The sequence below is a fragment of the Alcaligenes sp. MMA genome, assembly GCF_020907215.1.
Lineage (GTDB): Bacteria > Pseudomonadota > Gammaproteobacteria > Burkholderiales > Burkholderiaceae_B > Alcaligenes > Alcaligenes aquatilis.
Map to the genome: position 1 here is coordinate 230,686 of NZ_JAJJPP010000003.1, position 230,686 is coordinate 461,371.

At 55.9% G+C, this 230,686-nt stretch carries 208 protein-coding genes and 2 riboswitches (2 of these 210 running past the window's edge); of the genes, 103 read left to right on the top strand and 105 right to left on the bottom strand.

Annotation, left to right across the window (positions count from 1 at the left end):
- The 5 genes from argC to pmbA all read right to left on the bottom strand — a co-directional run.
- Positions 1-746, bottom strand: partial view of an N-acetyl-gamma-glutamyl-phosphate reductase gene (argC, locus tag LNA76_RS13620; RefSeq protein WP_094197713.1) — the 5' portion only. 313 nt of this gene lie to the left of the window's left edge; only the first 746 of its 1,059 coding nucleotides appear in the window; the start codon lies at positions 744-746; its stop codon lies off the left edge, out of view.
- 159 nt (positions 747-905) lie between these two features.
- The gene (gene rpsI, locus LNA76_RS13625) at positions 906-1,298 is read right to left on the bottom strand and encodes a 30S ribosomal protein S9 (protein WP_094197714.1); all 393 of its coding nucleotides are present in this window, start codon (positions 1,296-1,298) and stop codon (positions 906-908) included.
- A 9-nt stretch (positions 1,299-1,307) separates the two neighbouring features.
- Positions 1,308-1,736, bottom strand: a complete 429-nt coding sequence (rplM, locus tag LNA76_RS13630; protein ID WP_094197715.1) for a 50S ribosomal protein L13 — start codon at positions 1,734-1,736, stop codon at positions 1,308-1,310.
- Between the two features lie 480 nt (positions 1,737-2,216).
- Positions 2,217-3,320 carry a TRAP transporter substrate-binding protein gene (locus LNA76_RS13635; protein WP_230019274.1) on the bottom strand — a complete coding sequence of 368 codons (1,104 nt, stop codon included), beginning with the start codon at positions 3,318-3,320 and terminating at the stop codon, positions 2,217-2,219.
- 283 nt (positions 3,321-3,603) lie between these two features.
- A complete protein-coding gene (gene pmbA, locus LNA76_RS13640; RefSeq protein ID WP_121739586.1) occupies positions 3,604-4,971 on the bottom strand; it encodes a metalloprotease PmbA in 1,368 nt (455 codons plus the stop codon).
- A gap of 66 nt (positions 4,972-5,037) precedes the next feature.
- On the opposite strand from pmbA, the gene yjgA reads away from it, so the two are divergent.
- A complete protein-coding gene (gene yjgA / locus LNA76_RS13645) occupies positions 5,038-5,592 on the top strand; it encodes a ribosome biogenesis factor YjgA (RefSeq protein WP_094197718.1) in 555 nt (184 codons plus the stop codon).
- Positions 5,589-6,257, top strand: a complete 669-nt coding sequence (locus LNA76_RS13650) for an alpha/beta hydrolase (RefSeq protein ID WP_094197719.1) — start codon at positions 5,589-5,591, stop codon at positions 6,255-6,257. The genes yjgA and LNA76_RS13650 overlap by 4 nt, the downstream gene beginning before the upstream one ends.
- 61 nt (positions 6,258-6,318) lie before the next feature.
- Here LNA76_RS13650 and LNA76_RS13655 read toward each other — a convergent pair whose 3' ends face one another.
- Positions 6,319-8,397, bottom strand: a complete 2,079-nt coding sequence (locus tag LNA76_RS13655) for a CocE/NonD family hydrolase (protein ID WP_230019275.1) — start codon at positions 8,395-8,397, stop codon at positions 6,319-6,321.
- Positions 8,398-8,583: 186 nt separating this feature from the next.
- The gene (locus LNA76_RS13660; protein ID WP_094197720.1) at positions 8,584-11,055 is read right to left on the bottom strand and encodes a bifunctional acetate--CoA ligase family protein/GNAT family N-acetyltransferase; all 2,472 of its coding nucleotides are present in this window, start codon (positions 11,053-11,055) and stop codon (positions 8,584-8,586) included.
- A 653-nt stretch (positions 11,056-11,708) separates the two neighbouring features.
- On the opposite strand from LNA76_RS13660, the gene mgtA reads away from it, so the two are divergent.
- The 4 genes from mgtA to gltX all read left to right on the top strand — a co-directional run bounded on the left by mgtA (position 11,709) and on the right by gltX (position 17,771).
- Positions 11,709-14,411, top strand: a complete 2,703-nt coding sequence (gene mgtA / locus LNA76_RS13665; RefSeq protein ID WP_230019276.1) for a magnesium-translocating P-type ATPase — start codon at positions 11,709-11,711, stop codon at positions 14,409-14,411.
- Between the two features lie 129 nt (positions 14,412-14,540).
- A complete protein-coding gene (locus LNA76_RS13670) occupies positions 14,541-15,620 on the top strand; it encodes a sensor histidine kinase (protein ID WP_166727080.1) in 1,080 nt (359 codons plus the stop codon).
- Complete coding sequence (locus tag LNA76_RS13675; RefSeq protein ID WP_094197722.1) at positions 15,617-16,258, top strand: response regulator transcription factor; 642 nt, start codon at positions 15,617-15,619, stop codon at positions 16,256-16,258. Before LNA76_RS13670 ends, LNA76_RS13675 begins: the two co-directional genes overlap by 4 nt.
- Before the next feature lie 103 nt (positions 16,259-16,361).
- Entirely contained in the window at positions 16,362-17,771 is a 1,410-nt protein-coding gene (gene gltX, locus LNA76_RS13680) for a glutamate--tRNA ligase (RefSeq protein ID WP_094197723.1), read from the top strand.
- 207 nt (positions 17,772-17,978) lie between these two features.
- On the opposite strand, the gene LNA76_RS13685 is transcribed toward gltX, so the two are convergent.
- The 3 genes from LNA76_RS13685 to LNA76_RS13695 form a co-directional block, all read right to left on the bottom strand.
- Positions 17,979-18,527, bottom strand: coding sequence for a YaeQ family protein (locus LNA76_RS13685; protein WP_094197724.1), 549 nt, complete (start codon positions 18,525-18,527; stop codon positions 17,979-17,981).
- Between the two features lie 75 nt (positions 18,528-18,602).
- Entirely contained in the window at positions 18,603-19,097 is a 495-nt protein-coding gene (locus LNA76_RS13690; RefSeq protein WP_230019277.1) for a hypothetical protein, read from the bottom strand.
- A 117-nt stretch (positions 19,098-19,214) separates the two neighbouring features.
- A complete protein-coding gene (locus LNA76_RS13695) occupies positions 19,215-19,673 on the bottom strand; it encodes an Lrp/AsnC family transcriptional regulator (RefSeq protein ID WP_009460635.1) in 459 nt (152 codons plus the stop codon).
- A 112-nt stretch (positions 19,674-19,785) separates the two neighbouring features.
- On the opposite strand from LNA76_RS13695, the gene LNA76_RS13700 reads away from it, so the two are divergent.
- Positions 19,786-23,244 carry an indolepyruvate ferredoxin oxidoreductase family protein gene (locus LNA76_RS13700; protein WP_230019278.1) on the top strand — a complete coding sequence of 1,153 codons (3,459 nt, stop codon included), beginning with the start codon at positions 19,786-19,788 and terminating at the stop codon, positions 23,242-23,244.
- Positions 23,245-23,471: 227 nt separating this feature from the next.
- Here LNA76_RS13700 and LNA76_RS18005 read toward each other — a convergent pair whose 3' ends face one another.
- Positions 23,472-24,311: a hypothetical protein gene (locus LNA76_RS18005; protein WP_326833654.1), complete on the bottom strand. Its 840-nt coding sequence runs from the start codon at positions 24,309-24,311 to the stop codon at positions 23,472-23,474.
- Positions 24,312-24,510: 199 nt separating this feature from the next.
- Here LNA76_RS18005 and LNA76_RS13710 point away from each other — a divergent pair, with 199 nt between their 5' ends.
- Positions 24,511-25,074 carry a YggT family protein gene (locus LNA76_RS13710; RefSeq protein WP_094197728.1) on the top strand — a complete coding sequence of 188 codons (564 nt, stop codon included), beginning with the start codon at positions 24,511-24,513 and terminating at the stop codon, positions 25,072-25,074.
- A 291-nt stretch (positions 25,075-25,365) separates the two neighbouring features.
- Complete coding sequence (locus tag LNA76_RS13715) at positions 25,366-26,589, top strand: methylated-DNA--[protein]-cysteine S-methyltransferase (protein WP_125277692.1); 1,224 nt, start codon at positions 25,366-25,368, stop codon at positions 26,587-26,589.
- A 76-nt stretch (positions 26,590-26,665) separates the two neighbouring features.
- On the opposite strand, the gene LNA76_RS13720 is transcribed toward LNA76_RS13715, so the two are convergent.
- The 8 genes from LNA76_RS13720 to LNA76_RS13755 form a co-directional block, all read right to left on the bottom strand.
- Positions 26,666-27,157 (bottom strand): glycine zipper 2TM domain-containing protein, encoded by a 492-nt coding sequence (locus LNA76_RS13720; protein ID WP_003801873.1) that lies wholly within the window; start codon positions 27,155-27,157, stop codon positions 26,666-26,668.
- Between the two features lie 57 nt (positions 27,158-27,214).
- Positions 27,215-28,156, bottom strand: a complete 942-nt coding sequence (locus LNA76_RS13725) for a carbohydrate kinase family protein (RefSeq protein ID WP_108728548.1) — start codon at positions 28,154-28,156, stop codon at positions 27,215-27,217.
- A gap of 8 nt (positions 28,157-28,164) precedes the next feature.
- Positions 28,165-29,433 carry a zinc-ribbon and DUF3426 domain-containing protein gene (locus tag LNA76_RS13730; RefSeq protein ID WP_108728547.1) on the bottom strand — a complete coding sequence of 423 codons (1,269 nt, stop codon included), beginning with the start codon at positions 29,431-29,433 and terminating at the stop codon, positions 28,165-28,167.
- 24 nt (positions 29,434-29,457) lie between these two features.
- On the bottom strand, positions 29,458-30,378 hold the full coding sequence (gene prmA, locus LNA76_RS13735; protein WP_094197732.1) for a 50S ribosomal protein L11 methyltransferase: 921 nt from the start codon (positions 30,376-30,378) through the stop codon (positions 29,458-29,460).
- A gap of 96 nt (positions 30,379-30,474) precedes the next feature.
- Positions 30,475-31,824, bottom strand: a complete 1,350-nt coding sequence (accC, locus tag LNA76_RS13740; RefSeq protein ID WP_094197733.1) for an acetyl-CoA carboxylase biotin carboxylase subunit — start codon at positions 31,822-31,824, stop codon at positions 30,475-30,477.
- Positions 31,825-31,828: 4 nt separating this feature from the next.
- Positions 31,829-32,281, bottom strand: coding sequence for an acetyl-CoA carboxylase biotin carboxyl carrier protein (gene accB, locus LNA76_RS13745; RefSeq protein WP_094197734.1), 453 nt, complete (start codon positions 32,279-32,281; stop codon positions 31,829-31,831).
- 85 nt (positions 32,282-32,366) lie between these two features.
- On the bottom strand, positions 32,367-32,801 hold the full coding sequence (gene aroQ / locus LNA76_RS13750) for a type II 3-dehydroquinate dehydratase (protein WP_094197735.1): 435 nt from the start codon (positions 32,799-32,801) through the stop codon (positions 32,367-32,369).
- Between the two features lie 161 nt (positions 32,802-32,962).
- Positions 32,963-33,442 (bottom strand): TlpA family protein disulfide reductase, encoded by a 480-nt coding sequence (locus LNA76_RS13755; RefSeq protein WP_230019280.1) that lies wholly within the window; start codon positions 33,440-33,442, stop codon positions 32,963-32,965.
- A gap of 125 nt (positions 33,443-33,567) precedes the next feature.
- Here LNA76_RS13755 and mpl point away from each other — a divergent pair, with 125 nt between their 5' ends.
- The 8 genes from mpl to LNA76_RS13795 all read left to right on the top strand — a co-directional run bounded on the left by mpl (position 33,568) and on the right by LNA76_RS13795 (position 42,087).
- Complete coding sequence (mpl, locus tag LNA76_RS13760) at positions 33,568-34,932, top strand: UDP-N-acetylmuramate:L-alanyl-gamma-D-glutamyl-meso-diaminopimelate ligase (protein ID WP_230019281.1); 1,365 nt, start codon at positions 33,568-33,570, stop codon at positions 34,930-34,932.
- Positions 34,933-34,960: 28 nt separating this feature from the next.
- Positions 34,961-35,548 (top strand): YqiA/YcfP family alpha/beta fold hydrolase, encoded by a 588-nt coding sequence (locus LNA76_RS13765; RefSeq protein ID WP_094197738.1) that lies wholly within the window; start codon positions 34,961-34,963, stop codon positions 35,546-35,548.
- Between the two features lie 41 nt (positions 35,549-35,589).
- The gene (locus tag LNA76_RS13770) at positions 35,590-37,479 is read left to right on the top strand and encodes a ribonuclease catalytic domain-containing protein (RefSeq protein WP_108728546.1); all 1,890 of its coding nucleotides are present in this window, start codon (positions 35,590-35,592) and stop codon (positions 37,477-37,479) included.
- A gap of 5 nt (positions 37,480-37,484) precedes the next feature.
- Positions 37,485-38,354, top strand: coding sequence for an energy transducer TonB (locus LNA76_RS13775; RefSeq protein WP_230019282.1), 870 nt, complete (start codon positions 37,485-37,487; stop codon positions 38,352-38,354).
- A gap of 106 nt (positions 38,355-38,460) precedes the next feature.
- Positions 38,461-39,312, top strand: a complete 852-nt coding sequence (gene aroE, locus LNA76_RS13780) for a shikimate dehydrogenase (protein ID WP_094197741.1) — start codon at positions 38,461-38,463, stop codon at positions 39,310-39,312.
- A complete protein-coding gene (mtgA, locus tag LNA76_RS13785; RefSeq protein ID WP_321268741.1) occupies positions 39,263-40,033 on the top strand; it encodes a monofunctional biosynthetic peptidoglycan transglycosylase in 771 nt (256 codons plus the stop codon). Before aroE ends, mtgA begins: the two co-directional genes overlap by 50 nt.
- 53 nt (positions 40,034-40,086) lie before the next feature.
- Positions 40,087-41,247: an LPS export ABC transporter permease LptG gene (lptG, locus tag LNA76_RS13790; RefSeq protein ID WP_094197743.1), complete on the top strand. Its 1,161-nt coding sequence runs from the start codon at positions 40,087-40,089 to the stop codon at positions 41,245-41,247.
- A 3-nt stretch (positions 41,248-41,250) separates the two neighbouring features.
- Positions 41,251-42,087, top strand: coding sequence for a symmetrical bis(5'-nucleosyl)-tetraphosphatase (locus tag LNA76_RS13795; RefSeq protein WP_230019283.1), 837 nt, complete (start codon positions 41,251-41,253; stop codon positions 42,085-42,087).
- A 5-nt stretch (positions 42,088-42,092) separates the two neighbouring features.
- Here the strand turns inward: LNA76_RS13795 and LNA76_RS13800 are convergent, their stop codons facing one another.
- The 4 genes from LNA76_RS13800 to LNA76_RS13815 form a co-directional block, all read right to left on the bottom strand.
- Positions 42,093-42,857 (bottom strand): lysophospholipid acyltransferase family protein, encoded by a 765-nt coding sequence (locus LNA76_RS13800; RefSeq protein WP_094197745.1) that lies wholly within the window; start codon positions 42,855-42,857, stop codon positions 42,093-42,095.
- Positions 42,858-42,880: 23 nt separating this feature from the next.
- On the bottom strand, positions 42,881-43,288 hold the full coding sequence (gene ruvX / locus LNA76_RS13805; RefSeq protein ID WP_094197746.1) for a Holliday junction resolvase RuvX: 408 nt from the start codon (positions 43,286-43,288) through the stop codon (positions 42,881-42,883).
- 16 nt (positions 43,289-43,304) lie between these two features.
- Positions 43,305-43,826 (bottom strand): YqgE/AlgH family protein, encoded by a 522-nt coding sequence (locus tag LNA76_RS13810; RefSeq protein WP_376914154.1) that lies wholly within the window; start codon positions 43,824-43,826, stop codon positions 43,305-43,307.
- Between the two features lie 112 nt (positions 43,827-43,938).
- The gene (locus tag LNA76_RS13815) at positions 43,939-44,103 is read right to left on the bottom strand and encodes a rubredoxin (protein WP_009460582.1); all 165 of its coding nucleotides are present in this window, start codon (positions 44,101-44,103) and stop codon (positions 43,939-43,941) included.
- A gap of 140 nt (positions 44,104-44,243) precedes the next feature.
- Between LNA76_RS13815 and thiD (LNA76_RS13820) the strand changes: the two genes are divergently transcribed.
- The 3 genes from thiD (LNA76_RS13820) (at position 44,244) to hemL (ending at position 47,062) form a co-directional block, all read left to right on the top strand.
- Positions 44,244-45,053 carry a bifunctional hydroxymethylpyrimidine kinase/phosphomethylpyrimidine kinase gene (gene thiD / locus LNA76_RS13820; protein WP_108728542.1) on the top strand — a complete coding sequence of 270 codons (810 nt, stop codon included), beginning with the start codon at positions 44,244-44,246 and terminating at the stop codon, positions 45,051-45,053.
- Positions 45,046-45,714 (top strand): thiamine phosphate synthase, encoded by a 669-nt coding sequence (gene thiE, locus LNA76_RS13825; protein ID WP_094197749.1) that lies wholly within the window; start codon positions 45,046-45,048, stop codon positions 45,712-45,714. Before thiD (LNA76_RS13820) ends, thiE begins: the two co-directional genes overlap by 8 nt.
- 64 nt (positions 45,715-45,778) lie before the next feature.
- Positions 45,779-47,062: a glutamate-1-semialdehyde 2,1-aminomutase gene (gene hemL / locus LNA76_RS13830; protein WP_094197750.1), complete on the top strand. Its 1,284-nt coding sequence runs from the start codon at positions 45,779-45,781 to the stop codon at positions 47,060-47,062.
- A gap of 54 nt (positions 47,063-47,116) precedes the next feature.
- On the opposite strand, the gene LNA76_RS13835 is transcribed toward hemL, so the two are convergent.
- Positions 47,117-48,766 carry an AMP-binding protein gene (locus tag LNA76_RS13835; RefSeq protein ID WP_094197751.1) on the bottom strand — a complete coding sequence of 550 codons (1,650 nt, stop codon included), beginning with the start codon at positions 48,764-48,766 and terminating at the stop codon, positions 47,117-47,119.
- 733 nt (positions 48,767-49,499) lie between these two features.
- Between LNA76_RS13835 and LNA76_RS13840 the strand changes: the two genes are divergently transcribed.
- Both LNA76_RS13840 and argJ read left to right on the top strand, forming a co-directional pair.
- Positions 49,500-50,030 (top strand): MarR family winged helix-turn-helix transcriptional regulator, encoded by a 531-nt coding sequence (locus LNA76_RS13840; RefSeq protein WP_009460574.1) that lies wholly within the window; start codon positions 49,500-49,502, stop codon positions 50,028-50,030.
- Positions 50,031-50,123: 93 nt separating this feature from the next.
- Positions 50,124-51,350 carry a bifunctional glutamate N-acetyltransferase/amino-acid acetyltransferase ArgJ gene (gene argJ, locus LNA76_RS13845; protein WP_108728539.1) on the top strand — a complete coding sequence of 409 codons (1,227 nt, stop codon included), beginning with the start codon at positions 50,124-50,126 and terminating at the stop codon, positions 51,348-51,350.
- A 75-nt stretch (positions 51,351-51,425) separates the two neighbouring features.
- Here argJ and LNA76_RS13850 read toward each other — a convergent pair whose 3' ends face one another.
- Both LNA76_RS13850 and LNA76_RS13855 read right to left on the bottom strand, forming a co-directional pair.
- Positions 51,426-51,587: a DUF1328 domain-containing protein gene (locus tag LNA76_RS13850; protein ID WP_009460570.1), complete on the bottom strand. Its 162-nt coding sequence runs from the start codon at positions 51,585-51,587 to the stop codon at positions 51,426-51,428.
- A gap of 106 nt (positions 51,588-51,693) precedes the next feature.
- Positions 51,694-51,897, bottom strand: coding sequence for a CsbD family protein (locus LNA76_RS13855; protein WP_094197753.1), 204 nt, complete (start codon positions 51,895-51,897; stop codon positions 51,694-51,696).
- A gap of 400 nt (positions 51,898-52,297) precedes the next feature.
- On the opposite strand from LNA76_RS13855, the gene rplU reads away from it, so the two are divergent.
- From rplU to LNA76_RS13880, 5 genes are all read left to right on the top strand, one after another.
- Positions 52,298-52,609 carry a 50S ribosomal protein L21 gene (gene rplU, locus LNA76_RS13860; RefSeq protein WP_003801901.1) on the top strand — a complete coding sequence of 104 codons (312 nt, stop codon included), beginning with the start codon at positions 52,298-52,300 and terminating at the stop codon, positions 52,607-52,609.
- Between the two features lie 50 nt (positions 52,610-52,659).
- On the top strand, positions 52,660-52,920 hold the full coding sequence (rpmA, locus tag LNA76_RS13865) for a 50S ribosomal protein L27 (RefSeq protein WP_094197754.1): 261 nt from the start codon (positions 52,660-52,662) through the stop codon (positions 52,918-52,920).
- A 286-nt stretch (positions 52,921-53,206) separates the two neighbouring features.
- Positions 53,207-54,295, top strand: a complete 1,089-nt coding sequence (gene obgE, locus LNA76_RS13870; protein WP_230019284.1) for a GTPase ObgE — start codon at positions 53,207-53,209, stop codon at positions 54,293-54,295.
- Between the two features lie 133 nt (positions 54,296-54,428).
- The gene (gene proB / locus LNA76_RS13875; protein WP_094197756.1) at positions 54,429-55,586 is read left to right on the top strand and encodes a glutamate 5-kinase; all 1,158 of its coding nucleotides are present in this window, start codon (positions 54,429-54,431) and stop codon (positions 55,584-55,586) included.
- A gap of 129 nt (positions 55,587-55,715) precedes the next feature.
- Positions 55,716-56,969: a D-amino acid dehydrogenase gene (locus LNA76_RS13880; protein ID WP_094197757.1), complete on the top strand. Its 1,254-nt coding sequence runs from the start codon at positions 55,716-55,718 to the stop codon at positions 56,967-56,969.
- A 71-nt stretch (positions 56,970-57,040) separates the two neighbouring features.
- On the opposite strand, the gene LNA76_RS13885 is transcribed toward LNA76_RS13880, so the two are convergent.
- Positions 57,041-57,817, bottom strand: coding sequence for a DNA-binding response regulator (locus LNA76_RS13885; protein ID WP_230019285.1), 777 nt, complete (start codon positions 57,815-57,817; stop codon positions 57,041-57,043).
- A gap of 112 nt (positions 57,818-57,929) precedes the next feature.
- Here LNA76_RS13885 and LNA76_RS13890 point away from each other — a divergent pair, with 112 nt between their 5' ends.
- From LNA76_RS13890 to thiC, 3 genes are all read left to right on the top strand, one after another.
- A complete protein-coding gene (locus LNA76_RS13890) occupies positions 57,930-58,304 on the top strand; it encodes a helix-turn-helix domain-containing protein (protein WP_094197759.1) in 375 nt (124 codons plus the stop codon).
- A gap of 210 nt (positions 58,305-58,514) precedes the next feature.
- The gene (locus tag LNA76_RS13895; protein ID WP_094197760.1) at positions 58,515-58,892 is read left to right on the top strand and encodes a helix-turn-helix domain-containing protein; all 378 of its coding nucleotides are present in this window, start codon (positions 58,515-58,517) and stop codon (positions 58,890-58,892) included.
- A 190-nt stretch (positions 58,893-59,082) separates the two neighbouring features.
- On the top strand, positions 59,083-60,999 hold the full coding sequence (gene thiC / locus LNA76_RS13900) for a phosphomethylpyrimidine synthase ThiC (RefSeq protein WP_108728535.1): 1,917 nt from the start codon (positions 59,083-59,085) through the stop codon (positions 60,997-60,999).
- Between the two features lie 1,113 nt (positions 61,000-62,112).
- Here thiC and LNA76_RS13905 read toward each other — a convergent pair.
- The 6 genes from LNA76_RS13905 to LNA76_RS13930 all read right to left on the bottom strand — a co-directional run bounded on the left by LNA76_RS13905 (position 62,113) and on the right by LNA76_RS13930 (position 68,212).
- Positions 62,113-62,691, bottom strand: a complete 579-nt coding sequence (locus tag LNA76_RS13905) for an OmpA family protein (protein ID WP_094198434.1) — start codon at positions 62,689-62,691, stop codon at positions 62,113-62,115.
- A gap of 266 nt (positions 62,692-62,957) precedes the next feature.
- The gene (locus tag LNA76_RS13910; RefSeq protein ID WP_094197762.1) at positions 62,958-63,947 is read right to left on the bottom strand and encodes a Bug family tripartite tricarboxylate transporter substrate binding protein; all 990 of its coding nucleotides are present in this window, start codon (positions 63,945-63,947) and stop codon (positions 62,958-62,960) included.
- 70 nt (positions 63,948-64,017) lie between these two features.
- Positions 64,018-64,755, bottom strand: a complete 738-nt coding sequence (locus LNA76_RS13915; RefSeq protein ID WP_094197763.1) for an amino acid ABC transporter ATP-binding protein — start codon at positions 64,753-64,755, stop codon at positions 64,018-64,020.
- A 59-nt stretch (positions 64,756-64,814) separates the two neighbouring features.
- Positions 64,815-65,909 carry an amino acid ABC transporter permease gene (locus LNA76_RS13920; protein WP_108728534.1) on the bottom strand — a complete coding sequence of 365 codons (1,095 nt, stop codon included), beginning with the start codon at positions 65,907-65,909 and terminating at the stop codon, positions 64,815-64,817.
- Entirely contained in the window at positions 65,910-67,097 is a 1,188-nt protein-coding gene (locus LNA76_RS13925; RefSeq protein WP_125277810.1) for an amino acid ABC transporter permease, read from the bottom strand.
- 98 nt (positions 67,098-67,195) lie between these two features.
- Positions 67,196-68,212 (bottom strand): amino acid ABC transporter substrate-binding protein, encoded by a 1,017-nt coding sequence (locus LNA76_RS13930; RefSeq protein WP_230019286.1) that lies wholly within the window; start codon positions 68,210-68,212, stop codon positions 67,196-67,198.
- Positions 68,213-68,432: 220 nt separating this feature from the next.
- Here LNA76_RS13930 and LNA76_RS13935 point away from each other — a divergent pair, with 220 nt between their 5' ends.
- From LNA76_RS13935 to mutY, 3 genes are read left to right on the top strand one after another with little or no spacing between them, the layout of a single operon-like run.
- Complete coding sequence (locus LNA76_RS13935) at positions 68,433-69,104, top strand: cell division ATP-binding protein FtsE (protein ID WP_094197767.1); 672 nt, start codon at positions 68,433-68,435, stop codon at positions 69,102-69,104.
- The gene (locus LNA76_RS13940) at positions 69,101-70,009 is read left to right on the top strand and encodes a cell division protein FtsX (RefSeq protein ID WP_108728532.1); all 909 of its coding nucleotides are present in this window, start codon (positions 69,101-69,103) and stop codon (positions 70,007-70,009) included. Before LNA76_RS13935 ends, LNA76_RS13940 begins: the two co-directional genes overlap by 4 nt.
- On the top strand, positions 70,009-71,100 hold the full coding sequence (gene mutY, locus LNA76_RS13945) for an A/G-specific adenine glycosylase (protein ID WP_230019287.1): 1,092 nt from the start codon (positions 70,009-70,011) through the stop codon (positions 71,098-71,100). Before LNA76_RS13940 ends, mutY begins: the two co-directional genes overlap by 1 nt.
- Positions 71,101-71,186: 86 nt before the next feature.
- Here the strand turns inward: mutY and rodA are convergent, their stop codons facing one another.
- From rodA to LNA76_RS13970, 5 genes are all read right to left on the bottom strand, one after another.
- The gene (gene rodA / locus LNA76_RS13950; RefSeq protein WP_094197770.1) at positions 71,187-72,329 is read right to left on the bottom strand and encodes a rod shape-determining protein RodA; all 1,143 of its coding nucleotides are present in this window, start codon (positions 72,327-72,329) and stop codon (positions 71,187-71,189) included.
- Positions 72,326-74,185 carry a penicillin-binding protein 2 gene (gene mrdA, locus LNA76_RS13955; RefSeq protein ID WP_094197771.1) on the bottom strand — a complete coding sequence of 620 codons (1,860 nt, stop codon included), beginning with the start codon at positions 74,183-74,185 and terminating at the stop codon, positions 72,326-72,328. The genes rodA and mrdA overlap by 4 nt, the downstream gene beginning before the upstream one ends.
- A 14-nt stretch (positions 74,186-74,199) precedes the next feature.
- Entirely contained in the window at positions 74,200-74,781 is a 582-nt protein-coding gene (gene mreD / locus LNA76_RS13960; protein ID WP_108728531.1) for a rod shape-determining protein MreD, read from the bottom strand.
- Positions 74,765-75,646, bottom strand: coding sequence for a rod shape-determining protein MreC (mreC, locus tag LNA76_RS13965; RefSeq protein ID WP_108728530.1), 882 nt, complete (start codon positions 75,644-75,646; stop codon positions 74,765-74,767). Before mreC ends, mreD begins: the two co-directional genes overlap by 17 nt.
- Before the next feature lie 61 nt (positions 75,647-75,707).
- Positions 75,708-76,751, bottom strand: a complete 1,044-nt coding sequence (locus LNA76_RS13970; RefSeq protein ID WP_003801946.1) for a rod shape-determining protein — start codon at positions 76,749-76,751, stop codon at positions 75,708-75,710.
- Between the two features lie 271 nt (positions 76,752-77,022).
- Between LNA76_RS13970 and gatC the strand changes: the two genes are divergently transcribed.
- From gatC to gatB, 3 genes are read left to right on the top strand one after another with little or no spacing between them, the layout of a single operon-like run.
- A complete protein-coding gene (gene gatC, locus LNA76_RS13975; protein ID WP_108728529.1) occupies positions 77,023-77,331 on the top strand; it encodes an Asp-tRNA(Asn)/Glu-tRNA(Gln) amidotransferase subunit GatC in 309 nt (102 codons plus the stop codon).
- A gap of 9 nt (positions 77,332-77,340) precedes the next feature.
- On the top strand, positions 77,341-78,861 hold the full coding sequence (gene gatA, locus LNA76_RS13980) for an Asp-tRNA(Asn)/Glu-tRNA(Gln) amidotransferase subunit GatA (protein ID WP_108728528.1): 1,521 nt from the start codon (positions 77,341-77,343) through the stop codon (positions 78,859-78,861).
- Positions 78,861-80,318: an Asp-tRNA(Asn)/Glu-tRNA(Gln) amidotransferase subunit GatB gene (gene gatB, locus LNA76_RS13985; protein WP_108728527.1), complete on the top strand. Its 1,458-nt coding sequence runs from the start codon at positions 78,861-78,863 to the stop codon at positions 80,316-80,318. Before gatA ends, gatB begins: the two co-directional genes overlap by 1 nt.
- 91 nt (positions 80,319-80,409) lie before the next feature.
- Here gatB and pyrE read toward each other — a convergent pair whose 3' ends face one another.
- Both pyrE and LNA76_RS13995 read right to left on the bottom strand, forming a co-directional pair.
- Positions 80,410-81,084: an orotate phosphoribosyltransferase gene (gene pyrE / locus LNA76_RS13990; RefSeq protein ID WP_094197776.1), complete on the bottom strand. Its 675-nt coding sequence runs from the start codon at positions 81,082-81,084 to the stop codon at positions 80,410-80,412.
- A 53-nt stretch (positions 81,085-81,137) separates the two neighbouring features.
- Positions 81,138-82,028, bottom strand: a complete 891-nt coding sequence (locus tag LNA76_RS13995; RefSeq protein WP_094197777.1) for a LysR family transcriptional regulator — start codon at positions 82,026-82,028, stop codon at positions 81,138-81,140.
- Between the two features lie 202 nt (positions 82,029-82,230).
- On the opposite strand from LNA76_RS13995, the gene LNA76_RS14000 reads away from it, so the two are divergent.
- From LNA76_RS14000 to LNA76_RS14010, 3 genes are all read left to right on the top strand, one after another.
- Positions 82,231-82,632, top strand: coding sequence for a DoxX family protein (locus tag LNA76_RS14000; protein WP_094197778.1), 402 nt, complete (start codon positions 82,231-82,233; stop codon positions 82,630-82,632).
- 57 nt (positions 82,633-82,689) lie between these two features.
- Complete coding sequence (locus LNA76_RS14005) at positions 82,690-83,499, top strand: DODA-type extradiol aromatic ring-opening family dioxygenase (RefSeq protein ID WP_230019288.1); 810 nt, start codon at positions 82,690-82,692, stop codon at positions 83,497-83,499.
- A 72-nt stretch (positions 83,500-83,571) separates the two neighbouring features.
- Positions 83,572-84,366 (top strand): exodeoxyribonuclease III, encoded by a 795-nt coding sequence (locus tag LNA76_RS14010; RefSeq protein ID WP_094197780.1) that lies wholly within the window; start codon positions 83,572-83,574, stop codon positions 84,364-84,366.
- 24 nt (positions 84,367-84,390) lie between these two features.
- Here the strand turns inward: LNA76_RS14010 and LNA76_RS14015 are convergent, their stop codons facing one another.
- The 8 genes from LNA76_RS14015 to LNA76_RS14050 form a co-directional block, all read right to left on the bottom strand.
- Entirely contained in the window at positions 84,391-84,720 is a 330-nt protein-coding gene (locus tag LNA76_RS14015) for a c-type cytochrome (protein ID WP_094197781.1), read from the bottom strand.
- Between the two features lie 192 nt (positions 84,721-84,912).
- Positions 84,913-86,058, bottom strand: coding sequence for a copper-containing nitrite reductase (nirK, locus tag LNA76_RS14020; protein WP_094197782.1), 1,146 nt, complete (start codon positions 86,056-86,058; stop codon positions 84,913-84,915).
- Positions 86,059-86,287: 229 nt separating this feature from the next.
- Positions 86,288-86,752, bottom strand: a complete 465-nt coding sequence (locus LNA76_RS14025) for a MarR family winged helix-turn-helix transcriptional regulator (RefSeq protein WP_094197783.1) — start codon at positions 86,750-86,752, stop codon at positions 86,288-86,290.
- Between the two features lie 129 nt (positions 86,753-86,881).
- A complete protein-coding gene (locus tag LNA76_RS14030; protein ID WP_230019289.1) occupies positions 86,882-88,657 on the bottom strand; it encodes an acyl-CoA dehydrogenase in 1,776 nt (591 codons plus the stop codon).
- A gap of 2 nt (positions 88,658-88,659) precedes the next feature.
- Positions 88,660-90,030 (bottom strand): spinster family MFS transporter, encoded by a 1,371-nt coding sequence (locus tag LNA76_RS14035; RefSeq protein ID WP_230019290.1) that lies wholly within the window; start codon positions 90,028-90,030, stop codon positions 88,660-88,662.
- Positions 90,031-90,099: 69 nt separating this feature from the next.
- Complete coding sequence (locus tag LNA76_RS14040; protein WP_230019291.1) at positions 90,100-92,223, bottom strand: acetate--CoA ligase family protein; 2,124 nt, start codon at positions 92,221-92,223, stop codon at positions 90,100-90,102.
- Positions 92,224-92,312: 89 nt separating this feature from the next.
- A complete protein-coding gene (locus LNA76_RS14045) occupies positions 92,313-93,152 on the bottom strand; it encodes a p-hydroxycinnamoyl CoA hydratase/lyase (protein ID WP_094197787.1) in 840 nt (279 codons plus the stop codon).
- Between the two features lie 264 nt (positions 93,153-93,416).
- Positions 93,417-95,696: a nitric-oxide reductase large subunit gene (locus LNA76_RS14050; protein WP_230019292.1), complete on the bottom strand. Its 2,280-nt coding sequence runs from the start codon at positions 95,694-95,696 to the stop codon at positions 93,417-93,419.
- 306 nt (positions 95,697-96,002) lie between these two features.
- Between LNA76_RS14050 and norR the strand changes: the two genes are divergently transcribed.
- Both norR and LNA76_RS14060 read left to right on the top strand, forming a co-directional pair.
- Positions 96,003-97,544 carry a nitric oxide reductase transcriptional regulator NorR gene (norR, locus tag LNA76_RS14055; protein ID WP_094197790.1) on the top strand — a complete coding sequence of 514 codons (1,542 nt, stop codon included), beginning with the start codon at positions 96,003-96,005 and terminating at the stop codon, positions 97,542-97,544.
- Positions 97,537-98,235: a Crp/Fnr family transcriptional regulator gene (locus LNA76_RS14060; protein ID WP_094197791.1), complete on the top strand. Its 699-nt coding sequence runs from the start codon at positions 97,537-97,539 to the stop codon at positions 98,233-98,235. Before norR ends, LNA76_RS14060 begins: the two co-directional genes overlap by 8 nt.
- Positions 98,236-98,243: 8 nt before the next feature.
- Here the strand turns inward: LNA76_RS14060 and LNA76_RS14065 are convergent, their stop codons facing one another.
- Positions 98,244-99,047 carry a formylglycine-generating enzyme family protein gene (locus LNA76_RS14065; protein WP_159063954.1) on the bottom strand — a complete coding sequence of 268 codons (804 nt, stop codon included), beginning with the start codon at positions 99,045-99,047 and terminating at the stop codon, positions 98,244-98,246.
- 173 nt (positions 99,048-99,220) lie between these two features.
- Between LNA76_RS14065 and LNA76_RS14070 the strand changes: the two genes are divergently transcribed.
- Positions 99,221-99,685: a nuclear transport factor 2 family protein gene (locus tag LNA76_RS14070; RefSeq protein WP_094197793.1), complete on the top strand. Its 465-nt coding sequence runs from the start codon at positions 99,221-99,223 to the stop codon at positions 99,683-99,685.
- Between the two features lie 53 nt (positions 99,686-99,738).
- On the opposite strand, the gene LNA76_RS14075 is transcribed toward LNA76_RS14070, so the two are convergent.
- Complete coding sequence (locus LNA76_RS14075) at positions 99,739-100,395, bottom strand: TetR/AcrR family transcriptional regulator (RefSeq protein ID WP_094197794.1); 657 nt, start codon at positions 100,393-100,395, stop codon at positions 99,739-99,741.
- 143 nt (positions 100,396-100,538) lie between these two features.
- On the opposite strand from LNA76_RS14075, the gene LNA76_RS14080 reads away from it, so the two are divergent.
- From LNA76_RS14080 to LNA76_RS14115, 8 genes are read left to right on the top strand one after another with little or no spacing between them, the layout of a single operon-like run.
- Positions 100,539-101,888, top strand: coding sequence for an NAD(P)/FAD-dependent oxidoreductase (locus LNA76_RS14080; protein WP_125277803.1), 1,350 nt, complete (start codon positions 100,539-100,541; stop codon positions 101,886-101,888).
- The gene (locus LNA76_RS14085) at positions 101,885-102,637 is read left to right on the top strand and encodes a DUF1365 domain-containing protein (RefSeq protein WP_094197796.1); all 753 of its coding nucleotides are present in this window, start codon (positions 101,885-101,887) and stop codon (positions 102,635-102,637) included. Before LNA76_RS14080 ends, LNA76_RS14085 begins: the two co-directional genes overlap by 4 nt.
- The gene (locus tag LNA76_RS14090) at positions 102,634-103,905 is read left to right on the top strand and encodes an SAM-dependent methyltransferase (RefSeq protein ID WP_230019293.1); all 1,272 of its coding nucleotides are present in this window, start codon (positions 102,634-102,636) and stop codon (positions 103,903-103,905) included. The genes LNA76_RS14085 and LNA76_RS14090 overlap by 4 nt, the downstream gene beginning before the upstream one ends.
- Positions 103,898-104,467: a hypothetical protein gene (locus LNA76_RS14095; RefSeq protein ID WP_094197798.1), complete on the top strand. Its 570-nt coding sequence runs from the start codon at positions 103,898-103,900 to the stop codon at positions 104,465-104,467. Before LNA76_RS14090 ends, LNA76_RS14095 begins: the two co-directional genes overlap by 8 nt.
- Before the next feature lie 15 nt (positions 104,468-104,482).
- Positions 104,483-105,778: an MFS transporter gene (locus LNA76_RS14100; protein ID WP_230019294.1), complete on the top strand. Its 1,296-nt coding sequence runs from the start codon at positions 104,483-104,485 to the stop codon at positions 105,776-105,778.
- Positions 105,775-106,335: a DUF3833 domain-containing protein gene (locus LNA76_RS14105; protein WP_094197800.1), complete on the top strand. Its 561-nt coding sequence runs from the start codon at positions 105,775-105,777 to the stop codon at positions 106,333-106,335. Before LNA76_RS14100 ends, LNA76_RS14105 begins: the two co-directional genes overlap by 4 nt.
- A gap of 5 nt (positions 106,336-106,340) precedes the next feature.
- Positions 106,341-107,132 carry an SDR family NAD(P)-dependent oxidoreductase gene (locus LNA76_RS14110; RefSeq protein WP_094197801.1) on the top strand — a complete coding sequence of 264 codons (792 nt, stop codon included), beginning with the start codon at positions 106,341-106,343 and terminating at the stop codon, positions 107,130-107,132.
- A gap of 37 nt (positions 107,133-107,169) precedes the next feature.
- Positions 107,170-108,072 carry a TIGR01777 family oxidoreductase gene (locus LNA76_RS14115; protein WP_094197802.1) on the top strand — a complete coding sequence of 301 codons (903 nt, stop codon included), beginning with the start codon at positions 107,170-107,172 and terminating at the stop codon, positions 108,070-108,072.
- A gap of 183 nt (positions 108,073-108,255) precedes the next feature.
- On the opposite strand, the gene gltS is transcribed toward LNA76_RS14115, so the two are convergent.
- Complete coding sequence (gene gltS / locus LNA76_RS14120; protein WP_108728517.1) at positions 108,256-109,485, bottom strand: sodium/glutamate symporter; 1,230 nt, start codon at positions 109,483-109,485, stop codon at positions 108,256-108,258.
- Between the two features lie 253 nt (positions 109,486-109,738).
- The gene (gene ispB / locus LNA76_RS14125) at positions 109,739-110,704 is read right to left on the bottom strand and encodes an octaprenyl diphosphate synthase (protein WP_094197804.1); all 966 of its coding nucleotides are present in this window, start codon (positions 110,702-110,704) and stop codon (positions 109,739-109,741) included.
- A gap of 173 nt (positions 110,705-110,877) precedes the next feature.
- Here ispB and LNA76_RS14130 point away from each other — a divergent pair, with 173 nt between their 5' ends.
- From LNA76_RS14130 to LNA76_RS14140, 3 genes are read left to right on the top strand one after another with little or no spacing between them, the layout of a single operon-like run.
- Positions 110,878-111,744, top strand: a complete 867-nt coding sequence (locus tag LNA76_RS14130) for an ATP-binding protein (RefSeq protein ID WP_094197805.1) — start codon at positions 110,878-110,880, stop codon at positions 111,742-111,744.
- The gene (locus LNA76_RS14135) at positions 111,737-112,738 is read left to right on the top strand and encodes a Nudix family hydrolase (RefSeq protein WP_230019295.1); all 1,002 of its coding nucleotides are present in this window, start codon (positions 111,737-111,739) and stop codon (positions 112,736-112,738) included. Before LNA76_RS14130 ends, LNA76_RS14135 begins: the two co-directional genes overlap by 8 nt.
- Positions 112,735-113,460, top strand: a complete 726-nt coding sequence (locus LNA76_RS14140; RefSeq protein ID WP_166727095.1) for a spermidine synthase — start codon at positions 112,735-112,737, stop codon at positions 113,458-113,460. The genes LNA76_RS14135 and LNA76_RS14140 overlap by 4 nt, the downstream gene beginning before the upstream one ends.
- Positions 113,461-113,765: 305 nt before the next feature.
- Here LNA76_RS14140 and LNA76_RS14145 read toward each other — a convergent pair whose 3' ends face one another.
- The 6 genes from LNA76_RS14145 to coaE all read right to left on the bottom strand — a co-directional run bounded on the left by LNA76_RS14145 (position 113,766) and on the right by coaE (position 124,339).
- Positions 113,766-115,241: an efflux transporter outer membrane subunit gene (locus LNA76_RS14145; protein WP_108728515.1), complete on the bottom strand. Its 1,476-nt coding sequence runs from the start codon at positions 115,239-115,241 to the stop codon at positions 113,766-113,768.
- Positions 115,242-115,247: 6 nt separating this feature from the next.
- A complete protein-coding gene (locus LNA76_RS14150) occupies positions 115,248-118,352 on the bottom strand; it encodes an efflux RND transporter permease subunit (RefSeq protein ID WP_094197808.1) in 3,105 nt (1,034 codons plus the stop codon).
- Positions 118,349-121,435 carry a multidrug efflux RND transporter permease subunit gene (locus tag LNA76_RS14155; protein ID WP_108728514.1) on the bottom strand — a complete coding sequence of 1,029 codons (3,087 nt, stop codon included), beginning with the start codon at positions 121,433-121,435 and terminating at the stop codon, positions 118,349-118,351. Before LNA76_RS14155 ends, LNA76_RS14150 begins: the two co-directional genes overlap by 4 nt.
- Positions 121,436-121,438: 3 nt before the next feature.
- On the bottom strand, positions 121,439-122,710 hold the full coding sequence (locus tag LNA76_RS14160; RefSeq protein ID WP_230019296.1) for an efflux RND transporter periplasmic adaptor subunit: 1,272 nt from the start codon (positions 122,708-122,710) through the stop codon (positions 121,439-121,441).
- A gap of 221 nt (positions 122,711-122,931) precedes the next feature.
- On the bottom strand, positions 122,932-123,687 hold the full coding sequence (gene zapD / locus LNA76_RS14165) for a cell division protein ZapD (RefSeq protein WP_094197811.1): 756 nt from the start codon (positions 123,685-123,687) through the stop codon (positions 122,932-122,934).
- Between the two features lie 4 nt (positions 123,688-123,691).
- Complete coding sequence (coaE, locus tag LNA76_RS14170; RefSeq protein ID WP_094197812.1) at positions 123,692-124,339, bottom strand: dephospho-CoA kinase; 648 nt, start codon at positions 124,337-124,339, stop codon at positions 123,692-123,694.
- Between the two features lie 134 nt (positions 124,340-124,473).
- Between coaE and LNA76_RS14175 the strand changes: the two genes are divergently transcribed.
- On the top strand, positions 124,474-125,112 hold the full coding sequence (locus LNA76_RS14175; protein WP_230019297.1) for a hypothetical protein: 639 nt from the start codon (positions 124,474-124,476) through the stop codon (positions 125,110-125,112).
- A 1-nt stretch (position 125,113) separates the two neighbouring features.
- Here LNA76_RS14175 and LNA76_RS14180 read toward each other — a convergent pair whose 3' ends face one another.
- From LNA76_RS14180 to LNA76_RS14195, 4 genes are all read right to left on the bottom strand, one after another.
- Positions 125,114-125,389: a response regulator transcription factor gene (locus LNA76_RS14180; protein WP_094197814.1), complete on the bottom strand. Its 276-nt coding sequence runs from the start codon at positions 125,387-125,389 to the stop codon at positions 125,114-125,116.
- Positions 125,390-126,111: 722 nt separating this feature from the next.
- Positions 126,112-126,960, bottom strand: coding sequence for a pantoate--beta-alanine ligase (panC, locus tag LNA76_RS14185; RefSeq protein WP_121739663.1), 849 nt, complete (start codon positions 126,958-126,960; stop codon positions 126,112-126,114).
- Between the two features lie 11 nt (positions 126,961-126,971).
- Positions 126,972-127,814: a segregation and condensation protein A gene (locus LNA76_RS14190; RefSeq protein ID WP_094197816.1), complete on the bottom strand. Its 843-nt coding sequence runs from the start codon at positions 127,812-127,814 to the stop codon at positions 126,972-126,974.
- A gap of 45 nt (positions 127,815-127,859) precedes the next feature.
- Positions 127,860-128,051: a DUF3460 family protein gene (locus LNA76_RS14195; RefSeq protein ID WP_009458738.1), complete on the bottom strand. Its 192-nt coding sequence runs from the start codon at positions 128,049-128,051 to the stop codon at positions 127,860-127,862.
- Positions 128,052-128,128: 77 nt separating this feature from the next.
- Between LNA76_RS14195 and LNA76_RS14200 the strand changes: the two genes are divergently transcribed.
- Positions 128,129-129,562, top strand: coding sequence for a DHA2 family efflux MFS transporter permease subunit (locus tag LNA76_RS14200; protein ID WP_108728511.1), 1,434 nt, complete (start codon positions 128,129-128,131; stop codon positions 129,560-129,562).
- A gap of 85 nt (positions 129,563-129,647) precedes the next feature.
- On the opposite strand, the gene LNA76_RS14205 is transcribed toward LNA76_RS14200, so the two are convergent.
- Both LNA76_RS14205 and LNA76_RS14210 read right to left on the bottom strand, forming a co-directional pair.
- Positions 129,648-130,346 (bottom strand): B3/B4 domain-containing protein, encoded by a 699-nt coding sequence (locus LNA76_RS14205; protein WP_230019298.1) that lies wholly within the window; start codon positions 130,344-130,346, stop codon positions 129,648-129,650.
- A 56-nt stretch (positions 130,347-130,402) separates the two neighbouring features.
- Positions 130,403-131,293, bottom strand: coding sequence for a DMT family transporter (locus LNA76_RS14210; RefSeq protein WP_230019299.1), 891 nt, complete (start codon positions 131,291-131,293; stop codon positions 130,403-130,405).
- A 218-nt stretch (positions 131,294-131,511) separates the two neighbouring features.
- On the opposite strand from LNA76_RS14210, the gene LNA76_RS14215 reads away from it, so the two are divergent.
- Entirely contained in the window at positions 131,512-132,363 is an 852-nt protein-coding gene (locus tag LNA76_RS14215; protein ID WP_230019300.1) for an AraC family transcriptional regulator, read from the top strand.
- Between the two features lie 133 nt (positions 132,364-132,496).
- On the opposite strand, the gene LNA76_RS14220 is transcribed toward LNA76_RS14215, so the two are convergent.
- Positions 132,497-133,327: a helix-turn-helix transcriptional regulator gene (locus LNA76_RS14220; protein ID WP_108728510.1), complete on the bottom strand. Its 831-nt coding sequence runs from the start codon at positions 133,325-133,327 to the stop codon at positions 132,497-132,499.
- 1 nt (position 133,328) lies between these two features.
- The gene (gene metH, locus LNA76_RS14225) at positions 133,329-137,102 is read right to left on the bottom strand and encodes a methionine synthase (protein WP_230019301.1); all 3,774 of its coding nucleotides are present in this window, start codon (positions 137,100-137,102) and stop codon (positions 133,329-133,331) included.
- A gap of 143 nt (positions 137,103-137,245) precedes the next feature.
- Positions 137,246-137,411: riboswitch (cobalamin riboswitch) on the top strand.
- Positions 137,412-137,480: 69 nt separating this feature from the next.
- Here metH and LNA76_RS14230 point away from each other — a divergent pair.
- Positions 137,481-139,346: a TonB-dependent receptor domain-containing protein gene (locus LNA76_RS14230; RefSeq protein WP_230019302.1), complete on the top strand. Its 1,866-nt coding sequence runs from the start codon at positions 137,481-137,483 to the stop codon at positions 139,344-139,346.
- A 167-nt stretch (positions 139,347-139,513) separates the two neighbouring features.
- A complete protein-coding gene (locus LNA76_RS14235) occupies positions 139,514-140,500 on the top strand; it encodes an ABC transporter substrate-binding protein (RefSeq protein ID WP_230019303.1) in 987 nt (328 codons plus the stop codon).
- 18 nt (positions 140,501-140,518) lie between these two features.
- On the opposite strand, the gene LNA76_RS14240 is transcribed toward LNA76_RS14235, so the two are convergent.
- The 4 genes from LNA76_RS14240 to LNA76_RS14255 all read right to left on the bottom strand — a co-directional run bounded on the left by LNA76_RS14240 (position 140,519) and on the right by LNA76_RS14255 (position 145,115).
- Positions 140,519-142,942 (bottom strand): TonB-dependent siderophore receptor, encoded by a 2,424-nt coding sequence (locus tag LNA76_RS14240; protein WP_230019304.1) that lies wholly within the window; start codon positions 142,940-142,942, stop codon positions 140,519-140,521.
- A 63-nt stretch (positions 142,943-143,005) separates the two neighbouring features.
- Complete coding sequence (locus LNA76_RS14245) at positions 143,006-143,983, bottom strand: FecR family protein (RefSeq protein ID WP_094197824.1); 978 nt, start codon at positions 143,981-143,983, stop codon at positions 143,006-143,008.
- A 5-nt stretch (positions 143,984-143,988) separates the two neighbouring features.
- Positions 143,989-144,474: a sigma-70 family RNA polymerase sigma factor gene (locus LNA76_RS14250; protein ID WP_230019305.1), complete on the bottom strand. Its 486-nt coding sequence runs from the start codon at positions 144,472-144,474 to the stop codon at positions 143,989-143,991.
- A 323-nt stretch (positions 144,475-144,797) separates the two neighbouring features.
- Positions 144,798-145,115 (bottom strand): hypothetical protein, encoded by a 318-nt coding sequence (locus LNA76_RS14255; protein ID WP_094197826.1) that lies wholly within the window; start codon positions 145,113-145,115, stop codon positions 144,798-144,800.
- Between the two features lie 489 nt (positions 145,116-145,604).
- Here LNA76_RS14255 and LNA76_RS14260 point away from each other — a divergent pair, with 489 nt between their 5' ends.
- The 6 genes from LNA76_RS14260 (at position 145,605) to LNA76_RS14285 (ending at position 152,973) form a co-directional block, all read left to right on the top strand.
- The gene (locus LNA76_RS14260; protein ID WP_042486634.1) at positions 145,605-146,411 is read left to right on the top strand and encodes a thiazole synthase; all 807 of its coding nucleotides are present in this window, start codon (positions 145,605-145,607) and stop codon (positions 146,409-146,411) included.
- A 7-nt stretch (positions 146,412-146,418) separates the two neighbouring features.
- Positions 146,419-147,237: a bifunctional hydroxymethylpyrimidine kinase/phosphomethylpyrimidine kinase gene (gene thiD / locus LNA76_RS14265; protein ID WP_108728503.1), complete on the top strand. Its 819-nt coding sequence runs from the start codon at positions 146,419-146,421 to the stop codon at positions 147,235-147,237.
- 40 nt (positions 147,238-147,277) lie between these two features.
- A complete protein-coding gene (locus LNA76_RS14270; RefSeq protein WP_230019306.1) occupies positions 147,278-147,973 on the top strand; it encodes a 5'-methylthioadenosine/adenosylhomocysteine nucleosidase in 696 nt (231 codons plus the stop codon).
- 1,113 nt (positions 147,974-149,086) lie between these two features.
- Positions 149,087-150,778 (top strand): group II intron reverse transcriptase/maturase, encoded by a 1,692-nt coding sequence (ltrA, locus tag LNA76_RS14275; RefSeq protein WP_230019307.1) that lies wholly within the window; start codon positions 149,087-149,089, stop codon positions 150,776-150,778.
- 176 nt (positions 150,779-150,954) lie between these two features.
- Positions 150,955-151,635, top strand: a complete 681-nt coding sequence (locus LNA76_RS14280) for a protein-L-isoaspartate O-methyltransferase family protein (RefSeq protein WP_094197829.1) — start codon at positions 150,955-150,957, stop codon at positions 151,633-151,635.
- Between the two features lie 15 nt (positions 151,636-151,650).
- Positions 151,651-152,973 (top strand): TolC family outer membrane protein, encoded by a 1,323-nt coding sequence (locus LNA76_RS14285; RefSeq protein WP_094197830.1) that lies wholly within the window; start codon positions 151,651-151,653, stop codon positions 152,971-152,973.
- A gap of 269 nt (positions 152,974-153,242) precedes the next feature.
- Here LNA76_RS14285 and rfaE2 read toward each other — a convergent pair whose 3' ends face one another.
- From rfaE2 to ubiE, 6 genes are all read right to left on the bottom strand, one after another.
- A complete protein-coding gene (gene rfaE2, locus LNA76_RS14290; protein ID WP_094197831.1) occupies positions 153,243-153,725 on the bottom strand; it encodes a D-glycero-beta-D-manno-heptose 1-phosphate adenylyltransferase in 483 nt (160 codons plus the stop codon).
- Position 153,726: 1 nt separating this feature from the next.
- The gene (locus LNA76_RS14295; RefSeq protein WP_094197832.1) at positions 153,727-154,596 is read right to left on the bottom strand and encodes a ferritin; all 870 of its coding nucleotides are present in this window, start codon (positions 154,594-154,596) and stop codon (positions 153,727-153,729) included.
- Positions 154,597-154,770: 174 nt separating this feature from the next.
- Complete coding sequence (ubiB, locus tag LNA76_RS14300) at positions 154,771-156,327, bottom strand: ubiquinone biosynthesis regulatory protein kinase UbiB (RefSeq protein ID WP_094197833.1); 1,557 nt, start codon at positions 156,325-156,327, stop codon at positions 154,771-154,773.
- Positions 156,328-156,329: 2 nt separating this feature from the next.
- On the bottom strand, positions 156,330-156,959 hold the full coding sequence (locus tag LNA76_RS14305; RefSeq protein WP_094197834.1) for a ubiquinone biosynthesis accessory factor UbiJ: 630 nt from the start codon (positions 156,957-156,959) through the stop codon (positions 156,330-156,332).
- Positions 156,960-157,139: 180 nt separating this feature from the next.
- Positions 157,140-158,132, bottom strand: a complete 993-nt coding sequence (locus LNA76_RS14310; RefSeq protein ID WP_094197835.1) for a Tim44 domain-containing protein — start codon at positions 158,130-158,132, stop codon at positions 157,140-157,142.
- Between the two features lie 222 nt (positions 158,133-158,354).
- On the bottom strand, positions 158,355-159,125 hold the full coding sequence (gene ubiE, locus LNA76_RS14315) for a bifunctional demethylmenaquinone methyltransferase/2-methoxy-6-polyprenyl-1,4-benzoquinol methylase UbiE (protein ID WP_108728794.1): 771 nt from the start codon (positions 159,123-159,125) through the stop codon (positions 158,355-158,357).
- Positions 159,126-159,371: 246 nt separating this feature from the next.
- Here ubiE and phoB point away from each other — a divergent pair, with 246 nt between their 5' ends.
- The 5 genes from phoB (at position 159,372) to LNA76_RS14340 (ending at position 163,614) form a co-directional block, all read left to right on the top strand.
- Positions 159,372-160,082, top strand: a complete 711-nt coding sequence (phoB, locus tag LNA76_RS14320; protein ID WP_094197836.1) for a phosphate regulon transcriptional regulator PhoB — start codon at positions 159,372-159,374, stop codon at positions 160,080-160,082.
- Between the two features lie 4 nt (positions 160,083-160,086).
- A complete protein-coding gene (gene phoR, locus LNA76_RS14325) occupies positions 160,087-161,385 on the top strand; it encodes a phosphate regulon sensor histidine kinase PhoR (RefSeq protein WP_125277788.1) in 1,299 nt (432 codons plus the stop codon).
- An 80-nt stretch (positions 161,386-161,465) separates the two neighbouring features.
- A complete protein-coding gene (locus tag LNA76_RS14330; RefSeq protein ID WP_094197838.1) occupies positions 161,466-161,897 on the top strand; it encodes a VOC family protein in 432 nt (143 codons plus the stop codon).
- Positions 161,898-161,899: 2 nt separating this feature from the next.
- Positions 161,900-162,598, top strand: coding sequence for a 5-oxoprolinase subunit PxpB (pxpB, locus tag LNA76_RS14335; RefSeq protein WP_108728499.1), 699 nt, complete (start codon positions 161,900-161,902; stop codon positions 162,596-162,598).
- The gene (locus LNA76_RS14340) at positions 162,595-163,614 is read left to right on the top strand and encodes a biotin-dependent carboxyltransferase family protein (protein ID WP_230019308.1); all 1,020 of its coding nucleotides are present in this window, start codon (positions 162,595-162,597) and stop codon (positions 163,612-163,614) included. The genes pxpB and LNA76_RS14340 overlap by 4 nt, the downstream gene beginning before the upstream one ends.
- Before the next feature lie 191 nt (positions 163,615-163,805).
- Here LNA76_RS14340 and ilvA read toward each other — a convergent pair whose 3' ends face one another.
- A complete protein-coding gene (gene ilvA, locus LNA76_RS14345) occupies positions 163,806-165,314 on the bottom strand; it encodes a threonine ammonia-lyase, biosynthetic (RefSeq protein WP_230019309.1) in 1,509 nt (502 codons plus the stop codon).
- Between the two features lie 151 nt (positions 165,315-165,465).
- On the opposite strand from ilvA, the gene LNA76_RS14350 reads away from it, so the two are divergent.
- The 4 genes from LNA76_RS14350 to LNA76_RS14365 all read left to right on the top strand — a co-directional run bounded on the left by LNA76_RS14350 (position 165,466) and on the right by LNA76_RS14365 (position 174,117).
- Positions 165,466-166,008, top strand: coding sequence for a YqaA family protein (locus tag LNA76_RS14350; protein WP_094197842.1), 543 nt, complete (start codon positions 165,466-165,468; stop codon positions 166,006-166,008).
- Between the two features lie 146 nt (positions 166,009-166,154).
- The gene (locus tag LNA76_RS14355; RefSeq protein WP_094197843.1) at positions 166,155-170,096 is read left to right on the top strand and encodes a DUF3683 domain-containing protein; all 3,942 of its coding nucleotides are present in this window, start codon (positions 166,155-166,157) and stop codon (positions 170,094-170,096) included.
- 306 nt (positions 170,097-170,402) lie between these two features.
- A complete protein-coding gene (locus tag LNA76_RS14360; RefSeq protein WP_230019310.1) occupies positions 170,403-170,894 on the top strand; it encodes a HugZ family pyridoxamine 5'-phosphate oxidase in 492 nt (163 codons plus the stop codon).
- A gap of 421 nt (positions 170,895-171,315) precedes the next feature.
- Positions 171,316-174,117, top strand: coding sequence for an autotransporter domain-containing protein (locus LNA76_RS14365; protein ID WP_230019311.1), 2,802 nt, complete (start codon positions 171,316-171,318; stop codon positions 174,115-174,117).
- 144 nt (positions 174,118-174,261) lie between these two features.
- On the opposite strand, the gene LNA76_RS14370 is transcribed toward LNA76_RS14365, so the two are convergent.
- From LNA76_RS14370 to LNA76_RS14400, 7 genes are all read right to left on the bottom strand, one after another.
- Positions 174,262-174,813 (bottom strand): adenine phosphoribosyltransferase, encoded by a 552-nt coding sequence (locus LNA76_RS14370; protein ID WP_094197849.1) that lies wholly within the window; start codon positions 174,811-174,813, stop codon positions 174,262-174,264.
- A 170-nt stretch (positions 174,814-174,983) separates the two neighbouring features.
- Entirely contained in the window at positions 174,984-176,678 is a 1,695-nt protein-coding gene (cydC, locus tag LNA76_RS14375) for a thiol reductant ABC exporter subunit CydC (RefSeq protein ID WP_230019312.1), read from the bottom strand.
- On the bottom strand, positions 176,675-178,375 hold the full coding sequence (cydD, locus tag LNA76_RS14380; RefSeq protein ID WP_230019313.1) for a thiol reductant ABC exporter subunit CydD: 1,701 nt from the start codon (positions 178,373-178,375) through the stop codon (positions 176,675-176,677). The genes cydC and cydD overlap by 4 nt, the downstream gene beginning before the upstream one ends.
- Complete coding sequence (cydX, locus tag LNA76_RS14385; protein ID WP_108728493.1) at positions 178,376-178,516, bottom strand: cytochrome bd-I oxidase subunit CydX; 141 nt, start codon at positions 178,514-178,516, stop codon at positions 178,376-178,378. It lies immediately after the preceding gene.
- 14 nt (positions 178,517-178,530) lie between these two features.
- A complete protein-coding gene (cydB, locus tag LNA76_RS14390; RefSeq protein WP_108728492.1) occupies positions 178,531-179,682 on the bottom strand; it encodes a cytochrome d ubiquinol oxidase subunit II in 1,152 nt (383 codons plus the stop codon).
- A gap of 15 nt (positions 179,683-179,697) precedes the next feature.
- Positions 179,698-181,281 carry a cytochrome ubiquinol oxidase subunit I gene (locus tag LNA76_RS14395; protein WP_108728491.1) on the bottom strand — a complete coding sequence of 528 codons (1,584 nt, stop codon included), beginning with the start codon at positions 181,279-181,281 and terminating at the stop codon, positions 179,698-179,700.
- Positions 181,274-181,840 (bottom strand): GbsR/MarR family transcriptional regulator, encoded by a 567-nt coding sequence (locus tag LNA76_RS14400; RefSeq protein ID WP_108728490.1) that lies wholly within the window; start codon positions 181,838-181,840, stop codon positions 181,274-181,276. The genes LNA76_RS14395 and LNA76_RS14400 overlap by 8 nt, the downstream gene beginning before the upstream one ends.
- Before the next feature lie 157 nt (positions 181,841-181,997).
- Between LNA76_RS14400 and LNA76_RS14405 the strand changes: the two genes are divergently transcribed.
- The 10 genes from LNA76_RS14405 to LNA76_RS14450 all read left to right on the top strand — a co-directional run bounded on the left by LNA76_RS14405 (position 181,998) and on the right by LNA76_RS14450 (position 189,797).
- Positions 181,998-182,987 (top strand): KpsF/GutQ family sugar-phosphate isomerase, encoded by a 990-nt coding sequence (locus tag LNA76_RS14405; RefSeq protein ID WP_230019314.1) that lies wholly within the window; start codon positions 181,998-182,000, stop codon positions 182,985-182,987.
- Between the two features lie 2 nt (positions 182,988-182,989).
- Complete coding sequence (locus tag LNA76_RS14410; protein ID WP_094197856.1) at positions 182,990-183,595, top strand: KdsC family phosphatase; 606 nt, start codon at positions 182,990-182,992, stop codon at positions 183,593-183,595.
- A 2-nt stretch (positions 183,596-183,597) separates the two neighbouring features.
- Entirely contained in the window at positions 183,598-184,218 is a 621-nt protein-coding gene (lptC, locus tag LNA76_RS14415) for an LPS export ABC transporter periplasmic protein LptC (protein WP_094197857.1), read from the top strand.
- Complete coding sequence (lptA, locus tag LNA76_RS14420; RefSeq protein ID WP_094197858.1) at positions 184,215-184,865, top strand: lipopolysaccharide transport periplasmic protein LptA; 651 nt, start codon at positions 184,215-184,217, stop codon at positions 184,863-184,865. Before lptC ends, lptA begins: the two co-directional genes overlap by 4 nt.
- Positions 184,866-184,883: 18 nt before the next feature.
- Positions 184,884-185,675, top strand: a complete 792-nt coding sequence (gene lptB / locus LNA76_RS14425; protein WP_094197859.1) for an LPS export ABC transporter ATP-binding protein — start codon at positions 184,884-184,886, stop codon at positions 185,673-185,675.
- A gap of 189 nt (positions 185,676-185,864) precedes the next feature.
- Positions 185,865-186,191, top strand: coding sequence for a ribosome hibernation-promoting factor, HPF/YfiA family (gene hpf / locus LNA76_RS14430; protein ID WP_009458652.1), 327 nt, complete (start codon positions 185,865-185,867; stop codon positions 186,189-186,191).
- 151 nt (positions 186,192-186,342) lie between these two features.
- Positions 186,343-186,843 carry a PTS sugar transporter subunit IIA gene (locus tag LNA76_RS14435; RefSeq protein WP_162496918.1) on the top strand — a complete coding sequence of 167 codons (501 nt, stop codon included), beginning with the start codon at positions 186,343-186,345 and terminating at the stop codon, positions 186,841-186,843.
- Positions 186,815-187,741: an HPr(Ser) kinase/phosphatase gene (gene hprK / locus LNA76_RS14440; protein ID WP_094197861.1), complete on the top strand. Its 927-nt coding sequence runs from the start codon at positions 186,815-186,817 to the stop codon at positions 187,739-187,741. Before LNA76_RS14435 ends, hprK begins: the two co-directional genes overlap by 29 nt.
- Before the next feature lie 98 nt (positions 187,742-187,839).
- On the top strand, positions 187,840-188,715 hold the full coding sequence (rapZ, locus tag LNA76_RS14445) for an RNase adapter RapZ (protein WP_230019315.1): 876 nt from the start codon (positions 187,840-187,842) through the stop codon (positions 188,713-188,715).
- A complete protein-coding gene (locus tag LNA76_RS14450; RefSeq protein WP_094197863.1) occupies positions 188,712-189,797 on the top strand; it encodes a septal ring lytic transglycosylase RlpA family protein in 1,086 nt (361 codons plus the stop codon). The genes rapZ and LNA76_RS14450 overlap by 4 nt, the downstream gene beginning before the upstream one ends.
- A gap of 168 nt (positions 189,798-189,965) precedes the next feature.
- Here the strand turns inward: LNA76_RS14450 and rsmI are convergent, their stop codons facing one another.
- Entirely contained in the window at positions 189,966-190,904 is a 939-nt protein-coding gene (rsmI, locus tag LNA76_RS14455) for a 16S rRNA (cytidine(1402)-2'-O)-methyltransferase (RefSeq protein WP_230019316.1), read from the bottom strand.
- Positions 190,905-190,938: 34 nt separating this feature from the next.
- Between rsmI and LNA76_RS14460 the strand changes: the two genes are divergently transcribed.
- The 6 genes from LNA76_RS14460 (at position 190,939) to LNA76_RS14485 (ending at position 195,067) form a co-directional block, all read left to right on the top strand.
- Entirely contained in the window at positions 190,939-191,397 is a 459-nt protein-coding gene (locus tag LNA76_RS14460) for a YraN family protein (RefSeq protein WP_094197865.1), read from the top strand.
- A 188-nt stretch (positions 191,398-191,585) separates the two neighbouring features.
- Positions 191,586-192,179: a phosphoheptose isomerase gene (locus LNA76_RS14465; protein ID WP_162496917.1), complete on the top strand. Its 594-nt coding sequence runs from the start codon at positions 191,586-191,588 to the stop codon at positions 192,177-192,179.
- On the top strand, positions 192,176-192,865 hold the full coding sequence (locus tag LNA76_RS14470; RefSeq protein WP_094197867.1) for a BON domain-containing protein: 690 nt from the start codon (positions 192,176-192,178) through the stop codon (positions 192,863-192,865). Before LNA76_RS14465 ends, LNA76_RS14470 begins: the two co-directional genes overlap by 4 nt.
- Positions 192,862-193,365 carry a peroxiredoxin family protein gene (locus tag LNA76_RS14475; RefSeq protein WP_125277969.1) on the top strand — a complete coding sequence of 168 codons (504 nt, stop codon included), beginning with the start codon at positions 192,862-192,864 and terminating at the stop codon, positions 193,363-193,365. Before LNA76_RS14470 ends, LNA76_RS14475 begins: the two co-directional genes overlap by 4 nt.
- 76 nt (positions 193,366-193,441) lie before the next feature.
- Positions 193,442-194,338, top strand: a complete 897-nt coding sequence (argB, locus tag LNA76_RS14480; protein ID WP_009458643.1) for an acetylglutamate kinase — start codon at positions 193,442-193,444, stop codon at positions 194,336-194,338.
- Positions 194,339-194,341: 3 nt separating this feature from the next.
- Positions 194,342-195,067: a pyrimidine 5'-nucleotidase gene (locus LNA76_RS14485; protein ID WP_094197869.1), complete on the top strand. Its 726-nt coding sequence runs from the start codon at positions 194,342-194,344 to the stop codon at positions 195,065-195,067.
- A gap of 126 nt (positions 195,068-195,193) precedes the next feature.
- Here LNA76_RS14485 and LNA76_RS14490 read toward each other — a convergent pair whose 3' ends face one another.
- From LNA76_RS14490 to gpmA, 4 genes are all read right to left on the bottom strand, one after another.
- The gene (locus LNA76_RS14490; RefSeq protein WP_094197870.1) at positions 195,194-195,967 is read right to left on the bottom strand and encodes a HesA/MoeB/ThiF family protein; all 774 of its coding nucleotides are present in this window, start codon (positions 195,965-195,967) and stop codon (positions 195,194-195,196) included.
- Between the two features lie 15 nt (positions 195,968-195,982).
- Entirely contained in the window at positions 195,983-197,494 is a 1,512-nt protein-coding gene (locus tag LNA76_RS14495; RefSeq protein WP_230019317.1) for a S41 family peptidase, read from the bottom strand.
- A gap of 164 nt (positions 197,495-197,658) precedes the next feature.
- A complete protein-coding gene (locus LNA76_RS14500; RefSeq protein WP_108728482.1) occupies positions 197,659-199,227 on the bottom strand; it encodes a murein hydrolase activator EnvC family protein in 1,569 nt (522 codons plus the stop codon).
- 3 nt (positions 199,228-199,230) lie between these two features.
- Positions 199,231-199,977 (bottom strand): 2,3-diphosphoglycerate-dependent phosphoglycerate mutase, encoded by a 747-nt coding sequence (gene gpmA, locus LNA76_RS14505; protein ID WP_094198442.1) that lies wholly within the window; start codon positions 199,975-199,977, stop codon positions 199,231-199,233.
- A gap of 161 nt (positions 199,978-200,138) precedes the next feature.
- Here gpmA and LNA76_RS14510 point away from each other — a divergent pair, with 161 nt between their 5' ends.
- From LNA76_RS14510 to LNA76_RS14530, 5 genes are all read left to right on the top strand, one after another.
- Positions 200,139-200,486, top strand: coding sequence for a rhodanese-like domain-containing protein (locus tag LNA76_RS14510; RefSeq protein WP_257504856.1), 348 nt, complete (start codon positions 200,139-200,141; stop codon positions 200,484-200,486).
- A gap of 23 nt (positions 200,487-200,509) precedes the next feature.
- Positions 200,510-200,767 carry a glutaredoxin 3 gene (grxC, locus tag LNA76_RS14515; RefSeq protein ID WP_009458616.1) on the top strand — a complete coding sequence of 86 codons (258 nt, stop codon included), beginning with the start codon at positions 200,510-200,512 and terminating at the stop codon, positions 200,765-200,767.
- 39 nt (positions 200,768-200,806) lie between these two features.
- Positions 200,807-201,301 (top strand): protein-export chaperone SecB, encoded by a 495-nt coding sequence (gene secB / locus LNA76_RS14520; RefSeq protein ID WP_026483747.1) that lies wholly within the window; start codon positions 200,807-200,809, stop codon positions 201,299-201,301.
- Positions 201,301-202,353, top strand: a complete 1,053-nt coding sequence (locus LNA76_RS14525) for an NAD(P)H-dependent glycerol-3-phosphate dehydrogenase (protein WP_230019319.1) — start codon at positions 201,301-201,303, stop codon at positions 202,351-202,353. The genes secB and LNA76_RS14525 overlap by 1 nt, the downstream gene beginning before the upstream one ends.
- A 79-nt stretch (positions 202,354-202,432) precedes the next feature.
- Positions 202,433-203,431 carry a Bug family tripartite tricarboxylate transporter substrate binding protein gene (locus tag LNA76_RS14530; protein WP_094197873.1) on the top strand — a complete coding sequence of 333 codons (999 nt, stop codon included), beginning with the start codon at positions 202,433-202,435 and terminating at the stop codon, positions 203,429-203,431.
- Positions 203,432-203,559: 128 nt separating this feature from the next.
- Here LNA76_RS14530 and LNA76_RS14535 read toward each other — a convergent pair whose 3' ends face one another.
- Together LNA76_RS14535 and LNA76_RS14540 are read right to left on the bottom strand one after the other, a co-directional pair.
- Positions 203,560-204,030: a tRNA (cytidine(34)-2'-O)-methyltransferase gene (locus tag LNA76_RS14535; RefSeq protein ID WP_108728478.1), complete on the bottom strand. Its 471-nt coding sequence runs from the start codon at positions 204,028-204,030 to the stop codon at positions 203,560-203,562.
- 66 nt (positions 204,031-204,096) lie between these two features.
- On the bottom strand, positions 204,097-204,846 hold the full coding sequence (locus LNA76_RS14540; protein ID WP_094197875.1) for a ComF family protein: 750 nt from the start codon (positions 204,844-204,846) through the stop codon (positions 204,097-204,099).
- Between the two features lie 81 nt (positions 204,847-204,927).
- Between LNA76_RS14540 and LNA76_RS14545 the strand changes: the two genes are divergently transcribed.
- Both LNA76_RS14545 and LNA76_RS14550 read left to right on the top strand, forming a co-directional pair.
- Positions 204,928-205,842, top strand: coding sequence for a methyltransferase domain-containing protein (locus LNA76_RS14545; RefSeq protein WP_230019320.1), 915 nt, complete (start codon positions 204,928-204,930; stop codon positions 205,840-205,842).
- A 104-nt stretch (positions 205,843-205,946) separates the two neighbouring features.
- A riboswitch (FMN riboswitch) is annotated at positions 205,947-206,089 on the top strand.
- A 98-nt stretch (positions 206,090-206,187) separates the two neighbouring features.
- Entirely contained in the window at positions 206,188-206,679 is a 492-nt protein-coding gene (locus LNA76_RS14550; protein ID WP_094197877.1) for a 6,7-dimethyl-8-ribityllumazine synthase, read from the top strand.
- Between the two features lie 112 nt (positions 206,680-206,791).
- Here the strand turns inward: LNA76_RS14550 and LNA76_RS14555 are convergent, their stop codons facing one another.
- Genes LNA76_RS14555 through rsmB form a run of 4 tightly spaced genes read right to left on the bottom strand, consistent with a single transcriptional unit; the run spans position 206,792 to position 211,782 of the window.
- Positions 206,792-207,487 (bottom strand): response regulator, encoded by a 696-nt coding sequence (locus LNA76_RS14555; protein ID WP_094197878.1) that lies wholly within the window; start codon positions 207,485-207,487, stop codon positions 206,792-206,794.
- A gap of 21 nt (positions 207,488-207,508) precedes the next feature.
- Entirely contained in the window at positions 207,509-209,845 is a 2,337-nt protein-coding gene (locus LNA76_RS14560) for a sensor histidine kinase (protein ID WP_199827936.1), read from the bottom strand.
- Complete coding sequence (locus LNA76_RS14565) at positions 209,845-210,429, bottom strand: DUF4390 domain-containing protein (RefSeq protein WP_108728474.1); 585 nt, start codon at positions 210,427-210,429, stop codon at positions 209,845-209,847. Before LNA76_RS14565 ends, LNA76_RS14560 begins: the two co-directional genes overlap by 1 nt.
- Before the next feature lie 48 nt (positions 210,430-210,477).
- Complete coding sequence (gene rsmB / locus LNA76_RS14570) at positions 210,478-211,782, bottom strand: 16S rRNA (cytosine(967)-C(5))-methyltransferase RsmB (protein WP_230019463.1); 1,305 nt, start codon at positions 211,780-211,782, stop codon at positions 210,478-210,480.
- A gap of 204 nt (positions 211,783-211,986) precedes the next feature.
- Here rsmB and rimO point away from each other — a divergent pair, with 204 nt between their 5' ends.
- The 5 genes from rimO to LNA76_RS14595 all read left to right on the top strand — a co-directional run bounded on the left by rimO (position 211,987) and on the right by LNA76_RS14595 (position 217,776).
- On the top strand, positions 211,987-213,306 hold the full coding sequence (gene rimO / locus LNA76_RS14575) for a 30S ribosomal protein S12 methylthiotransferase RimO (RefSeq protein WP_230019321.1): 1,320 nt from the start codon (positions 211,987-211,989) through the stop codon (positions 213,304-213,306).
- 65 nt (positions 213,307-213,371) lie between these two features.
- Complete coding sequence (locus LNA76_RS14580) at positions 213,372-215,045, top strand: sulfatase-like hydrolase/transferase (protein ID WP_230019322.1); 1,674 nt, start codon at positions 213,372-213,374, stop codon at positions 215,043-215,045.
- Between the two features lie 15 nt (positions 215,046-215,060).
- Positions 215,061-215,585, top strand: coding sequence for a gamma carbonic anhydrase family protein (locus LNA76_RS14585; protein WP_230019323.1), 525 nt, complete (start codon positions 215,061-215,063; stop codon positions 215,583-215,585).
- 242 nt (positions 215,586-215,827) lie between these two features.
- The gene (locus LNA76_RS14590; RefSeq protein ID WP_042486802.1) at positions 215,828-216,589 is read left to right on the top strand and encodes a maleate cis-trans isomerase family protein; all 762 of its coding nucleotides are present in this window, start codon (positions 215,828-215,830) and stop codon (positions 216,587-216,589) included.
- A gap of 299 nt (positions 216,590-216,888) precedes the next feature.
- Positions 216,889-217,776: a LysR family transcriptional regulator gene (locus LNA76_RS14595; RefSeq protein WP_230019324.1), complete on the top strand. Its 888-nt coding sequence runs from the start codon at positions 216,889-216,891 to the stop codon at positions 217,774-217,776.
- A gap of 106 nt (positions 217,777-217,882) precedes the next feature.
- Here LNA76_RS14595 and hpaI read toward each other — a convergent pair whose 3' ends face one another.
- The 9 genes from hpaI to wecB form a co-directional block, all read right to left on the bottom strand.
- Positions 217,883-218,689, bottom strand: a complete 807-nt coding sequence (gene hpaI / locus LNA76_RS14600) for a 4-hydroxy-2-oxoheptanedioate aldolase (RefSeq protein ID WP_108728470.1) — start codon at positions 218,687-218,689, stop codon at positions 217,883-217,885.
- Between the two features lie 181 nt (positions 218,690-218,870).
- On the bottom strand, positions 218,871-219,614 hold the full coding sequence (locus LNA76_RS14605) for an ABC transporter ATP-binding protein (RefSeq protein WP_230019325.1): 744 nt from the start codon (positions 219,612-219,614) through the stop codon (positions 218,871-218,873).
- A complete protein-coding gene (locus tag LNA76_RS14610; protein WP_199827842.1) occupies positions 219,590-220,417 on the bottom strand; it encodes an ABC transporter permease in 828 nt (275 codons plus the stop codon). Before LNA76_RS14610 ends, LNA76_RS14605 begins: the two co-directional genes overlap by 25 nt.
- On the bottom strand, positions 220,417-221,430 hold the full coding sequence (locus LNA76_RS14615) for an ABC transporter substrate-binding protein (protein WP_230019326.1): 1,014 nt from the start codon (positions 221,428-221,430) through the stop codon (positions 220,417-220,419). Before LNA76_RS14615 ends, LNA76_RS14610 begins: the two co-directional genes overlap by 1 nt.
- 156 nt (positions 221,431-221,586) lie before the next feature.
- Positions 221,587-223,797: a methyltransferase domain-containing protein gene (locus LNA76_RS14620; RefSeq protein WP_230019327.1), complete on the bottom strand. Its 2,211-nt coding sequence runs from the start codon at positions 223,795-223,797 to the stop codon at positions 221,587-221,589.
- Complete coding sequence (locus LNA76_RS14625; RefSeq protein WP_230019328.1) at positions 223,797-225,041, bottom strand: ABC transporter ATP-binding protein; 1,245 nt, start codon at positions 225,039-225,041, stop codon at positions 223,797-223,799. Before LNA76_RS14625 ends, LNA76_RS14620 begins: the two co-directional genes overlap by 1 nt.
- 1 nt (position 225,042) lies before the next feature.
- Entirely contained in the window at positions 225,043-225,834 is a 792-nt protein-coding gene (locus LNA76_RS14630) for an ABC transporter permease (RefSeq protein WP_230019329.1), read from the bottom strand.
- A 203-nt stretch (positions 225,835-226,037) separates the two neighbouring features.
- Entirely contained in the window at positions 226,038-226,823 is a 786-nt protein-coding gene (locus LNA76_RS14635; RefSeq protein ID WP_230019330.1) for a glycosyltransferase, read from the bottom strand.
- 492 nt (positions 226,824-227,315) lie between these two features.
- A complete protein-coding gene (gene wecB / locus LNA76_RS14640; RefSeq protein ID WP_230019331.1) occupies positions 227,316-228,437 on the bottom strand; it encodes a non-hydrolyzing UDP-N-acetylglucosamine 2-epimerase in 1,122 nt (373 codons plus the stop codon).
- A gap of 450 nt (positions 228,438-228,887) precedes the next feature.
- Between wecB and LNA76_RS14645 the strand changes: the two genes are divergently transcribed.
- Together LNA76_RS14645 and LNA76_RS14650 are read left to right on the top strand one after the other, a co-directional pair.
- Positions 228,888-229,643, top strand: coding sequence for a glycosyltransferase family 2 protein (locus LNA76_RS14645; protein WP_230019332.1), 756 nt, complete (start codon positions 228,888-228,890; stop codon positions 229,641-229,643).
- 6 nt (positions 229,644-229,649) lie between these two features.
- Positions 229,650-230,531 (top strand): glycosyltransferase family 2 protein, encoded by an 882-nt coding sequence (locus LNA76_RS14650; RefSeq protein WP_230019333.1) that lies wholly within the window; start codon positions 229,650-229,652, stop codon positions 230,529-230,531.
- Here the strand turns inward: LNA76_RS14650 and LNA76_RS14655 are convergent.
- Positions 230,509-230,686, bottom strand: partial view of an exopolysaccharide biosynthesis polyprenyl glycosylphosphotransferase gene (locus LNA76_RS14655; RefSeq protein ID WP_159086144.1) — the 3' portion only. 1,010 nt of this gene lie beyond the right edge of the window; 178 of the gene's 1,188 nt are visible here — the last part of the coding sequence; its start codon lies off the right edge, out of view; it ends in the stop codon at positions 230,509-230,511. The genes LNA76_RS14650 and LNA76_RS14655 overlap by 23 nt on opposite strands.

The window sequence follows — 230,686 nt, forward strand, 5'->3', positions numbered from 1 at the left end:
AACATGCCACGAATCATAGGCACCAAGTGGGGCACAAAGGTCAGACCGACCGGACCACCAGCAAGGCGCTGCAACTGTTCCACAATTTCCGGATGGTGACGGTGACCCGACACGCCATATGCCTTGAAGTTATCACTGGCTTCGGCAAACAGATTGGGAACCGAAGCCCCTTTACCAGCACCGGACACACCGGATTTGCAGTCTGCAATCAGATGTTGGGTATCAACCAGCGCGCCTTCCAACAAGGGAGCCAAGCCCAGCAGCACAGTAGTGGGGTAGCAACCAGGGTTACCAATAACCTTGGCTTGAGCAATCTTGTCGCGCAGCAGCTCTGGCAAACCATAAGCCGATTGACTCAGGATGTCCGGGCAACTGTGCTCCATCTTGTACCACTTCTGGAACACGTCCGTATCTTGCAGGCGGAAGTCCGCAGCCAGGTCAATAACACGTACACCCGCTTCCAGCAGACGTTCGACCTGACTCATGGCCACACCATGCGGAGTAGCAAAAAACACCACGTCGCACTGTTCCAGATTGGCGTTTTCAGGGGTAGAGAACTTCAGATCCACATGGCCACGCAAGTTCGGATACATATCCGAGACCGGCACACCATCCTCTTTACGCGAAGTAATGGCGACCAGTTCCACCTGGGGGTGCTGACTTAACAGACGCAGCAGCTCGACCCCGGTGTAACCTGTACCGCCAACAATCCCTACCTTGATCCGGGTATCGCTATGTGTAGCCATGAACTTTCCTGAAAGAGAGACGAGCAAAAATTCTATCTTAACGTAGTCCTGCCTGTTCTGAAGCACCTGACCGGGCGAAGCAGGACAAATGTAGCCAGCAAACAAAAACCCCGGACAGGTCCGGGGTTTTTGAGCACCATAAACAGGTCGCGAGGCGAATTAACGCTTGCTGAACTGTTTGCGGCGACGTGCTTTGTGCAGACCGACTTTCTTACGCTCAACTTCACGAGCGTCACGAGTCACCAAGCCAGCTTGTTTCAGTTCTGTCTTCAGTGTTGCGTCGTAATCGATCAGAGCGCGGGTGATGCCGTGACGGGCAGCACCGGCTTGGCCGCTTTCACCGCCGCCATGCACGTTGATCTTGATGTCGAACGATTCAACATGGTTGGTCAGCACCAATGGCTGACGCACAATCATGCGACCCGTTTCGCGAGCAAAGTATTCGTCAACAGGCTTGCCGTTGACTACGATTTGGCCCGAACCCTTCTTGATGAAGACACGAGCGACGGAGGTCTTGCGACGGCCCGTACCGTAATTCCAGTTACCGATCATGACCTATCCTTAGATGTCCAGAGTTTTAGGCTGTTGAGCACTATGAGGATGCTCGGCACCAGCGTAAACCTTCAGTTTCTTGGCCATGGCGTAGCCCAGAGGGCCCTTAGGCAACATACCCTTGACGGCCTTTTCAACGGCACGGCCAGGGAAGCGCTCTTGCATGGTTTGGAAGTTGGTTTCGTAAATACCGCCTGGGTAATTCGAGTGACGATAGTACTTCTTATCCTGTGCCTTGTTACCGGTCACGGCAATGTCAGCAGCGTTGATGATAATGATGTAATCGCCAGTATCAACGTGAGGGGTGTATTCGGGTTTGTGCTTACCACGCAAACGGCGTGCGACTTCGCTGGCCACACGACCAAGGACTTTGCCTTTAGCGTCAATCACAAACCAGTCACGTTTGACTTCAAGCGGCTTGGCCACGAAGGTCTTCATGATGGTTCCTAAATATTAAAATTCTGGGTCAAAGCAACATGCCTGGCCCATACAATCCACCCGCTTTCTCAAGCCAGGCAGCTCCATTTGACCCTGCCAAGACGTTATATTCCGCCCGTGCATTTATGCCAAATAGCTCGCCATAATAACATAAATAGTGGATAACACTAGGGTTTTGTACAAAAACACAGGTTTTTTGCCACATCCGAGGGCGCTCTCATAGAGGGAAAACGCATTTTGGGATCTGCACACTCCTTCAGCAGCATTGGGAGTCTTTGCCGGATTTACACCAGAAACCTCCCCAACCCCCAAAAAGTTTCGCCTGCCGCCTACCTCTTTGGCTCTTAATGATCCGGCCAAACCTTTGCTCCAGAACACCAACCATCAAAAAACCCCTGCTTCCAACTGGAGAAACAGGGGTTAACAAGGCTAGCCTGTCGAGTCCGCACAGATTGCTCTGCCCGGACCCAGGTACTGGGATCAGCCTTTTTTCCGGTTCGCCAAAGCGATGCCCAGGTAGTTGTCGTAGGAACCTTCAGCGACACGGAACCAAGGCACGATCGCGTCACGAAAGCCCATGTAGTCGTCGTGAATCTTCTTGAACATGGGATCCTTGTCGCAGAATTCCTTGTACAAAATATTGGAGGTCTTGAAAGCCTCGTCCATCACATCACGTGGGAACGCTTTCAGGACAGCACCGCTGGCAATCAGACGACGCAATGCAGCCGGGCTTTGCGCGTCATACTGACAAATCATGCGTTCACCAGCTGCACGCGAAGCCGTTTCAATCAGGGCCTGGTATTGCTTGGGCAGTGCCTGGAAAGCGGCATCGTTCACGTACAGCGACACCTGAGCCGAACCTTCCCACCAACCGGGGTAGTAGTAGTACTTGGCCACTTTCTGGAAGCCCAGCTTTTCATCGTCCACGGGACCGACGAATTCCACGGCGTCCAGTGTGCCTTTTTCCAGCGATGGGTAAATATCGCCTGGCGGCACTTGCTGAGGCACCACACCCATGCGGGCCAGCACTTCACCGGCAAAACCGGCGGTACGCATCTTCAGACCTTTCAGGTCTTCCAGGGAATTGATTTCCTTGCGGTACCAACCGCCCATCTGGGTGCCGGTATTACCGAAAGCAAAGTTGATGATGTTACGGGTGGCGAACAGTTCACGCAGCAGCTTGGTGCCGTTGCCTTCCTGCATCCAGGCATTCATCTGACGAGCGTTCAGGCCAAATGGCACCGCTGTGTCAAAGCTGAAAGAAGGATCTTTACCGTAGTAGTAATACGAGGCCGTCTGACCACATTCGACCGTGCCATTGCTAACAGCGTCCATCACACCAAAACCGGGGACGATTTCACCCGCAGGGTACAGACGGATATTGAAGTTGCCATCGGAGGCTTCCTCAACCATCTTGCAAAACGCCTGGGCAGTCGAAAACAGAGCCGGGGTAGCGGGACCGTAAGTCGAGGTCAGCTTCCAGTTAACCTTGGGATTGCTTTGGGCAATAGCAGGGGCAGCAACAGCGGCGGTACTGGCTACGACGCCAAGACCTGCCTTTTTCAGAAACGAGCGACGCTGCATGAATAACCTCCTTGTGGGTATTCGACGAAAATGGGGAAATATTTTTATGCTATGGATAGTACACTGGCGCGCCCCGAATGGGGTGCGGTGAAAGCCCGGATTATCCCGCAAATTCGGCCTTATCTTGCCGGGCCTTTGACCTGGAGCCTATGCCAGACACTACCTGCAACACGGCCTGAACCACAAATAACTCCGAATTCAGGCCATCATCCTCTTGTCGCTGACGGGCCGCTTGCCTGAGCCAAGACATCACAATCTGGCCAGGTACTCCAGACAGCAGCTATCAGGAACCGGCCACCGACATCTGTTCAATCAAGATGGAACCCGTGCGCTTGGAACCGGCGGCAAAGGTATCGGCACCCACAGCCACAATCTGCGCGAACATCTCGGCCAGATTGCCCGCAATCGTGACTTCCTCGACCGCATGCTGAATACGGCCATTCTCCACCCAGTAGCCAAAGGCACCCCGCGAGTAATCGCCTGTCAGGTAATTAATGCCCTGGCCGATCAGCTCGGTAACCAATAAACCACGGCCCATTTTCTTCAACATGGCCTCCAAATCGTCCTCGGGACGGGTCAGACGCGAGCTAAGCAGCAAGTTGTGCGAACCACCGGCGTTCCCCGTAGAGGGCATACCCAATTTACGACCTGCGTAGGAGGACAAGAAATACCCTTTCAGCTCTCCGCCACGCACAACATCGCGGTCGCACGTACGTACGCCTTCCGAGTCAAACGGCGCACTGCCCATAGCGGCCGCCAAATGCGGGCGCTCCAGCACATCAATGTGTTTGGCCATGACAGACTTGCCCAGCGAGTCCAACAAGAAACTGGTCTTGCGATACAGGGCCGACCCGCTGGTGGCCTGCACCAGGGAACCAATCAAGCCTACCGCCAGCGGAGCTTCAAACAAAACCGGATAGCGGCCAGTAGGAATACGGCGGGCCGACAGACGCGACAAGGTACGCTCGGCCGCGTAACGGCCAACCGACTCGGGACTGGCCAGACGGGAAGGATCACGCGAGCTGCTGTACCAGTAATCGCGGTGCATATGATCACCCTTGCCGGCAATGGGGCTGACACTGAGCGAATGACGGCTGTAGGGATAGCCACCCAAAAAGCCGCGGCTGTTGCCCATCACAAAGTGCCCTTCCAGCGTATCGACCGACGCACCTTCGGAATTGCTGATCAGTGGGCTTAGCTCCAGCGCGGCTTGCTCGGCACGGATCGCCAGCTTGGTCGCCTGATCGGCATCCAGCATCCAGGGGTGATGCAAGTGCAGATCGGGATAGCTCTGGGCCAACATGTCTTTTTCAGGCAGACCGGCGAACGGATCTTCAGCGGTATAGCGGGCAATATGCCAGGCCGCCTCCACCGTTTCACGCAGCGCCTTGACTGAAAAGTCCGAGGTCGAGGCCGAACCACTGCGCTGGCCTGCGAACACCGTCACACCCAAGGAGCGGTCTTGCGTCTGCTCTACCGTTTCCAGTTCCATCTGGCGCACCGAGACGGCCAGACCTTTGTTTTCTGAAATATCGACGGCAGCATCACTGGCGCCCAGTTTTTTGGCATGCCGCAGCGCCTCGTCTACCAATTCGCAAAACTGGAACTGATTGGCACTGATCGACAATTGGGAAATAGTTGGATGACTCATTGCTACTCTTTGAGGGTTAGGCGGTTATCATAGCCAATTGGCGACAATCTTTGCTATTTCACTTCTATGGCCCGTCCACGCACTGAAATCGATGAAAACGGTTACGACCGCCCCAGCAAATCGCAGGTAAAACGCGAAATGCACGCTCTGCTTGACCTAGGCAAACGCCTGATCGAGCTCTCGGACGACCGACTCAAACAACTTGATCTAGGCGAGTCCTTAATGGCCGCCATCAAGGATGCCAAGCGCATCAGCCCGACGGCCCGTGAAGGACGCCGCCGTCAAATCCACTATGTGGGCAAGCTGATGCGCAATGTGGATCCCGAACCGATCCTAAAGCAACTGGACGTCTGGGAAAACGGCTCCAAGGAAGACACCCGTGCCATGCACAGGCTGGAAGCGCTGCGCGACCTGTTGTTGCGTGATGACGACGCTCTGACTGAATTCATGAATGAATTTTCCGGCGCCGATATCCAGCAATTGCGCACCCTGATTCGTGCTGCACGCAAAGAGGCGGAGAAAAATGCCACACTGGTACAAGGCCAGGATCCACAGCGCAAACACTACCGCGCCCTGTACCAGTACATCAAGACCTTGGTAGATCTTTCGGAGTCCGCATGAACCCGCTGCTTGAGTCGATTGAAATTGAAACCGGTGCCAATCCCCAGCATGCCGTTATCTGGCTACATGGTTTAGGTGCCGACGGCCACGATTTTGCCCCTATCGTGCCAGAGCTGGGCCTGCAAAACGCCCCCGCTATCCGTTTCATTTTCCCGCACGCCCCCATCCAGCCCGTCACCATCAACGGCGGCATGGCCATGCGTTCCTGGTACGACATTTATGTAGCTGACCTGGTACGTCACGAGGATGAAAGCGGACTGCGTAAATCTCAGATCGAGGTGCAAAACCTGATTGCACGCGAAAATGCCCGTGGCATTCCTACCGAAAACATTGTGCTGGCCGGTTTCTCGCAAGGCTGTGCCATGACCTTGCAAACCGGACTACGCTTGCCCGAACGTCTGGCCGGCATGCTCTGTCTGTCCGGTTACCTGCCTTTGGCCGCAGCAGTAGAAAACGAGCGCCATCAGGCCAATCAAAACACACCTATTTTCATGGCGCATGGCAACATGGACCCAGTTGTGCCGCTGACCCGTGCCGAAGCCAGCCGTCAGCAGCTGGAGGCCATGGGCTATCAGGTGCAATGGAATGTCTACCCCATGCCCCACGCGGTTTGCCCGGAAGAAATCAGTGCGATTGGTCACTTTCTGAAGCAGGTACTGCGCTAATCAGCTCACAAGAAAAAAACGCCGCTGCAATCACAGCGGCGTTTTTTCTTGATTCAGCTTTTTATTGATACACCCGAGCGATACGCTCCTGCCATCTCTTTTCCCGAACCAGCACCCCATCCTCCTTTAGCACCCGCGTAAATGTCAGGTAGAAATAAGACTCATCGGACTCGATCCGGGCTTGGGCGGACATATCGATCTCCCGCCCCTGGATGCTAAACACATTGCGCCGATCGCCCTGATAGCGCGCCTTGGCGGGTGCAGCATCGTTGACCTCCCAACGATACATTTCCTCGGAACGGTATAAATTGTCATTCAACACCCAGCTAAGCTCGTTGCTGGTCGTAAAGATCGCATCACCCGTCTCTTCGTTACGGACGCTGCTGAATACAGGACCGTCGCCGTCGATAGTGCGACCAAAGGGAGCCGCTTCGCTAGCCTGGGGTGGCGACATGATGCAAGCCTGCGTGCCCTGCTCCCGCACAGGCACCACCGGTAAATCCACCCAGGTATCAACCCCCGGAAACAGACTGGTGACACCCGCCGTCGGGCTGGGCCAGACCATGGGAAACTGCGCATTGCTTACCGCCAAACGAATGCGATGGCCCGGCTTGAAACGCCATGTGGTGAAGTGAATGGAGGTCTCCAGGTTGGTCGCCTCACCCGGCACCAAGGCCTGAGGCTCCAGACGCGAAACACGCTGAGAGGGATTGATGATTGCCCCGCTGACCAAAGAAACCTGCCCATCGGGGGCCACATCTTCCAGCCGTACCGTCCATTGATAAAAAGGCGCATCAGCCGCTACCTTCAGGCTTACCTTGGGCATGCCCATGATTTCCATGGCCTGGCTCAAAGGTGCGGAATCATAAACCAGGCTATGGGCATCGTCGGCTGACATGTCCCCCGTCTGCTCGCCCCACCAGCCGCCCCCCGCCAAACCCGTTCCGGCCTTGTAAGGTAAGGTCTGGGCCAAGCCTGAGGCAGGAGCAATAGCCGCCAGTTGGTGCCCGGCTTGAGGATGCAGGCGTTCAGTCCTCGCGCCCTCCACGGGCCATTGCGAATCGCAGCGCCAATAACCAGGCACGGTTTGCCGATCTGTAGCCGGAGCATGGCCGGTACGCATAAAGGCCATCCGGCGGGGTTCATCCAGAATCCCGGTATCTATATCTTTAAGCCAGTAGTCCCACCAGCGCACCGCCTTCTCGCGCCACTCATAATTCGGGCCAGGTACACCATACTCCGGCCAGGCATGGTTCCAGGGTCCCATCTCCACAATCACAGGGGCTTTCGAGGTTCGACTGACATCCAGCGCAAAATCGCGATAACCATCCAGCAAGCCACCAATCAAATAGGCCGGCACTTCCAAAGGCTGCTTCTTGAAGGCCAGAGACTCGGCGCGCCAGAAATCTCCGTCCTGCTGTTGACGCAGCCAGGTAAAAATCCAGGGCTCGCGGTCAAAACGGTTCTTGAAGTACTCCTGATCAATCCGATACTCCGGACTTTGCGGCATGGCGTTATCGGTATCAATCTGGTGCGCATAGGAGTCGATATGCAAGGCACCATCAATATAGTGAACGTCGTTGTAGAACAGATCGGTAGAACCGTGTGCCGCAATAATGGCCTTGAGTGCAGGCGGTTTTCTGTGTGCTGTCATCAAGGAATTGAACGCACTCCAGGACAAGCCATACATACCCACCTTGCCGTTGGACCAGCTCTGGCGGGACAGTTGATCAATCAGCTCCTGGGCATCTGCAATCTCGGCAGCGGAATATTCGCTGACAGGGACCGGGCCAGTACTACCTCCCGTGCCACGCACGTCGACCCGCGCCACCACATATCCCCGCTTGGCAAAATAAGAGCCATACTCGTAGTCACCCAGCGCAAAAAAATCGTCCTTGCGATAGGGCAGCATTTCCAGAATGACTGGGAAGGTTTCTCCCGGTGCTTTGGCCAACGGTCGGTAATACGTCACCGCCAGGCGCACGCCATCCCGCATTTCCAAGCTGTCGTTCTCCAGGGAGAACTCGTAATGGTTTTTTTCTGACGACATCGTTGTCTGCCCGGAACAAGCCAGCAGACCGCCAATCAAGAACAAACCAAGCAGCCATCGCTGCACAGCAGCCAGATTCAATCGCATCATTGTGTCCCCGGTATAAAGTGCCGTCGGTGTTGAGCACCATCCATTGATGTGGCGGCAGCCGCGTTCAAACGCTGTGCTGCCTGCCATCACGAGCGCATCATAGTCCCGACACCGTTGAGTGAGTCGGGACATTAGGGGCACAATTAAACGGGTATTTCCCTGACAAACGGATTGAGCTGTCTGTGCTTAATCCGATCGACGCGTCTCACCCAGGTCCAACCAGACACGCCGCATACTGGGGTCCTCCGGATCCGCATCGTTCTGAAAACCCAAGCGCTTCATCAAGGCTTGCATAGGCGAGTTGGAAGCCAGCACATAGCCATCGATATAGGTCAGCCCTTGCTCGGCAGCGGCCTGGATCAGCGCCTCCATCAAGATCACGCCCAGACCGCGCCGCTGCCAGGCATCCCCTATCACCAGGGCATATTCCGCCCCCCGGCCATCGCCATTACGAAGATAGTGGGCAAAGCCAATAATCTCGTCACGGGGATGGTTACGGTTATCAGGATTGGGCGAACGCACGGTAGCAATCAGCGCCAGTTCCCGGTCGTAGTCGATGCGGGTGTAGCGGGACAGCATGCGTGGTGTCAGTTCACGCAGCATGGACACAAAGCGCATGTAGCGGCTTTCATCCGACAGGCCGCGCATAAAGGTCTGCAGGGCCTCGGCATCCTCGGGGCGGATGGGGCGCAAGGTCCAGCGCTGTCCGTCCTTGAACTGACGCCGTTCAATCATGTTGCGCGGATAAGGATGAATCGCCATGTGACGATAGCCGGCTGTCTCAGGCAGCACCAGCATGGACTGCTTGCTCAAGGAGATCGAGATACTCTTGATGTACAGGCTGTTCTCACCCGCCATAATGGGATCGAGCACCACACGACGCACGCCGGGCAGCTCACTCATCAAGTCCGACAAACGCTCCAGCACCTGCAACAACTGCGTCAATACCAAGGGCGTCAATTGCGAGGACAAGCTCTTGCGCCACAAGGGACTACGCTCGACCAATTGGCGCGCCAGATAACGGTTCAAGGGTGGCAGTTCCACCGCCGGATAGGACGAAGAAAGCCAATCCGCGTGATCGGCCCCACCAAAGACCGCATAAGGGCCCAACTTGTCATCGGTTTCAAAGCGCAGGCCCATGGGCGGAACATCGGGATCAGGTTCACCCTGATCGTGTGTCACACGCAAGTCGACAACCGGCACGTGAAAGTAGCGCAGCAAATCGCGACACTCCTGCTCGCTGGCCTCGCGGCGCTCGCTTTGAATCTGGCGCACCAATTCACGGGCAGGTTCTACTTCCGGCAAGGTGCCCAGCGGCAAAGGCGGCAAGGTCTGCTGCGACAAGTGCTGGTTGTAGTGATAGCGGGCCAGCAAGTCGAACGCATTGGCTGCGGTATCCGGAGTCCGGAAAGCCGGCGTCCCCACCCCATCGAGCAAATGACGCAAGGGCCGCATATCCGCATCCCCAATCAAACACGTGATGATGGGCTTGCGAGCACTGGCCGACAACATGGCCAACTCACGCGATACCGCCGGCATATCGGCCAAAGGGTCCGGGGTCAACAAGACCAGCACCCCGTCAATATCCTTATCGTCCAGCAAGGTGGAAATGACCGAGTCGATACGCATGGGCGTCAGTGGTACATAGGTCACCACTGGATTCTGAACCTGATCGCCAGGGGCCAGCAGGTTGTCCAGCGCCCGCTGGGTCGAGGGCGAGAGCTCTGGGCAAGTCACTGCCGCATCCGAACCCAGAACATCCAGGGCCATCTGCGCCGCACCGTTCCCATTGGAAAACAAAGCAATACGCCGCCCTTTGGGGCGACGTGTATAAACCAGCACTTTCAGAGCCGAGAACAACTGCACGAAGTAACGAATGCGCACTGCCCCTACACGTCGCATCAAGGCATTGAATACCGCCTCGTGGGCCTCGCCTTGCTGACGCTGGCCGCCTACCTTCAAGACCACCACCGGTTTGACCGCCGCCACCGCGTGCAAGGCACTGGTGAAACGGCGAGACGCGGGCGTATGTTCCAAATACAGCGCAATACTGTCCGTGCGCGGGTCCATGGCCAGATATTCCAGCACCTCGGGCACATCGATAACGGCCTCGTCCCCCACCGACACAATCGCAGAGAAACCCAGGCTGACATCTTCGGCCCAGTCCATCAAGGCCGAGGTAATGGAACGCGACTGAGATACCAGAGCCACACGGCCCGCCAGTGCCATTTGTGGCTCGTGGCTTAAATTGATGCCCAGATGCGGCCGCTGTATTCCAAAGGCACGTGGCCCCAATATCAGACAATTATTAATGCGGGCCCAGGAGCGCGCATACACCATGTCTTCCATGGGATCGCGGGAGGCCAGGTTCGAGGGCAGGAGCAGGACCACACGGGGTTTGTGTACCCGGATCGCATCCAGAGCCTGCGGCAAACGCACCGGCTCAATACAAACCAGCGCCAGATCCAGGCGCTGTGTCTCCGTCAATCCTTCCAGACGATCCGGCACTTGCACTTGCGTGGCGGTTATACGAGCCTGCGTGATCCGTCCAGCCAATCGGGCTGGCACCTCTTTGAACAGAGGCATAGGCAAGGTGGAGACGACCAACACCGAACGGGGCTCAAACAATGCTGTCAGACGATGCCTTAGGGCTGCCATGATTGTTCCGCCATAAGAAAACCACACACCAAAATAATGAATCCCCTCATCTTAAGCACAGCTGTCTACAAATAAAAGAGACTAGGCCAGCTATCTCTGTCTTGCATCATGCCGTCAGTTTTTACCCTGGAGCAGGCCGTTCATATACTTTCGTATAGAAACCATACGCCAATGCCTGGGGAAAAACGGCTCAAAGCCAGTCGCAAAGCGGCTTGCAAACCGTAAAATAACATTCGTTCGGAAAGCAGGAACGTTCATTTCCTCTGACAGGAAAAACACACTATGTCCAACGACGACAGTCGAAGAAACAGGCTGCACAGGCCCCTCAGACACACCTGATCCGCTCGGTTGTCTGCTGATAGGGCTTGCGCAGCACGATCAGGAGTCAACCATGCACCGCATTATTCATACAGAACCGATCCGGGCCTTTGCGCCTTGCCGATCGCCACTTGCTACACCGTGCCATACCGAGTGCGCTGTCCCCAGCCATCGCCCCGCTCTTGCCTGGCGTAACAACACAGCCTGACGCTGACTAAATAAATCCGCTTGTTCTTACCTGTAGTCTGCCGACCCTCAAACCGGTCGGCAGGATCTGCTGCGTCCATCTCTTGGGATGGACGGCACAGTCACGCCTGTACCCCAGGAGCATTACCATGAGCATTCAACAACACCGTTCGCCACTGCGTTCAGTGGACAACGACGCCAAGCTGCGTACGGCCACCGAAACCGGGCTTAGCCTGGAGACAACCCTGGCCGCTGTGCAAGCCAATCTGAACGGCCTGACCGACGCCCAGGCCTTGAGCCGCCTGACCGAATACGGCCCTAATGAGGTCGCCCGGGACAAGCCTGCCCACGCCCTGGTTCAATTGGCCCTGGCCTTCAAGAACCCCTTTATTGCAGTGTTGATGGTGCTGGCTGCGGTCAGCGCCGTCACCGACATCATCTTGCCCATGCGCTCGGGCGAAGAGGTGGACTACACCGGCGTGCTGATTATTGTGGTCATGGTCACCTTGAGCGGCCTGCTGCGTTTCTGGCAAGAGTATCGTTCCGGCAAAGCCGCCCAGACCCTGAAAGCGATGGTGCGCACCACCGCCAGCGTACAACGACGCGCTACCGTGTCCAGTGCCACGGTCATACGCGAAATCCCCATGAGCCAGATCGTGCCCGGCGATATTGTGCGCCTGTCGGCTGGCGACATGATCCCGGCAGACCTGCGCCTGATCGAGTCCCGCGACTTGTTCGTCAGCCAGGCTGCCCTGACAGGAGAAGCCCTGCCTGTTGAAAAGTACGATGTCTTTAGCGCCGTCAGCAGCAAGAGCGCCTCTGCTTCCAGCTCCCAGGCCAGTGTGCTGGAACAGAATAATATGTGCTTTATGGGCACCAACGTGGTCAGCGGTACGGCCACGGCTGTGGTTGTAGCCACCGGCGCCAAGACCTATTTTGGTTCGCTGGCCAAGGCCATTGTGGGTTCACGCACCGAGACCTCGTTTGACCGGGGCGTAAACAGTGTTAGCTGGCTGCTGATTCGCTTCATGCTGGTCATGGTACCCATCGTGCTGCTGATCAACGGTTTCTCCAAAGGCGACTGGACCGAAGCATTCCTGTTCGCGCTGGCCGTTGCCGTCGGCTTGACCCCTGAAATGCTGCCCATGATTGTGTCCTCCAACCTGGCCAAAGGTGCAGTCGCCATGGCCAAGAACAAAGTGGTGGTCAAACGTCTGAACGCAATCCAGAACTTTGGTGCCATGGACGTGCTGTGTACCGACAAGACCGGCACCCTGACACAAGACCGCATCATTCTGGAACACCATCTAGGCCTGGATGATCGCAACAGCCCACGCATTCTGGAACTGGCCCTGCTCAACAGCCTGCACCAAAGCGGCGTGAAAAACCTGATGGATCAGGCGGTGCTGCGCTTTGCAAAGCAAACCCCCTCTGCCTTGCAAGCTATTGGTTCCTACCGCAAGATCGACGAACTGCCTTTTGACTTTGTACGTCGCCGCCTGTCGGTTGTCGTACAGAATCCGCAGGGCGAACAGTTCATGGTCTGCAAAGGGGCGGTGGAAGAAATGCTTAGCATTGCCACCCACGTGCAAGAGGGCGATCAGCGTTTGCCACTGGATACCGAGCAGCGCGCCCGTCTGCTGAAAATGGCCTACCGCTACAACTCGGACGGCTTCCGTGTCTTGCTGATTGCCACTCGCCGTATTCCCCTCGAACAGGCCAAAAACCGTTACGAAGCCCAGGACGAACGCGAGATGACCGTGCAAGGCTTGCTGACCTTCCTGGACCCCCCAAAGGAAAGTGCTGCCCAAGCGATTGCCGCCCTGACCGAGCACGGTGTGGCCGTGAAAGTCCTGACCGGCGACAACGAAATCATTACCGCGAAAATCTGCCGTGAAGTGGGCCTGGCACCCGGCAAGCCTTTGCTGGGGCCTGAAATCGAGCTGATGCAAGACCCCGATCTGCGTTGCGCTGTCGAGCGTCACTCGGTTTTTGCCAAGCTCACGCCCCTGCAAAAATCGCGTGTGCTCAAAGCGCTGCAGGCCAATGGGCATACCGTCGGTTTTCTGGGTGACGGCATCAACGACGCCCCCGCCCTGCGCGATGCCGACGTGGGGATCTCGGTTGATAGCGGCACGGATATTGCCAAGGAATCGGCAGACATCATCTTGCTGGAAAAGAACCTGCTGGTTCTGGAAGAAGGCGTGATCAAAGGCCGCGAGACCTTTGGCAATATCATCAAGTACCTGAACATGACGGCCAGCTCCAACTTTGGCAATGTGTTCTCGGTGCTGGTGGCCAGTGCTTTCATTCCCTTCCTGCCCATGTTGGCCATCCACTTGCTGATTCAGAACCTGCTCTACGATATCTCCCAACTGGCTTTGCCCTGGGACCGCATGGACAAGGACTTTCTGCGCAAACCCCGCAAGTGGGATGCCAAAAATATTGGCCGCTTCATGATCTGGATTGGCCCGACCTCGTCCATTTTTGACATCACTACCTTTGTCTTGATGTGGTACGTGTTTGGGGCGAATACGCCTGAACTGCAATCGCTGTTCCAGTCCGGCTGGTTTATCGAAGGCTTGCTCTCGCAGACGCTGGTTGTTCACATGCTGCGTACACAAAAAATCCCCTTCATCCAAAGCACGGCGGCCCTGCCTGTGATGCTGATGACCTTCCTGATTGCCGCTGTCGGCATTTACCTGCCCTTTTCCGGTGTGGGGGCCATGGTTGGCCTGCAGCCTTTGCCTTGGGAGTACTTCCCTTGGCTGGTCGGCACCTTGCTGGCGTACTGCCTGGTCGCACAGGGTATGAAAATGCTGTACATCCGCCGCTTTGGCCAGTGGTTCTAAACCTGACAGGCCTGGGCTCCCACCCGTCCTGTCGGGAGCCCAGACCTGGATAGGCAATCAGATACAAGCCCAGGTATATGATGACGACACGAAAGATACGATCCTGCTGCCTGCCCCCACACGAAAGACATGAAACCACCTTTTAGCGTCTTGTCGAGCAAAACCTACCGCGCCTTGGCCCTGACCGGCATTTGCATTTTGATGGCGTTGGTCTTTATTGCCGATACCATCACCAACTACGCTATCGCCGCTGCGGTCTTTCATACTCCGCTGCTGCTGATAGCAATTCGTTTTCTGTCGGCCCGACAAGTCATTACCCTGGCAAGTTTCAGTATGGTGCTGACCGTGGTCAGCGTCCTGTTAACCCGTGCGGGCGACTACGAGGTGGGTCTGATCAATACCGGAATCAGTCTGGTTGCCATCGCCATCACCACGTATCTGGGACTCAAGCTCAAATCCGTGCAGGCAGCCGCACATGAAACGCGCGAACATTTGCTGCGCTTATCCCGTTTGACCACGCTGGGCCAGCTCAGTACCTCCATTGCCCATGAGGTCAGCCAGCCCCTGGCAGCCATCAACAGCAGCACCGGTGCCTGCCAGCGCTGGCTGCAAGCCTCGCCGCCAAATATAGAGAAGGCACAGGCTGCCGCACAGCGGATTGCGGACGACGCCCAACGTGCCAAAGATGTACTGGACCGGGTGCGCAGCATTACCCGCAACGAAGCCCCAACCAGCAGCGCTTTTGATTTGAATCTGGCCTTGACGGAACTACTCAAGCTGTCAGATGGCGAGATGCGGCGTCAGCATATTGATCTACGCCTGGCCTTGCAATCCGATCTGCCCCAGGTCTTTGCCGATCGGGTTCAGATTCAGCAAGTGATGGCCAATTTGCTGCTCAATGCCATCGAGGCCCTGTCACCCGCCTCGGACTTTCATGCGGCTCGTATCACGATAGAAACCCGCCTCTTGCCCGGCGATAAACCGCAAACCAGCAAGGTGCTGTTTTCCATTAAAGACAATGGTCCCGGCTTGTCGGACACGCAGTTACCCCAATTGTTTGATACGTTCTGGACCACCAAGGCTACCGGTCTGGGCCTGGGCCTGACCATCAGCCGCAGCATTATTGATGCCAATAACGGCCATATCTGGGCCACTGACCAAGCTGATGGCGGTGCTGCCTTTCATTTCACCTTACCTTTGGCGCCATGACAGATCATCTGGACTCTTCTCTGAACACGCCCACGGTCTACATCATTGATGATGACCCCTCCATTCGCGCCGCCCTGGACGACTTGCTGGCCAGCGTGGGGGTGAACGCACTGAGCTTTGCCTCTACGCGGGATTTTCTGGCGCATCCCTTATCTGACGCCCCCGCCTGTCTGGTGCTGGATGTGCGCATGCCCGAGCAAAGCGGCACGGACTTTCATTTACAGATGGAGTCGCGCGGGCTGCACATGCCGGTCATCTTTATTACGGGCCACGGCGATATTCATATGGCGGTCAAAGCCATCAAACACGGGGCCTGGGATTTTCTGACCAAACCTTTCGGGGATCAGGCCCTGATTGACGCCGTGCAATCGGCTTTGGCCGCGGATGCGCAACGCAAGGAACAGGCCAAAGCCCAGATGAGCTTGCAGCAACGCTGGGACAGCCTGAACGCGGGCGAACGTGATGTGTTTGTACGCGTGGTGCAAGGCCTGCTGAACAAGCAGATCGCTGCCGAGCTGGATGTGAAGGAGGTCACAGTCAAAGTGCGACGTGCCCGCGTCATGCAAAAAATGCAGGCCGCTTCGCTGGCGGAGCTGGTGCGCCAGTTCGATCAGCTCAATACGGAAACAGGCCAGTAGGACACTTCTGCGCGGTGATTCTTTCTTAGTTGACGCGCTGGGTTAAAATACGCAGATTCGGTCCCGTATGCGGGCTTCCCAAGGTCAAGGCCACACACAAGTTATGAGCACGTCTACTTCCAACGTCATCCGTACCCGTTTTGCCCCCTCGCCCACTGGTTATCTGCACCTGGGCGGCGCGCGCACCGCACTGTTTTCCTGGGCTTTTGCCCGTCATCATCAAGGCTCTTTTGTGCTGCGCATTGAGGATACGGATCTGGAGCGCTCTACCCCCGAGGCGGTGCAAGGCATTCTGGATGGTATGCAATGGTTGGGCCTGGATGCGGACGAAGGTCCGTTCTACCAGATGCAGCGCATGGATCGTTACCGCGAGGTCATCGCCCAGTTGCTGAAAGACGGCCATGCTTATTACTGCTACAGCAGCCCCGAGGAAGTGGAAGCCATGCGCGAGAAAGCGCGTGTTCAGGGTTTGAAGCCTCGTTATGACGGCACCTGGCGTCCTGAGGCCGGCAAGCAATTGCCTGCCATCCCGGCGGACCGCAAGCCTGTGGTTCGTTTCAAGAGCCCGCAGTCCGGCGCAACCAGTTGGGACGATATGGTCAAGGGTCGCATCAGCTTTGATAACAGCGAGCTGGACGATCTGGTCATTGCCCGTCCTGACGGTACCCCTACGTACAACTTCTGCGTGGTGGTGGACGATTGGGACATGGCAATCACTCATGTGATTCGTGGTGATGACCACGTGAACAACACGCCACGTCAAATTGTGATTTTACAGGCCTTGGGCGCGACTTTGCCCGAGTACGGTCATGTGCCCATGATTCTGGGCCCCGATGGCGAGAAACTGTCCAAGCGCCATGGTGCGGTCAGCATCATGGATTACGACAAGGACGGCTATTTGCCTGAAGCCATGGTCAACTATCTGGCTCGTTTGGGCTGGAGCCACGGCGATGACGAGCTGTTCACCCGCGAGCAGTTGGTGGAATGGTTTGATACGCGCAGCCTGAGCAAGTCGGCTTCGCAGTGGGATCCCAAGAAGTTGAACTGGGTAAATGCCCACTACATCAAGGCCAGCGACAATGCGGATCTGGCCGAGCGCGTGGCTCCCCGTATTGAAGCCTTGGGAGGCAAGACCGACGGGCAGGATTTGCCTGGCATCATGGGTTTGTTAAAAGACCGCGCCGAGACCTTGAATCAACTAGCTGAAGGTGCCCTGTTATTCTGCCGTCCTTTCGAGCCTGCCAGTGATGAGCTGCTGGCCGAGGTGTTGACGCCGGAAGCGCGTGTCTTGCTGCGTGATTTTGCCAGCAAGGCAATCAGCTTGCCACAGTGGAATACGGAGAATCTGGCTGCTTTGATCAAGCAGGTTCTGGCCGATCACGAGGTAAAAATGCCCAAGCTGGCAATTCCTTTGCGTGTCGCTGTGACAGGACAGAAACAAACGCCTGCGGTAGATGCGGTGCTGGCTCTGGTTGGACGCGATAAGGTATTGGGGCGTTTGGCTGGGCTGTAAACATTATCGCCAAGTGCTTGAAGGGCATCTCATTCGAGGTGCCCTTTTTGTTTTTATCGCTTTTTATCGTTCGGTCCGTGTCGCCAGAAAATGCAAGCCAGCTACCGGATTCACACTCCCCCTTGTTGGGGGCCAGCCGCCCACACAGTAAAACCATTGAAATGATGCCCCATACACTTGCCCTCGCCCCAAGGCTATGGGAAGCACTCAAACAGGCGCATTCAGGTGGCTGACTTCAACCGTGGCTTCACCTTTGTCACTGCTGGCCCAGACCGTGCCGTCCTGAACATTCAGATTGATGGTCATGCCACGCTCGGCCAGAGCGGCTAAAGCATCGGTCCCGGCGGCATCCAGCGCATAAACCTGTATATTGCGAGCGCGGCTGATCTTGTCCTTGATACCACTCCACCAGACGGACACATTGCGGCCATAGGCCAATACCGTCACTTTTTCAGCACGGCCACTGGCTTTGATCAGACGTCTATCGTCCGGCAGGCCCACTTCCAGCCAATGCAACAGATTGCCGCCCAGATCATGCTCCCACAGGGCGGGTTCATCCGAGTCGCTTAGCCCGCGTGAGAAGCTCAAGGCGTCATCCGCTTGCGCATACAAACCGTAAGCCAGCAAACGCACCATCAGCCGCTCTTCGGTCTCGGAGGGGTGACGGGCCAGCGTCAGGGTATGACTGCCGTAGTAGGCCCGATCGTTATCGGCCACATTAAGTTCAGCTTTATAAATCGTTGCGCGCAGAGCCATGGAGCATCCAGCAAAAGAAACAGACAAAAAACTGGCCGCCCCCAGGACGGCCAGGAATCATTCAAACCGCCGCAATCAGAATGGCAGGCGGTAGCCAGGCGACATTCTGGTCAGGCGATAAGTCGTACCACTTTGATCACGCAGCACCAGATTGCGGGCTGTCAGGGTGACGATGTTGTAGTGGTTTTCGTAAATCGGGTCGCCCGGCTCGGTGATGACCCCATTGGATTCTTGCGTGTGGATCTGCAAGTCATTGCCCTTGCGTACCCAGCAACCGCTTTCGTTCAAACCTTGCGACGGCTTGTTGGGGCGTTTGACCTGTTCGGTGTACGCCATGGACCCATCGGCCTGCAGGGTGAACAAGGTACGCAGCTCGCCAACCACGCCTTTTTGGCGGTGCTTGCTTAACCAGTTACCAGCCAGTTGATCTCCAGCCGCAGCGGGCTGACATGCTGGATGAACAGGTTTGGCAGGAACAGTTTGTGCAGCAGGCTCGGGAGCTGGCGCCTTGACCGCGCAGGCGCTCAAAAAAACGGTCGCCAGCACAGCAACCCAGCAAGTGCGTCGCAAGATATTCGCCTTCGTCATAAAACCCCGTCTTTCATGCTTTTATACCGACCCACCGCAGGTCGGCGAATCCTGTTTATTCTACCCGAAGGCGCTTGTATTACCCCATAACAAGATGCTTCAAAGTGGCAAAGGCAGGCGGGTCACATTCTTGATCTCGCGCATGGCCACAATCGTGCGGGTTTGGCGCACACCCGGCATATTGAACAAGAAGCGGTGCAGGAAATCGTCGTAGGACTCGGCGCTGGGCACCATGATCTTCAGCAAAAAATCCGCATCACCGGTCACGGCGTGGCATTCCAGAATCTCGGGCGCATCGCGTACGGCACGGATGAAGTTATCGACAATTTCACCCGAATGACGGTCCAGACTGATCTGGGTAAACATGCAGCTTTGCAGGCCCACCTGACGCCGATCCACGCGCGCATAATAGCCCTGGATGACCTTGTTTTTTTCCAGGTTCTTGATGCGCCGCCATACGGGCGCAGTGGACAAACCCACCTGCTCGGAGACCTGCTGAGCCGAGGCTCGACCATCCAGCTGCAAGGCATCCAGGATTTTTAAGTCAGTTTTATCCATATTTAAACATTTACGAAATGAACATTTCAAAGAATAGGGAATACACGCAACTATAACGCAAAAAAAAGCGAGGACAGACTCTCTATCATGATCTCTATCTGGAGGTTTCATCATGACGCAGTCCGTCGACACTCAATACAAGCTAAGCGACAACCTGACCGCCCAATCAGGACGCATCTTTTTAACTGGCACACAGGCCCTGGTGCGCATGTTGCTGACCCAGGCTCGCCTGGATAAAGAGCACGGTTTGAACACCGCCGGTTTTGTTTCCGGCTACCGTGGTTCGCCACTGGGTGGCGTGGACATGATCATGTGGAAGGCCCAGAAGCATCTGGACCAGGCCAAGGTCCGTTTCCAACCTGCTATTAATGAGGACCTGGCTGCTTCCATGATTATGGGCACCCAGCAAGCGGGCGAGCGTGACGACCGCACTGTCGATGGCGTGTTCTCCATGTGGTATGGCAAGGGCCCCGGTGTAGACCGCGCGGGCGATGCCTTGCACCACGGCCATGCAGCCGGTGCGTCCCAGCACGGCGGCGTCCTGATGATTGTGGGTGATGACCACGTGGCCTCGTCCTCGTCCATCCCTCACGCCAGCGAACAATCCCTGATCGCCTGGGGCATCCCGGTGGTCAACCCCAGCTCTGTTGAAGAATACGAGCGCTTTGGCATTTGGGCTTGGGCCTTGTCGCGTTACTCCGGTTCCTGGGTAGCCTTCAAAGCCATTACCGAAACCGTAGAAAGCGGCCGCTCTTTCGAGATCACCCCTTTGGATGATCTGGCCCCGGCCTTGGCCGACAAGCAAGGCGGCAAACACCCCTACGACCCCAGCAAATTCCTGACGCCATCCATGGAAGGCACTCTGGATGCCCGCCTGGATAGCGTGCGCGAGTTTGCCCACAAGTACAGCCTGGACCGCATCCTTGAAGCGGCACCTGATGCGCGTATCGGTATTGTGTCCACCGGCAAAGCCACACTGGACACGCTGGACGCACTGCAACAGCTCAGCAGCCTGAAGGATCTGCCCGCCATTCGCCATCTGAAAATCGGTTTGAGCTGGCCAGTTAACCCGCAATCGCTGAACGATTTTATTGAAGGTCTGGACCACGTTCTGGTCATTGAAGAAAAAGGCCCGATCATTGAAGACCAGTTAAAGAACCTGCTCTTTAACCGTGCCCAGCGCCCCACTGTGTCGGGCAAGCGCGATATTGAAAATGAAGTACTGATTCCTGCTGATGGTCAGCTCAGCCCTGCCCGTGTGGCCGTGGGTCTGCGTCGCTGGCTGGGCCATCACGCCAATGTGCAATTGCCTGCCTGTACGGTGCAAAACCTGGCACCGATTGACACCAATGGTCTGACCCGCCGCCCCTACTTCTGTTCAGGCTGCCCGCACAATACCTCCACCAAAGTGCCCGAAGGCAGCCAGGCCATGGCCGGTGTGGGTTGTCATTACATGGCGACCTGGATGGACCGCAAAACCCGTGGTCTGACTCAAATGGGTGGTGAAGGCACGGACTGGGTGGGCCTGTCCCCCTTTATCCAAACGGGCCACATGTTCCAGAACATGGGTGAAGGTACCTACTTCCACTCTGGCTATCTGGCGATTCGGCAGGCCATTGCCGCCAATGCCAACATTACCTACAAGATTCTGTTCAACGATGCCGTCGCCATGACGGGCGGTCAGCCCGTTGACGGCCCGATCTCTGTGCCCCGCATTTGCCAGCAAACCATTGGGGAAGGTGCGCGTCGTGTGGTCATCACCACCGATGAGCCCGAGCGCTATCGCGGTGTCAGCCTGCCTGCCGGTGTGGACGTTCATCATCGTCACGAGCTGGACCGCTTACAGCGCGAACTGCGCGAAATCCCAGGCGTCACCATTTTGATTCACGACCAGACCTGTGCGGCTGAAAAGCGCCGTCGTCGTAAAAAGAACGAGTACCCCGACCCTGCCCGCCGCCTCTTTATTAATAAGGCGGTCTGCGAAGGCTGTGGGGATTGCGGTGTGCAATCGAACTGCCTGTCTCTGGTGCCTGCTGAAACGCCCGAGGGTCGCAAGCGTCAGATCGACCAGTCCAGCTGTAACAAGGACTACTCCTGCGTGGACGGTTTCTGCCCCAGCTTTGTGTCGGTGATGGGCGGAGCCCTGCGCCGTGGTGATCAAAACGGTCAGGCCGATATGAAGGCCCAGTTGCTGGCCAAGCTGGACACGCTGCCGCAAGCTGCCATTCAAGCTCGCGACTGCAATGTGATTGTGGCCGGCGTGGGGGGGACGGGTGTGATTACCATTGGTGCGGTGCTCTCCATGGCCGTGCACCTGGAAGGTCGCTCCAGCTCCGTGCTGGACATGACAGGTCTGGCGCAAAAAGGCGGCACAGTCATCAGCCACATTCGTCTGTCAGCCAACAAAGAGAACACAGGTGCCGTGCGTGTAGATCCCGGCCAGGCCGACCTGGCCATTTTGTGCGACGTGGTGGCAGCCGCCCACCCCAATGCCCTGTCTTGCCTGCGTCCTGGGCATACTCACGCCATCATCAACGAATACCTGGCCCCTACCGCCGAGTTCACCCGCAACCCCGATGCCCCGCTGGATGCACAGCACTTGCTGAGTCAATTGAAGGCCACCGCTGGCGAGAACCAGGTACGTTCTTTCAATGCTCACCAGGCCGCCACCCTGCTGTTTGGCGATAGCCTGCTGTCCAACATGCTCCTGATGGGCATGGCGTGGCAGCAAGGCTCCCTGCCCGTCAGCAGCGCGGCGATTGAACAGGCCATCCGCCTCAATGGTGTGGCTATTCAAGCCAACCTGGATGCCTTCCATTTGGGGCGCGTACTGGCTCACGACGAAAAAGCATTGGTCAGCCTTTTGGCTCCAGCCGCTCAAGTCGTAACCTTGCAGCGTCGTGAAACGTTGGAACAAATCATGCAGCGCTGCACCAGTAGCTTGGAGCAATACCAGAACACCGCCTATGCCCAGCGCTTTTCCAGCACCATCCATGCACTGCGTGAAGCCGAACAAAAACTGCGTCCTGGCCAGCGTCCCGTCTTGACTGAAAAAGCCGCGCGCAGCTTGTACAAGCTAATGGCCTACAAGGATGAGTACGAAGTGGCTCGCCTATTTAGCTCGCCCGCGTTCCGCCAGGATCTGGAACAGCAATTTGAAGGCGACTTCTCCTTGCGCTTTCATTTCGCACCGCCTTTACTGGCACGCCGTGATCCGGCCACAGGTCGCCCACGCAAGATCACCTTGGGCCCCCGCACGGCCACCTTGCTGCGCTGGATGGCCAAAGGCAAAGGTCTGCGCAACACACCGCTAGATCCCTTTGGCTACACCCATGAGCGCCGTATGGAGCGTCGCTTCTGGCGCGAATACCAGAGCCTGCTCAACAGCTTGAGCAAGAATCTGGATCAGACCAACTACGCCACGGCATTGGAACTGGCCGAACTGCCCCAACAATTGCGCGGCTTCGGTCCCGTGAAAATGGAGTCAGCCAAGCAATACGAAGCCCGGTTCGCGGAGTTGACGCAGCAATTGAAAAACACAGGTCTGACAATTCAGGCGGTTCCCGCCTAAGCCTTGCCCGCTACGACTGTCGCAACCATTAACCTGCCCTTTCAGCCCTGCCTATGCGGGGCTCTTTTTTGGGGGAATTGATTGCACAGGTACAGAACGCAACTTATTGGAGACAGCAAGCGGGGATTAACAAAGCCATATGCTTGTGCTACATGATTATTACTTGACTGTGTAAGGGCTTGCGTTAGACTGCTAAACGTATAAGGTATTAACCTTAGACGCCTGCGTCATTTGAAAAAGGCCATTGCAGTTTTCCAGGCCAGGTCAAATGGGTGTGGACAAACTAAAGACTTGTTCTCAAGGAGCATGATCATGGCAACAGCCAAGAAAGGCGCAGCAAAAGCAGCAAGCACCAAAACAGCTAGCCCCAAAAAAGCAACGCCAGCCAAGCCCGCTACAGCACCAGTAAAAGCTTCCGCTACCAAGACCAGTCCCAGCAGCAAAACCGCTGCCCAAAAGTCCCCCACTAAAACCACTGCGACCAAGACCAGCAAGGCTGCTGTAAAAGCGCCTGCCAAGTCTGCAACCAGCGCACCGGCCAAGAAAACGGTTGCGAAAAAAGCAGCGGTGAAGAAAACCACTGCGGCAAAGAACACGACGGTCAAAGCTACCGCGACCAAAACAGCCGCCGTAAAAACCGTAGCCAAAAAAACAGTAGCGAAAAAAACGGTCGCTAAAAAAGCCGTGGCCAAAAAGGCCGTCGCTAAAAAAACAGTAGCTAAGAAAGCGACTGCGCCCAAAGCATCCAGCGCTAAATCTGCTCCTAAAAAACCTGCTGCCCCCGCTGCCGCAAAAAAAACGGCCAGCACCAAGGCAAGCAAACCCGTGGCCAAAAAAGCCACTCCCAGCAAGGCGGCAGCAAAACCTGCCACTAAAGCCGGCACCAAAGCAGCAGTAAAGACCGCGGCAAAAAAAGCCAGTCCTGCTGCCAGTGCCAAGAAACCCGTAGCTCCAAAGAAGAAAGAAGTTAAATCCGTGACCGCAGAAACCAAGACCCCAAAGACCAGCACAACGCCTAAAACCACCGCTAAGGTAGGTAATAAAACCGCAGCCCGCAAAGCGAGCAAAACGGCAGCATCACCAGCCGAACCGCTGCGCGACGACGTCAACCCCGCTGGCTCCTGGCCCTTCCCAACTGGCAAGCGTCCTTAATCACACGCCGCTTTTATATTTTTCCCCAAAGAGCCACCCTGGTCAGGGTGGCTCTTTGGTTTGTAGCACTTGCATGCGACAATTCCCTCTCCCATCAATTCATACCAAGCAACTATGTTCAGTGAAGTCGCCCTCTTCCTAATCCATATTGTTCTGTCGCTGCTGGGCACGATTTTGCTACTGCGTGCCTGGGTTTATGCGCTCAGAATCCATCCCTTCAACCCTTATTCGCAAGCCATGTTCAAAGTCACGGACTGGCTGGTCATGCCTTTGCGGCGCGTGATCAAAAGCGGCAACCGTTGGGACTGGACCTCCTTGGTCGCAGCCTGGCTAAGCGCACTGGTCTACCTGGTCCTCAGTGCGATGGTGCTGACCGGATCCATGTCCATGCTCTCGAACTTCCCCATGTTCTTGCTGGCAGCCGTCTTTACCTTGCTGCGCTGGGCCTTGAGCCTGATCTTCTGGGTTGTGCTGCTGCAAGCCCTGCTATCCTGGATTCAGCCACAATCACCCAGCATGCCTTTGCTGCGCTCGATTACTGCCCCCTTGCTGGACCCGATACGCCGTGTCCTGCCCGACTTGGGTGGCCTGGATCTGTCGCCGCTGGTCATCTTGCTGCTGACCCAAGTGCTTAATATGGTTATCACGCGCACGGCTTTCAGCCTGGTGCCAATCTAAGCACGACACGCTGCACGCTTAAAAAAACCTGGGCCACGCCCAGGTTTTTTACTTTGATGCGTCGCCATGCTTGATATTTGCCAACTTTCTGAACCGCATCAGAGTCATCCTCTAGAACACGCAACCCGCAGCCATATTCAAGCAAACAAACTCATTCTGAATTAGGCTGATCTCCTCCAAAGTCTGGAAAAAACCTTCCTTTCCTGCCCCGAATTCAAGAGCAAGAACCAGGGTGTCTTGTCCCAAGGCGGACTTTATACTGGTCTCATCGCCAATCAGCACACCACTTCCATGACTCGTCTTCCATCAAAACAGGACCGGGCCCACCGCTACCGCGAGGCCGAACAATTCCTGGCCGCACTGGACCCGGACTGGCAAGCCTTGGTCACCCATGTGGGCCCTTGCATCCATCAACCGCGCCCCGAGCGCGACCCCTACGAGGCCCTGATCCGCTCGGTGGTGTATCAGCAATTGCACACCCGTGCGGCTGAACGCATCCTGCAACGCCTGATTGATATTTATCCGCACGGCCACTGCCCAACACCTGAACAGGTGCTGGCCACTCCCTATGAAACCTTGCGTGCTTGTGGCTTGTCCGGCGCCAAGGCCAACAGTATTTTGGGGCTGGCTCAGGCGCGTTTGGATGGCATCATTCCCGATCAGGCCACCGCTTTGCAAATGCCTGATGAAGAACTGATCAAGCAATTGACCACGCTACGCGGCATAGGCCGCTGGACGGTGGAAATGATGATGATGTACACACTGGAACACGAGGACATTTTGCCTGCAGACGACTTTGGGGTGCGGGAGGGCTATCGCCATTTAAAGCGCCTGGACAAAGCCCCCTCAGCCCGAGCTTTACGTGACATTGGCCAAGCCTGGGCCCCCTATCGCAGCGTCGCATCATGGTATTTGTGGCGTATGCCCAAACACACACCCGTAGCGGCTCCTGCCCCAAACAAGGTACATCGAAGTCAACGCCTGCAGGCCAAAACGCCTCGCCCACAAGGCCCAGGCAAGCCAATTCGTTTTGCAATTACCCAATCCAGCTTGGGAGCACTGATGGTCGCAGAAAGCGAGCGCGGGATTTGTGCCATTGCTTTAGGCGATGATCCCAACATCTTGCTGGCACAGTTGCAGGATCGCTTCAAGACTGCCGAACTGATTGGTGCAGATTCCCTATTCAATCAGCGGGTCGCTCAAGTACTGGCTATGGTAGAAGAACCGACCCAAGGCTTGGATCTGCCCCTGGACATTCAAGGCACCGCCTTTCAACAGCGTGTCTGGGAGTTTCTGCGTCAGATCCCGGCAGGCCAGACCTTAAGCTATACCGAGCTTGCCAAACGCTTGAATATGCCCAATGGAGCCCGTGCAGTCGCACGAGCCTGTGCCAGCAATATTCTGGCCATTGCCATCCCCTGCCATCGAGTCTTGCGACAAAGCGGTGATCTGGCAGGCTATCGCTGGGGACTGGAGCGCAAGAAAACCTTGCTGGAGCGTGAACGCGCACAATAGAGGCACGACTTTTTAGCAGACATGAAAAACCCGGCCAATGGCCGGGTTTTGTGTGCGCAAAGCCCTGAGGCCTTGATTACATCGGCACCACACGAGTTGGGCCGTTACCGCTAAGCATACGGACACGCTGACCTACGGACAGAGGAACATCGGCTTCCTGAGCCACCACACGGGTTTCGCCATTATCCAGTTGCACCGTGATCTCCAGCCCCTGGGTCTTGCCCATGCGGTTTTCAACCGCATTACCAACCAGACCACCCAAAATAGCACCACCAATACTTGCCAGGATGCTGCCACGGCCACCACCAATGCTGCTGGCGGCCACTCCACCCAAGGCCGCGCCACCGACGGTGCCCACGCCGGAGTTCTGATCTTCCTGAATAGTGACAGCGCGTACCGAAACAACGGTACCCAAACGCACGATTTGCTCTCGCTGAGCCTGACCGTAGCTGTACACCGAGCTGGATGCTGATTTATTGGCACAACCGGCCAACAAAAACACCGGGGCCGCCAAGCTTGCCACTACCAGCAGACGCACTTTGGGTCGATCAAAAAAAGAGACGTACATACGGTTTACTCCAAAAAACGTAGCTGGCCGAACCATAAAAAATGGTAGAACGCAATCTTACAGACTGCGCTCAATCCCATAGTGCTGTTTTAGCATGGCCGAGATATCTGACCGTTTAAATTCATGATTTTGCGGGCCATCGACCTGGATTTTAATACTGCCCATCAAGTTGCCCAAGCAGCAGGCCTCCTGCCAGCTCCAACCTTTTGTAAGTCCATATAACAAACCTGCGCGATGGGCATCGCCACAGCCGGTAGGATCAACCACATGGTCCACTGGCACAGGGGCAATGTCATAAGCCTGCCCGTTGTGGTAAAGCGTGCTTCCATACTCCCCACGCGTCACAATAGCGGCCTGCAAACCCTGTGCGATCTCGGCCATGCTCTTGGCGGTACGTTGCTCAATGACTTCGGCTTCATATTCGTTCGCCGTAAGAACTTGACACAGTTCCAACATTTCCAGCAGATCTTCGCCCGTAAACAAAGGCATGGCTTGGCCCAAGTCGAAAATGAACGGCGTGCCTTGTGCGTTCAGGCGACGAGCATGCGCAAACATGCCATCTTTGGAGTCCGGAGCCACAATGCCCCACGCCGCTTCTTGACCGGACAGATCAATTTGGGCCGAACTGATCATGGCACCCGGGTGGAAAGAGGTAATCTGGCTGGCAGCCAAGTCTGTAGTGATAAAGCACTGAGGGGTGAACATATCAGGCATCACGCGCACCATGCTGGTATCAATACCCAGATTCTGCAAACGCTGCACATAATCCACACCATCACTACCTACCGCCCCCACGGGCACAGGACGGCCACCCAGCATATTCAATGTGTAGGCCATGTTGCCAGCACAGCCACCCCACTCTTTACGCAAACTGGGCACAAAAAAGGACACACTCAGGGTTTTGATGCTATCGGGCAAGATGTGATCTTTGAAGTACCCCTCGAAAACCGCGATCGTATCAAACGCGATCGAACCACATACCAGCACTCGCTCGGTCATAAATTACCTTATGGAAAAAAAGGGCTAATCTGGTAGCCATTAACCTGGAGCGGCCCGGTATTCAAAGGCAGACGCACCATAATTTCACTGCGCGCTGCAAACGCGGGCTCGCGTCGCTCGGGAGCCAGATACTGATCGGGCGCGATATTGCGCCGGGCGATCAAGGCTCCGGAAAAATCTTTCAAGTCCAGAACCAGTGTCGGCCACTCCTGGGGCCGCTCAAACTCGTTGCGCAGCGTAAAGCCCAACGTAGATTGCCCTGGCTGATTCGGCGCTTTATGCAAAGCCGAAGCCTGTACACGGATCTGGTCCAGACGGCGCTCGTAGGGCACCTTGCACGACAAGGTCTGGCAAGTACGCTCAAACACGGGCCGCAGCATCGGTATCTGGCTGACAATCTGCACGCGATACACGTACATCAGCTGCAATACGAACACGACAATGCCAAGGACACACAAGCTGGTCCAGATCAGCGAACCCACACGCTGGCCAAAACTGGCCTCGCCCTCGTAACGCGTCTCGCGTTGCAAGGCGGGGTTGGGATCAATCACCCAACCTTGCTGGACGTGGTCTCCATCATCATCGTGGGTGCCGTCAGCCTGCCGTGAGGGGAAAGACGCACGCAAAGCACTGGCACGATCCCCCACACTGAATTGGGGTTCGGCAGCCGACCAGGGGGCCTGACCAATATGGTGTCCACCCTCTGGTTCAGCGGCTGTGCCGGCCGATACAAAAAAAGCAGCGTCTTGATCCCCCCTGGTTACAGGCTCGGCTCGAGAGCGGGCGCGGATGACAGAAGGTTCTGACGGCCGCAAAGAGGGCTCTATAGACTCAACAGACGGTTCTGCCAGCCGCACAAAAGGCTCCGCAGCATTAACAGAAGACGCTGCCGGCGTAAGCGGCGCCTGTGCCAGAATGGAGTCGGGAAATTTGCGTACCTGCAAGGAGTCGTGCGCAGTGCCTTCATCACGCGGTGGTGCATGACGGGAATGCTCTACAAAGCGCGGCCCTGGAATAGGGCTTTGCAAGTCCACTGTCTGCACCTGCTCTTGCCGGTGTGAGGCCAATGGTTCAGGCCCCAGACGCGGCTCGGTCTGAACCGGAACAAGCGGGGAACGATAAGAAGGCTCAGGAGCTTGATCATCAATGACCTCTTCAAAGCCATCGAAGATATGCGCACATTGAATACAGCGTATATAGCCTCGGCGGCGCTGCAGCGTTTCTACACTGGCTGCAAACGATGTCCCGCAACGGGGGCAGCGAGTCTTTAGCTCCATGAACTCACCTTAGGTTCTACCGTCTTACAAGGGGCGTTGACCAGCCAAACACACCCAGCCATCACGCTCTTGCCAGACCGACAAGGGTAGGTAGGCGGAATAGACCTCGATCATTTCCTCGGCCTGCCAATCGTAAATGCCGGACAGAATCAAGTGCCCCCCCGGTTTGACACGGTTGGCCAGCATAGGGGCCAGCATACGCAGGGGATTGGCCAGAATATTGGCGACCACCAGATCGGTTTGCCCGGCGGGCATGGCATCGGGCAGCAAGCCTTCAACCTCAACCTGATTGACTTGCGCATTGTAGCGCGTGGCAATCACGGCTTGCTCGTCAATGTCCACACCCACGGTATGGCCGGCGCCCAGCTTGCGAGCCGCAATCGCCAAAATGCCGGAGCCGCAACCGTAGTCCAGCACTGTCTGGCCAGACCGCACATGATGGGCCAACCAATCCAGACACAGGTGCGTCGTGGGGTGGCTACCGGTACCAAACGCCAGGCCAGGATCCAGTTCAATACGAACCAAGCCATCATCACCTTCCTGAGCGACGGGCAGATCCTCGTCATCCTTGTGCCAGCTAGGCACGATCAGGATACGATCACCCACCGGGATGGGGCCAAACTGCGACTGCGTCAAACGTACCCAATCCTCATCGGGCACTTCGCGCACGCTCCATTGGGCCTTTTCAGGCTCCAGTACACCGGCGTCAAAAAGCGGTTGTAGCAACTCTTCAGGCTCCAGCTCCTCGGGCAGCAAAGCGACGACCCGATTGCGGTCCCAGGCCAGCACATCCGGCTCGATACCGGGTTCGCCAAACAGGGGCTTTTCCTGGTCGGTATCACCGTCGGCATCTTCCACCGACACCGACAAGGCGCCTGCTTCAAGCAAGGCATCGGACAAGCGCTCGGCCTCGTGTTCCTGACAGCTCAGTAAGAGTTCACGCATACATAGTTTCCATAAAGCAAAACAGGGGGCTCGCCCCTGTTTTACGTAATCATTATTCTTATCAGGTCAGGCCTGTGGCCTGACCTGTTGCTGCCCTTACTTGTTACGTTGGGCCAGCTTTTGTTCCAGGTAGTGAATACTGGTGCCGCCGGCCTTGAAGCTGGCATCCTGCATCAACTCCCGGTGCAGCTCCACATTCGTCTTGATCCCTTCCACCACCATTTCAGACAAGGCAATGTCCATACGGGCGATGGCTTGCTCACGCGTTTTACCATAGGTAATCAGCTTGGCAATCATCGAATCGTAGTACGGGGGCACGGTATAACCGGTAAAGACATGCGAGTCGATACGCACGCCAGGGCCGCCAGGGGTGTGCCACTTGCTGACCAAACCTGGGCTGGGTACGAAATTGAACGGATCTTCTGCGTTGATACGGCACTCGATCGAGTGACCTTCAAACTCAATGTCACGCTGGCGCAGCACGAACTTCTCGCCCGCAGCCACTTTGATCTGCTCTTGAACCAGATCAATGCCGGTGATCATTTCAGTGATGGTGTGCTCAACCTGAATACGGGTGTTCATCTCAATAAAGAAGAACTCGCCGTTTTCGTACAGAAACTCGAAGGTACCTGCGCCGCGGTAACGCATCTTGCGGCAGGCATCAGCACAGCGCTCGCCAATACGCTCGATCAGGCGACGGGCAATACCAGGGGCCGGTGCTTCTTCAATCACTTTCTGGTGACGACGCTGCATGGAGCAATCGCGCTCGCCCAGCCAAATAGCATTGCGTTCACCGTCAGCCAATACCTGAATTTCGATATGGCGTGGATTCTCGAGGTACTTTTCCATGTAGACCTCGGGATTGTTGAACGCCGAAGCCGCTTCAGTCTTGGTCGTGGCAACCGCAGTCAGCAAAGCCGCTTCGGTGTAGACCACGCGCATGCCACGGCCACCACCACCGCCAGAGGCTTTAATGATGACTGGGTAGCCTACTTCACGCCCGATGCGAATGATTTCAGCCGGGTCGTCCGGCAAGGCGCCATCCGAACCGGGAACCACAGGCACACCGGCCTCGATCATGGCCTTTTTGGCCATGACCTTATCGCCCATCGTACGGATGCTCTCGGGACGTGGGCCAATAAAGACAAAACCGCTCTTTTCAACACGATCAGCGAAGTCCGCGTTTTCAGCCATGAAGCCGTAGCCAGGGTGAATGGCCTCCGCATCGGTCACTTCTGCTGCCGAGATAATGGCAGGCATGCTCAGGTAGCTGTCACGAGCCTGGGCGGGGCCAATACACACGGCCTCGTCAGCCAGCCGCACGTACTTGGCATCACGATCTGCTTCAGAATAAACGACGACTGTCTTGATACCCATCTCGCGGCAAGCGCGCTGGATACGCAAGGCAATTTCGCCCCGATTGGCGATTAGGATTTTTTCAAACATATCATCAACCGATGACGAACAAAGTCTGGCCGTATTCCACCGGCCCGCCATTTTCAACCAGAATTTCTTTGATCACGCCGGACTTGTCGGCTTCGATCTCGTTGAGCAGCTTCATGGCTTCGATAATGCACAAAGGCTCGCCTTCCTTGACCGTTTGACCCACTTCCACAAAAGGAGAAGCACCTGGGCTAGGAGCACGGTAGAAGGTGCCAACCATAGGAGCCTTGACGGCGTGGCCTTCAGGAGCGGCGGGTGCAGCGGGAGCGGCGGCAGGAGCGCCAGCGGCAGGGGCTACCACCTGGGCTACCGGAGCCTCGGGTGCATAGACCACGGGAGCAGCCGAGCTTTGCGAAAATTTAACAATGCGAACCTTGTCATCGCCTTCAGTGATTTCCAGCTCGGCAATGCCAGACTCGGCGACCAGATCGATCAGGGTTTTGAGTTTTCTAAGATCCATGCGTACTTCCCGCAACGCCGCACTAGCCACTGACTGGGTCAGGACGGCATTAAAAAATATTGGTCAAAAAAACGAAATGAACCGCTTAACTATTCAAAGCGAACCGCAGGGCGGCTTCATAACCATACGCCCCCAAACCAACAATGACACCGCTAGCGATGTCAGAGAGATAGGAGTGGTGACGGAACGGCTCACGACGGTGAACATTGGACAGATGAACTTCAATAAACGCAATACCGACACCGGCAAGTGCATCCCGTATCGCTACGCTGGTATGGGTATAGGCCCCAGCATTGATCAGGATGAAATCGACGCCCTCGGTACGGGCTTGATGAATTCGATCAACGAGCCCGCCTTCGTGATTGCTTTGAAAAAAATGACACTGCGCACCATGCTGGTCGGCCAGCACCTGTAAACCGCTATTGATATCGTCGAGAGTCTGATGTCCATAGACATCGGGTTCCCGGGTACCCAGCAGGTTGAGGTTAGGCCCGTTAAGGACCAGGACATGTTTCGCCATAGCGGATTTTTCGTCAAGACAGACCGCCTTTTTACGCTAAATAACGTCATTTGTCCATAAACCTGCTTGGCTTACAAATAGTTAGCATTGGTTCAATGCCGTTTTAAACAGAGAAGCACCAGGTCTGCAATTTGACGAAATTAAGCGAAAAAGTCGGCCAGTTAGCGTTGAGCTTTAATAACTTCGTCCAACTTTTCGGGATCTATCTGGCCCAAAATGCGTTCACTGATCCGGCCATTGCTGCCGAACACCACGGTAAAGGGCAATCCACCCTTTTTATTACCCACGCTGCGCATTTGTTTCAAACCACCCGAGCCAGCCAGCAAAATGTCGTAGCTGACCGGCACGCGCTGCAGAAACTCCGTTACGTTATCCAGCGAGTCCACCGCAATGCCCACAAAGTTCACATCCGGATAGCGTTTGTGCAGCTCCTGCAGATCCGGCATCTCCTTGACGCACGGTGCGCACCAGGTAGCCCAGAAGTTGACCACCAGTGGCTTGCCTATATAAGTAGAGAGCGCGTGATCTTCGCCCTGAAGGTCCTTGAAACTTTGCGCCAGGAAAGGGTCTGAAGGCAGCAAACTGGCCCAAGGAGCGGGATGCAAGGCTAAAAGACTTGCACACACTAGCGATTTCTGCAAAAAAAGACGCCTACGCATACCGGCTCACACCTGAAAAATGTCATCCGGGGATGATAGCACCGGCCCTCACCAAAGCTCACGCATCAGATCAAACAGTCGTCTAGAATACAGGCCGGAGGATTGTCATGCACATACATATACTAGGCATTTGCGGCACATTCATGGGTGGTCTGGCCCTGATTGCCCGTTCGGCTGGCCATACAGTCACAGGTTGCGACGCCGGGGTCTACCCCCCCATGAGCACGCAGCTGGAAGAACAAGGCATCGAGCTCATCGAAGGCTTTGGCGCAGAACAGACCGAGCTGGCCCCTGATCTCTATATAGTGGGCAATGTGGTCACGCGCGGCAATCCTCTGATGGAAGCCATTCTGGATCAGGGTCTGCCCTACACCTCCGGCCCGCAGTGGCTGGGCGAGAACATCCTGCACAAGCAACACGTTCTGGCCGTGGCCGGCACGCACGGCAAAACCTCCACCAGCTCCATGCTGGGCTGGATTCTGGAACAGGCCGAGCTGTCCCCCAACTTTCTGATCGGTGGCGTGGCTCCAGGCCTGGGCGTGTCGGCCCGTTTCAATCCTGAGCAATCCCTGTTTGTGATCGAGGCCGACGAATACGACACCGCTTTCTTCGACAAACGCTCCAAATTTGTTCACTACCGCCCCCGCACAGCCATTCTGAACAATCTGGAATACGATCACGCTGATATCTTCCCTGATCTGCACGCTATCCAGACACAATTTCACCATCTGGTACGCACCATCCCCTCCACCGGGCTGATTCTGCGCCCCACCCACACCCCAAGTCTGGACGAAACCCTGGCCCGAGGTTGCTGGACACCGGTCGAGCAGTTTGGTCCCGAAGGCGACTGGGACAGTCGAGCAATCAGCCCCACCTCGTTTGAAGTGATTTTCAAAGGCCAGACTCAGGGCACCGTCCAGTGGACACTGACGGGCGAACACAATCGTCTGAACGCCCTGGCCGCTATCGCCGCTGCCTACCATGTTGGCGTCAAGCCCGCACAAGCTTGCGCTGCGCTAAGCCAGTTCGCCGGTATCAAGCGCCGCATGGAAGTACGTGGCGTGGTCAAGGACATTACCGTCTACGATGATTTTGCCCACCACCCCACTGCCATTGCCACCACCCTGGCGGGTCTGCGCGGCCAAACCGGCAAGGCCTCCCGGATTCTGGCCGTACTGGAGCCACGCTCCAACACCATGAAGCTGGGTGCCATGGCGGCTCGCCTGCCCGGTTCACTGGAAGATGCCGACCTGGTGTTTTGCTATGGCCAGACCCAGGGCAAACACGCACTGGGCTGGGATGCGGCCCAGGTACTGGCGCCATTAGGCGATCGCGCCACAGCGTGGACTGATTTGGATAAAATGGTTCAGGCCATTGTTCAGGCCAGCCAGCCCGGCGATGCCATTGTCGTCATGAGTAACGGCAGCTTTGGTGGCATTCATCAGCGTCTGCTGGATCAACTGTCACGCTGACCCTCTTATCTATATAGCAGGTGCCTCCATGATCCTCTATCTACACGGCTTTCGTTCCTCGCCTTCGTCCTATAAAGCGCAGCGCCTGAAACAAGCCCTGCAAGACAGGGGCTTGCTGCACCTGTGGCGCTGCCCGCAGTTGCCCGCCAGCCCGGCCCAGGCCATTGCCATGTGCAAGCGTATTGTGGACACACAAATGCAGGCGGGCATGGACGCCGATCAATTATGTGTAATCGGCTCCTCGCTGGGCGGTTACTATGCCAGCCACCTGGCACAGCACTATCACAGCCGCGCCGTGCTGCTTAACCCGGTGGTCTACGCAGGACGGGATCTGGCAACCCAAGTGGGCGAACACGTCTGCTATCACTCGCCCGATCCCTTCCATTTCCTGCCCGACCATGTAGATGAGCTTAACGACATTCACGTACCGCGCCCCAGCGATCCCCAGCGCTTTTACTTGCTGGCCGCCAAAGGAGATGAAGTCCTGAGCTGGCGCGAAATGGCGGACTGGTACAAAGGCAGCCAAGGACACATTCTGGAGGGCGGAGATCACGGCCTGACCGACTTTGATCCTTGGATCGACGAAATTTTGCGCTTTGCCCTGCCACAACCTTAACTATCTTTACCGGATGGCCAGTCCCATCCAGATGGAAAATCATGTACGTCCTTTTTGAAGACAGCGGTAATTTCAAAGCAGAAAAAATCTTTTCTGACAGCGATACCACCATGCAGGTGGAATCCGCGTCTGGCAAACGCAGCAAAATCAAGAAAAACAGCGTTCTATTTACCTTCGAGCAGCCCGGCCCGGCAGAACTGCTGGAAAAAGCCCAGGCACTGGCCGAATCCCTGGATATCAACTTTTTGTGGGAATGCGCCCCTCAGGACGAATTTGAGGCCTCCACGCTGGCACAGGAGTATTTTGGCCACGCACCCAACGCTATCGAAAAGACCGGCACCCTCTTTGCCTTGCATAGTGCGCCCGCCTACTTCCACCGTCGTGGCAAGGGACTGTATCGCCCCGCCCCTCCGGAAATTTTGCAAGCAGCCCTGGCTGCCATTGAGAAAAAGCGCCTGCAGCAAGAGCAAATCCAGACCTGGGCCGAACAGATGATCAAGGGCGAACTGCCGCCTGAAATCGCTCAGAAGGCAAGCACCTTCCTGACTCAGCCAGACAAGAACACACTGGAATGGAAAGCCTTTGACCAGGCCCAGAAAGAATTGGGTGTCAGCACGGAAAAGCTGCTGCTATCGCTGGGTGCCTGGTCCAATCCGCTGACCTTGCATCAACATCGCTTTCTGGCCGCGCATTTCCCCAAAGGCACGGGCTTTCCCCATATTTCCCTACAAGACTGGGGACAGGATCTGCCCGAGGCCAATGTCACCGCTTATTCGGTGGACGACGCCAATACGATTGAAATTGACGATGCCCTGTCTGTCCAGCATCCAGAACCGGGGCGCCTGCGTGTCGGGGTTCACATCGCCGTGCCTTCACTGGCCATGACACGCGGCAACGAGATCGACCAAATTGCCCGCAATCGCATGGCTACGGTGTACACGCCAGGCCATAAGATTCCCATGCTGCCGCCCGAGCTGATCGCGCGTTTCTCGCTGGATCAAGGCCAAACTCGCCCTACCCTTTCGCTGTATGTAGATGCGGATATCAGCACCGGCGAAATCCTGTCACATCAAACCCGTCTGGAACGCATTACTGTGGCGGGCAACTTGCGTCAGCATGAACTGGACCCACTGATCAGCGAAGCAGCCCTGGCCGACGAAAACGCCGAGCTGCCTTACGAACAATGGCTGCGCCCCCTGTGGAACTTCTCACGCCAATTATCGGCTCAGCGTGAAGCGGTAAGGGGTAAGCCAGAAAACAATAACCGGGTCGAGTACAGCTTCGAGCTGGATGGCCCGCACGACGATCCCAACTCCATCATTCGCCTGGTGCCTCGTGTGCGCAATGCGCCGCTAAGCCTGTTGATTGCTGAATACATGATTCTGGCCAATCAGTTGTGGGGCGGCTTGCTGGCCGAGCACAATGTACCTGGCATCTATCGCTCCCAGCAGTTCATGCGTACCCGCATGTCCACCACGCCCGGCCCGCACGAATCCATTGGTGTGCCGCAATACATCTGGTCCACCTCGCCCCTGCGCCGTTATGTGGACCTGATCAACCAGGGCCAGATTCTGGCGGCTGCCGAGCACGGGATCTCTGCACGTCTGGCGGCCCCCTTTCAGCCCAAAGATGCGGATTTGTACGCCATCATTGGGGCCTTTGAATCGCAATACACCCAGTGGTCGGACTACCAGTCCTCTCTGGAGCGCTTCTGGTGCCTGCGCTGGCTGCAACAAAACGACATCAAACAGGTCCAGGCCAGCTTCATCAAGGAAGATCTAGTGCGCCTGACCAATGCACCACTCGTGCTTCACGTACCTGGCCTGCCCACGCTGGAACGTGGCCAGGAAGTCACGCTGGATCTGTTGTCTTTCGACGAACTGGCTTTGACGGTAGAAGCCCGCTTGCGCTCGGTCGCCACGGCGGACTGACGACCATGGTCAAACCCGACCGCCGCCACGCGCCCAAAGATTATCTGTGGCTGGCGGTCGCCCTTTCAGCACTGATTCACCTTTTGCTGATCTTCTGGCCCAGCCGCCCTCCCTCACCAGCGCCGGCCAATCATCTGGATGTAGCACTGGTCAATTTCAGTACCGATTCGGTGCCCTTAAGCCCGCAACTCTTGGCGCAACTGAATCTGGATGGAGGTGGAGAGCATCAGCAAGGACAGGCCAGCAACCCTTTGCCACTGACGGATCCTAATCTACCCAATCAGTTGGTGCTGGAAGCCTTGCGTGCCCGCCAGCAAAGCCTGGAAGCTGAACAGCAGCGCCTGCTCGGTGAGCTGGAAAGCCGGGACAAAGCCCCGCCTTCCACACCCAACCCTGAATATATTGGAGCTTCCATTGAGCCCGGCCCGGACGACCATGATCTGGACCCGCACCTTCAAAATAGCCAGCTAGCTATTTTGCGCGAGCAAATCCGTGAACAGCAACGCCAACCACGCTATCACTATGTAGGCCCCAGCGCCAAAGCCAGCGAGCAGGCCCAGTATCTAGACCAGTGGCGTCAAAAAATTGAGCAAACCGGCACGCGTCACTACCCGAAACAGGATGGCAAACAGCTATACGGTCAGTTGCAAATGACGGTTTACATCCGACGCGATGGCAGCTTGCTGCGCGCCCAGATTACTGAACCCTCGGACCAGGCCGCCCTGAATCTGGCTGCACGACGTATTGTTGAGCTGGCCGCCCCCTTCGCCCCCCTACCTGAGCACGTGGCCCCCGGCGCGGATGTACTCGTCATTACCCGCAGTTGGAGCTTTACGCATGACAAACTCAGTATGCAAGGCGGGGGTACGCAGTAAGAGCGTATTGTCCACAGCAAGCCCAAGCAAGAGCAGCCCCTAGGGTAAAATACCTGCTTTCAGCCTGAGTGCTGAGTCCTCACAACAAGACACGCATCGCCTAACCATGCCCGACACGACCCCCGCCAAGCGCTACGGCGTTATTGGCCACCCTATCGAGCACAGCCGCTCCCCACACATTCATACGCAGTTTGCCAGCCAATTCAACCTGGCCCTGAGCTACGAGCGTATCCTGGCGCCGCTGGATGGCTTTGCCGCCACCGTGGAGGAGTTTTTCAAGAACGGCAGCGGCCTGAACGTCACTCTGCCTTTCAAAGAGCAGGCTTATGATCTGGTCGGCCCACGTCTGAGTCGTCGGGCCCGCATGGCCGGAGCCGTCAATACCTTGTGGCTGGAAGACGGCCAACTACATGGATGCAATACCGATGGCGTGGGCCTGTGCTCGGACCTGCTGCGTATCGGCCACAAGCCGGAAGGCAAACGTATCTTGCTGATCGGTGCAGGGGGTGCTTCACGTGGGGTGGTGTTCCCTTTGCTGGAGGCCGGTTGCGAGATGCTGCACATCATCAATCGCACCAGTGCCAAAGCCTACGACATTCGTGAACAGGTCGTCGCGCTAGACCCGGATGCCTCCCGCCGCCTGAGCGCAGGCGGTCTGGATGACCATTGCGGCGACTGGGATATTGTGATCAATGCCACCTCGGCCAGCCTGAACCAAAATCTGCCCGAACTGCCCAACGCGCGTTACCGCAGCAATTCCCTGGCCTACGATATGTTCTACGCCAGTGAGCCCACCGCTTTCATGCGCGCCGCCGAGCAAGCCGGTGCCACACAGAGCATAGATGGCCTGGGCATGCTGGTCGGCCAAGCGGCCGCCAGCTTTCAAATCTGGCACGGTGTGAAGGCCGATGTCGAACCTGTACTGGCCAAGCTGCGCCAGGAAATCGGGCAAGTCTGACGTGCGTCGCCTACTGGTCCACCCCTGGAAACTGGCGGGCCTAGCCGCCTTGGCCGTGGCTGCCGGTGTCCTGATCTATCAGATCGCCCTGTTTGTAATGGTGCTCTGGTACAGCGTGATGCCACCACGCATGACAACCTTCATGGCGGCAGAACAGGGCCAGTTACGCAGCGCCAATGCAGACGCCGAACTGCACTACCAGTGGGTCCCCTACGACAGGATCAGCGTCAACTTGAAACGTGCCGTGATTGCCTCCGAAGACTCAAACTTCCTGAACCACTCCGGTGTCGAATGGGATGCCATTCGTCAAGCATGGGAATACAACCGCCGCCAGTCAGAAAAAGGCTCTGCCCGCCGTCGCGGCGGCTCTACCATTTCCCAACAATTAGCCAAGAATCTGTTTCTGTCAGAGTCACGAAGCTATTTGCGCAAAGGTCAGGAACTGATTTTGACCTATATGATTGAAACCGTCATGAGCAAGGAGCGTATCCTGGAGCTGTACCTGAACGTGGCTCAATGGGGAGAAGGTGTATTTGGTGCCCAGGCGGCAGCACGCCACTACTTCAAAGTCGATGCGGCCAAACTCAGTGCCATGCAATCGGCCCGTCTGGCAAGCATGTTGCCCAATCCGGCCTACTATGACAAAAACCGTAACAGCTCCTACTTACAATCGCGCACACGCACCATCAGTCAACGTATGCGACAAGTCGCTATTCCCTGACTGCAATCTGCATTTTTGTTAAGCTAGCCACGTCTTTCCTGGGCCCTATTTTCATGCGCACCGCTCGCCGCTATCTCGCTTCCGAAATCTATCGCTCCAGCGCTGTGGTGCTGATTGCCTTGCTTGGCCTGTTCAGCTTTTTTGCCCTGATCGAAGAGCTGGACAACGTAGGCTCCAAATTCACCCTGATGAATCTTTTTTACATCCAGGCCCTGGAGCTACCCACCCGTTTGTACGATCTGCTCCCCATCGGCCTGCTGATTGGTGCCACCCTGGCCCTGGCCAGCCTGGCACAACGCAATGAGCTCGTGATTTTGCGCGCCTCAGGCGTCAGCGGCCTGCATATGATGCTGATGCTCTGGACCATTACCTTGCCCTTGGTGGCCGGTGCTTTTGTCCTGTCCGAGTACGTCACCCCTATGGCCGAGATCAAATCCAGCGAGCAAGGCATGGCCTTACTGGGCCGCTCTGGTGGCGGGCGCCTGGACAGCGGCTACTGGTTCAAGGAAAGCAACGATAGTGGTGGGGTGCGCATCATCAATATTGCCAATCTGCAAGGCGATGGCAAAGTCAGCGATGTCAGCGTGTTTGACTTCTCGGACGGACAACGCCTGAGCTCAATGACACAAGCGCCAACGGGTCAATTCCACAAAAACCAGCTGGACTTGCAGGACGTGACCGAAACCTACGTCAGCGAACAATCCCACGAGGCCTTGGCCCAAGACAAGGCGCCGGACCAGCCTCTGGTTCGCATAGAAAAACGTCCAGACCTGTCACTGACCACCACACTGACACCTGATCGTCTGATTGCCCGAGTGGTCACACCCGAACGCATGTCCATTCTGGATTTGAAGGATTACATTGGCTATCTGGATGCGAACAAGCTGCAAACCAAACGCCAGGTTGTCGCCTTGTGGCGCAAAGTTGCCTACCCCTTCACCTTGCTGGTCATGATTACCATTGCCGCACCTATCGGCTTTATGCAGACCCGCCACGGCGGTGTAGGAACAAAAGTCTTTACAGGCATCTTGCTGGGCGTAGGCTTTTTCATGATCAACCAGTTGGCCTTGAACGTAGCCATGCTCAGTAACCTGGCGCCGTGGGTCACCGCACTGGTTCCAAACCTGATTGCCATGGCCATGGCCTTGAGTGCCCTTATCATGATGGAAAACCGGCACAATCGGCGTCGCCGAAACTCCAGCACGACTAACTAAATCATGTCCTTAGCTACTTCCCCTGCCATCTGGGCGATTGGTGATATTCAAGGCTGCTGCCGCCCCCTGGACAGCTTGCTCAGCCACCCTGATGTCGCAGCCGATAACCAGGCCAAGTTCTGGTTCGCAGGCGACCTGGTCAACCGTGGCCCGGACTCGCTCGGTGCGCTGCGCCTGATTCGCTCCCTGGGGGATCGCGCCGTCTGCGTGCTGGGTAACCACGACATCCACTGTCTGGCCGTAGCGGCCGGAGTGCGCAAATCCGGTAAACAAGACACCTTGCAGCCATTGCTGGCTGCCCCTGACGCAGCAGAACTGCTGGACTGGTTACGACACCAGCCGCTCGCCCACTACGAACATGGTCATTTGATGGTGCATGCTGGCGTGCATCCCGACTGGAGCCCACAACAAACGCTGGAATACGCCCACGAGCTGGAGGCACTGCTGCGTGCGGATGACTGGCAAGACAAAATTATCGAATTGTTCGGCAACAACCCGGATCGTTGGGATGCCGGACTGCAAGGCTATGACCGCCTGCGTGCCCTTGTCAGCACCCTAACGCGCATGCGTATGTGTGATGTGAATGGCCGCATGGACTTCAAGCACAAAGGGGCACCGGATGCCGAATCGGGTTTGCTGGCGTGGTTTGAATTGCCAAATCGCGCCTGTGCCCAGGTGCCTATTATTTTTGGTCATTGGTCTACGCTGGGCTTGCTGAACACGCCTACGGTGATCAGTCTGGATACCGGCTGCGTCTGGGGTCGTCAGCTTAGCGCTGTGCGTCTGCAAGACCGACACCTGGTTCAGATTCACTGCCCGGAAAGCAAAAAACCGGGCTGAGCCTCTCAGGCCTCGACGGTGACAGCTTCGGGACAAACGACGGCGCGAATCTGTTCACGGGCATTTTGTGCCGTTTGTGAGCGCCCCCACTCCGTACAGGACTGGGCTGGGATCAGGTCAAGAAAATGGCAATGCACCGACACCTTGCGGGCGCTTAGCAACACCCAGATGTTAGCTACCAGGGATTGCTCCCCCACAAAGGCAAAACGCTCACTGCGTTGCCCAGCTTGCTCAAACAACAAAGCCATCGGTTGAATATCGACATTCAAGGCAATGGCAGCCTCAAACAAACTGGCGTGGAAAGGCCGGACATCCATTCCTGTGGAGGTAGTGCCTTCAGGAAAAAGCCCTACAGCATCGCCACGCTCAAAGCAGCTTGCCATTTGCTGGCTGACAACCTGAATGGCACGACGCTGGCCACGCTCGATAAACACGGTCCCTGCACCGGCAACCAGCCAGCCGATGACAGGCCAGCGTCGAATATCGCTTTTGGCAATAAAAGACGTGCAGCGCACACTATTGATGACGAAGATATCCAGCCAGGACACATGGTTGGATACGTACAGTACAGCGCGATCCTGAACCGCCTGACCATGTGCAATAACACGCACCCCGCAGATACACATCAAAAGGCGCGACATGCGCAGCACCATGACGCGACGTCCACCTGGACGCAATACCGGAAAAAGCAGACCGACGCTTAACAAGCCGACCACGACCCACACAATCAGAACGACAGCGCGCCAACTAAAACGAAATAAACTAATCAAAAGGCTGCAACCTTATAGAGGGCTCAGGCCGATGGCAGGCTGTCCAGATATCGCTGCAGGATCACGCAAGCTGCCATGGCATCATCATCGTCATTATTGCCCAGCAATTCTTGAGCCTCCATGCTGGAGCCCCGCTCATCGACCAGGTCTACTACAACACCGTAGCGACCGTGCAGTTGGTTGGCAAAACGCCGACACCGCAGCGAAGCATACTGCTCGCCGCCATCCAGGGTCAAAGGCAAACCTACCACGACGCGATCGGGCTGCCACTCCTTGAGCAAAGCCTCGATAGCCGCAAAGCGCTGTTCCCGTGTAACGGGCCGCAAAATCGTATAAGGACGGGCCTGGCGCGTCAAGGTATTGCCCAGCGCCACGCCAATTTTTTTCAAGCCATAGTCAAAGGCCAGCAAGGTTTGCGCCGAGCTGACCATTGACGGTGTTTCATGTTCAGGCATGGCCCGCAGCACCTGTCAGGGTAAAAGGACTGATTCCCAGCAAAGCCAGGGCGCGATCGTAGCGCTCCCCAACCGGAGTAGAAAACAAGATTTCATGGGTAGCCTTGATGCTCAGCCAGGCATTGTCGGCCATCTCGCTTTCCAGCTGACCGGCGCCCCAACCGGCATAGCCCAGCGTGACCAGCATATGCACCGGTCCCTGGCCTTGAGCCACATCCTGCAGCACATCGCGGGAGGTTGTCAGGGTCAGATCACCCACCCCCAGGCTGGAGGTATAGGTTTTGTCGGAGTCATGGAGAACAAAGCCGCGATCCGTTTGCACGGGCCCACCGAAGTAGACCGAAGTCCCGGCCAGATCAGCCCGGTTTTCCACGTCCACTTCAATGCGCGACAACAATTCAACCAGGCTAAGATCCGTTGGTCGATTAATGACCAGGCCCAAAGCACCTTGTTCATTATGTTCACAGACATAAATCACCGTGTCGGCCAAGCTGCCCGATACCACACCGGGCATGGCAAGTAACAGGTGGTGCGTTAGGTCAGCGCTTTCTTGGATTAGCGGGGACTGGCTAGTGGCACTCATACACACCTCCCGTCAAAACAAACCACCTTGGAACTTGAGATGATCACACTTGGATCATTTCGAAGTCTTCCTTACGAGCGCCGCATTCGGGACAGACCCAGTTCGGAGGGACATCTTCCCAGAGTGTGCCCGGTGCAATGCCTTCCTCAGGCAAACCAGCTTCTTCATCATAAATCCAGCCGCAAATCAGGCACATCCACGTACGCATAGTATTCCTACTGTATTTGTAAACATAGTCCGATCCGCGTGCAAATCGGGGCAATCCATTAAAATGGGGTTCATATTACTAAATTACTCAACCTGTGACATCCAGAGCCTTGCTGGCCCTGCAGGTGTATCCAAGACAAGATGGCTGCTGAAATCAAAAATTCAAGTCCTGCCCTGGCGCTCGTGCTGGCTCCTTATGACCCAAGCGGTGGCGCCCACCTGCCTGCCGATGCCATTAATGGCGCCCATCTGGGCTGCCATATCGTCAGCGTGCCCACTGCCTTGCTGGTACGCGACAGTGCCCAGCAAGAAAACATCCAAACTCTGGCCGAAGACATTGCCGACGATCAGGCACGCTGCTTGCTGGAAGACATGAACATTCAGGCCATCAAGTGTGGCCCCGTCTACAGCCCGGAAATCGCCAGCATGGTGGCAGAGCTTTGTTCCGACTATCCCGAGCTGCCTTTGGTGCTGCATCTGAGCGCCATGCCCACCGGACTGGACGAGCAGGATGCGGACGACGCTCTTGATGCCAGTTTACGCCTGCTCCTGCCTCTGAGCTCCTTATTATTGATCGACCACCCAAGCCTGGAGCGCTGGCAAGCCGACGAGCTACTGGGCGATACCCCGGACGCTGTAGAAACTCTGCTGAACAACGGTGCCAATGCTGTGCTGGTGACAGGCGTGCCAGGGGCTGCCGGGCAATGGCACACACGGTTCCAGGGACATCATGGCCGTCTGGACTACAGCATGCCGCTTGATGGCGGCCTGCGTCAGCAGGACATAGACAGTTTGCTGGCTACCGCCTGCCTGAGCTTTCTGGCTCAAGGTCACGAGCTGGATAACGCGGTAGAATCAGCCTTGCTGCATCTACAGGCACGCGCCACCGACACCTTCCAGCCCGGTATGGGCCACCGCCTGTTCAACCCTGTTACCCCCCAAAATGACTAACGCCGCCACCCTGCGCTTTCCTGCCGGTCTCTACGGCATTACTCCCGAATGGGACGACACTGCCCGCTTGCTGAACGCCGTACGTGCTGCTCACGAAGGGGGTTTGCAGGTGCTGCAATTTCGTCGCAAGAATGGCCCGGAACCAATCCGCCAACAACAGCTCAAAGAGTTGATCAAGTTATGCCTGTCTTTGGATCTGCCGCTATTGGTGAACGATCACTGGAGCTGGGCGCAAGAGTTTGACGTGCAAGGCGCACACCTGGGCAAAAGCGATGGCGAGCTGACCCAGGCCCGTCAGGCACTGGGGCCGCAAGCCCTGCTGGGACGCTCCTGCTACAACAGTCTGGATCTGGCTCGCCAGGCCTTGGCGGACGATGCAGACTACATTGCCTTTGGGGCCATGTACCCGTCCAGCGTCAAACCCGAAGCACCACCGGCTGAACTGAACACCTTGCGACAAGCTCGACTGCTTTGCCAAGAACAAGAACACGAGGGACGGCGTGCTGCCATTGTTGCGATTGGCGGCATCACACCCGAGAAAATGCCCGAACTGCTGCAAGCAGGGGTCGATAGCGTTGCCGTTATCAGCAGCCTGTTTGAGACCAGCGATATACGCGCCACGGCGCAACGCTTTACCGACTACTTTCACGCCCAGGACTGATCGCTTTTCGTGCGCTGATTTATCTAGCCTGGCCTTGACCTTTTCACATCTGGATTTTTGCCTCATGTCCCGTAACTCCGAACTTTTTGAACGTGCCTGCAAAGTCATCCCCGGCGGCGTCAACTCGCCCGTCCGTGCCTTCGGTTCCGTGGGCGGTACACCTTGCTTTGTCGAGCGCGCCCAAGGCCCTTACATCTGGGATGCAGACGGCCAGCAATACACAGACTACGTCGGTTCCTGGGGCCCGGCCATTTTGGGCCACTCCGATCCGGACGTCATCAAGGCCGTACAAGAAGCAGCCGTTCATGGCCTGTCCTACGGCGCGCCTACCGAAGGCGAAGTCGTTCTGGCTGAAACCCTGACCCAAATGCTGCCATCCATCGAGCAAGTGCGTTTGGTCAGCTCCGGCACCGAAGCCACCATGAGCGCCATCCGCCTGGCACGTGGCTTTACCGGCCGCAATACCATCATCAAATTTGAAGGCTGCTACCACGGCCATGCTGACAGTCTGCTGGTCAAAGCCGGTTCCGGCCTGCTGACCTTTGGCAATCCCACCTCCGCAGGTGTACCGGCCGAATTCGTAGCCCACACCCTGGTACTGGACTACAACAATCTGGATGCCGTACGCGACGCCTTCAAACAAAAGGGCGACGAAATCGCCTGCATTATCGTTGAGCCCTTTGCCGGCAATATGAACCTGGTTCGCCCAGCCCCCGGTTTCCTGGAAGGTTTACGCGAGCTGTGTACCGAATACGGCGCCGTGCTGATTTTTGACGAAGTCATGACCGGCTTCCGTGTTGGCCCCCAAGGCGTGCAAGGCCTGACCGGCATTCGCCCCGACCTGACCACATTGGCCAAGGTGATTGGTGGCGGCATGCCTGTCGGTGCGTTCGGTGGCCGCCGCGATATCATGCAATGCGTGGCTCCTGTCGGTGGCGTTTACCAGGCAGGCACACTGTCAGGTAACCCTGTCGCTGTGGCTGCGGGTCTGGCCACCTTGAAGAAACTGGCTCAACCCGGCTTCTACGACACCCTGACCGCCAACACCGCCAACTTGATTCAGGGCCTGAAAGCCGCAGCGCAAGAAGCCGGTGTCCCCTTCACCGCCGACCACCAGGGCGGCCTGTTTGGTATCTACTTCAGCGAGAACGTCCCCACTTCCCTGGCCGAAGTCTCGGCTGGCGACATCGAACGCTTCAAGCAGTTCTTCCACGCCATGCTGGATAAGGGTGTGTACTTTGCACCGTCAGCCTTTGAAGCCGGTTTTGTGTCGGTACAGCACACCTCCGACATTACCGACGCAACTGTGCAAGCGGCCCGCGAGGTTTTTGCCAACTTTAAAAACTAAACGCGCCGGACACAAAAAAGCGGGCCTAAGCCCGCTTTTTTATTGTCTGATGAGTCAGCCCTGTGCCATCTGACGCAGCACGAAGCGCTGCAGCTTGCCAGTTTCGGTACGTGGCAAAGACGCCACGAACTCGATGGCACGCGGGTATTTGTAAGGCGCGGCATTCTCCTTCACAAAATCCTGCAGCTTTTTCTTGAGCTCGTCGCTACCGGTAAAGCCGGGTTTAAGCACAATAAAAGCCTGCACAATCTGGCCCCGCTCTTCATCGGCGGCGCCCACCACGCCACACTCGGCAACAGCCTCGTGCTTGAGCAAGGTGCCTTCCACCTCTGGGCCGGCAATGTTGTAGCCCGAGGAAACAATCATGTCGTCGTTACGGGCCTGGTAATACAGGTAGCCGTCCTCGTCCATCTTGAAGGTGTCGCCAGGGAAGTTCCAGCCACCCTGAACAAATTGCTTCTGGCGTTCGTCGTTCAAATACTTGCAGCCCGTTGGGCCTTTCACTGCCAAACGACCCACCGTACCAACGGGCACCGGATTCAGATCATCGTCCAAAATCGTGGCAACATAACCGGGTACCACTTGGCCAATCGCACCGGCACGTACTTTTTCTGGTGGGCTGGATACATACACGTGAATCATTTCCGTGCCACCAATGCCGTCCGTCATCTCGATGCCGCTGGCCTGCTTCCAAAGCTGACGTGTGGCGTCCGGCAAGGCCTCACCTGCCGACACGGTGGCACGCAAGCTGGCCAAGGAGTACCGATCCACCAAACCGGCCATCTGACGATAGAAGGTGGGCGCAGTAAAGCTCATGGTCACCTTGAAGCGATCAATCATGCCCAGCAGATCCGAAGGCGTCAGACGCTCCAGCAATACCGTGGATGCCCCCGCACGCAACGGGAAGCACAACAAACCACCCAAGCCAAAGGTAAAGGCCAAAGGAGGGGTACCGCAAACCACATCATCAGGCGTTAACCGCAACACATGACGCGAGAAGGTATCGCACATGGCCAGTACATCGCGGTGAAAATGCATACAACCTTTAGGCTGTCCGGTCGTGCCACTGGTGAAGGCGATCAGGCAAACATCATCGGCCGCCGTATCGCAGGCCGTGAAGTCCTCGGGTTTGCCAGCCAGCAGGGCTTCCAAACCCTGAGCGCTTTCATCGTTAAAGCACAGCAGTTGCTTGAGAGCCGGCGTATAAGAGTCATGCGCGCAGTCCATGCAGTGTTCCAACTCTTCACGCAGGCGCTCGTCACATAAGGCAGCATGGATTTCGGCCTTGTCCAGAATCGTCTTTAGCTCCACGGCACGCAACAAAGGCATGGTGGGAACAGTCACCAAACCGGCCTTGATGCTGGCCAACCAGCAAGCGGCCATCATGGGGTTATTGGGGCCTCGTAGTAAAACCCGGTTCCCGGGCACCAACTTCATGTCCTCAACCAGAACATGAGCGATACGGTTGGTCAGCACATCCAGCTGCTTGTAGGTCAGGCTGCGATTCTCATCGCCCTGTGCCCACTGTAAAGCCACGCGATCACCATGCCCCGCTGCTACCTGCTCACCCAACAGCGCCACGGCGCAATTGAGACGAGCGGGATAATCCACATCCGGATTTCCTTCCAGCAACATCTCTGGCCACCACTCGATGGGTGGCAGATTGTCGCGTGCAAAGGTATCAAGGTGCGCTGAACGTTCCATCCTTATCTCCTGCGTAGATTACGCCCCACTCAGGCGTAGACCCTGTGCCATCCAAGGCGCCAGCCAAATTGGCAAGGTCTATATTGTTTAGTTCTAAAGGATATTAGCAAAAAAAACGCCTCAATATCCGCAAACCCAACTACGGGTTATCCGCAGTAGCGCGTCATTACTCGTCGTTTTCAGATGGCACCCCAGACTAGCTTGAAAATCCGTAAAGCCTTGCCCGCACATCGTAAAATTTAATAAAAAATTTCAAGATATAAGAAATAAATCAATCCGTAGCCTGATAATTTTTCAATTAAGAAAAATCACCCCAAGCATTATTCCCAAAACCCAAAAAAACATCGTAAATAGCAGAAAAATGATTAAGCAAACGGACGATACAGAAGCAAATGCCTTATACTTCAACTAAATAATCACTTGCAGTCAGACAGCTTAGCGCATCGAACCAAAGTAAAAGCACGGTCTACAGCGTAATCAAAGCTACGGTTACAAAAGTAAATAGCAGACAAGAGTTTGCATTTTTTTACTCAATGCTTTGTCACCCTTGCCAGTGCTTTCTATCAAGTTGATTAATTTAAGCTTAAAAACGAATTTACTTTGATCTGTCGCAATGTCAAACTTCGAACCAGCCCCTAAGATACCTTCCAAGCTAACCCAGCTTGCTTATGGCTGCGGTCTGCGTCCTTCAAAGCTAAATATTTTGGACATGCACCATTAAGGCAAGCTATCTATGATCATGAACGATATCCCCGCTTCCGCCGTCGCCGATGCCGCTCCCGACTTGGAAAGCCGTGCCCACAGCGACGACCACTTCGACACCCGACTGTGGTTGCGCTTGATGGCTTGCACCAATCTGGTTGAGGGCGAAATTCGCAGCCGTCTGCGTACCGAACACACCACCACCCTGCCCCGTTTTGACTTGATGGCGCAATTGCAACGTCAGCCCGCCGGCATGAAAATGAGCGAGCTGTCCCGCCACCTGATGGTCACCAACGGCAATATCACCGGCATTACGGATCAGTTGGAAAAAGAAGGCCTGGTCGAGCGCATCAAGGTGCTCACCGATCGTCGCAGCTCCCTGATCCGCCTGACACCCAAGGGCAAGCGCCAGTTCAAGAAAATGGCTGCCTCCCACGAACAGTGGTTGCAGGAGATGTTTGCCAACCTGTCGGAAAAGGCACGGGTCAACCTGTTTGAAGCCCTGGGCGAACTCAAACTGATCACTCGCAACAACGTCGCCATGGCGGCTCGCGAAAGCTAACAACGCCGCGCGACCAAAGCTATGCTCAGGCGGCTCAAAGCAAGTATCATGATTGCTTTGAGCCGCCTTTAACATTGTTTTTCGGATCGCGTCATGGCCGTCAATCTGTTCATCCCCTCTGAATCTGATATTCACCCCGTTGCCGGTGTCAAAATCGGTATTGCCGAAGCCGGTATTCGCAAGGCCAACCGACGCGACCTGACCGTGTTTGAATTGGCCCCGGGCACCAGCGTGGCCGGTGTGTTCACCACCAACCGTTTCCGCGCCGCGCCGGTGCAAGTGTGCGAAGCGCACCTGGCTACTCACGATGGCATCCGCGCCCTGGTTATCAATACCGGCAATGCCAACGCCGGCACAGGTCAACTTGGCCTGGAAAAAGCCCAGCAAACGTGTACAGCAACCGCAGGCCTGCTAAACATCCTGCCCCAGCAAGTGCTGCCTTTCTCTACCGGCGTGATTCTGGAACCCCTGCCTATGGATCGCCTGTTGGGCGCTCTGCCCGCAGCGGTCAGCGATCTGTCCGACAACAACTGGTTCAATGCTGCTCACAGCATCATGACCACCGACACGCAACCCAAAATCGTGTCTCGTCAAATCCAGCTATCGGGTAAAACGGTGACCTTGACCGGTATCAGCAAAGGCGCGGGCATGATTCGCCCCAATATGGCCACCATGCTGGGTTACCTGGCTACTGACGCCGGTATCGCTCCCGAACTGCTGCGTGATATGTGCCGTCTGGCGGCGGATCGCTCCTTCAACCGCATTACGGTTGATGGCGACACCTCCACCAATGACTCTTTCATCATCATGGCAACCGGCCAAAGCGGTGTCACGGTGGAATCGATTGCAGACCCGAACTACAACACCTTGCTGGACGCCCTGGTCGACGCCTCTCGCGAACTGGCCCAGAAAATCGTGCGGGATGCTGAAGGTGCCACCAAGTTCATGACCATTCAGGTTGATGACGCCGGTTCCAGCGAAGAAGCCCTGAAAGTGGCTTACGCGATCGCCCATTCGCCGTTAGTCAAGACCGCATTCTTTGCCTCCGACCCGAACCTGGGCCGTATTCTGTGCGCCATCGGCTACGCAGGCATTAGCGATCTGGACGTCAACAAGCTGCGTCTGTGGCTGGGTGATGTGCTGGTCGCCGTGAACGGCGGTCGCAATCCGGACTACCAGGAAGAGGACGGCCAGCGCGTCATGCAGGAAGCCGAGATTCTGGTGCGTGTGTCCCTGGGTCGTGGTCAACACAGCGAAACGGTCTACACCTGCGACTTCTCGCACGAGTACGTCACCATCAACGCTGACTACCGCTCGTAATAAAAAAACCGCCTCCACCCAATGGGTGGAGACGGTTTTGCAGTTCAGACAGGCCCGCCTCTTTGCGGGCCTGTTCTATTTCTTGCCCATGCCCTTGACCAGCGAGAGCACCGCAAGAATCAAGAACACAACAAATAGTATTTTGGCAATGGACGCGGCACCAGCGGCAATACCGCCAAAGCCCAACACAGCGGCCACAATAGCAACAATAAAAAAGATGACGGCGTAGTAAAGCATACGATTCTCCTCATTATCAGTATGTACAGGATCATGGCTTTGTCTGGCGGGCCGTTTTTTTACGGCTCAAGAAACAAGCATCAGACAAAAAACTGCTCCCGCCTCACTAACGGTCATACTTGTCGTAGAAATCCTTTACTTCGCGCTCTGCCTCTTCGCGGGTACGACCATAGCGCTCTTGCACCAAACCAGCCAACTGAGTGGCATCGCCCTTGATTTTGGCCCAATCATCATCGGTGATCTCACCCCAGACGCTGCGAGCCTTACCCGCCAATTGTTTCCATTTGCCTTCGATCGTGTCCTTATTCATACGTTTCCCCTAGTCAGGTTCGAAAAATAAATGACTTACGCTTCTGTGAACGCAACACCTCTACCGTAACGGAAGGACGGCAAAACAAAGGCCACAGATTGAGGGGAAATGTAACAAGTTAGCGCTTCTGCCCTGATCGGGGAAATCTCCCGCTCTGACCTGCCTTACACAGTCTGCGTCCTTGCCCAACCCTCTACAGCCTAGGGGAGACGAAAGGATTGGATGCAAAATACTGACAGGAGAAGGCCCAAGCCATTGACAGCAAAGCCTTTTTACTCTATTATTTTTTGCTTGGCATTTTGCGTGTCAAGATTTTTTTATGTTAGATGGCATTACAGCGGGCTGTTATTTGTTATTGGCCTTTTAAACGATGCCTGTTTGACTCTTTAAGGGATTCCCTATGTACGCGGTTATAAAAACCGGCGGTAAGCAATATCGCATTACTGCTGGCCAAAAACTCAAAATAGAACAGATACCGGCAGACATTGGGCAAGAAATTTCGCTTGACCAGGTTCTGTCCGTCGGCGAAGGTGAAGCACTGCAAATCGGTGCTCCTTTCGTTGCTGGTGCTGTGGTCAAGGCTACCGTTCTTGCGCAAGGCCGTCACGACAAAATCAAGATTTTCAAAATGCGCCGTCGCAAGCACTACCGCAAAACGCAAGGCCATCGTCAAAACTACACCGAAATCCGCATCGAAGCGATCAACGCCTAAGTTGTTGCTAAAAGCGAATTTGGTATTTTCTTCATCTAGGAGCTAAAGAAATGGCACAGAAGAAAGGCGGCGGCTCTACGCGGAACGGCCGTGACTCACAGGCCAAACGTCTGGGCGTTAAAGTCTACGGCGGTCAGGTAATTTCGGCTGGCGGCATCATTGTTCGTCAGCGCGGCACTCAGTTTCACCCCGGCGTGAACGTGGGCATTGGTAAAGACCACACCCTGTTCTCCCTGGTCGATGGCAAAGTCAAATTTTCCGTCACTGGTGCTCTGAACAAGCGTACCGTTTCGGTCGTTGCTGGCGAATAAGCCACCCGATCCAAGCGTACTCGCTGCGAAAAAGCCCTGCCGCCCTAGGCAGGGCTTTTTTTATGCATGGCCCCTGTGCCATCCTGAAAACCCGCCCACCCGGCTTAGCCAGTCTCCCTACGGCCACAGCAAGAGATTAAAAATCGGCCACTATCACGGCACATACCGGCAGCTAAGCCAATCTCCTATACACTAAGCAATTGGGGTTTTTGTTTAAAATGGTCTGCTCCCAGACCAGCAGCAAATACTGTTCTGCGGCCCCTGGACCTATACAGCACTCATCACCATGAAATTCGTAGACGAAGCGACCATTGAAGTGGTCGCAGGCAAAGGTGGAAACGGCGCTGCCAGTTTCCGCCGAGAAAAATTTATTGAAAAAGGTGGCCCCAATGGCGGCGACGGCGGACGCGGTGGCAGCATTTATGCCCAGGCCGATCGCAACGTCAACACCTTGATCGACTACCGCTACGCCCGCCTGCACCGCGCTCGCAACGGCGAAAATGGCCGTGGCTCCGACCAGTACGGCGCGGGTGGTGAGGACATCACCCTGCGTGTGCCGGTAGGCACCATGATTTTTGACGCGGAAACCGGCGAGCAGCTGTTTGACATGAAGCGCCATGGCGAGAAAATCACCCTGGCCCAAGGCGGCGCCGGTGGTTTGGGTAACCTGCACTTCAAATCCAGTGTGAACCGAGCCCCACGTCAATTTACTTATGGCAAAGAAGGCGAGCATCGCAAGCTGCGCCTGGAACTGAAGGTACTGGCTGATGTCGGTCTGCTGGGCATGCCCAATGCCGGTAAATCCACGCTGATCACCCGCATTTCCAACGCCAAGCCTCGCATTGCGGACTATCCCTTTACCACCTTGCATCCTAACCTGGGTGTGGTGCGTTCGTCCGAAGCACACAGCTTTGTGGTTGCCGATATTCCTGGCCTGATCGAAGGTGCCTCTGAAGGTGCTGGCCTGGGCCACTTGTTTTTGCGTCACCTGACTCGCACCCGTATTTTGCTGCATCTTCTGGACGTATCCAGCCTGGATCCGGACGAGGACATTGTGGCCAAAGTAGCTGCGGAAGCCCGTGCTATTGTTGAAGAACTGCGTCTGTACAGCGAGGATTTGTACGCCAAGCCACGCTGGCTGGTGCTGAACAAGCTGGACATGGTGTCTGATCCTGAAGACCTGAAAGCCCGCCTGCTCAAAGAGCTGAAATGGGAAGGCCCGGTATTCGGCATCTCCGCTCTAACCGGTGTGGGCACGCAAGATCTGGTGTATCAGCTGCAATCCTGGTTGGACGAAGAAAGCCGCAAAGAGCATATCGAGCAAGATATTGCCGACGGCACCCATATTTACGACGAGAGGTTTGCCCCAGACTGATCGTGCTACATAGGTCCCGGGCTTAGACTCCAGGACCGAACCCCAAAATGCCCGGAAGACGCGGTTAAACCAGCCGCCCTACTCCTGGCATTTTCTCTATTTACACGCCAAGCGATGGATTTCTGAACTCGTCATGCAGCACTCTTCTCATTCTGAATCGGCCGTTGCACAATCGCGCCGATTGGTTATTAAAGTAGGTTCGTCCCTGGTCACCAACGAGGGCAAAGGGATTGACCTGGATGCCGTAGAGCAATGGGCTACCCAGATTGCTCAACTGCATGCCCAAGGCAAGCAATTGGTGCTGGTCTCCAGCGGTGCCATTGCCGAAGGCATGGCCCGCCTGGGCTGGCCGCGTCGACCGAAGGCCATGAATGAGTTGCAGGCAGCGGCCGCCGTAGGCCAGATGGGTTTGATTCAAGCCTATGAGGTGGCTTTTGCTCGCCACGGTGTACGCACCGCCCAGATTTTGTTGACCCATGAAGACCTGGCAGACCGCCATCGCTACCTGAACGCACGCGGCACTATCAACACCTTGTTGGATCTGGGGGTGGTACCCATCGTGAACGAGAACGACACGGTGGTCACGGATGAAATCCGTGTGGGTGATAACGATACTCTGGGCGCTCTGGTCACTAATCTGATCGAAGCCGAAACACTGATTATTCTGACCGATCAAGCTGGCCTGTATAGCGCCGACCCGCGCAGCAATCCCGATGCGCAATTCATCTCGCTGGGACAAGCGGGCGATCCGACGCTGGAAGCCATGGCAGGCGGCTCGGGCAGCAATATCGGCACCGGCGGCATGATCACCAAGATTCTGGCCGCCAAGCGCGCCGCACAAAGCGGTGGCCACACCATCATTGCCTCGGGTCGGGAACAACAAGTCCTGTCGCGTCTGGCACAAGGTGAGCGCATAGGCACAGAGTTACGTGCCACCCTGCCTGTACGTTCGGCCCGTCAACGTTGGCTGGTCGACCAACTACGTGTGCGTGGTCGCGTGTCGCTGGACGAAGGCGCAGTACGTGCCCTGGTAGACGGCCACAAGAGCCTGCTGCCCGTAGGTGTCACCCATGTCGAGGGCGAATTCGACCGTGGCGATGTCGTTGCCTGCGTGGACAAACACGGTGTGGAGTACGCCCGTGGCTTGGTCAATTACTCCTCGGACGACACCCGCCGCATCATGGGCCAGCCTAGCCACCTGATCAATGAATTGCTGGGTAGCGAACACGATACGGAGCTGATCCACCGCAACAATATGGTGTTCCCGCGCAGTGGGCCAGATCAGGACTAAGCCTTGACCCCTGCCCTGCCCGCCTGTTGAAATAGACGGATAAAACGTATCGAATTGCGACGGTCCGTGCGAACTGTCCGCGCCTGATCGCAACACTTCCCCTTTCGGGCGATGCGCCCAAGGAACCGTATGAAGATCCTCGTGTTAGGTGCTGGCGTAGAAGGCGTAACCAGCGCTTATTATCTTGCCCGCCAAGGACACAGCGTAACGGTCATTGACCGCATGGCTGGGCCCGCTCTGGAAACCAGTTTTGCCAATGCTGGTCAACTCTCCTTTGGCTATGCCTGCCCCTGGGCCGCGCCGGGTATCCCGCGCAAGGCCATCAAGTGGATGTTCGACGAGCACCCTGCCCTGACGATTCGCCCCGATGGCACGCTGACACAAATCAAATGGCTGCTGGCCATGTGGCGCAACTGCACGGCAGATCGCTACGCCACCAATAAAGAACGCATGGTGCGTCTAGCTGAATACAGTCGCCATTGCATGGCCGAGTTGCGCGCCCAGACCGATATTCAGTTCGAGCACCGCTCCCAAGGCACCTTGCAGGTTTTCCGTACGCAAAAGCAACTGGATGGCATTGCTGCCGACATCGAGGTGCTGAAAGAAGCTGGTGTCCCTTACGAGCTGCTGTCAGCGTCTGAGCTGCACACGATTGAACCAGCGCTGCGACATGTAGAGCACAAATTGAGCGGTGGCCTGCGTTTTCCTGAAGATGAAACCGGCGACTGTCAGATGTTCACCCGCCGTCTTAGCGAATTAGCTGAGCAGGAAGGCGTGGAGTTTCGCTGGAATCAGAATATTCAGCGTATTCACAGCAACGGCACAGAGATCAGCGGCGTGCAAAGCTCCGACGGCTTGCTGACAGCCGATGCCTATGTGGTAGCCCTGGGCTCCTGGTCTACGGGTCTGATGAAAGACCTGCAAGCCATTCCGGTCTACCCATTGAAGGGCTACTCCATTACCGCCACGATTGCGGACGCCTCCCGTGCGCCCCAATCCACCCTGCTGGATGAAAGCTACAAGATCGCCCTGACACGCTTTGACAATCGTATTCGTGTGGGTGGCATGGCCGAGGTGGTGGGTTTTAACAAGCGCCTGAATCCACGCCGTGAACAGACTTTGCTGATGGTCTTGAATGACCTGTTTCCCGGCAGCTACCAAAGCGATGCCGACCTGCACTTCTGGACCGGCCTGCGTCCCAAGACACCGGACAGCACCCCGATCGTGGGTCGTAGCCGTTACTCCAACCTATTCCTGAACACCGGCCACGGCACACTGGGATGGACCTTGGCTACCGGCAGTGCGCAATTGCTGGCTGATCTGATCAGCAACAAAGAGCCTGCAATCCGTGCTGACGACTTGTCGGTGCAGCGTTACTACTAAGCCCCTGCTCTAGAGCATCAACAAAGGCTTTGCCAGGTTTAACCGGCAAAGCCTTTTTCAACTCCCCTGCCCTAATGGCGCGCCGGTTCGGCCAGCAACTGGCAATTGGCCGCAAACATATAGCCCCAGTTATGGATAGAGCGTATCGGTAAAGCCGTCCCACCCTGGCTGAATTTGCGCCGCATACGGCTGACCAACACACCCAGGCGATTGATATGCAAGGCGCCAGGCGGATTGCTGATGACATCTGTTTTACTGGCAACAGCCCGCATCAGCTCGTAATGGCTGGCCCGGCGATCCTCCTCTCGCAGCAAACGGACCATAAAGGCGCGCTCCGTGCTGGTCAGACTAAATGACATGCCAACCGGTGATATCAAGGTCCAGCCTTCCTGATCCAGCACCCACTCCTGAATCAAGGAGGGTTCAGGAATAATGGGCATCTGCATCAAACGCCGTTGCAGACTCTGCAAACTGGCCGCCAGCAACTCCAAAGACGCATCCTTGGGACAAAACTGATCGCCGCCACTGTGCAAGGCTTGCAACATGGCCGAGTCCGTGGCGTCGGACTGCATCAAGATCCCGACTTGCGGACACAGCATCCGTAAGCGCACGGCTGCAGAGCAAATCTCTGCCAAAGTGCCTCCCAGCCAGGCAATACATAGTGAACCGGCATGACGCCCGCGCGTTTGAGCCAACTGCAATAAAGCCGTTACATCCGGACAAAAAATAAGACGATAACCACGTTCAGCCAGTGCCTGAATTTTTTGTTCTAGTAAATTCCGATCAGGGATAGCCGTGGCCAGGTAGAGCACAACAGGACCGCCAACAATTTCATTTGCAACCGACATAGTTGAAACCTTAACTATAATGACATCTGATGACTATGTCGGACAGTATAAATCACGACTGTGATTTTTTATCAAAACCATCGTGCTGGCAGTTACATCAACAATCTGTTGTGTGAAACATTTCTCCGAACGCCTTCGCCATGCACGTCAATACCGCGGTCTTTCTCAGGCGGATTTGGCACGTCTATGCGGATTGACTCAAAGCGCCATCTCCAACTACGAAAACGGTACTCGTCGAGATGCCCGCGAAATACTGGAGCTGTCCAGAGCCTTGAATGTCAGCGCTGTATGGCTGCGCAAAGGTGTCGGCAAGATGGAGTTCTTGGACGACAGATATACCTTGTCCGAACCTCAGGAAGGCGCTCCGATTGTCTCCTGGCCGTTCCGTCTGTTCTCCGTCGATGAGGTGGTTGCGCTAGCCGATAGCGAACGGGATTTGCTCGATCGCACTTTGCGTCATTTGCTGGACGGCATGAAAAAGCGCTAGACACTACTCGTTTCTGCCCCCTACCTGCTGTCGCCAAGCGTCGCACTCTACTCAGTGGCTGGTAGTACACACAGCGTGATACCAGACTGCGCCCACACCTATCCTAACCTTCTCTTTGCCTAGCGAAGCAGATTGGGCCGGATCGTTTTATCACATACGGGGTTTTTCTTGAAAACCATCGTGCAGGGCGTTCCATGAACAATCTGTAGTGTGAAACACTTCTCTGATCGCCTCCGTCACGCCCGCCTGCAACGCGGCTTTTCCCAAGCCGAACTGGCCCGCCTGTGTAACCTTAGCCAAAGCGCCATCTCCAATTATGAGAGTGGCACGCGGCGTGACGCGCGCGAGATTCTGGATCTGGCCAAAGCCCTGAACATCAGCGCCCAATGGCTCAAGAACGGGCTGGGCAATATGGAGTTGAGCACAAGCCATGCGGCCACCTTGCAAGACTCCGGCGAAGGCCCGCCCATTGTGACCTGGCCCTTCAACCGCTTTTCCGTGGACGAGATTGTGGCTTTACCCCCCAAAGAGCGTGACCATCTGGATCAAACCATCCGTCACCTGCTCAACGGCATGAAAAGAAAATAAGCCTTATACGTCCACAAGCAGCTCTAAAGTACCTATACTTGTCGGCACGCAGGGGTACTCGCCATTTGGCGGGTTGAGATAAACCCTCGTACCAGTACGGATAATGCCGATGCTGGGAGCGTGTGCCACAGGTGCAATGCCTGCACGGCACTTCTTCCTATATCGGCTCCACCATTTCCTTGGAGCTGCAATGACAAGCAAAACCCCTTCTTTTACGGCCACTGCGGCCAGCGTAGACCCGGCTGCGATCCAGCCCTTACCCAACTCCCGAAAGACCTATCAAACCGGCTCACGGCCTGATCTGCGTGTGCCTTTTCGGGAAATCTCTCTGGCTGATACGCCCAGCCACTTTGGCGCCGAGCCAAACCCTCCCTTAAGCGTTTATGACACCAGCGGTCCTTACACAGACCCCTCGGTACAGATCGATATTCGCAAAGGTCTGCCTGCACTGCGCCAAGCCTGGATTAGCGAGCGCAATGACACCGAGTTGATGGCAGGACTCAATAGCCAGTACGGTCAGGCCCGCCAGGCTGATCCGGAGCTGGACACCTTGCGCTTTGAACTGAAGCGTCAACCCCGGCGCAGTACTTCGGGTGCCAATGTCACGCAAATGCATTACGCACGGCGCGGCATCATCACCCCTGAAATGGAGTTTGTGGCGATTCGGGAAAATCTGCGGCGCGAGCAATACATTGAAAGTTTGCGCGCCAGTGGCCCACAAGGTGAAGAGATGGCCCGCCGCCTGACCAAGGTACACCCCGGTCAGGGCTTCGGAGCCAGCTTGCCCACCACGGTAACACCCGAGTTTGTGCGCGATGAGATTGCGCGTGGCCGAGCCATTTTGCCCGCCAATATCAACCACCCGGAAACCGAGCCCATGATTATTGGCCGCAATTTCCTGGTGAAGATCAACGCCAATATCGGTAACTCCGCCCTGGGCTCCACCATTGGCGAAGAGGTCGAGAAAATGACCTGGGCGATTCGCTGGGGTGCAGACACCATCATGGATTTGTCCACGGGCAAGAATATCCATGAGACGCGCGAATGGATTATTCGCAACTCACCCGTTCCGGTGGGCACCGTGCCTATTTACCAGGCACTGGAAAAGGTCGGCGGCATTGCCGAGGATCTGACCTGGGATATTTTCCGCGACACCCTGATTGAACAAGCCGAGCAAGGTGTGGATTATTTCACCATTCACGCTGGTGTGCGTTTACCCTTCATTCCGATGACAGCCAGTCGCATGACAGGCATTGTGTCGCGTGGTGGTTCCATCATGGCGAAGTGGTGTCTGGCGCATCACCGCGAAAGCTTCCTGTACGAGCATTTCGAGGACATCTGCGAGATCATGAAGCAGTACGACGTGGCTTTCTCACTGGGTGACGGCTTGCGCCCCGGTTCGGGCTATGACGCCAATGATCAGGCGCAATTCGCGGAACTGCGTACTTTGGGCGAGTTGACTCAGGTTGCGTGGAAGCATGATGTTCAGGTCATGATTGAAGGTCCTGGTCATGTGCCTTTGCATCTGATTCCAGAGAACATGCAGTTGCAGCTGGAGCACTGTCATGAGGCCCCCTTCTATACCTTGGGGCCTTTGGCAACCGACATTGCACCGGGCTACGATCACATCACTTCCGGTTTGGGCGCGGCGATGATTGCCTGGCAAGGCACGGCGATGTTGTGCTATGTGACGCCCAAGGAGCATCTGGGCTTGCCGAACAAGAAAGACGTGAAGGACGGCATCATCACGTACAAGATCGCGGCACATGCCGCGGACTTGGCCAAGGGGCATCCTTCGGCGGCATTCCGGGACAATGCCTTGTCAAAGGCGCGCTTTGAATTCCGTTGGGATGATCAGTTCAATCTAGGGCTGGACCCGGATACCGCGCGTGAGTTCCACGACGAGACTTTGCCTAAAGACTCGATGAAAGTGGCGCACTTTTGCTCCATGTGTGGGCCCAAGTTCTGCAGCATGAAGATCTCGCAGGATGTACGTGACTATGCCAAGGCTAACGGCCTAGATGAGCAGTCCGCTGTGGATCAGGGGATGAAGGAGATGTCAGTACAGTTCGTTCAGCAGGGCAGCAAGCTGTATCAGGAGGCTTGAAGCTTTATTGAAGACGGGCCTGGTGTGAACATGATCGTTGTTTGATCAGGCCTTGATGGGTTAAAGCCCTGGGTGGATTTTTTCTGCCTGGGGCTTTTTTTGCGGGGTTCGTTGCTTCATTTGTTGCTTCATTTGTAGGAACGCGAAGCTTGTCAGGCAAAAGAGATCGTTGCAGAAGACGCCAATTGAGCCTAGCCTCAGGGTGTCCGGCCTGAGAGTTTGCCGGTGCTGCGCACCGGTGCCCTTGTCGGAAGATAGCTATGGGCGCATCCTGAACTCACCGGGTACTTGGTCCCCCGGACCAAGTACAAGCGTCCGGCTCAAACAGCAGGATGCTTGCACCCCTACGCTATCTCCCGCCTGCGGCAAACCCTCTAAACCAACCGGACCCCCTGAAGCTAGGCTCAACTGGCTCACAATCGTTTTTTTCTGGACAGTTCAAACTGCATGCCTGGATGGCGTGTGACACTTTCCTAACCTGCGTCGAATCTCTGACCTCCCACCTCAGGCCTCTCACCTGAGACCTTTAACCTCCGACCTCTCACCTCAGTCCTTTCACCTCCGACGTCAAACGTCAAACCTCAAGCCTCAAACTTCAGATCCGAGATCCCAAATCTCAGACCCTTAATACATGATTGCTTGAATAGCCACGGTATGAGCCCTTGGGGGCGGTGGGGACCCGGAGGGGCGATTCAGAGTACTTGCCGCAGGCGGGGGCATGATCCGGGGTGCAAGCGCTCTGCTGTTTGAGCGGGACGCTTGTGGTTCGTCCGGGGGACGAACCACCCCGTGAGTTCAGAGTGCGCCCGGATGATGACCTCGACAAGGGGACCGGTGCGCAGCACCGGCAAGTGCTCAAGCCCCTCCGGGTCCCCACCGCCCCCAAGGGCGTGCTCATTACTGGGTTCTACTCAATAATCAGCCTTACCCCCAAAGCAACGGTGACGCCATCAGCGACAACAGATAAGCACCAATTGGCAGCTCACAGCTAACAACAAGCAACAAGCAGAGGACCCTGCCCTAAAACCCCATTACTCCCCGATCGAGCACAAAAAAAGCCCGGTTAAAAAACCGGGCCTTTTGTCAGCACGCCTTAAGCCGGCAAGCAGAGACTTACTTCTGCGGAGCGTACAAATACAACTCCACACGGCGGTTCATGGCGCGGCCTTCAGCCGTGGCATTATCGCCAATAGGAGCATTCGGACCACGGCCTTCCACCATCAGACGACCTTGCCCCACACCTTGCTGTGTCAGGTAGTTAGTTACCGCACTGGCACGGTTGACCGACAAAGTCTGGTTGGTTTGCGCCGAACCGGTGCTATCGGTATGACCAACAGCCTTAGCACGCAACTCGGGATGCTGATTCATCGCACGAGCAACACTGTCGAGCACAGGCAGCAAAGCGGGTTTCAACTGATAGCGACCCGTATCAAAAGACACACTGCTAGGAATATTGACCCGCAAGCTGCCATCAGCCATTTCGGTCACATCGACACCCAGCCCAGTTGCCCCAGACTGCTGAACATCCTTTTTGATGCCAGACCAGTTATACGCAGCAATACCACCAGCCAGGGCGCCGATACCTGCACCGATCATGGCTGCCTTGCTGCTATCTCCGATCAAGGCCCCAATACCCGCCCCCACAGCAGCACCGCCGCCGGCACCCATTGCGGTACGACCGCCTGTGCTCATATTGTCCATAGTGCCGCAAGCGGCCAAAAGGGAAAGAGCACCCGCACATGCTGCTAATTTTGCAGAACGAATGGAAATTGTCATTATTGGCTCCGTAATCTTAAGTTAAGTACCAAGACCGCTTGAATGCCTCTAATACTAGCAAGAGGCACACCAAGCAGGTACTTCAAAACAGACTTCACTGCCTTGTTTAACAATTCTTGATCTTGCCAGCGACCGTGCCAACTTCAGTCACCCATTGCCTTGGGGGCTACGCCCTTGAATACTTAAAACAACTCGGCACCCGAGTCAGCAACGACTTCTTTGTACTTCTTAAGATCATTGCTGACAAGCTCGCTGAACTCGGCCATGGTGCCAGGCTCAACATCCGAACCCATGGTAGCCAGGGCTTCACGTACGGCGGGATCCATCAAAGCCTTGGCGTAAGCGGCATGCAACTTGTCTAGAACGGGCTGAGGTGTACCGCCGGTGGCGAACACACCGAACCAAGTGCCCAGGTCGAATGGTTTCACGCCAGCCTGTTCCATAGTGGGAACCTCAGGCAAGAAAGTGGAACGATCCAGAGTCGTCACAGCCAAGGCTTTTACGGTATCGGCCTTGATCAACGGCGCGGCCGAAGCCAGGTTGTCAAACATGAAATGCACTTGGCCAGCCAGCAATGCTGTCTTGGCAGGATTGGCACCCGCGTAAGGGACGTGCACGGAATTGATCTGGGCACGGGTATTCAGGACCTCACCGGCCAGATGGCCTGCACTGCCATTACCGCCCGAGGCAAAGTTCATTTGACCAGGATGCTCTTTAGCGTAGTTGATCAGGTCCTGCACCGAGGCAATCTTGTTTTGCTCGGCAAACTCTTTGTTTACGATCAAGATGTTAGGCACCGAGGCAACCAGCGCGATGGGCGCAAAGCTTTCGACTGGGTCAAACGGTATCGCCTTGTACAACCAGGGGTTGATGGCGTTGATCGCCACCGCACCCATCATCAAGGTGTAGCCGTCTGGCGCAGCCTTGGCCACGATGCTGGCACCGATATTGCCACCTGCTCCTGATTTGTTCTCCACCACGACCGTACCCAGATCGTCTTTGACACGTTCAGCCAGCAAGCGCGCCATGCTATCCAAGGGGCCACCCGGCGGGTACGGCACCACGAACTGGATCGGTTTGGAAGGATAGGAATCCTCTGCCATGACAGCCGGGGCAGCCATGACAGCCGCAACACCAGAGACCGCCAGCAGCCACTTACAGACACGAAACATCACTTTTTTCCTTGAAATAAAAATGCATATGGGCTGCGTAAAGCAGCCCGTACAGAGCAACCACTGACCCTTAATGGATGATCTGGCTTAAGAACTCGCGTGTTCTTTCACTGCGTGGCGAGTCAAAGAACTCATCAGGCGTATTTTGCTCGATGATTTCGCCCTGATCCATAAAAATGACCCGATCTGCCACTTTACGTGCAAAACCCATCTCGTGGGTCACACACAGCATCGTCATACCGGTATGCGCCAGCTCGACCATTACCTCCAACACTTCCTTGACCATTTCCGGGTCCAGCGCCGAGGTCGGCTCGTCAAACAGCATGATCTTAGGCTCCATGCACAAGGAACGGGCAATCGCCACGCGCTGTTGCTGCCCACCGGAAAGCTGTCCAGGATACTTGTTGGCCTGCTCTGGAATACGCACACGCTCAAGGTATTGCATGGCCAGTTCCTGAGCCTGGGCCTTGGTCTTGCGACGTACCCACATCGGCCCCAAAGTCAGATTTTCCATCACAGTCAGGTGAGGAAACAGGTTGAAGTGCTGAAACACCATGCCCACATCACGCCGAATGGCCTCAACCTGACGCACATCGTTGGTGAGTTCCTCACCGGCCACAATAATCTGCCCTTGCTGATGCTCCTCCAAGCGGTTGATACACCGAATAAGGGTGGATTTTCCCGAGCCAGAGGGTCCACAAATAACGATGCGCTCGCCTGGGGCCACATCCAAGGTAATGTCGCGCAGCACATGAAACTGCCCATACCATTTATTGACGTTCTTTAGCTGAATAATGGCGTCTGCCATGCAAAACTCCTTGTCTGGCCAGCAAAGCCCCGGTGCTACCCAAGGCTTTGCCACCTGTGTCAGCGTTCATAACCCGTTTGCAAACGTCGCTCCAGCGAACGACTGTAGCGAGAGATGGAGTAGCAGAACACAAAATAAATCAGTGCGATGAACAGATAGGCTTCCCGGCTAAAGCCGCGCCAGGCCGCATCGGCCAGAGCGACTTTGGCGGCCTGAGTCAAATCGAAGATACCGATAATCACGACCAGGGAGGTGTCCTTGAACAAGGAAATAAAGATACCTACCAATGGCGGAATCACGATCTTGAGGGCCTGCGGCAAAATGATCTGGCGCATGGTGCGCCAGTAGCTCAAACCCAGCGAGGCGGCCCCTTCATACTGTCCTTTGGGAATAGCCTGCAAACCACCCCGCACAGTTTCCGCAATGTAGGCCGCCGCAAACAAAATAATCGCGATCTGGGCACGCAGCAGTTTGTCGATGTTAAAGCCCTCGGGCATGAACAACGGCAGCATCACCGAGGACATGAACAGCAAACTGATCAGTGGTACGCCACGAATCAGTTCGATGTAGACCACGCACACCGCCTTGACGGCCGGCAAGCGCGAGGTACGCCCCAGGGCCAGCAGCAAGCCCAAAGGAAAGGCGAAAGCGATGCCGAAGGTAGCCAGAATCAAGGTCAGCGGCAAGCCGCCCCACAGGCTGTTTTCTACATAGCTCAAACCCAGCACGCCGCCCCACATCAAAATACCCACGACGATCAGGCCGACCAGCCATAGCAAAGGCAGCCACGGTTTCCAAAACCAGCGCACGCAACTGCACACAATCAGCAGGGTCAGCAAGATAGAGGCCAGCAAGGGCCGCCATTGCTCGTCATAGGGATAGATGCCAAACAGGATCAGGCGGTGCTTTTCACGAATGAAAGCCCAGCACGCCCCGGCACTGGCCCGACAGTCCTGTGCGGTTTGTGCATCGAAATTGGCCTTGATGAACAACCAATCGATCATCGCTGGTACGGTCATCAACAACAACCAGGCCGACAGCGCCGTCAAAATGGCGTTCAAGGGGGAAGAAAACAGGTTCTGGCGCAGCCAACCCAATGTGCCCCGCTGCAGCGGCGGTGGCCCGCTTACGGTGGATGTAGGCGTATGGCTCATTTATCGCTCCACCAAAGCAATGCGGTTGTTGTACCAGTTCATGAAAACCGAAATCGACAGGCTGACCGTCAGGTAGGCCGCCATGATGATCAAAATGCCTTCAATCGCTTGCCCTGTCTGGTTCAAGGTGGTGTTCACCACAGACACAATATCGGGATAGCCAATGGCCACGGCCAAAGAGCTGTTTTTAGTCAGGTTCAGGTATTGGCTGGTCATGGGCGGCACAATCACACGCAATGCCTGAGGCAGAACCACCAGACGCATCATGCGGCCACGAGACAGACCCAGCGCCTGCGCCGCCTCCCACTGTCCTTTACCCACTGCCTGAATACCGGAGCGCACCACTTCGGCAACAAAGGCCGAAGTATAGGTGACCAAACCGGCCAGCAAGGCGGCAAATTCAGGCGATAAGGTCGCGCCCCCGACAAAGTTGAAACCTTGTAGGCGGGGCATATCCAACGCCAAGGGCTCGGGACTGAGCAATAAGGCCAGAACCGGCAGCACAACAAGCAGCAAAATGCCAAAACGGAGGGTGGGAAAAGGACGGCCCGTATTTTCCAGACGACGACGCGCCCAATGCGCCATCAGAACCCACAACACCACGGCCAGACCCAGACCCATGAAGATCCAGTCCATGCCATCGCCCTGCAAGGTCGGCAGCTTCAAACCGCGATTCGATAGAAATACGCCACTGATCGGGTTCAAAGCCTGCCGGGGTCCGGGCAAGGTCTCGGTAATCAGGGCGTACCAGAAGAACAGTTGCAGCAGCAGTGGCACGTTACGCATCACTTCCACGTACAAGCCCGCCAAACGGGAAACCAGCCAGTTCTTGGACAGGCGTGCAATGCCCAGCAAGGTGCCAAACACGGTGGCGGCAATAATGCCGATCACCGCCACTTTCAGCGTATTGACCAGGCCGACCAGAATGGCCCGCCCATACGTGTCCGAGGGCGTATACGCCAGAGCCGACTCGCCAATGGCAAAGCCTGCCTCTCGGTCCAGGAAATCAAAGCCTGTAGAAATATTGCGGACAGCCAAGTTGTGCAAGGTATTGGAAACCAGATACCACACACAAAAACCGAGCACACCCAAAATCAGCACCTGGTAGATAATGCCGCGTGTGAACGGATCATTCCAGGACAGGCGCCGTTTAGGGGGCGCTGGCACGGCAGGTGTATTTTGTGCCATAGCGTAAAACCCATGGATGCAGCACTACGCGTAGCCCTGCGAGGTGGCGCACGTCTGGCCGAAGCCAGACGCAAAAACAAACAGCGAAGACCGAAATCTTACCGCACTGGCCAGCCGTACATCACCCCACCGTCACGCCATTGTGCGTTCAAACCGCGATCGAGCTTCAGTGCTGTCGATTTACCCAGATTACGCTCGAAGCTTTCTCCGTAATTGCCAACCTGTTTGATGATGTTGTAGGCCCACTTGTTATCCAACTTCAGACCTTTACCCAGCTCTCCGGACACGCCCAGAATGCGCTGAATATTGGGGTTATTGCTCTTGGTCATTTCATCCACGTTAGCGCTGGTAATGCCATATTCCTCCGCTTCCAGCATGGCATTCAGAGTCCATCGCACCAGCGTGAACCAGTCATCGTCACCCTGACGCACGAACGGGCCCAGCGGCTCTTTGGAGAAGTCCTCAGGCAGGATATCGAACTCGTCCGGTGTCGTCTGGGCAGCACGCATGGCAGCCAGTTGGGATTTATCGCTGGTAAAGCCGTCGCAACGACCGGAGGTAAAGGAGCGCATCGCCTCTTCAGGATTGTTGATCACCACAGGGTTGAATTTGATACCCTGGCCCCGGAACCAGTCCGCCAGATTCAACTCGGTTGTCGTGCCAGGCTGTACACACACAGCAGCTCCATCCAGCTCTTTGGCACTTTTGACACCCAGGGATTTTTTCACCATCACGCCTTGGCTGTCATAGTAGTTGATGCCAGCGCTGACCAAGCCCAAGGTCGTGTCGCGCGAGATCGTCGCAGTGGTGTTGCGGGTTAGCACATCCACTTCCCCCGATTGCAGGGCGGTAAAGCGCTGCTGGGTGGTCAAGGGCGTCACCTTGTATTTTTTGGAATCCCCAAAAACAGCAGCGGCGATCGCACTGCACATGTCCACATCAATACCAGACCAGGCTCCCTTACTATCGGCCAGCGAGAATCCTGCAATACCTGTTGAGACACCACACTGGACAAAGCCCTTTTTCTTGACCGAGTCCAGGGTTTCACCTGCTTGTGCATTAGCGGCCAGGGCCATCAACGCAACACTACATGCAATGGTTTTCACTAAGGTCATGGAATATCACCTCCTGTTTACTTTTGGTAAATGGATGCAGATTACAATTGCAGCTAAGCTGTGGTGTCCAATCGTAGAGCCAGACTGTGCAAACACGCATCGGGGGTTTCCCTCTAACAATCTGACGAATACTTTTACCTACGTCGACACTTTCAGGCAGGCCCCCATAGCCATTCCCTAGGGGCTTTTCAAGCAGACTCCTCTTTAATTGTGCGTCGCGATGATCGAGTTCCAACACGTTTTTAAATCGTATGGCCGCAGTAAAAATATTCTAGCCGACATTAATTTTCGCATTGATGACGGCGAATTCATTTTTGTGTCCGGCCCATCGGGAGCAGGTAAATCCACTTTATTGCGTCTGATCGGGGGGCTGGAGCTGCCTAGCCGTGGCTCGGTCCAGGTCAACGGGCACAGGCTGGACAAGCTGCCCGCCCGCGCACGCCCCTATCTGCGACGCGCTGTGGGCGTGGTTTTACAAGATACACACTTGCTGCAAGACCGCAGCGCCCTGGCCAATGTGCTCCTGCCTCTGGCAGTCGTAGGCCTGGAGCCCGGCACAGCCCAAGCACGTGCCCGCGCCGCCATGGAAAAAGTGGGGCTACGCGGCAAAGAAGATTTAAAGCCGGTGGAAATGTCCGGTGGTGAGCAGCAACGGCTGGCCATTGCCCGTGCAATTGTCAATCGTCCGGCTATTTTGATTGCGGACGAGCCTACCGCCAATCTGGACGCCGATAACGCCAAGCGCATCATGGATGTTTTGATGGACTTTAACCGGGTGGGTGTCACCACCCTGATTGCCTCGCACGATCTGAATTTGATGGCACGCTATGCGCGTCGCACCCTGCTGATTCAGGACGGCCGCTTTTCCGATCATCCAGGAGTGCTGGCATGAGAACCTGGCTGCGTCATCACCAATATGCTTTCCTGGTGGCTTTGCGCCGTCTGAAAGTGCAACCCTTCTCCTCCCTGTCCAATCTGCTGGTCATTGCCCTGACTCTGGCAGTACCTGTGCTGGGAGCCAGTATCTTGCTGGCCGCCCAGCCTGTCGTGCGCGAAATCCCTACCTCGCCCGAAATGACCGTGTTCATGAAACAGAACAGCACGCTGGAGCAAGCCCAGGCCTTCAGCCAGGCCGTGGGCAAAGAGTTTCAAACTGAACTGGCCAATATCAGGCTGGTCAGCAAGGAGCAGGCGCTCAAGCAATTGCAGAGCAACCCCAGTTGGACAGAGGCTTTGGGCGCCTTGCCCAGCAACCCCTTGCCCCACGCCATTGTGCTGACCCTGCATGAAACACCAGATCTGGTCACGCGGGCCGATACCTTAGCCAAAACCCTGCAAGGTCGCCAAGACGTGGATAGCGTGCTGCTCGATAGCGAATGGGTGCAGCGTCTGGCCGCGATCCTGAGTTTTATCCGCATTGGCTTATGGATATTGATGGCAGGTGTGGGCGTGGTGGTGATTGCCACCGTGTTCAATACCGTGCGCCTGCAAGCCCTGAACCAGCGTGAAGAAATTGCCGTGGCCCGTTTGGTCGGCGCGACCGAAGCCTTTGTACGCCGCCCTTTTCTGTACATGGGTGCGCTAACCGGCCTGCTTGCCAGCGCACTGGCATGTGGCCTGGCTCTCTTGGCCCTGACTCCGCTGAACAAGGCCTTATCCAGTCTGGCCCAAAGCTATGGCGTCCAGCTAGCGCTCAAGCTGCCAGAATTTTCTCTTTTGCTGACAGCTGCTATATTGGTCGCCATTTTGGGCGCACTGGCGGCTCGCTGGTCTGTTACCCGTAGTACCCAATATTGATGTCGCTTCCTGAACCCTGTTCCCAAAATCTGGCCGAAAAAGTGGTGGCCTGGCAAAGAACCTCCGGCCGCCACCACCTCCCCTGGCAGAACACGCAAGACCCTTACCGCGTCTGGCTTTCCGAAATCATGTTGCAGCAAACCCAGGTCGCCACTGTCCTGGGTTATTACGAGCGCTTTCTGGAACGCTTTCCTACCGTCAAGGATCTGGCCGCTGCCGAGCAAGACGAGGTCATGCCCTACTGGGCCGGTTTGGGCTATTACGCTCGCGCCCGTAACCTGCATCGCTGTGCCCAAGAGGTCATGGAAAAATGGGGTGGCCGTTTCCCGGGCAATGCCACGGATCTGGCGACCTTGCCCGGCATAGGTCGCTCCACCGCCTGTGCCATCGCCGCCTTCTGTTTTGGCGAACGCAGCCCCATCATGGACGGCAACGTAAAACGTGTGTTTACGCGCTATTTCGGAATTTATGGGCCCACGCAGAAAAAGGCCGTGGAAAACACCTTGTGGACCAAGGCCGATGAAGTCGTCGAGCTTGCTCCGGCAAGCCTGGATATGGCGGCCTACACCCAAGGGCTAATGGACCTGGGCTCGCAATGCTGTACGCGCAGCAAGCCCACCTGTAGTCTATGCCCGCTGCAAAGCAACTGCTATGCCCATACCCATCAGGCCCAGTCCGAACTACCCAGCCCCAAAGAGCGTATCCGCCAGGATGAGCGCTATGCGCATGTGCTGATTCTGGAGCTGAACGGTCAGGTCTTGCTGGAGCAACGGCCTGACAAAGGTATTTGGGGTGGCCTGCTCACTCTGCCCCAGTTTGACGATGCCGTCAGCCTGCAAACGGCGGCACTGCACTGGTCTCATGAAGAAGCGATTGCGCTGGCCTCTTTCCAGCACGTGTTCTCACACTTCAAGCTGCACATCACACCGTGGCTGCTGCAAGTGGACGAATCTACCCTGGCCGAGCCAATGGCAGGCCAGCAATGGCAGGATCATGAAGCTCTGGAGCAAACCGCTTTACCTGCACCTATACGCAAGCTACTGCTGGGTTTGTATCAAAACCAAGATAGTGAACAACTGCTTCTACCTTGATGCCAAGACCCCCGGTATCATCCGGGGTAAGCGAGACAGCCCCTGGCTACGCGCAGCACCAAGCCAGGAGCACCCAAGGTCAAGCACTATGAAGGTCGCGCGGGCTTATCGTTGCTGATGCTCATCAGCATTCCGCAGGCCACACCCAGCGTCATCAAGGCCGTGCCGCCGTAGCTTAGAAATGGCAAAGGCACGCCTACCACGGGCAAAATCCCCGTTACCATGCCTATGTTCACGAACACATAGACAAACAGCATCATGGACATGGAACCGGCCAGCAGACGGCTGAACTGGGTATGAGCCACAGCGGCAATCGACAAGCCGCGCAGAATCAGCAAGGCATACAGCACCAGCAGCATGATGCCGCCATACAAACCGAATTCCTCGGCAAACACCGCAAAAATAAAGTCGGTGGTACGTTCGGGAACAAAGTCCAGATGAGACTGGGTGCCCATCATGTAGCCTTTGCCGTAAACCCCGCCCGAGCCAATCGCAATCATGGACTGAATGGTGTGAAAGCCCCTGCCCAGACGGTCGCTACCCGGATTCAGCAGCGTGCAGACCCGGTGTTTCTGATAATCGTGCAGCACCACCCAATCCAAGTCAGGCACGCAGATATAGTCTTCGTAGTAAAGCAAAGCACTGATGCCCAGCACCAGCACGACCACAATCGGCACAATCAGCTTGAAGGACAGGCCTGCAAAATAAATAACGCAAAAGCCAGCAGCAAACACCAGCAAGGCGGTACCCAAGTCCGGCTGACGCACAATCAGCAGGAACGGAATCATCAGCAAAATACCCGCCACCACAAAATCCAGCAGGCTCATCTTGGGCCGCTGATAGCGGTGAAAATACCAGGCCAGCATCAAGGGCACAGAAATCTTGAGCATTTCCGAGGGCTGAATACGCGCCACCCCCAGATCCAGCCAACGCGTCGCGCCTTTGCTGGTCTCGCCAAAGAACTCCACCCCCAAAAGCAGTACCACCCCAACCGAATAAACGACTGGGGCCAACTTCATCCACATCGCCGGTGGAATCAAGGCCGCAACCCACATCACACCAAAGGCCAGCAGGAAATTGCGAACCTGGTCAGCAAAGCGCCAGTCCGTCCCCCCGACGGCTGAATGCATGATCGTCATGCCCAGCGCAGCCATCAGCACCAGCAACAGCAGCAAGGGCCAGTCAAAGGCAGTGACAGCTTTCAGGCCCAGTTGCAAAAGTCGCTTCATTGCATCTGCCCTCGCTCTACCAACCAGTAATCAAAGACCTTGCGCACAATCGGTGCTGCAACCGAACCACCCCATCCTGCGTTTTCCACAATCAGGGCAACTGCAATTTTAGGGTTTTCTGCCGGGGCGTAAGACATGAACAAGGCGTGATCACGCAATCGTTCGTCAATGGCGTTCGCATTGTACTTGGCACCGCGCAGGCTAAAGACCTGTGCGGTCCCTGTCTTGCCAGCAGCCTGATAGGCTGCTCCCGCAAAAGCGCGCCGTGCCGTGCCTTGGCGCACCACATCGACCAAAGCCTGTTTGACCACATCCACATTAGCCTGCTTCAAGGGGATCAGCTTGGCATCAATACGCACGGGCTGCTCAATTTCCGGGTCGTGGGGACTTAGCGTCTGGGTGACCAGGTGCGGAGGCCGCACAATGCCATTGCTCGCCAGCACAGCCGTGGCATGAGCCAGTTGCAACACGGTAAAAGAGTTATAGCCCTGGCCTACCGCCACGGAGATACTCTCCCCGGCATACCAGCGCTGTTGCGCCGGTTTGCGATAAGCCTTACGTTTCCACTCGGTAGAAGGCAAAATGCCTTGGCGTTCACCATCCAGGTCAATGCCAGTATGCTGGCCAAAGCCAAACTGCTTCATGAAGTCGTGCAGATTATCGACGCCGATTTCCGGGCCTAAGGAATAGAAATACGTATCCGAGGACACCACCAAGGCACGGTGCATATCGGTAGACCCGTAAACCGCCCCACCCGCGTTACGGAAACGCTGACCACCAAACTCAAAATAGCCAGGATCGGAAATACGATCGGTCGCCTTGCGCTTGCCGGTCTCCAAAGCCGCCAACGCCACGAAGGGCTTGTAGGTCGAACCAATCGGATATGTACCGTACAGGGGACGATTAATCAGCGGATGATCGGGCGAGTCATTTAACTTGCGCCAGTTCTCTACGTCGATACCGTCGATAAACAAGTTCGGGTCAAAGGACGGTGCGGACACAAACGCCAGCACTTCCCCCGTGCTGGGTTCAATCGCCACCAACGCACCACGTCTCCCGGCAAACAAACCTTCGGCCATCTTTTGCAGGCCAATATCCAGCGACAGGCGCAGGCTGGCACCCGGTACAGGGTCCACGCGACTCAAGGTACGCACAGGACGACCTGAAGCGGCCACTTCCACCTCTTCAATACCCGTGCGTCCGTGCAGGGTCTTTTCCCAGGTTTTCTCAATCCCTTTTTTGCCAATCACCTGCGTGCCTCGGTAGTTACCGGTTTGCCCGGTTTCTTCCAGACGCTGCTGGTCGCCTTCGGAAATACGGCCTACATACCCCAGCACGTGCGCCGCTGACTCGCCGTGCGGGTACTCGCGCACCCAGCGGGCCTGTAAGGTCACTCCGGGGAATTTGAAAGCATGGGCAGCAAACCAGGCCGCTTCATCATCACTTAGGTTATTGCGCAGTAAAATCTCGGAATATCGACTGTTTTGGGCGGCGTTCTGCTTGAATCGGCGACGATCGCGTGGACTTAGCTCCACCAATTCACCCACGCGATCCAGCATATCGTCTACGGGCTCGCCCAGACTGGCGGGCACCACCGACAGCGTGTAGTCCCGATAATTACGAGCTAAAACCTCGCCATTGCGGTCCAGAATCTCGCCTCGTCGGGGAGTAATCGGGATGACAGCAATACGGTTTTGATCAGCTCGAGCGGCAAAGCCTTCGTAGCGCACCACTTGCAAGTACCACAAGCGCACGCCCAAAATTCCTAGCAGCACGCAGGCCAGAACGGCGGCCACCAGAACACGAAAAAAAATGCGTTGGCGCAACTGGTGTGAGGTTTTTTTGAATTCAAACATGGCCGCCCTACCAATCAGGACGAACCAGAGTCGGATTCGTCCAGACGTCGCTGCGGCAAGAACAGCACACTATCGGCCAGAGGCCACAAAGCGGCTGTCAGCAAGGTGCCAGCCGCCCACTCCCAGCCAGACCACTCCCCCACCAGCCAGGCGTGCAACACCTGCACGATCAACTGTGCCAGCAACATGACGACTGCCATGTGCAAAAAGTGAATCCACATACCGAAGTTCAAGATGCGCTTGCGCAAAAGCAAGGCACCATACACGACCAGCACGTAGGCCAGGGCATGCTCGCCCAGGAGACTGCCATCATGCACATCCACCAAGATACCCAGCACGAAGGCCAGGGACATGGGAACACGGCGTGGCTCATGCACGGCCCAAAAGCCCAGTACCAGCATCAACAGGTCCGGCGCAAAGGGCAGCAGGCGCCAGGGCAACATGGACCCCAGCCACATCAAAAGAATTGAGCCCCACACCAGCCACGGGCTGGAAGCACGCGAAAACGGGCTGCTATCAATAGGCTGCAAACTGCCCAGAGATGAAGACCGGACTTTGCGGCTAGGGGTGTCCGAGGACTCAGCGTGTCGCGTCATCAGCATCGTCCTGTTCAAGAGAGCGTTCGCTCTCGGGCACCAGCAAAATGAGAAAATGACGGTAACGCTCGGGGTGCGATAAGGGCGTCACCAAAGCCAGCGCAAAACCGGAGGCATCATCGCGCTCGATACTGCTGACCGTCCCGACCGGCAAACCAGCGGGGAACAAGCCGCCGATACCACTCGTGATCAAGGTATCGTCTGGCTCCAGATCCACGTCACTGGTCAGAAAACGCACCTCTACCTTGCCACCGGGGTTGCCACCAAAGGCAATCAAACGCAGGCCATTGCGTAGCACCTGCACCGGCACCGAGACTTTGTCGTCAGTAATGAGCGCGGCCTCCGAGGTAAAACGCGTGACACGCACCACCTGCCCCACAACCCCGCCTTCGTCAATAACGGGCATACCGGGACGAATGCCACTTGCCGAGCCCTTGTTGAAAATCAGGTGACGCGCATACCCATTGGGCGGTTCGTACAGAACTTCAACCGCTACAGAGGGCTGGGTGACGGTATCGGCCACTTGCAACAAACGACGCAATTGTTCGTTTTCAGCAGAAAGCTGAGCGGCATGGGTAGAGAGCTGAGCCAGCTCGATGCGCTGGCGTTGCAAGGCCTCTTTTTCAGAACGGGCGGTCGAGGCCGCATCCGTCCAGCTACTGAAGTACGTAACCAGATCACGCGGCGCGAGCATGACGCGCTGAAAGGGGTAGAGCACAGTGGCAATCGCCTGACGTACAGGCTCAAGCACAGAGTAACGAGCATCGGTGATCAACAGGCCCACTGTCAGCACCAAAAGAGCGGCCAAACGCAGCTCAGCAGATGAGCCACGCCTAAATAGCCGGATGGAGCCTTGTTCTCGCATTACTCAAACACTCGATCACTTGTCCCAACGAACAGGCATTGCCGTAGGGGCCAAGCAAGGATCAATCGTAAATGAATACGGACTCCAGACGCTCCAAATGCTCCAGAGCCTCGCCGCAACCCCGTACCACGCACGTCAGAGGATCTTCGGCCACCACAACGGGCAAACCGGTCTCTTCTTGCAATAGACGGTCCAGATCATGAACCAGCGCACCACCCCCGGTCAGGACAATGCCCTTGTCGGTGATATCCGCACCCAGTTCAGGAGGAGTTTGTTCCAGAGCGGTTTTAACCGCAGAGACGATCTGATTCAAGGGATCGGTCAGCGATTCCAGGATCTCGTTGGACGAAACCGTGAAACTACGTGGCACCCCTTCGGACAAATTGCGACCCTTGACTTCAATTTCACGAATTTCAGTGCCAGGAAATGCGGAGCCAATCTCTTTTTTGATCAATTCAGCGGTGGGCTCACCGATCAGCATGCCGTAATTGCGACGGATGTAATTAATAATGGCTTCGTCGAACTTGTCGCCACCAACGCGCACCGATCCTTTATAGACCATGCCGCCTAAAGAGATCACGGCCACCTCGGTAGTACCACCACCAATATCCACCACCATGGAACCACTGGCATCGGACACGGCCAGACCGGCACCGATTGCTGCCGCCATGGGCTCTTCAATCAGGTAGACCTTGCTGGCGCCCGCGCCTAAAGCAGATTCTTTGATGGCGCGGCGTTCTACCTGGGTAGAGCCACAAGGCACACACACGATAATACGTGGGCTGGGGGCAAACATGCTGCGGGGGTGAACCATGCGGATAAACTGCTTGAGCATTTGCTCGGTCACAGTAAAGTCCGCGATCACACCATCCTTCATGGGCCGGATGGCTTCAATATTGCCAGGCACCCGACCCAGCATTTGCTTGGCCTCCTGCCCAACGGCCTGAATGATTTTTTTACCATTAGGTCCACCTTCATGGCGGATGGCTACAACGGACGGTTCATCCAGTACGATACCCTTGCCGCGTACATAAATAAGGGTATTGGCCGTACCGAGGTCGATTGCCATATCGCTGGAAAAGTAACTGCGTAGGAATCCGAACATGGGCGCGCAAAGTGTAAAGTGTTTGGGGGAAAAGACAGGTAAATTCGGCGCGGAACTCAAGCGTAAAACGACAGGCACAAGAACCAGGCAACGAATTCAAAAATACCTGGAAAGAAAACGATCAATGATAACTTATAATTGCACTACATTAGGACTGTTTTAATGGTCAGTTAAGTTCTGTAACCCCCGCATTTGCTGTAAAAGTGCCAAACTGTCCTTAACTGACAGATTTCCGCTTTTTTTTATTACTTATTTTCCAGTACCCACCCACATGTCTATCACTGAACAGGATGTTGCCCGTATAGCGCAACTGGCGCGCCTTGATCTTTCTGCTGAACAAGCCTCCCAGGTCGAGCACGATTTGACGCGCATCCTGGGCCTGATCCAGACCTTGCAAACCGTTGATACTCAAGGCGTTGAGCCGATGGCCCACCCTTTGTCCGCCCGCCAGCAGATCAGTCTGCGTCTGCGCGAGGACAAGGCCCTGCCTTGCGGAACGGTAGAAAGCCGCCAGGCCATGATGCGCAACGCCCCCGCCGAGCAGGATGGCCTGTTTCTGGTGCCCACGGTCATCGAATAAAGCAAAACCATGTCTTTTACCCCTGAATTCGCGACTATTGCAGCGCTGCGACTAGCTCTGCAAAACAAAACCGTCAGTGCCCGCGAGCTGGCCCAGCAAGCCCTGGACAACAGCGCCCGTCAAAAAGAGCTCAATGCCTTTGTTCAGCAAGACGCCGCCCTGACCCTGGCACAGGCCGATGCCGCCGATGCCCTGATTGCCCAAGGCAAGGCCGGTCCACTGACCGGCATCCCGATCGCCCACAAAGATTTGTTTGTCACCAAGGATTGGCAGACCACCGCCTGCAGCAAAATGCTGAAAGGCTATGTCAGCCCCTTTGACGCGACGGTGGTGACCAAGCTGCAGGCAGCCGGTGCTGTCTCGCTGGGCAAACTGAACTGTGACGAGTTCGCCATGGGTTCGCGCAACGAAAGCTCGGTATTCGGTCCCGTACGTAACCCCTGGGATCACACCATGGTGCCCGGTGGTTCGTCAGGTGGTTCCGCCGCTGCGGTGGCCGCTGGTCTGGTAGCTGGTGCAAGCGCAACCGATACCGGCGGCTCGATTCGCCAGCCTGCCGCCCTGTGCGGTGTCAGCGGCATCAAGCCCACCTACGGCACGATTTCCCGCTTTGGCATCATTGCTTACGGCTCCAGCCTGGATCAGGCCGGCCCTATCGCCCGTAATGCCCGCGACTTGCTCGATCTGCTGGAGACCATGTGCGGTTTCGACCCCCAAGATGCTACCAGTCTGGAATTTTGCGACGATCAGCCCAATAACGGCGCGCGGATTCGTCAGCAATTTGAACAGCAACAGTCGCAGCAAGAAGCCCAAGGCAGTCAGCCACTGAAAGGCCTGCGTATTGGTGTGCCCGCCCAGTTCTTTGGCCCCGGCCTGGACCCGGTCGTTGCCGACGCCATCGAAGCCGCCCTGAAAACCTACGAAAGCCTGGGTGCAGAACGCGTCACCGTGCAGCTGCCCCTGACCGAGCTGTCTGTCCCTACGTATTACGTCATCAGCCCCGCTGAGGCCTCAACCAACCTGTCACGCTTTGACGGTGTACGCTTTGGCCACCGCGCCAGCCAGTACACCGACCTGAACAGCATGATCTCGCGTTCGCGCTCGGAAGGTTTTGGCCCTGAGGTGGTGCGCCGCATTCTGGTTGGCACTTACGTGCTCTCGCACGGCTACTACGACGCCTACTATCTGCAAGCCCAACGCGTACGCCGCATGATTGTGGACGACTTCCAAAAAGCCTTTGAACAGTGCGACCTGATCCTTGGCCCCGTCACACCGGCCCTGGGCCGCAAGCTGGGTGCCACCATCGAGGACCCCACTACCGACTGGCTGGGCGATGTCTACACACTGGGCGTCAGTCTGGCTGGCCTGCCCGCTATGTCCATTCCTTGCGGCTTCAGTAACGATGAGCGCCCCTTGCCCATCGGCCTGCAAATCATTGGCAACTACTTCCGTGAAGGCCAATTGCTGGCCTTTGCCGACCGCTTCCAGCAAGTCACCGACTGGCATCAACGTCAACCAGGACAACAATAATGGAATGGGAAATTGTGATCGGGCTGGAAACCCATACCCAGCTCTCGACCGAATCCAAAATCTTCTCCAGCAGCAGCACCCGCTTTGGAGCCTTGCCCAACACGCAAGCCAACGAAGTCGATATGGCCCTGCCTGGCGCGCTGCCCGTCTTTAACCGTGGTGCTGCCGAACGGGCGATCCGTCTGGGTCTGGCCGTTGGTGGCCACATTGCGCCACGTTCCGTGTTCGAGCGCAAAAACTACTTCTACCCTGATCTACCCAAGAACTACCAGATCAGCCAGATGGAAATCCCCGTCGTCAGCGGCGGCACAGTCAGCTTCATGCTGGATGGCGAAGAAAAAACCATCAATCTGACACGCGCCCACCTGGAAGAAGATGCCGGTAAATCCCTGCATGAAAACTTCCGTGGTCCTTACGGCGAGTCCAGCACCGGGATCGACTTGAACCGAGCAGGCACTCCGCTGCTGGAGATCGTGTCCGAACCTGAAATGCGCTCGGCTGCTGAAGCCGTGGGCTATGCCCGCGCCTTGCACAGCCTGGTAGTCTGGCTGGGTATTTGCGACGGCAATATGCAGGAAGGCTCGTTCCGCGTCGATGCCAACGTATCGGTGCGCCCCAAAGGCCAGAAAGAATTTGGCACCCGTTGCGAACTGAAAAACATCAACTCCTTCCGCTTCCTGGAACGTGCCATTCAATACGAAGCACGTCGCCAGATCGAACTGATCGAAGACGGTGGCAAGGTCATTCAGGAAACCCGCCTGTACGACTCGGATCGCGATGAGACCCGCAGCATGCGCAGCAAGGAAGATGCACACGATTACCGCTACTTCCCCGACCCTGACCTGCCACCTCTGTTTATCAGTGAAGAATGGATCGAGCAGGTTCGTCAGAACATGCCTGAACTGCCCGCCCAGAAACAGGCCCGCTTCGAGCAAGAGTTTGAACTGAGCCGTTACGACGCTTCGCAACTGACGGTAGACCGCGCCACTTCCGACTTCTTTGAAGCCATCTTGCAAGCAGGTTCCAGCGCCAATGCCAAACTGGCTGCCAACTGGGTGCTGGGCGAGCTGTCGGCTGCCTTGAACCGTGAAGAAATCAGCATCGAACAGTCCAAAGTCAGCCCGGCACAATTGGCTCAGCTGATTGCCCGTATTGCTGACGGCACCATCTCCAACAAGATTGCCCGCGATGTCTTTGCGGCGCAGTGGGATGGCGAGCTCAATGGCGATGTAGATGCCATTATCGACGCCCGTGGCTTGAAGCAGATCAACGATGTGGGTGCCATTGAGGCCATGGTGGACGAAGTACTGGCCGCCAACCCCAGCATCGTCGAACAACACCGTGCCGGTAAACCCAAGGCCTTCAACGCCTTGGTCGGTCAGGTAATGAAGGTTGCCAAGGGCAAGGCCAATCCGCAGCAAATCAATGAAATGCTCAAGCAAAAGCTGGACGCTTAAGTCCGGACTCTGCGCTTAGCGGATACAAAAACACCAGGCCAAGGCCTGGTGTTTTTTTTACTACTGAATCCTGCTTAACAAACGCGGGAGATCAGACGCCGTAGCGATCACGGTAGGCTTTCACCTGGGGAGCATGAGCGGCCAAGGTCGTATCGTCTGCCAATACCGCCATGATGTCAGCCAGCGAAGCAATGCTGATCACGGGAATACCGTAAGTCTGTTCCACTTCCTGCACAGCAGAATGTGCGGACAGTTCCTGGTCATTACCAGCGCGTTCCATGCGATCCAGAGCAATCAGCACCGCAGCAGGCTCTGCACCCGCCGCCTTGATGATCTGCATCGATTCACGCACGGACGTACCCGCTGTGATCACATCATCAATAATCACGACCTTGCCTTGCAAGGGTGCTCCCACCAGGGTGCCGCCTTCGCCGTGGTCTTTGGCTTCTTTGCGGTTGAAGGCAAAGGGCACGTCACGATCACCAATTTGAGGATGCTCAGCCAGGGCAATCGAGGTCGCGGCAGCCAAAGGAATCCCTTTGTAGGCAGGCCCGAACAGCATGTCAAACGACACGCCCGAATCCAGTAAAGCCTGGGCATAGAAACGGGCCAGTTGACCCACACTACGTCCCGTATTGAACAGGCCGGCATTGAAGAAGTAAGGACTCAAACGGCCAGACTTGACCTTGAATTCCCCAAAGCGCAGCACTCCCTGTTCCAGGGAAAAGCGCACAAAATTGCGACGATTATCGTTAGTAGCCGACATGACAGAGTATGAAAAAGATAGAGACGAACAGCATTTTAGCGTGTTGTGCGCCATCACTTGGCAGGTTCGGCCAGTTCTTCTAACAAGAAGTCGATAAAACTGCGCACTTTAGGTGTCAAATAGCGACGACTGGCATAGACAGCGTGCAGTTGTTGCCGCTCTTCGGTGTAATCAGGTAGCAAGCGAACCAAACGACCACTGTTCAGATCATCCATGACCAGCCACTGGGGCAAATAGGCCAACCCTGCTCCGCCCAAAGCGCTGTAATAGGTCAGGTTCGTGTTGTCCGAGCGCATAAAAGGATTCAGGCGCAAGGACTCCGGCCCGTCCGGCCCTAACAGCTCGAAGCTGGGCTGCTGCAAATAACTGGGACTGATAGCAGGCAAACGCATCACCTCAGCACAGTTGCGCGGCATGCCGTGCTGGGCCACAAACGCCGGGCTGGCCACTAGATGAAAAGGCATGGGGCAAATAAGACGCGCAATCTGATGCGGGGCAGGCTCACGCATCACCCGCAGAGCCAGATCAAAACCTTCCGCCACCAAATCCACTTTGTGATTGCTCAGGCTCATGTCCAGAGTCACTTCCGGAAAGCGTGTTTGGTAATCGTGCAACAACTGCGCCACTTTGCGATTTGCAAACCACACCGGAGCCGTCACCCGCAAGGCCCCTTGCGGCTGATGCCCTGAACCCGACAAAGCCTGCTGCCCGCGTTCCAGGGTATCGAGCGCCTGCAGGCAATAGTCAAAGTAAGTCTGCCCCAATTCTGTCAGACTCAAACGACGGCTGCTGCGATGGAGCAAGCGGGTGCCTAGCTGTTTTTCCAGATTGGCCAGGTGTTTGCTGACCATAGGCGCTGACATGTCCAGACGTTGCGCCGCCGCGGCAAAACTGCCCGCCACCACGATCTCTCTGAACACCCGTAAACTCTGAATCGTATCCATACTTTCCTAATAAGAAAGTAACTAATGAAAATAGGCCTGTTTATTTCCTGATAGTAATTGATTAATCTAAAAAAAGTGCCAACCCGATGCCTGTCTGGACCTTGAACGGGCGGGACCAGCTCCAGGCTGACATCGAAACGATGTCACTGCCCCGGGCCAGGTGCTGTTTTACCGATACTGTCAACTTTCCAAAGGAAAACACATGAGCGCCCTTACTTCCAGCTGGACTCCTCGCATCCTTAGCCTGCTGCGCTTTGTCACAGGCTATTTACTGCTGACACACGGTACTGCCAAGATCCTCGGTTTCCCCAAAGTAGACATGTTTGCCAACCTGCAGATCACCTCTCTGTATGGGGTTGCAGGCATCCTGGAACTCGTTCTGGGCGGCTTGCTGGTGCTTGGGCTGTTTTCTCGCTTTGCAGCCTTTGTTGCATCGGGCCTGTGCGCGTTTGCTTATTTTATTGGTCACGCCACCTCCAGTACCTTTGCCACTCCAATTCTCAACGGCGGCGAAGCGGCGGTTCTGTTCTGCTTTGTGTTCCTCTATCTGGCTTTTGCTGGCCCGGGCCCCTGGAGCATTGACGCAGGTCGCAGCAAAGACTGATTGCCCCACTCAACCCCTTAACCCCTGCCTCTATCTGGCGGGGGGCAGGAGATCATCATGACAATGCCCACCTATTTCATTTCGCACGGTGGCGGACCCTGGCCCTGGATCTCCGAGGCACAAACCATGTACGCCCCGCTGCGTACTGCCTTGCAGGACATTCCACGCCAGCTGGGCCGCACGCCCAAAGCAATCGTGATGGTCTCCGCCCACTGGGAAGCCCAACAGGCACATTTGCTGGTCGCAGCCGCAGCACAACCGAGCATGGTGTACGACTACTATGGCTTTCCACCCCATACCTACGAGATCCATTACCCTGCACCGGGCGATCCTGTATTAGCCCAGCAGGTCTGTAACCTGCTGGAAGGCGCTGGCCTGCCCACTCATCTGGATATGCAACGCGGCTTTGACCACGGCGCCTTCGTACCGGCTTATGTCATCTACCCGCAGGCCAAAGTGCCCATGGTTCAGTTGTCCATTCACGCCAACTATGACCCGGCCCTGCACTACGCCATGGGCCAAGCCCTGGCCCCCTTGCGGGACGAGGATGTGCTGATTATTGGCAGCGGCCTGAGCTACCACAACCTGCGCAATATGGGACCCGGTGGTGTGGAGCCCTCGGCCCAGTTTGATGCCTGGCTACACCAGAGCCTAAGCCTGGAGGATCCCACTGTTCGCCGTCAGGCCTTGATGGATTGGGAACAAGCTCCGGCGGCACGTATTGCCCATCCGCGCGAGGATCACCTGGTCCCCGTCATGGTGGCTGCCGGGGTCGCACGTGGCGATACCGCGCATCGCTTTCACCATGAAACACACGCCTTTGGTGGCTTGACCGTGTCCAGCTACCGCTTTGGCTCGGCCACGTAACAAGCTCTGACGGCCACTGACATACAGGCAGGTTACGGGTTACAGTGCTGACGCTATAAGGAGAATTGCCACGTGTTACGCGTCACCTCGTTAAACGTCAACGGTATTCGGGCTGCTTTTCGTAAAGGCCTGCCCGCCTGGCTGGAAGCCCAGAAACCTCATATTGTCTGCATGCAGGAAATCAAGATCAGCGAGCCTGATCTGACCCCCGATCTGACCCACCCCGGTCAGTATCACGGGCATTTCCACCACGCGCAGAAAAAAGGCTATAGCGGCGTAGGCCTGTATCTGAATCACAAAGCGGAAAATGTGGTCGAAGGGATGGCCTGCGAGGAATTTGATGCCGAAGGCCGTATCATTCGCGCCGACTGGCATGACCTGAGTGTCATCAGCGCCTACCTGCCCTCCGGTTCGTCGGGCGACGAGCGTCAAACGGCCAAGTACCGCTTTCTGGATCATTTTGAGCAGTGGATTAATGGCTTGATGCAGGAGCACCGTGATACTGGCCGCGAATTCATCATTTGTGGTGACTGGAATATTGCACACCACGAAGCCGATCTGAAAAACTGGAAAGGCAATCTGAAAAACAGCGGCTTTCTACCTGAAGAACGTGCCTGGATGACAAAAGTGCTGGACGAGCTGTCCTGGGTAGACGTGTATCGCAGCCTGCATCCCGATACCACCGACGAGTGCTACACCTGGTGGAGCAACCGCGGCCAGGCTTGGGCCAAAAATGTGGGGTGGCGCATTGATTATCAAATTGCCACCCCAGGTATTGCTGCCAAGGCGCGTCATGCCACGGTCTATAAAGAAGAGCGTTTCAGTGACCATGCGCCCTTGACGGTTGATTACGACTGGAGCTTGTAAGCCCAGTCTGAGAAGGTCAGCGCCTTAGCTGCCCTTCTCAATCATGTAGCGCACCACACTACGCAATTGCTCGTCCGTGGCTTTGGGGGCAGCACCACGCGGTGGCATGGCGCCCTTGCCATTGATAACCACTTCCATCAAAGCGTCTTCGCCTTGAGCAATCAAGGGCGCCCAACGAGCCTTATCACCCAGGCGGGGCGCATTGGCCATACCGGATGCGTGGCAGACCATACACGACGATTTATATAGTTTGAGGGCTTCGTCGGAATCGGCATGTGCTGCAGGAACAGCGGCCAACAAGAGTAAAGCGGCCATTGCAGATGACATCATGGTGGCGGGGCTATAGATTCTCATGGTTTTACCCTTTAAACAGTCGGCATGAACACATGCCCGGCTGATACTTCGTTTGCAGAACAAGGGACCTGGTTTTCAAAGTCCATACCCCCTGCTTGTTCTTGGCTTGTTTACGATACTGCCTGCAAGCCCGGACGGAATTGATTCGTACTCCTGTTCCTCAATTCCACGCTCCGGGCACCAACTCCTGCCTTAAGCCTTGATCGGGCCGGGAGGGCTGACTTGTTTCATCAAGTCATCGTTCCAGTCGCCTTCGACCAGGACGTGACCTGCGGCGCCCAGCTCCATGGCTTCGATCAGGTTGTGGTTCACGTAGGCGTACACTCCAGGCTGCTTGAAGGTGTAGAGCGCCACACCGGCCGAACCGCCACGAATGAACCAGGTTTCCAGGTTCTTGGCGGGTGGGTCATCAAATTTACCCAGTTCCCAAACCCAGTCACCGTGCCCCCCGATCAGGTGTGGTCGCGTATCGCGGTTGGCCTGCGAGTGAATGAACAGCACGGTTTCACCCACTTTGGCCTTCATGGCACCGTCACCCATCAAGGCACCGACCTTACCGTTGAACACCACATGGCTGGGGATCAGGCCACGCATGGCTTCCAAGGTATCACCGTAGCTTTCCGCCGATGAACCATACTTTTTAAAGTTACCCTTTTCATCACGAGGGATGTAGAGGTCAAACTCACCAATGCTGTAGACACGGTCGTAATGCAAGGGGTTACCAGCCGAGTCTTTCAGGCCGTCGCGTGGCAGCACCATGACGGTACCGTGCATGCCCTGAACCACGTGCCAGGCAACCGAGCCTTCTGGTGCGCAGTGGTAAATGAAGGTACCGCTGCGGTCGGCCTTGAAACGCAGTGTGGCTTGCTCCCCAGGGTTCACGTTGGTCAGCTTGGCACCGCCCAGCGCACCGGTCGAGGCATGAAAGTCGATATTATGCGGCATGGTGTTGGTGGCCGGGTTCACCAGGGTCAGCTCCAGGTAGTCGCCTTCATGAACCACCATGGTAGGACCGGGCATGGAATCGTCGAACATCATGGCGTGCATGGTGGTGCCGTCACGGTCAACCTCGATTTCGCGCTCGGAGATGGTCATGCGAAATTCCACGACACGCGGCTCGGGACCCACTTTTTGCTCGTGTTTATGGACCATGGGAGGCGCAACCAGATCCACCTTGACCCGTTCCAGCTTGGCGATCTGCTCTTCTGTACGTGCAGCCAGCCAGGGCGCATTCTTTTTGGGGGCGGCTGTTTCGCGGGCTTGTACTTGCGCCGCCAACAAAGTGGTTCCTGCGGCCACACCTAGGCCAGCACTTTTCAAGAAATGACGACGTTCCATACTACCTCCGGTTTGATCCAGGCGTAATGCCTGCTGATTAAATAGTTGATTGCTCTAACAGTTACAGGATGTATTTGAACGCACTTAATCTACGCCATCTTTGTTGCAGCGCAAGCATTGGCGATGCGCACAAAAAAAACCGCCTCAACGGCGGTTTTAAAAAATACCTGTTAACGATACGCCGCAACCCGATCCGCAAGGATCGTCTGCTCAGCCATTCTGCAACTGATCAGCTTTCGCGACTCTCTTGGACGGCCATCAGTTTGTCCAGGGCCGAGAACAAATGGCGCCGCTCGGTAGCGGTGAGAATCTGTTCCAATTCCTCCTCCAATTTTCCGACCTGCTCTTCAGCAGGCAAGAGCAAAGTCTGGCCTTGAGCAGTCAGATGCAATTGCTGCAAACGTCGATCACGCGGGTCTGAATGGCGTTGGATCAAACCACGCTTGACCAGACGCTCGACCACCGGCACCAGATTGGACGGCGAGATATCCAGCGTTTCACCCAATTGGCGTAAATAGATTCCCGGATTGGCATCGAGCAAGATCAAAATAGAAAACTCGCTGGGCTTGAGATCATGCTCGGCAACACGATGCGCAAACAGCTTATGAATATGAATTTCCGTACGCGTGAGGCGATAGCCCAGAAAGCGCAGAAGGCGCGACTGGTCAACAGCGGATTCGAGAGCACTGTCCATGAGTTGGTGTCTGACTAAAAAGAGAAAAACGCCAGCAAGACAGTGTCGACATACTATCGACACCATCCTGAGCGGCACACCGTTGATCGGTGCAGACATCAATCATAGAACATAGACCTGTAAACCGTCTCAGACGAGCTTTTGCATGGGCACTGTGCGTGCCGCTGTCGCCTCTATCCTGCTCAAATAATAGCGGGCGTCCAGCAAGCCATGATCAAAGAAATAATCAGCACTGGCCACCTTACGCTCACACAAGCTGGTATCGGCCTGCAAGCGACTGACCCGCCCTGCCCGTGCCCAGGCAAATGCCATACACACGGTACCGACCAAGCGCAGATAATCCTCCGCACACCACGCCAGCACTTGCGTATCGTGTTGAGCACGGGTGCACAAATGGGTCGTCACTTCGTGCAGATGGTCGCTCCACTGCCTTAACGCTTTGCCCCACGGACAGTCCGCCATCGCACTCAGGCAAGCATCCGCCTCCCCGCGCCAGGTCTGGAGCAAAGGTTGCAAGGCCTCGGGGCCCACGGCAGCAATCTTGCGCTGCAGCAGATCCAGCGCCTGGATCTGGTTGGTTCCTTCATAAATCATGGCAATACGCACATCCCGAAGCGTTTGCTCAATACGATACTCATGCACGTACCCATAGCCGCCAAAAACTTGTAGTGCGTCGCTGGCCAGGGCAAAGCCCCGCTCTGTAAAGAACGACTTGACGACCGGTGTCAGCAAAGAGGCCAGACTCAGCGCCTGAGCCTGCTCGTCGCCCTCTGGCAGGCTCTGCGCCAAATCAAGCTGATGCGCTGTCCACGCCGCCATCACCCGCATACCCTCCGTCCAGACGCGTAAGTCGGCAAGGATGCGTTGCATGGCAGGATGATGGGCAATAGGGTCCGCTGCTCCCTTGGCCGTTGCCGGGCGAGGTTGCACCCGCATCTGATGACGTTCGTGAGCATAAGTGCGTGCCAATTGCCACGCGGCTTCTGCATGCCCCAAGCCTTGCAAGCCAACATGCAAACGAGCCGAATTCATCATGACAAACATGGCAGCCAGACCTTGGTGCGGCTTGCCAATCAACCAGGCCTGGGCAGCCTCGAAACGCATCGTACAAGTAGCACTGCCCTTGATACCCATTTTCTTCTCAATACCATCGCAATAAATCGTATTGGGAACCAATCCCTGTTCCTGGGGAATCAGGCGTGGGGCCAGGAACAAGGACAGCCCCCGTGTACCGGCAGGGGCATCGGGCAGACGTGCCAGCACCAGATGAACGATGTTCTCGCTCATATCCTGATCGCCACCAGAGATGAAAATCTTGTTGCCATGCAAGCGGTAGGAACCATCTTGTTCGGGCAGTGCCTGGGTACGTAACAAACCCAAATCGGAACCGGCTTGTGGTTCTGTCAGGCACATCGTGGCCAACCAACGCCCGCTAACGATAGGCGGCAGATAGGTGCGACGAATGTAATCATCACCATGAGCATGCAAGCAGGCGTACGCACCATGCAAAATTCCCGGATACATGGCCCAGCCGTGATTGGCCGATGCCAGCATTTCATGCAAGGCCGTATCCAGCAACTGAGGCAGACCCTGGCCGCCCACGCTGGGATCGCAGGCCAAAGCAGGCCAGCCCGCTTCCACAAAATCGGCATAGGCTTTAGCAAACCCGTCTGGCGTCAAGACCCGTCCGTGCTCCAGACGACAGCCTTGCAAGTCCGCTGGCCCATTGAGCGGGGCCAATACGTCAGCACAGAAGCGTCCGGCCGCCTCGAGCACCCTATCTGCCGTTTCCTGATCCAGCCCCTGGTGCGCCGACAAACGGCACCACTCTTTTTCCGCCTGTAAGCAATACTGCTGCACAAACCGGAAATCCTCCAAGGGGGGCTGATAATGTGATGCTTGCATACTTAAATCCTCTCTTGCTGCGCCAAACCGGCGACCAATTGACGATAAGGGCCAATCGCCCGGGCCAGGCACACGACTGACAGCAAGGCCGCCAAGGCTGAGACCAAACCCAATGACAACCCTACTTTCTGCTCGTCATAAAAAATAAAGTCCGTGAAAAAAGCGACCAGAAACGGGCCCATGCCCAAGCCAATCAAATTGATCAGAAGCAGATAAATCGACGTGACCTGTCCCCGCAATTGATTGGGCGTAATCGCCTGCAAGATAGGAGGAGCCAAGGCAACGGGCATCCCCAGAAAGAAGGTCGTTGCTGCCACCGCTACCAACGCAAACTCAGCCGAAGGGGCAAAGGCCAGCGCCACGCCAGTCACGATCAGAACGCTGGTGGCGATCAAGGAAATAAGGATCGAGCCTACCAGCTTGCCGCGTGCGGTCAGATGATCAGCCAGAAAGCCACTAACCAGCATGCCCCCAATCCCAAATGTCAAAATAATGACCCCGTAAGCTGGGCCAATTTCACCCGGAGTCCAGCCCCACTGGCGGATAAAGGTAGCGGGCAGCCAGGCCGTGACGCCAAACGTGATCATGGCGGTCAGCCCCGGAGCCAGCAGCAGTGGAAAGTAGGCCCGTTTATGACGCAGCACATAGCGCCAATCCGGGGCGCAAGCCGATCCGGTACGCGCGGTTGGGCTGGCCTCTTTCAGGCCCCGCCGCACCGGCTCCCGCACCGTTAGCATCAGCAGAACAAGGGGGATACCGGGCAAGGCCACAAAGATGAAGGCCGCCTGCCAGGGTTTGAAGCTGCCCAGCAGCGGAAACACCAGCGTCCCTGACTGGCTGGTCGCCTCAATGACCAGCCCACCCACAATGAAGGCAGTCGCCGATCCTATATAGACCCCCGATGTATAAATACTCATGGCACGGGCCCGGCGCTCGGGCGCAAAGTAATCGGCCAACATAGAATAGGCGGCCGGAGACAGGGCGGCCTCGCCAATGCCCACGAACATGCGGGCGACAAAAAGCGATGCGAAACCAGTCACATAGCCCCCTGCAGCAGTGGCCAACACCCACACCACCATTCCGATCACAATCAGGTTGCGGCGATTCCAACTGTCTGCCAAGCGGCCCAGAAAAATCCCAACAAAGGTATAGAAAATGGCAAACGCAAAACCGTGAACAATACTGAACATCCAATCTGACAGATGCAGATCCTTTTTGATGGGCTGCACCAACAGGCCCAAGATCTGGCGATCCACAAAGGACAGCGTATAGGCCAGCAATAAGACAATCGTGACGTAATACGCATAGCCCAAGGTCGAAGGCTCGGTGGAAGCGGGCACGCGTACACGGCCCGGCAAATAAGGCAGGCTCAAGGCAAGCTCCTGTGAAGGATGGAGAAAGGAATTAAATGGGCTGGCATGAACAGCCAGCCCTGGTGGACCTCAGCCGCTTTGACCCTGAATCAGCATCAAGGCATCTAATGCAAGCACACCTTGAGCTTCGGGCAACACAATCACCGGATTAAGGTCTATTTCACGAATAGCAGGCGTGCCACGCAACACCTGCCCGAGGCGGACGATCAGCTCGGCCAATGCCTCACGATCAAGCCTGGGGGAGCCTCGATATCCATGCAACAAGGCCGCTGCCTGCAACTGATCGAGCTCATGCAATACCTGCCTTACGGACAGATCAGCATCCAGCAGACGAACATCACGCATGATTTCCGCCGTAACTCCTCCCATACCTACCAAAATGACCGGCCCCCATTGCGGGTCCTGACGCGCCCCTACAATCATCTCCAGGCCACGCCGTCCCATGGCCTCTACCAGCACACCATCCAGGACAATATTGCCGTCGTAGTTGGCCACACTGGCATGCAGACGCGTCCAGGCTTGCTCTAAAGATGGCCTGTCGCCAACGTTAAGAATGACACCGCCTGCATCACTCTTGTGGCTTAACTGCGCAGACTGAGCCTTGAGCGCAACAGGCCAACCCAGCGCCTGGGCGACCTCTACCGCCTGCTCCAGGCTAGTAGCCAGTTCTCCACGAGCAAATGGTATGCCCGCTTGGGCCAGGATTTGCTTGGCCTGATATTCAGGCACAACGGTGCGATCTGCCGGCAAAGCTAAGGCTTTGGGTTCACTGTGACTGCTTTCAAAACGGCGTGCTTGCAACGCTGTCAACCGTTGCACGGCGCGCAAGGCCCGTTCGGTACTGGGGAAATACGGAACGCCCAGGCTGCGCAGTTGCTCAATGAACTCGGGTGGGACAGCCGCCCCCTCATCCAATCCGGCCAGCACCACGGCTTTACGGGGACGCAAATCGTGTATGGCTCGCAGCACCGGGGGCATTTTGATGCCGCAGGTCACCGCATCGCCCTGAATCAGACCAATGACAAGGGTGGAGAAGCGTTCGTCCTCCAGCAACGCCGTCAAGGTACGGTAATAAAGATCCGGATCGACCAAACCTTGTGCCGTCAGGTCCAAGGGATTGCTCACACCCACAAAACCGGGCAACACCGCCCTTAGCTGCGGCGAGTCCTGGTCACTGATCAACGGCAGATCCAGTTGCAAGGCCTCAGCCCAATCCAGGGTCAAGGCTTTGAAGGCGCCTGACTCTCCCAGAACCGCTACGCCCGCAGCCGGCAAGGCCGGACAACGAATGGCAATCTCGGCGATATCACCTAGCTCTTCCAGTGTTTCTGCAAAAACAGCACCCGCACGCTCCATCTTGGTGCGCATCAAGGAGTAGTCGCCAGCCAGAACCCCGGTATGTGTGGCCGCAGAAGCGCGAGCCGCACTGCTTTTGCCTGGATGAAGCAGGACAAGCGTCTTGCCCTGACGACGTGCCTGGGCCACGGCTGCCAGCATGCGCTCTGGATGACGAAATTGCTCGACAATCATCGCAATAACGCGGGTATGGCTTTGTTCCAGCAAGAACTCCACATAATCTTCCGCAACACTGGCCGCCTCATTACCCGTTGAGACGGCGTAGGACAAGGGCAAGTGACGGCTGGACAAGGTGGTACACAGCACCGTCATCATGGCACCGCTTTGCGACACCACCCCGATGCACGGTTGCTGCGCGCAGGTCTTGTCGCGAATATCCACTTGCACAAACGTCAGTGGCACACCTTGCTGATAATTGATGCTCCCCAGACAGTTAGGCCCTTCAATCACCATGCCTGCCTCAGTCGCGATTCGAGCAATCTCGCTTTGTTCGGCTTGGCCCTGCTCTCCGGCCTCGGCAAAACCTGCCGAGAAAATGATCGCCGCACCGACACGCCGCTTGGCCAGCGCACGAATGGTATCCAGGACGGCCGTTTGTGGAATCGCCAAGACAGCCACATCCACTCCGTCAGGAAGCTGTTCAACGGATGCCAGGCAAGGGCGGCCTGCTATCTGGGCGCGCTTGGGATTGATCAAGTAAATCTCACCGGCAAAACCGTTGCGTTCCAGATTACCCAGTACCGATGCACCCAGTGCGCCGGGTGTGGCAGACGCGCCCACAATAGCAATGGAACCGGGCTTTAACAGCCGTCCGATATCCGGCCGCTGAGCGGCCACCCTCTGTGTCCTTATCACTGTTGTCTCCCATTGGGTGATGTCAGCTCTCCTTCAGACCAAGGAGGCTGCCTCCCCTGCTGTGCCGTTTATCAGGCTTTTTGTTTGGAAAGGTCGTAGGTTCCCAGGCCAGGCTTGTATGTTTTATCGTCCAGGAACTGACGCATACCCTCTTTGCGGCCTTCGTTATCGAAACTATTGGCTGCTTCCTGAACTCGCACCAGATAATCTTCAGCATTGTCGTAAGTCATTTCCCGCACACGACGAATGGCATCTTTGGTGGCCTTCAAGGCAATCGGGTTCTTTTGCAGCAAGGTTTGCGCAACCTGCGTCACGCGCTCTTGCAAGCTCTCCAAGGGCAAGGACTCATTGACCAGCCCCCACTGGGCTGCCGTACGCCCGTCGATGTTCTCACCCATCATGGCGTGATACATCGCATTACGGAACGACAAAAGCTCGACCGCAACCTTCGAGGCACCACCACCGGGCAAAATACCCCAGTTGATTTCAGACAGGCCAAACGTGGCCTCATCAGCGGCAAACGCCAGGTCGCAGGCAAACAAGGGGCCGTAGCCTCCACCAAAGCACCAGCCATTGACCATCGCAATCGTCGGTTTCTGAAACCAACGCAACCGGCGCCACCAACCGTAACTTTCACGTTGCGCCTTGCGCGTCCCTTCCAGGCCTGTGGCCTCGGTCTCCCGGAAATACTCTTTCAAGTCCATGCCGGCAGTCCAAGCCGAGCCCTCGCCACTGAGCACCACGACACCCACGTCCTCACGGAACTCCAGCTCATCGAGTACACGCATCATCTGACGATTCAGTTGCGGACTCATGGCATTGCGTTTTTCGGGACGATTGAATTTCACCCAGGCGATACGGTTCTCTACCGTACAAGACACGGTTTGCTCTTCTGTGCGTTCAATATTCATCAGCCTTCCTTGCTCTTGTGAAACTGGATCTCTATCCAATTAATTTGAATCAATAATTATTATGATAAATAACTATTATTGATCATCACAATACAGCGTTAACCCTAGGTGTTCGCAAACACAATCCACACAGCCTGACAAAACGGCCACCAGCTTGGCGCTCGTACTCGGAGCACACCAGTCCCTCCAACATAAAAAAACCGCCCGAAGGCGGTTTTCTTGTCGATGCGCTCTCATAGAAAAAGAGAGCGCCAGTAAAAAAGATCAGGATGTTTTGATGGCACCGACTGCATTGGCCGGCGTTATCCGACGCCGTGCAGAGATACGTACCCAAACCTGCTGGAACACGATCAAGGCACCGGCAATAAAGACGACGTCACCCAAGGTGCGCCACCAACGCAAAGATTGCAGGATGGGCTGCTGCATGAACTCTTCGCTGCGGGCGTACCACATGCCTTCCGAAATGCTGGCCCAAGCCTGAATAATCCCGGCAGGCAGCAAGCTGACGAACATCATCAGCACCAGACCACCGTTCAGCGCCCAGAAGCCCCAGCTCATCACACGGTCGTTATAGCGAACCTCGGGCGAGATATAACGTACCACCAGCAAGACAAAGCCCAGAGACAGAAAGCCATACACACCAAACAAGGCAGCGTGTGCATGCAGTGGTGTCGTGTTCAGACCCTGAATGTAGTACAGCGAGATAGGTGGGTTGATCAGGAAACCAAACACACCAGCACCGAGCATGTTCCAGAAGGCCACGGCCACAAAGAACATGACGGGCCAACGCAAATCGCTCATCCAGCCGGCTTGTTTCTGCATTTTCCAGTTATGGAAGGCTTCGTAACCCAACATGATCAAAGGCACCACTTCCAACGCACTGAAAGAAGCACCAATGGCCATGATCGGAGTGGTCGTACCCGAGAAGTACATGTGATGCAAAGTACCCGGCACCCCGCCAACCAGGAACAGCGAGGCGGCAGCCAGACCGGCAATGGTGGCACTACGCTTGGAAACCAGCCCCAAGGTCAGGAAGATAAAGCCCATGGCAACCGTGGCAAAGACCTCAAAGAAACCTTCAACCCACAGGTGAACCACCCACCAGCGCCAGTACTCCATGATGGTGATATTGGTGTGCTCGCCGTAGAACAGGCCAGTCCCGTAGAACAGGCCAATGGCCACGGTAGAGATGGTCAGCAGGACCAGCAAGTGGTTGTCGCCCTTGTCTCGACGCAAGGCAGGCCACATGCCACGCAGCATCAGCAACAGCCAGAAAGCCAGACCAATGAACTTGATGATCTGCCAGAAACGCCCCAGATCCAGGTATTCGTAGCCCTGGTGACCAAACCAGAAGTTCAGCTCGGGAGGCAGGATGTTTTTGATAGTCAGGAAGTTACCGGCAAAAGAACCAATAAAGAGCACAACCAGAGCACCGAACAGGACGTCCACACCCAGGCGCTGGAACTTGGGATCCTCGCCCCCGTTAATCAAGGGCACCAGAAACAAGCCGGCGGTCAGAAAACCACTGGCAATCCACAAGAGAGCTGCCTGAATATGCCAGGTACGGGTCAGGGAATAAGGGAACCACTGCGACACGTCTATGCCATAGAACATCTGGCCTTCAACCGTGTAGTGTGCGGTAAAGCCCCCCAGGAAAACCTGGATGACAAACAGGGCAACCGTCAGGAAGGCATATTTTTTCAGGGCACGCTGTGAAGGGGTCAGGCGGAAAGCCAGAACCGGGTCGGTAGCCGGGGCAACAGGGGCTTCCTCTTCTTTATGCGTAAAGGCCCAGATCCAGACCAGCAGGCCAATACCGGCCAGCAAGAGCACGATACTGACGATGGACCAGACGATATTGGCCGTAGAAGGATAGTTATCCACCAAGGGCTCGTGCGGCCAGTTGTTGGTATAGCTGACGGTGGTGCCAGGACGATCAGTTACCGTGGCCCAGGACAGCCAGAAGAAAAAGCGGGTCATGTCCTGACGGCGCTGCAGCTCTGGCAAAGTGTTGTCCTTCATGGCAAAGCTCTCGCGGCTGGATTTCAGCTCGGGCGCGTCACCAAACAGGTCAATGTAGTACTGGGAGGTAGTGTCGATGGCCTTGGCGCGACGTTCACTGATCTGCAGCACGCCCGTCGCTTCATCAATGCGGTTAGGACGGTATTCGTCCTGCAGTTCCTGCCGCAAGGTGGCCTGCTGACTGGATGTCAGCTGATCATAGTTCAGCGAGTAGGTTTGCTGGGCAGCCAAATCCAGCCAGGCCAGAGCCTCGCGGTGCAACCAGTCGGCACTCCAGTCCGGTGCCTGGTAGGCCCCGTGCCCCCAGATCGAGCCCAGTTGCATACCGCCGGTACTTTGCCAGGCGGACTGGCCACGATGTATCTGTTCCTGTGAGGTAAATTCACGGCCATCCGGTGTGACTACCTTGACCGGCATGGGGGGTGCCTGACGATACACCTCCACACCTGTCCATCCCAGGATGGCAAAGGTGACCATGGTGACTGCCACCAGGGACCACCATAGTTTTTTATAGCTACGCATTTTCTTCTCCGTCTCGCTGATGAATCAAACGACCCAATCCAAACAGGTCCTGGCAGGACCCAGTTACCTGGTCAAAACCTGTTTGGGTACGGCCCCGGAACGGGGGACGGACCGAAGTACACGCCTTGTAGCGATGTTCTGCTAAGTCGGGGGTCATGTCATAGTCCTTAAAAATGTATGACAAGACCTCTAAAGCAAAGACCGTGCCAAGTCCAAGACGACATAGATCAATGGTTTGTCACCATCCTAGGTATAAACTACCCCAACAAAACTGGGTATTTTTCACCATAAGGGTATTTTCCACCCATGCTAGATCTTTTGATTGCCGACCTTGCCACCGAGATTCCCGGGCCCTTACGTCTACAGCGCATGGTGCATTTGCTGGCTAGGCACTTTGGCTGTGATGCAGCGGGTTTGCTGAAACTGGATGACACCGTATTGCGTATTGTTGCAGCCAGCGGCTTGGGCCATGACACCCTGGGGCGTCACTTCGTGATTGCAGACCACCCCCGTTTGAACCGAATTTTGAGCTCATCCAACCTGACCCGCTTTGAACCCCACTGTGGCCTGCCCGACCCTTACGACGGCTTGCTTGATGACAAACTGGGCCAGCCTTTGCCGGTACACGATTGCGTAGGGATTACCTTGCAAGCCCAGGGCACACCCTGGGGCATTCTGACGCTGGATGCCTTGCGGCCAGGGACGTTTTCAACCTCCATGCTGATAGAACTGAAGCACTGGTGCCTGGTGCTGGAGAGCGCGATCCGCATCAGCGAACTGGAAGAAGAGAACCGCAGTCTACGACTGCTCTCGACCTTGCCGCCCGATTATTTGTCACGCCATAACTCGGCCGCCATCATTGGCAACAGCAAACCGCTGCAGGAAGTCATTCAGTTGCTGGACACTGTGGCCTCCTCAGAGCTGCCTGTACTTTTACTGGGCGAGACGGGGGTAGGGAAAGAGCTGTTTGCACAGCGCCTGCATCAACGCTCACCACGTCACAACAGTCCCTTGATCTACGTGAACTGTGCTGCCCTGCCCGAGTCTTTGGCGGAAAGCGAATTATTTGGACATGTAAAGGGGGCCTTTTCCGGGGCGCATGAAAATCGCGCCGGGCGCTTTGAAGCGGCTCAGGGCGGCACCCTGTTTCTGGATGAAATCGGTGAGTTGTCTTTGACGATTCAGGCCAAGCTGCTGCGTACCTTGCAAAATGGCGAGATTCAACGCTTGGGGGCGGACCACCCCATCAAGCTGAATGTGCGTCTGGTTGCCGCCACCAACCGTGACCTGAGTCAGCAGATCGCCCAAGGCGGTTTCCGGGCGGACCTGTTTCACCGCCTGTCGGTTTTTCCACTTACCATCCCTGCCCTGCGCGAGCGCCATCAGGACATCTTGCTGCTGGCAGGCCATTTTTTGGAAATCAACCGATCCCGTTTGGGATTACGCGGAATTCGCTTATCTCCCGACGCAGAAGCCGCTTTACTGGCTTATCATTGGCCGGGTAATGTTCGTGAATTGGAACATTTGATCAGTCGGGCAACTATCCGCCTGCTGGTCGACACGCCAGAACGTAACCAAATATTTACACTTAGCGCTGATAATCTCAATTTGTTACCTTCTATCCACCAGCCTGTCGCAGCGACCAGTATGGCGATTGATCCCCCCCGCCAATCCTTGCGTCAGTCCGTTGAGCAACTACAGAGCCAACTGATCCGACAGGCTTTGGAGGATACCACCGGTAACTGGAGCCAGGCTGCCCGGCAGCTAGGCATAGACCCCAGCAATCTACACAAGCTGGCCAGCAAACTAGGGCTAAAAACCCGCTCAGAAAGCTTAAGTGATGACTGACATCTCCTACCCCTCCTTGTTAGCCAACCTGCCCGTTTTCTCCACGCTGGACGCAAGCGGCATCGATGAGCTGTGGCAAGAAGGACGCCTGATCCACTACGACAAGGACAGCCAGGTCTTTCGCCAGGAACAAAGCAGCGACCATTTTTTCGTCCTGCTCCAAGGCCTGATCAAAGTCGTGCGCACCATGCCCAATGGCTCGCAACTGCTGGTACGTTTTGCCTTACCGGGCGATGTGATTGGCATTGCCCCAGCACTGCGCCGCCGCAACTACCCGGCTACCGCTATCAGCGTGACCACCAGCGCGGCATTGGCCTGGCCGGAGAAATCCTGGGACAGCCTGACACAACGCTTTCCGTGCCTGCTCAATTCTGCGCAAGATACCGTCGCACAACGACTCAGCGATGCGGATGATCGCCTGTTGGAAATTCATAGTCTGGAAGTGGAGCAGCGGCTTGCTCACAGCCTGCTGCGTTTGATTCGCCAAGTGGGCCAAAGCGGCGCACAAGGCACATCCTTGAGCATTCCGGTGACCCGGCAAGATCTGGCTGACCTGGCCGGGACCACCTTGTACACGGCCAGCCGTGTCGTCAGTAGCTGGGATCACCAGGGCTTGATTCTGGCAGGCCGCAAACAAATTACGATTGCAGACCTGGACAAGTTTGCACAAGCTGTTCTGGAGCGTGGCTAAGTGCCAGCCTAATCGTCAGTGACCAGACGCAGCCCCAGATAACGCGGTGGCACACCAACCGAACACGCCCCGGTTTTAGGATCGCGGATAAAGTCGGGCATCACCGCAATATGCTCGCCCCCCAAGGTGCGTACACCGCAGTTTTCCAGGCGTGATTCTGCACGAGGCATGCTGATGCGGTGTACCCGTACGTGGCAGGTATTGGTCCATTCGGCCACCTGCCCACCAGCATCAAATACCCCATAAGCATTGGCCACGCCCTGCCCCAAGGGCGCTAAGGGCACCTCTTGCTCCTGTTTGCGCTTGTAGCTTTCCTGATATTCCTGCAGCCACAAAGCGGCCTGCTCATTCTCATCCAGCCCACCCTGCGCCGATTCAGGTACTTTCTGATCGGCGAAATAGCTCCATTCCAGATACTGCGGCAAACGGAATGTCTTGCCTGTACGCTCGCTTAACCAGGCAGCGTAATCCTGTCCGTCCTGCCAGCTCACCCCGACAACCGGCATATTCTTGGCCTGCCCTCGACCCACTGCGTCTGCAGCCTTGCAACGTTCTGCACGAACGCACTGATCGTACTCGTACTGGCTGACTTGATATTTCATCGCTTTCAGGGTCGGGGCCGGGGCATACATCACCGTATCGGACGCGACCAAGCGGCCATCGAGCAAGTACTCGCCAGCCTGCATGAGCTCACGTGCCGGGCCAGCCACTTCCACCAGCTCGGGCAAAGCGGACGGATTGCTGGACTCGCCAGCCGAACATCCGGCCAATATGGCCACTAACAGCACGGATCCCACTACATGGCTTCGCATTATGAACTCCCTAGAGACAATCACCATTGAAACGTAGCGAGAACATTGCGTCCTTGCTCCAAGGCAAACAGCGTCTATAAGAAGTCAAATTATCCAACCCGCTCTTTGGCCTGTTGCTTGAGCCTTATACTTGTTGTTTCCTCATCGTCCCTTGAATCCTCAGGCTGACACCCATGAAGACTGACTTGCCCGCAGGTTCCGATGATAGTGCGGCGGCAGTGCGCCGAATCGTCCAGCTCTATCAAGAGCTGGCACCAGACCGGCTCTCCGAGCTTGAGGCCTGTTACGCGCCTGATGCCTATTTCAAGGACCCCTTTAACGAAGTGCGTGGCGTGCCGGCCATTCGACGCATCTTCGAACATATGTTTACGGCGCTACAAGCACCACGATTTGTCATTACGCAGCAGATCGTCCAGGATCACCGGGCCTTTCTGGAATGGGAGTTCCGTTTTCGACTCCGTCGGTGGAAGCCGGACGTTGAACAATGCATCAAGGGGGCTTCGTTCCTGTCCTTTGATGAACAGGGACGGGTGTCTCATCATCGCGATTATTGGGATGCGGCCGAGGAGCTTTACGCAAAACTGCCGCTACTGGGCGTATTGATGCGCTGGCTGCGACGCAAGCTTGCTACCTCTTGAGACAACAAGCAATCGGAACACACACAAGCCCCTGCTTGCGTTTGGAGATCACCCTACGGAGTGGGGGGCTTCAGGCCAGATCCTGCCAAACCATCAAACGTGGTGCTGGTCACCCATTCAATGATTTGCTCATGGGTGTACTGGCCGGACTCCTTGAGCAAACCCACCACAGGATCGCACGCGCGCGCAAATAGGGTATAGAGCACAAGCTCAACGGGCAGACCCGTTTGGAGGCCGCCTGCTGTCTGTGCCTCGATAATCCAGGTGCTCAGACGATTACTCAAGGCGATCAGACGATCCATATACTCGTCATTCGATTGGAGCGAGGTGCTAAGGTTCGAGTTCTGCGCGGGCAACGACGGCATTTCCCCTTGCAATTGGGTGTGCATCGTCCAGCGCACCACTGATTTGAGCTGATCGATTGCTGCAATCGGCGCACCCAAGTCAGCCGCGCTCTTGGCCTGTCTACGCAACTCGTCCACAAAAGCCAAGGCGCGATCCAAGACGCCAACCATTGCGGCCGCAGCAAGCTCTTCCTTAGACGTGAATAACTTATACAGGCTGGCCTTGGCCATGCCCGCCTCGGCGGCAACTTCGTCGACCGTCATGGCGTCGTAGCCCTTGGTAGCCAATAGCCGGTTCACAGCGGTCACGATAGCTTCTTCGCGCACCCGCTGGATTTGTTGTTTGATTGAGGATCGAGCGTTCATACATCACATTTTAGGACGAATGGGACTATCTTGAACACTAGATAGTGCAAAAATAATATTTAGGGTTTATAGTTTGAACTAAGCAGTTCACATTTTAATCCTTATGGTCTATTTAGCACTATAGCAATACTCAAGGAGCTGCCATGCGTCGTATCGCTGTCATAGGTTCGGGCATTTCCGGTCTGGCCGCTGCCTTTCGTCTGGCCAGCACGCAGACCTCTCATCGCGTGTGCTTGATCGAGGCAAACAGCTATTTCGGCGGACATGCCAATACCGTCCAACTAAGCTTGGACGGAATTTGTCATGGTGTAGATACCGGGTTTCTCGTATTCAATCACCGCACCTACCCCATGCTCACGCAACTGTTCAAAGAGCTGGATGTGGAAACGGCACCGTCCGAAATGTCTTTTTCAGTGCAGGTGCCCGACGCCCACGGCAGACCGGGTATGGAATGGAGCGGCAGCTCCTTGAACGGGGTTTTTGCACAACGCAAAAATTTGCTGCGCCCACGCTTCATTGGCATGCTGCTCGAGATCATGCGTTTCAATCGTCTGACCACGGACATTGCCCAGCGCCAGGTCGAGTCGCAGCTCAGTGCCTCGATAGAAACCTTTCTTGATCAGCACGGCTTTAGCAGCGCCTTTCGCCACCACTATCTACTACCCATGATTGGCAGTATCTGGTCTTGCCCGACAGATCAAATGCTGCGTTTTCCCGTTACTACCTTGATTCGCTTTTGCCACAATCATGGGCTGATACAGATCACTAATCGGCCTCAGTGGCACACCGTTCGAGGGGGATCGCAACAGTATGTGCGTCGCATGATTGAACGGCTGCAACAAGACGGTCGCCATGAAACACGCTTGAATACCCCGGTGCTCAGCCTCAAACGCCTGCCACAGGGGGTTTTAGTAGAAATGCCCCACGGGTCGGAACAGTTCGATGCCATCGTACTGGCCTGCCATAGTGACCAGGCATTGCACTTGCTTGGCAAAGACGCGACACAACAGGAACAAGCCGTACTGGGCAGCATCCGCTATCAGGCCAATGAAGCGGTTTTGCATACCGATACCTCCGTCTTGCCACAACGCACAGCGGCTTGGGCGGCATGGAACTACGAGCGCGCCTCCTGCGTGAATTCAGAAGAGGCAGGGGTTTGTCTCCACTACCTGATCAACCGATTACAACCCCTGCCCTGGCAACAAGCCGTGCTGGTTTCCCTGAATCCAGCCCGCCCAATAGACCCGGACAAGGTGCATGCCCGTATTGGCTACCACCATCCGGTCTTTGACCAGGCCGCCATCCAGGCACAACCGCTTGTCGAGCAACTGCAAGGCCAACGCCGCACCTGGTTTTGCGGCGCCTGGTGTGGCTACGGGTTCCATGAGGACGGATTGCGCTCTGGCCTGAATGCGGCCGACAAGGTCCTGCTGTCTCTTGAGCACGAACAGCCAGCGCCCCCCATCGAGATCAACGAGGAGGAAACGGTATGAGCACCGTCCCTCTTATTGGCTTTGGCCATATTTGGCACCGCCGGCTACGGCCGGTCGATCACGCCTTTCGTTACCCCGGTTATTTCCTGCTGCTTCCCATGCGCAGCCTGCGTGAGCACCCCGTTGCTGTGCTACGTCGCAATCGGCGCGGCTGGATCAGTTTTCACGATAGTGATCACGGCGACGGCAGCAATGACGCTCTGGCCTGGTTCGAGGCCTTGCTGCAAGAAGAAGGCATACAGGACGCCGATGGGGAAATCTGGTTGCATACCTTCCCCCGTGTCCTGGGCTATGTCTTCAAGCCCGTCAGCTTTTGGTACGCACATCGGGCAGACGGCTCGCTGGCGGCGATTCTGGCTGAGGTCAACAACACCTTTGGTGAGCGCCATGCCTATCTTCTTGCCGGACCGGATCTGGACTGGGACTGTGAGCAAGTGGCCAGCAAGCAATTTCATGTGTCTCCATTTTGCGAGACTCAGGGAGAGTATCGCTTCCGCTTCAAACGCAGTGACCGCGCCAACCTGGCACTCATTGATCTTTACGACGACGCAGGCCCCGTGCTGCGTACGGGCGTTCAAGGAGTGTTGCATCCCTTGAGCACCACGACCGTGCGCCGGGCCTTTTTTGGCACGCCGCTCATGACCCTTGGGGTCATTTTCCGCATCCACTGGCAAGCACTGCGCCTGTGGGCAAAGCGGCTTCCTTTCCATCGCAAACCACCAGCGCCCAAGCGCTCTGTCACACGATGAATACAAGCACCGCCACCCTCTTGCGCAAGTCCGCCGATGCAAAACGCGTCTTGCCACCTAGCGCGAACCGCGTCCTGAAGCTGTTGACGCATCTGCCTCATGGCCAATTGGAGCTTCAATTGCCCGATGGGCAACTGCGGCATTGCCCCAAACAGAGCGCCCCGGATGCAGACGCACGCTGCACAATCAAGCACTGGGAAGCGCTGGAGCGCGTTCTAAGCTCGGGCGATATTGGTTTTGCCGAAGGTTATATAGACGGCCTATGGGACAGTGACGACCTTAGCGGACTCTTGCGCCTGTGCATCGACAACCGCGACCACCTGGAGCAACTGGTATATGGTCACTGGTGGGGCCGTCTGGGCTTCAGGCTACGGCATATGCTTCGCCGCAACACACGGGCAGGCAGCGCCAAAAACATCCATGCCCACTACGATCTGGGCAACGATTTTTATCAGCTGTGGCTGGATCCGACCATGAGTTACAGCTCTGCGTGGTTTGAAGGTCTCAGCGGCAGCGCCTTGCAAGAGGCAGATCTGGAGCAGGCCCAGCAGAACAAAATACGACATGCGTTGCGCGAGACAAGGCTGCAACCAGGTCAACGCCTGCTGGAAATCGGCTGCGGTTGGGGGGCACTTGCCCAGACAGCGGCCACGGAGTTCGGCGCACAGGTCAGCGGCGTGACCTTGTCGCGTGAACAACTTCACTGGGCCACGCAGCGCATCACCCAAGCAGGCCTGCAAACACAGGTGGATCTGCGTTATCAGGACTACCGGGACTTAGCTGCCGAACACGCGGCGCAGCCATTCGACGCCATTGTGTCCATTGAAATGTTTGAAGCGGTCGGACATGAATACTGGCGCACCTACTTCCAGACCTTACATGACTGCCTCAAACCGGGGGGCCATGCTTGCCTGCAATCGATCACCCTGCGCGAAGACCTTTTTGAGCGCTATTTGCACTCTTCCGACTTCATTCAGCAGTTCATTTTTCCGGGAGGACTGTTGCCCAGTGTCACGGCCTTCGAGCGCGAGGCGCAACGAGCAGGCCTGCAGATAGTCAAGAAGATGAGCTTTGGCAAGGACTATGCCGAAACGCTCAGACGCTGGCGTCAGGCTTTTGAGCACAAGCTCGATGCTGTACGAAGCCAGGGATTTGACGAACGCTTTGTACGCATCTGGCGATTTTATCTGGCCTACTGCGAGGCTGCCTTTGATATGGGCAACACCGATGTGGTCCAGTTCACATTGAGAAGGCCCGACCATGCCTGATCTTCGACGACGCAAAACCCTGATCTGGGGCATCAGTCTTCTCGCTCCTACCCTTACTGCCATGACCAATACTGTCTTGGCGGCCACACCGGCTGCCCCCCAGGAGCTGCGCTCCACCCTGCCCGCTGCCCATTTGCTTGGCAGCGGCCCCATGCGCTTTTTTGGACTGCGGGTTTACGAGGCGCGCCTGTGGGCGCTGCCGGACTTCGAGCCAGCACAGTATGCACGCCAGCCTTTCGCACTGGAACTGATCTACGACCGCAAGCTGGAAGGAGAGGCAATTGCCGAGCGCTCAATAGCCGAAATGCGACGTGTCGGCAGCTTCTCTGAACAACAGGCACGCCAATGGTTGCTCCTGATGACAAAAGCCTTTCCTGATGTGCTGGCTCAGGATCGGCTGCTGGGGGTAACCGACGGGGCCGGCGATGTACGTTTTTTCCACAATGGACGCGAGACTGCACGTATTCAGGACGCAGAGTACGCGCGCCTGTTTTTTGGAATCTGGCTGTCTGAGCAAACGTCGGCGCCCGGTCTGCGCGCGGCATTGCTGAGTAAACGCTAAGAAAGGCACGACATCATGCCCTCCCAAGAACTTGGCCCCTCCACACCGCTGCACTGGCGTACAGGGCTCTCTTACGGCAGTCTTGGCCTACCGCTGGCTTTTGTGTCGCTGCCTTTATACGTCAACCTGCCTCATTACTATGCAGCGGTGGCGGGCGTGCCCCTGGCCAGTCTGGGTGCCGTACTGCTTGCCACTCGAGCCATTGACGCGGTGCTCGATCCCGCATTGGGACGCCTGGCCGATCGCCTTTTGCATCGAGGACAACGTCAAGCCTGGCTGGCAGCCGTGCTGGGCAGTGTCATCATGGTCTTGGGGTTTGCCGCCTTGTGGCATCCTCCCCTGGCTGTTCAAGAGGGGGCGCTAGTCTGGCTGGCGGTCAGCCTACTGGTATGCACCCTGGCCTATAGCGCCGTGAGCATACTGCATCAGGCCTGGGGTACCCGTTGGGGAGGTGACCCCCATTGGCGCGCACGAGTGACAGCATGGCGAGAAGGCGCCACGCTTGCCGGTGTCCTGCTGGCCAGCATCTTGCCTACCTGGCTGGGCTTTGACGCGACCAGTATCGTGCTCTTTCTGGCTCTTGCCCTAGGCTTGCTCGGACTGCATAGTCTGCAACGATTCACAGCAAGCCCAACACGTTACGGACATCGTCACATCAGACCTGCTCAGGCCGCCTCCCCCTGGGCAGATGCCAGTTTTCGCCGGCTGTTATCAGTCTTCATGCTCAACGGTGTGGCCGCTGCCATACCCGCCACCCTGCTCCCGTTTTTCGTAACGGACCGACTGCAGGCAGCCGATATGCAACCACTTTTCCTCTTGTGTTACTTCGGTGCTGCGGCGGCCGGGCTGCCACTGTGGATCAAGGCCGTTTCGCGCTGGGGCCTCGCCCCCAGTTGGCGCGCTGGCATGCGGGCAAGCATCATCGCCTTTTCGCTAACACCCTGGCTTGATGCTGGTGACGGCAAGGTCTTCATCCTTATCTGCCTGGCAAGCGGGCTTGCCCTTGGCGCGGATCTGGCACTGCCAGGCGCTTTGCTGACCGGTGTCATCCATGAGTCCGGTCACGGTGGCTCGGGCGAAGGACGATATCTGGGCTGGTGGGCCTGTGCCACCAAGCTCAATCTGGCTTTAGCCGCCGGGCTGTGTCTGCCGCTGCTCGCCTTTCTGGGTTACCACAGCGGCACGACCGACCCGGCAGGCCTGCAGGCGCTGGCCTGGACCTATGGTGGCCTTCCCTGCCTGTTCAAACTGCTGGCGTGGGCATGCCTATGGCGCGCTGAGCACCTGCACACCTCCTGGAGACTGATATGAAATTGACAACATGCCGTGTCTCGACCCTGCCCTGGCGGCGCGCCATTCTGGGACTGACACTCACCGGATTGCTGGCCGGGTGTGTAGGGCCCACCGTACAGGACTATGCCCAGGAGCGTCCCGAACTGGACCTGCGTCAGTATTTCAACGGGCCCTTGACCGCCCACGGCTTGTTCACAGACCGCTCCGGCAAAGTGGTCAAACGCTTCACCGTGCGCATGACAGGCACCTGGAATGGCGATGAAGGCGTGCTCGATGAGCACTTTGTCTACAGTGATGGCACCACACAGCAACGGATCTGGCATTTGAAATATCTGGGTGACGGCCATTACACCGGGCGCGCGGACGACGTGGTGGGACAAGCACAAGGGCAGACCGCGGGCAACGCCTTCCATTGGAATTATGTGCTGGCACTGCCCGTGGACGGCAAAGTCTGGAACGTCAACATGGACGACTGGATGTATTTGATGGATGGTCGCACCATGCTCAACCGCGCCGCCATGAGCAAATTTGGTTTTCATCTTGGTGACGTAACCTTGTCCTTCACTAAGGAGTAAGTGTGATGGCACTGCTGCACACAAAACTCAATCCGCCGATCAGTCAATGGCAAGGCAAATGCGCCTGGATTGTCGGCGCCTCATCGGGCATAGGCAAAGCCACCGCACAAGCACTCCATGCCCAAGGGGCACGTGTCATCATCTCGGCCAGAGATGCCGATGCACTGCACACCCTGGCTGATGGCCGAGATGGCTTTCTGGCCGTACCGCTGGATGTCACCCAACTCGACTCCATGGTGGCGGCCAAGACAATGGTTCAAGCCTACGCGGACAAGGCCCCGGACCTGGTGCTGTATTGCGCTGGCAGATACCAGCCTCAACGAGCGACGCAATTCGATCTGCTTGAAATGCAGCGACATCTGGACGTTAACTATGTCGGCGCACTGCACCTGCTGGACACGGTTCTGCCGATGTTGCTTGCAGCCGGACGCGGTCACCTGGCTTTAGTCGGCAGCGTGGCCGGCTATCGAGGGCTGCCGATGTCCCTGGCCTACGGCCCCACCAAAGCGGCGCTGAACAACCTGGCCGAAAACCTCTACCTGGACCTGCACCCTTTGGGGCTGGGTGTTTCCATTATCAACCCGGGGTTTGTGGACACCCCATTAACTGCACAAAACAGTTTCAAGATGCCCGCACTGATCACCCCCGAAGAAGCGGCGCAGCATATCTTGCACGGCTGGAAACAGGGACAGTTTGAAATGAACTTTCCTCGCCGTTTCACTGGCTGGGTCAAACTCATGCGATGCTTGCCAGATAGCTGGTATTTCTGGGCGGTACGCCGTGTCACCGGCATGTAATTTCACCGGCGGCTCACTGTTAAACACGGAGAATCCGATGCGCATCCTTCTGACCGGGGGCACCGGCCTCATTGGACAGGCCCTTTGCCAACAATGGCAAGCTCAGGGCCATGAACTCTGGGTATGGAGCCGCACCCCGCAGCAAGTTCCCCAGTTATGCCCGGGCGCAAAAGGCGTAGCCACTCTTGAAGAGCTAAATGGCAACGCGCCATTTGACGCCGTCATCAACCTGGCTGGGGCCCCGATTGCCAATCAACGCTGGACTGATTCACGCCGCCAGCTTCTGTGGCGTAGTCGTGTGGATCTGACTCGCCGCCTGGTGGACTGGATGGGGCAGCAAGCGTCGGTGCCGCCCATATTGATCTCGGGCTCAGCCACAGGCTGGTACGGAGACGGTGGGCAACAGCCTTTATCCGAAGACAGTGCACCAAGCCACAAAGACTTCGGCAGCCAACTTTGTGTGGCCTGGGAGCAAGAGGCCGAACAGGCACGCCAATGGGGGGTACGCGTGGTCTTGCTACGCACCGCACCCGTCTTGGCCAACAATGCAGGAATATTGGCTCGGCTCCTGCCCTCGTTCAAGCTGGGATTGGGTGCCAGACTAGGTGATGGTCAGCAGTGGATGCCATGGATACACATTGAAGACCAGGTCGCTCTCATCGACTACCTTTTGCACAATCAAAGCTGTGAAGGCCCCTATAACGCGTGTGCGCCGCAGCCTGTGCGCAATGCGGAGTTCACCCGCATCCTGGCGCAAGAGCTGGGCAAGCCAGCCCTGTTTCATGCCCCGGCCTGGGTGCTACGGCTGGCATTGGGAGAGATGTCTGTTCTGCTGCTGGGCGGACAACGACTGATTCCGCAACGCGCCCAGCAAGCGGGTTTCAGTTGGCGTCACCCTGAACTGTCCGAGGCCTTAAGGGATGTGCTTAACAAAGCCTGAACGGATCGTTTACAGAGGTGGTCTTGCCATCTTGCCCATCAAAAAACGGCGGACGCTAAGGTTCGGGCATCGCCTTGGCCCAAGCCGTCCCGAGCAAAATTCACACACCCCCTGTCCGTGACGTCCAAGCGTCCGGCCACGAGACACTGCCGCGCCGTTCGGCGCGGCCTGAGCCTTGCGCGCTTACGTCAGAAAGTTCACAAAGCCGGTGATAATCACGGCGTTGAAAAAATCGATGAACAAGGAGCCCACCAAGGGAATCACAAAAAAGGCCTTGCGCGAGGGGCCATTATCTTCCGTGAAAGCCTGCATATTGGCCATGGCGTTCGGCGTTGCCCCCATGCCGAAACCACAATGCCCGGCCGACATCACAACAGCGTCATAGTCCTTGCCCATGACATTGAAGGTCACATATCGGGCAAAGAAGTACATCATCACGGTCTGGGCAATCAGGATCACCAGCAAGGGACCGGCCACTTGAGCCAGTTCCCACAACTTCATCACCATCAATGCCATGACCAGGAAGAAAGCCAGCGACACGTTGCCGATAATTTCAAACTCTTTTTCCGGCAAGCGGTAACGACGCCAATCAATCACATTACGGATAACGGCTGCCACCAGCATGGACCCCAGGTAGGCAGGCAGCACGATGCCGCGCTCACCCAACCATTCGATGATGACACTGCCCACCCCAATCGCAATGGACAGCAGAACGACCGCGTAGACCGGCATTTCAAAGCCACCGTCATCAAGCTGAACGGTTTCTTTAACCTGGGCTTGCATAGCATGGGGTACGTTTGCACCTTCATGCTGGCGACGATGACGACGGTGTGGTGCAGGGCCGTCAATCTTGTGTTTTTTCATCAGGCGTCGGCCCAAAGGACCACCAATGACACACCCCATCACCAGCCCCCAGGTCGACGCGGCAATGGCAGCGGGCAAGGCTCCCACAGCACCTGCGTTCTCCAGCAAGGGGCCAAAAGCGGCGGAGGTCCCGTGACCTCCTGTCATGGCGACCGAACCGGCCGCCAGGCCCAGCAAGGGATTGGCATCCATCAAAGCGGCCAGGGTGACACCCATCACGTTTTGCAGAATAATCAGGACAACCGCACAGCCCAAAAACAGGGCCACTGCCAGCCCCCCCTTTTTCAACAGCTCGAAACTTGCTGAAAAGCCAATGGTGGTAAAAAAGGCCATCAACAAGAAGTTGCGTATATCGTCGTTGAAAGAGAAGTGAAACGAACCCGTCTCGTGACCCACCAGGGCAATCAAGGCAAAAATCAAACCGCCAATAATGGGGCTGGGAATGAAATAGCGGGCCAGCACAGCAACGCGATTCTTTATATATTCTCCCAGCACGAGAAAAACAGCCGCTAAACCGACCGTTTGCGCTATATCGAGCTGAATATTCATCTATCCGTTCCTTACATCTTTGGAATAAGGGGCCTGCACCTATGTGTCTGACAGAGGCTTCAAACCAGTTTGTTCAAATAGGCGTGTCTATCGTTGCTACTTCGTCCTTGTGGGACAAAGGCATGACCACCAACAGCGTAGCAAAACCGAGAAAAATAACATGAACAGACGCCTAATGACGCCTATTTCCGTTAATCGGCCCGCCTTATTACAAAAAAACCCGCCTGCCGGCGGGTTGGGGAAAAGGTGATGCTTAGCGATCGCGTTCGATGGAAAACGCGCACAAGCTGAGCAATACCTGCTTGAATTCGCTCTCAGGCACATCCGCCAGAGCCTGCACCGCCAATTGGGCTTCCGCCTTGGCCGCTTCGCGGGTGTACGCCAACGCGTCAGTTTGCTCAATGGCCTGGGCCACTGCCGCAAAATCCGCATCACCGGTTTCAATGGCGGACTTGATCAACTGGACTTGTTCGGGTGTCCCCACTTCCATGACACGGATCAGTGGCATGGTGGGCTTGCCTTCACGCAGATCGTCACCCACGTTCTTGCCCAATGCCTGGGCATCACCGGTGTAATCGAGCACATCATCAACCAGTTGAAAGGCCGTACCCAGGTGACGACCATACGCAGCCATGGCCTCTTCCATCTCGGGCGAAGCTCCGGCCACAATCGCGCCAACTTGCGCGGCCGCCTCAAACAGTTTGGCTGTCTTGTAGCGCACGACTTGCAGGTAACGCTCCAGAGAAACGTCCGGGTCGTGTACGTTCAGCAGTTGCAAGACCTCGCCTTCAGCGATCACCGTGGTGGCTGCTGACAACACAGCCATGGCAGGCATGGAGTTCGACTGCACCATCATCTCGAAAGAGCGCGAGTACAGGTAGTCGCCCACCAACACACTGGCTGCATTGCCATAGACGGCATTGGCCGTGTGGCGACCGCGACGCATATCGGATTCATCAACGACATCGTCGTGCAGCAAGGTGGCCGTGTGGATGAACTCCACAACGCCAGCCAGCAAATGATGCGTGTTCCCCTGATAAGCCAGTGCGCGGGCTACCAGCAACAAAAGCGCGGGACGCATACGTTTGCCACCCGCACTAACGATGTATTCGCCGATTGTGCGTATCAGCACCACATCCGAATTCAAGCGCTCACGAATGACGACATCAAGAGCCTTCATGTCGTCGGCAATAGGTTCAATCAGGGTGGACAGGTTCAAAACAGAATTCCGGACGAGTAAGGGAGGGGGCCCGTAGCGGCCAACCATAACTGAGTGATTATACGATCTTGAATCGCTTTGGGCCCATTGTTACGCGTCCAGCACAACAGTGATCGCAGAAAAAGGTGCCAAATTAGCGATAATAAGCGTTTCAACCTGAAACGGAGACCGTCTTGAGCTCGCAAGACCTAAGTACCCTGATCAGCCGGGCCGAGCGGGTTCTCGCTCAATTGGAAGCCTGGCTCCCCCCTGCTCCCCCTCCTGTCAACTGGGATTGCGTGGCATTTCGCTGGCGCACCAATGGTACGCGTGGCTGGTTGGAAGGTGTCTCGCACGTCGCCACCATCCAACCGGACGATCTGCACCATATCGAACGCCAAAAAAGCATTATTGAGCGCAACACCCGCCATTTTCTGGCAGGCAAACCCGCCAATAACGTCTTGATGACCGGTGCGCGCGGGACGGGAAAAAGCTCGCTGGTCAAAGCCATGCTGGCCAAGTTTGCCGACCAGGGCCTGCGCCTGATCGAGGTGGACAAGTCCGATCTAGGCGATCTGGGTTACATCATTGACCTGATCAGCAAGCGCCCGGAACACTTCATCATCTTCAGCGACGACCTGTCTTTTGAAGAAGGCGAAGCCGGTTACAAGGCGCTCAAATCCGTGCTGGACGGCTCACTGGCCTCCCCTGGCGACAATGTACTGATCTACGCCACGTCCAACCGGCGTCACCTGATGCCCGAATACATGAAGGAGAACCTGAGCACCTCCACTTCCGCAGACGGTGAGATCCACCCCGGTGAGGCCGTTGAAGAAAAGGTATCCCTATCCGAGCGCTTTGGACTATGGTTGTCGTTTTACCCCTTTAAACAAGACGACTATCTGGACATTGTGTATTACTGGCTGGGCGCATTGGGTTGCCCTGCAGAACACATCGAAAGCTCGCGTACGGAAGCCTTGCAATGGGCTCTGGAACGTGGCTCGCGCTCCGGCCGGGTAGCACGTCAATTTGCTAGAGATTGGACCGCTAGACATGTCTAAACCCACGTTGGAAGTGGCCGTTGGCGTTTTACTGAACCAACACGGCCAAGTGCTACTGGGAAAACGCCCAGCCGATAAACCCTGGCCAGGCTGGTGGGAATTGCCTGGCGGCAAGATTGAAGCGGGCGAGAGCGTCGTACAGGCACTGGTACGGGAACTGCGCGAAGAACTCGGCATTGAAACGACCCACGCACACCCCTGGGTCACCTATACACACGAATACCCCAAGAACTTCGTCAAACTCTCTTTCTGTCTGGTGCGGGAATGGGAAGGCGAACCCCAGTGCCTGGAAGGCCAGGAGCTTGCCTGGGTCAACCCTAAAGGTCCATTGGAAGTCGGCCCTGTACTGCCTGCTACCGAACCGCCGCTGAAATGGCTGCAACTGCCCGAACGCTATCTGATTAGCAACATCGACGAGCCAGCCCGCTTACCCGCCTATCTGGAACAACTGGAACAAGCTCTGCAACAAGGCCCGGCCCTGGTTCAGTTTCGTGAGCCTGCCTGGGCTGCCCGACCTGATGCCGAGTTCCATTTGCACCAGGCGTTTCTGCAAGTGGTAAACCTGTGCCAGCGTTACCAAGCGCGCTGCCTGGTCAACAGTCTGCACCCCGAGAGCTGGTGGGACCACGCCGATGGTGTGCACTTGCGCGCCAGCGACGCCCAAGCCCTATCTGCGAAATGCCACGACACCCTGACGACATTTCCCGCGATCAGCAAAGGCTTGATCGGCATGTCCACGCACAATGAAAGTGATATTGAAATAGCCCGCAAAATCCAGGCAGACTTTCTGGTTCTGGGCCATGTCCTGGAAACCGCCTCTCATCCCGGCGATCCCGGTATGGGCTGGACCCGTTTTGCCAGTCTGGCCGAACAAGCTGGCCTGCCTGTGTTTGCAATCGGCGGACAATCGGCCAACACTCTGGCTCAAGCCCGCAATCACGGCGCACACGGCATTGCCGGTATACGCCATATGCTGGACAGCGACCCGGCATGATGCCGCAGGTCTCTATTTCGGAACACGAAGGCGTGCGCTACCTGCACCTGGGCTCGGCCTGGGTGCAGGGCGCCATGCGCCTGGATGCTCCCGATCAGCTGGAGCTGCACTACATCCGTCAAATGATGATCTGGAGCTTGTTCCAGACCGATCCGCGCCGTATTGCCCAGCTTGGCCTGGGCGCAGGCAGCCTGACGCGCTTTTGCTACCAGCATTTCCCCCAGGCGCGTATCGACGCGGTGGAAATCAATCCGGAAGTGGTGCAAGCCAGCCGGCTGCTGTTCAATTTACCGCCCGACGACCAACGCTTGAACGTACACACGGTAGACGCGCTGGACTATCTGGACGCGGTATATGGCGAGCTGGATGTGCTGCAAGTTGATGTCTACTCTGATCAGGCCGAGCACCCTGCACTGGAAAGCGAAGCCTTTTACCAGGCCTGCCGCAAAGCTCTGGGGCCGCAAGGACTATTGACGGTCAATTTACTGGGGTCGGAACGGGTACATGCGCGTAATCTGCATGCGTTGCAAGAGAGCTTCTCTGCCGTGGTCTGGCTACCTGAAACCCATGACGGGAATCTGGTTGCCCTGGCCTTTGTAGACCCGCCACAAATTGATTTTGATGATTTGTACCAGCGTGCTGAAGAGATCCACGCCCTCTTGGGTTTGGACGACGGCAAGGAATGGGTTGACGGGCTATATGCCTGGATGGACCAGGACTGAGGCGGTTTCCGCGCAATATCAAGCAATGAATGAGCCGCAGTTGAACTACAAGTAAGCAAACTGCAGCCCCAATCTTGGGAGGTAGTCCAATCTTTGCTTGGTCCATACGGGCAAACCGGACGTTGCCGCTCCGGTCCAGCCCCAGGCCGGAGAGCATGGTGAAATTACCAAACCAAGCGCCAAGGAGCCTAGTCAACGCCAAACCAAACCAAACCAAACCAAACCTAAATCAGATCAGACTAGATCAGATCAATTCAGGTCGGGTCGGGTCAGGTCAGGTCAGGTCAGTGTAGGTCAGGCCGAACCTATTCTGCTTTAGCGGCTGGATCAGCTTCCACCGCTTTCGGCTCTTCGGGGTTCAGGCCAGTCGCTACATCCCAGCCGCCGCCCAAGGCCACCATCAGTTTGACTGCCGCCCGCAAGCGTTGAGACTCCAGATCCAAGGCCTGCCGCTCGGCTGACAGGGCCGTAGCCTGGGTTTGCGCCAGACTCAGAAAATCCACCAGACCGGCATCAAACTGATTGCGCGTCAGCCGCAAGGACTCGCGGGCCGCCGCCAGAGAACGCGCTTGACTGGCTTGCTCCAGCTCCAGGCCATTACGCTCCGACAAGGCATCTTCCACTTCTTTCAGCGCATCCAGAACCGTCTGGCGGTAAGCCGCCAATTGTTCGTCATAACTGGCCTTGGCCTGCTCGACTTGTGCACGACGCGCTCCAAAATCCAGCAAGGTCAGGGCGAAGGCAGGCCCCAGGGACCAGACACGCGCGGGTGCCGTCAGCCATTCACTTAAATCACTGCTGCTAAACCCCCCGCTGGCTTTCAGGCTCAAGCTGGGAAACCAGGCGGCTTTGGCTACACCAATCTGGGCATTGGCCTGCGCCATACGACGCTCGGCCCGGGCCACATCGGGGCGACGTTCCAGCAGGCTGGATGGCAAGCCCACCGGAATATCCGGAGCCACTGGCCAAGGCGCATGCGGCACCACCTCGAACTGGGACGGCGCACGGCCCACCAACACCGCCATGGCATGCTGATAGGAGGCCTTTTCACGATTCAAAGCCAGGCGCTGAGTACGTGCGTTTTCAAGCTGACTTAAGGCTGCCGCTACGTCTCCCGGGGCCGAAAAACCGGCGTCCAGACGATTCTGATTAATTTGCAAAGAGCGCTCGTACGCGGCCACAGTTTCATCCAGCACGCGTTCGCTGGATTCCACACTGCGGTACTGCAAATAAGTTTGGGCCAATTGCGACTGCAGGCTCAAACGCGTGGCGGCCATATCCGCAGCACTGGCTTGCAGGCCTGCGTCACCCGCTTCTACCTGACGGCGAATCCGCCCCCACAAATCCACTTCCCAATTCACGGTGATGCTGGCATCGTAAGCGCTGCTGCTTTGGCTGGTATCACCCGAGCCGCCGCCCCGTCGCGTGGTTCCGACCGAGCTGTCCACTTTCGGAAACAGAGTCGAGCGCGTGTTGGACAAGGTGGCTTGCGCCTGCCGGACGCGTGCCTGTGCTTGCTGCAAGCTAAAGTTCTGCTCGTTCAGGCTTTGCATCAAGGTATTGAGCACGCCGTCATTAAAGCTTTCCCACCAGGGGCCGCGATCCTTCAAGTCAGCCGGTTCAGCCTGCTTCCAGGCCGTGGAACGCACCTTTTCCCGAAAGTGCTCCCCCACTGGGGCCTCAGGCCGCTGATAATCAGGGCCAACGGCACATGCGGACAGGAGCAGCACCATCCCAGCCAGTGCAAAGCGCGGAAACATCGTGGCAGTAGAAATAGGCATATCAGCTTATGTATTCAAGTTTGTCTGGTTCTTGCGGCGCATGAAGCGATGGCGCAAACGATCCAGATAAAGATAAACCACGGGCGTGGTGTACAAAGTCAGGATTTGACTGAGCACCAAACCACCCACAATGGTGACACCCAGCGGCTGGCGCATTTCCACGCCCGGCCCGGAGGCCAGAATCAAAGGAACAGCGCCAAAAATAGCGGACAAGGTTGTCATCATGATGGGGCGGAAACGCACCAGGCAGGCCTCGTAAATAGCCTCACGCGAGCCCATGCCGCGCTCACGCTCCATTTGCAAGGCGTAGTCCACCATCATGATGGCGTTTTTCTTGACGATACCAATCAACAAAAATACTCCGATCATGGCAATCAGATTGAACTCGCCACTGGTCATCATCAAGGCCAGCAAGGCCCCAATCCCAGCCGAGGGCAAAGTGGACAGAATGGTCAGCGGGTGCATATAGCTCTCGTACAACATCCCCAGCACGATGTACAAGGCCACCAAGGCGGCCAGGAACATAAGGGGTTGCTTGGCCAGGGCATCAAGCATCTGCGCCGTATTGCCCTCAAAGCCGGCCTGAATCTCGCGGGTAGGCAACTGAATCCGGGCCATGGCCTGCTCAATGGCCTCTGTCGCCTGACTGAGGGTGACGCCTTCGGCCAAACCAAAAGACACAGACTCGGCCACCAGCAAACCCATGTGGTTAATGCTGCGCGGCGCGGTGCCCGTCGTAAAGCGCGTAAAGGCGGACAAAGGCACGCGCGTGCCATCTTTGGCAACGACCTCAATCTCCTTCAAAGACTCCAGATCCTGAGCAAAACGCGGCTCGACCTCCATGACAACGTGATACTGGTTCAACCGTCCAAAAATTGTGGAAACCTGACGCTGGGAGAAGGAGTTGTTCAAGGTCCCTGCCACCATGGACATATCCACGCCCAGGCGCGTTGCCATATCCCGATCAATTTCCAGTTGAACCAGGCCAGCCTTGTCATCCGTGCCTGTGTCCACGTCTACCAGTTCAGGCAATTCGGCCATGGCCTGCTGAACCTTGGGCAACCAGGTTTTCAGCAACTCCAGGTCGCTCCCCAGCAAGGAGTAGTCATAAGAGCCACTGCGCCCGCCGCCGCCGCTACCGACCGGAATATCTTGCTGAGGCACCATGAACATGCGCGCACCCGGCGTGGTGGATAAAGGATCGCGCAGGCGATTCACAATATCTGTTGTGCTGGCTTTGCGCTCATCCATGGGCTTGAGCTCAACCAGAATGAAGGACGAGGTGCTACCACTACGACCACCGGCAAAGACAGCCACCGAACGGATGTCCGGGTCCTGATTCAGGATGGAACGGAAGTACTCCAGCTTAGGCTCCATGGACTGGAACGAGGTGCCCCTATCGACCCGGAAAAACCCCATCAACTGACCGGTATCCTGCTGTGGAAACAGCCCCTTGGGCACCACCGCATACAGGTACACATTCAACCCTATCGTGGCGAACAAGGAAAACAACATCAGGCGATGATGCTTGAGCGCCCAATCCAAAGAGCGACGGTAAGCACGCCAACTGACACTGCCTATCCAGCCCAGAAAACGACTAAGGGGATGGGTAGACTCATGCTCTTGCGGTCCTGGGCGCAGCAATCGGGCGGACATCATGGGAGTCAGCATCAAGGAGATCACCAGGGACACCAGCACGGCCGTACACAAGGTGACGGCAAACTCCATGAACAGGCGCCCAGCCAATCCCCCGATCAACCACAAGGGAATAAACACCGCCACCAGCGACAGGCTCATGGCCGTGACGGTAAAGCCCACCTCGCGCGTCCCGCGCAAGGCCGCCCGCATAGGGGACAAGCCTTTTTCCAGGTAACGCATAATACTTTCCAGCACCACGATGGCGTCATCCACCACAAAACCCGTGGCCACAATCAAGGCCATCAAGGAAATGGTGTTCAGCGTAAAGCCGAACAAATGCATGAAAGCAAAGGTGCTAATCAAGGAAGCAGGCACGGCGATAGCGGGGATCAAGGCAGCGCGCCAGTTTCGCAGGAACAGCAAGACCACCAGCACCACCAGGGCCACCGCAATAATCAGCGTCAGTTGGGCCTCTTCCAGCGTGGCGCGGATACTGGGGGTGCGATCCTGCGCCACCGTCAATTGCGCCTGGCTGGGCAGCATTTCCTCGATATCCTGCAAGCGCGCGCGGATAGTATTGACCGTCTCAATAATGTTGGCACCGGCCTGCCGACGCACAATCAGCAAAACAGCTTCCTGGTTATTCCAATACCCCAGGCTGTGAATGTTCTCGACGGAGTCCTCGACCTTGGCGACATCTCCCAAACGGATAACCTGCCCGTCCTGATTCTTCAGAACCAAGGGCTCAAAAAAACGGGCCTGATTGTATTGTTTCCCCGAATTGATCTGCCACTGGCCCTGCTCACCTTCCAGATAGCCGTTGGGACGCAGGCTGTTGGCGTTATTGATCACCGAGCGCACATCATCGAGCGCAATACCGGCCGAGGCCAACGCCTTGGGGTTCAGCCCCACCCGTACCGCAGGCAAAGAGCCACCGCCCACCTCGACCGAGCCCACCCCCGGAATCTGAGCCAGTTTCTGCTGGACAATACCACTGGCCATATCAAAAAGCTGCGCCTTGTTCGCCGTTTGCGACGTCAGCGCCAGCACCATGATAGGCATGGACGAGGGGTTGACCTTCTCGTAGGTGGGCACACTGGACATACCCGACGGCAACATCGGGCGAGCCTGATTGATAGCGGCCTGCACATCACGGGCGGCCCCTTCAATATCTCGGTCCAGATCGAACACCAGTATGATCTGGGTGGAACCCTCGCTACTGCGAGAACTCATCTCAGAGACACCGGCAATGGAACCTAGCGCCTGCTCCAGTGGGGTGGCCACACTGGAGGCCATGGTTTCAGGGCTGGCACCGGGCAAATTGGCCGAGACCGCGATCACCGGAAAATCCATTTCCGGCAACGACGACACAGGTAATAAACGCAGGGCCAAAGCCCCCATGAGCACCATGGCCAGTGCCAGCAGGCTGGAGCCCACTGGCCGGAAGATAAACAGCCCTAGCAAACGCTTCATGACGGCTCGCGTACCGACTGAGCACCACGACGGGTAAAGCGATCAAAGAACAGGTAGATAACGGGGGTCGTAAACAAGGTCAACACCTGGCTGGCTAACAGCCCGCCCACCATCACCAATCCCAAAGGTTGGCGCAGCTCGGCGCCAGAGCCGGTCGCCAGCATCAGTGGAATGGCACTGAACAAGGCGGCCAGCGTTGTCATCAGAATGGGGCGAAAACGCAGCAAGGCGGCCTGATGAATCGCCTCCTGAGGGCTCATACCCTGCTCGCGCTGCGCCTCCAAAGCGAAGTCGATCATCATGATGGCGTTCTTTTTCACGATACCAATCAACAGGATGATCCCGATTACCCCCACCATGTCCAGATCCCGTCCGGCCAACAGCAAGGCCAGCAGCGCCCCAATCGCTGCCGAGGGCAAGGTCGACAAAATAGTAATCGGGTGGATATAGCTTTCGTACAACACACCCAGCACGATATACATGGTCAGCACAGCAGCCAGCATCAGCCACAGTGTGCTGGACAAGGAAGCATGAAACGCCTTGGCGGCACCCAGATAGCGGGTATCAATCGAGGTGGGCATGCCAATCTGGTCGGGCACGGTTTCAATCGCTTCAATGGCATCAGACAAGGAATAACCATCGGCCAGATCAAAGGACACATTCACAGACGGGAACTGCCCCAAGCGCTCCACCGATAGCGTGGTTGGCACCAGATCGATCCGCGCCAAGGACGTAATCGGCACGGGTGTGCCTGCTGCCGTCATCACATGGATATTTTCCAGATCCTGCGGGCCTTGGCGGTACTCATCCTTGACCTCCAGCACGACCCGGTACTGGGCAGACTGCGTGTAGATTGTGGAAATCAAACGCTGTCCGAAGGCGTCATAGAGCGCATCGTCAATATTTGCTTTGGTCACGCCCACACGAGCCGCCGCATCCCGGTCTATATCCAGCAGAACCTGCAGGCCATCGTTTTGCAGGCTCATGGACGCCTCTTTAATCTGCGGCAAGGCATTGACGGCATCCAGCCAACGCGGCATCCAGGTGGTCAACACCTCCGTCTCTGGGTCAGACAAAGCCATCTGGTACACATTGCGACTGATCTGGTCGTCTACCGTCAGTTCCTGAATGGACTGCTGATACACCGATAAGTCGGGAATATCCTTCAAGCGCTCATTGAGCCTGTCCATGATTTCATTGGCACTGGCCCGGCCCGAGCCAATCGGCTTCAAGGCAATTTGCAAACGGCCATTATTCAAGGTGGCGTTCGTGCCATCTACCCCGATAAATGAGGTGACGGCCTCTACATCCGGGTCTTCCAGCACAATCGCCACAGCTTGCTGCTGCAAATGGCCCATGGCGCGGAACGAGGCGGTTTGCGGCCCTTGGGTAATGGCCTGAATCAAGCCGGTATCTTGTTGTGGAAAAAATCCTTTGGGCACAATCACGTACAGCAGGCCCGTCAAGACCACCGTCCCCACCGCAACCCACAAGGTCAAGGTCTGGTGACGCAGCACCACAATCAGGCCACGGTCATAAGCCGCAATAATGCGGTCCATCCGGTTCCCCAACCAGGTGGTGAAGCGGCCATACTGGCGCTCGTTCTCGGGTTTGAGCATGCGCGCACACATCATGGGCGTAAGCGTCAGCGAAATGAACAGGGACAGCAAGATGGCGACGGCCAGGGTAATGGCGAACTCACGGAACAGGCGGCCAATAACGTCGCTCATGAACAGCAACGGGATCAGCACGGCAATCAAGGAGATGGTCAAGGACAGCAAGGTAAAACCAATCTGCGCCGCGCCCTTCAAGGCGGCTTGCAAAGCGGTTTCGCCCTTTTCGATGTAACGGGCGATGTTCTCAATCATCACGATCGCATCATCAACCACAAAACCTGTGGCAACCGTCAAGGCCATCAGGGTCAGGTTATTAATACTGAAGCCCCACATCAGCATGATGGCAAAGGTGGCGATCAAGGAAATAGGCACGACAACACTAGGGATCAGCGTGGCGGTCCACGTGCGCAGAAACACAAACGTCACCAGCACCACCAGCACGATGGCCAGCATCATTTCCTTTTGCACATGGTCAACCGAGTCCCGAATGGTCTGGGTCCGGTCCGTGGCCACGGTCACATCCACACCAACCGGCAAGGAACGACGTATTTCCGGCAGCAGGCTTTGAATCTGGTCCACCACATCAATGACATTGGCCCCAGGCTGTCGCTGAATATTCAACAAGATCGCGGGCACGGTGCCCATCCAGGCAGCCTGACGCACATCCTGAGCGTCCCGCACCACCTTGGCCAGCTCGCCCAGGCGTACAGCCGCACCGTCCTTATAGCTGACGATCAGGTTTTCGTAATCCTGTACGGTTTTCAACTGCTCGTTGGCGCCGATACTGGTGGAGCGCTGAGGCCCATCCAGATTACCTTTAGGCTGGTTCACATTGGCTGCAACAACGGCTTGCCGCAGATGGTTCAGCGTCAGATTACGCACTGCCAACGCGTTGGGATCGGCCTGAATCCGCATGGCCGGCTCCTGACCACCCGCAATACTGACCAGACCCACACCCGTCACCTGCGAGAGCTTTTGTGCGACCCGTACATCAATCAGGTCACGCACCTCGTGCAAGGGCATATTGGGGGAGGTCACCGCCAGGGAAATGACTGGGGTGTCAGCCGGATTGACCTTGTTATAGATAGGCGGCGCGGGCAAATCATTGGGTAGCATCGTAGAGGCGGCATTAATCGCCGCCTGTACCTCTTGCTCGGCCACATCCAGGGGCAAGCCCAAATCGAACTGCAAGGTAATGCGCGATGCCCCACCCGAACTGGACGAAATCATCTGCGACAACCCAGACATACTGCCAAAGCGCCGCTCCAGCGGTGAGGTAATCAAGGCCGCCACCACATCCGGGCTGGCGCCCGGATAAAGCGTAACCACCTGGATGGTGGGGTAATCGACCTGCGGCAAAGCGGCCACGGGCAACATGCGATAGGCCAGCAAACCGGACACCAGCAAAGCCACCATCGCCAAGGTGGTAGCCACCGGGCGCAGGATAAAGATACGCGACATGCTCACGGCTTACTCGCTTGCAGGACGTGGACGGCGACCCTCACCCGAACGTGTGTCTTGCTCTGCTTGAGCGCCTGCATCAGTTGGTGCCGGTTTTTCCTTGGCCTGGCCATCTTGCTGCATCACGTCGACCTCCGAGCCTTCGCGCAAACGGTCAGTGCCCTCCACCACCACGCGATCGCCTTCTTTCAGGCCAGTTTTAATCAGCGTCGATTCCAGGGTGGCAGTACCCAGCTCCACCACCTGAATATGAACCTTATCCTCGTCATCCAGGGTGTACACATAGGTACCTACCGAACCCCGCTGTATCGCATGCGATGGAATCAGCAGACCTTGTTCCTGGCCCAAAAAGACGCGGGCATTGACGAACTGATTGGCAAACAGAGTTTCGTCGTCGTTATCAAACTCGGCCTTCACTCTCAGCGTGCCGGTATTGATATCGATCTGATTATCCAGAGCCTGCAAGCGGCCTTTATCCGACAAGAGCTGAGCTTTGCTGTCGATCAGGGACACACGCAAAGGCGACTCGCTTTGTTTCATGGCCTCCAGCAGACTGCTCAATTGGTTCTGCGGCAAGGAAAACTCCACGCCGATGGGATCAACCTGAGTAATCACGACAATCCCGTCGGTATTACCGGCAGAGACCAGATTGCCCTGATCGAGCTTACGCAGGCCCAAGCGACCATCCAGGGGCGCCATGATGCGCGTGCGATCCAGTTGCACTTGGGCTCGAGCGACTTCTGCTTGATTGGATTTGATCTGAGCCTGCAACTGCTGAACAGCCGTTTCCTTGGTTTCCAAGGCCTGGCGAGCAATCGAATTCTGTTGGAACAGGACGCGATGACGAGCCAGCTCCTGCTGCGCCCCCTTCAACTGAGCCTGACTCTGTGCCAGTTGTCCCCGGGCCTGATCCAGTTGCACTTGGTAGGTACGTGGATCAATCTCGGCCAACAAATCGCCGGCCTTCACACGCTGCCCATCCTTGAAGTGAATACGCTCCAGCACGCCATCGACCTCACCGCGTACCGCAACTGTCTGCAAGGGCTTGACCGTGGCAATCGCATTGACTGTTTGGTCGATCAAACCCGTCTTAACTGTGGCTACCTGAACCGGCACTTTGGTGGCCCCCATCATGCCGCGCGGCCCGCGCATGGGGGTAGGTGTATCTGAAGGGGAAGACAAGGCGTAATAAACAAGGCCTGCTGTCAGCAGCAGCCCTACCAACACCCAGACATAGAAGGATCTGGACCGCCGACCTTTGCCTGTGTTCAACTCCGACATGAATACTCCCCGGCTAAAACTTAATTGTCTCTATGCACGGTCTAATAAGCGTTTAAGCACTAGCTATCGTGACGGCGACACGCATTATGCCGCCAAAACACGATAGCAATTAGCCTGAAACGATCAAGAGATACAAGCGCTGACAAAACAGCCCCCTTGCTAGACCACGCTGGCCCAGCAAGTATAAAAGCGGCTATCTGAACCTTATATGAACAGCGTTGTTAGCCAAAGTTGCAACGGGCTAGCCTAAAGGGGATATCTACCGTTACGGCCTGCGGTTTCAATTGATTGTCTTGCTGCACAAAGCGTATCCAGATGACGTAGCGGTTAGCGCTCATTTCCGGATAGATGCAGGCACCGGCATCCACCCATACTCGCAACAACTGGAAGGTCTTGCCTGCCAGCATTTCTTGATAAGAGCCGTCGCGAGCTAGCAGGTCAGCCGGGTCGCCCGACTGGCGCAGCAAGCGCAAAATCAAGGCCAGACCATGATAGAGCGGCAGGAAAGACTCCGACCAGCGGCGCAGGTCCTGGACACGATCCGTATCGGGCCGCTGCTGCCAGGAATAATAAGAAGGCATGTCCACCTGAGACGTACCGCCGGGCACCGCTACCCGGCCCCGCAAACTGGTCAACCATTCATTGTCGCGCAGGCCCTGCCCCACCCGCCCTTGGGCCGACAGGTCAGCAGCCGCACGCACAATTTGCTCAATCATCTTGTCCAGCGCCTGCAGCTGAACACCGGGGTGCTCGCGCAGCGCAGCCAGCGCCACGCGCTGACGCTCCAGATCCTGAAGAACGGCAGAACGTAAATCGGTCCGATCCGAGATGTCCAGCAAATCAAACAAAGTCGCTACAGCGATCTGATGCGAGTACGCATCCTGGTTGGCTGAAAAATGAAACAGCCTATCGAACAAATACTCGACTCTCAGTAAAGCCCGGACACGCTCATTGCAGGGGTATTCGTATAGAGTCACGCGTTTAAAACCTTTTTTTGTCGACTGTAGGGTCAGACACGTCGTGGTGTCGGGCCGTCAAGGCACACCAGCGTTGGTGTACTGCCCGCGCCCGCTCTTCCAACAGAGGCAAAGTCGTCTGCCCATCGTTCAGAACCACATCGTCGGCCACGTCCAAGCGTTGCTGACGTTGCGCCTGTGCTGCCATGATACGTTCAATTGTGGCCACTGCCAGCCCGTTACGCTTCTGTACGCGCGCGATCTGGGTCGCTTCATCACAATCGACAACGCAAATCCGATCCACACGGTCGCGCCATCGTCCTGACTCCAGCAGCAAGGGTACAACCACAACAAGATAACATCCTTGCGCTTTCAAGGCCTGTGCTTTTGTTACATCCCAAATCAAGGGATGAATGATGGCCTCCAGGCGATGGCGGGCATTGGGGTCAGCAAACACACAGGCCCGCATCCAATCCCGATCCATGGAACCGTCCGCTGCCAAGGCCTGCGTACCGAAGGCGGCACGAATCGGTTCAATGGCCAGGCCACCGGGCGCGGTCAGCTCATGCGCGATCACATCCGTATCCACAACGGCCGCCCCCCAAGAGGCAAAAAAATGGGCCACCTGGCTCTTGCCCGATCCAATTCCACCAGTCAGCCCAATCGTCAGCATGAACAATCCACAGATAAAAAACAAAACTGTAACGTACCCGCGCCAATCCTCCTACCCGCAATAGGCCTGAGACTGTCCCGCCCCCCCTGGTCTAGCGTAGAATTCAGCTATCAACCCGTCCACGGAAGCCCGCCATGTCTTTCTCCACGATTTCCCCTCTGCGCTCCCTTACCTTGCTTTCGGTCGTTTTGCTGGCCGCATGTGCCCAGGCGCCCGTTCAGCCCAGCCCTAACGAAGGCCGTGGCTCCACTCAGAAAGACGCCCTGCGCCAAGCGCAAGGCAGCAGTACCGCCCGTGCCCCCTCACAAATCAATTTGGGGTTTGGCAATCAGGAAGGCCTGCACGCCATTACACCGGCCCGCGCTGAACAGCCCGCCGTCCTAGCAGATCGCAGCGTTCCCGAACTGGCTGAACCCAAAACCTTCCTGGGCACCCTATCCTGCCCGCCACAAAGCGGCGCTTGCGAGCCCTACAAAATCAGCGTCACCCTGGCTCCCGCAGGGCAATGGCGCATGCGTGCCACCCCAGTCGCCGCGGGTCAGGAACACCACAAGAGCGGCTGCTGGGTTCCAATCGGTACACAACCCACCCGCATCGCCCTGTTGGCCGATAACGACTCGACGCTGGCAGACCTGAGCTTTGTGAACAACAACGTCTTGCGTATCAACACCTTCAACCAGCAGCGTCCCACACTGGAAAGCCATTTGACTCGCCAAGCCGACATCGACCCGGTCAGCGAACTGGACGGCCAGGCCAACCCAGCTTGCCGCTAAGCTAAGGCGCAGACAGGCCGCCCATCAAGCTGGGCGGTAACACATCCCGCAGACCTGGCTCGCTGAACACAAAACGAGTCAACTCAACCGCATTGCGCACGCGTAACTTCTGGAAAACGCGTGCCCGATGCGCTTCAACCGTACGCTGGGAAATCTCCAATTCAGCCGCAATAACCTTATTCGCCTTACCAATAGCGATATAAGACAACACGTCGCGCTCGCGCGGAGTCAGGCTTGCAAAAAGCACAGAGGCGGGAAGGTGACTATTCAATACCATGTCAGTCTCGTATATCTGTACCAGGCGAACAGGCCGCCTGCGAGGTGAAGAATTAACCATAGACAGAGTTTGTCATTTTAGGCAGGGACTACACGACTGTTAACTTATACGGGATGTTTTTGTCACATGACTAATATAAAGAACCTGATTTCGATACCCTAAGAAACAGCCTTTTCAACTGAAAAGTTAGCGATTGGCAGGGACAACGCCTGTTCCCCATCACCCGCCCAAAACACACTAATCACCTAGGCCAAACTCATTAAGCGGGCAGGCACGAGCACAAACCCCACCCATCAACAGCCATCAGAGATGCCGACTCCACGGCGATGAGCCCCTCTGGCGCGCGGCTCAGGGGGGACGGCGATTCAGACTGCTTGCCGCGGGCCAGAGATAGCGTAGGGATGCAAGCACCCTGCTGTTTGAGCCGGACGCTTGTACTTGGTCCGGGGGACCAAGTACCCGGTGAGTTCAGGGTGCGCCCGGAGCTATCTCTGGCCAAGGGCACCGGTGCACGGCACCGGCAAGTAGTCCGCCTTCCCCCTGAGCCGCGCGCCAGAAGGGCGACGTACTGAGTCCACCTATAGTTTGAAGGAACAAAGACCGCTACTACCCACGACCAGAAAAGCAGGCACAGACAAAGACAAAGACTACAAAATCAAACCACACAGGTATAAAAAAAGCACAGCAAAAGCTGTGCTTTTCTCACCAAATAACACAAGAAATCAGGCTTTAACCATTTCCAGGTTGTCGATCAAGCGCGTCGCGCCCAACTTGGCCGCGGCCAATGCCACCAAAGGCTCACCAGCTGCGATTTGCTCTTCAGTTGGTTCCAGCAAGTCCGACTGACGACGCAAGGCCATATAGTCCACCTTCCAGCCCAGATCCGACATCTTTTTGGTCGCATAAGCCTCGATCTGCTCGCGGCTTTGACCTTGCTGCAAACGCTCATTCATCTCCTGCAGCGTGCCATAAATCTGCGGGGCCTGCGCGCGCTCCTCGGGACTCAAATAGCGATTACGCGAAGACATGGCCAAACCATCCTCTTCCCGCACCGTCTCGTGAGCCAGAATCTCTACCGGCAACTGGAACTGGCGCACCATCTGGCGCACCACCATCAACTGCTGATAATCCTTCTTCCCGAACACGGCCACACGCGGCTGCACACAGGAAAACAGCTTCAACACAACCGTACAGACCCCTTCAAAGAAATCCGGACGGAAGTGGCCTTCCAGAATTCGACCCAAATGATCAGGCGGGCTGACACGGAAACTTTGCGGCTCCGGGTACATCTCGCGCTCCGAGGGAGCAAACAAGACGTAGACATCGCGCTCTTGCTCCATCTTGGCCGCATCATCCTGCAAGGTACGCGGATAACGGTCAAAATCCTCGTTAGGACCAAACTGCAGACGATTGACAAAAATACTGGCCACCACCGGATCGCCATGCTGGCGAGCCATCTTCATCAAGTCCAGGTGGGCTCGATGCAAATTCCCCATGGTTGGAACAAATGCCACGCGTGTCTGACCCTGGAGCTGATCGCGCAGTTCTTGGATGTTATGGACGACTTTCAAAAAATTCTCCGCTACGGAATAAGATCAGGCCCATCGGCCTGCGCTCGAATATAGGTCAGGCGCAAATAAATAGGAGCGTAGGGCTCGGCCTGCGTGATTTCAAGCAGTGACTCTCGTGCCAATTCCAGCATGGCCAGAAAATGCACGACAAGCACCGCCGCTGGATCACCCTGATCCAGACGTTCATTAAACAGCTCAGTAAACTCCATGAAGCGCACGTGCTGCAAACGTCGCAGAATCTGGCTCATGTGATCGCGTACCGACAACTGCTCGCGCGTAATCTTGTGACTGGCATTAAGCTTGGCGCGCTTCAAGATGCCCAGCCAGGCCTGGCGCAAATCATCCGCACTCACTTCGGGCGGAATGGCTTCCACAACCAACTCGGCCTGAGCGTTGGCCAGCAGATAATCGCGTCCCATCAGGGGCAACTCGTCCAGACGACGCGCGCCCTCCTTCATGCGCTCGTATTCCAGCAAACGACGCACCAGCTCTGCACGCGGATCCTCAACTTCCTCACCCGTGTCCGCGCGCCGCACCGGCAGCAACATGCGAGATTTGATCTCGATCAGCAGCGCCGCCATCAAAAGATACTCACCCGCCAGCTCCAGATTCGTGGCGCGAATCTGCTCGACATAAGCCAGATATTGCCCAGTGACCTGAGCCATCGGAATGTCCAGTACATTGAAGTTCTGCTTGCGAATCAAATACAGCAACAGATCCAGCGGGCCTTCAAAAGCGTCCAGAAACACTTCCAGCGCATCAGGCGGGATGTACAGATCCTGGGGGATCGCAAACAGCGGCTCACCATAAAGACGCGCCAGCACATCCTCGGGCTGAGGAGCTGGCGTATCCACAACGGGCTGCTGTGCAATCTCAGTCACAGGCGCAGGCGTACAGATTTAGTTGTTTTCGTAGTACACGTAAGGTTTTTGAGGCGTACGAGCAGCCTTGTAACCATCTTGCAGTTCCTGATCAATCTGCTTGTCCCACAGACGATAGCGGCCTTCACGCTGCCGTGCTTCGGTATCCGCGTTCTGCTCTTTATACTGTTTAAGAAACTGGGTAATTTCGGATTCGAAATTCTTTGCCATAATACCTGTACGCCTAAAATAAATTGGATAACAGAAAAGTTTGAGTTTACTGCACCGCACACCAGAGAGTTCGCCGCATGGCATCTGAACAGACCGAAGCCACCAAACCGGCAACCCTGTCCCCTCAAGAGCGTCGGGCCATACGCATTATTCCCTACATTGTGGGATGTGCATTGTTCATGCAAATGCTGGACTCTACGGTTGTCGCCACTGCTCTGCCCACGATGGCCTTATCGCTGGATACCAGCGTCATCCGCATGAATACCATCATTACCAGCTACCTGCTGGCCGTGGCTGTATTCGTTCCTATCAGTGGGTGGGCTGCAGACCGCTTTGGTGCGCGCAAGGTGTTCCTGGCCGCCATTCTACTCTTTACCGCCAGTTCTGTTGCATGTGCCCTGTCCCAGACCCTGTCACAACTGATCATTTCCCGCGTGATACAAGGCATGGCGGGAGCCATGATGGTTCCGGTAGGTCGCATTATCTTACTGCGACGGGTGCCTAAAGATGAGCTTTTAAGCGCCATGGCGGTACTGACTTTACCCGCCTTGCTGGGCCCTATCATCGGTCCGCCTGTGGGTGGCTTTTTAGTCACCTATGCCAGTTGGCACTGGATTTTCCTGATCAACATCCCCGTGGGGGTACTGGGTATCGCTCTGGTACTGCGTTACATCCGCGAGGACTACCCCACCGAACGCCCGCCCCTGGACTGGCTGGGCTTTATCTTGAGCGCCATCTGTCTGGCCACGCTGGTAACCAGTTTCGAGAACGTAGGCCACGGCACCATTAGCTGGGCTACCCTGGGCTGGCTGACTTTGGCGGGTCTGGTCGCGGGGGCATGGTACATCTGGCATGCACGGCAAGTAGCCTATCCCATTATTGATTTGTCCTTGCTACGCACCAAGACCTTTGCCATTTCTGTATTGGGCGGCAATCTGTGCCGCTTCTCGCTAGGGGCCTCACCATTTCTGTTAGCGATCATGCTGCAAACCAACTTTGGCATGAGCGCATTGTCGGCGGGTCTGATCACCTTCACCGGGGCGATTGGCGCTCTGGGCATGAAACTGGTGGCTCCACCCATCATCCGACGCTACGGTTTTCGCAAAGTCCTGATCGTCAACGCCTGGCTGACAGGCTTGTTCATCGCCCTGTGCGCCATGTTCCAGGCCACCACACCCATGTGGCTCATGATTGCCGTCCTGACTGCAGGTGGTTTCTTCCGCTCCCTGCAGTTCACCGCCGTCAACACCCTGACCTACGCCGACCTGGAATCCGAAGCCATGAGCCAGGCCAGCAGTTTCGCCGCCATGGCGCAGCAACTGGCTATCAGTCTGGGCGTGGCATGTGCGGCGGTAACGCTGAATGTCAGCATGGCATTGCGCGGCGCCAGCAGCGTAGAGACCCAGGATACGATCTGGGCCTTTCTGATTCTGGGCGCGATTACGGCGATATCGAGCCTGTCTTTTGCCCGGCTGTCAGCCAGTGATGGTGAGTCGTTGCAGAAGAAGTAGGTCCGAACGGTTTTATAGCTCATCAGGCATGCTTGCCCCCTCATCAGGCAGCATGTTTGCAACGGGCTTTAGTCTAGTAATAAAGCTACGAAACGAACTCAAAACGCCTGTATGACTGACTCAGCATCTCGGCTTTCTGAATAGACACTCCCACCTCAGCCGCACGTATCGTGATGCGTTCGTGCAAGGCCTCCAGATCTTCATAAGCCCGCTCATGTAATGCCTCCGCGACGACCAGCACCGTATCTGACTCTTTGGAGACCACGGACTGAGCCCCCTGCCGAAAGATCCAGCGACGTGAGTGCGCATGGTTGGCCTCATCGGCAAACACAATCTCGTCTGCTGTTGGATGTTCGACCTCACCCTGAAAGGTTCGGTAAATCTCCGTGCCATCGGCAGGCCGAACTGTGATGCCTCCAGAAATATGGGCGCAGTCAAATGCCGCAATCGGAATGGCTGCCTGCATAGACTCTGCGTTCAAGGTATCGATCAAAGGATGAAAGCCAGGCAGGTGTCCGTCTTTACGAAAGCGACGCAGCAATGCTTCAACCGCACAGCGGTATTGAGTCGGCTTCATGCCCATCTGGGAATAAGCCTGACGCCAAGCCTGAATAGACGGGAGTTCACTCTCCGGCCCCTGCTCCAGCAACTGGCTAACCCTCGTGAATGTGCTGTTCAGGGCACCGTTTTGTAGCTCGGCTGCCCTCACCCCTTGTAAAACCAAGACCAATGCCGTCAGCCCCGGAAAGCGGTTCCACACAGTGTCAGAATGATTGAAGTACATGGTATACAAGGCACCTTTCGCCAATTGAAAATGTGAAATACAGGCAAGCACACTGCCTATTGCGTCAGTACAGTTCGTGCTCGGGTTCGCACCGGGAAGGTCAACACAAAAATGGCAAGAATGACCGTGGCAACACCCACAATCTGTACCCACCCAATCTGCTCCCCTAAAACCAGCGCTGCCAGGGTGACGGCTGTCAAAGGAGCAACCGCCGTAAACACAGACGCTTCGCTGCCACTGACTCGCGCTGCCCCGCCATACCACAGCAAAAATCCAGCAACAGTAGGGACAAGCGCATACCAAACCACTGCGCCTATCGCTGCGGCATCTGGCATGGAAGGCGGTAATTCAAGAAAAGCAAAGGGCAAAGACACCAGCAGGCCCAGGCCTGTCATCGTGGTAGCCTGCAATAAAGGCCGCAGCGGCACAGGGATGCGTTTGTTCAGCAAAATGAATGCGCTCTCGCAAACCACTGCCCCCAGGATGTACAACATGCCAATCGACGAACTCGGGCCGGTTCCTTTCCAGGCCACTGCCATGACGCCCAAGGTCGCCAGCACGACGCTGATCAGGAGCCTTAGCCCTGGCCGCTCACTCAGGACAATCACGGAGAAAAGCGCAGATACGGCGGGCAATGTGCCTATGATTACACCCGCATCAGCCGCTGACAGATGGGACAAACCGGCTATCAGCAAAGTCGTATAGCCAACACTGCCCGCCCCGGCCTGGAGCAGTAACAGCACCCAGTCCCGAAACATCAACTTGGGCCACCGCTCTCGCTGCCAGAACACCAGGGCAAGCAAAACCGGCAAGGCAAGCGCAAAACGAAGCGCCGTTGCCAAAAAAGCAGGCATGTTGCCAGCGATCAGCTTGGAAGCAATGACAGTCGATCCAACCGTCATCATGGCCAAGGACAGCAATACATATCCAAGTGTGCGACTTGACATCTTTTCCTCTAGGACGCAAATCAATTCACGTAATAACCTTGGCATTTAATAGCATTGACCAAGAAAAATCTTGAACGATATTGCAAGGAAACAGGAAAACCGCAGACATCAAGAGGGAGCACTATTTTTTTGATAAAAACAAAAATAGAAAACGACTAGAATAATCATTTCCCCATTCATCCAGGAACACGAAGTGTGTTCTTAGACAAGGAAAGGAAATGTCCCAAATGAAGGTCAGTAAACAATTCAAAGCGAGGGTATGCGGGCAGACAGATATCGTCGCTGTTGAAGCGATGTCCAGCCAATCGTTTGGTCGGCATACTCATGATCAGTTTGGGATAGGGGTGGTGGTCAGCGGGGCCCAGGACTCTGCCAGTGGCCGCGGGCAGGTACGAGCCACCAACGGCAACATGATTACCGTCAACCCCAACGAAGTTCACGATGGAAGACCCGTAGAAGGCAAGGCAAGAACCTGGCGCATGCTGTATCTGGACCCAGAGCTGATAGCCCAGTTTGCCCAGTCCATGGGGCATAGCGCCGGGGTGGAGTTTATCCACCCTGTTCTTGGCGACCCCTCGGCGGTCATGGCATTCAAGCGCCTGTACGCAGCATTAACCGATCCAAACCGCGAGCCCAAGCAAGGACTGATAGATGAAATTGCGGAGCAGGAGCTTTTTCAGATTCTGGTGCCACTGCTTGGAAATACTCAGCCCACGGAAGCGGAGATTCTGTCTGCCAAGTTAGCCAGAGCCAAAGCTCGTCTTGATGCTCACCCGGAAATCCCGGTCTCGCTTAATGAACTGGCAACGGAGGCCGGTTTAAGCCGATTCCAATTTCTAAGGGCGTTCAAAGCTGTGACGCAGTTGCCGCCTCATGCGTATCGGCTACAGCGTCAGCTGCAAATGGCGCGCCGCCTGATCATGCAAGGACACACCTTGCTTCAAGCGTCTCTTTTATCGGGTTTTGCAGATCAAAGCCACTTAACACGCCATTTCGTCTCAAGTTATGGCCTGACGCCCGGCACCCTTTCTCAATCTCGGAAAATGCAGCATTTTCCGGTGCTCAAGTAATTGAAGAGAATTCGATAAGTAATTCAAGACAATAAATCATGAATCAATAATTTTGATAATTTATTTTATTGAAAAAAAGAAACCTGATTGGCAATAAAATCAATCTTAAAAAATAAATAATAAGGAAGCCAATTTAAACCGGCTTATCCTCATCTTCCAGCAACATCACCAGCTTGCAGTCCGGGCGTATTGCCAGGCGAAAGGTAAACTGCTGAAAGCGGCGCACGCCCTGGCTGGGGTGTCGAAAATCCCGCAAGCCCCCTTCCCGCTCCACCACGGTCTGGCGTCCCCACCAAAACGCAAAGACCTGGCTTTGATGCGCCAGTTCCTGGATCAGGGCCTGCACATCGGCTTCATCGGCATGAGCGCCTACGTCGGCGCGGAATTCCGCCACAACGCGGCTGGCACGCTGCTCCCAGTCCACCACCAGCTCACGCGCTGCCGGGTCCAGAAAGATATAGCGCAGTAGATTGGGCTGCTCGCTACGATCGGGCCAACCATCGAACAAACCCAACAAGGCTTCGTTGCGGGCCAGTACGTTCCAGCTGCGGTCCAGAATGTAAGCCGGGGCGGAAATACTATCAACGCATGCGCTCAGGCCTTGCGGCAAGGGTTGAATATCACCCTGCCAATGCTCGGGGTCGGCGCAGTCGGCCAGTTCAAACAGGTAGTGGCGCTCGGCCCGGGCCAGTTTCAGGACCGTTGCCAGGCGGGCGCAGACGGTGGGGGACACGGTCACGTCACGGCCCTGCTCGATCCAGGTGTACCAGGTGGTGCTGATATCGCACAGTTGAGCCACTTCTTCACGACGCAGGCCAGGAGTGCGACGACGCACGCCAGGGGCCAGGCCCAGATCTACAGGCCGGATGCGTTCCCGCGCATGACGCAAGAAGCGACCCAAAGCCTGACGCCGGGTTTGGGACGCGCTCTCGGCGCCGCCCGGATTAGGCCCCGTCGTTCCCATATCAGCCCAACACACCCGACAAGGTACGGCGTACGTCTTCTTCCGTGCGGCCACTGCGTTGGATGTAGTCTTGCAATTGGTCCTGGCCAATATTGCCCACGTTGAAGTACTTGGACTGCGGATGGCTGAAGTAGAAACCCGACACGCTGGACGCCGGAATCATGGCGTAGCTGTCGGTAATGAACATCTCGATGTCTTCACACTGCAAAACGCGGAACATGTCGTGCTTGACCACATGCTCCGGGCAAGCCGGGTAGCCGGGTGCAGGACGAATGCCCTGGTATTTCTCGTCGATCAGCTCTTCGTTGGACAGGCGCTCGTCGGTGACATAGCCCCACAAGTCGGTACGTACGCGAGCATGCAGACATTCAGCAAAGCCCTCAGCAAAACGGTCGCCCAACGCTTTGATCATCAAATCGGAATAATCGTCGCCGGCGGCCTGGAAACGCTCGGACAGTTTGTCCACGCCAATCCCGCCAGTCACCGCAAACATGCCGATGTAATCGGCCACGCCGCTTTCTTTAGGAGCGATGTAGTCAGCCAGACACTTGCTATCGACGCCTTCACGCTTGACGCCTTGCTGACGCAGGTTGCGCCAGGTGAACAGAACTTCGCTGCGCGATTCGTCCGAATAGACCTCGATATCTTCACCATTGACGGTATTGGCGGGGTAGAACGCAATCACGCCGTTTGCCGTCAACCAGCGACCTTCAATGACTTTCTTCAACATAGCCTGCCCTTCGGCAAACAAGGTCTTGGCCTGCTCGCCCACCACCTTGTCTTCCAGAATGGCCGGGTACTTGCCAAACAAGCTCCAGGTCTGGAAGAACGGCGTCCAGTCGATGAACTGGGCAATATCGGCCAAGTCGTAATTCTTGAAGGTACGGCGACCAATGAATTTGGGGCGTGGCGGCACGTAGGTGGTCCAGTCGATGGCTGGCTTGTCTTGGCGCGCTTTTTCCAGCGAGATCAACGGTGTGGCTTTGCGATTGGCATGGCGCTGGCGCACTTGTTCGTACTCCTCGCGCACCTCGGCCAAAAACTCGTCCACGTTATCTGACACCAACTGAGTAGCCACACCCACGCAGCGGCTGGCGTCCGGCGTGTAGATAACCGGGCCGTCGTAATGCGGGGCAATCTTCACCGCCGTGTGTACACGACTGGTGGTCGCGCCACCAATCATCAGGGGGATGTTGCGCTCACGGAAGTACGGGTCGCGCTGCATCTCGGACGCGACGTAGGCCATTTCTTCCAGGCTGGGGGTGATCAAGCCGGACAGGCCCACAATATCGGCCTCCACTTCCTTGGCCTTGGCGAGGATCTCGGCACACGGCACCATCACGCCCATATTGACCACTTCAAAGTTATTGCACTGCATCACCACGGACACAATGTTCTTGCCAATGTCATGCACATCGCCTTTCACCGTGGCAATGACCATGCGGCCTTTGGAACGCACATCACCACCTGCAGCCTCAATCTGGCGTTTTTCTTCTTCGATGAAAGGAATCAAGTGGGCTACGGCCTGTTTCATCACACGCGCAGATTTCACCACCTGCGGCAGGAACATCTTGCCCTGACCGAACAGGTCACCCACCACATTCATGCCATCCATCAAGGGCCCTTCAATGACACTGATGGGGCGACCGCCCTGGGCATCGATCTTCTGACGAACTTCTTCTGTATCTTCCACGATGAAGCTGGTGATGCCATGCACCAAAGAGTGGATCAAACGCTGCTCAACCGTGGTTTCACGCCAGCTCAAGTCTTCCTCTTTCTTGGCGCCCGAGCCTTTGACGCTCTCGGCCATTTCTACCAGGCGCTCGGTAGGGGTGCGTTCGTCAGCCGGATCGGTTTTGCCTTTGGGTTCGGCCCGGTTCAGGATCACGTCTTCAATCAGATCGCGCAGATGCGGTTCGATATCGGCATACACGCCCAACTGACCGGCATTCACGATGCCCATAGTCAGGCCTTCCTGAATGGCGTAGTACAGGAAGACGGTGTGAATGGCCTCGCGCATGGCTTCGTTGCCACGGAAGGAGAAACTGACGTTGGAAATACCGCCGGATAAGCGCGCGTGCGGCAGATTCTTGTGAATCCAGCTAACGCCGCGAATGAAGTCCAGGCCGTAATTGGCGTGTTCATCCATGCCGGTTGCAACGGCAAAGACGTTGGGGTCGAAAATAATGTCCTCTGGCGGGAAACCAAGCTCATCCACCAGCAAGCGGTAAGCACGTTCGCAGATTTCCACCCGGCGCTCGTAGCTATCGGCCTGACCCTGCTCGTCAAACGCCATCACAACAATAGCGGCGCCGTATTTGCGGCACAAACGGGCATGCTCCAGGAAAGGCTCAATACCTTCCTTCATGGAAATCGAGTTCACGATGGCCTTGCCTTGCACACAGCGCAAACCGGTTTCGATCACGTCCCATTTGGAACTGTCGATCATGATGGGCACGCGGGCAATGTCCGGCTCGGAGGCAATCATGTTCAGGAAGCGGTGCATACAGGCTGCGGAGTCCAGCATGCCCTCGTCCATATTGATGTCGATAATCTGCGCGCCGTTCTCCACCTGCTGACGGGCCACCGACAAGGCTTCTTCGTAGTTTTCCTGCTGGATCAGGCGCAAGAAAGCCTTACTGCCCGTGACGTTGGTACGTTCACCCACGTTCACAAACAGGGTGTCTTCGTCGATATTCAAAGGCTCGAGACCCGACAGGCGGGTTTTGACAGGAACCTCGGGGACAACGCGTGGAGGCAACTTGCGGCACAGCTCGGCAATGGCGGCAATGTGCTCGGGCGTCGTACCACAGCAGCCACCGACCATATTCACCAAGCCAGCTTGCGTGAATTCCTGCAGCAGACTGGACGTATCGGCTGGCGTTTCATCAAAACCGGTTTCTGCCATAGGGTTGGGCAAACCAGCGTTGGGGTAGACACACACATAGGTGTCACAAATCTTGGACAGCTCGGCCACGTAAGGACGCATCAAGGCGGCGCCCAAGGCACAGTTCAGGCCAATCGTAATGGGACGGGCATGACGCATGGAGTTCCAGAAGGCCTCTACCGTCTGACCGGACAAGATCCGGCCCGATGCATCGGTAACCGTGCCCGACACCATCACCGGCACGCGCTCACCACGCTCATCAAAGACCGTTTCCAGCGCAAAAACAGCCGCCTTGGCGTTCAGCGTGTCAAAAACGGTTTCGATCAGCAAAATATCGACGCCACCATCCAGCAAGGCACGCACCTGTTCGGTGTAAGCCACACGCAGTTGCTCAAAGGTGACGTTACGAGCAGCCGGGTCATTCACATCCGGGGAAATAGAAGCCGTCTTGGGCTGCGGGCCCAAGGCACCAGCCACAAAGCGCGGCCATTCAGGTGTGCTGAAGGCATCACGTGCCTGACAGGCCAGTTGAGCCGAAGCCAGGTTCAGGTCATAGCTGATGCCCTGCAAATCGTAGTCACCCTGGGCCACATCGGTTGCACCAAAGGTATTGGTCGTAATTACATCGGCTCCGGCAGCCAGGTATTTCTCGTGAATTTCACGAATAATGTCGGGTCGCACCAGCGACAGCAATTCGTTATTGCCCTTCACATCCTTGTGGTGATCCGCAAAACGATCGCCCCGAAAATCAGCCTCACCCAATTTGTAACGCTGAATCATGGTGCCCATCGCACCATCCAGAATCAGAATTTGCTGCCCCAAACGGTGCGCAAATTCAGCACCACGCGTATAGGCAGAGATCGGATAAGGCAAAGCAGGATAGGACACTAAAAAGCTCCGTAGCACGAAACGGGACGTTGACGGCATCTGACAGCAAGAGCCGCGAGAATGGTGGATTGGCGCCACAATTGTAGCGCCTTGTACGGCAAATCCGCCCCAAACACTTAACCTTTGCGCCAGCGGCATGTAACATTTTCCGCTCGGAAAGAGGTGCTTTCCGGCCCATGCAGCCGTGGGCCTGGGAAAGTCAAATGGGAAACGTGAGCGGTTCCACCCCGGAACTGCCAAACGTGCTGCCCCCGCAACGGTACCTGCTACACGCAAAGCCCGACACCAGCCTGCTTCTCGAGCCTGAATTCATGGCCGTCCCACGGTGGGCGGCTTCGCTTACCGATGTGCGGGGACGCACATCCCACAGGAATCTCCATGACTCTACTGTCCATCCGACCTTTGATGGTCGCCCTGGCGGGCGCCCTGCCCTTCATCGCCACGGCCCAAACTGCCCCTGTCGCCAAGCTGGATCAAATTGTTGTTACCCCTAGCCGCATGGCTCAATCACTGAAAAACGTGGTGGGTGACGTGACGGTGATTGATCAGGAAACCTTGCAGAAAGCGGGTCAAAGCAGTGTGGCTGAGATTTTGCAGCGTCAGCCTGGGGTGGAGATTTACACCGAAGGGGGCCCTCAAACCGTTAGTGGGATCTATTTGCGTGGCACCAACCCACAACATACACGCGTCATGATCGACGGCATGCGCATCAACAGCTCCACCAGTGGTTCAGTGAACTGGCAAGCCATTGACCCCGCCCTGATCGAACGCATTGAAATTGTGCGTGGCGCAGGCAGCAGCCTGTATGGCTCGGATGCCATTGGTGGTGTGGTGAACATCATCACCAAAAAAGGCGGTGGCGACCGTGCCTTGAGCGCCTGGGGGAATATGGGCCTGGGCTCGCAAGACACCTTCAAAGCCAGCGCCGGTTTTTCGGGTGCAGCTCAAGGCTGGGACTACAGCCTGGCCTCCAGCTACGGCACCAGCGATGGATTCAGTGCTACTAATCCACTTGCGGGCATATACACGTATAACCCAGACAAGGACGGTTACACCCAACACGGCCTGACTGGATCCTTAGGCTACGAATGGGCACAAGGGCAACACCTGGGCCTGACCGCCATCAACAGCTACATAGACGGCCAGTTCGACAACGGGACGTCCACTTCTCGCCCCCCTAGCACGCAAACACGTCAGCAAACCTACGGTCTGACCAGCACCAACAAGCTGTCTGAGTTGTGGACCAGCCGCCTGAGCGCCTCGCTAAGCAAAGAAACAGTCGAAAACCGCGCTTTTGCCTCTCGCTATTCCACACTGCAACGCCAATACAGTTGGCAAAACGACCTGGCCTTTGCCCAAGGCCATACCCTGTCCTTGCTGGCCGAGCGTCTGGAAGAGCGCATGACGCACACGTCCGTGCACAATAATGACCAGCGCAACACCAACGCTTTTGCTCTGATTTATCGTGGTGACATTAATCAGCACCACCTCCAAGCCAGCGTACGTAATGACAATATCAGCGGCTATGGCAACAAGGTAACGGGTGGCCTGGGCTATGACCTGGACATCACCAGCAACTGGACCGTAGGTGTGGCCGCCAATACTGGCTTTCGTGCCCCCACTTTTGCCGACCTATACACCCCCTACGAGGCATATATGGTCGGTAGTTTTTCGGGTAACCCCAACCTCAAACCCGAAAAATCCCGCAACGTCGAAGGCCATATCCGCTACACGGATGAAACCACTGAACTGGGTCTGGTGGTCTACCAGAACCGAATCAGCGACATGATCAATACCTACGCTTGTGATGCCAATTCAAACTGCACGACGACAAACACCGAAAAAGCACGTATCACGGGTGTGACCTTGACGGCCATGAAGCAACTGGGCAACACCACGCTGAGCGCCAGTGCCGACTTCACCAACCCCAAAGATAGGAACACCGACAAGCAGTTGGTGCGCCGCGCTAAGCAAAACTACAAGGTGGCGGTTGATCACAAGTTTGGTGACCTGAAAGCCGGTGCTGAGTACCTGTTCGCCTCCCATCGTTATGAAGATGCGAAAAATGAACAGCGTCTGGGCAGCTACGGACTGTTGAACCTGACCGCCAGCTACCCGCTGACCTCCAGCCTGGAAGCCCAACTGCGCTGGAACAATGTGTTCGACAAGGACTACACCCTGGCCCGTCGTGGCTATAACAACGCCGGCTCCAGCGTGTTCCTGAACTTTGCCTGGCGCATGTAAGCAGTAAAATCAGCTTTGCTTGATTCTGGCGCGGCTCTTGGGCCGCGCCATTGACTTAAAGGCGCATGATGCCCCCTTTGCCTGCGACTTATCGCCTTCAACACCCGAAGCGCTCTGTCTGGAGCAGATTGGGGCTATGGGGTTTGCATTCCCTGTGCGTCCTGCTTTTGGGATTACCTATCCTGACGCAAGCTCAGGAGCAAGACTCCCTGCAATCACAGGCGCAGATTCAAGCACAGCCCGAAGCACAGACACAGACACAGACACAGACACAGACACAGACCAGCACAAAGCAAAGTACTCAAGAAGTACAGAGTCAGCAGCAAGATAAAAAAGCACAAAACGCCGCAGCCGAACAAGACGCCCCCCCCACAACAACTGTCGCTCCAGCCCGTGCGATTAGCCTTGCTCCCCACATTACCGAGATCCTGTTTGCCGCCGGTGCTCAAGACCACTTGATCGCCGTAGACAGTTCCAGTGACTACCCCCCTGCCGCCAAGGATCTACCCCGCGTTGGGGACGCCTTGCGCGTGAACCCCGAACGGCTGCTGGAACTAAAACCCGATCAAGTCTGGGCTTGGCAAGCCAACCAGATCGGGCCTGAATTACAGCGCCAGCTACAGCAAACCCATATCAGCCTGATCTTTGCCGCCCCTGAAAAACTGGACGACATTCCCGCCTTTGTCCGTCTGGCAGGAGACAGCCTGGATACAGCCGATGTCGCCGTTCCCATCGCTGCTTTGCTGGACAATCAGATTGCCGCCCTGCGCCATAACAGCCGCCTGGGCGAGACCGTCAGCGTGTTTCTGGAAATCGGTTCCGAGCCTTTATATACCTTGGCACGCGATCCTTTGATTCAGGATGTGCTGAACACCTGCAAGGCACAGAACATCTATGCCCACCATGCTGCCGTCGCCCCCACCATCAGTCTGGAAGACGTGCTGCACAAGCGCCCGCAGGTGGTCATCATGGCCTACCGTGATCCGGCCCAATTGCGCGCCCGCCATCTGTTCTGGGAAAAACATCTGGGGCTAAGCCCCCACGCCTTGCTGAACCTGAACCCGGATGCGCTGTACCGCCCCGGCCCCAGGCTGATAGAGGCCACTCGCGAGCTGTGCGAGCAACTGGATCGCTATCGAGCCCAGGTATCCTGAGCGGTTTTCTACTCCAGCCTAGAACTGATACTTCACTGCCAGCATCATGTTGCGCGGTTCGCCCCAGGTATACGTGCTGTACCAGGAGAACATAGAGTAATAGCGCTTGTCGAACAGGTTATTGACGGTAAAGGTGGCCGACAAATTCTTGTTGAAGCGATACCGCGCCATCGCATCCACCAGCCAATAGCCCGCAACGGTATGCTGAACCTTACCCGGAGATCCGGGTCGGCTGACATCACCCCAGGTTTTGCTTTGCCAACGGGCACCGCCCCCCAAGGTCAGGCCATTCAGGTCACCCTCAAAATCGTACGTGGTATAGATGTTGAACTGATGCTCGGGCGACAAGGTAGACACTTTATCGCCATCCTGGCGCGATAGCTTGTAAGCGTAACCCGCATGCATCTGCCATTGCGGCGTCAACTGCCCAGCTACTTCCAGCTCTACGCCATGCGTGCGCACACCTTGAGTCGCCTCATACGCGATACCTCCCGATGGCGTGCGCCCCCCCGTTTCCTTGCCGAAGTTATCCTGACGCAGTTGGAAATAAGCCAGACTGGACGTCAAACGCCCCCCCATGAATTCGCCTTTGAGACCGACCTCGTAGTTATCGCCACGCAAGGGGTCCAGAGTACGGCCTCCCTCGTCTTGCAGGCTCTGAGGCTGGAAAATGTTGGTGTAACTGGCATAGACGGAGAAATTATCGTTCAGGTCATACACAGCCCCAAAGTAAGGCACCCATATGCCTGTCTCACGCATCTCAAGCTTGTTGTAGTTGGCGTAGCGTGTACCCAGTAGCAACTTCAAATCATCGCGCAGGTTCAGACGTGTGCTGACATATAGACCATTTTCGCGTGTCACTTCACGGTCGTCGCCCAGGTGCTGCCAGTTCATGCGCGGCCAGCGACCATCCCATTCGTAGTAATTCGAGACATCGGCATTGCTGTTTTCACCGTAAGACGTGTTGGTCCAGCGACGGCGCGATACACCTGCGCCAACCACCAGCTCATGCTCACGGCCGAACAGCTCAAAAGGACCAGTCGCATAAAAGTCAGCCGTATTGGAGACTGTCTTGCCCACGTAGCGTCCAGACCATAGGGAAGTACCTTTGCCGGTTAAAGGATCGGGATTGCCAGCCGCTACCGAAGCCAGCTCAGAGTCATAACCATTGATCAAGCGATTGAGCTGCACCTTGGCCATCCAACCGTTGTCGAATTCGTGCTCCAAGGTGGCAAAGGCCGAACGGGTGTACTGGTTCCAGCGACTCCAGCGCGTACCGTTATTAAAAGAACGGTCCATCTCGTTGAAGTTGCCCTGTGCGTCATAAATCGGTATACCCCCCCAGGTTGATCCTTTGGGATCGTTGTCCTGCAAATCGGCACCCAGGGTCAAACGGGTATCCGGTGTCAGGTCGGCTTCAACAATGCCGTACAACACCAAAGTCTGACGTTGGTAGTGGTCCAGATGGCTTTTCTTGTCCTGATAGGCGCCGACCAGACGGCCCCGTAGGGAACCTGACTCGTTCAAAGGGCCGGAGAAATCCGCTTCACCACGGTAATTACTCCAAGAGCCCAAGCCCGCACTGGCATACCCCTGAAACTCGCGCGTCGGCTTTTTGCGAATCATATTGATCGTCGCGCCTGGGGTTCCACTGCCAGTGAGCAAACCGGAGGCGCCTTTCAATACCTCCACACGATCGTAAATCGCTGTGTCCGTGAGCGAATGGCCAGCCGAGTACGGTGAATCGCGCAAGGTGGGGATGCCGTCATATTGAAAGTTCTGAACACCAAAACCGCGTGCTTCGTAAGCGGTACGCTCACTGTCATAAGTAATGATGCTAAGGCCTGGAGTATGACGCACTACGTCATCAATACTGGTCAGGTTAAAGTCGTCCATCTGCTTGCGTGTAGTCACGCTGATGGCCTGCGGCGTCTGGCGTGGTGTCAAGCGCAAACGGGTTGCCGTGGCAATTGTGCCCGCCGCATACGTGCCTGAACCTTCGGTGATGTCGCCCAGCGCATTGCGGCGTACTTCAATACTGGCCAAAGACTGCACACCGGCGCCGTCAGCCAAGGTGTCACTATCAGGCAGGGCAATCAAGACATAGCCCTGATCCCGGCTTTGAACCTGAAACGGCTGCCCGGCCAGCAAGGCAGCAAAGCCGTCCTGCACGGAATACTGTCCTTGCAAACGCGGTGCGCGCAGACCTTGCAGTCGGGAAGAATCCATCACCAGCGCCACCCCGGCCTGTTGAGCGAACTGGCTCAAGCGGCTAGCCAGATCCCCGGCTTCCAGCGCATAAGCTTGGGTCGTCTGGGCCGAGGCCGGTGCCACATTCAGCATCAAGGCCCCTACAAAAGCCAGACCCAGCAAGCGGCGGCAGATATTGGGCATGAACGACGTTTTCACAAGCGCCAAAGGCGGCGCATTCTTCGGGACCATGAAATCTCTCCTTCTTTGGCAAGGTCTATCTGTTAAAGACGCACGAGTCCAAAAAAGCGGCAATCAAGGCCTGAAATTAATCGTCAATCCTTCGTTTGGCGTGTTTTGCACCTGCAATCGGGGATACAAATTCTTCAACAACGCCAAGGCCGACAAGGGTTTGTCAGCAGGCAAGACAGCACTAACCGTCAAGCCCTCCATGCCATGCGGATTGATCTGTGTTTTGCCGGCATACTGGCGGGTGATCTGCTCCAGAGCCTGCGTCAAAGGGACATGCTCCAGAAGCAGTTGCCGCTGGTCCCACGTGCGTATGACGCTGTTCACATCCGTCTGGCGGTTTACCCCCAGGCCTTGCGCATTGATCTGCACCTGATCGCCCGGCCCCAGTTCGCGAGCCGCTTGTGGGCCTTGGGTACGCGGATACGCCAGAACCCGAGAGGACAGCACGGTCAGCAAGGTGCCTTGAGGCTGCTCCTGCACGATAAATTCAGTGCCCAAGGCTTGCGAGACGGCCTGGCTGCTCAAGACCCGCAACGGTCGATCCGGCTGCTTGGCCACCACCACACGAACCTGCCCTTCCAACAGCTCAATATCCCGGTACTGCTTGCTATATAAAATCTTGACTTGCGATGCCCCAGCCAGCTCCAGACGAGTGCCATCCTCCAGCACCACACTGCGCCATTGTCCAGCGGCGGTAAGGACGGACTGATTGGACCAAGGCAATACAAAGGCCAGAATCGGCAAGATAAGCACCACGGCCCAGAGCAGGAGCATCGTGCCCTGACGCCAATCGCGCAAAAGCTTGGGCCGCGCTGACAATCCTGCATCCAGCGCACTGCGCCCAGGAGGGGTATTAGCCTGTACGGCCAGTTTTCTTACCCTGCACAGCACCGCTTCCATAGCCGCAGCCGCTGCTTCATGACGCGGGTCCAGCACGCGCCAGGCCATGAACTCGGCCTGGGCCTGTTCGGTAAATTGTTCGGGATCGGACAAGAGCACAACCCATTGGGCGGCTTGTCGCTCTATTTCCTCGTTGGACATGGGGTTCAAGCTGGAATCAAGGTCTGAACATGGAGCAAAGCCTGCACCAGATCATTGCGCACGGTGCGCTCACTGACACCCAAGCGCTTGGCCACCGTGGATTGCGTTTCCCCGTCCAGATAGCAGCTCAGGAACACCATGCGAGCCCGCGCGGGCAACTCATCCAGAGCCTGGGCCAACAAGGCCAGCACTTCCAGCGTGTGGGCGCACTGCTCGGCCGAGGGTGCTTGCGCCCCTTGGGCCAAGGTCGCCTCCAAGGCCTCCAGATAAGCTTGTTCGACAGCCATGCGTCGGCTGCGATCAATTAGCAGCCTTCTGGCCGTGGTCGCCAGAAACGCACGGGGGTGGCGTAAATGATGAACGGCACAGGGGGCCAGCAGCAAACGCACAAACGTGTCCTGAACCAGATCTTCTGCCGTAAAGCTGCAATGCAGACGCGCGCGCAACCACCGCAGCAACCAGCCACGGTGATCCTGATAGAAATCTCCCATCCCGATGGGTGCTGACGGATAGTCCATAGACCCTGAATACACTAATCAATAATCATTCTCATTCCAAAATTATGACATGAAAAGACAAAGATTCTGACGGCGAAGGCCGCAAGCGTCGTCTGGCCACGACAGATCACCACTAAAACAGCTAACCACCCTGCAAGGGTCATCTAAAACAAACAGGGAGCGGATGCGGGCTGAAATCAAGAAAACGGACATAGCCAAAAAGGCCACGCCCGCCCACGGGTCAACACAGAGAAGCTTGCAGCGGCGCGGATCACTCCCCAAACTTCAGGGGCATCTACGACGCTGCAAAACAACCCTTACATCACAAAGGACGGCAGGGTCAGCACAGCGTGAGTGGGTTGGCAGCGCAAGCCTTCCACATCGTTCAGACGGGCTTTGGCACGACGGGACAGATGCTTGAGGACCTGGCTGCGCTCTACAGCAGGCAGTGTGGACAGTGCGTTTTCAATGGTGCGACCGGACAGGTCGTTAAGAGCATAGGCAAACTCGCGCGCACCATGAGTTTGCAACAGCTCCAGCAGGTAGCCCTGGCGCTGGCGGGATGCAGCCAGGCGCAGAGCGTCTTGCAGCGCATTATTGTGTGGAGTAGAACGGAACAGGTTGAGGCGGAACATAGCATTCTCCTTCGGACACGAGGGCCCAGAAAGAGTGCTCACCTCATCAGAGGGGCCCGCTTTGTGGTCCAGCGTCCAATTGACTGGTCATTAAGAAGGTTTGCCCTTTACAGGAACAAAGCCATATAGAAGGATCAGGGTCCATTTACTTTTAAACGTGAGTAGTTAAAAAAAGGGCAACGGTTTTTGCACCAACGATATTTTCGCACCTGACCCAAGGCTTGTCTGTCAGGCATTGGCACACTTTCCATCACCTTGTGGACATCAAATTTATACTTAGGGATATGTGATTTTGCAGGGCACCCACAAGCCCCCGACTGAAGAGGCTTTACTGCCTGCTGCTCACGCGCCCTTCCCCCCGAACACCAGCAAGCTTATATAAGGGTTTTCCTGCGAGTACCGGCCAAATGGATTATTCTTGCAGTGTTTGCCCAGCAAAAATCACTTATCTCTCCGTCACCAAAGACGGATGCGCAACAAAGCACCACCATGACCCAAACAGTGAACAACGACCCCTTTATCCTGGCCGGAACCAGCTACCAATCCCGGCTGTTGGTAGGCACCGGTAAATACAAAGATTTTGATGAAACTCGTCTGGCTATTGAAGCCAGCGGCGCTGAAATTGTGACCGTGGCCATTCGCCGCACCAATATCGGCCAGAACGCCAACGAGCCCAATCTGCTCGATTACCTGCCCCCTTCCAAATACACCCTGCTGCCCAACACTGCGGGTTGCTACACCGCCGATGACGCCGTGCGGACCTTGCGTCTGGCCCGCGAACTGCTGGACGGTCACAAGCTGGTCAAACTGGAAGTGCTGGGCGACTCCGGCAATCTGTTCCCCAATATGCCCGAAACCCTGAAAGCCGCCAAAACCCTGGTGGATGAAGGTTTTGATGTGATGGTGTATTGCGCTGATGATCCTATCCAGGCCCGTATGCTGGAAGATATTGGCTGTGTGGCCATCATGCCTTTGGCCTCCCTGATCGGTTCGGGCATGGGCATTATCAACCCCTGGAACTTGCGCCTGATCATCGATCAGAGCAAGGTGCCGGTGCTGGTGGATGCCGGTGTCGGTACGGCCTCGGATGCCGCTATTGCCATGGAGCTGGGCTGTGATGGTGTCCTGATGAACACCGCCATTGCCGGTGCCCGTCAGCCTGTTATGATGGCCAGTGCCATGAACCTGGCAGTACAAGCCGGTCGCCAGGCGTATCTGGCTGGCCGTGTACCCCGCAAATACTACGATGCCGACCCCAGCTCCCCTACCGAAGGGCTGATTCACTCCCGTACCTGATCGAGACATGATTCCCAATACGCTGACCATTGCCGGAGTTGACCCCTCCGGCGGCGCCGGTATTCTGGCTGATGTCAAAGCCATGAGCGCCCTGGGTGCTTATGCCACCGCTGTCATTGCCGCTTTGACGGCACAAAATACCCAAGGGGTCACCGGCATCAGCCCCGTTCCTGCCGACTTTGTGCGCCAGCAGATTGATACGCTGTTTGCCGACGTGCGCATTGATGGCGTCAAGATAGGCATGTTGGGCCAGGAGGCTGTCACCACCGTGGTGGCCGAACGCATGGCTCACTTCAAACCCAAGCATCTGGTGCTGGACCCGGTGATGATCGCCAAAAGCGGCGACCATTTGCTGGAAAAGTCGGCTGTCCATGCCTTGCGCGAGCAACTGGTGCCCCAGTGCACCATGATCACGCCCAATCTGCCCGAAGCCGGTGTTCTGCTGGACGCCCGCCCGGTAGAAACCGTCAAGGAAATGCGTCAGGCCGCCGAGCGCCTGCGTCGCCTGATGAGTCACAGCGATCAGCGCTGGGTATTCCTGAAAGGGGGCCACCTGCCCGGTTCGGACTGCATAGACCTGCTGCACGATGGCGACAAGATGATCGAAATGCCCGCCAAGCGTATTGATACGGCCAATACACACGGTACCGGCTGTACCTTGTCAGCTGCGCTAGCCGCCCTGCTGCCCCAATACAGCAATGTGCCTGACGCCGCCCTGGCTGCCAAAAAGTACTTGTACGAAGCCATTGCCCGCTCGGGTGAACTAACCGTGGGCAACGGACACGGTCCGGTGCATCACTTCCATAAACTGTGGCCATCTTCCTGATACGTGCCGTTTGATCGGGTCGCTTGAAGGCCCCTGTCTTATGCCTACACTTGGAATTATTGTCGCCATGCGCGAAGAGCTGGAGATTGTGCTGGAACGCTTGCAAGAGCCCCAGACCCTCCAGCGTGCCGGCATGGACTTTCATCACGGCAGCTATCTGGGTAAACCTGTGGTGGCCGTAGTCTGCGGCGTGGGCAAGGTCAATGCCGCCGCTTGCACCCAGATGCTGATCTCGGAATTTGCCGTGGGCAGCATCATCAATATCGGTATTGCCGGTGCGGTTGAGCCCAGCATCCGGCCAGGCGACATCGTCATTGCCGATACGCTGGTCCAGCACGATGTGGAGCTCAAAGCCCTGGGTCTGGCGCCAGGACAGGTTTTCCGTCTGGATACCTTTGATTTTCCGACAGACCCCGCCTTACTGGCCATTGCCCAAACTGCCGCCCAGCAAATTGAAGGGCATCAGGTCCACACGGGCCGAATTGTTACCGGCGACCAATTTATCGCATGTAACGATAAAATACAGTGGTTAAGCGCCACCTTTAATGCCTTAGCCTGCGAAATGGAAAGTGGCGCCATTGCCCAGGTGTGCTATCTGAATACCGTGCCTTTTGTCTGCATACGCAGCATTTCAGACAATGCCAACAACGACGCACACATGGACTTTGACACCTTCTTGCCCATTGCCGTCAACAACGCCAGCACCTTGCTTCACGCGATGGTGCCGTCCTGCTAAGCCCGACTGCGCCTCTTTATCGATGCGCTGGCTTATAATCGGCTCTTTGGTGCGACACGTAGATGTCGCTTCTGCGTCGGTTCAACCCTTGAGAACCGAACGACCTACTCCCCCAAGGAGTGGGTTCAGGGTATTACTTCACTGCTATCAGTCGGCGCACCCCGGTGCCTGACACAAGTCAACGACCCAGCCTTGTCTGGCGTCTCAAACGACAGAAACACTTCTACAGAAGAGACTCTGCCTTACGGCGACGTTTATCAAACGCTCGTCCGTATTCTTACGCCCCCTAGACTGCCCAACAGGGTAACTAGACACTCCAAACCCGAGTAATCCATACGGCATCCTTGCGATACCGAATGGAATTCTTTGTGTGCGTAAAACTAGCTGACTTGGATAACGTGAAACCGCAGAGCGCAAGCTCTGATCTGCCTTGTTATGCCTTCTGAAAGGAAGTGCCATAACCGTGTGTACGACCACACGTAGCCTACGGTGACGTGCTCGACCAGCAATGGGCGGGTGCGAAGCTCACCAGACAACGTACCCCCGCGTAAGCGGCACTTCTGACCTGTGAGGGTCAGGGTGGACACTGCCAGCAGAAAGGCGGTTAAGGGGCTAGGCTAGTTCCGCATGGGCAACGTAATGTGAATCATCGTTGGAACCTGGGTAACGATTGAATGGCTAAATCTGCTGACAAGCCATAACCAAAAGGTGTGCTGCTGGCTGTGGAAGTCAAAGATTCCCACACGTCGTCAATAAAGCAGTCCCAGGAGAGATGAGCCCTAAACGGAGAGTCCGACTGCGATGTAAATCGTAATCAGTCGGTAGATCAGGGAACGTGGTAAGCCCCACTATCCGCCAAGGTGTGTAAACACCTTTGGCAGGCAAACCGCAAGGAGAGCTGTTGGATGAGGGGGTATGGGAAAGTGGAAAAAGCGAATGGCCGCCTGTAATGGGTGGCATAGGGCTCTGCTCCGGTGCGAAAGCACGCCCACTTCCACTAGGTGCAACCGTCGCAAGACGACTGCAAACGTTCAAACCACCCCGAGGGGATGTACACCATCCCTTCGGGGACGTTGTGCGTCCTTTTAACGGGATAACCGGAAAGAGGAAAGCATGAGAAAGACCACTCCCCGTGGTTCTGCGTCCTCACACGAGCCGCAAGACTGGCACGCCATTGACTGGCGTCGAGTCGAGCAATTCGTGCGAACAACGCAGCAACGTATCGCGAAGGCGACGCGGGATAATGATGGGCGCAGGGTCAAGGCCCTGCAACGCTCTTTAACCCACTCGTTTTCCGCCAGAGCCTTGGCGGTAAGACGGGTTACTGAAAACCAAGGCAAGCGAACGGCCGGTGTCGATCGTCAGCTTTGGGAAACTCCTGCCCTGAAACGGGCGGCGATAAGCAGGTTAAGGCAGCAAAGAGGCTATAAGCCTCTTCCCTTGCGGCGGGTCTATATCCCCAAAGCGAACGGTAAAGAACGCCCCTTGGGCATTCCCACGCTGTTCGACCGGGCGATGCAGGCTTTGCATTTGCTGGGGCTTGAACCCGTGGCAGAAACCACGAGCGACCCGAACAGCTACGGCTTTCGGAAACAACGCTCAACGGCGGATGCAATGGGACAGATATTTGTCTGCACATCCAAAAAGGCTTCGGCCCAATGGGTATTGGAGGCGGATATTCAAGGCTGTTTTGACCACATTAACCACCAATGGCTGGTTGACCATGTTCCCATGAACAAGGTCGTCCTGCGCAAGTGGTTGAAAGCCGGGGTTGTCCACAAGGGCCGCCTCTCGCCAACCGAAGAAGGGACGCCGCAAGGCGGAATCATCTCGCCCACGTTGGCAAATGTGTGTTTAAACGGGCTCGAATCAGACCTGAAAGCGTACCTCGGTGCGCAATATGGAAAGACGAAAGCCACGAAGCTGAAAGTCAATGTGATCCGGTACGCCGACGATTTTGTGATCACCGGCAATTCGAAAGAATTGCTGGAGGCTGAAATCAGGCCGTGGATAGAAGCCTTCCTTGCACAACGAGGACTGCGACTATCGCCGGAAAAGACGAAAGTCGTACACATAGACGAAGGCTTTGACTTTCTGGGATGGAACTTTCGCAAGTACAAAGGAAAGTTGCTCATCAAGCCCAGCAAGAAGAACGTGCAAGCGTTCTACCGTAAGGTCAGAGAGATCGTAAAAACGCACTTGATGGTGAAACAGGAGGATCTCATTGCCAAGCTCAACCCCGTTTTACGGGGCTGGGCGCAGTACCACCAACCGGTGGTGGCGAAAGAAACCTTTAGTCGGATGGATAATCTGATCTACTGGCGCCTCGTGCGCTGGACGAGACGACGACATCCGAATAAGTCTCGACCCTGGTGCCACCGCCGTTACTGGCAAAGCATCGCAGGTCGGAACGAGTTTGCTGCAACAATATGGACAGAAGAAGGCTCCTTCCCGATCACCCTGTTGAGGCTCGCTGATACAGAGATCGTGAGGCACGAGAAGATCAAGGGAGAGTACAACCCGTTTGATTCATCGTGGGAGGTCTATGGTGAACAGTTAAGGACGAAGCGACTGCTTAAACGCATCGCCTATCGAACCGAGACTGCAAAACTATATGTGTCCCAAGCAGGGCGCTGCGCCTTGTGCGGGGAACCTCTGGACTACGAGAGCGGATGGCATGACCACCACCTGGTTTATCGGATGGATGGTGGGTCAGACGCCCTCTCGAACCGAGTGCTTCTGCATCCGGTCTGTCACATACGGGTGCATACCCTTGGTTTGCAGGTAGCGAAACCGGCCCGATAAGGGCTTCGAATCCAGACGGAAAAGGTGATCAGAGATATAATCTGAAAATCCTTTTTCTGCTGGACGTGTTGTGCTTGAGCCGGATGCGGTGAAAGTCGCAAGTCCGGTTCTTAGGGGGGGATGATCCAGCAATGGATCGTTCCTACCCTACCCAAGCCTTTAGTTTTCTGGAAGCTATGAACCATATTGCGCTGTCTGAACTCGAACGTGCCCGTTACTACATGGTGGAACAACAGATCCGTCCCTGGAACGTATCCGACGAAAACGTGCTGCAAGCATTGGTCGAGGTCCAGCGCGAACGCTTTGTTCCCTCGTCTTTGCGCTCTTCGGCCTTTTCGGACACCGAACTGCCACTGATCATCAATGCCGTGGACACGCACGAGACCATGCTCTCGCCCAAAGTGGAAGCCCGTCTGGCTCAAGAGCTGCTTTTGCAGTCTAGCGACGGTGTGCTGGAAATTGGTACCGGCTCGGGCTATCAGGCCGCTTTGCTGGCTCACCTGTCCCAACAAGTCACCTCCGTCGAAATTGACAGCAAACTGGCCGCTTTTGCCCAGGAAAACCTGCAGCGCAACAATGTACGCAACGTCAAGGTTGAAGTGGGCGATGCACATGCCGGCTGGGGCACCACCGAGTACGACGCCATTTTGGTCACCGGCTCCGTGCCCACCATTCCTGATGCCTTGAAGTACCAGCTCTGTATCGGGGGCCGTCTGGTGGTGGTGGTCGGTCAAAACCCGGTTATGACAGCCGTGCGTATTACTCGCACCAGCGCCGCCAGCTTCGATACCACACCGCTGTTCGACACCTGGATCAAACCTTTGCGCGGCACGGCCGTTTCACAATTCCGCTTTTAAGTGCCTATGCGGTTCATGACCTCCTTGCGCCTGACGCTGCTCTGCCTGCTTGCCTTAAGCAGCACGGCCCAGTCGCAAGATCTGCTGCAAGCCTGGAATCAGGCCCTGGCTCGTGAACCGCAATTTGGCGCGGCTCAGGCGGCACATCAAGCCGACCAAGAACAAGTGCCACAGAGTCGGGCTCAATTGTTGCCACAGATCAGCGCCATCGGCACAGCCGAACTGCAAGAGCGCCGCCAAACCAGCAAGCTGTCCAATCAACACTCCAGCGACCGAGCCGCCTGGGCACTCACACTGAGCCAACCGGTTTACAACCGCAACGCCTGGGCTCGTTACGAACGCGCTCAGTTATTGGCGCAGGGTGCCGATATTCAACTGGCGCTGGATCGACAAGACTTGATGCTACGCGTCAGCCAACGCTATTTTGATGTGCTGGCAGCACAAGATGCGCTATCTACCTTGAAAGCCCAGCAAGCTGCCATTGACGAGCAATTGCGCGCCGCTGACCAGAATTTTCAACTGGGCGGCACCACGATTACCGATACCTACGAAGCCAAATCGCGTCTGGATCTGACACGAGCCAGCGTCTTGCAAGCGGAAAATGCCCTGCAAGTGGCTCAGGACAAGCTGGCGGCGCTGACGCTGGAGCGTTATGAAACACTGGCTCGCCTACGTGAGCCTTTGCGTCTGCCCGCCCCACAACCTGCAAATCTACAAGACTGGTTGGATCAGTCCAGCCAATCCGGTTTAAGTGTGGCACTGGCCGATATCAAGGCACGTGCCGCCCAAGAGCAGTTGAAAAGCACCCAGGCCCTGCACGAACCTACCCTGGCCTTGAAAGCCCAGACCGGCAGCGGCAGCGACCAGACCCTGTTTGGCCAAGCTGGCGGTGGCCCACGTTCTCTGAACAGCGCCGTCGGTCTGGAGCTAAGTATCCCCATTTTCCGAGGCGGCGAAACCAGCTCTCAAGTCCGTGAACAAAGCTCGCGCCTGCAACAGGCCCGCTACGATCACCAGTTCGCCATTGAGCAGTCCATCCAGCAGACGCGCCAGTACTTCTCCGGCGTCACCTCGGGTCTGGTCCGTGTGCAGGCACTGGAAGCGGCCACCAAGTCCAGCCAAGACGCTCTGGAGGCCAACAAGCTGGCTTACGAGGTCGGTGTGCGTGTGAATATCGATGTGCTCAATGCCCAGCAGCAGCTTTACGAAGCACAGCGCAGTCTGGCCCAAGCCCGTTATGACGTTCTGATGAACAGCCTGCGCTTGAAAGCAGCCAGCGGCACGCTGAACGAAAACGACCTGCGGGCCGTGAACGATCTGCTACAACCGGCGTCCTGAAGCGACCCAGGCAAGACTGCAGCAAAGCTGCTCCCATTGAATCCTTGAGATTCTGAAAGCCCGAGATATACACGTCGCGCTCTTTGCTCACAGCAGCAATGTCAGATCCATCAGCAGCGCCATCCAAACGCAAACGAAACAACGCCAAGCCCTGCGCGGACAACTTCAGTGCTCATGTCCTTGTCTTTGTGTACAAGACACGATGCCTGGATCAAACAGACAAAAAAATCCCGGACTATGCCGGGATTCAATCCTTCAATACCGCTTGTTTAGTCACGCAGCTTTTTAACCAGGGCCGTGGTCGAGCGCTGAAACTCAAAAGGAATGGCGACCGCATCGCCTCCCCAGCTACGCACTAAAGCCGTTTCTGGCAAGGCTTCCATATCGTAGTCACCGCCCTTGACGATCAGGTCCGGGCGCAGTGCCGCGATCAAGGCTTCGGGTGTGTCTTCGTCAAACAAAACCACCGCATCCACACAAGCCAGCGCAGCCAGCAAAGCGGCACGATCCTGTTCAGGGTTGATGGGGCGCTCCGGCCCCTTGTTCAAACGTCGCACCGAGGCGTCAGTATTCACACCGACAATCAGCGAAGCACCCAATTGGGCCGCTTCGTCCAGGTAGCTGACATGCCCACGGTGCAGGATATCAAACACACCGTTGGTAAAGACCAGCGGGCGCGCCAGGCGCCCCTGTTCCATAGCCTCACGCAAGGCATCCAGACCCAGCACCTTAGCCTCGAAACGTACGCTCATATCAAGCCTGAACCAGAGTCGAGTCCGAGCCGACCTGGCGTGCCAGATCCTTGCGGTAGCGGTTCAACTCCTGCACGGTTTCAAAGGAGCTACCCATCAACAGCGACATATTGTGCAAGATGCGCGAGCTAACCTTGTGCTCCCATTCCTTGTCGAAGCGAATCTGCGTATCCAGCCAGGTTTCCAGCCAACCGGGCGATGGCAGCTTGGACTGCACCGTATCGTCCGGGAACATCGCTTTGTTCACATGCAAGTTGGTGGGGTGCAACGCTTGAGCGGTACGATGCGCCGAGGCCATCAGAACACCGATCTTGGAGAAAGCCAGACGGGCTTGCAGGCCAAATTCCTGACCCTTATGCACCAGAGCACGCTTCATGTAGCGCAGGTAAGCACCGGCGTGACGGGCCTCGTCCTGAGCCACAATCTTGTAGATGGCCTTGATCACAGGCTCAGTGTGCCAGTCGGCGGCACGACGGTACCAGTGATTCAGGCGCACTTCGCCGCAAAAGTGCAGCATCAGCGTTTCCATGGCTGGGGCCGGATCAAAGTCAAAGCGCACTTTATGCAGCTCTTCTTCGGTGGGCATCAGCTCGGGGCGGAAACGGCGCAGGTATTCGATCAAAACCAGCGAGTGCTTTTGTTCCTCGAAGAACCACACGGACATAAAGGCGCAAAAGTCGCTGTCATCTTTATTGTCACGCAGGAACATTTCGGTAGCAGGCAAGGCAGCCCACTCGGTAATGGCGTTCATTTTGATGGTGTAGGCCTGCTCGTCTGTGAGCTTGCTGCCATCAAAGTCATCCCACGGTATGTCATGCGCGAAATTCCAGCGCACCGCTTCCATGGATTTAAATAAGTCATGGTAAAGCATAACGATTCCTAAAAAGAATCAAGCGGTTCCTTGAGGGCGGCCATTTACCGTCCGGAAGGCGCCGGAAAGCGCCAGCTTAACAATCAGCTGGCGGACCTGCGTCTATCGTAGAACCTGCAGTTATCAGAAATATGTCAGCCACAAAAAAACTGACGCGTTGCGGAGAGATCACACTTATCGCCCCACCAAAGCCCAGATGGCCACACCGACCGCAAGCGCCAATACCGCACACAAGGCCGTCAGCAATCGGTTGGTCTGCTGCTGCGACTGGCGCAACAGCTTAAGTTCCTGGTTCAACGCCTGCCCTGTCTCCGGTCTATTCAAGCTGGAATAAACCAGACGCGGAAGCTGCGGCATGATCTGGGCCCACTGCCCGGCTTCCTGTTTCAAACGCGAGTAAAAGCCCGATGGACCAATACGCTGGTACATCCACTTTTCCAGATACGGTTTGGCGGTATCCCACAGATCCAGTTCCGGATCCAGGTCCCGCCCCATCCCTTCCACATTCAGAAGGGTTTTCTGCAGCAGCACCAGCTGCGGCTGAATTTCTACATTGAACCGGCGCGACGTCTGGAACAGGCGTAACAGCACTTGCCCCAGGGAGATCTCGGACAAGGGCCGGTCAAAATACGGCTCACATACCGCGCGCACCGAACCTTCCAGCTCCTCTTCGCGAGTTTCAGGTGGCACCCAGCCGGACTCAATATGCAATTGAGCGACCCGACGATAATCGCGCCGGAAGAAAGCCAAAAAGTTTTGCGCCAGATAGTTCTTGTCGAACTCGGACAGCGAACCCACGATGCCAAAGTCCAGGGCAATGTAACGGCCCAACGATTCCGGTGCGTCCGAGACGTAAATATTACCTGGGTGCATGTCGGCATGGAAAAAACCGTCGGTAAACACCTGGGTGAAGAAAATCTCCACCCCTTTACGAGCCAGGTCTTTCAAGTCCACATTGGCGGCGCGCAAGCGGTCAATCTGGTTGACCGGGATGCCCTTCATACGGTCCATGGTGAACACAGTCGAGGCGCAATAATCCCAATGCACTTCGGGCACGATCAGCAACTCAGTCCGCTCTACATCTTTGGTGAAATTGCGGCGCAACTGACTGCAATTGGAGGCTTCACGGATCAGATCCAGCTCGTCATTCAAGTACTTGTCGAACTCGGCCACCACCTCACGCGGTTTCAGGCGACGGGCATCAGGGCCCAGGCGTTCCATAAACCCGGCCAGCACACGCATCAAGCGCAGATCTTTGTGGATGACCTCGCGCATACCAGGACGCAATACCTTGACGGCCACTTCGCGGCCATCGTGCAGCTCGGCAAAGTGAACCTGAGCAATCGACGCCGAGGCGATGGGCTCACGATCAAACTTCTTGAACAGCTCATAAGGCGACGCACCCAAGGCCTTCAGAATCGTGGCCTCGGCCACCTCGGAGGGAAAGGGAGGCACACGATCTTGCAACAAAGCCAGTTGCTCGGCGATATCCAGCGGAATCAGATCCCGGCGGGTAGAGAGCACCTGACCGAACTTGACGAAGATAGGCCCCAAGCTTTCCAGGGCCAAACGCAAGCGCACACCGCGCGGCAGCTTGGGTTTGCGACCCAGGCGCACAACGCGCAACAACCGGTAAGCCCAGGGATGGCGGATACTCGACAGCACCAGCTCGTCCAGGCGATAACGGAATACAACCAGCAAAATGGTCAGCAAACGGCACAAGGAGAACATGCTCAGGACTCCCGCCGACGCGTATCAAGACGATTCAAACGCTGGTCCAATTTGTCCAGGCGCTGAGTCAAAACGGCTGATTGCTCGCGCAGCCGGTCAAGCTCGGGACGCGTCACCAGCAAGCCACTTTCTTCAGTCAGGTATTCGCTGGCATTGCCGGCCAGACGCTGGCCCAGATCCCGCAAGCCGGTAAACGCCCGGCGCGCACCGCTAAACAGACGCACTGCCATGACATCACCAACAATTTGGGCCAGATCGTGCTCGGCATCCCAACGCAGATTAGCGGCCAGGTCCGACACCAGATTGGCCAGACCGGCTTCACCTTGCACATGCATTAACTGCGTCACTCGGCTGAAATCGCCGTCTTGCAGGATTTGAGGCAATTCGGGCAGCTTGTTCTGAGGAAGAGTCAGCGTGACATCGGGCACCACGGCAGGATGGCCCTGCTCCAGCTTTCCCTGAGAACTGATGGTGTAGACCAGTTGCAAACGGCCCACAATCAGCGAGACGGTTTTACCTGCATAGCTGCGCAAACGCTCACGCGCCCAATCCTCGCGATCAAGCAAGGCGTTCAGCAAACGCACGCCCACGGCGCCAGGTTCTAGGAATGAAGGGATACCAAGCATGTCCATGCAAGTCTACTGCCGCAGCGAGTAAACCAGTCCAATTAAAACAGCCAGTTTAACCCGACACAGACACGGCCGGATGTACAGGACGACAGGAACACGGGCAAAGGGAATCACAGAGAAGCGAGAGCGCTCATAACAGAACAGCCGCCTGGATTAGAAGGCGGCTGTTTGTATAGACAAAGATCAAGCGTTGGGGTCAACCGGGATCTGCTGAATACCAGCCAGCAGCCAGCCTGCGCCATCGGCCTTGAACAGATTCCAGACTTCCTCAAAGCGGAAGGCTTCGGCACCCGCCTCTTCGCGCAACATACCGGAGTAGCGCACGCTGGCCAGATGGCCGTCGGCCACTTTCTCGATGCCCAGCAGCTCGGCATTGAGCAGGACCACTTGGGTCACGTTCTCGCCCTGGCGCTGAGCAATCTGAGGAGAGGCTTCTTTGAGCAAATCGTCGGTCAGGAAGGCACGCAGTTGTTCCACATCACCCTTGTCCCACAGTTTCTGGATTTCCACGAACTGCGTCTTGGCATTGGCCAGGAAGGTCGGTGTGTCGAAATCACCGGGAATGAACCAGCTTTCGTCTACTGGAGGTGCGGGAACAGCGGCAGCAGCAGCGGGCTGAGCAGCAGGAGCGGCAGCAGGCGCAGGTGCTGGCGCAGCCTGTGGTTGTTGCCAGGGGCTCGGTGCCGGATCGGCATTACGCATCATGGACTGGCCACCGGCCTGTTGCATGGCAGGGCGAGCAGCCGAGCCACGGAAACGACGCACAATGAACAGAACAGCGAAGATAACCAAACCAATCAGCAAGAGGCTGGACATCATTTCCAGGAAAGCGCCGCCCAGACCCATGCTGGACAGCAAGGCAGCAATACCCAGACCTGCAGCGATACCGGCGATCGGGCCCAGGAAGCGGGACATGCCCGACTTGGCAGCGGTACCCGCTGCGGCCGTACCGGCAGCAGCAGCGCCAGCGGCAGGAGCAGCCGAACGAGTGGCATTATTCGCTGCAGCAGGAGGCGTCGCTGCCGAGCGATTGCTGGTGATATTGGAGGATTGGCGGCCAAAGCTGGATCCACCACCCATGCGACGTGCTTCCGCATCATAAGAAACGGTCAGCAAAGCGCCGGTGCTAAAGGCCAGTACAGCAGCCATGAAGTAACGAGAAAGCCGTCCAGACATAGTCACAAACTCCTGACCAGAACACGCGTTTAAGACACAGAGCTTTAAAGCCCGCGGCCAAGCCATCCCAGTCGAATATTCAAGAAAACTTACGATAAGCTGAACATTAACATGACAAGTTCTCATGCACCATGTTTTTTTTACCGTAAATGACAAGCCAAAAAACGAACGGCACCCAAAGGTGCCGCTATATATATATAGAGAGAGAGGGTAGGCCCGGCCTCAATCCAGGCGGATGCCTTCATGCAGCGCAGCGACACCGGCTGTCAGATTGAAATATTGCACACGCTCCAACCCCACTTCGCGCATCATGTCAGCCAGAGTGTCCTGATCGGGATGCATGCGAATGGATTCAGCCAGATAGCGATAGCTTTCCTCGTCCTTGGCGACGAATTTGCCAATGCGAGGCAGGATATTGAAGGAATACCAGTCATACGGGGCCTGCAAGGGCTTGGCCACACGGGAAAACTCCAGTACCAGCAATTTACCGCCTGGACGCAACACCCGCTTCATTTCAGCCAGTGCGCGATCTTTATGCGTCATATTACGTAAACCAAAGGCCACCGAGACGCGATCAAAATAACCGTCAGGAAAAGGCAGGTGCTCGGCATCACAGACCGCAACAGGTGTGATGATGCCCTTGTCCTGCAAACGGTCACGCCCCACGCGCAGCATGGAGCTATTGATATCGGTATGCCAAACCTCGCCGTCGGCACCTGCCTGGCGCGCAAAGGTCTTGGTCAAATCGCCCGTTCCCGCCGCGATATCCAGCACTTTCATGCCGGGGCGTACAGCCGCTCGACCGATAGTGAAGGCTTTCCAGATACGGTGCAGGCCGCCCGACATCAGATCGTTCATAATGTCGTAATTGTTAGCCACCGAATGAAAGACTTGGGCAACTTTGCCCGCTTTTTCACTTTCAGCGACGGTTTGAAAGCCAAAGTGCGTATCGGCGTGCTGGGCGGTAGGGTGTTGAGGACGCTGTTTTTCCATAATGGCATAATCGTAACGCAGATTTCCCGGTACAGAAACGAAAATCCAGCTCGCTGAGCGCTGCCCTTTTTTACACATTCACAAACCTGAAACATTAACGCCATATGATGGCGTTATTACGTGCAGTCAGGGATTGAAGCGCCCCCTGTGTTTCTCTTGAGTCGCCTGACTACCAGTCGCTCAAGTGCAATACAAACAGCCTGCCTGACCATCTTTTATTTTTATCGGACCAGCCTGAAGCTAACAATGAGTACAAGCATATTAGTCGTGGAAGATGAGCCTGCAATCCAGGAGCTGATCTCTGTCAATCTGTCCTTTGCCGGCCATAAAGTGCTGCGCGCCTTCGATGCCGAACAAGCCCAGATCCTCATTCGCGCCGAGCTGCCTGATTTGATTCTGGTGGACTGGATGCTACCCGGCTCCTCAGGCATTAACCTGGCCCGCAAACTACGCTCGGACGAACGTACCCGTCATATCCCAGTCATCATGCTGACGGCAAAAGGCTCGGAGCAGGACAAGGTCGATGGCCTGGAAGCCGGTGCGGACGATTACATCACCAAGCCCTTTTCGCCCAAAGAACTGATTGCCCGCATCAAGGCTGTGTTGCGCCGCCGCGCACCTCAGCTAACCGATGACGTAATCTCCATTGGCGACCTGCAGTTGGACCCCAGCACGCACCGCTTGTCCAGCCAGGGTATGGCACTGACCATTGGGCCTACCGAGTTTCGCCTGCTGCATTTCTTCATGACGCACACCGAACGTGTCTTCACCCGCTCCCAACTGCTGGATCAGGTCTGGGGCGACCACGTGTTTGTGGAAGAGCGCACAGTAGACGTCCATATCCGTCGTTTGCGCAAGGCGCTGGAGCCTAGCGGACACGACAAACATATTGAAACGATCCGTGGCTCGGGCTATCGTTTTGCCCTTTCTCCTCTGGAAAAGGCCCCAAGCGCCTGATCCCATGTTCAGCATATTTACGTCTATTGTTATCTGGGCCCTGTTGGGCAGCCTGATCGGCTGGTGGCTCGGGCCATTCATCGGTCTGGCCTTGTTTTGCGGCGGCCTGTTAATGCTGATTTTCATCAGCACCTTGCAGTTGTCCCGCGTTGAGCGCTGGACCCGTAACCTGAGTGATCCCCCTCCGCCCGCCATTGGCCCCTGGGACGCCATTCTGGCCCCCATCTATCGCCAGTTGCGCCGTGACCGGCAGGAAATTCAGGAGCTGAATCGCTACGTGGATGGCATCATGATGGCCGCCGAGGCCCTGCCCGACGGTGCCATCACCCTGAACGGGGAAATGGAGCTGCAGTGGTGCAATCAGACCGCCTGTGAGCACATCGGCCTGAATCTGGCCACGGACCGTCATCACAGCATCTTCAATATCTTGCGCGAACCCGAGTTTTCCCGTTACGCCCGCCAACCCCAATGGGACGGCCCATTGTTGCTGCACCTGAGCAAAGACGGACGCGAACGCTCCTTGCTACTGCAATTGACACCCTATGGCCTGGGCCAGTTCCTGATCGTGACCCGCGATGTCACCCAGGTTGAAATGCTGGAGACCACCCGCAAAGACTTTGTGGCCAATGTCTCCCATGAGCTGCGTACCCCCTTGACGGTCCTGCTGGGGTTTCTGGAAACCTTGCAGGACATGCCGGCCGAGAGCCTGCCGTTGGAGCAGCGTCAGCGTTACGAGCAAATGATGCTGGAGCAGACCCGTCACATGCAGTCGATTGTGTCCGACTTGTTAACCTTGTCGACACTGGAATCCTCGCCCACGGTGGAAGGGGAAACCGTGCAGGTCAGCCAATTGATTGAAAGCGCGCTGAAACAAGGCGAGGCCATCTCCGGCGGACAACACAGCTTTGTCACGGACATTGATCCGCGTATTGCCATTCAGGGCATGGAAACCGAATTAAGCTCGGCCGTCTCCAACCTGATTACCAATGCAGTGCGCTATACCCCCAAGGACGGCACCATCACTGTGCGTTGGTATTTGAATGACAGCGGCGAGGCCTGTTATTCCGTCCAGGACACGGGTATCGGCATTGCTGCCCAGGACATTCCCCGCCTGACCGAGCGCTTTTACCGCGTGGACAAGGGCCGTTCGCGCTCCACAGGCGGCACGGGCCTGGGCCTGGCCATTACCAAACACATCATCGTGCGACATAATGCCGAACTGCAAATTCAAAGCCGTCTGGGAGTAGGCAGCGTGTTTATGTTGCGTTTCCCCAAGAGTCGGGTTCGACTGCAGGACTGCTAGAACATGTGGGGCCATATTGGTCCTACAATAAACGGCTCTGAAGACCACGTTGGCGGATTTATGCCGCACAGGAGCCAAGCATGTCCAATACCCATGAGCTGCGCCCTTTCCACCTTGCTTTTCCGGTCCATGATCTGGCCGTTGCACGCCAGTTCTATGGCCAGACATTAGGCTGTCCCGAAGGCCGATCCTCTGATCAGTGGATCGACTTCAATTTCTACGGCCACCAGATTGTGGCTCATCTGGCTCCTTCAGAATGCGGCAGCAATGCCACCAGTGCGGTAGACGCTCACAACGTGCCCGTGCGTCACTTTGGTGTCGTGCTGGATATGCCCACCTGGCAAACCCTGGCTGACAAGCTGGTTGCCGCTGGCACCCAATTTGTGATCGAACCCTATATCCGTTTCAAGGGCGAGCCTGGCGAGCAAGCCACCATGTTTTTCATGGACCCATCGGGCAACGCCCTGGAATTCAAAGCCTTCAACAGCCTGGACTCCCTTTTCGCCAAATAAAGATGCACAAAACCTGGCTACTTACCGAACAAGGCGACCGCTGTTTGCTCGTGCAGTTCAGCGGTGAGCTTTCTTTGGAGACCGGTTTGCGCTGCACCCGCGCCGCACGCTTGCTGCGCGACCACGCGCCCGCCTGTGTCCGTGATCTGGTCCCCAGCTTTACTGCGGTTGCCATCCACTTTTATCCGGATGGCAGCAGCGACCAGCTCGCCCGTTTGCACAACTATGTTCACCAAGCACTGGCCGAGCTGGATGCCAGCCAGGATCAGGCTGCCCCCGGTGCCCTGGTGGATATTCCCGTCTGTTACGGCGGCCCCTTCGGCCCCGACCTGCCCGCCATTGCCGAGCAGTTGAGACTGAGCCAGGAACAAGTCATTGAACTGCACAGCAGTCAAGTACAACTGGTATTTATGGTGGGCTTTGCGCCCGGTGCCCCCTATGTGGGCATCTTGCCCGAACAGCTGAATGTGCCGCGCCGTGCCACCCCCCGCACCGTACTGCCCAAAGGCTCGGTAGCCATTGCCAACCAGCAAACCATTATTTACCCCAACGAATCTCCTGGCGGCTGGCATTTGATTGGCCGCTCGCCAGTTAGCCTGTTCGACGCCCGGCGCTCCCCCGCTGCCCTGCTCGCCCCCGGTGACCAAGTGCGCTTTGTGCCCCTGCCTCACGAACAGTTTGATCACTGGACACCTGCATGACGGTACATATCCTCAAGCCAGGCATGATGAGCAGCCTGCAAGACCGAGGTCGGTATGGGCACCAACACCTGGGGGTTTCACCCAGCGGTGCCATGGATGAACGCGCACACCGGCTCGCCCATTTGCTGGCAGGCAATACCGTTGCACAAGACCTGGCCAGCCTGGAAATTACCGTACAGGGCCCAAGCCTGCGGTTTGACGCACCCGCCCTGTTTGTCCTGACCGGCGCGGAGATGAATGCCAGCCTGGACGGTCAGCCCGTGGCAGTGCTGCGCCCTACTCTGGCGCGCGCCGGACAGACACTGACCATGCAGTCCGTCAAACCCGGCCAAGGTGCCCGCAGCTACCTGTCTGTCTACGGCGGTTTTCAAGTCGAATCCTTGCTGGGTAGCCAAAGCACCCATATGCGCGTTGGTCTGGGTGGTTTTGAAGGTCGCGCCTTGAAAAAGGGCGATCAGATTCAACTGGCTCGGCCCCTGCCCAATCAGGAAGCGACACTGAACAGGCTGCAAGCCGTACTGGATGAGCTACGGATTTACATGCCTGCTGCACTGGCCTTGGCCCCGCGAGAACGCCTGCGTGTCATGTTGGATCAAGCCGATTTGTTCACTGACGAATCACTGGAACTGTTTCAAAGCCAAAGCTACCGTATCAGCCCCGCCTCGGAACGCATGGGCTATCGCCTGGAAGGTCAGCCATTGCAGCGTAAAACGGCTAAAGAGCTGCTCTCCGCCCCCACCTGCTTTGGAACGATTCAAGTCCCCAACGATGGCCAGCCTATTGTGCTGATGGCCGACCGGCAAACCACCGGGGGCTATCCACGAATCGGACAGGTCGCCAGCGTGGATCTAGCTCAAATTGCACAGCGCCTGCCTGGGCAGAATCTGGGCTTTGAAGTGGTAACGGCAGAACAGGCCCATGCGTTGTCAGTTCGTCAGGAACAAGCCTTTACACGGCTGAATGACAGCCTGAAACCGTTGCGGCAAGCCTTAGAGCAGTGTGTAGCACAGGTTTGACACAACAAGCGTAGACAGCGTGTCTAGGGCTGAACTACGCTTGCTTCCAAGCGGCCCTCAGGCAATACGCCGCTGCACCTGCAATCATCACGCTCAGATTTCAAATAAAAAACACCTCGCCTTAACAAGCGAGGTGTTTTTGTTCTGACAACTCTGCACGACGCCATAGTGGTGGGGCGCCGTCCACTGACTTACAAAAACAACTTGTAAGCCGGGTTGTCCGTCTCGTCCCAGTGCGGATAGCCCAAATTGCCCAGGAAAGCCTTGAACTCTTTCTTGTCCGAAGGCGGCACCTGGATACCGATCAAGATACGGCCATAGTCATCGCCCTGATTACGGTAGTGAAACAAGCTGATATTCCAGTCCTGATTCATGCTGGACAGGAATTTACGCAAGGCGCCAGGGCGCTCTGGAAACTCGAAACGCAGCAGGACTTCGTTCGTAGCCTGGCTGGACACTCCACCCACCATGTGACGCACATGGGTTTTGGCCAGCTCGTTGCCCGTCAGATTCAAGGTACCAAAGCCTTTCTTGACGAAACGCTCTTCCAGCTTTTCAATTTCCGCTTCCGAAGAAATCGACATCCCCACAAAGACGTGCGCCTTTTCCATGTTGGACATGCGGTAATTGAACTCAGTCACCGAACGCGTCCCCAGGGCATCACACAGGCGACGAAAACTACCTTTGGCCTCGGGAATCGTCAAGGCAAACAAGGCTTCACGAGCCTGACCCACATCCGCACGGTCTGCCACCATACGCATACGATCAAAGTTCATGTTCGCGCCGGACGTTACCGCGATCAGTGTCTTGTTCTTGAGCTTGTTTTGAGCAGCGTAGCGCTTGGCGCCGGCCAAAGCCAGAGCGCCGGCTGGTTCCAGCACGCTACGCGAGTCCTGGAACACATCTTTGATAGCCGCGCAAATCGCGTCGGTATCCACAATGACAAAGTCATCTACATACTGGCGCACCAGACGGAAGGTTTCCGACCCCACTTGCTTGACAGCAGTGCCATCGGAAAACAAACCCACGTCCGACAAATTCACACGTCGACCCGCTTTGATACTGCGCACCATGGCACAGGAATCTTCGGTCTGCACGCCAATTACTTTGATTTCGGGGCGCAGGGCCTTGATGTACGTTGCCACGCCGGCTGCCAGACCACCACCGCCAATCGCGACAAAGACCGCTTCAATCGGGCCGGGGTGCTGTTGCAGGATTTCCATGGCCACCGTGCCCTGCCCGGCGATCACATCAGGATCATCAAAGGGATGCACAAAGGTCAGGCCTTCGCTCTTTTGCAGTTCCAAAGCGTGCTGGTAGGAGTCCGAGTAGCTCTCGCCCGCCAGGACCACTTCGCCGCCCAGATTGCGCACACCGTCAATCTTGACTTGCGGCGTGGTGGTTGGCATCACAATAACGGCGCGGCAGCCCAGCTTGCGCGCTGACATGGCCACGCCTTGTGCGTGGTTGCCAGCCGAAGCGGCCAGTACACCCCGTTTTAATTCTGCGGCCGACAGATTGGCCATCTTGTTATAGGCACCGCGCAGCTTGAAGCTAAAAACAGGCTGATAGTCTTCACGCTTGAGCAGTACCGTGTTACTAATTCGTGCCGATACCTGGGGAGCGGGTTCAAGTGGTGTTTCGATGGCAACATCGTACACTTTCGAGGTCAGAATTCGCTTTAGGTAATCGTTCGACATTTCTCAGGCTTCAATTAACAGCCGGTTTGCCACCAAGGCCAGTCGCAGGCCCCTGCCTGAGACTGCTCACCGGGAAAGAAAAACAGAATACCATAGGCAGATGCCCTAACTGGCGTCCATTACTCTCTTCAAACACCCATCCACTTTACTTATGCAAGCCTGGATCTCTGATCTTATTTCGTGGCTCTTGACCACCCTGTCTCTGCCCGAAATCGGTTTAAGTGCCATTTTCATCGTCAGTCTGGTCTCGGCTACTCTCCTTCCCCTAGGCTCGGAGCCTGCGGTGTTCGCCTATATCAACCTGGCCCCCGATATGTTTTGGCCTGCGGTACTGGTGGCCACGGTAGGCAATACGGCTGGCGGGGCGATCAGCTATGCCACTGGCCTGGCTGCCGAAAAAGCGTACGAAGCCTGGCGCGAAAAGCACCCGCAAAACACCGAGGACGGAAACACGCCCAAGAACAAGGCCGCTGGTCGCTGGCATGAACTGGGGCAACGCTGGCTGACCCGCATGGGCCCGCCCGCTCTGCTCCTGTCCTGGCTACCGGTTGTAGGTGACCCCCTGTGTGCTGTCGCCGGTTGGCTACGCCTGCCGTTTTGGCCCAGCCTGTTTTACATGGCGGTGGGAAAACTGGCGCGCTACATCACCATGACTGCGGGTCTGCTGTGGATTTTCCCCAAATTGGGTTGGTAATTTGCTGCAAACTGGCTGCAAAGCACCTCTTATCCCTGACTTGCCCATGTAGTAAGGGGGCAGCCTGGCTACGATTCGTATACACTTGTCTTTTGCCTATCTGCTCCTCGCTGAGCCGCCCTTGACGGGCCTTGCCAACTATCGCCATGAACGCCCCCATTGCAAGCAAGCACCTGGCTGCCCAGGCACGCAACACCGACACGCCGCGCCTGCGTGAAATCCCCTACAACTACACCTCTTACTCGGACCGGGAAATTATCCTGCGACTGCTGGGTGAGGAAGCCTGGGAAAAGCTGTCTGAGCTACGCTCTGAACGCCGCACCGGCCGCTCCGCACGCATGCTGTTTGAAGTGCTGGGTGACATCTGGGTTGTCAAACGCAACCCTTATTTGCAGGACGATCTGCTGGATAATCCCAAGCGCCAACGTCAACTGATCGAAGCCTTGAATCATCGCTTGAACGAAATCGACCAGCGCCGAGACAGCGCCGTGCCCGATCGCGATGCCAAGGTTTTGCGGCTGTTGCACGCTGCCCGTGGCGCCGTGGCCGCATTCGAACAGGAATTTACCGATACTCGCGAGCTACGCCAGAAAATCGTGCGCTCCCTGTCGCGCCTGACCGCCAAGGACAACATCAAGTTCGATGGTCTATCGCGCGTCTCGCACGTCACTGACGCAACCGACTGGCGCGTGGAATATCCCTTTGTCGTGCTCACCCCAGACCACGAAAACGAGATGGCCGCGCTGGTCCGTGCCTGTATTGAATTGAAGCTGACCATCATCCCACGTGGGGGTGGTACGGGTTATACGGGCGGTGCTATTCCACTTAGCTGGCGCTCGGTGGTGATCAATACCGAAAAGCTCGATGCCATTGGCAAGCCCGAACAAACCACCCTACCTGGCATGAACGAGCCCGTCACCACCATCCTGACCGGTGCTGGCGTAGTAACACGCCGTGTGGCGGATGCCGCCGAAGCGGCTGGTGCCGTTTTCGCAGTGGACCCGACCTCGGCCGACGCCTCCTGTGTCGGTGGCAACATCGCCATGAACGCGGGCGGAAAAAAAGCCGTTCTATGGGGTACCGCGCTGGACAACCTCGCCTGGTGGCGCATGGTCGATGCCCAGGGCAACTGGCTGGAAGTGACCCGTCTTGAACACAATATGGGCAAGATCCACGACGTGGAAATGGCTCATTTTGAAGTCAAATGGTTTGATGGCCGTTACGCCCCTGGTGCCCAGTTGCTGCGCAGCGAAACCCTGCATATTGAAGGCCGGCGCTTTCGCAAGGAAGGTCTGGGGAAAGACGTCACCGACAAATTCCTGGCTGGCCTGCCCGGTATCCAGAAAGAAGGCTGTGATGGTCTGATCACGCAGGCCCGCTGGGTACTGCACCGCATGCCTGCGCATACACGCACCGTCTGTATGGAGTTTTTCGGCCAGGCCAAACAGGCCGTGCCCTCCATTGTGGAAGTCATTGACTACCTGAACGGCGAAGGCAAGCGCATCGGCGCCATTCTGGCCGGTCTGGAGCACTTGGACGAGCGCTATCTGCGTGCCGTAGGCTACGCCACCAAGAGCAAGCGCGACGGCCTGCCCAAAATGGTCTTGATTGGCGACATCGTGGGCGACGATCCCGATGCCGTGGCGACCGCCGCATCTGAAGTGGTGCGTCTGGCCAATGGCCGCTCCGGTGAAGGGTTTGTGGCCGTCAGCGCCGAAGCCCGCAAGAAGTTCTGGGCCGACCGTGCCCGTACCGCTGCCATTGCCCGCCATACCAACGCCTTCAAGATCAACGAAGACGTGGTGATCCCCCTGCGCCGCATGGGTGAATACACCGAAGAAATCGAACGCATCAATATTGAGCTGTCCACGGACAACAAGCTGCGCTTGACCCGTGAACTGGAAGACTTCCTCCAGGGCGATCTGCCCGTAGGCAAGATCGAAGACCACAACGACGCCGAGCACACACGCGAAGAGATCCTGAACGAGCGTCGTCACGATGCCCTGCAAATCGTACGCACTGTACGCCAGCGCTGGCAGTGGCTGCAGGACAATCTGGACAAGCCGCTGAAGGACTCGCAAGCTGAGCTGGCCGAGATTGGCGTACCGCTGGAAAGCACCGCTATCGACGCGCGTTTGCAAGAAGACCCGAACACCTCGATTTTCCAACTATTGCAGGATCACACGATCCGCACGTCCTGGAAGAGCGAGATTCGTGAAAACCTGGAACACATTTTCCCTGGTGCCGACTGCGCTGCCGTACTGACCGAACTGCAGGCTATTCACGACCGTGTGCTGAAAAGCCGTGTGTTTGTGGCTCTGCACATGCACGCCGGTGACGGTAACGTACACACCAATATCCCCGTGAACTCGGACGACTACGGCATGCTGCAGCAGGCCAATGTCACCGTGGCTCGCATCATGCAAATTGCGCGTGGTCTGGACGGTGTGATCTCCGGTGAGCACGGTATTGGTTTGACCAAATACGAGTTCCTGACGCAAGAAGAGCTGGATCCCTTCCAGAACTACAAGCGCGAAGTGGACCCGAACAACCACTTCAACGCCGGCAAGCTGATGCCCGGAGCGGATTTGAGCCGCGCCTGGACGCCCAGCTTCAACCTGCTGGGCCACGAATCGCTGATCATGCAGCGCAGCGAAATCGGCTCCATTTCCCACGCCATCAAGGACTGCTTGCGTTGCGGCAAGTGCAAACCAGTCTGTGCCACCCACGTGCCACGGGCCAACCTGCTGTACTCGCCCCGCAACAAGATTCTGGCCACCTCTTTGCTGATCGAAGCCTTCCTGTACGAAGAGCAAACGCGTCGCGGGATCAGCCTGAAGCATTGGGAAGAGTTTGAGGACGTGGGCGACCACTGCACCCTGTGCCACAAGTGCTACAACCCCTGTCCGGTGGATATCGACTTTGGCGATGTATCCATGGAAATGCGTTCCTTGTTAAAACGCATGGGCAAGAAGTCCTTTAATCCGGGCTCGGCAGCGGCCATGTTCTTTTTGAACGCCAAAGATCCACGCGTCATCAAGGCCACTCGTACCGCCATGATTGAAGTGGGTTACAAAGCCCAGCGTGCTGCACACAATCTGCTGGCAGCTCCCGCCCGCAAACAGGTCAGCGCCCCGCCTGCCACCATTGGCAAGGCCCCTATTCGTGAACAGGTCATCCACTTCATCAACCGCAAGATGCCTGGTGGCCTGCCCAAGCAGACGGCCCGTAAATTGCTGGATATCGAGAACTCGGATTACGTGCCTATCATCCGTAATCCTGAAGCCACCTCGGTGGACTCAGAAGCCGTGTTCTACTTCCCCGGCTGTGGTTCGGAGCGTTTGTTCTCACAAGTAGGCCTGGCAACCCAGGCCATGCTCTGGCATGTAGGCGTACAGACGGTTCTGCCTCCTGGCTACCTGTGCTGTGGCTACCCGCAGCGCGGCAGCGGTCAAAGCGACAAGGCCGAGAAGATCATCACCGACAACCGTGTGCTGTTCCACCGCATGGCCACCACCCTGAACTACCTGGACATCAAAACCGTGGTGGTCAGCTGTGGTACCTGTTACGACCAGTTGGCGGGCTACGAATTCGACAAGATCTTCCCCGGTTGCCGCCTGATCGACATCCACGAATACCTGCTGGAAAAAGGCTTGAAACTGGAAGATGTGCAAGGCGTGCGCTACATGTACCACGACCCTTGCCACAGCCCCATGAAGCTGCAAGACCCCATGAAAACAGTCAAATCCTTGGTGGGCGACAGTACCATCAAGGCAGACCGTTGCTGTGGTGAGTCGGGCACGCTGGCTGTGTCGCGTCCGGATATCTCCACACAAATCCGTTTCCGCAAGCACGAAGAACTGCAGAAGAACCAGGATGCTGTTCGCGCCGATGGCTTCCAGGGCGAAGTCAAAGTGCTGACCTCCTGTCCGTCCTGCCTGCAAGGTTTGTCCCGTTACGAGGACGAAACCAAGATGGATGCGGACTACATCGTGGTGGAAATGGCCAAGCACATGCTGGGCGAGAACTGGATGGCGGACTACGTACGCCGTGCCAACGATGGTGGTATTGAGCGCGTTCTGGTGTAAACCATACGCCTCCCCCCCCCTGAACAGGCCGGCTTTATGTCGGCCTGTTTCGTCAGTGGTATGGGGGTATTTTTTTCGCTGGGCCGCTCTCGAGATAAAAGCACCCTCTTGGAGAGCAGCAAGACGAAGGCGCAACATCAGGGACTTTTTCCTGGCTGGGCCATTCCAACAGTAAATTCGCCCTTCAACGAGCAACACGACGACGGTACTGCGAAGAGCCTTGTCTGCCGGACCGCCCAAGGTAAAACCCTCGGGCGCATCAAGCCCACAGCGCAGTGTGGGAGCTTTTTCAGAATAGGTGTTTTTATGTCTGTTGATGATCCATTGCTAATCAGCCTGCAGGCCCTGCTCCAAAGCGAACGCACTGCGTCTTTGGGCACACTCAGCAATCAGGGATTGCCGGTAGTCTCCCGCGTCCCCTTTGCGATCTGCCCCGAACAAGCCAGCATCATCATCCACATCAGCGAAATGGCGGCTCACACCCGTTATTTGCTACAACGCCCCGATGCCAGCCTGATGATCAGCCAAAGCGAACACGGTCAGGATGCCGTCCATGACCTACCCCGCGTCACCTTTCAGATGCTGGCTCGCAAACTGGAGCGCGAGCAGCCCGACTGGGAACAAGCCAAGCAGGCCTATACCGCCCGCTTTCCCGATATGGAGTTTCTGAGCAGTTTCACGGACTTCCATTTCTTCGCGCTGGACCTGGTCAGGGTGCGCCATATTGCCGGGTTTGCAGCGGCACGGACCTTGAAACCTGAACTGGTACGCGCCTTGCTGGCCGAGCCTGTGGCCTGAGATTCCACGGACTGAAATCACAGCAAGCCTTGAAAGCGTTAGTGCCCGGCTACAGCCATAGCCCCTCAAAAAAGCACCTTAAAACAGCAACAAACTCTGGGGCCTTCGCCTCTTGCAAGGCCCACACCTCGCCCAACATGTTGTGGGCTCTACAACAAAGTCATCACCAACTGGTTTTCAGATACAGAAATCAGATCATCAATTAAACGCCTTGTTCACAGGAAGAATCGCCACTCTCCCTGCAGGCTCTGCCGATTCAGTCGCACGTTTTCGCATGCTTCAAACGCTAAACATGACAAAACGTAAATTTGACCGCTATAAGATTCAACAGCTACGACGTTAAATAGCATGCATGGACCCGACAACACGACCTCACAACGAGTTGCCGCCACGCATAGAAAAACACCCTGGAGAGGAAGAGATGTCGAATAAGAGACGCAGCACCCATGTGCTGGTGCAAATGGCCTTATTGAGTCTGGTTTTGCCTGGCATCGCCCACGCGGAACCAGATAGCTCGCTGGAACAATGGCGGACTAAAGAATACAAACGGCAGCCTGGCCTGGACATGATCAACGCCGCCCAAGCCTATTCGCTGGGTTTTACCGGCAAAGGCGTCACGGTCGGCTATCTGGACTCCGGCATTGCAGGCAATCATCCCGAATTTGCCGGTGCCATTGCGGGTGGCTTTGATTTCAACACCAATACCCCCTACGCCAATGGCCAAGGCATCGACTCTGACCCTCCATCAGGTCACGGTAGCCACGTTGCGGGCATTATGGGCGCACGTCGTGATGGTGTTGGCATGCATGGTGTCGCGTTCAACAGTCAGCTTTTTGCCGTCGCTTACGACGGCACGGATGAGGACGACGACATACTTGGCAATGATCCTTATGAACCAGACCCACGTGAAGCGGCGGCCGCCTTTGATCGCGTTGCCTCACAAGGTTGGAACTATTTGGCCCAGTTCAAGTTGCCCATCATCAACAGCAGCCTGGGAGTCAATGGTTGCAACAATGCCAGCTCCCCACCACCCTGTAATGTCGTGGACTACGGCTCACCCGAAGGCGTGCTGGATTGGCAGCCACTGGCTATCGAGGCTTTTCACAACAGCGTAGATGCAGGCTCCCTGATGGTATTTGCCACCGGCAATGAATCGCAGGACCACCCCGACCTGCTGGCTGGCTCCCCCTACTGGTTTCCTGAACTAAAAGATAATTGGCTGGCGGTAACGGCTCTGGGCGAGGATGGCTCTTTAGCCTCCTATGCGAACAAATGCGGCGTGGCAGCCGAGTGGTGTCTGGCCGCCCCCGGTGGTGACGACGACCCAGGGATTAATTCAGTCAATTCCTCGGGTGGCTATATCGCTTTTAGCGGCACCTCCATGGCCTCTCCGCATGTCGCGGGTGGAGCTGCCCTGGTAAAGGAAGCCTTCCCCTATTTCACCGCTTACCATTTGCAGCAAACCCTGCTGACCACCGCCACCGACTTGGGCGACCCCAGCATTTACGGCTGGGGCCTGATGAATGTGGGCAAGGCCGTGCAAGGGCCAGCGCAATTTACCCGCCTGTTCGATGTAGACACGCTGGGCTACCATTCCACCTTCGCCAATGACATCAGCGGTATCGGAGGCTTGCACAAGCGCGGTTCCGGCTCTTTGGAGTTGACGGGCAATAACAGCTATACCGGCGACACTACCGTCAGCGGAGGTCGTCTGGCCGTCAATGGCACGCTGGCTTCTGCCGTGACCGTTGAGCGTGAAGGAACACTGGGGGGTTCCGGTACGGTCGCACAAGTTGATAACTACGGCACCTTGGCCCCCGGTAATTCTGTAGGCACCTTGACCGTCAGCGGCGACTATACCGCCCATGCCGGTTCAGTGCATGAACTGGAAGTCGGCCCCGCAGGTGCGACAGATCGTCTGGTGGTTGGCGGTGCCGCTCATATCGACGGCACCCTGAAACTGGCCGGTGGCCCCTTCCGCCAGAACGTGGCCTATTCCTTTCTGGATGCCGCCAACGGTGTGACAGGTCAGTACAGCCACATTACGTACGACATGGCTTTCCTGTCGCCAACGCTGCTCTACGGCCCCAGCCTATCCTTGATGATCAAGCGCAATGACACGCCGTTTGCCACATTTGCCAGTACCGGCAACCAGAAAGCCGTGGCTAACGCTTTAGATACCGGCTCGGACCAGCCACCAGCCGCGATGGCTGAACTGTATGACACGGTGCTTAATGCCCAGTCCAGCCAGGTCGCAGGCTATATGGAACAGTTGCAAGGCCAAATCCATGCGGGCACCACCTCGGCACTGCTCAGCAACGGCGACCTGCTGCCCCGCACCTTGGGCAAACAAGCCTCGGGCGCACGTAATACAACCGGCAAAGAGACCGTCTTGTGGGCCGAAGTGATCCATCAACAACGAGATCTGGACGGTGACGACAACAGCCAGGATGTACGCCACAAAGTGGGCGGTCTGTTCCTGGGCGGGGATACGGCTATCGGTGAGCAAGGCTGGCGTATGGGCGCCTCCTTGGGCTATCTGGAAAACCGCATCAAGCTGGATGATCGTCGCCAGAGCTCGCGCAGCAATAGCTACAGCGCAGCCCTGTACGGCACACAGGCTTGGGAGCTAGGTTCAGGCAGTCTGAATCTGTTGGCTGGTGGTGCTTACACCCGCCACAGCCTGGACAGCGAGCGCTCTATCTCCGTTCATCAGAACGAGACACTGAAGGCAGACTACAAAGCGCATAGCATTCAGGCCTTTGCCCAATTGGGTTACCGCATGCCGGTCAGCCCTCGCTCCAGCGTAGAGCCCTATGCCAGCGTGAACTGGCATCAACTACGCCACGGCTCCTTTAGTGAATCGGGTGGCCAAGCCGCCTTGCGTGGCGACTCGCAACGCCAGAACCTGAGTACCGTCACATTGGGGCTGCGCGGCACCACGGAACTGGACCTGTCCAAAACCACCCTGTCCCTGAGCGCCGGTTTGGGCTGGCGTCATGCCCTGGGTGACACCACACCCGAGCGTGAACTGGCCTTTGCCGCCTTGCCAGGAAGCAACTTCCGCATCAGCGGTGCGCCTATCGCCAAGAATGCCGCTGTTGCCGAACTGGGCGCCGAACTGAAAGCCGGCAAAAACACCGCCTTTGGCTTGAACTACCAGGGACAGTTTGGCCGTAACCAGGATCATGCTGGCTCTCTGTTCATGAAGGTGCGTTTCTAAGCAGGGCAAAAAGGCACGGGGCTAAGGTACTGTCAGTCCCGTGTCTGATCAAACAGGCAGGCATGAAAAATCCCTGCGATGCTCAAAAGGCATGACAGGGACTCAGGCGAAAAAACCAAACCGGCACACGCCGGTTAATAGCAATTAGCGGTCAGATTCGTTAAAGCTACAGACGGTGTATACCGACAGGCCAGAATCCTTAACGGCTTGAGAACCACCCAACTCGGGCAGATCAATAATCGCAGCAGCTTCCACCACATTGGCACCCAGGCGCTGCAGCAAACGTGCGGCAGCCAGCAAAGTACCACCGGTCGCGATCAGGTCGTCGATCAGCAAGACACGCTGACCAGGGCGCACGGAATCGGTGTGCATCTCGACGCTGGCATTGCCATATTCCAGGGAATACTCTTCGGCCACGGTATTGAAAGGCAGCTTGCCCTTTTTACGCACTGGCACAAAACCCAGGTTCAGCTCATAGGCCAGAACCGAACCTACGATAAAGCCGCGTGCATCCACACCCGCCACCAGATCCAGTTTTTGTCCCATGTAACGATAGACAAATAAGTCAATCAACACCCGAAAGGAACGCGGGTCTTGCAAAACCGGGGTGATATCGCGGAAAGTCACCCCTGGCTTAGGCCAGTCCGGCACATTGCGAATGATTTGACGGATGTACTGGGTGGGATCAATTTGCATGTCAAAGCTTCTACAACAAAAAATCCGGACGCGAAGGGCGCTCTTGGATACGTTGCAAGTGTACACAATTGGGCAGCAGCAACAAGGGCTTACCCGGCTTGTGCCCGTCAGTTGTACTAATACGACGCGATTGGGGAAGAATCCCTGCAGACTTGACCCAAAGCGACCTTTTAGTTTGGCTCTAAAGTATTTACTAGAGTGCCGGATTGTCGCTGCAAACGACCCGCTTCAAACTGATAAACGCTATCGACCAAAGGCAGCAAACGGGTGTCATGCGTAGCCATAATCACGGTTTTTCCTCGCGCCGCAGCCAGAATATCCTGCATCAAAGCCTGACTGGTCGGGCCATCCAGACTGGCTGTAGGCTCGTCCAGAAACCAGATATGGGCGGGTGACAAAAGTACCCGTGCCAGACACAGGCGACGCTGTTGCCCCAAGGACAACTGCTGCCCCCCTTCACCCAACCAGGTATCCAGCCCTTGCGGTAAATCGCGTACCACACTGTCCAGTTGGGCATCGTGAAGAACCTGCCAGATTTGTTGCTCAGAAGCGGTCGGTTCAGCCAGCAAAAGGTTATCGCGTACCGAGCCAAGAAACAGCGGCGAGTCCTGCGCCAGCAAAGCGCAATGATCAAACCAGCTAGCGCGGTTCCAGTCCTGGGCCGCTTCACCCTCTATCAGATACTGCTGGCCCGAGACTGGCAACAAGCGCATCAGCACACCCAGCAAGGTGGACTTGCCCGAGCCGCTGGGCCCAAAAATGGCAATATGCTCTCCGGCTTGGACTTGCAGCGACAAGTGATCCAGCACCGGCTGCGAACCATAGGCAAAGCTCAAGTCCGTGATTTCCAAGCTGGCTGGTTTATCCAGCACAATGGCTTGCGCTTGCTCCTGAGCGGTCTCTTCAGGCTCGTCCAGAATCGTCAGCAAACGATTGCTGGCCGCCTGCACCTCTCCCAGGCGAGATGCGCCGCGCATCATGGGGGCCATGATCTCAAACAAACCTAACAGAGCCAAAACCAAGCCTACCCATAAGGGGCCGCTCATCGCTTCCAAATTGACTTGCTGTGCTCCTACCAGCAGGCAGATCATCAGGGCCACACCCATCAAGACCTGCTGGGAAAACTGCCCGACAATACCCCAGCCATTGCTGCGCAAACGGGCTTGCCCCAGTTCCTGGCCAAGCTTGTCCACTTGTTCTTGCACGGCATCCGCAGCTGCAAACACCTGAATATCGGCATAGGCGCGGATGGCCTGATGCACCAGAACACGCTGGCGGTTCTCCAGTTGATGCACCTGCTGGGCTGCACGGCTGGCACCTCGGGCACAGATATACGGAATCAGACAAGCAGCAATTAGCAAGCAGGCCAAAATCAACCACGCCCACCAGGACAGCCAGGTTTGCAGCACCGCGCTAAATACCAGAGCTGCCACGACAGCAGTAGTCAGCGGCACCAAAATCAGCAGAAGGACCAGATCCAGCACAGCAACGTCGGAAGTCAAGCTTGAAGCCAGTTCCCCATCCCGGAACTGGGCCAGGCGCGACTGACTGAACCGGCTCAATCGTCCAAAAACCAGGCTACGAATACGTACCTGCAGATCCAGGGTCAGGGCATGTCCAACCACTCGCTCCAAATAGCGTGAGGCGATACGCCAGAAAGACAGGCCACGAATCATGGCCGAAGGACCGAACAGGTTGAATACGATACCCATAGCGGCCAGGAAGGCGCTGCTCAGGAACCAGCCCGCTACTCCCAGAAGGCCCACACCCGCCGCTACTGTGCTGATCGCCAACAGAACCGTAAACAATACGGCACCACGTCGTGCGCGCAGGCTGGAGCCTAAAAGACGAAACCACGCTTTCATGTCGTCAGAACTCCTTGGGCGATGTGCAGTTGATTCGAGCACATTGCCGCCAGCTCCTGGTCATGCGTGGCTACGACCAGACAGCGTCCCTGACAAAAACGCAGAATATTGTGCATAACGCGATCCCGTGTCGCCGCATCCAGGCGGGAACTAGGTTCGTCCAGCAAAACCACATGCGGATCGGTCAAAAACAGGCGGGCCAATGCCAGGCGCTGAATCTGCCCACCGGAAAGACCAAATCCACCCTCACCCAGAGCTGTTTGCAAACCATCAGGCAAAGCGCGCACGAACTCGGCCGCGCAGGCTTGTTCCAAGGCTTGCCACAACTGATCATCACTAGCTTGTGGGGCAGCCAGACGCAGGCCGTCAGCAATCGTACCCATGGCTAAAAAAGCCTGCTGGGAAATCAGCACAACCCCATCATGGCGCGTCAGCAGGCGCCCGGCCGTATCACTATTACGCAGCAGAATTTCGCCCTGTGCCAAAGGGCGCAAACCAATCAGGCTTTCCAGCAAACTGGTCTTGCCCGAACCACTGGCCCCCAGCACCGCGTAAGACTGATTGATATAGAGTTGCAGACCGGGCACTTCCAACAAGGTCCCCTGCCCGCCCAACTGTGGCAAATGCAGCTGCCGCAGCACCAAGACCGGCAAATTCGGAAAAACAGTTTTAACGTCTGCACTGGTGGGAGCAGCAGGAATCAAGTCTTGTCCCAGGTTCGCCCACAGTCTGTCGACCTCTACCGCAGCGGCACGTGCTGCCGCCCGGTCGTGATAATTGGCGGCTAATTGGCGCAAGGGCTGGTAAGCCTCTGGAGCCAGGAGCAAACAGAACAACCCCTGCTGCAAGCTGACACCGGCAAAAGACTCACCCAGATAGCCCAGATAACCCAAACCGATATAAACAGCGATCCCAGCCACACCCAATGCCGCAAAAAACTCCAGCACAGCCGATGACAAGAACGCGATGCGTAGCACTTTCATGGTGCGTGTGCGTAGCTCCTGACTAGCCAGCTCCACACGCTGCAGCTCGTCCTGTCCGCGCCCCATTAGGCTCAAGGTAAAAATTCCGCGCAGACGGTCGGCAAAAAAGCCGGACAGGCGCAAGGTTGTTTGTTGTTGCTCCCGGCTGGCGGCCTCCGCCCCCCAGCCAACCAGGGCCATGAACAAAGGAATCAGAGGCGTGCTCAACAAAAGAATCAAGGAAACAATGCCATCGACCGGCAAGACTGCCAACACCAGCGCCAAAGGCACCAGTGCGGCGGCCGCCATGCAAGGAATATAGCGCGTCACAAAGCCATCCAGGGCTTCGATTTGCGTGATCAAACTGGTAGAGAGCTCACCGCTGTTGCTGGCCCGTAAACGAGGCACCGTACTCCGGAACAAGCGGGCAAACAACTCAGAGCGCAGCCCTTGTTTCAGTTGCTCTGAAACCTTTTGCGCACGACGCTCGCCCAAAGCGGAAATGGCGGCGCGCAGCAGCAAGAGTGCGGCCACCATCAGGATAGAAAAAAGCTGCCCTGTCCAAGGCAGACCATCGACCACAATTGCCTGCACAATCTTTGCCAACAACCAGGCCTGGGGGATCAGTAAAGCGCCCGCCAGCACCGGGGCCAGCATAGAGGCCCGCAAAGCCGTGCGGGCTCGGCTGGAGAATTGCCCCAGCCACTGTTGCGCCGTTGGACTTTGCGGGGTCAATCAAACCTCGATATCTGCATTAGCTTTGGAAGATGTCGCGTTCTGTAAAGCCGTGTTCTCACGCAACTCGAACCACATCGCATTCAGAATGGAAAATGCGCAGGCCAGACCCAAGCCGAGAATCCAAGAGAAGTACCACATATGCGCTGGCCTCCTTAGTAAGAATGAGAAGAGTCTTTCATACTGGCAACCGACACCTTGCCACGCATTACGCTATACACCCAGGAGGTATAGAGCACGATGATGGGCAAGAACACCAAGGTCACCAGCAACATGATCCACAAGGTCAGATGACTGGCCGAGGCATCAAATAAGGTCAGGCTGGAGCCGGGGTTCAAAGACGAAGGCAGCAAGAAAGGAAATACCGCAAAACCAAAGGTCAGGATAATGCCCGCCAAGGCCAGGGACGAGAACAGCAAAGCCAGCAAGCCACGACCACGGCCAGCCAACAAGGCGCCCAGCAACAAACCTGCAAAGCCGACAATGGGCGCCGCCCACAAGGCAGGCCAGGTCCGGTAGTTGGCCAACCAGGCGCCTTCCACCATTTCAACCGTTTTGCCAATGGGGTTGGACATGGCATGGGCCACTTCGGGCCAAGGCATGCTGTAGCCATTCATGGCGCTAATCCACCAGCCACCGACCGCAAAAGCCACGATAGACAGCAAGCCCAAAGGCTTGGCCCAGGCACGCGCACGGCGAGCCACATGATCACTACCCTTCCAAGCCACCACTACCGCCCCTTGGAATGCCAACATCAAGACGCTGAGCAACCCGCACAGGATGGCGAAAGGCTGGAACAGACCGAAGAAATTGCCTTCGTACATCGGGCGCAACGTTGTTTCATCAAAGCCGAACGGCACGCCCAGCATGACATTACCAATTGCCACACCAAACACCAGGGCACAAACCAGACCGGAAGCGGTCCAAACCGCGTCCCAGTTACGCCGCCAGCGTGACGAGCTGAGCTTGCTGCGGTACTTGATGGCAACCGGGCGCACAATCAAAGCCACCAAAAGCAGCATCATGGCCAAGTAAAAACCCGAAAAAGCCATGGCATACAGCAAGGGCCAGGCCGCAAAGGCCACACCACCGGCCACGATCAACCAGACCTGGTTACCTTCCCAGACCGGGCCGATCACGTTGTACAGCGTGCGCCGCTCATCATCACTGCGAGCAACCAGTGGCAGCACCATCGCCACCCCAAGGTCAGCCCCGTCCATGATGGCAAAGGCAGCCAGCAAAACGCCCAGCAGCAACCACCAGATGATGCGCAAGGTGTCGTAATCGAGAAGAATCAGATTATCCATGATGGTTCCCCCTCCTTAACCGCGCAGCAACGGAGCGTTGCGCGAACCATAAGACAAAGCGGAAGGTGTGGCGGCCTCGCCAGCCTCGTCCGGACCTTTGCGAATTGAATGCAGCATGACCTTGATACCAATCACCGCCAAGGTGCCGTAGAGCAACAGGAAGATCGTCATACTGATCATCAGGTCTACAAAGGACAGGCCAGAAGCTGCGTAGTAAGTCGGCAAGACACCTTCAATCGCCCAGGGCTGACGTCCAAATTCGGCCACAAACCAGCCACACTCAATCGCAATCCAAGGCAGGGGAATGCTCCAGACCGCCGCTTTGAGCAGGCGCGGGTGACGTTGCAGACGGTCACGCGACGCCAGGAAAAAGGCCACCCCAAAGAACAGGATAAAGTACAGACCCAAAGCCACCATGACGCGGAAGCTCCAGAACAAAGGCGCAACCTGCGGCACCGTATCCCAGGCGGCCTGGGCGATGGTATCGGTATCGGCCTTGGTGATGTCATCTGTATAGCGCTTGAGCAACAAGGCGTAGCCCAGGTCTTTCCAGTTATTGTCAAAGACGCGGCGAGCTTCGATATTGCCCGCATCAGCGCGAACTAACTGCAGAGCCTCATAAGCGCGCAAGCCATTGGCAATACGGATCTTGGCATGCTCGACCAGCTCATTGATACCCAGCATAGGAGTGCTGACTGAGCGCGTCCCGATCAAACCCATCACCCACGGAATTTCCACGGCAAAGCGGTTCTCACGGGCTTCCTGATCAGGCCAGGCCAGGAGATTGAAACTGGCCGGCGCTTCCTCGGTTTCCCACATGGACTCCATGGCCGCAATCTTCATTTGCTGGTGTTCAGTGGTGAGATAACCGCTTTCATCACCCAGCACCACCACGGACAGGGACGCCGCCAAGCCAAAACTGGCCGCTACCGTCATCGAGCGCTTGGCCAGATCTATATGGCGACCACGCAGCAGGTACCAGGCACTGATGCCCATGACGAACATGGCACCGAGCACGTAACCGGCACTGACGGTATGAACAACTTTGGCTTGTGCGACAGGATTGAGAATGACCTCGGCAAAGTCGGTCATTTCCATACGCATCGTGTGGGGGTTGAAGATGGCGCCGACCGGGTTCTGCATCCAGCCATTGGCGACCAGAATCCACAAGGCCGACAGATTGGTGCCGATAGCAACGAGCCAGGTAACGATCAGGTGTCCCAGTTTGGAGAGACGATCCCAGCCGAAAAAGAACAGGCCGACAAAGGTTGCTTCCAAGAAAAAAGCCATCAATCCTTCAATGGCAAGTGGCGCTCCGAAAATATCGCCTACATAGTGACTGTAATAGGCCCAGTTCATGCCGAACTGAAATTCCATCACAATCCCGGTGGCCACACCCAGGGCAAAGTTAATGCCAAAGAGCACGCCCCAGAATTTGGTCATGCGGCGCCAGATGGCTTTGCCCGTCATGACATAGACGCTTTCCATAATGGCCAGCAAAAAAGACAGGCCTAGCGTCAAGGGAACAAATAAAAAGTGAAACATCGCAGTGGAAGCAAACTGCAACCGCGATAAGGTAACAACATCCAGATCAATCATGACGATCCCCAGTTTGATCAGCTTTGCGAATCTTTCCGGCGAAACCCAGCACTTTCTGAACTTTGCTACCTAAACGCATCAGATTTTGCAGGGTCTCAGGCGGTAAGTGATGAACCTCGTCAAACCAACCACAAGCCAACTCGATCAATTCCAGCATTTCATTAATGCGTTGCTGCCCGTATGCTTCTTCGTCATTGACGGGAGCTTCCATAAGGATACTTCGCAATAAGGTCAATGTGGGATCAATCTCGCGCTTGCGCTTTTCTTCCACCAGAGTACGAAAAATATCCCAAACATCATTGGGAGATTCAAAGTATTCGCGGCGCTCGCCGATCTTGTGCGTCATGTTGACCAGTCGCCAGGACTGCAATTCGCGCAAGCTCATGCTGACATTGGAGCGGGAGATGCCGAGCGTTTCAGCGATCTCGTCGGCGTGAAGGGCTTCAGGGGCAATGAACAGCAAGGCATAGATCTGGCCTACCGTCCGGTTGACCCCCCAGCGCCCGCCCATCTCCCCGAAGTGCAGAATAAAACGCTCTGCCTGTGGTCCTAAATTCATGGCTTCCTGAATTTTCAGTAATTACTGAAATTACAATACAAGACGTATCTTAACCCTAAACTAATCTGTCTGCCACTGGTCAAAGGGCATCTGGCCTTACAATTTGCCTCCTGCAAATCTGCATGCCAAGCACACACTTCACGTTTACAATTTCGCCATGAATACATCGGCACTTTTAGATCCTGCACATATCCTGTCTTCAGCACAACGCACCTTCGCCATTGAAGTTGGCGCGTTACAAGCGCTGGGCGGACGTCTGGACCAAAGTTTTGTAGAAGCCACCAAGCTGCTGGTGCACTGCCAGGGTCGCGTGGTGGTGACGGGCATCGGCAAGTCCGGCCATGTGGCACGCAAGATTGCCGCTACGCTGGCCTCAACCGGCACCCCCGCTTTTTTCATGCACGCTGCCGAAGCCCTGCACGGTGATTTGGGCATGATTACCAAGCAGGATGTAGTGATTGCCATCTCCTACTCCGGCCAAGCCCAGGAGCTGGTCACGGTGCTGACTGTGCTGCGTCGCATGGGAGCCAAGCTGATTGCCATTACCGGCAACGCCCAATCCGAACTGGCGCAAAATGCTGACCTGCATCTGGACGCACATGTGGAGCACGAAGCCTGCCCACTCAACCTGGCCCCTACGGCCAGCACCACGGCCGCTTTAGTATTAGGCGATGCACTGGCCGTTGCCTGCCTGGAAGCACGTGGCTTTAGCCGTGAAGACTTCGCTCGTTCCCACCCCGGTGGCGCGCTGGGTCGTCAATTACTGACGTTTGTGCGTGACATCATGCGCAGCGGCGAACAATTGCCCATTGTTTCCCCCGAGACCCTGGTTCCCGATGCCCTGATAGAAATGTCCAGCAAAGGCATGGGCATGACCATTGTCACTGACTCGCAAGGCCATCCCGTGGGGATGTTCACTGATGGCGACTTGCGCCGCCTGATTGCACGCGCGGGCGACATACGCAAGCTGCCCGTGTCCGAAGGCATGTCACGCGAACCGCGCAGCATTGCTGCCGACGCCCTGGCCATTGAAGCGGCCGAGCAAATGGATGCCTTGCGTATCAGCCAAATGCTGGTATTGGACACAAACGGGCTACTATTGGGAGCTCTGCACATGCACGACCTGTTGGCTGCAAAGGTAATCTGATCATGATGAATACGCCCACCATCCCGCTCCACCCCGCTGAAGCTCAAATCCTGGCCAAGTTGCCCGAGAACATACGCAGCCAATTACGTCAGCTGCGCATGATGGTATTTGACGTGGACGGTGTGCTGACCGACGGACGCCTGTGGTACAGCGCTAACGGCGAGGAATTCAAGAGCTTTCACGCTCTGGACGGCCACGGTTTGCGCATGCTGGGGGAAAGTGGCATTCATGTAGCCCTGATTACCGGACGCGAAAGCGGTATCGTGTCACGTCGCGCTGCCGAGCTGGGCATTCCTTTTGTCCATCAGGGCGTACGTGACAAGATTGCTATCCTGACCCAACTGGCCCAGGAAAACGGCTTATCGTTAAGCGAAATGGGTTATATGGGCGACGATTTGATCGATTTGCCGGCCATGCAACGCGTGGGATTTTCCGCCAGTGTGCCCGAAGCCCCTTTCTACATTAGCCAAATTGCCAGCTGGGTGGCCACGCAGCCTGCCGGCCACGGTGCCGTGCGTGAATGTTGTGATGCCATCCTGGCCTCCCAGGGCCGCCTTGCCGCCTTTATTACAGGTGGCCCCTTAAAGACGACAGGAGTCATTCAGTAATCATGCGTGACCGTCTGCCTACCGTCATTTCCCTGCTGTTGCTGGCCATGCTGGTGCTGGCAACATTGTGGGCGGTCGACTACACCCAACGCTCGGTTGCCATTGATCCGCCGCGCCGTGTGACCCACGAGCCCGACTCCTGGGCGCGCAACTTCACCATGATCAGCTCTGACCAAACCGGGATGGCCATCAGCAGGCTGGACGGCAAGATTGCTTACCATTACCCGGATGACGACTCGCACGACATTACCTCCCCGCGTGCAGTCAGCAACCGAGCGAACTCGCCGCTGACCATTGCCACCTCCGACACCGCACATATGAATGCAGGTGGTGATGTGATCACGATGAAAGGCAATGCCCACATCCACCGCCTGGCCACACCCGAGGACGAGGCCATGGATGTGCGCAGCGAAGTACTGATCATCCTGCCTGAAGAGGATGTGGTCTACACCAACGAACCTGCATTGGTCGTCAACGGCCAGTCCACCATGCGCGGTACCGGGATGCGTTACGATAATCGCGTTCGTCAATTGAACGTCATGTCGGAATCCGACGTTAAAATCTCGGGCCAACAAACACAAAAAGCGCGTTCTTCCAATAGCTCTAAGGATTCCCCTCCATGACCACGCCTGACAGCGCCCGCCTGAGCCACAAGCCCATGCTCTCTTTTAGCCTTTTGCGTGGTGCTTTGGCCCTGTGCCTGAGCACTGTAACCCTGGCTTTGCTGCCCACGGCCCCGGCTCTGGCACAAGCAGCGGCCTCTGCTGCTGCCGAACCGGACACCTCCGTGCTGTCCGACACCCTGACTTACGACGATATTGCCAAGCAGACGATCTACAAAGGCAATATCATCCTGACCCGTGGCGCCATGACCTTAATGGCAGACCAATTGGCCATCGAGCAAGATGCGGAAGGATTCCAGCATGGCACGGCCACGGTCAGCGAGCGCGCCCGCGTCACCATTCGACAGGAAGACCCGGCCAAATTTGAATTGATGGTCGCCGAAGGTGTCCGAGCTATTTACAACGGTAAAACCGAAGAGGTCGAACTGATTGGCAAGGCTGTCGTCAACCGTTATGTTTGCGGCAAGTTGCAAGACTCCGTCCAGGGCCAACGCATTATCTATCGCCAAAAAGATGGCACGTACCAGGCCTTTGGTGGCTCGGACTCCGCCACCCGGGATGGCCGGGTTCGCTCCGTGGCCCGCCCACGCGCCAATGCCGACGCTGCTCTGGCCGAATGCCAACGCAAGTCTTCCCCCCGCAAATAGTCCGGACACCTCTGAATTATGGTTGCTCCTAACAACCCGTCTACCCCTACCCGCGCCAGCCACTCAACCAAAGGCAGCCTGATTGCACAGGGCCTGCGCAAAACCTACGGCAAACGTACGGTCGTGCAGGATGTTTCTCTGAACGTGGAAAGTGGTGAAGTCGTCGGCCTGCTAGGCCCGAACGGGGCTGGCAAAACCACCAGCTTCTATATGATTGTGGGCATTGTGCCCGCCGATGCAGGTCGCATTGAAATTGATGGCACGCCCATTACCGCCATGCCCATGCACAAGCGGGCAAGGCTGGGCCTGTCCTATCTGCCTCAGGATGCCTCCGTCTTTCGCCGCCTGACGGTCGAAGAAAACATCCGCGCCGTGCTGGAGCTGCAACTGGACGATAACGGTCGCAGCATCAGCAAGAACGATATCAACGAGCGCCTGGAAACCCTGATTAGCGAACTGCAAATTGCACACATCCGACAAAATACCGCCCTATCCCTGTCTGGTGGCGAGCGCCGCCGCGTAGAAATTGCCCGCGCGCTCGCCAGCAACCCCCGTTTTATTCTGCTAGACGAACCTTTTGCCGGGGTGGACCCGATCGCCGTGATCGAAATTCAGCGCATTGTGCAGTTTCTAAAAGGTCGCAATATCGGCGTGCTGATTACCGACCATAACGTGCGCGAAACCTTGGGCATCTGCGACCGCGCCTACATCATCAGCGAAGGCACAGTACTGACAAGCGGGCACCCATCCGAGATCATCGACAACGAAGCCGTGCGCAAGGTTTATCTGGGATCGAACTTCCGAATGTAAGCCGATTTTTGGCCCTGTAACGGGGCCAATCAAAACAAGGGTTATCCAGCACATCACAGATTGATTCAGGTCATGTTATCTGACCCACATATAGGTATACTGGAATATCCAGGATCAGTAGTAAGGAGGCTAAAGACGATCAACCTTCCCCTTCTTGAACACGTTGTTTGACTACTACGGAGAGCCTATATGAGCCTTAATATCACTGGCCGTAATCTTGACATAACTCCTGCCATTCGCGACTACGTCAAAAGCAAAATTGGTCGAATTGAAAAACATTTCGATAACGTAGTTGACTCGCAGGTTATGCTTTCCATTGAACGTCTGAAGCACAATGCCGAAGTAACCGTCCGCGTTCCCGGCAAAGATATACACTGCGCCTCTTCAGACGAAAACTTGTATGCTGCTATCGATCTGCTGGCCGATAAAATCGACCGCCAGATTCTGAAATACAAGGAAAAGGCAAACAGCCATGCGCATGAGCCCGCCAAGCGGCTCGAAGTTCCGGCAGCCTGATCTGGCCGAACTGTTACAGCAGGGATAACCTGCCAACAAACCCCGTACTTTCAAAAGTTCGGGGTTTTGTGTTTCTTGGCACAGTGTCCGCCTGTTGTTAGCCATCCAAAAAAAGTTTAGCTAAAAAACATTCCCCCCTATAATGGCCGTCATGAATCTCTTGTCGCGTATTTTGCCTTTGTCCAACGTGGTTCTGGATCTTGCTGTTACCAGCAAGAAGCGCGCTTTTGAACAAGCCGGATTGATTTTCGAGAACCATCACGGCATTGCTCGGACAGCCGTTTTCCATAGCCTGATCGCGCGTGAGCGTCTGGGCTCCACAGCGCTTGGCCACGATGTCGCCGTCCCGCATGGTCGCATCAAGGACCTGAAAGAGCCTTGTGCCGTTTTCATGCGCTTGGCCGAGCCGGTACGCTTTGACGCCAGCGACGGCCGTACCGCCAGCCTGCTATTCTTTTTGCTGGTTCCCGAAACGGCGACTCAAATCCACCTGGACCTGCTGGCCGAGATCGCCCGTTTGATGGCCGATCAGGACATCCGCCAGGCGCTTGCTCAGGAAACGGACCCTGTTCAAATTCATCAGATCCTGACCCAGACCCCTGATCTCAACGCGGAACATCCCGATGCTGACAGTTCAAGAACTGGTCAATGACAATAACGACAAGCTCGAGGTAAGCTGGGCAGCCGGAAAACACGCTGCTCAACGCCCTATCCCCGATCTTGGCGCCTCTGCGGCAGACCTGGTCGGTCACTTGAACTTGATCCACCCTGGCCGCATTCAAGTTTTCGGCCCTGAAGAACTCTCTTTCTACCACCGCTTTGATATCAAGCGTCGCCTGCATCATCTGGATGATCTCAGGCAAGGTGGGGTTCCCGCCCTGTTCATTGCCAACGATGCCGTTGCACCCGATGACTTGATCCAGTTTTGTGAAGATCAAGGGATCCCGCTACTCTACACCCCTATCGATGCGGCGCAGCTGATTGATCTGCTACGCATCTATCTAGGCAAACGTCTGGCCCCCAAAATCACCATGCACGGCGTGTTCATGGATGTCCTGGGTCTGGGGGTACTGATCACTGGCGAGTCCGGTCTGGGCAAAAGCGAATTAGCGCTGGAGCTGATCTCCCGCGGCCACGGGCTGGTCGCAGACGATGCGGTTGAGCTCTCACGCACCGCACCCAACATGATCGACGGACAATGCCCACCCCTGCTGCAAAACCTGCTAGAGGTACGTGGCTTGGGTTTGCTGGACATTCGCACCATTTTCGGCGAAACCTCCGTTCGTCGTAGAATGAAGCTTAAACTAATTGTGCACCTGGTTCGTTCCAACCCCGACAGCTTCGAGCGTCTGCCTACTCAAGACCAGACCCAGGAAGTACTAGGGGTCGATATTAAACGCGTCATGCTTCAAGTGGCCGCCGGCCGAAATCTGGCCGTGCTGGTAGAGGCCGCCGTGCGCAACACCATCCTCGCCTTCCGCGGCATTGATACCATGGGTGACTTCATCGAACGCCAGGCATTGGCTATCATGAATAGTCGCGAAGACTAGGCACCTAAGGGTCTGTTAGCATTAAACGGCCCTGACGGCTTTGTCCTGTTTCACCTAACCGTTGCCCCTCGGACAACGACTCGGAGTCCTTTGCCACGATGCTGAAAGTTGTATTGATTACCGGCATATCCGGTTCGGGAAAATCAGTTGCCTTGCGCCTGCTGGAAGATACCGGCTATCTGTGCATCGACAACTTGCCACCCCGATTTCTGGCCGAATTTGTCGAACGCTCTGCTGAGCAAGGGCTCGAGCGACTTGCCGTTGCCATTGACGTGCGCGGCGCTGGTGATCTGGACATCCTTCCCGACGTTATCAGCAAACTGAACGAAGAAGGCTACGCCCTGCGCGTGCTGTTTTTGAACGCCAACGATCACACCCTGATGCAGCGTTACTCAGAGTCGCGCCGCCGCCACCCACTGACAGACCGTTTACGTCAGGATGGCCGCTCGCCTTCCTTGCAGGAGTGCATTGAAGCCGAACGTGAAATGACCGCCCCTTTGCGTGAACTGGGCCACATTATCGACACCTCCGACCTGACCCCGGGTCAGTTGCGTGCCTGGATACGCGATCTGGTACAGGCTGATCGCGCCAGTGTCGTGTTGACTTTCGAATCCTTTGCCTACAAGCGTGGCGTACCAGGCGATGCAGACCTGGTTTTCGACGTGCGCTGCCTGCCAAACCCCCACTACGACCCGGAACTGCGCCCCATGACGGGCCGCGATGAGCCAGTTGCAAAATGGCTGGCCCAGTTCGGCTCTGTAGAAACCATGGTGGATGATATTGCGGGCTTTGTACGCCGCTGGTTGCCTTTGTATATGCAAGACACCCGCAATTACCTGACGGTCGCCATTGGCTGCACGGGCGGGCAACATCGCTCCGTGTACGTTACTGAACAACTGGCGCTGCGCTTTGCTGATTACGCCCCTTTGCTGGTACGCCATCGCAATCAACCTCCCATCAATCCCGTGCCATGAGCCATCCGACCTTACTGAAATTAGGTGCAGCCTTGGGCATCTTGGCCCTATTGGCTGGATGCGCCTCCAGCCCAAAGCGCGCCAAAACCAAACCAGGGGCTACGGTTTCAGCACCGCGCGGAGGGGGGTATTACAAAGATGACGGCCCCCACGATCGAATACCCGTCAATCTGCAGGCCACCCCCGACGCCGTTCCCCGAATAGAACCTATCGCCCGCAGCAATACCCGTCCCTACACCGTGCTCGGCAAAAGCTTTGTTCCACACAAATCACACAAAGCCTTTACCCAGACCGGCACAGCTTCTTGGTACGGGCGCAAGTTCCACGGCAAGAAAACCGCCAATGGCGAAACCTACGATATGTACGCCATGACAGCGGCACATCCCACCTTGCCTATTCCCAGCTACGCCCGTGTCACCCGCCCTAAAACCGGCAAATCGGTGATTGTGCGCATTAACGACCGCGGGCCCTTCCACAGCTCCCGCATCATCGACTTATCCTATGTTGCCGCCGCCAAGCTGGATCTAATTGCGCCCGGCAGTGGCACCGTGATGGTGGAATCCATCACTCAGGAAGAAATTCGTAGTGGCAGTTTTAGTCGTGAACAGGTCAATGTCGTTGAAGCCCCCGCTGCCCGCACGGCGCCGGCTCCCGCAGCACCCAAATCCAGTCTGACCATCACCGAAACACTGGAGCCCACCCCTGACGCCCTGGCTGCTCTGCCCCCGGAAGAATTGACTGTTGAGCTGGACGATACACCCAGCTGGAGCAGCGATGCGAACGATCAGCAACTGATCGTGCAGTCTTCACCCACAACTGCCAGCAAACCCCTGGCCCCGTCTGGTCAGAACCGAGTCTATCTGCAATTCGGTGCTTTCTCCGCACGCGAAAACGCCGCCGCATTGGCGCAGCAACTGAACCGCCAGATTTCGCAAGTGGAGTACCGAGACGCCCAAGTTCAGATGCACAACGATTTGTACCGCGTGCAAATTGGTCCGTATCAAAACCGGACCGAGGCCATCAATGCCGCTTACCGCATCCAACAAAAAACCGGCTTGAGCCCCTCGGTCGCCGTCCGCTAAGCCACACCCAGCCCACCACAACATCCCCTTCATGAACGGCAGCCCAAAAGTTGGACATTGATCCACGCTTTGGGGTGTTTTTCATGACGAAATACGATAGCCAGTTCAAGCTGTCCGTTGTTCATCGTGATCTATCGGAGCAGCATGAAGGCCTGAAACCCGATCATCCTAGTCCTTGGGCGAATTGGCCAAACCCCAGGCATACAGAACATCACGAGCAATTCCGGTCGCCTGGCTGGCGATCCGGGCAGCGTCACGCAGCGAGACCTGTTCCAGCAACGCCTTCATCCAACGCTCTGTAGTGGCATCCAGCGCAGGCGCATCCTCGTCCACTTCTCGCACCGCATCATGCAAAATAAGAACAAACTCGCCCTGCTCTCGATGGCTGTCTTCATCTAGCCAGGCCAAGGCCTGCCCCAAAGGCACGGTATGAATCTGCTCGAAACGCTTGCTCAGTTCACGTGCAAACGTCAGCTCACGCTCCGGCCCACACACCTCTTGCATATCACGCAAACTGGCTCGCAAACGGTGAGGGGACTCAAACATCAATACCGGCATACCCAGGCTGGACCAATGCTGTAGCCACTTGCGACGCGCCACCGTTTTAGGCGGCATGAAACCGGCGAAGGCAAAAGCGGGGTTCTCATCGCTGGTCGCGCCACTGCCCATCAAGGCGGTGATAACAGCCGATGCTCCGGGCAGCGGTACTACCTGAAAACCTGCCTCGCGCACCGAGCGCACTACGCGGGCACCAGGATCGCTGACAGCGGGCGCGCCTGCATCCGACACCAAAGCCACTCGTTGCCCTTGCTCCAGACGCTCGATAATGGCTTGAGCAGCCTGCGCCTCGTTATGACGATGTGCAGCCATCAAGGGCGTTTGTATGCCCCAGGCCTGCAAAAAAGGACGTGTAGCCCGCGTATCCTCTGCCGCAATAATGTCGCACAGTTCCAGCGCCTGCCAGCCGCGCAGGCTAAGGTCTCCCATATTGCCAATGGGCGTGGCCACTACGTACAGGCAAGACTGCGGCCAGACCTGGCCTTGCACCTTGTCCATCATGCTTTGCCAGACGCCGGCATTCCCTGTTTGGTTTTCGGTATCGCTCATGCTCGATCCTGCTTGTTCATCTTCATGTGTTCCTATGAATCCCTTTGAATACGCTCGCCAGGCTCAAAACCGGCAATTACGGCGCAGGCGGCGTAGTCGTCCTGCCGCCAGAAAGGAAAAACCACTGCGTTCGTCCAGCCAGGAAAGCGGCGATCAGGCCGAACAACGAGCCTGCGATCATGTCACCGCCCACGGCGCCCGCGTTCTGGCTCGTCAACTGGGTACTCGCTTTGGGGAAATTGACCTGGTTCTGTGGCACCAGAATCATCTTGTCTTTCTGGAAGTGCGCCAACGCAATCACAAGGGCTACGGAGGGGCGCTTGCCAGTGTAAACCGGGACAAGCAACGGCGCTTGATCCTGACAGCACAACAATGGCTGCCAACGCTATGCCAGCGCTATTTCCAGGGCAAGCTGCCCGCTTGCCGTTTTGACGTCATTGCCATTGAAGACGACACCCTGACCTGGATCCACAATGCCTTTGAGCAAAGCTAAGTCACGGGACAGCGGCCTGGCCTTGGTGAAACTCTCCGGCAGGCACACAGTCTCATACAGAAAAACACCAACTACAGCCTCCTGATTCGGCCTGCTTACAGCATCTGGTTTCAATACCGTGGCGTTTTTTTCAACATGACACGATCTGCCTGCCCCACAGGGAAATTCTCCGTGCGATAATGCGCGCTATGGACCTTATCGCCTTAATGACTTCGCATTTCGACGATTCCGTCGATACTCTCAAAGCCAGCACACGCGAACTGGCCGAACCTTTGGCCGCCGCTGTAGAGCTGTTGTTTGCCACCTTGGCCAACGACGGCAAGATTCTGGCTTGCGGAAACGGCGGATCAGCAGCCGATGCCCAGCACTTTATTGCAGAGCTGGTGGGCCGCTTTGAGCGCGACCGTTTGCCCTTGGCTGGCATTGCCTTGAATACCGACACCTCTATCATGACGGCAGTGGGTAATGACTATGGCTTTGACAGTATCTTTGAACGCCAGGTCAGCGCCTTGGGCCAGACTGGCGATATTCTGGTCGCCATCTCAACCAGCGGCAATTCGCCAAACGTCATCCGTGCCATTGAGGCAGCTCGCGAACGCGATATGGTCATTATTGCCTTGACCGGTAAAGGCGGCGGACAAATCGCTGAGTTGCTCTCGGATACCGACATCCATCTGTGCGTACCGCACGATCGAACCATGCGCATTCAGGAAGTACATATTGTTCTGTTGCACGCCATGTGCGATGGCATTGATGCGCTGCTGCTCGGAGATCCACTATGAAACACCGTTTGATTCTGGCTGCCTTACTGGCCAGCACCACCCTGACCGGTTGCGGTCTGCTGGTAGTGGGCGGCGCTGCTGCCACAACCGCCGTTGTCGCTACCGACCGCCGTACCACGGGCGAACAAGTCGAAGACAAAGCTATTGTCATGAAAGCGGGCGCAGAAACACGCCGCCTGCTGGAAAACAAGGAAGGCCGCATCAACACAACGTCTTACGCCGGAGTGGCCCTGCTGACCGGTGATGTCCCCACCCAGGCGGACAAGGAAGAAGCCGCCCGTCTGGTGTCCAAAGTCGATAAAGTGACACGCGTGGTCAACGAACTGCGTGTCGGCGAACCAACCCCGCTGAGCGTACGCTCGAACGACTCGTGGATCACCACCCGCGTCAGCACGGCTTTGCTAAACGCCAAAGACGTGCCCAGTCGCACGATTTCCACCACCACCGAGCGCGGCGTGGTCTACCTGTTGGGCCGTGTCACACGCGAAGAAGGTGAACGTGCTGCGATTGCCGCCTCCAGCGTGCCTGGCGTGAACAAAGTCGCCAAGCTCTTCGATTACATCAGCGCTGAAAGCCTGGCGCAGCCCTTGAGCACCAATACGCAGCCAAGCACCAGCTCTGGCACAGAGGCCTCTGAAACGGCCCCTGCACCCGCCTCTTCTGTAGAAGTTATGCCCGTCCAATGAAAAAAGTAGTCATCATTGCCTTTGTTGTGGCCATCGCCGTGGGTCTGGGCGTCTGGACCATGTCCGGTGGCAGCTCCAAGGCCAGCGCTCCCGATGTCGCCTTTACCGACCTGAATGGCAAGCACTTTGAAACCAAAGACTTGCAGGGCAAAGTCGTCCTGGTGAAATTCTGGGCCACGGACTGCACCACCTGTGTGGCGCAAATGCCCGACAACATCGAGAACTTCAATGCCTTGTCCAGTAAAGGCTTTGATATTGTGGCTGTGGCCATGAAGCACGACCCCATTAATTACGTGCGCAACTTCACCCAATCCCGCCAACTGCCGTTCACGGTTGTCCATGACGACAAGGGCGAAATCGCCAAGGCTTTTGGGGATGTCCGTCTGACTCCTACTGCCTTTTTACTCGACAAACAGGGCCACATCATCAAACGCTACCTGGGTAACTACGACAAGCAGGAATTCATTGCCACCGTCGAAAAAGCCCTGGCCAGCAGCTAAAAACCTGTTTCTGCCCCCAGCCACATAACCCCGGGTACCAGCAGTGGACCCGGGTTTTCTTCAAGTGAGCGCATCAATGAGCACCACAGATTCGCAGAATTACTCCTCGACCGTCAAAGCAGAAGTTTTGTCCGAGGCCCTGCCTTATATTCGTCGTTTCCACGGCAAGACCGTTGTCATCAAATACGGTGGCAATGCCATGACAGAAGAAGCGTTGCAGCGCAGCTTTGCCCATGACGTCGTCTTGCTCAAACTGGTTGGCCTGAACCCCGTTGTGGTGCACGGTGGCGGTCCCCAGATCAATGACGCTCTCAAGCGGGTGGGCAAAGAAGGTACCTTCATTCAAGGCATGCGCGTCACCGATGCAGAAACCATGGAAGTGGTGGAATGGGTGCTAGGCGGGCAAGTACAGCAAGACATCGTGATGATGATCAATGAAGCCGGTGGCAAGGCCGTAGGTCTGACCGGTAAAGACGGCGGTATGATTCGCGTCACCAAGAAAATGCTGCCTGATGCCGAGCATCCTGGCGAGCTGCTGGACATTGGCTTTGTGGGCGATATTGAAAGCATCCAGCCTGAAGTAGTCAAAGCATTGCAGGACGATCAGTTCATCCCTGTGATCTCATCCATTGGTTACGGCGAGGACGGCCAAGCCTACAACATCAATGCCGACGTGGTGGCCGGCAAGATGGCTGAAGTGCTTAGCGCTGAAAAACTGGTCATGCTGACCAACACCCCCGGTGTGCTGGACAAGGCTGGTCAACTGTTGCGCCGTCTGTCGGCCCAGACCATTGATGAACTGTTTGCTGATGGCACGATCTCCGGCGGCATGCTGCCCAAAATCTCTTCGGCCCTGGATGCGGCGCGCAATGGCGTCAACTCCGTACATGTCATCGACGGCCGTGTCCCCCACTGCCTGTTGCTGGAAATCCTGACTGACCGTGGTGTTGGCACCATGATCAGCTCGCACTAATCCGTGCGCGCTCCTATCCGTGCCCATTCCTGGGCACGGCCTTTGTCAGCCTGCCAGCCAGATGAAACCATCTGGCTGTTTGATCTGGATAACACCCTGCACAATGCCTCCAAAGGCATTTTCCAGGCGATTGATGGGCGCATGCGCATCGGCGTGGCGCAAACGCTGGGTGTAAATATGGACGAGGCCGACCGCTTGCGTCTGGAATACTGGAAGCGGTACGGCGCCACCATGATTGGTCTGCAACGTCATCATGGAGCAGATCCGGCCACTTTCCTGAAACACGCTCACGACTTTGATGTACCGTCTCTGATCAGTGCTGAACCCGGTCTGGCCCATCAATTGCGTCGTCTACCGGGCTATAAGCTGCTGCTGACCAACGCTCCGCTGGAGTACGCACAGCGTGTCTTGAAAGCCTTGAATCTACTGCCCGTTTTTGATGGGTTGTGGGCTATTGAACATATGCAGCTACAAGGCCGCTATCGACCCAAGCCCTCCCAGGCGCTGATGAAGCAGGCGCTGGCCGTGCTGAAATCCCAGGCCCGTGACATCGTGTTGGTCGAAGATACGCTACGCAATCTGAAAAGTGCCCGCCAGCTAGGGATGCAAACCATCCATATCTATAACGCGGGCACCCCGTTCAGCGCTCTGTATCATGGACGCAGCCCATATGTAGACCATCGCATCAACCGCATCGCGCAACTGGTCAAGAACTGGCCTCACATCTAAGAGCACCCTTATGCGTGCCGCCCCCCTGCCCAATAGCAATCTTTTTTAATTCAGTGATGGACGCAAACCCAAGAGCGGCTACTTTGCTGCTCATGACCAACGACATAATCGGCGGCCAGGGAAAAATCAGGCGTGATCAGTGTGCTCAATGGCCGCTGAAGCGCATACCGGGCATGCCGGGTCTTTGCGGAAACGTACGGTATGCCAATTCATATTGAAAGCATCCACACTTAACAAACGCCCCACCAAGGGCTCTCCGAAGCCACCTAACAGCTTCAAGGCTTCCACCGCCTGTGCGCTACCCACCATGCCCAACAAAGGCGACAGAACGCCTGTGGTGGCGCAGCGCAGTTCCTCGACATCATCGGCTTCGGGAAACAGACAGTGGTAGCAAGGAGCCTCGGGCTGACGCAAGTCATAGGTACTGACTTGGCCCGAAAAACGAATCGCCGCACCGGACACCAAAGGTTTACGCAGTGCCACGCAGGCACGGTTGATGGCATGGCGAGTGGCGAAGTTGTCGCAGCAATCCAGCACCAGGTCCACTTGCTGAACCCAATGCATCAAACCCGCTTCGTCCAGACGTTGAACAACGGGTGTCACCTTCACTTCGGGATTGAGCTGCTCGATATGCAACTTGGCGGACTCAACCTTGTCCCAGCCCAGGCGATCCGTGGTGTGAGCAATCTGACGCTGCAGATTGCTCAGTTCCACCTGGTCATCGTCCACCAGAATGATGGAGCCCACACCCGAAGCAGCCAAATAAGCCACCACGGGGGAACCCAGCCCCCCGGCTCCAACAACCAGGATGCGGGAAGCCAGAATCCGCTCCTGCGCTTCTACCCCGAATTCATCGAGCAGAATATGCCGCGCATAGCGCAGTAATTGCTGATCTTCCACGTCAAGAACCTGTGTTTACGGGTTTACCGGTTCGAGCCCCTTGGGGGTGATTCGGAACCGCTCAACGCTGGGTTGCTGATTCAGGGGACTTTTTTTTTCTGGCGACTCGGACTCTACTTCCTTTTCACGCTTGGCAGCCGCTTCCTTGGCCGCAGCTACTTTCGCTGGATCATTTTTGATCACAGGACGGCCAGCCAAATGATTCAGTGCCTGTTGCAACTGGAAGTCGTCGTCACCGCCAAATTCAAACATTTTGAACTCTGGGCTCATGCCCAGATCAGGCTGATCTGCTTGGGCGCTTTCGTCCACCTTGCTGTTGAGCAGGTGGCGCTTCAAGTCCACTTCACGCGGCAGACGGAACAAATTACCCTGAGCGGTATCGTCCACCACCACATCTGGCTGTACGCCCGTTACCTGAATGGACGTGCCGTTAGGCGTGTAGTACAGGGCAGTCGTCAGTTTCAGGCCCGACTCCTCGGACAGAGGAACAACACTTTGCACCGAGCCCTTGCCAAAGGTGCGGTTACCAATAATGGTGGCGCGTTTGTGGTCTTGCAACGCCCCGGCCACAATTTCCGATGCCGAGGCCGAACCTACGTTCACCAGAACCACAATCGGCACGTTCTTGAGCCAATCCAGCTTCTTCAGAACATCGGCGTCCGTATCCAGCTCGCCCAGTACAGATTGCATGGATTTAACGTAATACTCGCGATTGGACGAAGGAATGCGACCCTTGGTCGACACCACCAGGTCTCCCGAGTCCAGGAAGGCGGAAGACACGCCAATGGCGCTTTCCAGCAAACCACCGGGGTCGTTACGCAGATCAATTACCAAGCCTTTCGGTGCGCCCGGGCCTTTGTGGACTTCGGACAATTGCTTGATCAGATCCGCAGCCGTGCGTTCCTGGAACTGGGCAATGCGCACGTAGGCTACGTCATCAGCCAACATCTTGGAGCGCACGCTGCGCACCTTGATGACATCGCGCACCAGGTTGAATTCCAATGGCTTGTCGCGGCCAGCACGGCGTATCGTCAGCTTGATCGATGTTTTCGGCTCACCACGCATCTGTTTGACGGCATCGTTCAGGCTCAAATCCTTGGTGGGTTTGCCATTGATGTGCGTAATGATGTCGCCCGCCAGAATACCGGCGCGCGCGGCAGGCGTATCCTCAATAGGCGAGATGACTTTGGGCATCCCGTCCTCGCTGCCAATCTCAATGCCCAGGCCGCCAAAGCCGCCTTGAGTCATGGCTTCCATTTCCTTGAAAGCATCGGCATCCAGATAGGCCGAGTGGGGATCCAGATCGGTAAACAAACCTTTGATTGCGTTATTGACCAAGGTCTGATCCGTCAAAGGCTCCACATACGTGTTCTTGATGGCAGCGAACACATTGGCGAACTGCTGCAGTTCGCGCAAAGGCAATGGCTCGCCGCGTTGAGCGACCGCAGTAATGCCCAGGCTGATCAAAATACCGCCCACAGCACCTGCTGCCACTAGACCAATGCTGCCAATCCTTCGAGTGCTCATGCACATTCCCATTATTTTCAGATTCAAGACGGGGCCACCTCCCGGAGCTGACCCGACCATGCATTATAAGAGTAGCGTAAAGTGGCGACCAGCGTGAACTGGGCTGGAGTCGCTACCCGGCGCAACAAATGCGAGCAAAAGTAAACGCCAGAAAAAAAAGCGGCTCAGGAACCCAGCCAAACCTGCGGATTAATGGGCTTGCCTTGATGGCGCAACTCAAAGTACAGGCCGGGTTCAACCTGCCCGCCAGTGGCTCCCACCCGCGCAACAGGCTCTCCACGTCCCACAATATCGCCTACTTGCTTAAGCGTGCTCTGGTTATAGGCATAGACGCTTAAGTAATCACGACCATGATCGATAATCAGCAAATTACCAAAGCCGGTCATCCAGTTGGCAAAGACCACACGGCCCGGGGCCACCGCACGAACGGTGGTGCCTGCCTGTGCGCGCAACACAACGCCGCGCCAAACGCCACCATCGGGGCGCTCTGCCCCGAACTTGCCTTGCATTTCACCACGTACCGGATAAGGCAAACCACGTTTCAGACCCTGGAAGCCACCTTCTGGTTCCAAAGCTGGGGCAGAAACCTGCTCGGCAGGCTCTTCAACGACCTGAACTTCACGCACTTTTGGGGCGACCGGTTTGCTGATCGGTTCACTAGGCTCGGACGAAGCATCCAGACTATCTGACCATAAACGCTCGTTCGCAGTTGGCGGCGTATAGGTCAGCGGTGGCCGCGGAATGACGGGTTCTGGCTGTTGTGGCTCGGCAGGTTCCGGTTTGCTGCGTGGCAAGGCCGCAGGCAGAGGCGGTTGTGTGGCCCGAGCCCGCTCCAACAACTCCCGCTCGCGTTCCAGGCGCGCCTGTTCACGGTCAGCCTGCTCTTGCTGGGCTTTGCGCTGCAACTCTTGCTGACGTGCCAGCTCGGCTTTACGCGCTTGTTCTGCACGGCGCGCGGCTTCACGTCGGCGTTGTTCTTCAGCGCGACGGGCCAACTCAGCCTGTCGCGCAATTTCAGTTTCCAGACCGGAGATCAAATCCCCCAGCCGTTTGTCATTACTTTGCAGATTCGCAGCCTGACCACGCTGCCGTTCCAGTTCAGCGCTGATATCAGCCACCACCTTGGCCCGTTTTTCTTTCTGCTCTTCTAGGGCCACCTTTTGGGCAGCGGCTTCTGTGGCCAGCTTTTCCTGCTCTTTTTCACGCGCCGCAACCTGGGTCTGCAAGCGGTCCAGGCGCTCTACGGTGCGGCGTACCTTATGAACCTGTTCAGTCTGCTGACGCGAGACATAACCCAGATAATGCAGTTCGCGGTTAATGGCGTTGGGATCATCGCCCGACAGCAGGGCGGACCAGGGCGAGACGCCGTTGGCATATTGCGCGCGCAATTGCTCGGCCAGCTCCTGCTGACGTTGCTCTTTGATCACTTGCTGTTCGCTGATTTGTTTGCCCAGTGTGCCCAGTTGCTGGTGCAATTGCTCTTGCCGCTGCTCGATCTGAGCCAACGTGCGGTCGATATCGGAAATAGCCTGCTCGGATTCGCGCAAGGCATTGGCAGCATCACGACGCGAGCTTTCGCGGGTGTCGATCGACTTACGCAGCGATTCAATTTTCTGGCGCAGCTCTGCCTGCTGCTTTTGAGCCTGGGCCTGACGGGCAGCCAAGTCCGGATCCGCAGCCAGGGCCGGTAAGGCCCAGGCTGCCAGCAACAGGCAGACGCTGTAGCGCCACATTATTTACTGCGCCTTGCCCTGATTGGCAACGGCTTGCATCTGAGCCGCAATCGCTTCCTGGTCGCCCAGGTAGTAATGACGGATAGGACGCAAGTTTTCATCCAGCTCGTACACCAGAGGTTGGCCGGTAGGAATGTTCAGATGAACGATATCCTCGTCGGAGATTCCATCCAGATGCTTGATCAGCGCGCGCAGGCTGTTGCCGTGAGCCGTGACCAAAACGCGCCGGCCGGAGCGAATAGCAGGAGCGATGGACTCCTCCCAGAAAGGAACGACGCGGGCCACGGTGTCTTGCAGACACTCGGTGCGCGGCAGTTGATCGGCGGGTACACGGGCGTAGCGGGCATCAAAACGCGGGTTGCGTGGATCGTCCTCAGCCACTGGATCAGGAGCAATCGCGTAAGCACGACGCCAGACCAAGACTTGATCCTCTCCGTACTTTTGTGCGGTTTCGGCTTTATTTAAGCCTTGTAAAGCACCATAATGGCGTTCGTTCAGGCGCCAGCTCAAACCCACGGGGGTGTGCATGGCGTCCATCGAATCCAGGGCGATCCACAAGGTACGGATAGCGCGCTTGAGGACCGAAGCGAAAGCCAGGTCGAACTCAAAACCGTTTTCTTTAAGCAGTTCACCGGCCTGCTTTGCCTGTTGACGCCCGGTTTCGGTAAGATCGACATCGGTCCAGCCAGTAAACCGGTTCTCCAGGTTCCACTGGCTTTCGCCGTGCCGCATCAGTACAAGTTTATACATGGTAAAAACAGCCTCGAGGTTGAAAAATTGGCGCCACTCTATAATCGTGTGATCTTGCCCTTTTTTCTTGCTTTTCTTGGTAATCAACAGGATTTAACGTGGACTTCATCTTAAGTCAGAACAATCTTCTAATTTTAGCAATTGCGGTGCTTGCCGGCATTATGCTGTTAATACCCAGCTTTTTCAAAGGCCGTGCGGGACGCGCAGTTTCAAGCTCGGAAGCGGTACAAATGGTAAACCAGAAAGACGCCATTTTGATTGATCTGCGCAGTGCCGATCAGTTCAAGGCCGGGGCAATTGCACAATCTCGCAACATTCCTGCGGCTGACCTTGACGCCAAGGCCAGCACGCTGCCCAAAGACAAGCCCGTCATTCTGGTGTGCGATACCGGGCGCAGCGCCCCGCGCAGCGTGGCCGTCCTGCGCAAGCACGGCATCACCGAAGCCTACACACTGCAAGGCGGCATCCAAGGCTGGCTGCAGTCCAGTCTGCCCGTCAAAAAATCGTAAGCTCCCCCTTCTACGAGGCTCTCATGGCAAAAGTCACGATGTACTCCACAATGGTGTGCCCTTATTGTGTGCGCGCTGAAATGCTGCTCAAGCAACGCGGCGTCACTGAAATCAATAAAATCATGATTGATCGTGAACCCGAACAGCGCGCTCTCATGATGGAGCGCACCGGTCGGCGTACCGTTCCCCAAATCTACATTGGCGACACCCATGTAGGTGGCTACGATGATCTGGCCGCTTTGGACCGCGAAGGTGGCCTGCTGCCTCTGCTGGCTGCCTGATTTTTTTTCTAACAATTTTTTTACCCCATAGGATCACCCATGGCCGACCAGAACACCCCAGCCGCTGAACAAGAAGCTCAACAACCCAGCTTCAGCCTGCAGCGCACCTACATCAAAGACCTGTCCATCGAAATGCCCAATGCGCCCCAGATCTTTCTGGAGCAAGAGGCCCCTTCCGTGGAAGTGTCCATCAATGTGGGTGGCCAACGTCTGGCTGACACAGTCTACGAAAGCACCGTCACCGCTACGGTGACCACTCGCATTGGCGACAAGGTCATGTACCTGGTGGAAGCCACCCAAGCCGGTATCTTCGAAGCTGCCAACATTCCTGAAGAACAGCTCGAACCCTTGCTGGGCATTGTGTGCCCCACCATGCTGTACCCCTACTTGCGCGCTGCCGTGGCTGACGCCATCAACCGCACTTCCCTGCCTGCCCTGCACCTGACTGAAGTGAACTTCCAGTCCCTGTACGAGCAGCGCCTGGCGCAGCAACAAGGTGCCGACCAAGCTGACGGCCAGCCTTTGCAGGCCTGATGATGTCAAGCGCGCACACTCCTGTTCGTGTCGCAGTCCTGGGCGCCGGCAGTTGGGGAACGGCACTGGCCGCCCTGGCCAGCACCCAGGCTCCCACGATGGTGTGGGCGCGCAAGGCAGCAACAGCACAAGCTATCGGGCAGGAGCATCGTAACCCTGCCTACCTGCCTGATGTCGTGCTGCCCGACTCGTTGCAGGCTAGCGACAGCCTGCAGCAAGTCATGGAGTTTGCCCTGGCTGATGACACCGGCCCTGCCCTGCTGATTCTGGGCGTGCCTGTACGTGGTCTGGCGCAAACCTGTGTGGATTTGGCGCAGTACCTGCCTGCCACACGCCGCCACCCCGTCTTGCTGGTCTGGACGTGTAAAGGTTTCCATCAGGAAAGCGGCTTGTTACCCCACCAGATTGTGCGTGAAAACCTGCCCGACTATCCTTGGTTAGGCCGTGCCGTCCTCTCTGGCCCCTCGTTCGCCCTGGAAGTGGCCAAAGGCCTGCCTGTTGCCCTGACACTGGCTTGCGAACCTGCTGATATGGCTGGCATTGCCCTGGAGGCCTTGCATGGCAAACAAGCGCGTCTTTACACCAGCACCGACATGATCGGCGTCGAAGTGGGCGGCGCTGTCAAAAACATCATGGCCATTGCCTGTGGCATTGCCGACGCACTGGGCCTGGGCCACAACGCCCGTGCAGCCCTGATTACCCGAGGTCTGGCTGAAATGCAGCGCCTGGGTGTTGCGCTGGGCGGACAAGCAGAGACTTTTTCCGGGCTGGCAGGTCTGGGAGATCTGGTCCTGACAGCCACGGGCGAATTGTCCCGCAACCGCCAGGTGGGACTGGCGCTGGGTGCCGGTCAAAGCCTGGACAGCATCCTGGCCACCGGCATCACCGCTGAAGGAGTGCGCTGTGCTCGTTCGGTTCTGGAAATGGGCCGGGCGCACAAGATTGAACTGCCGATTACCTCAGCGGTCTGTCAAATCCTGTTTGAGCAGTTGCCTCCAAGCGAAGCGGTCCACGCCTTGTTAACCCGCGAGGCCAAGCCAGAAGGCCACTGATACCGTCCGCCTGCCGATCTGGCATCCTACCCACGCGGTCAGACCTGCGGTCAACCGTCTCTTACTCAAAATCAAAACAATGTCATTGCTTGCTCGTTCTCGTGATCTTCTAATCCGCTCCGTTCTGGGGCTGGCCTGCACTGGTTTGCTGGCACCCTCGGCTCAGGCCCAATCCAGTTGGCCCGAGCGTCCCATTCAAATGGTAGTGCCCTTCCCAGCCGGCTCCTCGCCTGACGCGCTGGCCCGTGCCATTTCCGAGCCCCTGTCTCAAGCATTGGGCCAAACAGTCATTGTGGATAACCGTCCTGGTGCAGGTGGCAATATCGGCACTCGTTTTGTGGCACATGCCAAGCCCGACGGCTACACCCTGCTGCTAACCATCAATGGTCCCATGGTGACGGCCCCCACCCTGTACAAGAGTTCGCTGGGTTACGACCCGCTGAAAGACTTGCAGGCTATCTCCATGATTGGCACCAGCCCGAACGTACTGATCGTTCCTGCTGACTCACCCGCCAACACAGTAGAAGAATTCATCGCCCTGGCGAAATCTCAGCCCGGCGAATTGAACTACGGTTCGGTGGGCCCCGGGAGCTCAGCCCACCTGGCTATGGCCATGCTGGAACATGCTGTTGACATCAAGCTGGAACAAATCCCCTACTCGGGCTTCCCACAAATCCTGACCGCCATTATTGGTGGTGACATTGACGCTGCCTTCATGGTGCCGGGCATTGCCATGCCCCAGGTTGAGGCCGGCAAAGTGAAAGCCCTGGCCGTGACATCCCTGCAACCCAGCGAACTGTTACCCGGTCTGAAGACCATGACACAAGCCGGTTTGGAAAACTTCGAGGCTATCTCGTGGGATGCTTTCTTCGTCCCCCACAACACCTCGGATGATGTGGTCAAACGCCTGAACCAGGAAATTACAACGATCTTGCAACGCGAGGATATCAAGGCCAAATTGAACGCCTTTTACTTCTCATCCGAGCCCTCCACACCGCAAGCGCTGACGGACAAAATCATTGCCGACAAAGCCCGTTGGGATGAAGTGATTGAACGTCTGAATCTATCGTTGGAATAACACTGGTAACGGGATTCAAAAAAAAACGGCCCTGCGAACTCATCGTTTGCAGGGCCGTTTGCTTTGAAACTTTCAACGGAAAACCGATACGCATAAATCAGCGTTTTTCGTGACAAGCATCCGCTTGTTTAAACACCACCTTCATAACCCGCTTGCCGCCAGGCCTCAAAAACGCAAATCGCCACGGCATTGGACAAGTTCAAGCTGCGTTGCCCCGTCAACATGGGCAGACGAATTCGTTGTTCGTTGGGAAACAGCTCTAGTTGTTCTGCAGACAAGCCTGCAGTTTCACGGCCAAACACAAACACATCACCTGGCTGAAAGCATTGCTCGGCCAGCAAATGGCTGCCGCGTGTGGTCAGGGCAAACGCACGATCAGGCGCAGAGCCCGTGGCCTGCAAGGCTTCTTCCAGGCTGTCATGTACCTTCACCTGCGCCCACTCGTGATAATCCAGCCCGGCACGACGCAGTTTGCTGTCTTCCAGTTCAAAACCCAAGGGCCGCACCAAATGCAGGACACAACCCGTATTAGCCGCCAGTCGAATGACGTTACCCGTGTTGGGGGGGATCTCGGGCGAAACCAGGACGATATGAAACATGAAAAACCTAAAAAGTGCAGAAAAGAATGCCGAAAAAGCCGCGCATCAGCGGCGCAGTATACAGGGCTAGGGGAGCTTCAATTTCCAGGGGGCACGGGCAGCAACCAAGGCATAAACTGACCGTGCACCAGCCACCCGGCAAGCTCGCGCCAGCGCATCCAAGGTCGCTCCGGTGGTGAGCACATCATCCACCAGCAGCACGTCACCCCCTTGCAGCGGCTCCAGCACCCTAAAAGCGCCTCGCATGGCCTGCCTGCGAGCCTGTCGTCCCAAAAACTTCTGGGCTTGTTCAAGCCGTGGCTGCGCCACGACGATATGCAAACGGGCTGACAAGCCCAAAGCATGCGCCACACGCTTGGCCAACACAGCGGCAGGATTGAAACCACGACGGCGCAAAGCACGACGTTGCGAGGGCACTGGAATTACCCGACAATCCGGCCCCAGCCCAGGACCGTAACGGTGCCATTGCTGCACCATCAGCTCAGCCAGTACCGCCGCCATTTCCAGCCGACGGGAAATTTTAAACGCATGTATCAACATATCGCCAGGATGTTCATAGTCAAATCCGGCAACCGTCGCTTGCAGGGACAATTGCCCTGCTCCGCAATCCGGACAGGCCAACAAGGCCAAGGGTGGCAACGCCAAGGCGCAACGCGGACAGCGTAAATCCTGGGCTGGTGTTGCCAGCGCATGTCGGCAAAAACGGCACAGCGCGCCGCTTTGTGAACGTAATCCACACAACACACACGGTCGTGCCAGCAATGGAATCCCTACAAGGCGATGGGGCGACTCGCGCCGAAACAGGGGATGCGCCATAATAGATCATTACCTTTGAGAGTCAGGCTGATCCGATCACAGCACATCCCGCTGAGCCAGGCCAGCAACGTCCGCGCAACTATGTCCCAGTTACCATCTTTACCAATCAACTCCGCCCACGTAGAGCAGCAATTCAATCGCCGCGCTCCTCTGGATCACGCTCAGTTTCTTTATGGTGAAGTCGCGCAACGGATGTTGTCACGGCTGGCCCTGGTACGCTTGCAACCCACTCATATTCTGGATGCTGGCTGTGGCGCCAGCCACGCACTGGAGCCCCTGCGCTCTCGCTACCCGGACATGAGCTATACCGGTCTGGATCGCAGCGCCAAGCTACTAGAGGTCGCCCGGGAGCGTTACCAATCCAAACCCAGCCTGTGGCAAAAACTGCGTAATCAGCCCACACCGGCAGCTAACTGGGTTCAGGCCGATATGGCCCATAGTGGCCTGCCCGCAGAAAGCCAGGAGCTGGTCTGGTCAAATATGGCGTTGCACTGGCACCCGGAACCGCATCGGGTTCTGGCCGAATGGAACCGTCTGCTAAAACCCGAAACGCTGGTCATGTTCTCCTGCCTGGGCCCCGGCTCTTTTGCCGAGCTGCGCAGCGCCATGGAACAAGCCGATTTAGACACCAAAACGCTGGAATTCGTGGACATGCACGACTTTGGCGACCTGCTTCTGGAAAACGGCTTTGCTGACCCTGTGATGGATCAAGAAGTCGTGACCCTGACCTATCGCAGCGCTGAAAAACTGCTGGATGATTTGCGTCTGTTGGGCGGCAATCCACACCCTCAACGTAAGGCCAGCCTGAGCACGCTGCCCTGGCGTCAACGCCTGCTCAATGCGCTGGAAAAACAGCGCCATATGGATGGCACCTTGCATCTAAGCCTGGAAATTGCCTACGGACACGCCTGGCGCGCCCGCAGCCGTCGCAGCACCTTGGGCGAGGTCAGCGTGCCAATCTCCACAATCAGCCGCCGCCCCAAACCCCAGGAATAAATTCCGCTACCAGGCATATTCCAGTAGCACCCCATCTATTTCAGACCTTCTCTGACAAAGAAAAGGTTTAGGGGTACACTTTTGCGGTTGGCCAAGCTGGCTAACTATGTTCTCAGGGCGGGGTGCAAGTCCCCACCGGCGGTAATGGCACTAGCCTAGCCCGCGAGCGCCTGACCTGTGGTCAGGGACAGCAGACCCGGTGTGATTCCGGGGCCGACGGTATAGTCCGGATAAAGAGAGAACGGGATATCCTCAACGACCTGTACAGGACTCATCCTGCGATGGGCTTGAGCTATCCTGCTTCCTGCATGCCCTGTTTTTGTTGTCATAAAACAGGAAACCAACATGAACAGCATTACCCCAGCCAATCTTCTGGCTCCCCGTATCGCCTTTATTCAAGCTTGCTGGCACAAGGACATTGTGGATCAGGCCCGCCTGGGTTTTATCGACGAAGTCAAAGCCATGGGCCACGACAGCAGCTTGGTCGACTTCTTTGAAGTGGGCGGCGCCTTTGAAATCCCGCTGCATGCACAACGCCTGGCCCAATCAGGTCAGTATGCTGCTGTTGTGGCAGCGGGTCTGGTGGTTGATGGCGGTATCTATCGTCACGACTTTGTGGCTACCGCTGTGATCCAAGGCTTGATGCAAGTCCAGCTCAGCACCAACGTGCCTGTGTTTTCAGTCGTGCTGACTCCGCACCATTTCCATGATGGCAAAGAGCACCACGATTACTTCCATCGTCACTTTGTGATCAAGGGCCAGGAAGCAGCCCGTACGTGCCTGGATACCGTGAGCAAGTTGCAGGTGCTGCCTGCGGCATCCGTCGCCGCTGTCTAAACGGCAAGGCGGCCTGAAGAGGCCGCCTCAATCCCTAACCCCTTGGGCTGCTTTACCCGCAGCGCCAAGGCTGGCCAGAAGCTTGCTGGCCATGCATTTGGTAACTACTGTATCAAGACTGGTTACGCTTGCGCGACGAGTCTATCCCCAACTGTTTAAGCTTGCGGTATAAGTGGGTACGCTCCAGCCCGGTACGCTCCGATACCCGCGTCATGCTGTGATTCTCGCGGCGCAGATGATATTCAAAATAAATGCGCTCGAATTCGTCACGCGCTTCGCGCAATGGCAAATCCAAGGAGATGCTGCCTAGCTGGGACTCGTCCTGTTCTACTTCAGGCACGGCCATGGCAGGCGCCATGCCAGGAACCATTGTCGCGGCCTCTGGGCGACGATCACCACCTTGAACCACCGGGCGGGCCGCGGCAGCCAGCGCTTTGGGAGCCACAGTACGCTCCAGACCCGAAGCTACGGTCTTGAGCAAGCGCTGCATGGTGATGGGTTTTTCCAGGAAGTCCACTGCACCAATGCGGGTTGCTTCCACTGCGGTATCCACCGTGGCGTGGCCGCTCATCATGACCACAGGCATATCCAGCAAGCCTTGAGATGCCCACTCCTTGAGCAGGCTGACACCGTCAGTGTCTGGCATCCAGATATCCAGCAAGACCAGATCGGGACGGCCCCGCAAGCGTGCCTCGCGAGCCTGGGCGGCATTTTCTGCCAATTGCACGGTGTGCCCTTCGTCGTAAAGAATTTCCGACAAAAGTTCCCGAATGCCGATTTCGTCATCAACTACCAGAATTCTGGCCATAAAACGTCACCTACGTGATTTTTACGCATTATCGTTTGCTCGCCGCCCAGAGTCCAGACGAATATGCTGGCCAGCAAGCCGGGTAAAGAGGATGGAAATGCGAGCCCCCCCCTCACGACGATTGGAAACATCGATTCTGCCGCCGTGCTCCTCGATGATTTTCTTAACTATAGCAAGTCCCAGACCCGTGCCGGTGGGCTTGGTGGTTACGTATGGCTCAAAAACGCGCACCAGCATCTGAGGATCAAAACCAGGCCCGTTATCTGACACCACAAAACTGACCGCACCAGAAGAGTCGGAACCTTCTACGCCCGCAATCATGGTTTTAACAAATACATGCGCCTGGTCAAGTGATTGATCCTGGGCTGCCGCTTCACGCGCATTGGCCAGCAGATTATGAATAACCTGACGCAGCTGCGTGGGATCTCCTTGCACCATCGGCAAATCAGGATCCAGCTCCACATCAATCGCCACACTATAACCATCGTCCCGGACCATGCCTTCTTCCGGGTCCCAACCATATAAGGTCAGCACTTCGGTAATCAGCTCGTTCAGATTCAGCGCTTGCATCTGGGTAGCGGGTTTACGGGCATACTCACGGAAATCTTCCACCATCTTTTTCAGCGAACTGACCTGGTTGACGATGGTATTGGTATAGCGCAGCAACATGGCAGCATGGACTTCGTCCAACTGCGACTCCAGTTTCATGGCCAGACGTTCGGCAGACAACTGAATCGGTGTTAAGGGGTTCTTGATCTCGTGTGCCAGACGTCGAGCCACCTCGCTCCAGGCCACCAGACGGCTGGCGGAAATCACGTCGGTAATATCGTCAAACACCACCAGATATCCGGTTGGCTGACCATCTACACGCAACAAAGTACCACGAGCCAAAACGGTGACGATAGTATCACGCGCTTCATTACCTTCTTTCATTTCCAATTCAAATTGCTGCTGCCAATAAGGATGGTCTGAACCCATCGCCTGATGCGTGGAAAAAGCCTCACGAATCACGGAAGCAAAAGTCAGCGCCCCTTCCAGCGTTTCCAGCGGACGACCTTTAATAGAGCGCAAGTCCACCTGCAAAATGCGCTGCGCCCCCTGGTTGAACATGGTGACACGGAACATCTCGTCAAAGGCCAGCACACCACTGGACAAGTTACTGAGCACGGACTCCAGGTACATATTGGAGCGTTCCAGCTGCAGACGATTTTTCTCGACCATGCGGCGCGCCTCAGCCAATTGCCGGGTCATGGCATTGAAAGAGCGGGTCAGTTGGCCAACCTCATCCTTGGCAGGTGGCTCTGGCAACGCCCGGTAGTCCCCTACCCCCACCGCTTGCGTCCCGGCGGCCAACGTCAACAGTGGACGGGTCAGGCGACGCGACAAAGCCAAGGCCGCTGCCACAGCCGTAAACACCGCCAGAATCAAGGCCAGCGTCAGCGTAATACCGTAGAGCTTGCGCAAGCCCTGACGAGACAAGGCCAGCTCCTGATAGTCCCGAAACCCTTGCTGTACCTGATTGGCATTGCGTGCAATCTTGTCCGGTACAGGCTGAATCACCTGCAGCCAGCGCGAGTCAGCCGTACCGCTCAAGGTTGCTGCAAAACGGTTGGGATCAGCTAGCGGCAAAACCGTACGCAAACGCAAACCGGTCGATTCTGCCGGCACTCCACCCTCATCCAGACCATTGTCACGCACTGGAGCATCATCATCCACCTCGGCTGCAGAGTAACGACCCGAAATACGCAACTGATTCATGACGCTGGACGGCGGCATGTCCGGCAGCAAGGTGTCATAACGAGCTGACGAAAAGGCGATCAAACGGCCATTGCCGGAGAACACCATCGCCTCAGTGACACCACTGTTCTCGCGCAAGGAAATCAGCAGGCTGCTGTACTGCGCGCTATCTGCCTTGTTCAGCGCCGACACCATTTCATTGGCACGGCCTTCCAGCTCATTGAGCTGCGAATCCAAGGCGGCACGGCCCAGGCTCAAACCCGACTCCAGCGCCGTATCCACCCGCACGTTGAACCAGGACTCGATCGAGCGCGACATGAACTGCACCGAGAGCAGATAAATCAAGGCACCCGGAATAATGCCGATCAAGGTGAAGTAAAAGGCAAAACGCGCCGTCATGCGGGCACCAAACTGACGTCGACGTATTTGCCTGAACAGACGAATCGTCAATAACAGCACCCAGGAAATCAGGGTGGCGGCCAATACGCCATTGAGCACCAACAGCAAGTCATACTGCTGCGCGTAGCGCGAAGCATTGCCGGTAGACCAGACAAGAAGTGAAAACAGCGCCAACGCACTGACACCCGCTCCAAACAGAGCGGTGCGCAAGATCCAGCGGATCAAGGTTGGGGCTCGTCGACGGAGACGGAAAAGGAAAAGGTTTTCCATGGGGTAGCCAGTGTCCAGGCAGAACTATTGATGGCATCCACTTGAAACGGACGAGCCAGCAAAGAGGTATCCAGGCGCAGACGCACACGACCTTGATATTCCTGGTCGCGGTCCAGATCCGCCACATACGCCACGGCCCAGCCGCGGATATGCCGCAGCATGGCCAATGCGTCATTCATGGAGGATTCGGGTAAAGACAGGTCACCAGTGCCCACGCGCCACTGACGGGTCAGGGCGTTGTACACAACCCGCCAAGTCTGTTGTTCTTTAACAACGTTTTTATCAAACCAATACCAGCGGGGTTGGGCCAGCTCCACTTCAGCCGTGAAATACAGCGGCACCCCTTTCTCGGCAGCAGTGCGCAATTCCTGGCTTAGCTCAAACTCGATATCAGCATCGATATACAGTTTTTCGTCCCGGATATGAGGCTCGACCTTGACGACCCGCTCTCCCGACGTAGCGACCGGCACCATGGTATTGGCCGAGCTTAGTGCGCAGTTGAAAATCAGCAGAAAAGACAGAAAAACGCGCCACATCGTGATTAACCGCAAAAAGGACAAAGTCAGAGCCCTAATTGTGACAAGTCAAACCGGGCGCGTAAACAAGGCGTAGAAAAAACCGTCGCCATCTGCCAGCGATCGTCCCGCAACACCGGGCAAAATCTGGCCGGGAGAGTCCAAAAGCTGCGCCTCGGGGTGACGGGCCAAAAACGCCTCAACCTGTTGCTCCCCTTCTGCCGGGAAAATCGAGCAGGTCGAATACAGGAAATGCCCGCCGGGCCGCAATGTGGACCACAAGGCATCCAGTATAGAGCTTTGCAAACGCGCGGTATCGGCAATATCCGACTCGCGGCGCAACCAGCGAATATCGGGGTGACGACGCACAATACCTGAAGCGGTACAAGGCACATCCGCCAAAATGGCATCAAAGGGCTGACCATCCCACCACTGCGCAGGACGGGCAGCATCACCCCGTTTGAGCTGAACCTTATCGCTTTCCAGGCCTAGACGACGCAGGTTGTGGCCGACACGCTCCAGACGCTCGCCATCGGAGTCCAGAGCCAGCAAGGACACGTCCGCCTGTTCCAGCAAATGAGCGGTCTTGCCACCTGGGGCCGCGCACGCATCCAGCACGCGCATGCCATCTTTGACCGGCAAGAGCAAACCCGCTTGCTGAGCCGACCAATCCTGTACCGACCACCAGCCCAGATCAAAACCAGGAATCGCTTGAACCGGCATGGCCTTGTCCAAGGTAACGGCTCCCGCACCTGGGCTGCTGGACGCAATACCTGCTTCGGTCAGCACCGCCTGCAAACGCTCCACCGAGCAACGACGCTGATTCACGCGTAAGGTCAAAGGACCAGGGCGATTCGCAGCTTGTAGCAACGCTTCCCAGTCACGCGGGTAAGCGCGACGCAATTCCTTGACCCACCAGCCAGGATGATTCCAGCGTGCTTCGGGTCGGCTCTCTACCTGAGACAAGATCATCTTGCGCTCACGCGTAAAGCGACGTAACACCCCGTTCACCAAACCCTTGGACAAACGCAGTGCGGCCTGACTGTCCGCCGCCCGCACGGCCTGATCCACCACCGTATGCACCGCATAGACCGGCACATCCGGGCGCTCTTCAAAGGCCGTGGCATCCTCTTGAACACGCATGGCCGTATCCAGCAAGGCCAGCGACACCATTAACAAGGCGTCCAGCCAGGTATTGCTGGGTTGCCGAGGCACCAGCGTGATACGAATCTGACGGGCATGACCCAGACGGCGCAAAACATGAAAGCTGATCGATTGCACGGCTCCACGGGCAGAAGCTGGCGTGGCCGCCAGACTTTCAGTCAGGGACTTACCTGCCAGCACGCCTTCAATATTGCGCGCGCTCAGCAGCATGACTTCGGACAGGGGCAAAGAGGGGGAAAGAGGGGTGTCGGACACAGAACAACCGCTAGAAAAGAAAAATATGACTGCGACTGTAGCACTATTTGCCGCATAAACCGGGCTCAAACGCACAAGATCCGCACGCATCCGGGCATGGGACGGTAAAATCAAGCCTATTTCCCAATTTCGAGCCCTCAAGCTCCAGAAGGACCCTCTATGAGCGCCCCCAAAGTCGGATTCGTGAGCCTGGGTTGTCCCAAGGCCCTGGTCGATTCCGAACGAATTCTTACCCAGCTGCGTACCGACGGCTATCAGATCACCCCCAGCTACGACAATGCGGATGTGGTGGTGGTCAATACCTGTGGCTTTATCGACAGCGCCAAGGCCGAATCGCTGGAAGCGATCGGCGAGGCACTGGCTGAGAATGGCCGCGTCATTGTCACTGGCTGCATGGGTGTGGACGAAGGCCTGATTCGTGATGTGCACCCTTCCGTGCTGTCCGTCAGCGGCCCCCAGCAATACGAGCAGGTACTACGCGCCGTGCGTGAAGCCGCGCCGCCCTCGCTGGATCACAATCCCTATATTGATCTGGTGCCCCCGCAAGGCATTAAGCTGACCCCGCGTCACTACGCTTACTTGAAGATTTCCGAAGGCTGTAACCACAGCTGCAGCTTCTGTATTATTCCGTCCATGCGCGGCAAGCTCGTCAGCCGTCCTGTCGGTGATGTCCTGGGCGAGGCCGAGCGCCTGGTCAAGGCCGGCGTCAAAGAACTGTTGGTGATCTCGCAGGACACCAGCGCCTACGGCGTGGACATCCGCCAGCGTACCGGCTTCTGGAATGGCCGCCCCGTCAAGAGCAGCATGCTGGACTTGAGCGCGGCCCTTTCCGAACTAGGTGCCTGGGTACGCCTGCATTACGTCTACCCGTACCCTCATGTGGACAATATCATTCCGCTGATGGCCGAAGGCAAAGTGCTGCCTTACCTGGATATTCCGTTCCAGCACGCCAGCCCTTCCGTGTTGCGCGCCATGAAGCGCCCTGCTTTTGAAGACCGCACCCTGTCGCGCATCAAGCAATGGCGTCAAGACTGCCCGGATCTGACCATCCGCTCCACCTTCATCGTGGGTTTCCCCGGCGAGACCGAGGAAGACTTCCAATACCTGCTGGACTGGATGACCGAAGCCCAACTGGATCGCGTCGGCTGTTTCCAGTACTCCCCCGTGGAAGGCGCTTCCGCCAACAAACTCGATAGCATCGTCCCTGATGAAGTCAAACAAGAGCGTTGGGAGCGTTTCATGGAGCATCAACAAGCCATCTCCACCGCTCGTCTGGCCGCCAAAGTGGGACGCGAAATGGACGTGCTGATTGATGAGATCGACGAAGACGGCGATGCCGTTGGCCGCTCCAGCGCCGACGCCCCCGAAATTGACGGCAACGTCTTCATCACCAGCGAACAAAAACTGGAACCCGGCCAAATGGTGCGCGTGCGCATTACGGATTCCAGTGAATATGACTTGTTTGGTGAAACAAGCTAAGCTCGAACGTCCCTTAGTTCATTTGACAACAGCCCGGCTCTAGAGCCGGGCTGTTCGCTTGCGACATGACAAGAACAAGACTCATCGATCTAGCTGTTGTTATCGCGCTGGGATATTTCCAGTACTACCTTTTGCACAACCATCTGGATTTCCTGTTTCTGGATGAGGCGGGCCAATATCGATGGCTTGCGCTGGTGCTCTCTTTGACCCCACTGTTTGCGCTCTACTTTCTGCTGCGGGTGGTTTTACCCTGTACGGTGGCTGGGGTCCTGACTGCAGGGGCCTCTTTGTTACTGACAGAAATCAGCAATACCAAGCAAGCCCTGACTACCGAACCGCTTAGCTGGACGGATATCACTCGCACTGACAACCTGTCTGTTGTACCTCATTACATCAGCCAATCCCACATCATCTATGCCTTGCTGGTGGTCGCTGCAATTGTGCTGCTGATGCGCCTTGATCGAACCACACGCTTAAAAAAGACTGGGGTTCTACTAGCAGTCCTGTTCTCACTGCTGTCCCTCCACCCCTACTTAAACCGTATAGATACGCCGTTAAGTCACGTAGCGCAGTTTGAGCTGACTCGCCAAGATATCCACTACGTCGTCTGGGACTGGCCCAGGAATATCAGAAAAAATGGCCTGCTCACCCATTTAGTTCAAACAAGCCAACGCCGCATGCCCCCAAAGCCTTCCACAACAGAGCGGGAGCAGTTTGATATTTTGAAAGCATCCAGCATTGACACATCAGCTCAGCCTTCAAACATCATTGTGATTCTCTGTGAAGCATGCTGGCATGATGAACAGCATTTCAAAGAGGCGTTCAGCCCTTTAAAAAAAATTGGCTTTCAAGCCTTCCGTGCCATTGCTCCCGTATATGGAGGAGGAACAGTCAACTCAGCTTTTGAACTCCTGACTGGGCTGCCTACCAATGGTGCCTTAAATGGAATTATTTACCAGGAATACACGAAGCTACTCTCCCCACAGGCGTGGAGCTGGCCCCGTAGCCTTGAAAACATAGGCTATGCCAGCGTTTCACTACACAATCACAACGCAGTCTTCTGGAACCGGCACATTATTAATCCAAAGCTTGGGTTTCGACGGTTCCTTGCCCTTGAGGACATGAATTACGACGGCCCGATCTGGGCCAACGATGAGATTCTTTTCAAAGCCGCAACTCAAGAACGGCAAAACAGTGACAGGCCAAACTTTCAATTCATCACAACTGTTTATACACACGGAGCCTACTACCCACGCGATGGAGACCACGGCGAGCAACATTATCAAGAAAAACTGACTCAAAGCCTGCGCGATGCGGCTGATTTTGCCGACCAACTCCTTGCCAGGCACCCCGACTCTCTCATCCTTCTTGTTGGCGACCACAAGCCAGCCTTGACCCATTTTTTCCATCAAGAAAATATTTTCTCAGATGACTTTTTCATACGAACGGGGGAAATGAACAGCGACTATATGTTCTCTCCCTCCGCCCCGAAAGAGATACTGGGTGACGTACCGGGCTATATTTATTATCGTGGTCAAGATCTGGCAGCCCGTTTGAACCATCAGCCCTTTTTCTGCCTTGGCCAGATCATTAATGACGTTTCCGCAGGCGCTATCTTGCCAGCGTTCCAATACGCCCGGCATTATGATCTTTGCTCTTCTACCCCAAATCTCACCTATACCCAGCGCAGTGAATCCTATCCAGGCTGGCTATATTCCGCCTCCCTTTTCGACTTCTGATTTTTGTACATTGTTATGCCTATCTATCAACTAGACGAACACAGCCCACAAATCGACAACAGCAGCTTTGTTGCCGCAGAGGCCACCCTGATTGGCAAGGTTGTCTTGAAAGAACACACTAGCGTCTGGCCCGGTGCCGTTATCCGTGGTGATAACGAAACCATTACCGTGGGCGTAGGCTCGAACGTACAAGAAGGTGCCGTACTGCACACCGACCCGGGCTACCCTCTGGATATTGGCGAGCACGTTACCATCGGCCACCAGGCCATGCTGCACGGCTGTACCATCGGTGAAGGCTCGTTGATCGGTATTCAGGCCGTGGTGCTGAATGGCGCCGTCATCGGTCGCGATAGCCTGGTCGGTGCTGGGGCACTGGTCACTGAAGGCAAAGTCTTCCCCGAGCGCAGCCTGATCATCGGATCACCCGCCAAAGCCGTGCGTACCCTGAGCGACGAAGACATTACCAAGCTGCGCCAAAACGCCAGTGTCTACGCCAAACGCGGTGGCCACTACAAAACGGCCTTGAAACGTATAGACTAAGAAAAAAAACGTACACCGGCCCTCTTTTGTAATGAGGCATGCGATCATGCCGTTGCTTAAAAAGCGTCCAAAAAATGGGTATGGCCGGCTGGCACTGGTGACAATCCAACCAGTCCTGATCTCTGCCAATCCTGCCATCGCCGTTGGCGATGGCACGTTGACAGATGATTGATTTGCAAGGAAGAAAACGGGTCCTAGAATGAAGGCGTCAATCTAAAAACCACCTTCAGAGACAGATTCCTATGAAAACCTACCGCATCGGCCAGATCGTTCCCAGCTCCAACACCACTATGGAAACCGAGATTCCTGCCATGTTGCAGGCTCGTTACGCCGAGTTTCCTGAAGAGCGCTTCACCTTCCACTCCTCGCGCATGCGCATGATGCACGTGAACCCCGAAGAGCTGAAAGCCATGGATATCGCCAGCGACCGCTGCGCGGTTGAACTGAGCGACGCCCGCATGAGCGTGATGGCCTACGCTTGCCTGGTTGCCATCATGGCCCAAGGCGACGGCTACCACCGCGTCTCGCAAGCCCGTCTGCAAAACACCGTTAAAGAAAACGGCGTGGAAATTCCTGTGCTGAGCTCGGCCGGTGCCCTGGTCGATACGCTGAAAGAATTCGGCTACAAGAAAGTCTCCATCATCACCCCTTACATGAAACCGCTGACCAAGCGCGTGGCTGACTACATCGAAGCTGAAGGCATCGAAGTTCAAGACTCCATCAGCCTGGAAGTGTCGGACAACCTGGAAGTGGGTCTGTTGAACCCGGAAAACCTGCTGGAGCACGTCAAGCGCCTGAACCACGACGGCGTGGACGCAGTCATTCTGTCCGCTTGCGTACAGATGCCTTCCCTGCCTGCTATCCAGCGCGCTCAAGACCAGATCGGCAAACCCGTTCTGTCTGCTGCTGTTTGCACCGTGTACCAAATGCTCAAGACCCTGGGTCTGGAAACCCGCGTTCCTAACGCTGGCCACATCCTGTCGGGTGCCAAGCCACAAGCCTAATCAAACCGGCTTAGCAGTACACAGCCCTGCCAACCTTGCGTTGGCAGGGCTTTTTTATGCTTAGACGTCATCAAAGCGTGCGGTAAAAAATGCAGTTATGTCGAATCATAAACAAATGCCAAACCACAAATGGCTGTTCGTTATCGATACAGGCTGATAACACCCTTTGCCACGACATCCATATGGGCATAGATGTAGACGCGAAGTAGCCATATAGATATAGCCTAGGGCGATGATTCTCTACGCTGTCACAGTGACCTCATGTGCAGACAAGCAAAAAAAAACGATATGATGCCTGCATGAAACTGGACCTGCTGACCCTCAAACTGTTTGTCCGAATACTGGAAGAAGGCACGATCAGCCAAGCGGCAGAGCGTGAGCATATTGCTGCTGCCGCAGTCAGCCGCCGGATTGCGGATCTGGAACAATCTCTGAATACAACACTGCTGCTACGCACCAACAAAGGCGTCAGCCCGACCGCAGCAGGCCTGGAACTGCTGTACCGTTCACGTGCCTTGCTCAATAGCGCGCAAGAGATCGAAACACGTCTGCAAGCCTATTCACAGGGTCAACAAGGCCTGGTGCATATCCTGGCCAACACATCGGCTATCTCTCAGTTTCTGGCCGAGCCGCTAGGTGAGTTTGGCCGCCTGCACCCAGCTATCCCCCTGCAACTGGAAGAACAAACCAGCCTGGACATTATTCGGGCCCTTGCTGAAGGCAAAGCCGACCTGGGCGTGTTTACCCGCCTGCCCTACGCAGCCGACATAGAAGCCTACCCGTTTCGCAGTGACAAACTGGTGGTGCTGGTGCCTATCCAACACCCCTTGGCTCAGCATGAGAAAATCCGCTTCGAGCAAACGCTGGAGCATGAGCAAATCACGCTGCTGACCGGCACGCAGTTGCATTACCAGATCACCAAAATCGCCATGGAGGCCAACCGCTCCGTACGCATTCGCACCGAAGTGTCGGGCTACGACGCCATGTGTCTGTTGATTAATGCAGGCATGGGTATCGGCATCTTGCCGCGCAAGAGCGCCAGCATTTATCAGATCCCTAATACGCGCGTGATTGAACTGGACGAAGCATGGAGCCAGCGAGAAATTCTGATCGGTGTGCGCCGCCGCAGTGACCTGCAACCCAGCGCCGAAACCTTACTGAGTTTTCTACTGGAAAGCGCTGCTTAACGACAAACCTCGCTGCGACAGCCACAATCAACTACAAGGCAGGCATGCCAAGCGGTTCCCAAGCCAAAGACGTTTGGCATTTGGTTCTTGGCATGCCAGTTGCTACTCAATACGCCGCACCCGGCTGGGCCACAGGCACCGCTACCTCATCCTTGAACTGAGCCAGCAAAGCCGTTGCCGCCTGTCGCAACAACACCGCATCCACGCCTACGGCCACAAACAAGGCCCCCAAGGACAGATAGTGATGCGCTGCCTCGACATTCGCCTGCAAGATTCCGGGGGCCTTACCCGCCTTGCTGATACGCACAATCGCATCCTCGATCGCTGACAAGACTTCTGGATGTCCTGGTTCAGTCAAATACCCCATGCTGGCCGCCAAATCCGCCGGGCCGATAAACACACCGTCCACACCCTCCACCGCCAGGATGTCGTCCAGGTTATCCAGCGCCTCACGCGTTTCCACCTGGCAAATCACGCACATTTCCTGGTTAGCTCGCGCCACATAATCCGTGGTCGCTCCCCAACGAGCAGCACGAGCCAGAGCTGCACCTACCCCTCGAATACCATGCGGAGGATAACGTGTCGCAGCAACAGCCGCTTTGGCCTGTTCAGCGTTTTGCACCATGGGAATCAACAGATTCTGAGCCCCCATATCCAGCAGCAGCTTGATCTGCACGGGGTCATTCCAACTAGGGCGAACAATCGGCGCGATGGGATGAGCCGAGACCGCCTGCAACTGCGCCAGCAAGGTCTGTACCGTATTGGGGACATGCTCGCCATCCAGCAAAATCCAGTCGTAACCCAGGCCAGCACAGAGGTCCGCCACATAAGGGCTGGCCAAACCATGCCACAAACCGATCTGGGACCTGCCCTGTCGCAAAGCCTGCTTGAATGCGTTTACCGGGTGCTTCATGTCCTCTCCTTGTCATGTGCTTAGGCGTCAAACAAGCAGTGTAAAGCGCACAAAGCAGAAGTGAACATGAGTGCTGACTATTTTGAGCAAGGACATCATCATGCATCGCCCTCAGACACGAACAGGCAAAAGAAACGGCCCACTGCATGGGCCGTATGTCTTATAGCATTGGCTAACGAGATTACAAGGCCTGACCGACCTCTTTCACCAGTTCCCCAAATCGAGGTGTCGTCCGATCTCGCGGACGCGGCAGGTCTACCTCTATCCGGGCGCTGACACCGGCCGGGCTGCCACCCAGAACGATAATGGTATCGGCCAAAAAGACAGCCTCATCAATATCGTGCGTCACGAACAGAACCGCTGCCGAACTGCGCTGCCACACCTGAACCAGTTCGTCCTGCAAGGCTTGACGGGTCAGGGCATCGACCGCAGAAAAAGGCTCGTCCATCAAGAGCAAATCCGGCTGCACCGCCAAGGCACGGGCGATACCGACTCGCTGCACCTGACCACCCGAGAGCTGATGCGGCCAACGGTCTTTCAAATGCACCAAACCTACCTGATTCATGGCTGCGTCAACGCGCTGATCGCGCTCTTCACGCGACAGGCCCAAACCTTCCAGACCATACGCCACATTCGAGGCAATACGCCGCCAAGGCAAGAGACGGCTGTCCTGAAAGACAAAAGCATTGGCTCGGCGACCGGGGCTATCGTGCAGATTGGAGCGCAAATGCCCAAAGCTGGGCCGACTAAAACCAGCAGCCGCGCGTAACAAAGTGCTTTTGCCGACACCGGAGCCACCCACAATCGCCACAAAGTGTCCTGCCTGAACGTCCAGATTCACATCGCGGATTACAGGAGCAGACGCACCGGGATACTGAAAACCAAACCCCTGGAACTGAATCAAGGCTGCCACTGAAGTACCCATTTGTTGAAAGCCAGAAAAAGCATGTCGCACACGGTGTAGACCACCGAGATAATCAGCATGTAGACCACAACCGCATCGTAAGCCCCCACCCCTGCAGCGGCATTCATTTCCTGACCCATGCCAGGCACACCCAGCAACTCAGCCGCAATCAGCGTCATCCAGGCCTGGCCGATACCGGCACGCACACCGCTTAACAAGCCGGGGCTGATCGCTGGCAAAACCACCGTCCAGGCACGAGCAAAATAGGAGTTATGCCCAAAAGCTGCAGCCAGCTCGTAATAGCGAGGATCGACCGAGCGCACCGCACTGTAAGTGGCAAAGTAATTCAGCCAGAACACACCGATTGCAATCACAAAGGCTGCGCCAGTATGGCTGACCTTGAACCAGGCAATGGCAAACACCACCCACGCCAAGGGCGGAATAGGACGCAGCAAACGAACCAAATAAGCTTGCAACAAATCAAAGCGATGAATAGTTGCCGCCGCCAGCCCGAACGCAATGCCCAAGAAGGTACCTACGCCCAAGCCCCAGAAATAGTGCACCAGACTGGACTGAGCAGCAGGCCAGAGACGACCGGATTCAATCTCCTGGAACAAGGCCGAGGGCAGACTCAAGGGATCAGGTAAGGTGCCGCGCGGAGCCCAGCCATAGACATAAGCCAGGCGCCACACCACGATGAACAAGCCCAAACCGGCGACCCCGTAGACAACCCGCTCCAGACCACGACGCCACAAAGCATCACCCCAGGCAAGCGCAGGAGCTGGTGTCGCGGCGGGCAAACTGGCTTGTTTCGCAACGCTCATTACGGTGCTGCCTTCTCATAAAAGCGAACGTCAAACAGGCTTTGAACATCATCCAGCTTGGTCGCCAGTGTGCCTAAAGAAACCTGGAAATCCTGCAGCTGAACTGTGCCGTCAATAATCTTGTGAGGGTCTGGCTGGAATTGATCTCGCGAACGCTCGATAGCGGCCTGCACAATGTCTTTAGGCAAGCGGCCACCGCCTACATACTTCTGAACATAAGGCGTTGCCTTGGCAGGTTCGTCGCGCAGCATGGCCGTGGCACGCAGGTGAGCATTTACCAAGTGCTGAACCAGATCAGGATGGGACTTGATCAAACCCTCACGCACCAACAGCACCGAGCCAGGCTCATTGGGAAACAACTGACTGCCGTGGGCCACGATTTTGGCATCAGGCTGACGCTGTAGAATCTGGCTGACCGTAGGCTCCAGGATGGCTGCGGCATCAACAGCATGATTGCTGAGCGCCTGCTGAATCTGGGCCTCACCTTGGTAAATAACCTCGACCACATCCGGGTCGACTTTCAGCATATTGCGCAGCCAATACTGCAACGCAGCCTCTGGCACCGCCCCTTTGGGATAACTGGCAACCTTGGGCTTGTGTCCCTTCTCCTGAGTGAACTTGGCCACCGCCGCTGCAAAATCCGGCTTGTCGGCATCCAGGTAAGCAGCCAAATCGCCAATAGCCACCACACTGACCTGCTCCACGATATTGGAGGCGACCACTTTGACGTCGGCCTCTTTAGCCCTGGCCACCAAAGCGGGGCCAATCCCCACATAGGCTACGTCCAACTGACCAGCGATCAGAGCTTGAGTCAGCGCAGGACCGCTTTGAAACTGGACCAGCTTGGGATCCGGCTGCCCTTCAGGCAGTAAGTCACCAGACCCTAAGCCCACGAACAATTGAGCAGCAGGCATGATGGGCAAATAGCCGATCTCCAGCGCTTGCTCGGCAGCCTGTGCGGAGAAGGAGACGGAAAGAGCAAGAAGGCTGGGGGCTAAATAACGGAAAAACATAAAGATCTCGTGAAACAGGCGAAAACTGAAGCTTAAACCTGTTGGGGAGACGCATCTTTATTTGTTTATAACTATTTATTATAAAAATCAGTCTCTTTACATAACCATTACTTAGCCCGGCACGAAAACCACTTCAAATGCTGATAAAACAGCGGCTTACTGTTTACCAATACTTGGAAACAAAGGCGCCATTTTCTCGGCTCTGGCTGACCAGTCATTCTCATCGGCCAGCTCACGCATACGCGCTCGATACTGAACGTCATCCTTGACCAAAAACGCCCGCTCGATCTGCTCCAGATACTCCTCTAAAGAAGCAGCAGAGAACACCTCGGGATAGCAAGTACATTCGTCCATCGCCGAGGTCACTACCACCGGCACCTCCAAAGCAAAATACTCAAACAACTTCAACGGCGAAGTCGTACGGGCTATTTCACCAGGCTCAAACGGAATAATGGCAATATCAAAACGCTGGGCATAGGCTGGCAGCACCGCATAATCAATCGCACCCAACCACAACACGTTATCTCGCTTGGACAACTTCTCAATGCCACCGTAATAATCTGGCCCCAAATACACAAAACCATGGTCCGGCAAACGCTCTGCCAGCTCATTGAGCACTTCATACCACAGCCAAGGCGCCAGGGCCCCAAAGTAACCGACGATACGCTGATACTTACCCAGAAACTGCTCGTATCGCTCAGGCAAGGTGACATGGCTCCAGTCCCGTCGATAGTGCGCACAGTCAACGCCATTAGGAATGAAGACCACCTTCTCGGCACCCACTTCCTCAATGGCCTCTTCGCGCAAGGCCTTGGAAGACGCAACGATATAGTCGGCGTCGCCGCCAAAGGCCATATCCTTAAAGCGACTTAGCGCCTGAACATTGTCTCCTGAGATCGCCGGATCAATATGGTCAATGTACTCATACACCATGGCATTTCCCTCCAGCATATGAGGGCCATACTCGTTATGGGCTGTACTGTAAAACGACCGCAATACTCCCTTCAAACTATGAGACTCGACAGCATTCACCAGCCATACATTGTCACCAAGATATCGGGCGCCAGCCACATCATCACACGTCCAGCAATTGGTCTCATAAATCACTAAATAACCCAGGCGTCCCAACGCCTTGGCCATATGCTGTGGACGTTGATATAAAGGTACATTCCAGTCGATCACGATTGATTGAACAAATACCCCTTTGTACTCATGCCGGAAAGCGAGGACATTAGCTTCAAACTGAGCCCAACTCCAATCCCCTTGCTGCATTAAACCTTCACTGGCATGGCCTGCAAAGGCCGCAACAGCACCCGCACGCCTCCAAGCTACATAATTTTTTGTGTCCTGCCAAAAATGGACTGGATTTTTAAAAAAACGGCTCAATGCTCGTAACGGACGAGTTAAGCGCCACGAAGAAGAAGAACGAAGTAAATTAACCTCTACCTCTTTAGCTGCCAAAAAACCATCTTTTACAGCTAAATCATTCTCTCTCATGGCTAAAGAAGCACTTAGGCTCTTAATCTTTTCCAACAACTCCTTATTGGCTTCTTCCTTTATACGCAACTCATCTTTATAAACATTAGAGTTCACAATTAAGCCTGACAGCTCCTCCATAGATTCCCTAAGAATCCTGGAAAACTCATATTCCCGCTTCCAACTTGATGAATCATACCCTAACAGGGGGGAATTAAAGGAATCCGCATCAATATGCATATCCCCTAAATTCAGATTTTTATTTTCAAGCCAACTTTCCTTCACATACAAAAGAATAATTTGATCACCTGGCCACATATTATTAGGAATAATACTGCAGTCAACCACCTTAGACCAAGCCAGCTTGAAATCACTCAAATAAATCGGAATATTATTTTCTGTAAACGTAAAAAAATGCTCATCAATTCGCTGATACTCCCTATAGGGAAGAGCAAAAATCAAACCCAATCTTGCTTTAAGTGATATTTTTTGGACAACCGAAAAAGGATCATGAAAATGCTCTAAGGTGTTGGATGAAAATACAAAATCATATTTATTTCCATCAACATCATCCTGAAGCCAGTCCTGAGCCAAGAAACTGATTGCTGGATAGCGCTCGTTAGCAACACGTATCGATTCTTCCGAAAAATCAATTCCACTTAAATTAGAAGGAGGAAAATAGTCAACAAGAACATTAGTTCCATCACCCTGAGCGCAGCCCCAATCGGCAATGCTTAACCCCTCAGCATTCACCGCCTTGACGAACCATGAAGGCAGATTCGTCAAGGCTGTTCTAGCAAAAAAACGGGACTGTTCGGGCCCTGAGTTCTCGTCCCAGTTTTCCAAAAATCTAGTTTCCCAATAATCTTTTGAATTAATATTATTTTTCATTAAGAGACCATTTCCTGGACAACAACTTCGGGACAAAAAACACCAAACATTTTCTCTTCACTAAGCCCAACAAAATAATGTGCACCCTCGTAATATTCGTAATAATGCACATCTGTATTATTACGTTTCTCCACAGTAGCCACCAATAGGTAACGACCAGGCGCAAGATAATTTCTGAACGAAAACTCAATACTTCTTTCTTGGAGCTTTGTATCATCTCTCAATCCATTCCTGTGGGTAGCCACAAGAATATCATTACCCTTAAGATCTTTAATTGAAAATGCAATAACAAGATCCTGAGTGGAAATAGACTCTGTCAGCTGGTACTTAACTTTAACCCTGACATCTTGCCCCCAGGACACCAAATCAGTTTTCGCTCCTGTACTATCCTGGATAGCAGCGTATTTTATGATACCAATATTGGATCCCCAGTGAGATGAAGGACGATCATCCAGACCTTCCTCAACCTTTTCCATAACATCTTGAGGAAGATTCGGATTTGCTACTGTTTCTATGTCCTCATCTTCCTTGAACATGTACTCCATATACTTGCTGGTAATAGGAAAAACCTCTCCTATATCAATCATTTTTCCTTTATCCAGCCACAAAACTCTATCGCATAAGGTACGGATACTGGAAATATCATGACTTACAAAAATAATTGTGGCACCAGAGTCGCGAATTTCATTGATTCGTCGCATGCATTTAGCAACAAAGCGCGCATCACCAACAGCAAGTGCTTCATCAACTATTAAAATCTCGGGCTCAACGTGAATAGCGACTGAAAAAGCCAATCGCGCATACATTCCACTAGAATAAGTTTTAATTGGCTGATCTATAAAGTCTTCCAGTTCAGAGAACTCAATAACCCTATCTATTTTGCTTTCAATCTTCTCCCTTGGATAACCCAGAATCGCTGCATTTAGAAGAATATTATCTCTACCCGTAAATTCCGGATTAAAACCCGCACCCAACTCCAACAATGCGGCTATCCGCCCACCCACCTTAACCTCGCCAGTTGTTGGCGTAACAGTTCCGCAAATAATCTGCAATAGAGTAGATTTCCCACTACCGTTTCGTCCTACGATTCCGAATGTTTCACCGCTACGAATGGCGAAACTAACTTTCTGGAGCGCCGCAAATTCCCGATAATAGCTTTTACTCCGCTTAAACATTTGCTTAAGTCTATCAGAAGGCTTCTCGTAAATTTTATATACCTTTGATATATCCTGAACAACAACCATGTCAGAGCACATCTGCAAATCCCTTTTTCATTTTCTTGAAAAAAACAAATGAAAGCAAGAAGAACACAAAGGAAAAAGCAAAAGCATAAAGACTAAGCATTAAGCCAGGAACTTTCCCCCAATAAACGATCTCACGAAACGCCTCTATATAATAAGAAAGCGGATTAATATAAATAACCTTCTGAAATCGTGCCGGAAGAGCTTCAATAGGATAGAAAATCGGAGAAAGAAACATAAAAATAGTAGTCAAAATACCAACAAACTGACTAATATCCCTAAGATAAACCCCAACTGCAGAAAAAATCCAAACACACCCCAATACAAAAAAAGACAGAGGAATTATATAAAAAGGAATCAAAAGCACAGTCAGGTGCGGAATCCCAAAAAATATAAAATAAACTAGCAACCAGACTAAAAAACTAACAAAAAAATTAAATAAAGCAGAACCAACAGTAACGACACCCAATACCTCAATAGGAAAAACAACCTTTTTCACATAATTGACATTCCCAAGAACGATACCCGGTGCCCTGTTCAAACATTCCGAAAAAAAATTGAATACAATAAGTCCAGCAAAAAGAATCAACGCAAACTCAACTCTGCTTCCTTCTGATTTACCCCAGCGAGCCTGAAAAATAACACTAAAAACAAAGGTATAAACCAACAATAAAACCAAAGGAATCAATAAAGACCACAACAAACCAAGAACAGATCCTTTATATTTTGTTTGAATATCCCTGTAAATTAATACCTTTATAAGATACCGATTTTTTATTAAATCAGAAAATATCATAAATCAACACTATGGAAACAAGGCGATAAAAGAGTCAGCGGAAGTTTGACAACGCTATATAAGACGATGATCACACAAAGGGAGAACAAAACATGTAGCCCATCAGTAAATTCTGAAACCTTCTGTGCTGCGTACGGTGTCACGACTCACGCACCGTCTCAATCTACCAAGTGCGACAATAGCTGTCATAGGTGCTATTCACTCTACTTGGCAGGAAACAAAGGCGCCATTTTCTCGGCTCTGGCTGACCAGTCATTCTCATCGGCCAGCTCACGCATACGCGCTCGATACTGAACGTCATCCTTGACCAAAAACGCCCGCTCGATCTGCTCCAGATACTCCTCTAAAGAAGCAGCAGAGAACACCTCGGGATAGCAAGTACATTCGTCCATCGCCGAGGTCACTACCACCGGCACCTCCAAAGCAAAATACTCAAACAACTTCAACGGCGAAGTCGTACGGGCTATTTCACCAGGCTCAAACGGAATAATGGCAATATCAAAACGCTGGGCATAGGCTGGCAGCACCGCATAATCAATCGCACCCAACCACAACACGTTATCTCGCTTGGACAACTTCTCAATGCCACCGTAATAATCTGGCCCCAAATACACAAAACCATGGTCCGGCAAACGCTCTGCCAGCTCATTGAGCACTTCATACCACAGCCAAGGCGCCAGGGCCCCAAAGTAACCGACGATACGCTGATACTTACCCAGAAACTGCTCGTATCGCTCAGGCAAGGTGACATGGCTCCAGTCCCGTCGATAGTGCGCACAGTCAACGCCATTAGGAATGAAGACCACCTTCTCGGCACCCACTTCCTCAATGGCCTCTTCGCGCAAGGCCTTGGAAGACGCAACGATATAGTCGGCGTCGCCGCCAAAGGCCATATCCTTAAAGCGACTTAGCGCCTGAACATTGTCTCCTGAGATCGCCGGATCAATATGGTCAATGTACTCATACACCATGGCATTTCCCTCCAGCATATGAGGGCCATACTCGTTATGGGCTGTACTGTAAAACGACCGCAATACTCCCTTCAAACTATGAGACTCGACAGCATTCACCAGCCATACATTGTCACCAAGATATCGGGCGCCAGCCACATCATCACACGTCCAGCAATTGGTCTCATAAATCACTAAATAACCCAGGCGTCCCAACGCCTTGGCCATATGCTGTGGACGTTGATATAAAGGTACATTCCAGTCGATCACGATTGATTGAACAAATACCCCTTTGTACTCATGACGAAAGGCGAGAACATTCGTCTCAAACTGCGACCAATTTATATCACTGGATTTAGTAATAAAACTTTCGTTAATTCGACGCGGCCCCTGTTTAAGTATCAACCGCTTTAATGGAAGTAATTTCTGCTGCAACTCCCAAGGTAGTTTTCTATAAATTGCGCCCAAAAATGGCTTGATTTTATTAAGCATATTATCCAACTCATTGCCTATTACAGAGTTACACGACTGCTAAAGACGCTTACACAGGTAATCGACAATTCGCCTACAGGCGGCCCCATCACCATAAGGATTATGCGCATAACTCATGGTTTTATAGGCATCTGAATCATTGAGCAATTTCGCCAGCTCACTACAAATCAGCTCGGGAGAAGTACCTACAAGCTTTACCGTACCCGCACTGACCGCCTCGGGCCTTTCGGTCGTCTCACGCATTACAAGAACAGGTTTACCTAAAGACGGGGCCTCCTCTTGAATGCCTCCAGAATCCGTCAAGATGATATGAGAGCGACTCATCAGATAAACAAATGGCAAATAATCCTGAGGACTCAATAGATAAATATTAGAAATATTACTTAACAGACGAGAAACCGGCTCCTGAACATTTGGGTTCAAATGCACAGGATAAACAAAATCCACGTCTGGAAACTCCTCTGCACTGGTTCGTATACTTTGACAAATCCGTTCGAAGCCCCCTCCAAAACTTTCTCGTCGATGTCCAGTAATCAGTACCATCCGACGAGCATCATTCAGGAAGGAAAAACGCAGAGACAGCTCCTGCACTAAAGTGTCATCGGTGCGAATTTTTTCGACAACAGACAACAGAGCATCAATTACTGTGTTCCCCGTGACAACGATGCTGTCTGGCGAAACTCCCTCTCGTAACAAATTCTGCTGAGACTGCTCTGTAGGAGCAAAATGCATACAGGTCAACACACCTGTCAAACAACGATTACCCTCTTCTGGCCAAGGCGAATAAACATCGCCCGTCCGCAACCCCGCCTCCACATGACCAACAGCTATTTGATGGTAATAAGCTGCCAGGGCAGCTGCAAAGGTCGTAGCTGTATCGCCGTGCACTAACAGTACGTCAGGCCTGAACTGTGCGAACACGCTTTTAAGTCCCACTAAAATGGCCCCAGTAACGTCAGTAAGATCCTGCCCTTGCTTCATGATATCAAGATCAAAATCCGGCTTTAAATCAAACAGATCCAGAACCTGATCCAGCATCTGCCTGTGTTGTGCAGTAACACACACCTTGGCCTCAACCCCTTCCCTAGCAGCCAACTCTTGGACTAATGGCGCCATTTTAATTGCTTCTGGCCGTGTCCCAAAAACTGTCAAAACCTTCATGAAACTCCCTTGAACCTCAAAATGAGCAAGCGCTCCGTTAGTTGCAGCGTTCTTATCAACACCACGTTACAGGCTTCATATGCCCGCTCTGCGACTGCCGACGACAAAACGTATCCATTGTGCATAGGTATGTACTATGGCCATTCCCGGCCCAGTACCTTGGATGGGGCTGGCCCTTTAGTCCAATACTTACTGGCCGCTCCTCAAACCAGAACCCAGTAGACAGGCCCTGTGTAGCCGTCTCCCCTGATGATAAGATCTAATCACCGAAACGGATATTATCGATATTATCCATGCATACAACCACCATAATCGAATTGACAAATTGATATTGGTTTAAACACTCTATATAAATAGTCAAATCGCATCTTCAAGACAGACGTTACTCTTGGACAATCCCCAAAAAACTGCTTATAAACATTTTTTGTGCATCATTAGCGCCCCCCTCTTATGAGCGCCCCAAATCCAAAATTAGTCAGCATTATCATGCCAGCCTTTAATGCGGCTGGCACCCTGCCAGCATCACTTACCTCTGTTTGTGAACAAGACTACCCTTACTGGGAGCTGCTTGTTATTGATGACGGCTCAAGTGACAACACCGTGGAGTTGGTTGCCAAGTTTGCTCAGGCAAACCCTAGAATCAAGCTACTCCGTCAGCCCAGTAATCAAGGAGTTGCGGCGGCACGCAATGCTGGAATTGCAGCGGCACAAGGCCAGTACATCGCCTTTTTAGACTCCGATGACCTTTGGCTGCCTCAAAAGCTGAGCCAGCAGCTAAAGGCGATGCAGGAGAATCAAGCGCTGGTCTCGATGACGGCTTACTATCGCTTTACACAGATACCAAAATGGCAAAGCACCAGCACTCCTCCAAACTGGTTGGACTACGCGAGCCTGCTTAAAGGGAACGCTATTGGTAACCTAACAGGCATGTATGATTGCCAGGCCATAGGTAAGGTTTATCAACAGGCTGTCCGCCACGAAGACTATTTAATGTGGCTGGAGGTCGTGCGCAAGGCTGGGCGTGCCTATGGGCTACAGGAAGTACTAGCTGCCTATCGAGTCAGTACGACTAGCTTGTCTGGCAACAAAATCAAGTCCTTACAGTGGACATGGCAGATCTACCGACATCATCTGAAACTGTCCGTTGTACAATCTAGCTACCTAATATTTCACTACGTCGTGAAAGCAATTCTGAAGCGGGTTTAGCTAACCATGAATAACGTCGTTCAGTCTGCACCTTGGGTCGACTTCATTCTGGTTAACTACAACGGTGGCAAGAAGATTGTTGATACCATCAACAGTATCAAGCAATTCAGCACAAAACACGCCTACAGCATCACCGTCGTCGACAATGACTCTACAGATCAAAGCTGCAGTCTGATCGCCCAACAGCACCCTGACACACAAATCATCAAGGCGCATGCCAATCAAGGTTTTGGTAAGGCTTGCAATATCGGGGTTGCACATACGCAGGCTCCCAACATCCTTTTGATCAATCCGGATGCCAAGCTTCAGACCGATGTTCTAAGTCTTTTTGAACAGTTCCTGAACGCCTACCCGGACTCTCCCCCCCCTATTCTGGGTGGATCAGCTTTGGGCATAAAAGGGCAACCAGATTTTGCTTTTGAGCGATTTCCAAACTGCTTCACCCTATTGTTAAAAGCTGTAGGGCTAGGACGTCTGCTACGCAGCAAACACCCGCTGACCGTCCCCACACAGGTTGATCACGTGTCAGGCAGCTTGCTATTTATCAGCCGGGAACAATACGAGACCTTGGGTGGTTTTGACGAGCAGTTCTTCCTGTACTTTGAAGAAACTGATCTACAGTTCCGCGCGCGTGAGATGGGGATCCTGTCTTACCATATTCCCGCTGCGCAATATTTCCATGAGGCTGGTGGCACCTTCACGGACAAGTCTTTCCGCGGCCAGTGTTATAGCGCGGGCATGAAAATCTATTTGAAAAAGCGCTACGGCGCAGCCGGCAAGTTCATTTTTGCGGTTTACGATGTCCTGGACAGGCTGACACGTCCCGCGCGTCACCTAGTCAAATGCCTACTGCGTGAACACAAGCCTAACGCGCCCCAAAGCCAGTAAGCATAGTCTTCACCGTCAAAAACACGATATAAATATCCAGCATCACCGAGCAGTGTTTGATGTAGTAAAAATCGTGCTCGATCTTGACGCGTGTCTCGTCCTCATTGGCCACATAACCCTGACGAACTTGCGCCCATCCGGTAATACCAGGTTTC

Coding starts and splice junctions, on each gene's coding strand:
- rpsI (WP_094197714.1), bottom strand. CDS start 1,298: ATGATCGGTAACTGGAATTACGGTACGGGCCGTCGCAAGACCTCCGTC.
- rplM (WP_094197715.1), bottom strand. CDS start 1,736: ATGAAGACCTTCGTGGCCAAGCCGCTTGAAGTCAAACGTGACTGGTTT.
- LNA76_RS13635 (WP_230019274.1), bottom strand. CDS start 3,320: ATGCAGCGTCGCTCGTTTCTGAAAAAGGCAGGTCTTGGCGTCGTAGCC.
- pmbA (WP_121739586.1), bottom strand. CDS start 4,971: ATGAGTCATCCAACTATTTCCCAATTGTCGATCAGTGCCAATCAGTTC.
- yjgA (WP_094197718.1), top strand. CDS start 5,038: ATGGCCCGTCCACGCACTGAAATCGATGAAAACGGTTACGACCGCCCC.
- LNA76_RS13650 (WP_094197719.1), top strand. CDS start 5,589: ATGAACCCGCTGCTTGAGTCGATTGAAATTGAAACCGGTGCCAATCCC.
- LNA76_RS13655 (WP_230019275.1), bottom strand. CDS start 8,397: ATGATGCGATTGAATCTGGCTGCTGTGCAGCGATGGCTGCTTGGTTTG.
- LNA76_RS13660 (WP_094197720.1), bottom strand. CDS start 11,055: ATGGCAGCCCTAAGGCATCGTCTGACAGCATTGTTTGAGCCCCGTTCG.
- mgtA (WP_230019276.1), top strand. CDS start 11,709: ATGAGCATTCAACAACACCGTTCGCCACTGCGTTCAGTGGACAACGAC.
- LNA76_RS13670 (WP_166727080.1), top strand. CDS start 14,541: ATGAAACCACCTTTTAGCGTCTTGTCGAGCAAAACCTACCGCGCCTTG.
- LNA76_RS13675 (WP_094197722.1), top strand. CDS start 15,617: ATGACAGATCATCTGGACTCTTCTCTGAACACGCCCACGGTCTACATC.
- gltX (WP_094197723.1), top strand. CDS start 16,362: ATGAGCACGTCTACTTCCAACGTCATCCGTACCCGTTTTGCCCCCTCG.
- LNA76_RS13685 (WP_094197724.1), bottom strand. CDS start 18,527: ATGGCTCTGCGCGCAACGATTTATAAAGCTGAACTTAATGTGGCCGAT.
- LNA76_RS13695 (WP_009460635.1), bottom strand. CDS start 19,673: ATGGATAAAACTGACTTAAAAATCCTGGATGCCTTGCAGCTGGATGGT.
- LNA76_RS13700 (WP_230019278.1), top strand. CDS start 19,786: ATGACGCAGTCCGTCGACACTCAATACAAGCTAAGCGACAACCTGACC.
- LNA76_RS13710 (WP_094197728.1), top strand. CDS start 24,511: ATGTTCAGTGAAGTCGCCCTCTTCCTAATCCATATTGTTCTGTCGCTG.
- LNA76_RS13715 (WP_125277692.1), top strand. CDS start 25,366: ATGACTCGTCTTCCATCAAAACAGGACCGGGCCCACCGCTACCGCGAG.
- LNA76_RS13720 (WP_003801873.1), bottom strand. CDS start 27,157: ATGTACGTCTCTTTTTTTGATCGACCCAAAGTGCGTCTGCTGGTAGTG.
- LNA76_RS13725 (WP_108728548.1), bottom strand. CDS start 28,156: ATGACCGAGCGAGTGCTGGTATGTGGTTCGATCGCGTTTGATACGATC.
- LNA76_RS13730 (WP_108728547.1), bottom strand. CDS start 29,433: ATGGAGCTAAAGACTCGCTGCCCCCGTTGCGGGACATCGTTTGCAGCC.
- prmA (WP_094197732.1), bottom strand. CDS start 30,378: ATGCGTGAACTCTTACTGAGCTGTCAGGAACACGAGGCCGAGCGCTTG.
- accC (WP_094197733.1), bottom strand. CDS start 31,824: ATGTTTGAAAAAATCCTAATCGCCAATCGGGGCGAAATTGCCTTGCGT.
- accB (WP_094197734.1), bottom strand. CDS start 32,281: ATGGATCTTAGAAAACTCAAAACCCTGATCGATCTGGTCGCCGAGTCT.
- aroQ (WP_094197735.1), bottom strand. CDS start 32,801: ATGGCGAAACATGTCCTGGTCCTTAACGGGCCTAACCTCAACCTGCTG.
- mpl (WP_230019281.1), top strand. CDS start 33,568: ATGCACATACATATACTAGGCATTTGCGGCACATTCATGGGTGGTCTG.
- LNA76_RS13765 (WP_094197738.1), top strand. CDS start 34,961: ATGATCCTCTATCTACACGGCTTTCGTTCCTCGCCTTCGTCCTATAAA.
- LNA76_RS13770 (WP_108728546.1), top strand. CDS start 35,590: ATGTACGTCCTTTTTGAAGACAGCGGTAATTTCAAAGCAGAAAAAATC.
- LNA76_RS13775 (WP_230019282.1), top strand. CDS start 37,485: ATGGTCAAACCCGACCGCCGCCACGCGCCCAAAGATTATCTGTGGCTG.
- aroE (WP_094197741.1), top strand. CDS start 38,461: ATGCCCGACACGACCCCCGCCAAGCGCTACGGCGTTATTGGCCACCCT.
- mtgA (WP_321268741.1), top strand. CDS start 39,263: ATGTCGAACCTGTACTGGCCAAGCTGCGCCAGGAAATCGGGCAAGTCT.
- lptG (WP_094197743.1), top strand. CDS start 40,087: ATGCGCACCGCTCGCCGCTATCTCGCTTCCGAAATCTATCGCTCCAGC.
- LNA76_RS13795 (WP_230019283.1), top strand. CDS start 41,251: ATGTCCTTAGCTACTTCCCCTGCCATCTGGGCGATTGGTGATATTCAA.
- ruvX (WP_094197746.1), bottom strand. CDS start 43,288: ATGGTCAGCTCGGCGCAAACCTTGCTGGCCTTTGACTATGGCTTGAAA.
- LNA76_RS13810 (WP_376914154.1), bottom strand. CDS start 43,826: ATGCCCGGTGTGGTATCGGGCAGCTTGGCCGACACGGTGATTTATGTC.
- LNA76_RS13815 (WP_009460582.1), bottom strand. CDS start 44,103: ATGCGTACGTGGATGTGCCTGATTTGCGGCTGGATTTATGATGAAGAA.
- thiD (WP_108728542.1), top strand. CDS start 44,244: ATGGCTGCTGAAATCAAAAATTCAAGTCCTGCCCTGGCGCTCGTGCTG.
- thiE (WP_094197749.1), top strand. CDS start 45,046: ATGACTAACGCCGCCACCCTGCGCTTTCCTGCCGGTCTCTACGGCATT.
- hemL (WP_094197750.1), top strand. CDS start 45,779: ATGTCCCGTAACTCCGAACTTTTTGAACGTGCCTGCAAAGTCATCCCC.
- LNA76_RS13835 (WP_094197751.1), bottom strand. CDS start 48,766: ATGGAACGTTCAGCGCACCTTGATACCTTTGCACGCGACAATCTGCCA.
- LNA76_RS13840 (WP_009460574.1), top strand. CDS start 49,500: ATGATCATGAACGATATCCCCGCTTCCGCCGTCGCCGATGCCGCTCCC.
- argJ (WP_108728539.1), top strand. CDS start 50,124: ATGGCCGTCAATCTGTTCATCCCCTCTGAATCTGATATTCACCCCGTT.
- LNA76_RS13850 (WP_009460570.1), bottom strand. CDS start 51,587: ATGCTTTACTACGCCGTCATCTTTTTTATTGTTGCTATTGTGGCCGCT.
- LNA76_RS13855 (WP_094197753.1), bottom strand. CDS start 51,897: ATGAATAAGGACACGATCGAAGGCAAATGGAAACAATTGGCGGGTAAG.
- rplU (WP_003801901.1), top strand. CDS start 52,298: ATGTACGCGGTTATAAAAACCGGCGGTAAGCAATATCGCATTACTGCT.
- rpmA (WP_094197754.1), top strand. CDS start 52,660: ATGGCACAGAAGAAAGGCGGCGGCTCTACGCGGAACGGCCGTGACTCA.
- obgE (WP_230019284.1), top strand. CDS start 53,207: ATGAAATTCGTAGACGAAGCGACCATTGAAGTGGTCGCAGGCAAAGGT.
- proB (WP_094197756.1), top strand. CDS start 54,429: ATGCAGCACTCTTCTCATTCTGAATCGGCCGTTGCACAATCGCGCCGA.
- LNA76_RS13880 (WP_094197757.1), top strand. CDS start 55,716: ATGAAGATCCTCGTGTTAGGTGCTGGCGTAGAAGGCGTAACCAGCGCT.
- LNA76_RS13885 (WP_230019285.1), bottom strand. CDS start 57,817: ATGTCGGTTGCAAATGAAATTGTTGGCGGTCCTGTTGTGCTCTACCTG.
- thiC (WP_108728535.1), top strand. CDS start 59,083: ATGACAAGCAAAACCCCTTCTTTTACGGCCACTGCGGCCAGCGTAGAC.
- LNA76_RS13905 (WP_094198434.1), bottom strand. CDS start 62,691: ATGAGCACAGGCGGTCGTACCGCAATGGGTGCCGGCGGCGGTGCTGCT.
- LNA76_RS13910 (WP_094197762.1), bottom strand. CDS start 63,947: ATGTTTCGTGTCTGTAAGTGGCTGCTGGCGGTCTCTGGTGTTGCGGCT.
- LNA76_RS13915 (WP_094197763.1), bottom strand. CDS start 64,755: ATGGCAGACGCCATTATTCAGCTAAAGAACGTCAATAAATGGTATGGG.
- LNA76_RS13920 (WP_108728534.1), bottom strand. CDS start 65,909: ATGAGCCATACGCCTACATCCACCGTAAGCGGGCCACCGCCGCTGCAG.
- LNA76_RS13925 (WP_125277810.1), bottom strand. CDS start 67,097: ATGGCACAAAATACACCTGCCGTGCCAGCGCCCCCTAAACGGCGCCTG.
- LNA76_RS13930 (WP_230019286.1), bottom strand. CDS start 68,212: ATGACCTTAGTGAAAACCATTGCATGTAGTGTTGCGTTGATGGCCCTG.
- LNA76_RS13935 (WP_094197767.1), top strand. CDS start 68,433: ATGATCGAGTTCCAACACGTTTTTAAATCGTATGGCCGCAGTAAAAAT.
- LNA76_RS13940 (WP_108728532.1), top strand. CDS start 69,101: ATGAGAACCTGGCTGCGTCATCACCAATATGCTTTCCTGGTGGCTTTG.
- mutY (WP_230019287.1), top strand. CDS start 70,009: ATGTCGCTTCCTGAACCCTGTTCCCAAAATCTGGCCGAAAAAGTGGTG.
- rodA (WP_094197770.1), bottom strand. CDS start 72,329: ATGAAGCGACTTTTGCAACTGGGCCTGAAAGCTGTCACTGCCTTTGAC.
- mrdA (WP_094197771.1), bottom strand. CDS start 74,185: ATGTTTGAATTCAAAAAAACCTCACACCAGTTGCGCCAACGCATTTTT.
- mreD (WP_108728531.1), bottom strand. CDS start 74,781: ATGACGCGACACGCTGAGTCCTCGGACACCCCTAGCCGCAAAGTCCGG.
- mreC (WP_108728530.1), bottom strand. CDS start 75,646: ATGCGAGAACAAGGCTCCATCCGGCTATTTAGGCGTGGCTCATCTGCT.
- LNA76_RS13970 (WP_003801946.1), bottom strand. CDS start 76,751: ATGTTCGGATTCCTACGCAGTTACTTTTCCAGCGATATGGCAATCGAC.
- gatC (WP_108728529.1), top strand. CDS start 77,023: ATGTCTATCACTGAACAGGATGTTGCCCGTATAGCGCAACTGGCGCGC.
- gatA (WP_108728528.1), top strand. CDS start 77,341: ATGTCTTTTACCCCTGAATTCGCGACTATTGCAGCGCTGCGACTAGCT.
- gatB (WP_108728527.1), top strand. CDS start 78,861: ATGGAATGGGAAATTGTGATCGGGCTGGAAACCCATACCCAGCTCTCG.
- pyrE (WP_094197776.1), bottom strand. CDS start 81,084: ATGTCGGCTACTAACGATAATCGTCGCAATTTTGTGCGCTTTTCCCTG.
- LNA76_RS13995 (WP_094197777.1), bottom strand. CDS start 82,028: ATGGATACGATTCAGAGTTTACGGGTGTTCAGAGAGATCGTGGTGGCG.
- LNA76_RS14000 (WP_094197778.1), top strand. CDS start 82,231: ATGAGCGCCCTTACTTCCAGCTGGACTCCTCGCATCCTTAGCCTGCTG.
- LNA76_RS14005 (WP_230019288.1), top strand. CDS start 82,690: ATGACAATGCCCACCTATTTCATTTCGCACGGTGGCGGACCCTGGCCC.
- LNA76_RS14015 (WP_094197781.1), bottom strand. CDS start 84,720: ATGAGAATCTATAGCCCCGCCACCATGATGTCATCTGCAATGGCCGCT.
- nirK (WP_094197782.1), bottom strand. CDS start 86,058: ATGGAACGTCGTCATTTCTTGAAAAGTGCTGGCCTAGGTGTGGCCGCA.
- LNA76_RS14025 (WP_094197783.1), bottom strand. CDS start 86,752: ATGGACAGTGCTCTCGAATCCGCTGTTGACCAGTCGCGCCTTCTGCGC.
- LNA76_RS14030 (WP_230019289.1), bottom strand. CDS start 88,657: ATGCAAGCATCACATTATCAGCCCCCCTTGGAGGATTTCCGGTTTGTG.
- LNA76_RS14045 (WP_094197787.1), bottom strand. CDS start 93,152: ATGAATATTGAACGCACAGAAGAGCAAACCGTGTCTTGTACGGTAGAG.
- LNA76_RS14050 (WP_230019292.1), bottom strand. CDS start 95,696: ATGCGTAGCTATAAAAAACTATGGTGGTCCCTGGTGGCAGTCACCATG.
- norR (WP_094197790.1), top strand. CDS start 96,003: ATGCTAGATCTTTTGATTGCCGACCTTGCCACCGAGATTCCCGGGCCC.
- LNA76_RS14060 (WP_094197791.1), top strand. CDS start 97,537: ATGACTGACATCTCCTACCCCTCCTTGTTAGCCAACCTGCCCGTTTTC.
- LNA76_RS14065 (WP_159063954.1), bottom strand. CDS start 99,047: ATGCGAAGCCATGTAGTGGGATCCGTGCTGTTAGTGGCCATATTGGCC.
- LNA76_RS14070 (WP_094197793.1), top strand. CDS start 99,221: ATGAAGACTGACTTGCCCGCAGGTTCCGATGATAGTGCGGCGGCAGTG.
- LNA76_RS14075 (WP_094197794.1), bottom strand. CDS start 100,395: ATGAACGCTCGATCCTCAATCAAACAACAAATCCAGCGGGTGCGCGAA.
- LNA76_RS14080 (WP_125277803.1), top strand. CDS start 100,539: ATGCGTCGTATCGCTGTCATAGGTTCGGGCATTTCCGGTCTGGCCGCT.
- LNA76_RS14085 (WP_094197796.1), top strand. CDS start 101,885: ATGAGCACCGTCCCTCTTATTGGCTTTGGCCATATTTGGCACCGCCGG.
- LNA76_RS14090 (WP_230019293.1), top strand. CDS start 102,634: ATGAATACAAGCACCGCCACCCTCTTGCGCAAGTCCGCCGATGCAAAA.
- LNA76_RS14095 (WP_094197798.1), top strand. CDS start 103,898: ATGCCTGATCTTCGACGACGCAAAACCCTGATCTGGGGCATCAGTCTT.
- LNA76_RS14100 (WP_230019294.1), top strand. CDS start 104,483: ATGCCCTCCCAAGAACTTGGCCCCTCCACACCGCTGCACTGGCGTACA.
- LNA76_RS14105 (WP_094197800.1), top strand. CDS start 105,775: ATGAAATTGACAACATGCCGTGTCTCGACCCTGCCCTGGCGGCGCGCC.
- LNA76_RS14110 (WP_094197801.1), top strand. CDS start 106,341: ATGGCACTGCTGCACACAAAACTCAATCCGCCGATCAGTCAATGGCAA.
- LNA76_RS14115 (WP_094197802.1), top strand. CDS start 107,170: ATGCGCATCCTTCTGACCGGGGGCACCGGCCTCATTGGACAGGCCCTT.
- gltS (WP_108728517.1), bottom strand. CDS start 109,485: ATGAATATTCAGCTCGATATAGCGCAAACGGTCGGTTTAGCGGCTGTT.
- LNA76_RS14135 (WP_230019295.1), top strand. CDS start 111,737: ATGTCTAAACCCACGTTGGAAGTGGCCGTTGGCGTTTTACTGAACCAA.
- LNA76_RS14140 (WP_166727095.1), top strand. CDS start 112,735: ATGATGCCGCAGGTCTCTATTTCGGAACACGAAGGCGTGCGCTACCTG.
- LNA76_RS14145 (WP_108728515.1), bottom strand. CDS start 115,241: ATGCCTATTTCTACTGCCACGATGTTTCCGCGCTTTGCACTGGCTGGG.
- LNA76_RS14150 (WP_094197808.1), bottom strand. CDS start 118,352: ATGAAGCGTTTGCTAGGGCTGTTTATCTTCCGGCCAGTGGGCTCCAGC.
- LNA76_RS14160 (WP_230019296.1), bottom strand. CDS start 122,710: ATGTCGGAGTTGAACACAGGCAAAGGTCGGCGGTCCAGATCCTTCTAT.
- coaE (WP_094197812.1), bottom strand. CDS start 124,339: ATGCTGACGATTGGGCTGACTGGTGGAATTGGATCGGGCAAGAGCCAG.
- LNA76_RS14175 (WP_230019297.1), top strand. CDS start 124,474: ATGTCTTTCTCCACGATTTCCCCTCTGCGCTCCCTTACCTTGCTTTCG.
- LNA76_RS14180 (WP_094197814.1), bottom strand. CDS start 125,389: ATGGTATTGAATAGTCACCTTCCCGCCTCTGTGCTTTTTGCAAGCCTG.
- LNA76_RS14195 (WP_009458738.1), bottom strand. CDS start 128,051: ATGGCAAAGAATTTCGAATCCGAAATTACCCAGTTTCTTAAACAGTAT.
- LNA76_RS14200 (WP_108728511.1), top strand. CDS start 128,129: ATGGCATCTGAACAGACCGAAGCCACCAAACCGGCAACCCTGTCCCCT.
- LNA76_RS14205 (WP_230019298.1), bottom strand. CDS start 130,346: ATGTACTTCAATCATTCTGACACTGTGTGGAACCGCTTTCCGGGGCTG.
- LNA76_RS14210 (WP_230019299.1), bottom strand. CDS start 131,293: ATGTCAAGTCGCACACTTGGATATGTATTGCTGTCCTTGGCCATGATG.
- LNA76_RS14215 (WP_230019300.1), top strand. CDS start 131,512: ATGTCCCAAATGAAGGTCAGTAAACAATTCAAAGCGAGGGTATGCGGG.
- LNA76_RS14220 (WP_108728510.1), bottom strand. CDS start 133,327: ATGGGAACGACGGGGCCTAATCCGGGCGGCGCCGAGAGCGCGTCCCAA.
- LNA76_RS14230 (WP_230019302.1), top strand. CDS start 137,481: ATGACTCTACTGTCCATCCGACCTTTGATGGTCGCCCTGGCGGGCGCC.
- LNA76_RS14240 (WP_230019304.1), bottom strand. CDS start 142,942: ATGGTCCCGAAGAATGCGCCGCCTTTGGCGCTTGTGAAAACGTCGTTC.
- LNA76_RS14245 (WP_094197824.1), bottom strand. CDS start 143,983: ATGTCCAACGAGGAAATAGAGCGACAAGCCGCCCAATGGGTTGTGCTC.
- LNA76_RS14250 (WP_230019305.1), bottom strand. CDS start 144,474: ATGGGAGATTTCTATCAGGATCACCGTGGCTGGTTGCTGCGGTGGTTG.
- LNA76_RS14255 (WP_094197826.1), bottom strand. CDS start 145,115: ATGTTCCGCCTCAACCTGTTCCGTTCTACTCCACACAATAATGCGCTG.
- LNA76_RS14260 (WP_042486634.1), top strand. CDS start 145,605: ATGACCCAAACAGTGAACAACGACCCCTTTATCCTGGCCGGAACCAGC.
- thiD (WP_108728503.1), top strand. CDS start 146,419: ATGATTCCCAATACGCTGACCATTGCCGGAGTTGACCCCTCCGGCGGC.
- LNA76_RS14270 (WP_230019306.1), top strand. CDS start 147,278: ATGCCTACACTTGGAATTATTGTCGCCATGCGCGAAGAGCTGGAGATT.
- ltrA (WP_230019307.1), top strand. CDS start 149,087: ATGAGAAAGACCACTCCCCGTGGTTCTGCGTCCTCACACGAGCCGCAA.
- LNA76_RS14280 (WP_094197829.1), top strand. CDS start 150,955: ATGAACCATATTGCGCTGTCTGAACTCGAACGTGCCCGTTACTACATG.
- LNA76_RS14285 (WP_094197830.1), top strand. CDS start 151,651: ATGACCTCCTTGCGCCTGACGCTGCTCTGCCTGCTTGCCTTAAGCAGC.
- rfaE2 (WP_094197831.1), bottom strand. CDS start 153,725: ATGAGCGTACGTTTCGAGGCTAAGGTGCTGGGTCTGGATGCCTTGCGT.
- LNA76_RS14295 (WP_094197832.1), bottom strand. CDS start 154,596: ATGCTTTACCATGACTTATTTAAATCCATGGAAGCGGTGCGCTGGAAT.
- ubiB (WP_094197833.1), bottom strand. CDS start 156,327: ATGTTCTCCTTGTGCCGTTTGCTGACCATTTTGCTGGTTGTATTCCGT.
- LNA76_RS14305 (WP_094197834.1), bottom strand. CDS start 156,959: ATGGACATGCTTGGTATCCCTTCATTCCTAGAACCTGGCGCCGTGGGC.
- LNA76_RS14310 (WP_094197835.1), bottom strand. CDS start 158,132: ATGTCTGGACGGCTTTCTCGTTACTTCATGGCTGCTGTACTGGCCTTT.
- ubiE (WP_108728794.1), bottom strand. CDS start 159,125: ATGGAAAAACAGCGTCCTCAACACCCTACCGCCCAGCACGCCGATACG.
- phoB (WP_094197836.1), top strand. CDS start 159,372: ATGAGTACAAGCATATTAGTCGTGGAAGATGAGCCTGCAATCCAGGAG.
- phoR (WP_125277788.1), top strand. CDS start 160,087: ATGTTCAGCATATTTACGTCTATTGTTATCTGGGCCCTGTTGGGCAGC.
- LNA76_RS14330 (WP_094197838.1), top strand. CDS start 161,466: ATGTCCAATACCCATGAGCTGCGCCCTTTCCACCTTGCTTTTCCGGTC.
- pxpB (WP_108728499.1), top strand. CDS start 161,900: ATGCACAAAACCTGGCTACTTACCGAACAAGGCGACCGCTGTTTGCTC.
- LNA76_RS14340 (WP_230019308.1), top strand. CDS start 162,595: ATGACGGTACATATCCTCAAGCCAGGCATGATGAGCAGCCTGCAAGAC.
- ilvA (WP_230019309.1), bottom strand. CDS start 165,314: ATGTCGAACGATTACCTAAAGCGAATTCTGACCTCGAAAGTGTACGAT.
- LNA76_RS14350 (WP_094197842.1), top strand. CDS start 165,466: ATGCAAGCCTGGATCTCTGATCTTATTTCGTGGCTCTTGACCACCCTG.
- LNA76_RS14355 (WP_094197843.1), top strand. CDS start 166,155: ATGAACGCCCCCATTGCAAGCAAGCACCTGGCTGCCCAGGCACGCAAC.
- LNA76_RS14360 (WP_230019310.1), top strand. CDS start 170,403: ATGTCTGTTGATGATCCATTGCTAATCAGCCTGCAGGCCCTGCTCCAA.
- LNA76_RS14365 (WP_230019311.1), top strand. CDS start 171,316: ATGTCGAATAAGAGACGCAGCACCCATGTGCTGGTGCAAATGGCCTTA.
- LNA76_RS14370 (WP_094197849.1), bottom strand. CDS start 174,813: ATGCAAATTGATCCCACCCAGTACATCCGTCAAATCATTCGCAATGTG.
- cydC (WP_230019312.1), bottom strand. CDS start 176,678: ATGAAAGCGTGGTTTCGTCTTTTAGGCTCCAGCCTGCGCGCACGACGT.
- cydX (WP_108728493.1), bottom strand. CDS start 178,516: ATGTGGTACTTCTCTTGGATTCTCGGCTTGGGTCTGGCCTGCGCATTT.
- cydB (WP_108728492.1), bottom strand. CDS start 179,682: ATGGATAATCTGATTCTTCTCGATTACGACACCTTGCGCATCATCTGG.
- LNA76_RS14395 (WP_108728491.1), bottom strand. CDS start 181,281: ATGATTGATCTGGATGTTGTTACCTTATCGCGGTTGCAGTTTGCTTCC.
- LNA76_RS14400 (WP_108728490.1), bottom strand. CDS start 181,840: ATGAATTTAGGACCACAGGCAGAGCGTTTTATTCTGCACTTCGGGGAG.
- LNA76_RS14405 (WP_230019314.1), top strand. CDS start 181,998: ATGAATACATCGGCACTTTTAGATCCTGCACATATCCTGTCTTCAGCA.
- LNA76_RS14410 (WP_094197856.1), top strand. CDS start 182,990: ATGATGAATACGCCCACCATCCCGCTCCACCCCGCTGAAGCTCAAATC.
- lptC (WP_094197857.1), top strand. CDS start 183,598: ATGCGTGACCGTCTGCCTACCGTCATTTCCCTGCTGTTGCTGGCCATG.
- lptA (WP_094197858.1), top strand. CDS start 184,215: ATGACCACGCCTGACAGCGCCCGCCTGAGCCACAAGCCCATGCTCTCT.
- lptB (WP_094197859.1), top strand. CDS start 184,884: ATGGTTGCTCCTAACAACCCGTCTACCCCTACCCGCGCCAGCCACTCA.
- hpf (WP_009458652.1), top strand. CDS start 185,865: ATGAGCCTTAATATCACTGGCCGTAATCTTGACATAACTCCTGCCATT.
- LNA76_RS14435 (WP_162496918.1), top strand. CDS start 186,343: ATGAATCTCTTGTCGCGTATTTTGCCTTTGTCCAACGTGGTTCTGGAT.
- hprK (WP_094197861.1), top strand. CDS start 186,815: ATGCTGACAGTTCAAGAACTGGTCAATGACAATAACGACAAGCTCGAG.
- rapZ (WP_230019315.1), top strand. CDS start 187,840: ATGCTGAAAGTTGTATTGATTACCGGCATATCCGGTTCGGGAAAATCA.
- LNA76_RS14450 (WP_094197863.1), top strand. CDS start 188,712: ATGAGCCATCCGACCTTACTGAAATTAGGTGCAGCCTTGGGCATCTTG.
- rsmI (WP_230019316.1), bottom strand. CDS start 190,904: ATGAGCGATACCGAAAACCAAACAGGGAATGCCGGCGTCTGGCAAAGC.
- LNA76_RS14460 (WP_094197865.1), top strand. CDS start 190,939: ATGAATCCCTTTGAATACGCTCGCCAGGCTCAAAACCGGCAATTACGG.
- LNA76_RS14465 (WP_162496917.1), top strand. CDS start 191,586: ATGGACCTTATCGCCTTAATGACTTCGCATTTCGACGATTCCGTCGAT.
- LNA76_RS14470 (WP_094197867.1), top strand. CDS start 192,176: ATGAAACACCGTTTGATTCTGGCTGCCTTACTGGCCAGCACCACCCTG.
- LNA76_RS14475 (WP_125277969.1), top strand. CDS start 192,862: ATGAAAAAAGTAGTCATCATTGCCTTTGTTGTGGCCATCGCCGTGGGT.
- argB (WP_009458643.1), top strand. CDS start 193,442: ATGAGCACCACAGATTCGCAGAATTACTCCTCGACCGTCAAAGCAGAA.
- LNA76_RS14495 (WP_230019317.1), bottom strand. CDS start 197,494: ATGAGCACTCGAAGGATTGGCAGCATTGGTCTAGTGGCAGCAGGTGCT.
- LNA76_RS14500 (WP_108728482.1), bottom strand. CDS start 199,227: ATGTGGCGCTACAGCGTCTGCCTGTTGCTGGCAGCCTGGGCCTTACCG.
- gpmA (WP_094198442.1), bottom strand. CDS start 199,977: ATGTATAAACTTGTACTGATGCGGCACGGCGAAAGCCAGTGGAACCTG.
- LNA76_RS14510 (WP_257504856.1), top strand. CDS start 200,139: ATGCTGTTAATACCCAGCTTTTTCAAAGGCCGTGCGGGACGCGCAGTT.
- grxC (WP_009458616.1), top strand. CDS start 200,510: ATGGCAAAAGTCACGATGTACTCCACAATGGTGTGCCCTTATTGTGTG.
- secB (WP_026483747.1), top strand. CDS start 200,807: ATGGCCGACCAGAACACCCCAGCCGCTGAACAAGAAGCTCAACAACCC.
- LNA76_RS14525 (WP_230019319.1), top strand. CDS start 201,301: ATGATGTCAAGCGCGCACACTCCTGTTCGTGTCGCAGTCCTGGGCGCC.
- LNA76_RS14530 (WP_094197873.1), top strand. CDS start 202,433: ATGTCATTGCTTGCTCGTTCTCGTGATCTTCTAATCCGCTCCGTTCTG.
- LNA76_RS14535 (WP_108728478.1), bottom strand. CDS start 204,030: ATGTTTCATATCGTCCTGGTTTCGCCCGAGATCCCCCCCAACACGGGT.
- LNA76_RS14540 (WP_094197875.1), bottom strand. CDS start 204,846: ATGGCGCATCCCCTGTTTCGGCGCGAGTCGCCCCATCGCCTTGTAGGG.
- LNA76_RS14545 (WP_230019320.1), top strand. CDS start 204,928: ATGTCCCAGTTACCATCTTTACCAATCAACTCCGCCCACGTAGAGCAG.
- LNA76_RS14550 (WP_094197877.1), top strand. CDS start 206,188: ATGAACAGCATTACCCCAGCCAATCTTCTGGCTCCCCGTATCGCCTTT.
- LNA76_RS14555 (WP_094197878.1), bottom strand. CDS start 207,487: ATGGCCAGAATTCTGGTAGTTGATGACGAAATCGGCATTCGGGAACTT.
- LNA76_RS14565 (WP_108728474.1), bottom strand. CDS start 210,429: ATGTGGCGCGTTTTTCTGTCTTTTCTGCTGATTTTCAACTGCGCACTA.
- rsmB (WP_230019463.1), bottom strand. CDS start 211,782: ATGCTGCTGAGCGCGCGCAATATTGAAGGCGTGCTGGCAGGTAAGTCC.
- rimO (WP_230019321.1), top strand. CDS start 211,987: ATGAGCGCCCCCAAAGTCGGATTCGTGAGCCTGGGTTGTCCCAAGGCC.
- LNA76_RS14580 (WP_230019322.1), top strand. CDS start 213,372: ATGACAAGAACAAGACTCATCGATCTAGCTGTTGTTATCGCGCTGGGA.
- LNA76_RS14585 (WP_230019323.1), top strand. CDS start 215,061: ATGCCTATCTATCAACTAGACGAACACAGCCCACAAATCGACAACAGC.
- LNA76_RS14590 (WP_042486802.1), top strand. CDS start 215,828: ATGAAAACCTACCGCATCGGCCAGATCGTTCCCAGCTCCAACACCACT.
- LNA76_RS14595 (WP_230019324.1), top strand. CDS start 216,889: ATGAAACTGGACCTGCTGACCCTCAAACTGTTTGTCCGAATACTGGAA.
- hpaI (WP_108728470.1), bottom strand. CDS start 218,689: ATGAAGCACCCGGTAAACGCATTCAAGCAGGCTTTGCGACAGGGCAGG.
- LNA76_RS14605 (WP_230019325.1), bottom strand. CDS start 219,614: ATGGGTACTTCAGTGGCAGCCTTGATTCAGTTCCAGGGGTTTGGTTTT.
- LNA76_RS14610 (WP_199827842.1), bottom strand. CDS start 220,417: ATGAGCGTTGCGAAACAAGCCAGTTTGCCCGCCGCGACACCAGCTCCT.
- LNA76_RS14615 (WP_230019326.1), bottom strand. CDS start 221,430: ATGTTTTTCCGTTATTTAGCCCCCAGCCTTCTTGCTCTTTCCGTCTCC.
- LNA76_RS14620 (WP_230019327.1), bottom strand. CDS start 223,797: ATGAAAAATAATATTAATTCAAAAGATTATTGGGAAACTAGATTTTTG.
- LNA76_RS14625 (WP_230019328.1), bottom strand. CDS start 225,041: ATGGTTGTTGTTCAGGATATATCAAAGGTATATAAAATTTACGAGAAG.
- LNA76_RS14630 (WP_230019329.1), bottom strand. CDS start 225,834: ATGATATTTTCTGATTTAATAAAAAATCGGTATCTTATAAAGGTATTA.
- LNA76_RS14635 (WP_230019330.1), bottom strand. CDS start 226,823: ATGCTGGAGGGAAATGCCATGGTGTATGAGTACATTGACCATATTGAT.
- wecB (WP_230019331.1), bottom strand. CDS start 228,437: ATGAAGGTTTTGACAGTTTTTGGGACACGGCCAGAAGCAATTAAAATG.
- LNA76_RS14645 (WP_230019332.1), top strand. CDS start 228,888: ATGAGCGCCCCAAATCCAAAATTAGTCAGCATTATCATGCCAGCCTTT.
- LNA76_RS14650 (WP_230019333.1), top strand. CDS start 229,650: ATGAATAACGTCGTTCAGTCTGCACCTTGGGTCGACTTCATTCTGGTT.